We start from the raw sequence: 228,463 nt of genomic DNA, 5'->3' as shown, positions 1-228,463 counted from the left end.
AGCCGGCACGAGTCGTTCTCGTTCGCGTCGGCGCCCGTGTCGCACTGGGTGATCTCACTCTCGGGCTGCTCCGCGTAGCCGCCACCGCCGAGGCCGCCCAGGAGCGCGCCGAAGTCGCCGCCCGTGAAGAGGTTGAGAAGGAGGAGCGCGATGCCGCCGAGACCCGTGATGCCGCCCGCGGCGATCGCACCGCCGCGTCCACGGCGCGTTGCCCCGCTGCCGCTGACATCGGCGTTGCTGTTGAACGTCATGCGCTCACCGTACCGTCTGACGCGTCGCCGCCGTAGGCTCGGACCATGGACCACCCCCGCTCATCCGACGCGACGACCATCACCATCACGGGCGCGGGAGGCCAGATCGGCTACGCGCTGCTCTTCCGCATCGCCTCGGGCGCGATGCTCGGCGCGGATCGACCCGTGCGCCTGCGCCTGCTCGAGATCCCGGCCGGGGTGAAGGCCGCGGAGGGCGCGGCGCTCGAGCTCGAGGACTGCGCCTTCCCGCTGCTGCGCTCGGTCGACATCACCGACGACGCGGCGGTGGGCTTCGAGGGCGCGAACGTCGCGATGCTCGTCGGCGCGAAGCCGCGCTCGGCGGGGATGGAGCGCGCCGACCTGCTCGCCGCGAACGCGGGGATCTTCGGACCGCAGGGGGCGGCGCTGAACGCGGTCGCAGCCGACGACATCCGCGTCGTCGTGGTGGGGAACCCGGCGAACACCAACGCGCTGATCGCCGCGGCATCCGCCCCCGACATCCCCGGCGAGCGCTTCGGGGCGCTCACCCGTCTCGACCACGACCGTGCGGTCGCGCAGCTCGCGGCGGTCACCGGCGCCGCGGTCACCGACATCGACGGCGTCGCGATCTGGGGGAACCACTCGGCGACGCAGTTCCCCGACGTCGACCACGCGACCGTCGCCGGGCGCGCCGCCCGCGACGTGCTCGCCGAGCGCCTGGGCGGCGCCGCCGAGGCCACCGCGTGGCTCGACGACGAGTTCGTGCCGCGGGTCGCGAAGCGCGGCGCCGAGATCATCTCGGTGCGCGGGTCGTCATCGGCAGCGTCGGCGGCGAACGCCGCGGTCGCGCACATCCGCGACAGCGTGCAGGGCACGGGAACGCCCGCGAACCCCGCCGCCTGGACGTCGGCGGCCGTGCTCTCGCACGGCGAGTACGGCGTCGCGGAGGGCGTGTACTCGTCGTTCCCGGTCACGAGCGACGGCTCGGGGTACCGCATCGTCGAGGGACTCGACCTCGACGAGCGCGCCCGCGGCCGCCTCGACGCTTCGGTCGCCGAGCTCGTCGCCGAGCGCGACGCGGTGCGGAACCTCGGTGTGATCTGAGACACGGGAGAGGAACGGAAGGACACCGGTGGAGGCACTCGTCTGGCTGATCGCGGGCATCGCCGCGATCGCGGCATCGACGGTCCTGGCGCGCTGGCTGGGGGTCGCCGGCCCCCTGATCCTCGTGGCCATCGGCATCGTCGCCTCGCTCTTCCTGCCGAAGATCTCGGTTCCCGCGGAGCTGATCCTCGTCGGCATCCTGCCGCCCCTGCTGTACTCCGCGGCCGTGCGCCTGCCCGCCGTCGAGTTCCGCCGCGACGCCCTCCCGATCACGGGGCTCGCGGTGCTGCTCGTCGTCATCACGTCGCTCGCGCTCGGCACCCTCTTCTTCTTCGCGATCCCGGGGCTGGGCTTCCCGCTCGCCGTCGCGCTCGGGGCGATTCTCAGCCCGACGGATGCCGTGGCCACCGGCATCGCGAAACGTCTCGGCATCGCGCCGCGCGTCATCACGATGCTCGAGGGCGAGAGCCTGCTGAACGACGCGACCGCCCTCGTGCTGCTCCGCTCGACGGTGGCCGCCGCCGCGCTCGGCTTCTCGTTCTGGGGCACCGTCGGACAGTTCGTCTGGGGCGTGATCGTCGCGATCGCGATCGGCGCGGTGGTCGGCCTGCTCCTGCTGCGCCTGCGACGGTGGATCACCGATCCGGCGGCGAACACCGCGGTGAGCTTCATCGTCCCGTTCGTGGCGTATCTGCCGACGGAGCACCTGGGCGGATCGGGCCTCGTCGCAGCTGTCGCGGCGGGCATCGTGACCTCGCAGGGCGCAACCCGGTGGCTCACGCCCGAACAGCGCCTGTCCGATCAGGTGAACTGGCGGACGGTCGAGCTCCTCCTGGAGGGCGCCGTCTTCCTCATCATGGGGCTCGAACTGCGCGACATCGTCAGCACGAACGCGACCGATCACTTCGGCCTGGGCCGTCCCCTCGCCCTCGCGCTCGCGGCGATCGGCATCGTCCTCGCCGTGCGCACCCTGTACGTGAGCGGCCTCGTCGCCCTCCTCTCGCGGCGCGCCCGCAACCAGCAGCGCGAGCGGCTCGAGGCGATCAGTGAACGCATCGACGAGATCGAGGCGACCGGCACGCTGCGCGTGCGCGAGCACGAGGGCGGCGCCCGCGCCCAGCGCCGCGCGCGGCGCGCGACGATGGCCGACACCCCCCTCGATTCCGAGCGGCGCGAGCGGCGCATGGCGGGGTTCCGCCGACGGGTCGCGCGCGGCATGAACGACCTGGACTACTACCAGGCATCCCCCATCGGCTGGAAGCACGGCGCGATCATCGTGTGGGCCGGCATGCGCGGTGTCGTCACCCTCGCGGCCGCCCAGACGATCACCGTGGAAGACACCCCGCAGCGCGACCTGCTCGTGCTCATCGCCTTCCTCGTGGCACTCATCAGCCTGCTCGTCCAGGGGCTGACGCTTCCCGTCCTCATCCGGTGGCTGAAGATCCCGGCATCCGTCGACGACAGCGCCGCCGCCGCGGCCGAGCGGGCACGCCTGGAGGACGAGCTCCACGAGGCGGCGCGGGCACGGCTCGAGGCCGGCGACATCGCGAAGGCCGACGGCACTCCCTTCGATCCCGACCTGCTCCGCGCGATCGGCGAGCGGCTGACGGCGCCACCGCCCGAGAGTCGCGAGCTGACGATGGCCGACATGCGGACCCTCCGCATCCGGATGATCGAGGTGCAGCGGCAGAGGCTCGTCGAGCTGACGCGGACGGGGTCGTACTCGACCGAGGCGCTCCGCGAGGAGCTGGCGCAGCTGGACGCCGAGCAGATCAGCCTACAGCTGCGCAACGACGAGGAGTGAGAGGCCCCGATCGTCGAGATGCCCGCCGATCGTCCACAATGGACGTGAGCACGCGAGAGGGCGGAACGAGATGAGTGACCAGACGGATGCCGAGGGCCGCGCCCCGGCCGACTACGCCGAATCGGTTGCGTTGCCCGCCGTCACCGAGGCGGTTCCGGTCATCGTGTCGGGGACGGACTGGTGGGCCGCCCGCCCCGCGGGATCGCGCCTGGTCGGACTCGTCGTCGCGCGCGACGACCTGCCGTCTGTGATCGCGCAGCGCGACGCGCTTGCCGCGTTCGGCGTGCCGATCGAGGGGTTCCGCCACCCCGCACCCGAGACGGGTGAGAGCTGGTCCGAGCGCCTCACGCGCCTGTTCGGGCGCCTCGTGAGCGGAGACGTCGTGGTCGTCGCCGACAAGCACGCCCTCGGGCGCACGGTCGACGAAGAGACGCACGCGATCGCGGAGCTGCGCCGCCGCGGCGTCATCGTCAAGGTGCTCGGCACCCGCCCCTGACCCGCTCGAGTCTCGGGCCGGCCGCGCGGGCCGCAGGCCGGCCTCCGGTCAGGGCGTGCAGACCTTCGTCTCGGGCCCGATCCGCGCGTCGTCGCGCATGAGCGTCACCGCGATGCACGTCGTCCCGCTCGGGTCCACCGGAACCGTCACCGACTCGGTCATCACCCGCGCCGTGTCGGCCTGCTCGGCGAGCGTGTAGGTGTACCAGAGGTAGCCGTCCCCCTCGCGGGGGTCGGGGTTGGTCCAGGTGAAGACGACCTCGCCGCCCTGCACGGTGCCGGCCAGGTCGGAAACCGCCGGCACGATGTCGTCGAGGGGGTCTTGCGGGGCGACGGATGTCGTGGGCGCGGGCGTCTTCTCGGCATCCGGCCCGCCGAAGACACCGGAAACCGCCGTCGCGACGGCGGCGGCGACGGCGAGGATGGCGACGGTCGCGGCGATCCCGATCCACAGCCCGCGCCGTGAACGCCGCGGCGCAGGCTCTTCGCCCGGCCCGAGCGCGGGCGGGTACGGCGGGGCTGCGGCACCGGGCGCGGTCAGGGGCTGGGCGGCGGGGCCCGGCGTGTTCGGTGCGCTCGGCGCGATCGAGACGGGCGGACGGGCGACGGTGCGGTCGTCGGCCTCCGGAGTCGTGGCAGGCGATCCCACCGGAGAAGACGACGGCGGCGCGAACGTCGGCGGCACGACGACGGGGGGCACGTCGCGCGGGCGCGTGGGACCTGCCGCGGGAGCGGTCTGCGGGTCGATGCTGACGATGCCGCGCACGCGGGTCAGCTCGCCGTCGGCATCCTCGGGCTCTGCCCCCGCCGGCGCGTCGTCGAGGATGTCGATCGGGGTGACGGAGTGGGCCGCCTCGATCTGCACGCGCTGCAGGGCGCGCGCGAACGCGACCGCCGACTCGTACCGGTCGCCCGGGCGCTTGGCCATGGCGCGCTCGAGAGCGAGCTGCAGCGACGGCGGCACATCCGCCCGCCGCAGCGGCGGCACGGGCTGCGTCTCGATCCGCTCGATGAGGTCGGCGCCGCCGTTGCGCCCGCCCGGCTGCTCGAACGGCGAGTGGCCGGCGAGCAGGGTGTACACCGTCGCCCCGAGCGCGTAGACGTCGGTGCCGACGCCGGACGCGCCGTCGTCGCTGAACGCCTCGGGGGGCGACCACGGGATCGACATGCCGCCCGAGGCCTCGTCGACCCCGCCGCTGGTCGCGATGCCGAAGTCGGTGAGCGCGGGGCGGTTGTACTCCGTGACGAGGATGTTCGCCGGCTTGATGTCGCGGTGCAGGATGCCGGCGCGGTGCGCGGTCTCCACTGCCGCCGCGACCTGCACCCCGACGCGGAGCGCTTCGGCGACCGAGAACGCCTGCGCCCGGGAGCGGATCTGCAGGTTCGGCCGCGGGCAGTACTCCATGACGAGGTAGGGGCGCCCGTCGTCGGCGACACCCGCCTGATAGATCGTGACGATCGCGGGGTGCGTCGACAGCATCGCCATCGCGTTCGCCTCGGCGGCGAACCGGTCGGCGGCGCCGTCGCTCATGCGACCGTCGAGCATGACCTTGACGGCGACCCGCCGGCGTGGAAGCTGCTGCTCGTAGAGGTAGACGTCGGCGAAGCCGCCGGAGCCGAGCACCTCGACGAACGAGAATCCGGCCAGTGCCGGAGGCGGCGCGGGCGGGCGCTTCGAGCTCACGGAAGATCCTCGAAGGTGACCACGACGCCGTCGCCGAGGTCGAGGGCGTCGCCAGTGACGACGAGCGTCGGTTCGCCTGGATGCAGCCGCACGGGGTCGCCGCCGACCCGCAGCAGCACCGTGCCGTTGGTCGTGTCGAGGTCGGTCACGAGGACGTGCTCGCCTTCGGCGCGGATCTCAACATGGCTGCGCGAGATGTCCTGCCGCGGGCTCTCGACCGCGACGAGGAGGGGAAGCTCGGATGCCGACGTGCGGGTCGCCTTCGGGCGACGCCCGATCACGACGGTGCGTTCGAGCTCGATGACCGGGCCGGTGGAGAGCGTGATGCGCCCGCGCACGGGGCGGCGCGGGGGCACACCGTCGGTCGATTCGTACTGCTCGCGCTCGGCGGCGCGGAGCGCACGCGCCTCGGCCACCGAGACCGTCGCACCGTCGTGGTCGCCCTGGCTACTCAGGCTAGCCTGGGGAACCTTCTTCGCGCGCGGTCGCGCGATCGTGTCGGCCCACGCCGAATCGTCGTCGTCGGTCGCCGCCAGCGAGGCGGCACGCGCCGCGTCGGCGGGCGGTGTCGTCGGCACGGGCGGCACCGCGGCCTGCGCGGGTGACGCGGCGGGAATGCTCTCGGGGAGGGCCGGCGCGGGCGCTGTCGTGGGCTCCGCGACGGGAATCGATACGGGCTCCGGCTCCGGCTCAGGCTCCGGGTCCGGCGCGGAGGCCGCGACGGGCTCCGGCGCGGACCCGACGAGGTCGGCGCTGTCCGCGGCGACCGCGCCGGCGGTGAGCACCGCGACCGCCAGGTCGGCGAGGGCGACGCCCGACCGCAGCGGGACGGCGGCATCCTGCGCCGCGGCACCGGACCCTGCGGCATCCGAGGGCGAGAGGATGACGCGGCGGGCGTCGGTGACGAGTCGCTCCGTCCACGTCGCGGCGCCCTCGCCCGAGACCTCCTCGACCCCCGACGCGGACTCGACCGAGAGGGTGAGCGGCCCGCGCACGGCCACGCGGACGCCGCCCGGCTCCGCCACGGCGAGCGCGAACGGCGGGATCGCGGCGAGCGAGGTGCCGAACGCACTCGCGAGGGCGTCGAGCACGGCGGCGACGCCCTCTCCCAGGCGTCGCCACACGGCCTCCGCCGTGTGAGCGTCGACCGAGGAGGGAAAGACGGCGAAGGCCGCGCCGGCGGCGGCGATCCACGAGGCATCCTCACCGTACGCGGGGCGGTACTGGACGACCGCGCGCGCTCCGACAGGGGTGTCGGCGGCGGTAGGCGGCGTCTGCGGTGTGGTCATGAGGGGGCTCACAGGTGTCTCAAGCGGTGTTTCAGTGGTCTCGTCGAGGTCTCGACCGCGGGCGCGTGTCTTCGTCAGGCTCCGAGCGTCGAGAACCGGCCGGAGCCGTGTCGTAGAGGTCGGCGTCGCCCGCGACGGCGAGCGCATCGACGACGAGGGCGGTGACGTTGTCGCGCCCGCCGTGCAGGAGCGCCTCGTGGATCAGCCGCGCCGCGGCGGCCTGGGGGTCGGGCTCGTCCTGGAGGATGTCGCGCAGCTGCAGCGCGGTGAGCTCGCCGGAGAGACCGTCGGAGCACACGAGGATGCGGTCGCCCGGCTCGGCCGGCACCATCCAGTAGTCGGCGCGCCCGGCGCTGCCAGCGCCGATCGCCCGCGTGATCTCATTGCGGCGCGCGGCGCTTCCGGCCTCTTCGACCGACAGCACCCCGGCGTCGATGAGCTCCTGCACGACGGAGTGGTCAACGCTGATCTGCTCGAGCATCCCCCGCGCGAAACGGTAGGTGCGCGAATCGCCGACGTTGATCGCGAGCCAGTACCCCACACCCCCGACGTCGGCGATGACCACACCGGTCAGCGTGGTCCCCGCTGCGCGACTGTCGCTCGCGATCGCCTCGACCTGCTCACGGGCGCGACGCAGTGCCGCGCGCACCTGATCGATCGAGAGGCTCGGCGCACCGGCGAGGCGTGCGAACTCCGCGACGACGGCCGCGCTCGCACGGTCGCCGGCCTCATGACCGCCCATTCCGTCGGCCACGAGGAACAGCGGCGCGTCGGCGAGAAACGCGTCCTCGTTGATGCGGCGGCGGTGCCCCGTATGGGTCGCGGCGCCCACCCGCACGGTGATCGGCGCTTCGTTCACGGCGCAACCTCGATTCGGACGTGACGGTCGCCGAACTCGAGGACATCTCCCGGGTGCACGCGCACACGCTCGCCCGGAGGCACGGTCTGGCGCTGCGTGCCGCGCAGCACGACGACGCCGTTGGTCGAGTGGCGGTCGACGACCCACAGCGAGCGGTCGGCGTCGGGCGCCAGCTCGAAGTGCGTCTTCGATAGCGAGAGGGTCTCGTCGCGGACGGGTGTCACCAGCGCATCGCGTTCGGGCGCGGGATTGCGACCGAAGACGGTCCGGCCGTAGAGGCCCTGCTGGGAGCCGTCGTCCCACACCAGTCGTGCGAGCGCACGGTCGCCGCCCGAAGGCGTCTTCTCGCCGCCGACGATCACCGTGTCGTCGTTGCGGATGACGGTCTCATCGATCGGATCGTCGAACCCGCCGAAGCCACCGCCCATCCGACCGCCGAGTCCACCGCCGACGGCGGTCTGGGGGATCATCGGAGGCGCCGCCGCCGCGGTCGCGCGCTCGGGAGAAGTGACGCCCGGCACGAAGGAGATCAGCCCGCCCGGCGCCGCGCCGCGGGCGGGCACAGCGGGCGTGGGCACGGCGGGCGTGGGAAGGGCAGGCGCCCGACCGGCGGGCGCTGCGGCCGGAGCAGGGACATGCGGCAGCGCAGCCGAGGGCACCGGCGCCACAGCCGAGGGCACCGGCACCGCGGGCACGGGAAAGGCGGTGGCGGGGGATGCCGCGGCGAACGGCCCGGCGACGACGGGGCTCGCGACCGGCGGCGGCGCGGTCGCGGAGGCTCCGGCATCCTGCGCCTGCGTCGCACGTGTCGGCGCATCGGCCATCACCGCGCCCGCGACCTTGTCGTGCCAGCCGCGGCGCCAGGGCGAGGGGTCGAACAGCGGCGAGAAGTATCCGATGACGACCGCGCCTCCGAGCCCCCAGACGATCGCCCGGAGCAGAGCACGTCCGAAGCCGAGCGGGCGGTCGGTCGCGGCGCCGTCCTCCCACCGCAGGAGGCGCAGGCGCAACGCGCGCATGCCGAACGACCCCGCGCCGCCCTGCATCCACGTCTGGACGAGCAGCCAGGCCGCGAGGATGACGTCAGCGACGACGCCGGCCACGATCGGGGGGAAGCCGCCGCCCGTCGCGACGGAGATGCCGCCGAACACGACGACGGCGACGATGAGCACGGCGGTCGCGACGGCCCCGTCGATGACGACGGCGCCCACACGTCGACCGATGGTGGCCGGGCGGATCATGCGGCGCCGCCCTGGTCTGCGTCGCCGCCCCTGCCGCGGCGACCGGGCAGCACACGCGCGAACACGGCCGCGCCGGTCGGGAACGTGCCCTGCAGCGAGCGGACGCTCAGACGCGCGCGCAGTCGCTGCCACGTCGTCGCGCTGCCCTTCATTCCTCCGACGATATCGTCCACTTCGCGCCAGAACGCATCGACGTCCTCCGGGGACGGATCTCCCGGACCGTAGACCTCGAGATCGGCGCGCGTCGCGAGGGCCGTCACGCGGGGTTCGGTGAAGCGCTCCTCGACGACGAGCGCACTCTCCGAGCGGGTCGCGCCCCGCTCGACGGGCGCGCGCAGGTCGACCGCGGAGTCGACGAGCTCGTCCCATCCCCCCGAGATGCGGTCGGCGGTGCGCGCCGCCGACCTCCGGCGCGCGCGGCGGGCGCCCTTGACGGCGCCCATCACGAGGAAGGGTGCGGCCACGAGCAGCAGAACACCCAGGGTGATGCCGCCGTATAGCAGCACGACACCGATCCAGGCCGGGCCGGGCGGCTCGTCCTCCTTCTGCTCGCGGTCCTCCGCGATCGCCGGCGGAAGATCGGCCGGCTCCTGCGCGGGCGGCGGGGGCTGCAGCACCTGCGGCTTCGGGTTCGCGCGCGGCTTCGTCTGCTGGTCGTTGGGTTCGTTGTCCTCGTCGGGCGCGGGGTCGAACGGGACCCAGCCGTACCCCTGGAAGGCGATCTCGACCCAGGCGTGCAGGTTGTCGCCCGTCGCCTCGAAGGTCGCGCCGCCTTCGTCGTCTTTCCCCGGGTACCACCCCATGACGACGCGGGCGGGCATGCCGAGCTGCGTCGCCATCATCGCCATCGCTGCGGCGTACTGCTCGTCGTCGCCGATCATCTGTTCGCCGGCGAACAGTGCCGTGATGCGGCTCGCGCCGTGCCCCGAGAGCGACACCACGTCGTCGGCGAGACCGTGGCTGAAGAAGCCGTCGGTGTGCAGCCAGCTCTCCAGGGCGCGTGCCCGCTCGATCGGCGTCTCCGCGTCCTCGGCGGCACGCGAGGCGAGCTCGGTGACCTTCTCGGGGATGCCTGACTGCTTCGGCATCTTGATCGCCGCGAACGGCACGTCGGCGAGCGCGGTGTCGCTCGGTGCCGTCGGGATCACGGTCTCGATCGTGTACGCATCGCCGGACCGGAGGCCCGCGGGAACCACGGCCGTGCCGGTGGCGTCGTTGAAGTGGGCCGAGCGCGCGAGCTCCTGCGCACGGGCGCCCTCGAAGGTGAACTCGCGCGTCGCACCGACGTCGGGCAGCCACACGCCCTCCAGGGAGCGGATGTCGAACTCGACCGTCGCGGGCGTGCCCTTCGCCTCCGGCGACATGTTCGAGCGCACCGGCGTGAACGCGCTCGACGAACCCGCGCCGTCATCGGCGACGTTGTAGACGATGCCGTTGTAGGCATCCATCGCCGCGAGGCGGACGCGCGCGTCTTCGGGCAGGCCCGACACCGTGAAGAGCGTCTCGTCCGCGTCATCGCGGACGTAGCCACGGAAGCTCTGCAACGGGCTCGCGTACTGCGTGATGTCGAACGGCGGCACGACGAAGTCACGCAGGATGAAGCGTGCCGTGGGCGGCGTCGCGAAGGCCGCGGTGGCGACGCCGGCCCCCGCGGCGACCGCGAGCACGACGGCGCCGGAGACGAGGCGGCGCGTGCGCGAAGAGCGGAGGGCGGCGGCATCCGAACCGCCCGCGGATTCGACCCGGACGGCGGCTCGGTCTTCGTACCAGGCGTGGCGAAGCGCGAGCCAGACGATGGCGACGGCCGCGAACAGCAGACCCTCCACGAGCGGCGCGGCGGGCTGGGCGACGCCGAGGAGGATGCTCGCGACGAGGATCACCAGCGCGGGGACGAGAGCCCACGCGGCGCGGCGCGCGCGCATCGCGAGAGAGGCGGTCAGGACTCCGCCGACGAGGGTGAGGAGGAACGGCACGACGAGGTGACCGTCGGCCGGCGAGACGGGCGGCACGGTGGTGAGCAGCTGCTTCCACGAGGTGACGACCCCGACGACGAGCTCGCGGAGGGTGTCGAGTGTCGGGATGACGCCGAGGATCGTCGTGTGGGGCAGAGCGAGCGCGCCGCCGAAGACGAGGTAGGCGCCGACCGTCACCCCGGCGAGCGGGAGGATGCCCCAGCGCCGCCACGCGCCGACGAACGCGATCGCGAGCCCGAGCGCCAGACCGCCGAGCGCGGCGACGACGTACTGCGGGCTGTCGAAGGTGTTCGCGAAGCCGATGACCGTGACGAGCAGGAGGAGCGCCGCGGCGATGAGGTCGAGCGCGACGACGCGGCGCGCGGGGAGCGCGGACGCTCCGGTCGGCGTCGCGCCCTGACGGCCAGGGCTCAGAGGCGCAGCGCTCTGAGGGGCAGCGCTCTGGCGGGGCCGGCTCATGCGAGCACCTTCCGCACGGCGCGGGGCAGCTGGTCGAGGTCGCCCAGCGTGATGACGTCGGCGTCGCCGATGCGCTGCAGGGCGGGTGCGTCGACGCGGGTGTCGGCGACGACGGCGAGCGTGCGGACATCTGCCGGGAGGCGCGAGCACGCGAGACGCAGGTCAGAGGCATCCGTCTTCGACCCCGTGATGAGGACGATGACGGCCGCGTCGGGCGCGTGCGTCGCGATCGACCCGGCGAGCGCCACGACGCCGCCCTGGCGGGAGCGCGAATGGCCCAGCTGCGAGAGCTCGTCGAGGAACCGCCGCGGCGACAGCGAGCGGAGCGGGCCGCTCTGGGTGCGTGCATCGAGCACGCGCGAGTCGCGGAGGGCGCGCAGGCCCACGGAACCGGCGACCGAGATGGCGAGCTCGAACTCCTCGGGCGTGCGGTATTCGCCGGACGGCGTCGACAGGCCGACGACGAAGTGCGAGCGGCGGGTCTCTTCGTACTGGCGCACCATGAGGTCGCCGACGCGCGCGGTGGACTTCCAGTGGACGTGCCGCAGGTCATCGCCGGGCTGGTACTCGCGGAGCGCATGGAAGGACACGTCGTCGCGGGCGAGCTGCGTCGAGGGGAGCCCCTCGAGGTCGCGGACGTAGCCGAGCGAGAGCCCCTCGAGCGGGGTCGTGCGCGGGTGGACGTACAGGTCCACGGCCTGACGACGGTCGTGCGTGCGCTCGAACAGTCCGATCGGGTCGCCGCGGCGGACGCTCACCGGGCCGACTTCGAGCACCCCGCGTGCGGTCGTCGGGATCGCGAAGACCTCGTCGTGCGCGGCGCCGGGCTGCAGGCGCGGCACCTGGAAGACTCCGCGCCCCTGCCCGACCGGCAGCACGACCTCCGAGGGCAGCAGGGTGCGGGAGGTCGCGTTGGCGAGGGTCAGCCCGCCGACGGCCCGCTCGCCCACGACGACACGCGTACGGGTGAGATCGAGGTCGATGTCGTACGTCGTCCGTCCGAAGAGGAATCCGACGCTCAGAACGAGGATCACGGTGAGGATCACCGCCGCGACCATGAGCTCCGTCCACCCGAACGAGAGAGCGAGCCACCACAGGACGACCGCCGCGAGGAGAACGACCCGGCCGAGCGGGCGGATGACCGCGGCGACCTGTCCGGCGACACCGCCCGTGACCCGTGCCGCGCTCTCCGCGCGCTCGCGCCACCGCTCCGCGCGCGTCGCGGCGCGCGGCGAGATGAGGCCGGTGTCCTCGGCATCCGCCGCCTCTCCCTGGCGGCGCGAGGGAGCGAGCGTGTCGGGCGTGGTGGTCATCTCCGTCGGGCGCCGATCAGCTGGCGGCCCGCGCGAGCGGCGCCTCGACGGCGGCCAGCGCGCGCTGCACGACGGTCTCGGCGGTGGTGCCCGCGAACTCCGCCTCGGGATCGAGCACGAGGCGGTGCGCCCAGACCGGCACGGCGAGCGTCTTGATGTCGTCGGGGATGACGAAATGGCGCCCTTGCGCCGCGGCGTACACCTTCGCGACGCGGATCATCGAGATCGCACCGCGCACCGAGACGCCCAGGCGCGTGTCGTCCGACGCGCGCGTGGCCTCCACGATCTGCGCCGCATAGCGGGCGACGGCGGGGTCGACGTGGACGGACGCGGCGAGGTCGGCCATGTCGGCGACCGCGTGGGTCGTGATGACGGGTTCGAGGTTCGCCGACGGGTTGCGGTCGACGGCGCCGACGAGGATCCGCTCGGTGACGGCGAGCGTCGGGTAGCCGATCGAGATCTTCAGCATGAAGCGGTCGAGCTGCGCCTCGGGCAGTTTGTAGGTGCCCGACTGCTCGATGGGGTTCTGCGTCGCGATGACGAGGAACGGGCGCCCCACCTCGTGGGCTGTGCCGTCGACCGTGACACGCGACTCCTCCATGACCTCGAGAAGCGCCGACTGGGTCTTCGGCGAGGCGCGGTTGATCTCGTCGGCGAGGACGATCGAGGCGAACACCGGGCCGCGGTGGAACTCGAAGCGGTGGTTCTGCTGGTCGTAGATCGTGACGCCGGTGACGTCCGAGGGCAGCAGATCGGGCGTGAACTGGATGCGGGTCGAGGTGCCCTGCACGCTCGCCGCGAGCGCCTTGGCGAGGCTCGTCTTTCCCGTGCCCGGGGCGTCTTCGAGCAGCACATGGCCCTCGGCCAGCATCGCCGCCAGCACGAGCCCGACGACCTCGCGCTTGCCGAGGAGTGCGAGATCGACGTTGTCGACGAGGCGCGTGAAGGTCTCGCGGAACCACGCCGCCTGTTCCGGGGTCATGCTCATTCGTTCTCTCCTTGCCGTCGCGAGGTGTGCGGGGTCATCCCCATGGCCGCGTCTCGTATTTCTTGCCGTTGAGGACGACCCAGACGGGCTGCCCGGATCCGCCGAGGTAGCACTCAAGCCGCGTCGAGCCGTTCGCGGGGAAGTACACGGGGCCCTCCCAGCTGTTGAACTGACCACCGTCGACCATGCACTTGTAGGTGTACTCGCCCGCAGGGAAGTCCTGCGTCGTCACCTTGAAGTACGCACAGGAGGCGGAGGAGCAACCGGGCTGGCCTGCCGCGCTTCCACCCTTCGACACCCATGCCCGCGGTTCGGGCGGCGGCGGCTCGGCCTCGGTCTTCGCCGAATCGGAGGCCGTCGTCGTCTGCCCCGCGGCGGTCGTGCGCACCTCGAGGGTCGCGGTGAAGCTGTATCCGCGTGTTCCCGAGCGCGAGCCGCTCGCGCCCACCGTCTCCCAGCCTCCGCCGTCGATGCGGATCTGGGTGGTGATGTCGCGGCCGTTCCGGGCGGGCGAACCCCACGTGTAGGTGACACTGCGTCCGCTCGCGTTCACCTTCGCAGAGGGGTTGCCGATCGGCCCGTACGGCGAGACCTTGTTGGATGCCGCCGATGCGGCTCCCTCGTACGTCGACCCGTCGGCCGTCGAGACGGCGCGGACGCGGATCGAGTACGTGCCGTTGTTGCTCACGCCGCTTCCGATCCGCCCCGAGCCGTCGGTCCCGCCCGACGCCCAGTCGCCGCGCCAGCTGCCGCCCTCGACGGAGAACTGGTACTTCACCTCGCCGGCGTTCGCACCGTTGAGCGGCCCGGCCTTCCAGGCGACGTCGACCGTGTTGTTCCCCTCGGTCGCGGAGACTCCGGTCGGCGCCCCGGGCGGGGTGAACGCGCGGCGTGGTGCCGACGGCTCGCTCCACTGGCCCCAGCCCGCCTTGTTGGTGGCGCGCAGAGCGAACGTGTAGTCCGCCCCGGATGTCGGCAGGCTGATCGCCTGGCTCGTCTGCCCCGCCGCGGGCGTGACGGTGCGCACGACGGTCATCCCCTGGCGCACCTGCAGCTCGTACTGCGCGATCGCGTCGCCGTTGTCGGCCGGCGCCTTCCAGTCGACCTGGAGCTGCGCCTGCGAACCGACGGAGTCGATGCGCTTCGTGGTGGGGGCGGCGGGCTGCGCGGGGGGAGCTGCGGGCACCATCGAGGACGACCACGGGCTGAACTCGCTCGGCTCGGGGGCACGGTTGTGGGCGCGGACGCGCACTTGATACGACGTACCGTTCTGGAGGCCCTCCCAGCGCAGCGTGGTTCCGCTGACACCCGTCTTCTGCGCGATACCGGACGGCGGGGCGGGAGAGATCTCGAGCGTGTAGCTCTCGACCGGCGACCCCTCGGTGCGCGGAACGGTCCACGCGACCTCGAGCGCGCGATCGTCGAAGTCGAGGGTCGGCGGGGCGGGGGTCTCCGGACGGACGTCGGGGCGCGCCGTCTCCGACGGAGCGGAGGGCTCCGAGACACCGACCGCGTTCGTCGCGGTGACGGTGAAGTTGTACTCGACGTTGTTGGTCAGAGCGTCGAGCGTGCACGTGGTCGCGGCGCACGACTTCGTGTACCCGCGTGCGGCATCCGTCACCGTGTATGTCGTGATCGGCTTGCCGTTGTCGATCGGCGGCGTCCACGAGAGCACGACCGTGCGGCTCTGCACCGACGACACGGTGGGCTTGCCCGGGGCGTCGGGCCGGCCCTGCACGGTGATGCGCACGCGGCCCTCGACGACACGGTCGGCGTCTTCGGTCTTGTCGAGCACGCGGTAGCGGGCGACGACCGTGCCGACGAAGTCGCCGGGGGTCGTCACTTCGACCCGGTCGCCGACGACGCGGACCTCTCCGGCCCCCGACTCGCGCCCGGCGTCGAGGATCTTCAGGGGCGTGTCGGGGAACGGGTTGACGTCGTTGTCGAGCACCGGAACGCTGACGGTCTTGCCCTGGTCGGCCTCGGGGATGATGTCGTCGTTCGCGGTGGCGAGCGGGCGCGTGGAGGCGCTGACCGTCACCGTCACCTCGGCCTCGACCGGGTCGGACTCTCCATCGGTCGCGGTCACGATGATCGTCGCGACCGTGCCCTTGGGCGTCTTGGCCTCGGCGGAGACCTTCAGCTGCGTGCCGTCGACCGAGACCGACATGCCCTCGGGTGCGCGCCCGCGTGTGCCGAACTCGATCGTCGTCCCCGGGTCGGGATCGGTCGCGAGGCCCGCGAGATCGAGCGTCGCGGCGTCCTCGCCCGGGGCGACCGTCATCGACGCGCCGACGAGGGTCGGGGGCTGGTTGTCGGGCGGCAGCACGGTGATCGGGATCGTGAGGGTCGCCTTGCGGCCCGTGGCGTCGTCGGGACCCGTGCCATCGGTGACCTCGAAGGTCAGCGCATCGGCGCCGAAGTAGCGCTCCGCGGAGGTGTAGACGAGCGTCTTCTGGTCCTTGATGAGGCTCGCCCCGTCGGAGTGCGCAGCGAACACCTTCGCGGCCTCGGTGATGACGACGTCCTTCCCACCGGCGGCGCGCACGTACTGCGACAGCGGCAACTCGACCGTCTCCCCGCTCTTCACCTCGAGGGCCTTCGTCGAGATGAGCGTCGGCGGGAGCTCGGCGAGACTCGGCACGCGCAGGAACGCGGACGCGCTCTGGTCGTCGCGGTCGGTGATCGTGTAGGTGATGAGCTGCGGAGCGTCACCGACCGTGACGCGCACGGCGCCGTCTGCCGCGACCCGCGCGGTCCCGGCCCCCGTGCCGAGTGTCACCGTCAGCTCTCCGCGCGTCCCATCCGGGTCGTCGTCGTTGTCGAGCACCGCGGTGCGCGCCGTTCCGTCGTCCTCGACGTCCTCGGGTCGCACCCGATCGTCGCGCGCGACGGGCGCGAGCAGCGGCACCTCGTCGTCGACGGTGATCTGCACGCTCGTCGTGGCCTGCAGGCCGCGTGCGTCGCTGATCGTGTACTGCACCGACGTGTTCATCTCCTCGTCGGGTGCCGTGATCAGCAGGTACTCCCCCGCCGCCTCGGCGGCGAGTCCGGGCACGTCGGGCACGTCCACGGCATCCGGAGCGAAGCCGTACTCGTCGCCGTCGGGATCGGAGTCGTTGGCGAGCACGGGCAGGGCCACCTGCCGACCGGGGCGCATGACGACAGAGTCGCGCACGGCGTACGGCGCCTGGTTGACGGTCGCCGCGGGAGCGATGCCCACCTGGACCGTCGCGGTGCCCTCCCTCCCGAGGCGATCGCGGACGCGGTAGGCGAACGCATCGGTGCCGGTCGAGTCCTCGAAGGCCTGGTAGGTGAAGCCGTCGGCGTTCACCTTCGTGATCCGACCCTTCTTGGGGGCCTGGTCGACGCCGACGAGCTCGACCGAGTCGCCGTCCTCGTCGATCCCGTCGAGCGGCACCGGGATCTCGACGCTTGCACCGCTGAGCGTGCGCGAGGTGAGATCGCGCGGGCGCGGGGCGGCGTTGGCCTCGTCGTCACGCGGGAGGATCTGGATCGTGACGTACCCGGCATCCCGCTGTCCGGTCGAATCCTGCACCTCGTACGTGGCGTAGACGGTTCCCGGCTCGTCGCCCGCGCGGAACCGGACGACGTCCTCGGAGACGAATGCCTCGCCATCGGCGGGGTCGATGTACGGTTCGACGAGGTCGGACGAGAGCGTGAGCGTGTCGCCGTTCGGGTGGTAGTCGTTCTCCAGCACCGGGATCGTCACGACGTCTCCGACGCGGACGACCGCACGGTCGTCCTCGGCGACGGGCGGTCGCTGGCGGGCGGGGGCCGGCACGGGGATGACGACGATCTCGCCCGACGCCGACTGCGTCCCGTTCGAGATCGTGTACCCGACGCGCGACTGCGCACTGAGCTGGCCGAGGTCGGTGATGCGCACCGTCTCGTGTCCGAGGACGGATGCCGCGATGCCGCTGCCGGGATCGACCGTGACCGACTGGACGACGAGGATGCCGCCGCCGGGATCCGTGTCGTTGGAGAGCACGTTGACGAGGACGTCATCGCCGCTCGGCAGGAGCGCGACGTCACGCACCGCGACGGGGGGAAGGTCCTCGGCGGCCTCGGGAAGGACGTCCACGCGGACGATGCCGGGCACCGAGTTGGGGCCGGCCGACACGAGGTACGGGACGTAGTAGGTGTCCGCGACGTCGGCGGTGAAGGAGAAGGTCTTGTCGGTGTAGTCGGGGCTGATCGTGGTTCCCGGGACCTCGTCGACGCGGGTGAGGCGCAGCTGCTCGCTTCCCGAACTGGTGTCGTTCGTGAGCGGCGCGACCGTCACCGAGCGACCGACGCGGGTGACGACGTGGTCGGCATTCGTCAGCGGCACCGTCGTCCCGAGGGGCACGATGTCGTACCGGGCGACTCCCGCGCCGTCGTCGGTGCCGTCGGACACCGTGATCGGCACGTCCTTGCGACCCTGCACCCCGCCGATCGCGCGATAGGTGATCTGCCCGTCGGAGGTGTAATCCGCCTCGTCGCCGCCGTCGGGCGTGACGTTCAGCAGGAAGATGTCGTCGCCGTCCGGGTCGATCCAGTCGGGCAGCACGTTGTAGGACGCAGTGCCGCCCGTCTCGACGGTGATCGGCGTCTTCCGCTTCTGCACCGGCGGGGAGTTGACGTCGAAGTCGTGCACGGTGAGCGAGACGGATGCCGTGGCCTCGCCGCCCCGGCCGTCCTCCACGACGTAGTCGAACGTCGTGGAGCCCGAAGCGCCCTCCTCGGTCGTGATCTGGAGTGCCGCGCCGTTGTGGATCGGCTCGACCCGCCCGAAGGCGGGGTCCTTCGACACCGCCGCGACGAGGACGTCGCCGTCGGCATCCGTGTCGTTGTCGAGTATCGGAAGGACCGTCGTGCGGCCCGGGCGGATGCCGTACTCGTCGTCGACCGCGATCGGCGGCGTGTTCTGCTCGGTGCGCTCGGGGAGGGTCGTCTGCACCGTCTCTTCGGTGGTCTCCTCCTCCTCTTCGCCCTCGCCCTCGGGCGGTGTGATGTCCTGCCAGTTGTCGACGCGCTGGAGCGATTCCGAGGCGAGCCACGCGGCACCGCCGAAGACGTCGTTGAGCACGACGACGTCGCGATTGACCCGAAACTGCAGGACGGCCGTCGGGTCGATGCCCGGCACCTCCTGGACAAGGTCGTCGGCGGTGCCGGGGCAGTCGCGGACGAACCGACCCGTTCCCGACCACGCACCGTACGCGCAGCCCGCGACGAACACGGGCTCGGCGGGCGTGCCCTCGCCGCCCTCGGCCGAGATCGTGACGGGGTCGCCACCGCCGCGCGGCAGGCGGAGGAGCTCGGTGGGGGTCGCGACCGTCACGGTGTCGGTGTCGGGCGAGGGCTGCTGCAGCACGGCATCCGGACCGACCTCGGCCGTCGACCCGTCGCTGCCGAGAATCGTCCGGGTGTCCGCGTCGAGCACGTAGGCGGTGGCGCCCACGGCCGTGACCGAGAGATCGTGGTCCTTCGCGACGCCCTCCAGCTCGCGCGAGGAGGTCTCGGTCATCTCCGCATCGTCGCCGGGCGCGTAGCTGCGCAGCGTGCCGCTCTTCGCCGCGGCTGCCCAGACGACGCCGTCGGCGCCGACGGCGAGCGCGGCGTTCTTGCCGAGATCGGCGACGGGTTCGGTCCCCTCGGCGCCGAGGGAGGCGACCCCGCTGAAGGGCGCCGACCAGAGCGCGCCGGAGGGTTCGAGGACGGCGACCCTGTCGGCCCCGAGCGCGACGGCGGAACCGGGAGCGACGTCGGCCGTCTCGGAGAGGATCACGCGCGCGGGGTCGACGGCGGCGACGGATGCCGCAACCGGGTCGACGATCATGACCCGCGACCCGCTCTGCAGGATGTCGTAGTCGCTCGAGACGGCGCGGAGCCCCCCGTCGAGGACGCGCGAGGAGTGGTTGAAATGACCGACGAGCAGGCTCGACTGCTTCGAGACCCACACGCCGCCGTCGTGGAGATCGACTTCGGTCGTGGGCTTGCCGTCATAGGTGACGGCGAAGAAGCCGAGAGCAAGGGCGGCCGCCGTGACGACACCCGCCGAAGCGAGGGTCTTCGGGCGCGCGCGAAGCCACGCGAAGGAGGTCATCGTCGGCTCGGCTCCCCTCAGTGCTCGCGTCGCGCACCGCATCCACTCCATGCGGCTGTCCGTCTGAATCCACCCGTGCGATCCGGAACGCGCAACCCAGACAGGCTACCTGACGCCGCGGCGGCGATCTGCGCGTTGCGTGACCTCGTGACGCCGTTCTTCACCCGGCGCGGTGACAGCCGACGAGGTGATCGTCGACCATCCCCGCCGACTGCATGAGCGCATACATCGTGGTCGACCCGACGAAGCGGAACCCGCGCCGGCGCAGCTCCTTCGACAGGGCGTCGGATGCCGGAGTTGTCGCGGGCACGTCGGCGAAGGCGACCGGTCGCTGCGCCTCGGGGCGCGCGGGCGGGGCGAACGACCACATCAGAGCGTCGAGCTCACCGGCATCCATCGCGGTCACGAGCTGGGCGTTGCCGATCGTCGCGAGGATCTTCGCGCGGTTGCGGATGATGCCGGCATCCCCCATCAGCCGCTCGATGTCGTCGCCGCCGAACGCCGCGACCGCCTCGGGCTCGAACCCCGCGAACACCTCGCGGAAGCGAGGGCGCTTGCGAAGGATCGTGATCCAGCTGAGGCCTGCCTGGAATCCCTCGAGCGACATCTTCTCGAACAGAGCCCGGTCGCCGTGCAGGGGCCGGCCCCACTCTTCGTCGTGATAGCGGCGGTACTCCGGGTCGTCGCCGACCCATCCGCAGCGCGCGAGGCCGTCGGGTCCGGTGCGGAGGTCAGTCACCTGGTCAGGCTAGCCGCCTGCTCCGACACCGGCCGCTCGGCGACGATCGCCTCGACCGCCTGCGCGAGATCGGGGCACGCGAACTCGAAGCCCGCGTCGGTCAGGCGCTCGGGCGTGACCCACCGGCTCTTCAGGACGAGCTCGGGCTCGGTGCGCAGCGCCCACATGGCAGGCTCGAGCATCCACCGGAACGCCGGAAGGCCGATCGGGGCGCCGACCGCGCGGCGGAGGATGCCCATGAGCGTGCGGTTGTCGGAGGGCCGCGGACTCGCCACGTTGACCGGTCCGGCGATCTCGTCGTGCATGTCGAGGAAGCGAACCGCGCCGACGACGTCATCGAGGTGGATCCAGCTGAACCGCTGCCGGCCACGCGTGCGATGGCGCGGCGCGCGGCCATCGCCGGTCGGGTGGTCGCCGATGCCGCGATAGCGCCGGTGCTGTGGCCACCACCCGTCGTACTGCGGCCCGCCGAGGCCCAGGCGCGCGAGCCGCAGCAGCATGCCGGTCGCCGGGCCGTCACCGAGGACGATCGCCATGCGGAGCGCGACCCGCCGCGTGCCGGGCAGGTCGCCGGCGAAGAGCTCACGCTCCCAGCTGCGCGCGACGTCGACCGAGAAGCCGGTGCCGAGTTCGCCGGGCGTCGCGGCCCCGGTTCGGTCGGTCTGGGGGTGGTCGGACTGCGGGTGGTCGGTCTGGGGGTGGTCGGACTGCGGGTGGTCGGTCGCGTGCCGATAGATCGTGGCGGTCGACGCGTTCATCCAGACGCGCGGCGGGCGGGATGCCGCGGCGATCGCCTCCCGAAGGGCGCGCGTCGTCGCGACGCGCGAACGCAGGATCTCGTCGCGGTTGCGGTCGGTGTAGCGGCAGTTGACCGACTTCCCGGCGAGGTTGATCACGAGGTCTGCGCCGTCGACCAACCGGCCGATCGAAGCGGGGTCGTCCCACGTGGCGTCGGGGATGGGGGCGGCGGGGGTTCTGTGATGGGCTCGCCCGATCGTCCGGACGTCGGCGCCGTCGGCCCGGTACGCCGCGACGAGAGCGCTGCCGACGAATCCCGATGCGCCGGCGATGACGACGCGACGCGGAGTGGTACCTCGAATCGGCTCCATAGCAGCCCTCCTAGCAACCCTCCGGTATTTCTGAACATGTTCAGATTAGCGCGAGGGCGGGGTGCGGTGTTCGGTTCGCAGGAGATTCGGCATCCACGCCGGCGTGATCCCCGGAATCCCGGGGTCGCGAGCCAGCGCCCGCTCAAGAACTCCTGCGAACCGAACACGCGAACCCGGGAACGGCGAAGGGGCCGCGCAATCCGTGAACCCGAATCACGGTGCGCGGCCCCTGAGAAGGCGCCGGCGGCGCCCGCTCGAAGCCGTGAGGCAGGCGCGGCCTCGCGAGGCCTTCACCTGGGTAGTGTCCGGAATCGCCGATTCCGTACACCTGCCGGGGTGATCGTTACCGTTCCGTGATCTTCGGGGGCGCGGTGATCTCGATACACCGCGGCTGCGGCGCGGCACTCGATCAGCGAAGGCGCCGCGGCGCGGCGCGTTACTTCTTCTTGAGGGTCTTCTCCGAGACGGGCGCGTCGCCCGACGCGGCGAGCGCGGCGTAGTACGCACGGGCCTCGTCCTGCCGGGCCTGCTCGGCGCCGGAGGCGATGGGCGCGCGGACGTGCTCGGGCTCGAAGCCGTAGGCATCCACCAGATCCTGCGCGTGCGGACGCAGACGCAGGATGAGCCGGTCGATGTACTTCGAAACGGATGCCGCCCGCTGCGCGGAGAGGCGACCGTTGATGAGGTACCACGCCAGATGCTTCTCGATGAGGTGCATGCCGAACAGGTCGCGCAGCCACGTGAGCACCTGCTTGGTGCCCTCATCGGTGATGCGGTTCACGCCGTCGCTGAAGGCCTCCCACTGCAACAGTTCGCCGTGCGCGCGGGCGGCTTCGATGAGCTCAGCCTGGTTGGCGTTGAAGATCGCCGCAGCCTCCGCCTTCGACGCCTTCGCGGCGGGGCGCAGGCGCCCGGCGATGTCGGCGATCATCTGCTCGACGCGCCCCGCGAGCAGCTCGTGCTGCTGCTCGGCGCGCAGGCCCAGCTCGACCGAGCGAGCGGTGGAGCCGAAGTCGGCGACCGACTGGCCGAACTGCCGCAGCCCCGCCCCGTGGAAGATCTTGCCTGCCGTCTGCTTGGCGGCGAAGGAGGCGAGCTTCGCGGCATCCGCCCCCTTGAACTGCTTGGCGTAGTCGGCGAGCAGTCGCTTGCCGACGAGCTGCAGGAGGATCGTGTTGTCACCCTCGAAGGTGACGTAGACGTCGAGGTCCTGGTGGAGACCGACGAGACGGTTCTCGGCGATGAAGCCCGAGCCGCCGCACGCTTCGCGCGCCTCCTGGATCGTGCTGAGCGAGTTCCAGGTGGAGAGAGGCTTGAGGGCCGCCGCGAGAGTCTCGAGGTCTTCGCGCTCCTCGGGGGTGTCGGTGCGTCCCGAGAAGACGCCGTCGAACTTGCGCAGCAGCTCGTCGTTGGAGAAGAACTGCGCGTAATTCTCGGCCAGGCGCGGCAGGAGGCGCCGCTGGTGCTTGCCGTAGTCGAGGAGGACGACCTCGTCGCTGCCCGAACCGGAGTCGAACTGGCGGCGCTGGTTCGCGTAGGTGATCGCGATGTGGAGGGCGAGCGCGGTGCCGGTGGTCGCGGCACCGTCGAGCGAGACGCGGCCCTGCACGAGCGCGCCGAGCATCGTGAAGAAGCGGCGGCCGGGACTCGGGATGTCGGAGGTGTAGCTGCCGTCGGCGGCGACGTCGCCGTACCGGTTCAGCAGGTTGAAGCGCGGGATGCGCACGTGATCGAAGGCGAGGCGTCCGTTGTCGATGCCGTTGAGGCCGCCCTTGACGCCGTCGTCCTCACTCTGGACGCCGGGGAGCATGTTGCCCTCGTCGTCGCGGATCGGCACGAAGAAGCAGTGCACGCCGTAGTTGACGCCCCCGGTGATGAGCTGCGCGAACACCGTCGCCGCGCGACCGTGGAGCGCCGCGTTGCCGAGGTAGTCCTTCCACGCGCCGCGGAACGGGGTGTTGATGACGAACTCTTCCGTCTCGGGGTCGTACGTCGCGGTGGTGCCGATGGACGCCACGTCGGAGCCGTGGCCGATCTCGGTCATGGCGAAGGCGCCCGGCAGGCGGAGCTCGATGACGTCGCTCAGCCAGGCATCGTGGTGCTTCTCGGTGCCGAGCTGGTAGATGGCGGAGCCGAAGAGGCCCCACTGCACACCCGACTTGATCTGCAGGCTCGGGTCTGCGAGGACGAGCTCCATGAACCCGGCGAGGTTCGCGCCGTTGTTCTCGAGCCCGCCGTACTTCTTCGGGAACGCCCGACGCGACCCGTTGTTGTCGACGAGCAGGCGCAGCTGGCCGAGGACGCGCTCGCGGTGCTCGGCGACGGGCTGGCCGTCGATGCGCCAGAACGCGGGGTCCTTGATCATCTCGCGAGCCTCGCGGCGCGTCTCACCCCAGGTGCCGAGCAGCAGATCGGTGACCGCGGCGACGTCGATCCGGGGCTCGTGCGCCTCGGCGGCGGTGTGCGCCGCGGTGGGCGCGCCTCCCGACGGCGTCCGCTTGCTGGTGGCGGGCTTCTTGGGGTGGATGTTCTGGCGGACGGCGGCGTCGGTCATCGGCGGGCCTCTCTGTGAGTGGGCAGAGGAGATCAGGATCACGGTAGGAGGGCCACAACGCGACCGCAAGACGGTTGCGGGAGTGCGACAAACCGCGGCGGGCGATGATCGCGACGCGTTGTATGACACTCACACCCAGCATGCATGACACTCAGTCTCATCGACAGAGCAACAAGGGTGGATGCCGGCAGCCCCGTGCAGCGCCGGACGATGAGACCGCTCAGTTCGCCGCGACGACCGCGAGCACCGCCTCTCCGTAGGCCTCACGCTTCTTGGCACCGATGCCCGTGACGCCGTCGAGGTCGTCGAGCGTTCGCGGGCGCCGCTCGGCGAGCGCGCGCAGCGTCGCGTCACCGAAGACGATGTACGCGGGGACGCCCTGCTCCTTCGCCGCGCCGACGCGCCACGTACGGAGCGCTTCGAGCAGGTCGCGGTCGCCGTCGGCGACGGTGTCGGATGCCGCGGCCTTGCGCACCCGCGACCCCGAGCCGCCGCCCGATCGCCCGAGCACGTCGCGTCGAAGCGGGACCGCCGCCTCGCCGCGGAGCACTGCCGCGCCCTCGTCGCCGACGGCGAGCACGCCGTATTCGCCCTGGGCGACGATGATGCCGCGCGCGAGCAGCTGACGCACGACGCTCCGCCATTCCTGGTCGCTCAGGTCGGCGCCGAGGCCGTAGGTCGACAGGGTGTCGTGCCCCTGCTGCCGGATGCGCTCGGTCGAGGCGCCTCGCAGGATGTCGATGAGGTGCCCCGCGCCGAACGCCTGGTTGCGCTCGCGCTTCAGGCGGACGACCGTCGACAGGAGCTTCTGGGCGGGAACGAGTCCGTCCCACGTATCGGCGGGTTCGAGGCAGGTGTCGCAGTTGCCGCAGCGGCCGGATGCCTGCCCGAAGTACGCCAGCAGGTTCTGGCGGCGGCATTCGACGGTCTCGCACAGGGCGAGCATCGCGTCGAGGTGCTGCCCGAGGCGCTGCTTGTAGGCGCGCTCCCCCGGCGACTGGTCGATGAGGCGGCGCTGCTGCACGACGTCGCCGAGACCGTACGCCATCCACGCGACCGCGGGCTCACCGTCGCGGCCCGCACGGCCCGTCTCCTGGTAGTACCCCTCGACCGACTTGGGCAGGTCGATGTGCGCGACGAAGCGGACGTCGGGCTTGTCGATGCCCATGCCGAACGCGATCGTCGCGACCATGACGACGCCGTCTTCACGGAGGAACCGGCCCTGGTGGTGTGCGCGGAGTCCGGCATCCAGACCTGCGTGGTACGGCAGCGCGTCGACGCCCTGCGTGCGCAGGAACTCCGCGGTCTGCTCGACCGACTTCCGACTGAGGGCGTAGACGATGCCCGCCGACCCCTCGGGCTGCGAGCGGACGAACTGCAGCAGCTGACGGCGCGGGTCGACTTTCGGCACGATGCGGTACTGGATGTTCGGGCGGTCGAAGCTCGCGACGAAGTGCTGGGCTGCGTCCAGGTGCAGCCGCTCGGTGATCTCGCGGTGCGTCGCGCGGGTCGCGGTGGCGGTGAGCGCCATGCGCGGAACACCCGGGAACCGCTCGCCGAGGTCGCCGAGGGCGAGGTAGTCGGGGCGGAAGTCGTGCCCCCACTGGCTGACGCAATGGGCCTCGTCGATCGCGATGACGCTCAGCGTGCCGCGCTGGAGGAGCGCGGTCGTCGCGGCTCCGCTCAGGCGTTCGGGCGCGACGTAGAGGAGGTCGAGCTCGCCGGCGAGGTAGGCCTGCTCGACGCCCGCGCGCTCGGCGGGGCTCTGCGTGGAGTTGAGGTACGCGGCGCGCACGCCGTTGGCGATGAGGGCGTCGACCTGATCGTGCATGAGCGCGATGAGCGGGCTCACGACGAGACCGGTGCCGGGCCGGACGAGCGCGGGCACCTGGTAGGTGATCGACTTGCCGCCGCCGGTCGGCATGAGGACGACCGCGTCGCCCCCGCCGACGACCTGATCGACGATCGCCGCCTGGTCTCCGCGGAAGTCGTCGTACCCGAAGACCTCTTTCAGCACGGCCCGCGGGTCGGCTCCGGCATGGTCGCGGCGCTCGAGGGTGAGCACGGATGCCGGGACGGCCTGCGCGGCCGACACGGCCTGCGCCGCCGAGGCGTTCGTCGGGCGCGACGGTGTCGGATGCGCGCCCACGGGCCCCGAGTGCACAGAGCGGGCGAGGGCGCCCGCGTACCCGTCGAACTCGGGCGGTGGCGCCTCGCCGTCGTCGGGAGGCACGAGCGCGTCGACATCCCAGGGGACGTCACCGTACGGGTCGTCGTACTCCACGTCTCGCCCGTCTGCTCCGCTCACCACACCAGGCTAACCGGGGCCTCGGACACACGCGTCAGCACCAGCGCTCCGCGAGCCCCTGGATGACCGCGAGGTTCCGGTTGGTCGCGACCCCGAGCAGCTTCGCGGCATTCAGCGGGTCGACCCGGCCGTCCTGGTATCCCGGCAGGAGGAGGGCGTGCACGGCGCGGCCGCGCACCACCATGCGCCCCGCGTCGGTCGTCGTCGCCTCCACCCGGCGCGCGGTGTCGGCATCCAGCTCCTCCTTCATGAGGTAGATGTAGTGGCGCGCGAGCCCGGGGTTCTCGGCGCTCAGCGCGGCGGCGTCCTCGGCCAGCGCCCGGAACTCCGTCGTCGAGAAGACGATCGTCGGCACCTCGAACCCGCGGTCGCGCGCGAAGGCGTCTTCCAGCGTCGTCTCGATGCGGGCCCGCGAGCGCATGCGCGAGTCGAGGCGCACGTTGCTGGTGTTCAGGTGTGTCCGGACGTTCTCGAACCCGGCATCCGTCGCCGCGCGGACGATGTCGCCCTTCGGGAACACGCGCGTCGCGCCGAGGTTGACGGCACGGAGGAAAGCGAGATAGGTCGTCACCGGTGCAGTGTCGCACGAGACGCCGACACCGACCGCGGCTCGTCAGAGACGCAGCACCTCGGTCACCCGCACGATCGCCGCGCCGGCCTCGACCGAGGCGGCGAGGTCGACCTCCGCCCGCACGCGCCAGTCGTGGTCGCCCGCGGGGTCGTCGATCGTCTGCTCGACGCGCCAGAGGCCGGATGCCGCGGCATCCGCCTCATCGATCTCGACGAGCCGCGGCGAGCGCGCCGGCCCACCGGTGAGGATCTCGTCGTGCTCGTCGTAGTAGGCGTCGAGCGCCGCCGGCCAGTCGACGTCCGGGTCGAGGGCGACGAGGGCATCGTCGTCTTGCAGGGCCGCGAGCTGCACGCGGCGGAAGAGCTCGTTGCGCACGAGCACCGTGAACGCGCGCCGGTTCGTCAGGATCGACGGCGGCGCCGGCGGGACGACGGGCGCATCGTCCTCGGGGAGGCGCGCTGCGGCATCCACGAGGGATGACCACTCGTCGACGAGGCTTGAGTCCACCTGGCGCACGAGCTCGCCGAGCCACTCGATGATGTCCATCAGCTCGTCGGTGCGGGCCTCGGCAGGCACCGTCTGTCGGATCGCGCGATACGCGTCGGAGAGGTAGCGGAGCACGAGCCCTTCGCTGCGCTGCAACTGGTAGAAGGAGACGTACTCGGCGAACGACATCGCGCGCTCGAACATGTCGCGGACGACCGACTTCGGGCTCAGCGCGAAGTCGCGCACCCACGGCTGGCTCGACGCGAACACCTCGTACGACTGGTCGAGCAGCTCCGCCAGCGGCTTCGGATAGGTGACCTCCTCGAGCAGCGCCATGCGCTCGTCGTACTCGATGCCGTCGCGCTTCATCGCGGCGACCGCCTCGCCGCGCGCCTTGTACTCCTGCTGGGAGAGGATCGCCCGCGGGTCGTCGAGGGTCGCCTCGATGACGCTGACGACGTCGAGCGCGTAGTGGCCGGTGCCGGTTCCATTGCCGGCGCCGCGGTGTTCATAACTCCGGAAATCCGGCATCGAAACCGGCTCGAGCCCTGTTTCCGCTGCCCCCGGTGCCGAAACTCCGGAGTGATGAACGTCGTCGTCCGGAGAGAGCAGCTCGATCGCCGCGAGCGCGAACGGCGAGAGCGGCTGGTTGAGCGCGAAGTTCGGCTGCAGATCGACGGTCAGCCGAATCCGCGAGGGGTCGCGACGCGCCGCGTCCTCACCCTCGGCGTCGGCGTGTCGCGACCCCTCGCGCACGACCTCGACGATCCCGGCATCGACGAGGGTCCGGAAGATCGCGATCGCCCGGCGCGCGAGTGCGTAGCGCCGCCCGCGGGGCTCGTGGTTGTCGAAGACGAGGGAGCGGACGTTCTCGAAGACGTCGCCGCCGCGACCGATGACGTTGATGAGCATCGCGGCGGTGAGCTGCATCTGCGGCACGAGGGGTTCGGGCGGCGCCGCGATGAGGCGCTCGTACGAGCCCTCGCCCCAGTTCACGACGCCCGTCGGCGCCTTCTTGCGGACGATCTTCTTGCGCTTGGCGGGGTCGTCTCCGGCCTTCGCGAGTGCGACCGCGTTCTCGATCTCCCACTCCGGCGCCATCACGACGACGTTGCCGTACGGGTCGTAGCCCGCCCGCCCCGCGCGCCCGGCGACCTGGTGGAATTCGCGCGCGGAGAGCTGACGCATCTTCGTGCCGTCGTACTTGGAAAGGGCAGTGATGACGACCGTCCGGATCGGCACGTTGATCCCGACGCCGAGCGTGTCGGTGCCGCAGATGACGCGGAGGAGCCCGCGCTGCGCGAGCGTCTCGACGAGGCGCCGGTACCGCGGCAGCATGCCCGCGTGGTGGACGCCGATCCCCGACCGGACGAGGCGCGAGAGCGTCTGCCCGAACCCGGTCGTGAAGCGGAACCCGCCGATCGCCTCCGCGATCTCGTCGCGCTGCGCGCGGGTCGTGAGATTCATGGATGCCAGGGCCTGCGCCCGCTCGAGCGCCGCCGCCTGCGAGAAGTGGACGATGTAGACCGGCACCTCGCGCTCGTCGACGAGCATCGTGAGCACCTCGTGCACGGGGCGGCGCTCGTAGGAGAAGTGGAGCGGCACGGGGCGCTCGACGCCGGTGATCAGGGCGACGGATCGACCGGTGCGCTGCTCGAGGTCTTCCGCGATCGCGGTGACGTCGCCGAGCGTCGCCGACATGAGCAGGAACTGCGCCCGCGGCAGGAGCAGCAACGGAACCTGCCAGGCCCAGCCCCGCTCGGGGTCGCCGTAGTAGTGGAACTCGTCCATGACGACCTGGTCCACCGCGGCATCCGCCCCCTGCCGCAGCGCGATGTTGGCGAGAATCTCCGCCGTGCAGCACACGATCGGCGCATCGGGGTTCACCGACGAGTCGCCCGTGACCATGCCGACGTTCTCGGCCCCGAAGATCTCGACGAGAGCGAAGAACTTCTCGCTGACGAGTGCCTTGATCGGCGCCGTGTAGTACGAGCGCCCGCCGCGGGAGAGGCACGCCGCGTGGGCGGCGATCGCGACGAGGGACTTGCCGGTGCCGGTCGGTGTCGAGAGGATGACGTGCGCGCCGGAGACGAGCTCCATGACGGCTTCGTCCTGCGCGGGGTAGAGGGTGAGGCCCCGTCCGTCGGCCCACGTGACGAATCCGTCGTATGCGGCATCCGCCGTCGCGCCGGGCGGCACGAGCTCGAGAAGTCGGGTCGCGTCGCTCACCCCTCGAGTCTGCCGCACGTGAGGGCGAGGGCATCTCGGCGCGCTCGCGTGGCTCGCGAGTCACCGGCGCTTTTGCGAATCACCGCTCGATTCGCGTGCATCCAGCGGTGATTCGCGAATCGCGCGGTGACTCGCGACCAGAGACGGCGGGGCGGGTCAGGGCCGCGCGAGCTTCGCCGTGACCACGCGCGCGGCGGCCTCGTCGACGCGCGCCGCGAAGGCGGGGTCGTTCTGCGCCTTGGCGAGCACGGCGTCGTACATCGCGGCGTACACGGTCGGGTCGGCCGAGACCAGCACCAGGTCGACCCCCGCCGTGACGGCGAGCACGGCCCGATCTCCGGGCGCCCACGCCTGAGCGGCGGCCGCCGCCGAGAGGTCGTCGCTCATGATCACCCCGTCGAAGCCCACGTCCGATCGGACGAGCGAGACCACCCGCGGCGAGAACACGGCCGGCGCGGAGGCATCGATGTTGTCGTAGATCGCCGTCGACACCATGACCGCCGACGCCCCTGCCGCGGTCAGTGGACGGTAGACGCCGACGTCGGGTCCGTCGGCGGCGACCGTCGCGTCGTGCACGTTCGCCGTCGTGTCGGTGTTCGCCGTGACGTGTCCGAGCCCCGGGAAGTGCTTGAACACGGGCAGGATGCCGGAGGCCCGCATGCCGGCAGCGAACGCCCCGGCCCCTGCCTCGACGGTCGGCGCGTCGTAGCCGTACTGGCGCCCGAGCGCGCCGATCGGCGGGTTGGAGAAGCGGGCGTCGTGGCTCGTGACGATATCGGCGACCGGCGCGAGGTTCATGTCGACGCCGGCTGCGGCGAGCTCCGCACCCCACTGCGTCGCCTGCGCCTGCAGCTGGTCGGCGGGGAGGTCCGCCTGCCGGATCGCGTACGGCATGTCACTGAATCCCGGACCGCGGAGGACTTGGACCTCGCCGCCCTCCTGGTCGGTCGCAACCCACAGCCGCACCCCTCCGGTCGGGCCCGATCCGTCGGGAGCGTTACCCCGAGCGGTGGATGCCGGAGCGAGCGCGGTGAACTGCCCGACGAGCGCGGCGACGGCATCCGCGCCCGCCGTGGTCCGTCCGTGCAGGAAGATGCTCCCCGCATGGCGGTCGGTGATCGCGGTGATCGTCGCGGGTGAGGCCGACTGCACGTCGGTGCCGACCATGAAGAGTTGGCCGACTTTCTGCTCGAGGCTGAGCGCCGCGGTGGGGTCGACGTCCGCGATGGGCGAAGGCGTCGGAGCGGGGGCGACGCTCGAACGGCTGGGCTCGGCGGTCGGAGACGGCGCGACCGACGGGACGCACCCCGCCACGACCGTGACGAGCGCAAGGACGGTCACGGCAACCAGTCCACGGAGCGGGCCCATACCGTTCATCCTCGTGCGTCGGTCCGGTCGGGGAAAGACCTCCTCCTCACCGCCGAGCTGACACCTTCGGAACGTGACGCTCCGCCGGTCGGGTCAATGGCCGACGACTCCCTGCAGATCCTGCACGACCGGTCCCGCGCTACCCGAACGAGGGGCGGATCGTCTCCGCCATCGTGTCGATATTCGCCGGCGTCACCTTCCACCGGCGCGCGTCCTTGTCCTCGAACGTCACCTCGTACGCACCCTTGTCCCGATCGAACTGCACCAGAATCGAACGCGGCAACTCCTCGCCCGGACCATACTTCTCCGCAAGATACGCCTCCACAGCCGGCAGAACCGCCGATACCCGGGATGCCACGGCCGACGTCTCTCCGCCGGGAGAGTAAGAGTAGCCATGCGTGCTGTAGAACCCGGCGTCGCCGAAATCCAGGACCATCGCGAACGACTGCCAATCGTCCGCGGCGCCGTCCATGTTCTCGATCAAGGCACGGATCACGTCGACGATGGCATCACTCATCAGTCCCCCGTCGCACGAGCCGCTTCAGTGCTCGATCAGACCCTGCAGATCGACCGCAACCTGGATCGACGCGATCGTATCCCGCTTGTGGAGATTCTCCACCTTCTCCGCACCACCCAGCGACAGAAGGGGAACGTAGACGAACGACTCGTCGAATGCGAGCGGGCCGTGCGCCTCCACCGCCTTCGGGAACATGTCCCACTTGAATGCGTCAGATAGCCGCTCGACGCCGTCCAGCCGAATCAGTGTGAAGAAGGACCGCATCGACCCCAACCCACGCGCGGAGCCGTAACGATAGAAGATGCCGACAACACCATTCAGGCTCGGTTCCCAGCAGATCAGATCGCCCAACCCGGTCGTCATGATCGGGATCGAAACCCCATCACCCTGCGTCTTCCCGATGCAATCACCGACCTCGGCCTCGTACAGCTTCGGGTCGATGATTCGGAGAAACCCCTCCGCGAACGTCCCGTAGCCGTAGGTCTCCCACACCTCCACCAGCTCCGCCGGCACACGCCCCCGATACTCTTCGATGATCTCCGCCGGCACCGGCGCATGCGGAACAAAGTCCAGAATCTCCACCATAACCCTCAACCTACCGGAAGGCGACGTTGAGGTAGACCTTACTAAAGTCTGCGCCCGGGTTCGCGTTGATGAAGTCGATCACGGCGCGGTCGATATCCCCTACTCGCGATCGCCACTGAGACCCGAGCGAGGAGTTGATGCGTGTGTCACCCACCCCAGAGATGTCGGTTTGGTTACCGCCCGCGATACCGTCCAGTCGATGAGTGGCAGCCTGCGACTGCAGCCAAGTGCGGGCGGCTTGCCTGGCGTCAGAAGCGGACATGCCTCCCTCACGAAGCTCGGCGTACTTGTTGTCGAGCGCGATGTCACGCTGGACCGCCTGCTCACGCAGGGAGCCCGCCGTTCGACCATGTTCGAGGAACTCGATGCGGTTCTTCAACCACTCCGAAACGGGCGTGTTCTGCAGCGTGTCCATCTGCTCGTCATACTGCCGCTTGTATTCGTCAGAGTTGTGCTTCGGGTTCCGTTTGAACTGCTTGAGGTTGACGTCGACCGAGGGATCGTACTGATCGCGATCCCTCACCCGGCGGATGACGGTGTCGAAGTGTCCGTCGAGATTGTCGGCGAGCCGCGGGAGCTTGTCTTTCGCATGGATGCCGGCCTTCAATGCGGCCTCGCGGAGCTCCCTGATAATCGGCTTGAGCGCGCTCATCCGTCACCCCCGAAATCGAGCGCGGAGAACTCGGTGAAGAACGTCGAGGTCACCGTCTGAATGTCCGCACCGTGCAGCTTCATCTTCGAGCGGGCGTCTTCGAGCGCCTGGAGATCGGCGTAGAACTCGTCGGAGTCGCCGACGTTCGCCTCCACCAGCGGCGCATCGAGGATGGCGTCGACGATCGCGGGCAGTCGCTCCGCAAGCGGTTCGATCGCCAGTGGCGCGACCTGCCCGATGAGCTGCTCGACGACGATGTCGACCGCCGCATTGAGCAGCTTCTTCTTGATCAGGAGCATCGGGCCCGCCCCCAGCGCGGTGACGGGGTTCGTGAGCATCGCCACGAGCGTCACGAGCGTCGAGGTGACGTCGACGATGACCTTCACCTTGAGCGCCGTGATGGCTTCGGCCGCGACATCCATCGCGCCCGCGGCCGGGGGCATGAGGTCGACGAGCTGCTGCAGGTTCTGCGACCGGTTCGCGTTCCACGCGCCGAGCGTGGCCGGGCCGGCCTGCCCGCGCATGGCCGCGGCGACATCACCGTTCATCTGTCGGTCGATCGCCTGGATCACATCTCCGAGGTCCGACCCCAGGTTCCGCACCAGCGTGGCGCCCTTGCGGACCTCATCCTCGTCCACGTCGGGCCATTCGAAACCGAGCTTCTCCATCACCCAGACGAGTTCGTTGGGGAGCATCATGCCCATGCGCCTACCTCCTCCCGCACGAGCCTAAGTGCCGCGACGACGATCCGTCGAGGCTTGCGCACCGCCTCGCCGCCGCGATCAGCAGCATCGCGCGCCGGGGTTGCGGTCCTGATCGTCCATGCGGTCACGCCAGAACTGGCGCTCCGAGACCGGGGTCTCCCCGGGATGGTGCCGCCGCTGATGGGCGACGTACGTCGCGTACGCGGTGTCGCCCATCAGCGACGTCATGTACCAGTGGATGCCGCGCACCGCCCTCCCACCGGCGCGCCACACCTGCGCGAGCGCGGTGGCCGCGGCATCCCTCAACGTCATCTCCGTCATATCGCACTCACTGTCTGCGACGCGTCCTCATCAATGCCCGCGGCGGGCGGTGGCCGCCCGCTCCTCGGCGAGGATCGGCTCCCATTCCTTCTCGAGCTCGCGTTCGTCCTTCGTCGCGATGAACCCCGCGGGGGCGTAGCGGCGCGAGGCGACGGCCGGGTCTTCGGTGTTCTCACCGCCGCCGTGACGGATCGCCTGCACCGTCACGACGATCGCGACGAGGATCACGACGATCGCGAGGGTCACGAAGATGATCGACAGGGTGCCCTGCACCGCCGTATTGCGGATGACCGCGTCGACGACTTCCGGTGTGCCGAGGCTGCCGTCGCCGGCCGCCTTCGCGGCGCGGTACTTGGCGTTGTTGGCCCAGTATCCGATCTGCGGCACGGGCGAGAAGATCTTGTACATGGATGCCGTGATCGTCACGACGGCCGTGAACACCATCGGCAGCGCGATGATCCAGAGCCACTTCACGTACTTCGGGCCGCGCTTGGCGACGATCGCCATGACGACCGACAGGGCGATCGCGGCGAGCAGCTGATTCGCGATGCCGAACAGCGGGAAGAACGTGTTGATGCCGCCGAGCGGATCGGTGACGCCGAGGATCAGGATGTAGCCCCAGCCCGCGACCATGATGGCTGTGCAGATCCAGACACCGGGACGCCACGAGACGTCGCGGAACTTGGGGATCCAGGCGCCGATCGAGTCCTGCAGCATGAAGCGGGCGACGCGGGTTCCGGCATCCACCGCCGTGAGGATGAACAGGGCCTCGAACATGATCGCGAAGTGGTACCAGAACGCCATGAGCGCCTGGCCGCCGAGCGCCTGCTGCATGATGTGCGCGAGACCGAGGGCGAGCGTCGGAGCGCCGCCGGTACGCGAGACGATCGATTCCTCGCCGACCGCCTCGGCCGTGCTCGTCAGCATCTCCGGGGTCAGGTGGACACCCGTGAGGCCGAGAGAGTTGACGAAGGCCACGGCTCCTTCGACGGTGCCGCCCGTGAGTGCCGCGGGAGAGTTCATCGCGAAGTAGATGCCCTGGTCGATCGACAGGGCCGCGACGAGCGCCATGATCGCGACGAACGACTCCATGAGCATGCCGCCGTAGCCGATGAAGCGGGTCTGCTTCTCCTTCTCGACGAGCTTCGGGGTCGTCCCCGAGGAGATCAGCGCGTGGAACCCGGACAGGGCGCCGCAGGCGATCGTCACGAACAGGAACGGGAAGAGGGGCCCTGCGAACACCGGCCCGAGGCCCGTCTCGCCGAACACGGTCACCGCCGGCACCGTGATCTCGGGGCGCACCACGACGATCGCGAGGGCGAGCATGACGATGACGCCGATCTTCATGAAGGTCGACAGGTAGTCGCGCGGGGCGAGCAGCAGCCAGACCGGCAGGATCGCGGCGATAAACCCGTAGATGATGATGCCCCACGCGATCGTCGTCTTGTCGAGGTGGAAGAGCGCGTAGCCCCATTCGGTCGAGGCGACCCAGCCGCCGCCGATGATCGCCGCCATGAGCAGCACGAACCCGATGATCGACACCTCGGTCACCTTGCCGGGGCGCAGGTACCGGAGGTACACGCCCATGAACAGGGCGATGGGGATCGTCATCGAGACGGAGAACACGCCCCACGGGCTCTCGCCGAGGGCGTTGACGACGACGAGCGCGAGGATCGCGACGATGATCAGCATGATCAGCAGCGAGGCGATGATCGCCGCCGTGCCGCCGATCTTGCCGAGCTCCTGGCGGGCCATCTGCCCGATCGTGCGGCCACCGCGGCGCATCGAGAAGAAGAGGACCGTGTAGTCCTGCACCGCGCCGGCGAGGACGACGCCGACGATGATCCAGATGGTGCCGGGGAGATAGCCCATCTGCGCCGCCAGGACCGGACCGACGAGCGGACCGGCGCCGGCGATCGCGGCGAAGTGGTGGCCGTAGAGCACGCGGCGGTCGGTCGGCACGTAGTCCTTGCCGTCGGAGCGGACCTCAGCGGGGGTCGCCCGGCGGTCGTCGGGCCGGGTGATGTAGCGCTCGATGACCTTCGAGTAGAAGCGGTACCCGATCAGATAGGTGCAGACGGCGGCGAACACGAACCAGATCGCGTTCACCGTCTCGCCGCGGACGATCGCGAGCATCGTCCAGGCGACGCCGCCGAGCAGCGCGATCGCCACCCAGAGGACGATTCTCGGCCACGTCCAGCGGCTCTCCTCGGCCTCCTGCTCGGGGGTGAGGGAGGTCGGCGGAAGACTCGGATCGGGGACGATCTCGGGGTCGTCGTAGTCGGAGGCGGAGCGGGGCCGGGACGGCGATGTCGACATGGGGGGTCTCCTCACGGGCGCGTCGTTGCGACGCGTACACCGTAGCAAGCGTGCGCAGGCCGCGCGATGCGGCGACCGCACCGCTGGCGGAACACCGGGGCACCCGCCTACGTTGGAACCCGTACCGCTCGCCCCCGATGTATTCGCCCGACGCAGAGGAGCCGTCATGACCGATTCACCCCCCGTCATCCGCAACGACGAGGCCGGCCAGTACCAGCTCGTCCTCGACGACGGAATGGTCGCCGGGTTCACGGAGTTCGTCCACGACGGCCCGGGCCGCCTCATCTTTCCGCACACCGAGATCGACCCCGCCTTCGGGGGGCGCGGTTACGGGACGGCCCTCGTGTCGGCGGCGATGGCCGACGTCGCGGCGCGTGGCGAAACCGTCATCCCCGTGTGCCCGTTCGTCGTGAAGTACCTCAAGGAGCACGAGGTGCCCGGGCTGAAGATCGAGTGGAAGGACCGCTACGTCACCATCGCCGACGAGGCATCCACTGCGGGGAAGAACACCGCGGAGAAGAACCCCTCCGACGAGGGCGTCGGCAGCTGAACGCATGACCCGCCTGGATGCCGGTCCCGAGCTCACCGAGGCGCCGCCGCTGTGCGACGGACCCCGCGCGCTCCTCCTCGAGTCGCGCGAGGTGCCGCTCGGCGGCGTCCGGGCGATGGAGGCGCATCGGAGCCTCCGGGCGATGGAGGTGCATCGGAGCCTCCGGGCGATGGAGGTGCATCGGAGCCTCCCGCAGCGGGAGCTTCCGATGGTCGGCGCCTGGTGCTTCCTCGACCGGTTCGGGCCGCAGGAGGTGCGCATGCGCGTCGAACCGCACCCGCACATCGGCCTGCAGACCGTGACCTGGCCGCTCGTCGGTGAGGTGCGCCACCGCGACACCCTCGGCAGTGACGTCGTCGTGCGGCGCGGCGTGCTCAACCTCATGACGAGCGGCGCGGGCATCGCGCACTCGGAATACTCGGTCGGCGAGGGGCCCGTCCCGCTCGACATGCTGCAGCTCTGGGTCGCGTTGCCCGAGTCGCGACGACACGGACCGCAGGCCTTCGAGCGTCACGAAGACCTGCCCGTGATCGACCTCGACGACGGCGCGACGGCGACCGTCGTCGTCGGCTCGTTCGCGGGCACCGCCTCGCCCGCGACGATGTACACGCCGATCGCGGGCGTCGAGCTGCACCTTCCCGCCGGGGCGGCCGTCACGCTCCCGCTGGTCCCGGAATGGGAGTACGCGCTCGTCGGCGTCTCGGGAGAGCCGGTCGTGGATGCCGGTGAGGAAGGCGCCGCCGGGATCGCGTTGCCCGACCAGGGGCTGCTGTACCTCGGCATCCATCGCGACGGCATCGCGGTGCGCGCCGAGCGCGACACGACCCTGTTCCTGCTCGGCGGCGAGCCGTTCGAGGCGGACATCGTCATGTGGTGGAACTTCGTCGGTCGCCGCCACGAGGAGATCGTCGAGGCGCGGGATGCCTGGGAGTCGGGCTCCGACCGATACGGGCACGTCGTCGGGCACGGCGACGAGCGGATTCCCGCGCCGCCCCTACCCGGTGTGCGGCTGACCGAGCGGCGCCGGCGGGTCTGAAGGTCGGTCCGTTGCGGCGTTTCGACGCGCAGCGCTCGCTCAACGACCGGGGCGTGTCGCCGGCTCCCCTCGGCGCGCGCTCAGAGACCGGGCTGTGAGTCGAGCGCGACGTCGTCGAGGGTGAGGGCGTCGACGGGGTCGAGGGCCGCACGCGCACGACGACGGGCGTCGGACGCGGCCGCCGTGTAGACGGCGCTGTTCTCGGGGTCGGCGGCGGCGAGCGCGGCCAGACACTTCTGCAGCCGCAGCTGCACCTCGACGATGCCCGAGCCGTCGCGCGCGATCGGTCGGAAGGCGTCGGTGACGAGATCTCGCAGTTCGGGCGCCCGCACGTGGACGTGCGGAAAGTCGACCTCTCCCGACGGCTCCGTCGTCGCGGTGAGCGTGAAGACGCGTTGCAGGGCGGCGATCACATCGATCGCCGTTCCCGGGTCGTTCGTGGCGGGCGACAGCGCGCGACTGGCGATCTCGCTGAGGGCGATGACGCCGAGCCGGGGGTCCTGGTCGAAGTCGCGGTGATGCTCGATCAGGAAGGCGCGGCGCACGACGTCTCCGAGGGAGCCCGCGTCGCGGGCATCCGTCGTCTCTTCAGCGGGAACGACGTGGGCGAGCGGATGGAGCGCGTCGGCCACCGAGCCCGGCATGGCGGCGACGTAGACCTCGGCGCCCGCGCGCTGAGCGGCCCGATCGATCGCCGCAAGATCGATGTGGGCGATGTAGCCCGTCTCGTCGGCCCACACCGTCTCCGCGTCGCGCGGCGCCTCGCGGTAGGGACGCGCTCCCAGGGTGGGCGCGGCGGCGAAGGCCGAGATCGTCTCGGACGCGGCATCCTCCACCCGATCGATGACGTCCGTCATCCGGCCGAACCCGGCGAGGTGCCCGATCCACCGCAGGAGCGTCACGACGATGATCGCGACGACGATGAGCGTTCCGAAGAAGAGGATCGTGCGGCCCTCCTCGCCGTAGTACCCCGTCGAGAGGGCGATGATCCCGACCAGCGCGAACACGAAGGCGCCGAGGAACGTCGCGAGCGCGTTCTGCGATGTCGGATCGGCGATGAGGAGGCGAGTCGCGCGCGGGGTCGCCGACGTCGCGGCGGACGAGTAGGCCGTGACCATCGCCGTCACCGAAAAGGTCGTCGCCGTGAGCATCGCCGTAGCGATGATCTGGAGGATCGAGCCGACCGAGTCCTGCCCGAGATCGATCGCGAGATCGAACGGCACGAGCTGGCCGACGACGCCCGCCACCAGCGCGAACACCACCGCCGCGAGGGCGAACACGGCGGCGCGCACCCACACCTGCCGGGAGAAGCGCACGAGAGCCGACAGGAGCGCTCCGCGGGCGGGGTTCGACATCCGTCCACGATAGCTCGGAGCCGCGCCCCGCCTGCATACGCACGGCCCGTGCGCCCGGCTCGTGTCGCTGCGCGGACGGTACGCTGGAATCGTGGCCCGCACCCCGATCCTCTCGACGCGCGTGCTGCTCGTATGCGCCGCGATCGGCGTCGCGACCGGCATCGTCGGCGGTGTCGCCGGAGTGCTCACACCGGTCGTCCTCGCGGGCGCACCGTTCCTGTACGGCCTCGTGCTGGGGGCACACGTGCTGCCCGGGATCATCGCGCAGGAGGTGCTGCGCCTCCCCTTCGTGGCGCTTCTCGCGCACGTCATGGCCGCCCTGGTCTCAAGCGCCTTCAATCCGGCCTGGGCGGGGCGATTCCTCGGGACCGCCCTGCTGTTCGGCGCGATCCAGGAGGGCGTCGCGGCCCTGACCCGCTACCGCGCGTGGGGAGCCTGGCGCTTCTTCGTGTCGGCCGTCATCATCGGCGCGATCGTCGCGGTCGTCGTCTACGCGGTCGTCGATCTCGGCACGCTGCCGATCTGGGCGCAGGTGGCCTATCTCGCTCTCTCGGTGCTCGGCCCCGTCGTCTGGACGGCGGTCGGACTCGGCATCGGCACGTCGCTCCGGCGCGCGGGCGTCGCCAGCCGCAGCGTGCGCCGCTGAGCCCGGCCGCGCCGGCTGATGGCGCCATTGCCCGACACGGGGCGTTCGGTTCGCAGGACTTCCTCGACCGCCGACGCGGTGGGCCCCGGCATTTCGGGCCTGGTGCCCCGCCCACGACCGAATCTCCTGCGAACCGAACGGGGTGACGGCCGGACCCGACGTGTTACGCGAGGTTAGGGTCGGCTAAGTTAGGAGATGCTACCTTCGCGGCATCCCGCCGCCGAGACCTCGCCGCACCGCCGCCCGCCGCGTTCGCGGCCCGCGCCCTCGATCGTCTGGACCTCCCGTGACCTCAGCCGCCTCCACGCGCACCGCGGCCTCCGCCGACGGCGCGGCGGCGCCGCTGCTCTCGGTACGGAGCCTCGCGATCCGGCACGAGAGCGCCGCCGTCGCGACCCCCGCCGGCGCGAGCTTCGAGGTCGCACGCGGCGAGGTCGTGCTGCTCCTCGGTCCGAGCGGCGCCGGCAAGTCGACCCTCGCACTCGCGCTCAACGGGCTGATCCCCCAGGCGGTGCCGGCGAGCGTCGAGGGGGTCGTCCGCGTCGACGGACTCGACACCCAGACGACACCGGTCTCGCGCCTCAGCACGCATGTCGGCATGGTCTTCCAAGACCCCGACGCGCAGCTCGTCACCGGCACGCTGCTCGACGAGGTCGCCTTCGGCCCCGAGAACCTGCGGGTGCCGGTCGACATCGTCCTCGCGCGCGCCGAAGACGCACTCCGCCGTGTCGGCCTTTGGGAGCGCCGCGCCGAGAACCCCGACCGCCTGAGCGGCGGCGGACGTCAGCGCCTCGCGATCGCATGCGCCCTCGCGATGGGCTCACCCCTCCTCGTACTTGACGAGCCGACGGCGAACCTCGACCCGCAGGGCATCGAAGAGGTCTACGCCGCCCTCGGCGATCTGGTCGCCGCCGGCGACCGGTCGATCGTCCTGATCGAGCACAACCTCGACGCCGCCGTCGCGATCACCGACCGGGTCGTCGTCCTCGATCACGAGGGCCGCACCTACGCGGACGGCACGGTCGACGAGGTCCTCCGCGCTCGCGCCGACGAGCTGCACGCGATGGGGGTCTGGCTCCCCGTCGCGACCCTCGCGGCGCTGCGACTGCGCGCGGCCGGCTGGAGCATCGACCCGTTGCCGGTGGATGCCGACGAGCTCCGCGTCGCCGTAGCCACGGCATCCTCGCCCGCGCCTGCCCTCGAATCCCGCACGCCGTCTCCCGTCTCCGCCGCCTCCGGCAACGCGACGACCATCGCCGACGCGACCACGATGGACACCGCGCCGCTGATCCGTGCCCGGAATCTCCGCACGCAGCGCGGCAGGACCGAGATCCTGCACGGCGTCGACCTCGACGTGCGCCCCGGCGAGTTCGTCGCGATCGTCGGCGCGAACGGCGCCGGCAAGACGACGCTCCTCCAGTCGCTCGCCGGGGTGGTGCGCGTTCCGCGCGGTCAGGTCTCCGTCGACGGCGCCGACATCTCGCGGGTCGACCTCCGGAAGCTCTCGCGCCGCGTCGGCTTCGTCTTCCAGAACCCCGAGCACCAGTTCATCGCGCACACCGTCTTCGACGAGCTCGCGCACGGACTGCGACTGCAGAAGCTCCCCGACGACGAGGTCACCGCGCGCACGACCGAGGTGCTCCGCCGCTTCGGCCTCGAAGACAAAGCCGACGTCCATCCGTTCCTCCTCTCCGGCGGGCAGAAGCGGCGTCTCTCGGTCGGTACGGCGCTCGTCGCCGGTGCGCCCGTGCTGGCGCTCGACGAACCGACCTTCGGGCAGGACCGCGCGCGGGCCGACGAGCTGCTGACGCTGCTGCAGGACCTCAACCGCGAGGGCACGACGATCCTCGTCGTCACGCACGACATGCAACTGGTCACCGAGTACGCGCAGCGAACGATCGTCGTCGGCGACGGCCGGATCATGGCGGATGCCGCGACGCCCGACATCTTCGCCGATGCCGCCCTGCTCGAGCGCGCCGGCCTCCGCCGCCCGCCGCTCGCTCGCGCGTTCGCGGGCCTGACGAGGCATCCTTCGCTCGCCGGTGTCACGCGCCTCGCCGACCTGCCGCGGGCCGCCGAAGCGCCCGCCGCGACGGGGGACGGGGCATGAGCGCCGTCGCCATCGACCCGTACGCGACCGCGGCGCCCTCGGGCCGGTACCTCTACCGGCTCGGGCCGATCGCGAAGTTCGCCGCGCCCCTCCCCGCGATGATCCTGCTCGTCTTCGTCCGCGACCTCGCGACGCCGCTCGCCTTCCTCGCGCTCGCGTATCTGGTGCTCCTCACCGGCGCGCGCCTGACGGGGCGCCTCGCGCTGCTGCTCGGCGTCGCGATCCCCGCCGCGGCGATCGTGCTGGGCCTGGGCATGGCGGTGTGGACGGATGCCTCCCGCGTCGACACGTCGGTGACCGTCCTGCAGATCGGGGGCTGGCACCTCTACGGCGGGGCGCTGATGATCGGCATGGCGACGGGCGTGCGGCTCGCGGCGATCATCGCGCTCGCCTTCATCGCGGGGCTCACGACGGCCGGCCCCGACCTCGTCCGCGCCGCCGTGCAGCAGCTGCGGGTGCCGTACCGGATCGGCTACACGGCCCTCGCGGCATTCCGCTTCGTGCCGCGGTTCGGGTACGAGCTCGAGGTCATCCGGCAGGCGCACCGGGTGCGCGGAGCGCACGTCGGGCGCGGCCCCTTCAGCTCTCTCGCGCGCTGGTGGGGGTACATCGTGCCGCTGCTGGCGGGGGCGATCCGGCATGCCGAGCGGGTCGCGCTGGCGATGGATGCCCGGGCCTTCGGCGCCTACCCCGACCGCACCGAACGCCACCTCGTGCCGTGGCGGAGGCGCGACACCGTGTTCGTCGTCGTCTTCTGGCTCGTGAGTGCCGGCATCCTCACCTTCTTCTTCCCCTGGACACTCTGATGACGTGCCCGCCCGCCGATCCCCGGCCCGGGGAAACCTCCCGCCGAAAGGACACCGCATGGCCCGCGCCTCCGCGCTCGTGAAGCCCGCATCGCAAGAGCTCCTGCGCCTCGAGGTCCTGCGCACCGAACGCCTGGGCGCGCACTGGATCCGTGTCACCCTCGGCGGTGGCGACATCGCGCAGTTCGTGCCGATGGGGTACGACCAGTGGTTCCGCCTGTTCCTGCCGCGCCGAAACCACGACGGCGGCGACGGCGGTGACGATGGGCTCGAGCGGATCCCCGCGAAGGCGAACAAGATCTTCGGGTACGTGAAGTATCTGCGGATCCCCGACGGGGTGCGGCCCGTCATGCGCAACTACACCGTGCGGGCGTTCCGGGCCGCGGGCGCGTCGGGAGGGCCCGAGATCGACGTCGACTTCGTGCTGCACGGGTCGGGTGCGACCGCCGGCCCCGCGTCGCGCTGGGCGGAGGCGGCGACGACGGGCGAGTCGGTCGTCATCATCGACGAGGGCCTCGGGTTCAACCCGGCGCGCGGTGTCGACGACCTGCTGCTCGTGGCTGATGAGACGGGTGCGCCCGCGGTGGCAGGTGTCTGCGCTTCGCTGCCACGTTCCGCGACGGGCGTCGCGATCATCGAGGCGCCCTCGTCCGACGATGTACTGCCCTTCGAGGCGCCCGAGGGCGTCGAGGTGCGCTGGCTCGTGCGCCCCGAGGGCGTCAAGCCCGGCACCCTCGCCCTCGCCGAACTGCAGACCCTCCCGGCGCCGGCGCCCGCAACCCACGCGTTTATCGTCGGCGAGCAGGCGCTGCCGACATCGGCGCGCCGCCACCTCGTCTCGCAGGGGCTCGACAAGAGCCAGATCAGCTTCGTCGGGTACTGGCGCGTGGGCGCCTCCTCACCGACGCCGAAATCCGAACAGAACCGCGCGGAACACAACCACACGGAAGGAACCCTCTGATGGGCAAAGCCACCACCGCCTACCTGCTCACCTGCGCCGCGATCGGCGTCGCCACGGGACTGCTCATCATCCCGATGACCGCGCTGTCGACGCTCACCTACGCGACGTTCCCCCCGCTCGGCGCCCTGACGGCCGGCGCGTGGGTCATCGGATTCGTCATCGCCATGCGTCTCATCGAGAAGCCCGGCGCGGCTGTGCTGACGGGCCTCATCTCGGGACTCGTCGCGGCGCCGTTCTCGGCGAGCGGGCCCGCGATCGTCGTCACGAACGTCATGTTCGCCGCGTTCATCGAGTTGCCGTTCCTCGTGACGCTCTACCGCAAGTGGGGCCGCGGGCTGTACTACGTCGGTGCGCTGAGCGCTTTCGTGCTCTACGCGCTGTGGACCGTGACCTCTGCGAACATGACCGCGTTCCCCTGGTGGGTCGTCGTCCTCTACGTCGTCGGTCTGCTCGCGTCGGCGGCGGTCGCCACGTGGCTCGGGCTGGTGATCGCCGACCGGCTCCGCGCTGCCGGGGTCGCGCGCCTCGCGCGCCGGCGGGCGGCGGCCGCGGATCCGGCGCCGGTCGCCCCCGTCGCCGAGGGCTGATGCCCGGGGGAAGGAGTCTCGGCATCCCACTGCCCCTGTCACCAACGGCAAGGCTTCGACGCCGACACGCCGTCGCGCGCACGTCGAGTGCGGCGTGTCGCGCACGGGGCCTTGCCGTTGCGTCCGCCCCGATCCCGCTCGGAGGTCGGCGTCAGGATGCCGGACACGCGAACGGCCGGGAGGGCGAAGCCTCCCGGCCGTTTCGGTGTCGACGTCGCCGACGGGTCAGATGAGCGTCAGCGCTTGCCGGCGATCTGACGCGAGACGATGTCGCGCATGATCTCGTTGGTGCCGCCGTAGATCCGGTGCACACGGGCATCCAGGAAAGCACGGGCGATCGGGTACTCGGTGATGTAGCCGTAGCCACCGTGCAGCTGCACGCCGATGTCGAGGATCTCCCACTCGCGCTCGGTCGCCCAGAACTTGTACATCGCGGCATCCTCGGCCGAGAGCTTCTTGTCCTTGTACGCGAGCAGCGCGCGGTCGGTGTAGGCCCACAGCGCCTCGACGTCGGCGGCGATCGACGCGAGCTGGAAGCGCGTGTTCTGGAAATCGATGATCCGCTCGCCGAAGGCCTCGCGGTCCTTCGTGTAGGCGACGGTCCACTCGAGGGCAGCCTGCGAGGCGGCCGCGGCGGCGACGCCGATCGACATGCGCTCGAGGGGGAGATTCATCATGAGCTGGATGAAGCCGCGGCCCTCTTCGCCCGAGATGAGGTTCTCTTCGGGGACGAACACGTCGGTGAACGAGAGCTCGGCGGTGTCGTGGCCCTGGAAGCCCATCTTGTGGAGCTTCTTGCCGTGGTCGAAGCCCTCCATGCCGTTCTCGACGATGAGGATCGAGAACGCGTCGGGACGGTTGCCCTCGCCCGTCTTGACGAACGTCACGACGATGTCGGCGGTCTTGCCCGAGGAGATGAAGGTCTTCGCGCCGTTGACGATGTAGCCGCCGTCGACCTTCTTCGCGGTGGTCTTGATGCCGCGCAGGTCCGAGCCGGCGCCCGGCTCGGTCATCGCGAGCGCGCCGAGGACCTCGCCGGTCGCCATGCGCGGCAGCCACTTCTCCTTCTGCGCCTGCGTGCCCATGTGGACGATGTACGGGATCGCGAGGTCGTCCTGGATGCCGAAGGCGCCCGCGAGCGAGCCCGCGCCGGCGCGGATGACCTCTTCGTTGACGATCGCGCGGAAGCGGTAGTCCTGCAGCATGCCCGCGCCCCCGAACTCCTCGGGGACGCTCAGGCCGATGATGCCCGACTCGCCCGCGGCGAGCATGGTCGCGCGGTCGACCTCGCCGTCGGCATCCCACTTCTCGCGGGCCTCGTTGGTCACATACCGCTTGACGAACTCCTTGACGACGTCGCGGAACGCCTCGTGGTCTTCGTCGTAGATGTCGCGCTCCATGGTGCGCCTTCCTCTCGTCGTCGAGTTCTCGAAGATTGCGGGAGTGCATCCACCGGATCGTGAGATTCCATCCCAGAGGTAATGGTACTGGGTTTCACGACGGCGTGTGATGGACGTCTTGCGACGCTATCGCATATCTGTTCTAATGTCGATATGCGGTGGCGGGGACAGAGTATCGGAGAGAAGGATGCCTCCGCGCTGCCCGGACTCGAAACGCTCGAGGGCCTGGTGCGCTCGGTGACGACACCGGAGTTCCAGGGAGTGACGTTCCACGAGGTCCACGCGAAGTCGGCACTCAACCACGTGCCGGCGATGTCGGCGATGCCGTTCGACTGGACCGTCAATCCCTATCGTGGATGCACTCATGCATGTTCGTATTGCTTTGCTCGCAATACGCACACCTATCTCGACCTCGACGCGGGGCGCGACTTCGACAGCCAGGTCGTCGTCAAGGTGAACGTCGCCGACGTCCTGCGACGCGAGCTCGCAAAGCCCACGTGGGCCCGCGAGCCGGTCGCGCTCGGCACCAACACCGACCCCTACCAGCGCGCGGAGGGCCGCTACCGGCTGATGCCGGAGATCATCGGCGCCCTTGCCGAAAGCCGGACGCCGCTGTCGATCCTGACGAAGGGGACGCTCCTGCGACGAGATCTCCCGCTGCTGGCGGATGCCGCGACACGTGTGCCGATCTCCCTCGCGATGTCGATCGCCGTCTTCGATGACGCGCTGCAGGCCGCGATCGAACCGGGGACGCCCAGCGCGGCCGCGCGGCTCGCGACAGTGCGCGCGGCGACGGATGCCGGATTCCGGGTGTCGGTCTTCCTCATGCCCCTCCTCCCCCACATCACCGACTCGGCGCCGGCCATCGACGACGCGTTGGCGCGGATCCGCGCCGCGGGGGCGACGCGCGTCGTGTTCGGCGCGCTGCACCTGCGCCCTGGTGCCAAGGAGTGGTTCTGGCAGTGGCTCGAGCGCGATCACCCCGAACTGGTGCCGGCGTACCGGGGGCTGTACCCCGGGGCATCCGCCTACGCGCCGGAGGGATACCGGAAGATGCTCGCCGCGCGCGTGCGTCCGCTGCTGCGACGGCACGGACTCGGCGGCGGCGCGGAAGAGGAGGTGGAGAATCGGCCCCCGCGGGCAGGCCCCGTACGGACGACGGCGCGCGGGGCGCGAGCAGCGCCCACGCCCCGCGGCGAGGCGCTCGCTGCGACGCGGCTGTTTTGAGCGGGGCGGTTGCGCTCAGAAGGTGTTGGTCGCCTGCGTCGCCGAGACGAGGTAGTCGCGGGCATGCTCCTCAGTCATGCTGCCAGTCACGATGTACCAGTTCGACTTCGCGTCGAAGGCGTACCCGGTCGTGCCGCCCATGCCCTCCTCGACGTTCGTGTAGAAGTTGTACGCACCGACGGCGGTCATCTCGTACTCCGAGGCGTCGAGGGCGGCGATGAGCGCGTCACGTGCACCCTGGTCGGAGAAGTCGGCGAGCGTGAACGTCATCCCACTATCGGAGTTCGGCACGCCCCACCCGCAATCGAGGATCTCCACGGCGCTCGCGGCGGCCTCCTTGGCGGCAGGTCCGATGACCTTCTCCGCGAGGGGCTTCGGGTCGTACTGCACCTGTTGCCAGGCGGGGCTGCCCTCGAGATCCTGGATCGTCGACAGGGGGATCTTCTGCTCGCAGGCGGCCGCGGTCTCGGCGTCGGGCTGCGGGGGGCCGTCGAGCGTCTGCGTCGGCGTGGGCGTCGGTGTGGCGGTCGGTGAAGACGACGGGGTCGACATCGGAGACGACGGCGAGGCGGTCGGCGCGGGATCGGGGCTGCATGCGACGCAGGCGACGATAAGGGCACCGGCTGCGGCCGCGATGACGGGCGTTCTCAGGGTGAGCTGTCGCATGCGCATCGAGGCTAGGGGCGCCAAGACCCCACGCCCACCCCCTGGCGGAACGGTGAGACAGCCGCCTACGATGACGCCTGATCCGACCGAGCATGACCCCCACACCGACCGAGAAGGGGCCGATCATGGGCGACGACGAGAAGCGCACCTATCCGACGGGCGTCCCGTGCTGGGTGCAGCTCGACACGCCCGACACGGCCGGCGCGGCGGCGTTCTACGCGGGCCTGTTCGGCTGGACGTACGCGAGCGCGATCCCGACGGAGCCCGCCGCGTATCTGTTCGCGCGGCTCGACGGCGCGGATGCCCCGGGCCCACGCGCCGACGTCGCGGCGCTCGCCCTCTCCGCCCGGTCCGAGCCGGGCGCCGAGGCGCCGCACGGGTGGGTCTCGTTCATCGCGACCGACGACATCGAGCAGACGTGCGCCGACATCGAGGCGGCGGGCGGCACGCTCATCGAGCTGCCGGATGCCGGGAGCCCCTTCGGCCGGGGCGCGCGTTGCGCCGACCCCCTCGGCGCCGTGTTCGGACTCTGGGAGGCCCGCGCCCATCCCGGCGCGCAGGTCGTCAACGCACCCGGCGCGTGGAACTTCAGCGACCTCGTCACCCCGGACATCCCCGCCTCGATGGGGTTCTACTCCACCGTCTGGGGCTGGGAGTACGACCCCGGCCTCGCCGCGGGAAGGATCCGACTGCCCGGCTACGGCGCGCACCTGGCGTCGACGGTGGATCCCGGCATCCACGAGCGGCAGAGCTTCGCGCCCGAGGGCTTCGCCGACGCGGTCGCGGAGATCTTCGAGAGCACGGACGACGAACCCGCCCCCGGGTGGTGGGTGCGGTTCGCCGTCGCGGACCGCGACGAGTCCGCGCTCGTCGCCGAGCGCCTCGGCGGCGAGATCGTCTCGCGCACCGACACCGAATGGACGCTCGAGGCGGTACTCCGCGACCCGCAGGGGAACGCCTTCATCGTGAGTCAGCTCGCCCCGCGGTCCTGAGTCGGCTCACTCCGCGGCCCGTGAACGCCGTCGCCCCGCGCTCCGGCCGCAGAGGTCGACGAACGCGGGGCGAGCGGCGGATGCCGGAGGTCAGGCGGTCGGGTCGACCTGCACACCGGCGAGTTCGAGCAGCAGCTCGTCGCCCGGGCGGGCGTCCTCGAACGGCGCGTCGATCTCGGCGCGGTCGAGCATCTCGGTCATGCGCCGGCGGCGCTGACGAGTGATGAGGGTCACGACGGTGCCGCTGCGGCCCGCACGCCCTGTGCGACCGGAGCGGTGCAGGTACGTCTTGTACTCGTCGGGAGCGTCGGCCTGGACGACCAGGTCGATGTCGTCGACGTGGATGCCGCGGGCGGCGACATCCGTCGCGACGAGCACGTTCACACGCCCCGACGTCAGCTTCTCGAGGTTGCGCGTGCGCTTGGCCTGGTTGAGGTCGCCGTGGAGGGCCACCGCGCGGATGCCGGCGTCGTCGAACTGCTCGGCGAGCATCTCGGCGTACGCACGCGTGCGGGCGAAGACGAGGGTCCGCCCCTCGCGGTCGACGAGCTCCGTGAGGATCTCGGCCTTGTCACGGTGGTCGATGACGAGCACGCGGTGGTCGATCGTCCCCGAATCCTGATCTTCACCGGCGACCTCGTAGACGGCCGGGTCGACGAGGAACTCGTCGACGAGCGCCGCGACCTCGCGGTCGAGGGTGGCCGAGAAGAGCAGCTTCTGGGCATCCTGCGGCACGAGGCGGAGGAGACGCTGCATCGGTTCGAGGAAGCCGAGCTCCGACATGTGGTCGGCCTCGTCGAGCACGACGATGCGGATCTCCGACAGGTCGAGCTTGCCCTGCTCCTGGAGGTCTTCGATGCGGCCGGGCGTGCCGATGACGATGTCGACGCCCTTCTTGAGCGCACCGACCTGACGCGCCTGCGGCACTCCGCCGTAGACCTGCGTCGTGAAGAGGCCGACGCTCCGCGCGATCGGCTGGATCGTGCGGTCGATCTGCAGCGCGAGCTCGCGCGTCGGCGCGAGGATCAGAGCCTTGGGGCTGCGCCCGAACTCGCGGCGCTTGCCGGCCTGACCCCGGAGGATCGACTCGACGAGCGGAGCGCCGAAGGCGATCGTCTTGCCCGAGCCAGTGCGGCCGCGCCCGAGCACATCGGCGCCGGCGAGGATCGGTCCGATCGTCGCAGCCTGGATCGGGAAGGGGGATGCCGCGCCGAGCTCACCGAGCGTCCGCACGATGTTGTCACCGAGGCCGAGCGACGAGAACGTCGCATCCGCGACCTCGACGGCCTCGACGGCCTGCGCCTGCAGCTTCTCGTGGACGGTGTCGGCGTGCTCCTCGTAGGCGCGGCGCTTCTCCTCGGCCTTCGCGTCGGCGTGCCAGTCGGACCGGTTGCCGCCGTAGGTCGGACGGTCGCCGCGGGCGGGACGGTCGTCACGGCGGGGGCGGCCGTCGAAGGAGCGAGCGGGGCGGTCGTCGAACTTCCGGGCGGGACGGTCGTCGAACTTCCGCGCCGGGCGGTCGTCGTAGTTCCGGGCGGGACGGTCGTCGCGGCGGGGGCGGCCGTCGTAGGAGCGAGCCGGGCGCTGTTCATAACTCCGGAAATCCCGGCCCTGAGCGCCCCGAGCACCCCCGTCACGGCCGCCGCGCGCCGAATCTCCGGAGTTGCGAACCGGACGATCGTCGTAGGAGCGCACCGGACGGTCGTCGTACTTCCGCGCGGGGCGGTCATCGTACGAACGGGCCGGACGGTCGTCGCGGCGGGGACGGTCGTCGCGGCTCGTGCGGTCGCCGTGGGCCTGGGTGCGGATGCCCCGGGCCTCATCGCGGCCCGCGCGCTCCTGGGCGCTCCAGCGCTGCTTCTTCGCGGGGGTCTGCTCGTCGGTCGCGTCGGGACGGTATCCGCGGTGGCTGGGGCTCCTCGAGCCGGGCTTTCCGGCGGACGACTGTCCCGGGCGACGCTTCGCATCCTGGTACGACGTCTTCTTCGCGCCGTAGCGCGGCTCGAAGCTCTGGGCGCGGCCGCCGGCCGGCTTCTTGTTCTTGGGCATGGTGGTGTCCTTCTGGGTTTCTCGTGCGAGAACAGCGCCCACCCGTCGCCCTCCGATGAGGTGGGGCGCGTGCGGACAACCCGGACGATCGTCGGCCGGGGGCCATTCACAGTGATGGTTCATGCGCGCCGAACGGCGCTCACCATCGGCCCCGTGGACTACACACAGCACTCACTGCCCGAGCCGCGCTCGCGCGCGGTGTCCAGAGCCGACCTGCCCAGTCTACTGGGGATGCCTGGGCACTCACCCTGAGCCGGGTCCCGAGAGGGCGATTCGCGCAACCGCGACACGCAGTTTTGGGCATCCTGCAACATGCACGCAACAATGAACGCGCACAATGGTCAGATGACAACCACCGACCTGCATCCGATCACGGTCGCGATCGAACGCCGGATCGACCCGTCGCGCACCGTCGAGGCAACCAGCTGGATGCAGGCCGGCACCGATCTCGCCGCGCACTTCCCTGGCTTCCTCGGGTCGGGGTGGGTGCGCACGGGCGAAGACAGCGACCACTGGTACATGCTGTATCGCTTCCGCGATCTCGAGACGCTCGAAGCCTGGGAGACCTCCGGCCAGCGCACCTGGTGGCTCGACTCGGGCCGTGCGTTCGCGCGCGAGGTGCGGGTCGAGCGCCGGACGGGCATCGAGGGGTGGTTCGACGCGCCGTTCGCGACGAGCGTCGAGTCGCCCGCGGCGTCCGCGCACGCTTCCGACATCCCCGCGACCGGCCCCGTCCAGGAACCCCTCCTGCCCGCTCCCCCGCCGTGGAAGCAGGCCGTCGCCATCTGGCTGGGCTTTTTCCCGGTGAACCTCGTCGGCACGTGGCTGCTGCTGTTCGTTCCGACGTTCGCCGCGTGGCCTCTGCCCCTCCGCGTCGCCGTCAGCACCCTGATCTTCACCCCGATCATGGTGTTCTGGGTGCTCCCCTGGATCACCACCATGCTCCGCCCCTGGCTCCTGCGCCCCCGGCGACGCTGAGCCCCGCACGCGCCCACGCGTCACAGAATCGGAGATGGTGAACAGATTCGGATGCCTTGGGCATCCGCGTCCGAATCCGTGACGCATCTCCGAATCTGCGACGGGTGCGGGAATCTGCGACGGGCGCGGGCGCGCGGGCGAGGCGCGGGTCAGTCCGCGGGGCGGGCCCGGCGGCGGGCCCGGCGGGGGTGCAGCTGGGCGGTGGATGCCGAGGTCACAGCACCCTCCGAGGTCGCGTCGCCGTCCGAGGTCGCGCCGTGGTCGCCCGCGTCGTCGGCATCCGAGCCCGCCGCCGCACCATCACCCTCGCGGGCCGCCCGCCGCGCGGCGCGGCGCTCGCTCGCGCCCTCCACGAGGTTGTAGAGCGTCGGCAGCACGAGGAGCGTCAGGAACGTCGACGAGATGAGGCCGCCGATCACGACGATCGCGAGGGGCTGCGAGATGAACCCGCCGTGGCCCGTGATTCCGAGGGCCATCGGGGTGAGGGCGAAGATCGTCGCGAGCGCCGTCATGAGGATCGGGCGCAGACGCCTCGCGCTACCGGCCATCGTCGCGTCGTGGGTCGACAGACCCTTCTCGCGATACTGGTTGACGAGGTCGACGAGGACGATCGCGTTCGTCACGACGATGCCGATCAGCATCAGCACACCGATGAGCGACGCGACGCCGAGCGGCACCCCGGTCGCGATCTGCAGCAGGATCGCGCCCGTCGCGGCGAACGGCACCGAGACGAGCAGCAGCAGCGGCTGGCGGAGCGACTTGAAGGTCGCGACCATGACGATGTAGACGATGAGGATCGCCGCGAGCATCGCGAGGCCGAGCTGGCTGAAGGCATCCTGCTGCTGCGTCAGCACGCCGCCGATCTCGGCGTCGGCTCCGGTCGGCAGCTCGACGTCGTCGAGCGCGGTGCGGACCGTCGCCGAGGCGGCGTTCAGGTCGTCGGTCGTCGGGGTGACGGTGACGGTCGACGTGCGCTGACCGCGCTGCGTCGTGATCGAGGTCGGGCCCTGGCTCTCCTCGACCGTGGCGATCTCCGACAACGGCAGCGGGCCGGTCGCCGTCGGGATCTCGAGCGCCTTCAGCGCGTCGATCGTGTCGGGCACCGACTCGGCCTGCAGGTACACGGTGACGGCACGCCCGTCGAGTTCGACCGTGCCGACCTGGCGCGGCTGCATCGTGTTCGACACGAGCGCGCCGACGGCGACCTCCGAGAGACCGAGCGCCGAGGCCTTGTCACGATCGACGGTGACGGCGACGTAGGGCAGGGATGCCGAGAGGTTCGACGTCACCTGGCCGATGCCGTCCTTGCCGTCGAGCGAGGCGGCCACGGCATCGGTCGCGGTCTGCAGGGCGTCCGCGTCGGGGGCGGTGACGTCGACCTCGATGTCGCTCGATCCGAACCCGCCCTGGCCCGCGGCGACCGTGATGGTGCCGACGTCGTCGAGCGCTTCGACGGCATCCTGCACGTCCTGGCGCACCTGCTCCTGGTCGGCAGACGCATCGGTCGTGATCGAGTAGGTGACGCCCGACGACCCGCCGGAGAACGCGTCGCGCACCGCGGACCCGCTCGACCCGATCGAGGTCTGCACCGTCGTGATGCCGTCGACCCCGAGGATCGCCTCTTCGACGCGCTGCGCCGCGGCATCCTCTGCGTCGAGGCTCGCCGCGGGGGCGAGTTCCTGCGTGACGGTGAACGTGTTCTGGCCGCTGTCGCCGAGGAAGTTCGTCTTCATGAACGGCGCGGCCGCGAGCGTGCCGGCGAGGACCAGCACGGCGATGAGGAGCGTCGTCCACGAGTGCGTGAGCGTCCAGCCGAGCACCGGCAGATAGCCGCGCTGCAGACGCGTGGGCGGGGCGGCCGGATCCTCCGGGTCGATGGGGTTGCCGTCGGCATCCTTCGGGGCCTTGCCGGGCTTGAGGAACCAGTACGCGAGCACCGGCACGATCGTCAGCGACACGAACAGCGAGGCGAGCATCGCGATCGTGACGGTGAGGGCGAAGGGTCGGAAGAGCTCGCCGGTCACGTCGCCGACGAACGCGATCGGCAGGAACACGGCGACGGTCGTGATGGTGGATGCCGTGATCGCCGCGGCGACCTCGCGCACCGCGAGGCGGATCGAGGCCCCCTTGTCGGCGCCTTCGACGTAGTGCCGGTTGATGTTCTCGATCACGACGATGGAGTCGTCGACGACGCGCCCGATCGCGATGGTGAGAGCGCCGAGGGTCAGGATGTTCAGCGAGTAGCCGAACGTCTGGATGCCGACGAAGGTGATGAGCACGCTCGTCGGGATCGAGATCGCCGCGACGAGCGTCGAGCGCACCGACAGCAGGAACAGGAAGATCACGATCACCGCGAAGACGAGTCCGAGCAGACCCTCCTGGGCGAGCGCCTCGATCGACTGCTCGATGAACGGCGCCTGGTCGAAGACGACGGTGAACTCGGCGTTCGTCCCGATGGCATCCTGCAGATCGGGCAGGAGCGCCGTGACCGCGCGCGAGACGTCGACGGTGTTCGCGGCGGGGAGCTTCGTGATCGAGATCGTGAGGGCCGGCTCGCCGTTCACCCGCGAGATCGAGGTGACCGGGTCCTGCGCGAGCGCGACGGTCGACACGTCCGCGATCGTGACGGGGCCGCCGGCGACCTGCTCGGGCGTCGAAGGCACGAGCGGAAGCTGCGAGATCTCGTCGACGGTCGTGAGCTTCGCGCCCGACTGCACGGTGAGCGTCTGATCGCCCTCGGTGACCGACCCCCCGGGGAACAGGGTGCCGTTCTGGTCCAGCGCGTCGGTGATGGCGCTCTGCGTGAACCCGGCGGCGGCGAGCTTCGCGGGGTCGGGGGTGATGGTGACGCGCTGCCCGCGCCCGCCGACGATCGTGGCAGAGCCCACGCCGTCGACGTCTTCGAGATCGGGGATGACGCTCGTCTCGAGCTGCGACTGGATCGTCTCCTCGTCGTCGTAGCCGGTGACGGCGAGCGCGATGACGGGAAGGTCGTCGATCGAGAACGACACGACGTTCGGCTCCACGCCGTCGGGGAGCGTCGACTTGATGCGGTTCACCGCCTGCAGGATCTTCTGCTCGGCGGTCGCGAGGTCAGTGCCGTAGGTGAAGGATGCCTGGATGATCGACGCGTTGGTCGTGGAGGTCGCGGTCGTCGACTCGAGCCCCGGGATGCCCTGGATCGCGGTCTCGATCGGGGTCGACACGTCGTTGTTGACGACGTCGGGCGAGGCGCCCGGGTAGGTCGTGAGCACCGACAGCTGCGGGAACTCGATCGAGGGGATGAGCTCCTGCTTGAGGTTCGTGAGCGCCAGCCCGCCGAAGATCGCCGCGACGATCGTGATGAGCGCGATGAGCGCGCGGTTCTTCAGGCTCAGGACGGCGAGATTCGACACGGGAGACCTTTGCTGTGAGCGCGGTGCGATGGTGCGGTGCGGCGGACGGCCTTCGATACAGGAATGTATCGAAGGCTATTCTCGCATGCGCGAGAAGCGGTGCCGCGCGCTCAGCGCGGGAAGAGTCCGCCGATCAGCAGGCCGAGCGCCGCGGCGATCAGGCACGCCCCGAGCGTGCCGAGGAGATTGGTCCACGCCCAGTCGCGCCGCCCGCGCCGCGCGAGGAGCACGGACTCCACCGATACGGCGCTGAACGTCGTGAAGCCGCCGAGCAGGCCGGTGCCGAGGACCGCGAGCCACACCCCCGTGAACTGCGGAATGCCGGTGAAAAGGCCCAGCAGGAACGACCCGATGACGTTCACGATGAGGATGCCGAGGGGGAAGGCATCCTTCCGGCCGCGCGTGACGAGGCCGTCGACGATGTAGCGGGCTCCCGCGCCGAGGCCTCCGCCGAGAACGAGCGCGCCGATCTCGAGGGGCGTCACTCGGCATCCTCCGGGGCGGGCGTGTCGGCGGGCGGGACCTCGCCGCTCCCCCGCCGGAGTCCCCACTGTAGACCGAGCGCCGCGGCGAGCGCCCCGCCGAAGACGGAGAGTGCCATGAGGAGGAGCCCCGCGAGCGGGTTGGCGCTGCCGAGGGTGACCGCGTGCACGGCGAACGCGCTGTAGGTCGTGAAGCCCCCGAGCACCCCGGTGCCGAAGAACGCGCGCAGGTGCGCATGCCTCTCCCCCAGGCGACCGACGACGACGCCGAGCAGGAGCGACCCGACGATGTTGATCGCCATCGTCACGGCGGGCACCACGAGCGGGTGGGCGCCCTGGGTATACGCGCCCTGGGTATACGCGCCCTGGGTATACGCGCCCTGAGGGATCGGGAGGATGAGCGCCGCCCGCGCCGCGACCCCCAGCGCGCCGCCCGCGACGACGAGCGCGAGGATCGTCGGCGAGAACCAGGCGGCGCGGGTCATGACCGCACCCTAGCGGCGCGGCGGGCGATCGCCGCGGCACCCGCCGGGCGGGTTTCCCACGTGCGGGGCGGGCGCGCGGCGCCGGGCGCGTGAGGTGCCGGCATCCGTCGGTATGGGCACGGGATGCCGACAGAATCCGGCACCTCGATCGCGCCGCGCCCCGCGCGCGTCACCCGAGGATGAGGGTGCGGATCGCCGACTCGGGCGACACCGTCGTATCGAGCACGATGCCCCTCTTGTAGCGGGCGAAGACCCGCGGGTCGATGTACGAGCTCCGCGCCACCGACGGCGTGTTGCCGAGCGCCGCGGCGGCCGCCTTCACGGCGAGCACCTCGGCGCGCTTGCGGTCGGTCTTCGTCGTCACGGGGCCGATGCGGGCGAGCGCGTCGGCGGCGAGGATCGTGCCGCGGAGGGTGCGGAAGTCCTTCGCGGTGAAGACGCCGCCGGTCATCGCTCGGACGTACGCGTTGACGTCCTTCGGTGTCAGCGAGACCCGCCGGCGCCCCCGGACGTAGGCGAGCAGCGGCGCCGCGGGGCGGCCCGCGACGAGAAGCTCGATCACCATCGCGAGCTCGGCGTCGTCGATGTCGAGTTCCTGCCTCTTGCCGCTCTTGCCGAGGAAGCGCAGGCTCGTCACCGAGGCCGCCACGGCGGCATCCCGCCGGCGCAGCGTCGTGAGGCCGCGACTACCGTGCTTCGCGAGGTACTTCGCACTCCCGACACGGGGTGCCGCCTGGTCGAGCAGCCGGAACGCGGTGGCGAGCACCCGCTCGCGGTCGAGGTCGGTGCGCCGCAGCGACACCGTCACGCGACCGCGCGCACGCGGCAGCGCCTCGGCGAGCTGCAGGGCGCGCGCGTACTTGCCCTTGTCCCGTCCCGCCGACCAGTCGGGGTGGTACATGTACTGCAGGCGCCCGCCCTCGTCGATGCCCGTCGCCTGGATGTGCCCGTTCGGGGCGGCGCTGATCCAGACGTCGGTCCACGCGGGCGGGATGACGAGGGCGACCGCCCGTTCGCGGTCGGCCGCGGGCAGGGCGGCACCCTCGGCGTCGGTGTAGCGGAAGGTGTCACCCGAGCGGGTGCGGCGGAAGCCGGGGTCGGTGCCGGGATGGACCTTCTTGAGGCGCGGCATCAGTCCTCGCGCAGCATCTCGATGAGCTGCGCCTTGCGCTTTCCCGAATAGCCGGTGATGCCGAGTTCCTTCGCCCGGGCGCGGAGTTCGGCCACCGTCCAGTCCTGGTACGACCCCGATGCCCCGCCCCGTCTGCCGACGGCGCTGCGTCCGTCGCGCGCGGCGGCGTTCGAGATGCGGGCGGCCTTCTGCTTCGAGGCGCCCTCCTTGCGGAGCTCTTCGTAGAGCTCCGGGTCCTTGAGGCTCGACGGGGTCTGATTCTGGGGCATACACCGGCCCTATCGCAGATCATCGTCACGGTGCAAGGGGGTCAGCCGATTCTCAGGCAGCAGGTAGGTTCGGGATGTCACAACGCCCGTGACGACATGGGACAAGCTCCCATGAGTCCCCCGCGGAAGGAGCACCCCCATGAACCTCGCACTCCTGATCATCATCATCGTCGCGATCGTCATCGCGATCGTCAGCGGCCTGAACGCCTCGCTGCAGTGGTTGCTGTGGGTCGCGATCATCGTCGGCGTCATCGCGCTGATCGCGTTCCTCTTGCGCGTCGTCCGCGGCAACAAGTAACGCCGCGCGACCGTACGACAGAGGCGGCACCCCCTGGCTTCGGGGGTGCCGCCTCTTCTCGTGTACGGGCGTTTCGAATCGCCGCTGCGCGACTCGCTCAGAGCTGCGCGTCGGCGTACGCGGCGAGCGCGTCGCGGACGAACGCCGCCCCCGCCTCGCCGCCGTAATTCGCCGCGAATCGCGGGTCGGCGACATACATCTCGCCCAGACCCCGCACGTAGCCCGCGACGTCGCCGCCCGAAGTCGCGGCGGGCGTGCCCGGTACGCTCCGGAGCCACGCGACGTGCCGACCGGCGAGCGCCTGCGCCTCATCGCCCGCGGCGGGGATGCCGCGCGTTGCGGCATCCTGCCATGCGGCGTTCAACGCCGCTGTCTGGGCGGCGAAATCGCCCTTCAGCGCCTCGTCGAGGCCCGTCCACCACCGGTCGGACTCGGCGTAGGCCGCCTCGCCCCACCGCTCGATGACCTCGTCCTTGTGCTGGGTGTGATCGAACCCGTCGAACATGTCCTTCGCCATGGGTTCCTCTCCTTTCTTCAGTGTGGTGATGGTCGACTCGACCGACGCGATCTGGCGCGTCAGTCGGTCCTGCTCGCTGCGCAGCCACGCGAGGTGCTGCGTCAGCGCGTCTTCGGTGGCCGTCGGCCGCGCGAGGATCTCGCCGATCTGCGGGATCGACAGCCCGAGCTCTCGCAGCAGCAGAATGCGCTGCAGGCGCACGAGCGCGGCACTGTCGTAGCGGCGGTAGCCGTTCGCGCCGATGCGCGTGGGGGCGAGCAGCCCCACGTCGTCGTAGTGACGCAGAGTGCGGCTCGTCGTACCCGCGATCTTCGCGACCTCTTGGATCGACCATTCGTTCATGTCATCCACGGTAAAGGTTGACGCCGCGTCAAGGTCAAGCCGCGATCTGCGCAGCGCGAGGGAGGATCTTGACAAACTCGCGATATATCGTGTTATGGTCGCTCCATCGCGATATATCTCGATTCGCGAACCTGACACAAGGAGAGAATCATGACCCGCGAGAAGTGGCTCATCAAGCCGGGCGAGACCCGGGTGATCGACCTCGACGACATCCGCAAGCTCAAGGCCGGACTCATCGGCGGCCAGATCGACATCGTCGGGCACGACGAGCCGGGCGTCCGCATCGAAGTGCACAGCGTGACCATCCAGGACCTGCGCATCGAGGCATCCGACGACACCGTCGAGATCGATCACCCCCAGCTGCGGTGGGACAACTTCCTGCAGGTGTTCCGGAACTTCGGCTCGGGCGGGCCCAAGGCTGAGATTTCGGTCGCGGTCCCCCGCGGCATCGCGCTGACCCTCGGCGTCGTGTCGGCGAGCGCTCTCGTCTCGGGCCTCGTCTCGGGCGCGCGCCTCAACACGGTCTCGGGCGACATCATCGTCGACGGGATGCAGGGCGACGTGACGGCGAATGCCGTTTCAGGTGACGTGCAGATCCGAGGACTCGACGGCACCCTGAGCGCCAACTCGGTCTCCGGTGCGGTCGCTGCGATCGGCGCCGTGCGGAAGGCATCCGTCGACACCGTCTCGGGCGACATCATGGTCGACTCGGCGGGCCGCGTCGACGCCATCGGTCTCAACACCGTCTCGGGAGAGAGCACGGTGCGCCTCGACGAAGACCTCCCGGCCAACTACGTCCTGCGCTCGGTCAGCGGACGCCTGCTCGTCGACGGCGTGACGCGGTCTGGTTCGGGTCCCTCGAACTGGGTCGCCTCGGTGGGTGAGCTGAGCGGCAGTTTCGTCGACCTGCGCGCGAACTCGGTGTCGGGAGCGATCACGGTGCTCCGCCGCAGCGCCGCCGTGCCGTCGGGTGCGTCCGACGAGGCGGTGGATGCCGCGGCATCCGCACCGGCCGTCGATCCGGCGCCGGCGGAGAGCGTGTCGGCCGAGCCCGGGCCAGGAGTCGAGTCCGCCCAGCCCTGGCAGACACAGCCCGAGCAGAGCGAGACCGACCCGACCGACCCCGCACGGGAGGCGTGAGCATGGCTCCCGTCTTCTCCCACGGCGACCTGCGGCTCTACCTGCTGAGCCTGCTCGACGAGTCGCCGCGACACGGCTACGACCTCATGCAGGCGCTCTCCGATCGCACCGGCGGCACCTACACGCCGAGCGCCGGAACCGTCTATCCACGGCTCGCGAAGCTCGAGGAGGAAGGCCTCGTCACAAAGACCATCGACGGCCGCAAGACCGTCTACGCGATCACCGAGGCGGGGCGCACCGAGGTCGCAGCGCGCTCCGGCGACCTCGAGGGGATCGAGGCGGGCCTCGCCGACAGCATCCGCCTCATCGCCGACGAGGTGCGCGGCAGCGTGCAGGAAGCCATGAAGAGTCTGCGCGCCGACCTCGCCGCCGCAGCGGCGGCGGACCGCGATACCTCCCGGCAGCGCGCCGCGAGCGCGACGATGCAGGAAGATGCCGCGCGCGCCGACTCCCGCGAACAGCTGCGCCGGGCCGAGGGCCTCGTCGGCGAGTTCCGCGCCAACGTCCGCGCCGACCTGCGCAGCCATCTGGCGCACGGCGGGGTCATCGTGGCATCCGTGGTCGACGACCTCAGCCGTCACCTCGACACCGCACTCGCCGAGCTGACCCGCTCGCTCCGCGGCTGAACCGCCGGTCGTCTGCCTGACCGCCCGTTCGCTTGCCTGGACAGGCGGTCAGGCGGTCAGGCGGGCGGGTCGGGCCAGAGGGCCTCGTCGTCGGCGGCGGGGTCCTCCAGCGGTACCACCAGGATGGGGCGCGACTGGCGGTGCGCCAGACGCGCGGCGACCGACCCGGTGAAAAACTCGCGGATCGACTCGCCGAGGCCGCGCCGCCGCGTCCCCACGACGATCAGGCGGGCCTGCGACTGCTCGGCGAGGTGCTTGAGCGCGAGCGCGGGGTCGCCCACGAGTTGCCGCACCGACCAGTCGACGTCGGCCGCATCGAGCACGGCGGATGCCTGGGCCCGCACCTTCTGCAGCTGCGCCTCGCCGGTCGCCGCGTCTATGTCGAGGGGAGCCGACTGGATGAACCCGTCGGGGTCTTCATAGGTGATGAATCGGGTGACGTCGACGTGCGCGACGATGAGCGGCGCGCCGAACAGCTTCGCGTACCGCACGCCCTCTTTGAGGACGCGCGAAGGCTGATCGGGGATCGCTCCCACGATGACTGCGCCCGCGGGCACCTCGTCGGATGCTTCGTCTGACATCTTTCGCTCCGCCCGCTCGCGCCATTCGTCCCGAGAACCGCGAGGGTCCGGGGGCCCCGTGTTATTCTGAATGCTACTCTTCCCGGCTGAAGAGCCGGATCGCGGATGCCTGGCGTATCACAGCGCTCGGCGGCGCGAATGCACCGGGTGAGGGCGAGCAGCAGCCGCACCGCCCGTGACGTCAGAAATGAGGGGGTCCCGCATGGGGCGTGGCCGTCAGAAGGCGAAGCACACCAAGATCGCTCGCGAACTCAAGTACGACACGTACAACGTGAACTACTCCGCTCTCGAGAAGGAACTGGGACACCACGAGGACGACCCGTACGTCGACAAGTGGGCAGACCAGTACGACGACGAAGACGAGGACGAGGACGCCGCGCGCGTCTGATCATCGCCGCGCGCCTCTGATCATCGGCGCGCGCTCACGTCCACGCGCGCTCGCTGCGCTTCTCCCACTCCTCCTCGATCGTGCGCGTGCGCGTCACGACGTATCCGGCAGGGATCGTCACGAGGAACAGCGCCCCGAGGACGAGGAGCGGGGCGACCCACCCTCCCGTCGTCTCGTGCAGGATCGCGAACGCGAGCGGGAAGATCGCCGCGATCGCGTACCCGACGCTCTGCGTGAAGCTCGACAGCGCCACGGCGCCCTCGTGCGTCCGCGAGCGACGCTGGATGAGCACGAGCACGCCCGGGAAGAGCCCCTGCGGCACGCCGAGCAGCACGACCCAGAGGATCGTCGCGGTCGTCGGCGCGAACACCATACCGAGCGCACCCGCGAGGCCGGTGACGAGCGCACCGACGTACATGAAGCCGACGCGCCCGGTGCGGCTGATGATCATCGGCACGAGCAGCGACCACGGCATCCCGAGCGCTCCGAAGAGGGCGAGCAGGGCGCCCGCGGCGGCATGCGAGACGCCGGCGTGCTCGACGAGCACCGTCGGCAGCCACGCGAAGCACGCGTAAACGGATGCCGACGAGACGGCGAACGACGCCGCGAGCGCCCACGCGAGCGGCACGCCGACGAGGCGGCCGAGCACCCGCGGGGTCGGCTCGTCGATGTCGATGTCGTCGTCGGTCTCCGCGAGCGCAGCCCCGGCACGGCGGTCGGTGCGCGCGGCCCCCGCCAGCATCGTGACCCACGGGACGATCGCGGCGAACGCGAACGCGGCCCACAGGCCGAGAGAGATGCGCCACCCCGCGGCCTCCGCGATGGGCACGGCCACCAGCGGCGGGACGAACGCGGCCACCGCGAGAAGCGCCGAGTACAGCGCCGTCATCGACCCGGTGCGGTCCGGGAAGTACCGCTTGATCAGCGGCGGCAGCACGACGTTCCCGACGCCGACCGCCGCGAAGAGCACCGTCGTGACGAGCAGCAGGCCCACGGCGTCGCCGACGAGCGCACGCCCCAGCATGGCCAGGCCGGCGACGACCATGGATGCCGCCGCCAGGCGCTCGAGACCGAACCGGCGCTCCAGCGCCGGCGTCACGATGCCGAACACCGCGAAGCACACCGGGGGCGCCGCCCCGATGAGACCGACGACCCAGCTCGGCACCGCGAAATCGGCGTTGACCTCGACGAGGATCGGCGAGAGCGACGCGACGGCCGACCGCAGCGAGAACGCGACGAGCACGATCCCGAGGAAAGCGAGGAGGCGTCCCTGCCAGAGGGGCCGCGGCGCCGACGATGAACCGCTGGAGGTCACGACTCCTGCGTGCCCTCGACCCAGGAGAGATACTCCTCGGTGACCGTGCCGGTGATGTAGCGGCCGTCGAAGCAGCTCATGTCGAGGTCTTCGACATCGGGCGCGCCCTCGAGGATCGCGGCCTTCAGGTCGTCGATCTCCTGGTAGACCATGTAGTCCGCGCCGAGCTCCTCGGCGATCTCGGGGATCGTCCGCCCGTGCGCGACGAGCTCGTGCCGCGAGGGCATGTTGATGCCGTAGACGTGCGGGTAGCGCACCGGCGGGGCGGCGGAGGCGAACGTGACGCTGAGCGCCCCGGCATCCCGCGCCATCTGGATGATCTCCTTCGACGTCGTGCCGCGCACGATCGAGTCGTCGATGAGAAGCACGTTCTTGCCCTTGAACTCGCTCGACATGGCGTTGAGCTTCTGGCGGACGCTCTTCTTGCGCACCGCCTGCCCCGGCATGATGAACGTCCGGCCGACGTAACGGTTCTTGTAGAAGCCCTCGCGGTACTCGATGCCGAGCTTGCGCGCGACCTGCATCGCGGCGGGGCGCGACGAGTCGGGGATCGGCATGACCACGTCGATCTTGTTCTTGGGGGTGTACTTCGCGATCGTGTCGGCGAGGCGGTCGCCCATGCGCAGGCGCGCCTCGTACACCGAGATGCCGTTCATGACCGAGTCGGGCCGCGCGAGATACACGTACTCGAACGAGCACGGCACGAGCTTCGGGTCGGCGGCGCACTGCTGCGTGTGGAGCTTGCCGTCGAGGTCGATGAAGACGGCCTCGCCCGGCTCGACGTCGCGGACGACCTCGAAGCCGCCGTTCTCGAGCACGAGCGACTCCGACGCGACGACCCACTCGTAGTGGCCGTCCTCGTGCAGGCGCGTGCCGAGGATGAGGGGGCGGATGCCGAAGGTGTCGCGGAACGCGAGAAGTCCGTAGCCGGCGATCAGCGCGATCGCCGCATACGACCCCTCGACCCGGTCGTGCACGCGCGAGACGGCCTGGAAGATCTGCGCGAGGTCGAGCTCGAGACCCGAGATGGATGCCTGCAGCTCGTTCGCCAGGACGTTGACGAGCAGCTCGGTGTCGGAGCTCGTGTTGAGGTGACGACGGTCGGTGCGGAAGAGCTCCTGCGTCAGCTCACGCGTGTTGGTGAGGTTGCCGTTGTGGACGAGGACGATGCCGTACGGCGCGTTCACGTAGAACGGCTGCGCCTCCTCCTCGCTCGACGCGGTGCCCTTCGTCGCGTAGCGCACATGTCCGAGGCCGATGTTGCCGAGCAGGGCGCGCATGTCGCGGGTGCGAAACGCCTCGCGCACCTGACCCTTCGCCTTGAAGAGGTGGAAGACGCCGTTCGGCTCGGCCGTCGCGATGCCCGTGGAGTCCTGCCCGCGATGCTGCAGGAGGAGGAGGGAGTCGTAGATCTCCTGGTTGACGTTCGCCTGCGAGGCGACGCCCACGATTCCGCACATTCTTGTGGATGAGTCCGTTTCTGCGCCCTGTGCCGCTGATGCCTATGTCGCCGAGGAGTACGTGCTCACGAGGCGCACGGCGCCGCCGTCGACGCCCTTGGCGCCCTGCTCGAAGTGGTCTCCGTCATCGTCCGGGCGCGGGCCTTCGTTGACGACGCCGACCGGCCAGGCCGCGATGCCCTCTTCGGCGAGCGCGCTGATCGCGGCATCCGCCTTCTCGGGGGCGACGACGGCGAGGAATCCGATGCCGAGGTTCCAGGTGCCCTCGGTCGCGGTCAGCTCGAGGCCGCCGAGGTCGGCGAGGACGCGGAAGACCGGGGGCGGCGACCAGGTGGAACGGTCGACCTCCACCCACGAGCCGACCGGAAGGACCCGCGCGAGGTTCGCCGCGATGCCGCCGCCGGTCACGTGGCTGAGCGCGTGGACGGCGCCCCCGTTCGTGTCGCGCAGCTGGCTGAGCAGGCGCAGGAGCGGCAGGGTGTAGAGACGCGTGGGCTCGAGGAGCTCCTCGCCCCACGTGCGGCCGAATTCGGGAGCGTACGCGCCGTAGCTGACGCCGACGCGCGCGACGATGTGACGGATGAGCGAGTAGCCGTTGGAGTGGGGGCCGCTGGATGCCAGGGCCAGTACGACGTCGCCGGGGCGGACGCGCTCGGCGCCGAGGACGTGGTCGGCCTCGACGACGCCGGTGGCAGCCCCTGCGACGTCGTAGTCGTTCACGCCGAGAAGCCCGGGGTGCTCGGCCGTCTCTCCGCCGACGAGGGCGGTGCCGGTGAGCTCGCAGCCCGTCGCGATGCCGCGGACGATGTCGGCGATCCGCTCGGGCACGACCTTGCCGCACGCGATGTAGTCGGTCATGAAGAGCGGCTTCGCACCGACCACGACGATGTCGTCGACGACCATGCCGACGAGGTCCTGGCCGATCGTGTCGTGCTTGTCGATCGCCTGCGCGATCGCGACCTTGGTGCCGACGCCGTCGGTCGAGGTGGCGAGGAGGGGCTTCGTGTACGCACGGAGTGCGGAGGCGTCGAAGAGGCCGGCGAAGCCGCCGACACCGCCGAGCACCTCGGGTCCGTGGGTGCGCCGGACGGCCGACTTCATCAATTCGACGGCGAGATCTCCCGCCGCAGTGTCGACGCCGGCTTCGGTGTAGGGGTTCTGTGGGGCCTGTGCCACGCGACCAGCCTACCGGGCCTCCGCAGCGCCCGGGGTTGCCTAGGATGTCGGCATGGCGGCGGGTGGACCGGAGTGGGTCGTGCGCGAGGATGCGAGCATCCCCGTGCTCGTCGCGCTGTATCTGCGCCAGGCGCTGGGCATCCGCTTCCCCGAAGAGCTGCCGCACCTGCGCGGCGCGGCGCCGACGGCATCCGATCCGGGTGAGGGCGAGAGCCGAGGCGCCGATGCCGACGCCGACGCCGACGCGCTCGCCGACGCGCTCGAGCGCCAGTGGCGCACCTATTGGGATATGACCGTCGAGCCCCTCGCGCACCGATCGACCGTGCCCCTCGACCTCATCGACGGCTTCGACACCTACGTCGCCCTGCCCGTCGAAGGCTTCGACGAGCTGGCCGCGGCCGTCGCTCCGCACGGCCCGGCCGCCGTCGCCTTCGCGAAGGGCGCGGCCGAGCGATATCAGGAGCGGGCGAAGTCCGAGGCACGTTCGGGCGGATCGACCTACCGCGCCTACGCCAGTGCGATCGCGCAGCACGAGCGCGCCGCCGGGCGCCGGGCGCACTCGTTCGAGCTGAACGTCCAGGTGCTCCCGTTCGAGCAGCGCGGCGTCTGGTGGATCGGCGCGCTCACCGTCGCGGTCACCGACGGCCTGCGCGGCGACATCGTCGCCTTCGACGCGGCGATCGCTCCCGTCATCGCCGAGCTCGCCTGAGCGGGCCGGCGGCAGCGCGCGGGCGGGCGCTCAGCCTGCGGCGGGATCGTGCTCGTCCTCGTGCTCGACGTGCTCGTGCTCGACGCGCACCTCGCGCGTGCGGCGCGAGAAGGAGCGGTCGAGCAACAGCGCGACGATGCCGCCGACGGCGAGGCCGACCGCGATGCCCACGAGGGCGAGGAAGCCGAACACCTGCCCCGTCGTATAGGTGATCTCGGTCGTCGCGCTCTTGTCGACCCCGTCACCGACCGCGAAGGTCAGAATCGCCGCGACGAGGATGCCGAGCAGCGCGCCCACGACGAGGAACACCGCGTACCGCGGGCTCCGGCGCACGCGCGCGGTCTCGATGTGGTGGGCGGTCGTCTCGGTCACCCGTCCATTGTCTCACCCGCCGATACGGCGCCCCACCCGCCAGGGGTCGCCCCCTACGGATGAGGAGGTGACCCCGGCCGCCGCGCGGTCACCCCGCTCGTCGCTGCCACGGCAGCACGCGCATCATGCTCATCGTCGATACGATCGCGACGCTGAGCGCCGCGCCCGCAGCCAGCAACGGCGGCACGAGGGGCGGGAGACCGCTCGTCGCGTCCGGCACCAGGCCGTCGCGCTGCGGTTCCGTCGTGATGGGCGCCGTCGCGGGGCCCAGGAACGCGGCGAGCTCCGCCTCCGGCGAAGGAGCCGCCGGCATCCGGATCGGATTCGAGGGGGCGGCCGTCGCGGGCGCCGCCTCGCCGCTCGAGGGCGGAGGCACGGTGACGGGCGCTGCGGCGTCGAAGCTGATGTACACGGGCGCGGCAACCTTCTTCGCGTCGGCGGCACCCCCGCTCGAATACCAGTAGGAGTGCTGGCCGGTCTGCTGCTGGAAGTCAACGAACGACTGCGGGAAGGCACCCCACGACGGGCCCGAGGTCACCTGAGGCGTTCCGGCGCGCGTGTCGATCCTCACCCCGAGATAGGCCGGAGTGACAGCGAAGCCCGCGGCTGCGCCCGACTCGGCGCCGCGGATCTCCGCGAGGACGATCTCGCGCGACGGGAGCTTCTCCCACTTCGAGTGATCGTCCATGTCGGCCCCGTGGCCGCTCGCGGTACCCGTGAGCCGCCCGTCGCCGCGCGCGTCGAGCGTCAGTACGGGGTCGCTGACGCTCCAGTAGGTCATGCCGCTGTAGTAGACGATGGTGAAGGAGCCGCTCCAGCGCAGCTGCAGGGCGCCGTCCCTGACTGTGCCGACCCCGCGGTCGATCACGACCTGGTTTCCCGAGGTGCTCGCCGTGGCGGTCGTCACGCGCCGGCCCTGTGCGTCGAGGCACCGGTTGGCGGTGCTCGCGACCGTCCATTCGCCGCTCGCCGTCGGCTTCTCGATGCGCACGGCGCCGTCTTGAGTGCGATAGAGCGGGATGCCGGCATCGGTCTGCCCTTCGGTCCACGAGTTGGGGCCTCCCGAATCGCCCGCGATCCCCGCACTCAGGAAGTTGCAGGTGCCGGGGGCGAAGGCTCCGCCTCCCGATTCGGCGTTGAGCGCCCAGCGCAGCTGCGCGTTGACGAGATCCCGGTCTCCCGTTCCCGGCGCCGCGGTGCCCTCGCCCTCGGGGACGGTCACGATGACGTCGTCCGGACCCTCGTCCGCGAGAGCGGGCAGCGGGGCCGTCGCGAGGCCCAGCGCGAAGACCGCGGCAGCGAGGCCGCGCGCGCATCGCTTTCGCCGGCGGATGCCGCGAGCCCGCATCATCGACCGGCTCCGACCTGCTCGGCATCCATCGTCGGGAGGACGGCCGTGCGATCGTCGAGCGCAGGCACGGATGCCGCGGAGACCACCGCGCCGGGTGCGGGGGCCTCCGTCGGCGCGGCGCCGACGGCACGACGCTGTTTGCGCCTGGCGCGTGCTCTGCCGATCGCGGTGACGATGCTCGCGATCACGAGCGCCAGAGCGAGCACGATGCACAGCAGCATGAGGATGAGAACCCACTGCGGAACCTCCTCGGCGGGCGCGGCAGGCGTCGCCGCCGTTCCGCCGGTGACGACGACCTCGGCCTCGGCGACAGCTCCCGACCCGGCCCCGCGGAGCGTGACCAGGTGCGTCCCGCTGCGGATGTCGCGGGGAACGGGCAGGGCCCCGGCCACCTCGCCCTGCGCTCCCGCCGTCAAGGGTCCCACCGCGGTCAGTCCGCCGTCGAGCGAGGCGACGACCTGCTCACCGGGCGCGAATCCCTGCCTCGTGAACACGACCGAGGTTCCCGCGGCGATGTCCGTCGTCTCGACGCCGAGCCGCACGGCTCCGGCCGCGCCGGCCGGAGCCGTAGCGGTCTCGCCGCCGTCGGCGTCGGCTGCCGGCGCCGACGCGAAGCTCAACGGGGTGAACGTCTCGTTGTTCGCGTTCTTGACGCCGTGCGCGCCGATCGTGATGATCCCGCACGTGACCTGCAGGCAGTCGACAGCGGTCACGCCGCCGTCGAGATCCTGGCTCTCGAACCGCGCCCCCGGGATGACCATGTCGATCGACCAGGAACCGTCGGCCCCCAGCACGCCGTTCGCGGAGCTCTCGGTCTGGCTGCCGGCGAACGAGATGAATCGCTGGTACCCCGCGTTGTCCGCCGATTCCGCGTCCGGCACGTAGCGATAGTCCGCACCGACGACGCCGCCCTGGCTGGGTCGCCAGCCGCCGCCGGCCGCGTCGTCGACCCACCCGAAGAGGACGTAGATTCCCCCGAATCCGTTCTGGATCGCCTGGAACCCAGAGCCCGACACCCTGACCTGGGTCGCGTACTCCGCCGACACCGTCGCCGAGCCGTCCGGCCCGGTGACGGTGACGCCGGCGGCGGCCCACGCCGGTGACGACACCGTCACGGCGCCGGCGACCAGGGCGATGCCCGCAAGAGCGGCGAATGTCGTGCGGGAGAGATGGTTCATGCGATGCGATCCTCGGTCTCGTCGGATTCGGGGGTGGCGGCCAGCACGAGCACTGTGCCTCGCGGGCCGTCGATGACGTCGATCGGATGCCGATACACGCGCGTCAGCAGAGCGGGCTCGAGCACGTCTCGAGGCGGGCCGGCGGCGATGATGCGGCCGCCGTCGAGCAGCGCGATCCGGTCGGCGTAGGCGGCGGCGAGCCCCAGGTCGTGCAACACGACGACGGCCGCGCCGCCCGCGGCCACCCGCGCACGGGTGCGAGCCAGCACGCGATGCTGATGCCGGATGTCGAGGCTCGCGGTCGGTTCGTCGAGGAGGGCGATCGCGCATTCCTGCGCATACGCCGATCGCGTTGACGGCGATCCCCGTGAGCACGAGGGTGACGACCTCGGTTCGCCCGTCCGCCCTCGCGGATGCGTAGACGACCACCGTCGCGACGAGCCCGCCGACGAAGGCGAGCGTCGGAAGGGTGAGCGGCCCGAGGAACGTCAGTCCGAAGACGATCGCAGAGCACGCCCCGACCGCGGCCCCCGACGAGATGCCGATGACGCCGGGCTCGGCGAGCGGATTGCGGAAGACGCCCTGCATGACGACGCCCGCGGTCGCGAGGGTCGCCCCCACGAGAATCGCCATGAAGATCCGCGGCATCCGGATGAGCCACAGCGTCGCCTCGCCGTTGACGTGCTCCATCGCGGCTCCCGGCGGGAGCGTCAGTGCGGGCATCCCCATCGCGCGGACGGCGTCGTTCCAGGCGCGGGCGAACGCGCCGACCACCTGGTCGGGCGGAATCGTCAGCTGCCCCGTGCCCGCCGAGACGACCGCGAGCGCGACGAGGGTGATCGTCAGTCCGACGAACACGCCCGAAACGAGTCCCCTCCGGGAGTGCCGGCGCACCGGCGCCGTCGTCGCGGGTTCGGCGACGACGGCGGGCGTCACGACGCTCACTGCGCCTCTTCCGGCGCATACACCGCCACGGCGAGCGCATCCAGCACGCTCGCGGCCGCCGGTCCGAAGCTCAGGACGGTCGTGTCGGACATGTCGACGATGCGCCGGTGGCGACCGGCATCCGTCTGCGCGACGGCGGGCAGGTGCTCGACGAGTCCGTCGACCCCTCCGACGGACTCGAGTCCCTTCGTCATCATGATGAACAGGTCGGGGTTCGCGTCGACGAGCGCCTCGTCGGTCACGGGGCGCATGCCCTGCCAGCCGATCTCGCCGGCGACGTCGACGCCGCCCAGCGCCTCGATGAGACTGTCGGCGCCGGACTCCTCGCCGAACAGGTAGTACACGCCGGACTGCCCGCGCGCGTAGAGGAACATCATGCGCAGCTTCTTGTCCGGGTCGGTCGGTGCGATTTCGGCGATCTGAGCGATCTTGTCGTCGACTGCGGCCGTTGTCCGGGCGGCGAGCGCCGCGCCGCGCTCCGGCACGCCGAGCGCCGCGGCGACCTGCTCGGTGAGCGAGCCGATCGAGTCGAGCGAGCGATGCGCATCGACGACGACGACCGGGATGCCGGCGTCGCGCATCTGCAGGATGGTGTCCCACGGGCCGAGACTCGTGTCGGTGAGGATCACCGTCGGCGCGGCCGCCAGGATCGCCTCGGCGTTCAGGTCGTGACCGTTCTCGGTCACGACCGGCAGATCGGCGATCTCGGGGAACGCGCTCGAGGTGTCCCGCGCGACGACCTGGTCGCCGAGCCCGAGCTCGAACACGATGCGCGACAGCGAGCCGTAGATGTCGAGCGTCAGAATGCGCGACGTGTCGATGACCGTGACTGGTGTGCCCTGGGCGTCGACGACGGATGCCGGAAGGGTCTGGGAACCGTCCGTGATCGGGTCGATCGCCGCGGACGCCGCGACGGCTGTCGACGGGCCGTGCCAGGACAGCGGATCGGCGAGCGGAGTGACGTCGGCGAGGGCCGGCGTCACTGCGCCCTCGGCCGCGCCGTCGCCCGCCGTGGGGCTGCAGGCGCTCAGTACGCACACGACGGCGAGCGTCGCGGCAAGCAGGCCGAGGGTCTTCGGCATCCGTCGGGGCATCGGTATCCTGTCCGTACTTAGGTTAGCCTTACCGAATTGTTGCGTTGGAATCTCGCTGCGTGGTTAGGTAAGGCTTGCCTATCCTTACACATTCGATCCAATGTACGCGCCCGGTTCCCGCAGCCGTCGCACATCTTCGGGAAGGCACGTCACGAAGGCAATGAACGTGGACTCTTCCACCATGCGTCGACGAGGGTGGGGCCGCCCGGCCGCAGCCACCGCGACAGCAGCAGCACTTGTCCTCGGGGGTGTCCTGGCCGCCGCGCCGGCCACAGCCGCCGGGACGACGATCGACGATGCGGTCTTCCGCTGGGGGATCAGCGCGGAGGCGAACGCCGCCGCATACGCGCCGGGCACGTACAACCTGCTCAGCGCGGGAATCGTCAGTGCGACCTCGTCGAGCGACCTCATCACCGCGACGAACTGGAAGCAGAGCGAAGGCGATGTCAGCGTCCTCAAGCTGCAGAGCGACGGCAGCTACGCCGACGCGACGTTCGCGGGTCTGCGCACCAATGCGGCCGGGACGGTCATCTCGACCTCGAACGGCCTCAACTCGGGCCACGTCGTCGAAATCGCGAACGGAACCGGAACGGTCGACCCCGCCGCCGGCACCGCCGAGATCCAGTGGACGGGCACGTTCACCTCGGCGTTCTACTCCGGGATGACGCGTGCGTGGATCACCGATCCGCATCTCAGCGTCGCCGCGAACGGCACGGGCACGGTCACCGCCACGCTCGGCGGCTACCGCACCTCGATGGACGACACCAGCCTCTTCGAATCCATCACCCCCGCAGAGAACGTGGTCATCGCGACGCTCACCGGCGTCGACGTCACCGCGACCGGCTTCACCGTGACGCCCGACTACCTGGGCAAGACCGTCAACACCGGTAGCGGCACCCCCCAGGTGACGACGGGCCCGAACTTCGGCGCCTTCCCGCAGTCGTTCGTCGACTTCCAGGTGCAGACCGGCCAGTCGAGCTACTGGTACTCGTCGGGCGGCGCGGCCGACGCACGCAAGCCCGCCACCCCGCTCGCCGTCTCCTACACGGCCGCAGCCGTGCCCGCGACGCCCACCGTCACGGTGTCGAAGACCACGGGGCTCACGAAGGGCGAGACGGTCACGGTGACGGGCTCGGGCTTCGTCGCCTCCGCACCCGCCACGAACGGCACCCGACCGCCGCTCGCCGGCACCTTCGGCGGCGCGTACGTCGTCTTCGGCAAGTTCCCGCAGAACTGGAAGCCCTCCGCCGGTGTCGCGAGCTCTGCACGCACCGTCATCTCGCAGAAGTGGGCCGTCCCCGCGGCGAGCGTGGCGACGATCGGCGGTGCCGGCTCCGGTGCGATCGAGCTCGCTCCCGACGGCACGTTCTCGACGGAGATCACGCTGTCGCCGACCGACGCGCAGGCTCTCGCGGCCGGCAACTTCGGCATCTACACCTACCCGGGCAGCGGCGCCGCGTACGCGCCGTTCGAGACGTACACGCCGCTGACGTTCGCGGACGAGTCGACCGTCGTCGTCGAGGTTCCGACGTGGGTCGACAACCCGTCCGGCTCGTTCGGCTGGGCGTTCGCCGGTACGTCGCCGGCCGACCTCGGCACGGCGACGCAGGAAGGCGACAACTTCGTCGCCTCCGGCTCGCTGACGAACATCGTCGTCACCGACACGCGTGCCGGCGGAACCTCGCCGTACACGTGGAGCATCTCGGGCCAGGCCGGCACGTTCAGCTCGACCGGCGGCGCGTCGTTCTCGGGCGGTCTGCTCGGCTGGACCCCCAAGATCGTCGCCGGCGGCGCCTCGGTGTCCGCGGGGGCCGAGGTCGCCTCGACCCGACTGGGCGGCGCGGGCCTGGGCTCGTCGCGCGTACTGGCATCGTCGACGGCAGCCGCGACCGCGACGGTCGGAGCCGATCTCGATCTCGTCATCCCCGGCACCACCGCCGCGGGCGACTACACGAGCAAGCTCACCATCACCGCACTCCAGTGAGTGCGTCGGGGCCCCGGCACGACGCCGGGGCCCCGGCATCCGACCCCCGAAAGCCAGCCGTGACCGATTCCGCTCCCCACCCGCCGCGTCGCCGGCGCGTCCTTCTCGCTTCCGCCGTCCTCGTGGCCCTCGGTCTCACGGGGGCGTTCGCCGTCGGGACTGCCCCCGCACGCGCCGACGACTCCGCCGGCGGCGTCGCGTGGTCGGTGCGCACGGCCGACAACGCGAACGGCAACGCTCGCGCGAACTTCATTTACGACGTCGATCCCGGCGCCGTGATCGAGGACGCCATGGTCGTCGTCAACACCGGCACCGAGGCCCTCCCCCTCGCGGTCTACGCGGCGGACGCATTCACGGCATCCAGCGGCGAGATCGACGTCGTCGTCGACGGCACGCCCTCCGTCGACGCGGGGACCTGGGTCGACGTCACGTCTGCGACCCTCGAACTCGCCCCGGGCCAGCAGACCGAAGTGGCCTTCACGATCACGGTGCCCGCCGACGCCCGGCCCGGCGATCACGCCGCGGGCATCGTCACGTCGCTCCAGACGACGGATGCCTCGCAGTCACTGTCGGTCGATCGACGGCTCGGCACGCGGATCAATCTCCGCGTCGCGGGCGAACTCGCGCCGGCCGCGGCCGTCTCGAACGTCGAGGCGTCCTACACGCCGTCATGGAATCCGTTCGCGCCCGGCGTTCTGACGATCTCCTACGCGCTTGAGAACTCCGGGAACACCCGCATCACGGGGCTGGAGACCATCGCGGTCGCCGGGCCGGGGGGCCTGTTAGGGACCACCTTCGCCCCGACGCAGCTCGCCGAGGTGATCCCCGGCTCGACGATCGAGGTCGCGACCGAGGTGCCGACCCTCTCGCTCGGCTGGCTGAGCGGATCTGCCACGGTGACTCCGGAGGGAGTCGGTCTCGGCGCCGGATCGGTGGCCCCCGTCGCGATGGAGTTCTCGATCGCCGCGGTGCCGTGGAGTCTGTATGCGCTGCTCCTGCTCGTCGTCGGCGCTGCCGTCTTGGTGGTGGCGCTCATCCGCCGTCGCGAGCGGCGCCGGACGGCCTCCTCTGCGTAACAATCGGTGCGGAAAGCAGGCTCAACCGTTCGACCGGGCCCGATCGGCAGCGCGAGGTGCCGATCGGGCCTGCTTTCGACGCGCCGGCGCCGCCCCACGCGCACCGGTCCCGCCGGTGCAGGTCACGGCCGCAGCGGAAGGAGCGCCGAGATGTCGGCGCGGGTGCCCGAGGCGGCGATCCGGCCGGCGGCCGCGGCATCCGCCCACGCCTCACCGCCGGTGGCGAGCGCGATCCAGGTCGCCGCGTCGGTCTCGACGACGTTCGGCGGGGTGCCGCGCGTGTGCCGGGGGCCCTCGACGACCTGGACGGCGCCGAAGGGCGGCACCCGCACCTCGACCGTGTTGCCCGGCGCCTTCTCGACCAGCAGCTGCAGGAGATAGCGGACCGCCGTGGCCGTGTCGGTGCGGCTTGCGGGGGCGGCATCCGGGCTCGCGGCGGCCCCGGCGACGGCAGCGAGCGCCGCCCGCCCGTCTCCCGTGGTGATCTTCCGCGCCATGGGTCCACGCTAGCCGTACACAACTCAGGCAGAACCGCCCCCGGCCGGCGGCTCCGGGGCCCACGGCACCGTTCTGCCTGAGTTGTGTCACCGCGCCGGGGCCGCAGAGCGCCCGCGGCCGGCGTGCCGTATTCAGTCTCGGCGTGCGCGCGACCGGTCGCGGTCCGCAGAATCCCGCGGCGCGCCGTCACCGCCCGAACCGTACAGACTGAAGACGGAACACGAACCCCGCCCGACCCCGTCGGTAGGCTGGGCGCGTGCGCATTCTCGTCCTCGGTTCCGGTGCCCGCGAGCACGCCATCATCCTGTCGCTGAAGGGCGAGGGCGGGCACGAGCTGTTCGCCGCGCCCGGCAACGCGGGCATCGCGGGCGACGCCACCATCGTCCCCGGCCTCGACGCAAACGACCCGGCCGCCGTGACCGGTTATGCCAACGAGGCGCAGATCGATCTCGTGATCATCGGACCCGAGGCGCCGCTCGTCGCAGGGGTCGCCGATGCGCTGCGCGGACGGGGCATCCCCGTGTTCGGGCCGGGAAAGGCGGCAGCGCAGCTCGAGGGCTCGAAGTCGTTCGCGAAGCGGATCATGGATGCCGCGGGCGTCCCGACCGGGCGCGCCACGCGCGCCACCACCCGCGCCGAGGTCGAGGCCGCGCTCGACGCCTACGGCGCCCCTTATGTCGTCAAGGCCGACGGCCTCGCCGCCGGCAAGGGCGTCATCGTCACCGACGACCGCGACGCCGCCCTCGCGCACGCCGACACCTACCTCGCGACGGGCGCCGTGCTCGTCGAAGAGTTCCTCTCCGGCCCCGAGGTCTCGCTCTTCTTCGTCAGCGACGGCGACGCCGTCCGCGCCCTCACCCCCGCGCAGGACTACAAGCGCGCACTCGACGGCGACGAGGGCCCGAACACCGGCGGCATGGGCGCCTACTCGCCCCTCCCCTGGCTCGCGGAGCGCTTCGGCAGCGAAGAGGCCTTCGTCGACGAGGTCACCCGCACCGTCGCCGAGCCCGTGATCCGCGAATTGGATGCCGAGGGCACCCCGTTCATCGGACTCCTCTACGCCGGGCTCATCGTCACGGGCGAGGGCGACGACACGCAGATCAAGGTCATCGAGTTCAACGCGCGCTTCGGCGACCCCGAGACGCAGGTCGTCCTCGCGCGCCTCACGAGCCCCCTGTCGCGCCTGCTGATGTCGGCGGCGAGCGGCATCCTCGAGGACGAGCCGGCGCCGACGTTCGCCGACTTCTCCGCGATCACGGTCGTCCTCGCGAGCGAGGGCTACCCCGAGTCGCCCCGCACGGGCCGCGAGCTCCACGGTCTCGAGGCCGCGGCCGAGACTCCCGGCATCCACATCGCCCATGCGGCCACCGAGGAGCGCGAGGGCATCCTCGTCGCGACCGGCGGACGCGTGATCAACGTCGTCGCGACGGGTGCGTCGTTCGCGCAGGCGCGCGAGCACGCCTACGCGGCGCTCGATGAGATCTCGCTCGACGGCGCGCACTTCCGCACCGACATCGCCGCGCGCGTCGCCGACGCCTGATCCCCGCGCCCGGCCCCACGGTCGCGGCGCCTCCCCCGCCCGCGAGACCGCGCAAATGTCACGATCCGGCGTCCGGAAGCGTACATTTGCGCGGTCTCGCGGTCAGTGGGGGCGCTACAGCCGGGCGTACTCGTCGATGTCGGCGAGGAAGTCCGACACCGCGTCGGGCGACACGGTGGCCTTCGTCGCGCCGAGCGCCGCGAGGTACTCCCCCGTCGTGAGCATCGCGTGGGTCCCGTCGTCGCCGGCTCGGAGCGCGCGGGCGAGCGCCTCCTGCGACGCGCGCCGTGCGGCGTACTCGATGTCGGCCGGGGTGAGGCCCGCGCTCGCGTTCACGAGCGCCGAGATGTCGATGCCCGCCGTCGACTCGCTCGGAATGTAGCGGCTCCAGATCGCGAAGCGCGCCTCGTCGTCGGGCAGCCCGATCGGGATGACGTAATCGAAGCGCCCGTGCCGGAGGAACGCGGCATCCAGCGCTCGTACGAAATTCGTCGCGCAGATGAGGATGCGCCCCTCGCGCTCACGGAACTCCGCGACGAGCTTCAGCAGCTCGTTCGTCACCCCCTGCGTCGGCGACGGCGGCACTCCTCCGCGGCGCGACGCGATCTCCTCGACCTCGTCGATGAAGACGACGGCGTGATCGAGCGCGTCGATCCGCTCGAAGGTCGCCCGGAGCGCGCCGGCGAGTCCCGCGGACGTGTCGGCGAGGCGCGAGGGGAAGACCTCGACGAACGGCCAGTCGAGGCGGGATGCCACGGCTTTCGCGAACGTCGTCTTTCCGGTGCCGGGAGGGCCGAACAGCATGACCGCGCGCGGCGGCACGACGCCGAACCGGTCGGCCATGTCGGGACGCGAGAGGGGCGTGACGAGGCGCGCTTCGAGGAGGTCCTTCTCGTGGCGCATGCCGCTGACGTTCTCCCAGAGGTGGCGGGGCAGCACGCGGCCGCCGACCTCCTTGAGCTGGTCGAGTTCGCGGCGCTGCACCGGCATCCGCCTCTCGAGGTATCGCAGCGGGTCGCGCACCTCGAACCCGTTCGCCGTCAACGCGGCGAGCGGCTCCTGCTCCTCGGCGAGGAGGATCGACAGCTTCCCGAGACCGAGAGGCGCCATCCGGCGTTCGAGGGCGTCGAGGAGGCTGCCCGACACGTGCTCCGCGCCCGGCACCCCGGCCATGCCGAAGAAGACGATCCACCCCTGCGCGTGCGCCGCGCGCCCGACCGCGACTCCGACGAGACGGTCGTCGCGCGTGGCGACGACGGCGTGGTCGGCCTGGCACGAGGCGATGACCTCGGCGAGCGAGTAGACGGGGTTCTCGTCGTCGCCGTTGAGCTCCTCCCAGAGGCGCACGACGGCTTCGAGATCGTCGTCATGGAAGTCGCGCACCTGCGTTCGGCTCACACGGTCATTGTGCCCCAGCCGCGTCTCCGCCCGCGAGACCGCGCTCCCCCCGCCCGCGAGAGCGCGCTCCCCCGCCCGCGAGACCGCACACATGTCACGATCCGGGGCGCGGAAGCGTACATATGCGCGGTCTCGCGGGGACGGAAGGGCGAGAAGAGGCGCTCAGCGCCTCGCAGGGAGGTGCGCGGGGCGTTCCATGAATAGGACCGCGACCACGCCGACGAGCAGCACCGCCGCCGGCAGCAGCATCGACTGGGCCATCGCCGACGAGAAGCCCGACACGACGGCATCCGGCAGGGCGCCGCCGCCGAACTCGCCGACCCCGGCATCGGCGAGCCCGGGCAGGTTCGCCTCGAGCCGCGCCTGCATGAACCCGGCGATGGATGCCGAGCCGAGCACCGAGCCGATCGTCCGGGTCGTGTTGTAGATGCCGGCTCCGGCGCCCGCCTGGCGCGGCGCGAGGTTGCGCGTCGCGGTCGTCGCGAGCGGCCCCCACATGCCGGCCTGCGCGATGCCCATGAGCGCCGAGGGGAGAAGGAACTCCCACGTCGCGGAGCTCGGGTTCATGAGCGCCGCGTACCAGAACAGCGAGACCGCGGCGAGGAAGAGTCCGGGGACGAGCAGCGTCCGGGCATCCACCCTGTCGAGCACGCGCCCCGCGATCGGCGCGAGGACGCCGGAGAGCACCGCCATCGGGATCAGCAGCAGCGCCGACTGCGTCGGGGTGAGCCCGCGCGCGAGCTGGTAGTAGAACATCATCGGCAGCGACATCGCGGTAACGGCGAATCCGACGGTGGCGATGCCGATGTTCGCGACCGAGAAGTTGCGGTCGCGGAACAGCTCGAGAGGAACGAGCGGCTCGCTCTTGGTGCGCGCCTGCTCCCACAGGAACAGCGCGAGCAGCACCACACCGCCGGCGATCATCCCCCACACCCACGGCGCCCAGTCGAAGCGCTCGCCCTCCTGCAGCCCGAAGACGATGAGGAAGAGGGATGCCGCGGAGAGGAACACGCCGACCAGGTCGAACCGGTGCGGGTGGGTCGGAAGGGCGGGAACGAGGATCCAGGCGAGGACGAAGCCGACGATCCCGACCGGGATGTTGACGAAGAAGATCCACTCCCACCCGAGGCCGTCGACGATGAGACCGCCGGCGAGCGGGCCGACGAGCGTCGCGACGCCCGCCGTCGCGCCCCACAGCCCCATCGCGGCACCGCGGTTCGCGGGCGGGAAGGTGCGCGTGATGACCGCCATCGTCTGCGGCGTCATGAGGGCCGCGCCGAGGCCCTGCACCGCACGGAAGACGATGAGCATCTCGAGCGTCGACGACAGTCCGCACCCGAGGGACGCGATCGTGAAGATCGCGAGGCCGACGAGGTAGACCTTCTTCGGACCGAAGCGGTCGCCGAGACGGCCGGTGATCAGCAGCGGCACGGCGTAGGCGAGGAGGTAGGCGGAGGTGACCCACACGACGTTGTCGAGGTTCGCGGTGTCGGGGTCGAGCGCGGCCTTGATCGCCGGGTTCGCGACCGACACGATCGTCGTGTCGACGAGGATCATGAAGAACCCGATGACGAGCGCCCAGAGGGCGGGCCACGGGCTGTGCGCGGGGGTGGATGCCGCAGCGTCGGATGCCGGAGCGCTGGATACCGGAGCGTCGGATGCCGGAGCGTCGGATGCCGGGGCGCTGGATGCCGCGGCATCCGTGCGGTGTGCGGTGGGATCGGTCATTGCCGTGCGGCCTCTCTCTGAGCCAGGTAACGGTCGGTCTGTGCGTGAGCGCCCCAGACGAAGTCGGGGTGGGCGAGGCGTTCGAGGAACCCCGCGAGCCAGTCGTGCTCGGCGGCCAGGAGCGCGCCCTGCCGCTCGACCTCGATGAGGTACTGCTCGAAGGTGCCGCCGTCGAGGGCCTGCGCGCGCCCGCGCACGTGCACGTCACGCGCCTCGGCGAGCGCGGCGAGACGCGTCCGCAGGAGGGCGATCGTCTCCGCGCGCGAGAGGTTGTGCGCCTCGGACAGGGCGACGCGGAACTCGGTCGGCCGATCGAGCACGGGAAGCTCCCGTCGCACCCATTCGGTCACAGCGTCGCGGCCGGCATCCGTCAGCGCGTAGGTCGTGCGCTCGGGGCGGTTGCCGTCGCGGTCGATGCCGACCTCGGCGAGGAGCTCCTGCCGTTCGAGCCGGGCGACGGTGTGGTACATCGTGCCGTTCGTGATCGGGACGATGCGATCGTCGTGGCGCTGGCGCAGCAGGCGGATCATCTCGTACGGGTGCATGTCGTCTTCGCGCAGCAGCGCGAGCACCATGACCCCGAGCGGGGTGAGGCGCGCGACGGTGTCCCTCAGACGTCCTCCCGTGTGGTCCGTGTCGACTAGTCCATGTGGACTATACACCCCATGCGTGTCTCAGCGCGTCCTGTCTCAGAGGGTCCTGTCTCAGAGGGTCCTGTCTCAGCGCGTCCGTGTCTCAGCGCGCCCTGTCTCAACGCGTCGCCGACCCGCCGGTGGGCGCGGTCGCCGTGTCGACGCGCACCACGAGAGATGCCGTGAACCCGCCCGTCGCATCCCCCGTCACGGTCGCGACCTGCAGTGCGCCACCGTCGTCACCGAAGACGTTGTCGGTCGCGAGGCTCACGTTCGCGAGGTTCCGCGCCGACCCGTCGTAGGCGGCGAGCGCGTAGACCGGCCCCAGCATGCTCTCCGGGAAGGCCAGCTGCGAGGTCGCGATCGCGTTGCCGGAGTCGGTGATCTGCGAGACCGACGGGTAGACCTCGAAGTGGATGTGCGGCCAGCGGCCCGAGTAGCACCCGGGGACGATGGAGGTGAAGGTGACCTGGCCGTCGGCATCCGTCACCTGCACGCCGCGGAGATACGTCTCGTTCTCGATGCCCGACGAGTACATCGAGTAGCGGCCCTGCGCGTCGCAGTGCCAGGCGTAGACGGCGACGCCCGCGAAGGGTGCGTCACCGTTCGCCATGTCGGTGAGGCGCAGGGTGAACCGCAGCGGCGCGCCGTCGGCGGTCGCGCCTCCCCCGATCGAGGTGCGGAGGTCCTGGCGCACGATGCCCGACTGCTCGAGCACGTCGGGGCCGTTCGACCCGTCGCCGGGGTAGGGTCCGGCGGTCTCGTCGGGGATCTCGCCGGCGGGGAGCGCGACCGTCGCGGCAGGCGTGGGGGTGGGCGTCGCGGTCGGGGTGGGGGTCGGGGTCGCGGTGCGGGTCGCCGCCGGGGTGGCCGCGGCATCCGCCACTGCCGAGCACGCCGCGAGCGCCACCGCTCCGAGGCCGAGGCCGGCGATGCCGAGGATCCCGCGACGCGACACGAGGGTCATCAGGTCGAAGCCGGCGCCCTGGTCGACGACCTCGTCGTCGGGCCGGTCGAGGGGTCGGCCCTCGTAGCGGGGACCGTCGGGGGTGTGTTCGGGTTCGGGAGTCATGCGACCAGCATCGGCCCGGCGCCCAGGCGTCGCCGCTGGGGCACCTATGCGTCGCCGATGGATGAGAATCGCCGTCCGGTTCGCAGGAGATCTCGTATCGTCGGCGGGCGGTGGCCCCGGTTCGTGCGGGGCGTGCGCCGCCCGGAAGACGAAAGTCCTGCGAACCGAACGCGCGGCGCGGAGCACCGGGATGCGGCACCGGCCGCGCCCGGCGGCACGGCGACCTGGCCGCCCCGGCGCCACGGCGACCCGCGATAATGGTGCGGTGACGGATGCCCTCGATCTGCCCGGCTGGACCCACGTGTACTCCGGGAAGGTGCGCGACCTGTATCGGCCCGCAGACACCCCGGATGCCCCCGACCGGATGCTCGTCGTCGCGAGCGACCGGGTGAGCGCGTTCGACCACGTCTTGAGCCCCGGCATCCCGGACAAGGGTGTGCTGCTGACGACCCTCAGCCTCTGGTGGTTCGACCAGCTCGCCGGCGCCGACGGCGGACCGCGCATCCCGAATCACCTCGCCCCCTCGCATGTCCTCACCCTCGGCCCGGACGGCGAGGCGAACACCGCCGACGACCTCGTCGACCTCATCCCGCCCGCCGTCGCCGGCCGCGCGATGGTGGTCCGGAGCCTCGACATGCTGCCGATCGAGTGCGTCGTCCGCGGCTACCTCACCGGGTCGGGCTGGAAGGAGTACCGCGCCGAGGGCACGGTCTGCGGCATCTCCCTCCCCTCCGGCCTCGAGGACGGCGACCGCCTGCCCGAGCCGATCTTCACCCCCGCCTACAAGGCGCCGATGGGCGAGCACGACGAGAACATCTCGTTCGCCCGGGCCGAGGAGCTCGTGGGCGCAGAGCGTGCCGCAGAGCTCCGCGACCGGTCGCTCGAGACCTATCGTCGCGCCGCTGCGACCGCCGAGGCGAAGGGGCTCATCCTGGCCGACACGAAGTTCGAGTTCGGACTCGACGCGGACGGCACCCTCACCCTCGCCGACGAGGTCCTCACGAGCGACTCGTCCCGGTACTGGGATGCCACCGCCTGGGCGTCGGGGACGACCCCCGCCGAACGCATGGCGAGCTTCGACAAGCAGATCGTCCGCGACTGGCTCGCCGCGCACTGGGATCCTTCGCGCGACGGCGAGGGCACCCCACCCGAGCTCCCCGCCGAGATCGTCGAGCGCACCGCGGCGAAGTACCGCGAACTGCTCGAGAAGCTGACCTCCGACACCGGCGCGCGCTGACGTGGGGCGGCACCGCTCCCGCTGGATCGTCAGCGGCACCGTCGGCCTCGTCTGGCTCGCGACGGCGCTCCTCGCGGCCGCCGTCTCGCTGACCCCGCTCTCCCGCGTGCAGCAGGCCGTGCTTCCGGTCGGCGCGACGCCGTACGTCTGGTCGTGGCCGGCGCCCTGGCCGGCTCTCCTCCCCCTCGCCGGCGCGGTCGCCGTCGCCCTCGTGCACGCGACGCTGCTGCATCTCGCACCGCGCTCGGCGCCCGTGCCGACGACGTGGCTCGCGACCGGCGCGGCCGGCGCGATTGTCGGCATGACCGTCGACATCGCGCTCGTCTTCGGCCCCCTCCTGACCTCGGGGTGGGCGCTGTGGTCGGTCGACCTCGGTTCGCGGGCCGCGTCGGGCGCGTACTGGGGCCTGCTGTACGGCTGGATCCCCGCCCTCATCGCCGGACGGCTCGCGCGGCGCGCACAGACAGGCGACGCCGACGCGCAGCCGGACGCGCCGCGCACCGGGCGGCGTGGCCTGGCGATCACGGCGACCGTCGCCGTCGTGGCCCTCGTCGCGCTCGCCGCGGTCCGGGTCGGGGGCGACGAGGCATCCCAGGCTCAGCTGCGCGCCGAAGCCGAACAGCAGGAGCCGCCGCCCGCCGACGGCTCGCTGCGCCCCGACCCGGATGCCGCGGGCGAACCCGTCCCCGAGGTCGCGCCCGGGCCCGGCATCACCGACATCGACGGCTGCACTCCCGCGCGCGCGACGATCCTCCTCGGGAGCGTCGACGGCGCGACGGGCCACCGGGGGCTCAGCCTCGAGCTCATGAACTTCTCCGACCGCCCGTGCGTGATCGAGGGCTATCCCGACATCGCGTTCGGCGACCAGAACGGGCACCTCCTCGCCGTCGCGGTGGCGCAGGGCGGCTCGTTTATGGGGAGCGACGCCGGGCCGACGCGCGTCGAGATCCCCGCGGGCGGGTCGGCGGTCGCGACGATCGGGTGGGATGCGGCATCCACGCAGGGCGCGCTCGTGACGCGCACCCTGTGGGCGGCGGTCCTCGCCGGAGAGACGCGCGGGTCGTGGCCGATCGACCTCGATGTCGTCGAGGGGTCGGACGTCGCGGTGACGGCGTGGGCGCTGCGGGATCCCGGCGCCGCGACCGAGGGATAGTTCCGTACCGGGGCATCGCGGCACACAGCACCCTCCCAGGTAGTCTGAGCGCTGGCATCCCCCCCAGTTCGAACGAGGAGCACCCCCATGCCCATCTGGACCCTCCACGGCGACGGGCGCACCGTCGAACCCGGCGCCGTCGTCACCCCGTCCGAGCGCCTGAGCTGGCCGGCGACCATCGCGATCGGCGCGCAGCACGTGGTCGCGATGTTCGGTGCGACCTTCCTCGTACCGCTGCTCACCGGCTTCCCCGTCTCGACGACGCTGCTGTTCTCGGGACTCGGGACGCTGCTGTTCCTCATCCTCACGAAGAACAAGCTGCCGAGCTACCTCGGGTCGTCGTTCGCGTTCATCGCCCCGATCGTCGCGCTCGGACCCGGCGGCGGCAAGCCGCTCGACTCGCCGGAGCAGATCTCGCAGGCCCTCCTCGGCGTCTTCTTCGTCGGCATCCTGCTCGCCGGCGTGGGACTGCTCGTACAGGCGACCGGCACGGGCTGGATCGAGAAGCTCATGCCTCCGGTCGTCTCGGGCGCGATCGTCGCCCTCATCGGCCTGAACCTCGCCCCAGCCGCGTGGAACAACTTCAAGACCGACGGCCTGCTCGGCACGATCACCCTCGTCGCGTGCATCCTGTTCGCGGTGCTGTTCCGCGGGTTCCTCGGCCGCGTGTCGATCTTCCTCGGCGTCGTCGTCGGGTACGTCGCCGCGGCGATCCTGGGGCGCATCGACTGGAGCGGCGTGGAGAGCGCGGCATGGATCGGCCTGCCCGAGTTCCACTTCCCCGCGTTCGGCGACCCGCAGGCGTGGGGCGCGCTGCCGATGTTCCTCCCCGTCATTCTCGTGCTCATCGCCGAGAACGTCGGCCACGTCCGCGGCGTCGCGACGATGGCTCAGGACCCGTCCCTCAACAAGAGCACCGGCCGGGCGCTTCTCGCCGACGGCGTCGCGACGACGATCGCGGGCCTCGGCGGCGGCTCGGGAACGACGACCTACGGTGAGAACATCGGGGTCATGGCGGCGACCCGCGTCTACTCGACGGCGGCGTACTGGGTCGCGGGCACGGTCGCGATCCTGCTGGCCTTCTCGCCGAAGGTCGGCGCCGTCATCTTCGCGATGCCCGCCGGCGTCCTCGGCGGCGTGACGACCGCGCTCTACGGCCTCATCGGCGTGATCGGCATCAAGATCTGGGTCGACAACCAGGTCGACTTCTCGCGTCCCGTCAACCAGTACACGGTCGCGGTCGCGTTCATCATCGCGATCGCCGGCTTCGAGTTCACGCTCGGCAGCCTCAGCTTCGGCGCGATCGTCCTCGGCGCGGTCGCGGCGCTCCTCATCTATCACGTGGGCAACGCGATCGCCCGCTGGCGCAAGACCGGCGCCGACGACGGCGGCCCCATCGTCCCGATCGGCCAGCTCGGCGGCGACCCCGAGTGACCCGGCGCTGAGGGGATGCCTGGACTCGCGCCATCCAGGCATCCCCTCACCTGCCTGCACCCCTCTGGCAGCACCCCCCTGGTAGCACCCCCCATGGCAGCACCCGCCCCGCGGAGGTTTCGTCGGCGCAGATCGCTCTCTCCGGGCCGGATGCCGACGATTCGCGCCGACGAAAGCGCGCGTGACGACGATTCGCGCCGATACGACCACGAGAGACGGCGCGCGAGGCGCGTCAGGCCGAGTCGCGCACCACGAGGGTCGTGTCGAGCATCGTGACATGCGGCGGCGTGCCGCCCGCGAGGAGCGACAGCAGCACGTCGGCCATCTTCTCGCCCTGTGCGTGCGAGGGTTGGCGCACCGTCGTCAGCTGCGGCTGCACCGCGACGGCGACCGGCGAGTCGTCGAACCCGACGATCGCGACATCCTCGGGCACGCGGATGCCGGCTCTGCCCAGCACCGCGAGCGCGCCCCGCGCCATGAGGTCGCTCGCGACGAACAGGGCGTCGAACTCGACGCGCCCGTCGGCGTCGGTACCGGCGCCGGCGAGGATCCGCTGCATCGCGGCCCCTCCGCCGTCGGCGGTGAAGTTGCCGTCCTCGACGGCGACGGGTTCGAGCCCGGCATCCTTCAGCGCCGCGCGGAAGCCGTCGAGCCGGTCGATCCCGGCCGGCATGCTCAGGGGACCGGCGATCGTCGCTATGCGCCGGTGGCCCTTCTCGAGCAGGTAGCGAGTCGCCGCCGCCGCGCCGGCGGCGTTGTCGACATCGACGTAGTAGTCGCGCTCGCGCTCGCGGACGGGCCGGCCGCCGTACACGACCGGCACCGATGCGGCGATGCTGTCGATGAACGTGTCGCTCGTGTGGTGCGAGACGACGACGGCCCCGTCGACCGCGCCGCTGCGGACATAGGCGACGGTCTTGTCGCCCGGGTCGTCGCTCGCGATGATGAGGTTCAGCACGTAGTCCGACCGGCTGAGCCGGGAATGGATGCCGGAGACCACCGCCGCGAAGAACGGGTCGCCGAAGAAGCGCGTCGTGTCCTCGGGGACGACGAGGGCGATCGCCATCGTGGCGCGCGACGCGAGCGAGCGCGCGGCGCGATTCGGCACATAGTGGAGCTCGGCGATCGCGCGGCGCACGGCGTCGGCCGCGGCGGGGCTGACCGCGGTCGACCCGTTGACGACGCGCGACACCGTCGAGCGAGACACGCCCGCCGCGGCGGCGACCTCCTCGATCGTCGCGGCCGCACGCGGCGTGTCGATGGTCACGGGGAGGGAACCTCACTCTGGACGGCGGTGGCAGAGGATGCCGCGGCGAGCGCGTCTGCGGGGTGACCCTGCGGGACGTCGATCGCGCGTGCGGCGATGATCCGACGATACTCCAGCGCACTGTCCTTCAGCGTCCGCACCTGGGTGTCGTAGTCGACGTGGACGATGCCGAAGCGCTTCTCGTACCCCCACGCCCACTCGTAGTTGTCGAGCAGCGACCACGCGAAGTAGCCGCGCACGTCGACGCCCGCGTCGACGGCATCGAGCACGGCGCCCAGGTGCGCGCGCAGGAACGCGACCCGGTCGGCGTCGTGCACGCGAGCCTCGGAACCGGCCCCGACGAGGACGTCGTCGTAGGCGGCGCCGTTCTCGGTGACGTACAACGTCGTGCCGACCGGCGCGGTGTACTCGTCGGAGACGCGGCGGAGGAGGGTCGTGAGCGCGGCCGGGTCTACCTCCCAGTGCATGCTCGTGCGCGGCAGGCCCCGGTCGTGCCAGAAGATCCCCTCGTGCGACGGGAACGGCGACTCGGTGCGGCGCGGCGTCGGCGCATCGCCCGGGGCGGGCGCGTGCGGGTCGGGCGCGCCGCCGACGAACTCGCCGTGGTAGTAGTTGACGCCCAGCGCGTCGATCGGGGTCGCGATCGTCTCGAGATCGCCGGGAAGGGTCGCGGCGTCGAGCGCGGCGATGGCCTCGGGGTCGACGGCGCGGATGTCCTCGACGGCGTCGGCGGGGTACGCCGCCCGGAAGATCGGATCGAGGAACCAGCGGTTGAACTGCCCGTCGATGCGACGGGCAGCGTCGAGGTCGGCGGGCACGGCGGCATCCACCGGCTCGGCGACGGTGAGGTTGAGCGTGATGCCGAGGCGCAGCGCCGCGTCGCGGGCGCGCAGCTCACGGACCGTCTGCCCGTGCCCGAGCAGCAGGTGGTGGGCGGCGAGCACGCCGTCGGTGACGCTGTAGCGGCCCGGCGCGTGGATGCCGGCGGTGTAGCTGAGGAACGAGGAGCACCACGGCTCGTTGAGCGTCGTCCAGTTCGCGACGCGGTCGCCGAGCGCGTCGTGCACGTCCAGCGCGTACTCGGTGAACCGCTCGGCCGTCGAACGGACGGTCCAGCCGCCCTGCTCTTCGATCGCCTGGGGCAGGTCCCAGTGGTAGAGGGTCAGCCACGGCAGGATGTCGTTCTCGCGCAGGTCGTCGACGAGTCGCTTGTAGAAGTCGAGGCCCTTCTGGTTCACCGCGCCGCCGTCCGGTCGCACACGCGCCCACGACACCGAGAAGCGGTAGGTGTCGAGGCCGAGCTCCTTCATGAGCGCGACGTCCTGCGGGTAGCGGTGATAGTGGTCGCACGCGACGTCTCCGTTGTCGCCGCCGATGACGGCGCCCGGCACGCGCGCAAAGGCATCCCAGATGGATGCCGTGCGGCCGTCCTCGAACGCGGCCCCCTCGATCTGGTAGGCGGCCGTCGCCGCGCCGAAGAGGAATTCCGGCGCGAAGGCGCGCGAGTGCTCAGCCATGATGATCCTTCCCTGTCGCGGCGGGTCTCAGCCCTTGACCGCACCTTGCATGATGCCACTGACCAGCTGCTTGCCCGCGAAGACGAACAGGATCAGGAGCGGGATCGTCGCCAGCAGCACGCCGGCCAGGACGATCGAATAGTCGACGAAGTAGTTCGACTGCAGCAGCGACAGTGCGACGGGAAGGGTCGGATTCTGCCGGTCGAGCACGATGAAAGGCCAGAAGAAGTTGTTCCAGGCCGATACGAACGTGAAGAGGGCGAGCATCGCGGCCGCGGGCCGCGCGGCGGGCAGGCCCACCGTCAGGAACGTGCGGAACGAGCTCGCACCGTCGACGCGCGCGGCCTCGATGAGCTCGTCGGGCACCGCCTGACGCAGGTACTGCGTCATCCAGAACACGCCGAACGCACTCACGAGCGCGGGCACGATGATCGCGCCGAGCTGCCCCGTCCAGCCGAGGTCGCCGAAGAGGATGTACAGCGGCACGACGCCGAGCTGCGTGGGGACGGCCATCGTCGCGATGACGAAGACCAGCAGCACGCTCGACCCGCGGAAGCGCAGCTTCGCGAACGCCCACCCGGCGAGGGTGGAGAAGAAGACGACGGATGCCGCGATCAGCGCGGAGCTCACGATCGAGTTCCACAGGGCCACCCAGAAGTTCACCGCCGGGTCGTTCATGACCTTCGCGGCGTTCGCGAAGAAGTTGCCTCCGGGGATCCACGACATGTTCGGGTCGCGGATCGTGTACGAGTCGCCCGAGCCGATCAGGAACGACCAGTAGAAGGGGAAGACGCTCGCCAGGAGCACGATGCCCAGGCACGCGTACACGAACCACCCCGGCCGGGCGCCCTTGACGTGGCGCGCGCGGGGACGGCGATTCTCGGCGGGGATGTCGGTCTCGTCGATGACGATGGGCCGCTCGTTCAGGACGCTCATCGAACGGCCTCCCTGGTGTTGTCTCGGGTGCGCGCGCCGGTGTGCGCGCTCGCGCCGCCGGCGGCGACGGATGCCTTGGCCTCGCGCCGGGCGGCACGCAGCTCCGACCTGCTGAGCGGGCCGCGGGCGCCCTCGTCGCGGACGAGGCTGCGGGTGATGAAGAGGTTCAGGATGCCGATCGCAAGGATGATGAGGAACAGGATCCAGGCGAGCGCGGCCGCGCGCCCGAAGTTCCACTGCCCCCACCCGACGTCGTAGAGCCAGAGCGAGATCGTCAGCCACTGGCTGTTCGCGCCTCCCGTGCCGTACTGGTCGTACATGCGCGGCTCGTCGAAGATCTGCAGGCCGCCGATGGTCGAGGTGATGATGACGAAGATCAGGGTGGGGCGAAGGCTCGGCACGGTGATCGCGAAGAACTGACGCACCTTGCCAGCGCCGTCGACGGTCGCGGCTTCGTAATAGTCGCGCGGGATGGCCTGCATCGCGGCGAGCAGGATGAGGGTGTTGTAACCCGTCCAGCGGAAGTTGACCATCGTGGCGATCGCGATGTGGCTCGCGAAGGCGTTGGAGTGCCACTTGACCGGCTCGATGCCGATGCTGCCCAGCCACGTGTTGACGAGGCCGTACTGGTCACCGAACAGGTTCGAGAAGATGAGCGCGACGGCGACGGGCGCCATCACGTACGGCACGAGCACGCCCATGCGCCAGAAGGTCTTCGCGCGGATGTTCTGGTCGAGGAGGGCCGCGATGAAGATCGCGGCGATCAGCTGCGGCACCGACGAGAGCAGGAAGATGCTGAACGTGTTGCGCAAAGCCGTCCAGAACTTCGGGTCGTTCACGACGCTGGCGTACTGCTCGAAGCCGATGAACTCGCCCGAGTTTCGCACGAGGTCCCAGTCCATGAAGGAGATGACCGCGGTGTAACCGATCGGGAAGAGCCCGACGACGACGAACAGGATGAAGAACGGCGAGATGTAGAGGTAGGGCGAGACCTTCAGGTCCCACGCGCTGAGCTTGCTGCTGAAGCCGACGCGCTTCGGGGTGCGCGCGGGGGTGGTGGATGCCGTCACGGTCGGCTCCTTTCCGGACGAGCCCGGTGGTCGGGCGGGGCGGCGCCCCGCCCGACCACCGGTGCGATGACTACTTGATGGCGGCGACTTCCGTCTTCCACTGGTCCCACGACGCCTGCTTGTCCTGCGTTCCGTCTTCGACGCGGGTCAGAGCCTTCTGCATCGCGTCGTTGATCTGGAAGTAGAACTCGCCCTTGAACGGCGACACCGTGACGGCGTTGGCGCGGTCGGTGAGGATCTGGCCCACCGGTGCGTTGTTGAAGAACTCGTTGGTCGAGTCGAGCAGCGTGTCCGACTTCATGGCGTCGAGCTGGCTGGGGAAGGTGCCCGCGTTCTCGAACGCCTTGAGCTGCGTCTCGGGGCTCGTGAGCCAGTCGGCGAGCTCTTGCGCCGCCGCGACGTTCTTGCCGTTCGCGGGGACGGTCAGGTACGAGCCGCCCCAGTTGCCGCCGCCGCCGGGGAACACGTTGGCGATGTCCCAGCCGGTGACGTCCTTGGCGTTGCCCTCGATGACGCCGAGCATCCAGCCCGGGCAGAGCATCGTGGCGAACGCGCCGTTGGACAGCCCCGCCATCCAGTCGTCGGACCACTGACCGAGGTGGGCCGACTGCGTCGCGCTCGCATCGAGCACCTGGTTGTAGATGTCCTCGACCTCGGGGGCGATGTCGATCTCGCCGCTGGAGGGGTCTTCGTAGGCCGCCTCGACCTGGTTGATCATGCCCTGGTAGGTGCCCCCGGCGGAGTCGAAGAACGCCTTGCCGGTCGCCTTGGTGTACTGCTCGCCCACCGCGAAGTAGTTCGCCCAGTCGCCTTCGAGCAGCTTCGTGACCTCGTCGCGGTCGGTGGGCAGGCCCGCTGCGGCGAACAGGTCGGAGCGGTAGCAGACGCCCTCGGGGCCGATGTCGGTGCCGTAGCCGATGAGGTTTCCGTCGGCATCCGTCGCGCCCTTCTCCTTCCAGTCGAGCCAGCGGCCCTTGAGGTCGTCGGGCACGGGGGCGAGGAGATCGGAGTACTTCATGACCTCGGGCATCCAGTCGATCTCGATCGCCTCGATGTCGGCGAGGCCGGTCTTGCCGAGCTTCTGGAAGTAGTTCGCGCGCGCGTCGTTCGAGGTGGCCGCCTTGTTGTGAACGATCTTCACGTTCGGGTGCTCCTTCGAGTACTCGGCGAGCAGCGCGTCGGTGTAGCCGAAGTCGTTGAAGGTTGCGACGGTGAGGGTGACCTCGCCGTTCGGGTCGGAGGTGTCCCCGCCCCCGCCGCTGCCGGCACAGCCGGCGAGAACGAGAGCCGAGGTGGTGGCGACGCCGGCGACGAGGCCGATGCGACGCAGTGCGCGTGTGTTCACGTGTCACTCCTTTGTGGTGTGGGTGCGGGCGCTCCGCGGGATGCGGGGGCGTTCGTCCGGTGATCGTCGTGCGCGTCTCTCGCGTACCGCTTCCCGCCCGTGGGAGCGCTCTCATCGGACGACTCACACTGTATGGGATCGCTCCCACAGGTGCAAGAGAGCGCTCCCACGCGGACGGTCACGCTTCGGTAACGGCGGATGCCCGGCGCGCGTCGACACGCCCGTAGACTGGACGCGCCCCTTCCCCGCGACATCCGGAGCCGTCAATGCCCACCATCGTCGTCGACGTCATGCCCAAGGCCGAACTGCTCGACCCGCAGGGAAAGGCCGTCGCCGGTGCGCTGACGCGACTCGGCTACGAAGGCTTCGACGGTGTGCGCATCGGCAAGCGGTTCGAGCTCACCGTGGACACCGCCGACGAGGCCACGCTCGCAGCCGTCAAGACGATCGCCGACGAGATCCTCTCGAACTCCGTCATCGAGGACGTCGTGGGCATCGAGGTCCTGCCCGAGGCCGCGCAGTGACCGTCCGGATCGGCGTCATCACCTTTCCCGGATCGCTCGACGACGGCGACGCGTGCCGCGCGATCGCGCTGGCGGGAGCGGAGCCGGTCTCCCTCTGGCACGCCTCCCACGACCTCGACGGCGTCGACGCGCTCGTCCTGCCGGGAGGCTTCAGCTACGGCGATTACCTGCGCGCCGGCGCGATCGCGGCGCACGCCCCGATCATGTCCGAGGTGAAGGATGCCGCTGCGGCGGGCATGCCGATCCTCGGCATCTGCAACGGCTTCCAGATGCTCGTCGAGGCGCACCTGCTGCCGGGCGGCCTCATCCGCAACGCCCACCAGCAGTTCATCCGTCGCGACCAGCGCCTGCGCGTCGAGAACGCGTCGACGGCATGGACGAGCCAGTTCGAGGTCGGCCAGGGGATCACGATCCCCCTGAAGAACGCCGACGGCGGGTACATCTGCTCCGCCGAGACCCTGGCGCGCATCGAGGGCGAGGGCCTCGTGGCCTTCCGCTATGTCGGCGTCAACCCGAACGGATCGCTCGACGACATCGCCGGCATCACGAACGCCCGCGGCAACGTCGTCGGCCTCATGCCGCACCCCGAGCACGCGGTCGAGCCCGGCTTCGGCCCCAACACCCCCGAGGCGATGCGCTCGGGCATCGACGGCCTCTCGTTCTTCACCTCAGCCGTCGCGTCACTGGCCGCCGCCGCGGCCTGACCTGCGCGCCGCGCTCGGACACGGGTAGCGTCGAGGGGTGAGCATCCTCGTCACCGTCCCCACCGAAGAACTCGCCGCCGCGATCGGCCCCGTCCCCGGTGACGTGGACCTGCGCGTCTGGCCGATGGACGGACCGCCGCCCGGTGCGGCAGAAGGCGGCGCCGACATCGCGATCGCGGTGCCGCCGTACATGTCGCTCGGTCCGGCGCTGAGCGTGCTGCGCGGGCTCCCCGACGTCCGCATCGGGCTGCTGCAGGGGCAGGCGATCGGGTACGAGGGCATCGCCGACCGGCTCCCCGCGGGTTCCGTGTTCGCGAACGCCGCGACGGTCCACGAGACCTCGACCGCGGAACTCGCGCTCGCCCTGACGCTCGCCGCGCAGCGCGGCATCCCCGGATTCGTCCGCGACCAGGACCGCCACGCGTGGACGACCGCGTTCCACCCGAGCCTCGCCGACCGGCGCGTGCTGCTGCTCGGCTACGGCGGCGTCGGTAAGGCGATCGCCGCGCGGCTGCTGCCCTTCGAGGTCGACCTCGTGCCGGTTGCCTCGCACGCCCGCGACGAGGACGGCGTGCACGTCCACGGCATCGATGAGCTGACCGAGCTCCTCCCGACCGCCGAGATCGCGGTGCTCGCGCTCCCCGGCGGCGACGGTACGCGGCACGTGATGGATGCCGCAGCACTCGCGCTCCTTCCCGACGGAGCGCTCGTCGTGAACGTCGGTCGCGGCACGCTCGTCGACACCGACGCGCTCGTTGCCGAGGTCGCCTCCGGTCGGCTGCGCGCCGCGCTCGATGTCGTCGACCCCGAGCCGCTGCCCGCCGACCACCCGCTCTGGGACCTCGAGGGCGCTCTCATCGCCCCGCACGTCGGCGGCGCATCGACCGCGATGCTGCCCCGGATGGCGGCGCTCGTCCGCCGCCAGATCGACCACGTCCGCGCCGGCGAAGAGCCCGAGAACATCGTCATCCGCACCTGAGGGGCGCGTTCGCGGCGGGATAGGCGAGGGCGTCAGGCGGGCGGGGGGTCAGGCGGGCGGGGCGTCGACGTCGGCGCCGTCCCAGAGGTCGCCGCATTCGGTGCGCTCGGCGCCGTGGGCGGCGAGGTACGGGCCGGCACCTTGGTCTCCCGCCAGCTCCGCCGAGAGCGCGCTCCAATGCGACCGCCCGATGACGACCGGATGCCCCGGCACCCCGTCGTAGACGGCGCGGCGGAGGGTCTCGACGTCTGCGCCCGCGGCGAGGCGGGCGACCGCCGCCGCCGGGAGACCGGGGGTGTCGACGGGGACGAGCACCGCCGCCGAGGCACCGGTCAACGCCCCCGGCACGGCCGATGACTCCAGCGCGCCGAGAGCCGCGCGGACGCTCGCCGAGAGGCCCTCCGCCCAGTCCGCGACCTCGACGATCTCAACGCGCCCGTCCCCGGCGGGAACGAGACGCCCTGCCGCCGCGCGCTCCGCCCCGAGCGCCACGACGACCCGCGCGCATCCGCCCGCCCGGAGGGTCTCGACGGCGCGGACGATCCAGGGGATGCCGTCTGACCCGACGACGAGGGCCTTCGGCATCCCGTAGCGCGTGCCCGCACCGGCGGCGAGGACGATCCCGACCGTGCCGCTCACGAACCCGCCGCGTGCAGGGGTCCGGATGCCTCGGTCAGCGGAACCGCGCTGCGCCCGTGCCGCACCGCGACGATCTCGGCGAGGATCGACAGCGCCGTCTCCTCGGCCGAGCGTCCACCGAGGTCGAGGCCGATGGGCGAGCGCAGCCGCGCGAGCTGCGCGGGGGTGACGCCCGCGGCGCGCAGGCGGTCGAGCCGGTCGTCGTGCGTGCGGCGGCTGCCCATCGCGCCGACGTAGCCCGCGGAGCTCGCGAGCGCGACGCGGAGCGCCGGCACGTCGATCTTCTCGTCGTGGCTGAGGACGCACACGGCGGTGCGGTCGTCGAGTGTCGCGCACGCGAGCCACCGGTCGGGCCAGTCGCGGACGACCTCGGCATCCGGGAACCGCTGCGCGTCGGCGAAGGCGTCACGCGGGTCGACGACGGTGACGGCGTACCCGCACGCGGCGCCGATGCGTGAGAGCGCGACGCCGTACTGCACCGCGCCGACGATGACGAGGCGCGGCGGGCCGCCGAACGGCACGACAAGGTACTGGGTGAGGTACTGCGTGGCGGGGTCGGCCTCGGTGAGGCATCCGTCGCCGTCGTAGCTGAGCAAGCGCGCCCGGTCGCCGCCCGCGAGCGCAGCCGCGTCCGGCGGGATGCCGGGGTCGCCCGCGCCGCCGACCGACACCCCGCCGACAGACACCCCGCCGAGCTCGTCGCCCCGCACGGCAAGAGTGAGGACGAGGGGGGCCTGCGGGTCGCGCAGGCGCGCGAGATCGGCGGCTTCGGGCGTGCCGGGGCGCACGGGACGGACCAGCACGTCGATGCTGCCGCCGCACATGAGCCCGACCCCGAGCAGGTCGTCCTCGGCGATGCCGTAGCTCGCGACACCCGCGCGGCCGGTGGCGAGCGCGTCGAGGCACGCCTCGATGACCGCGCCCTCGACGCAGCCGCCCGAGACGTTGCCGCGTACCGTGAGCCCGCCGGCCTCCACCTCCGCGACGATCATGCTCGCCCCGAGTTCGCGCGGGGCCGAGCCGCGGACGGCCACAACGGTCGCCACGGCGATCGCCCGACCCGAGCCGAGCCAGGCGACCGCGTCGTCGAGGATGTCACGCATCGGCGGTCTCGCTCTCAACGAGAACGGGTTGCGCCGCGCGCGCCGCCGCGAGGCGCCACACCCGGTCGCGCGACATCGGCAGCTCGTAAGGCCGCGTGCCGAGCGCGCGGCGGATCGCGTTCGCGAGCGCGGGTGCGACGGGGTTGTACGGCGACTCGCTCATCGACTTCGCACCGAAGGGGCCGAGGTCGTCGCTCGTGTCGGCGAACAGCACCTCGGTGCGGGGGATGTCCGCCAGCTGCGGCACGCGGTACACCCGGAAGACGGGCGTCTGCAGCGCGCCCGACGGCGAGACCATGATCTCTTCGTACAGCGCCGATCCGATGCCCTGCGCGACGCCGCCCTCGACCTGACCGCGGCACTGCTCGGGATTCATCACGGTTCCGGCATCCGCCGCCTGCACCGACTGCAGAATGCGCACCTCGCCCGTCTCGGGCCGCACCGCGACGCGGAACGCGTGCACGTTGAAGGCGAGCGAACGGTGATCTCCGAGCTCGCTCCCGTCGGTTCGGAGACCCTCGCCGTGCCGCCGATCCGCGGGCGCCGCGGCGATCAGCTCGGTGAATCCGACGAGGCGACCGGCCTCCACGCCATTCGGCGTGAGCATGCATTCCTCAACGGGAATACCGGTGAGCGCGGACGCCGTCTCGCGCAGCACGCGGGCGAGCGCGAGCGCCGCGGCGTGCAGCGCCTTGCCGGCGACCGTGATGCCGGCCGACGCGAAGGCGCCGGTGTCGTGGCGTGCGGCATCCGTGTCGGAATGATGCAGATCGACCCGGTCGGGTGTCGTCGCGAGGTCGGTCGCGACGATCTGCGTGTGCACCGTCGTCGTGCCGTTGCCGAACTCCGCAGTGCCGATGCCGACCCGGTAGCGGCCGTCGGGGGTGACGTCGAGGGTCACGTGCGAGATGTGCCCGAAGGGGGCCATCGTCGCGATCATCGCAGCGGCCATCCCCTCGCCGACGAGCCAGCCCGCGGGGGCCTCGACCCCGTTGCCCCGCTCGAGCGCACCGCGGGCGAGGTCGAGGCACTGGTCGAGGCCGTAGCTGCCCCACACGAGGTCGGCGTCAGGCTCGCTCGAGTGGTGGAGGAGCGCGTCGCCCTCGGCGACCGCGTTCCGCCGCCGCAGCTCGAACGGGTCGATGTCGAGTTCGATCGCGAGCTCGTCGAGCGCGCTCTCGACCGCGAAGATGACCTGTCCGAGGCCGTAGCCGCGGAACGCCCCGGAGGGCACGTTGTTGGTGTAGACGGCCTCGGCATCCAGCCGCTTCGCGGGGCAACGGTAGAGGCTCAGCGACTCGGCGACGCTGTGGAAGAGGACGCCGCGCGAGTGGTTGCCGTAGGCGCCCGTGTCGGAGAGGAGGTCGACGTCCATCGCGGTGAGGATGCCGTCCTCATCCGCCCCGAGTGTCACCGACACGCGCATCGGGTGCCGCACCGCCGTGCGCTCGAACTCCTCGCGGCGGGTCAGTTCGTACGCGACGGGGCGACCGGTGCGGAGCACGGCGAGGGCGACGAGATCTTCGCAGAAGAGCTCCTGCTTGCCGCCGAATCCGCCGCCGACGCGCGCCGTGTGCACGCGGACGCGATCGCGGTCGAGCCCGAGGATGTAGGCCAGCTCGTCGCGGACGAGGAACGGCACCTGGGTGCTCGTGCGGATGACGAGGCGACCGTTTTCGTCGAGGCGTCCGATCGCGCCGCGCGTTTCGAGCTGCGCGTGGATGACGCGCCCGTTGCTCCACGTGCCGCTGACCGTCGTGTGAGCCGCCGCGAGCCCGGCATCGACGTCGCCGTAGCCGTCGTGGAGGGAGATGATGACGTTCCGGGCCGCGTCGTCGACGCGGTCGGCGGGCGTCCGCTCGGGGTGGATCAGCGGCGCGCCGGGAGAGCGGGCGAGCTCGGGATCGAAGACGGCGGGGAGCACGTCGTACTCGACACGGATGAGGCGGAGCGCCGCCTCGGCGATCGCGGCGGTGTCGGCGACGACCGCCGCGACCCGCTGCCCGGCGAAGCGCACGGTGTCGTCGAGGATCAGCGTGTCGTCGGGGTCGTCCTCACGATGCTCGTGGCGCCCGGTCGAGAAGCGCGGGGTGTCGACGCTGCGGTGATCGAGGACGAGGTGGACCCCGGGCAGCGCCTCGGCGGCCGACGTGTCGATCGCCGCGATGCGCGCGTGCGCGTGCGGCGACCCGAGGACGCGCAGGACGAGCGCGCCCGCGAACGGGCCGGCGAGCTCGTCGGGCGTGAGGTCGAAGGTGTAGGGCTCGAGGCCCGCGACGACGCGCGCGGCGGCGGGCGGGTGGACGGAGCGGCCGATGGCGTCGCCGGGCGCGATGGTCTCCGGCGAGCGCGGCGCGTCGCGGATCTCGCCCGGGCGGATGCCGGTGGACCCGAGGTTCTGCGCGCCGCGTGTGCGCACCGCGTCACTTCCGGCGCTCACGCCGCGCGCGACGCCGTCGCGGATCGCCTCCTCCACCGCCCGGTACCCCGTGCAGCGGCAGAGGTTGCCCTTCATCCTGCGGGGAAGGTCGTCGAGATCGCTTTCGCCGAGGGTCGAGGCGGTGACGATCATGCCGGGCGTGCAGTAGCCGCACTGGAACCCGAAGTGCTCGACGAACGACTCCTGCATCGGCGACAGGTCGCCGGGCGTGCCGAGCCCCGCGGCGGTCGTGACCGAGCGCCCCTCGATCCGCTGCGCCGGGAAGATGCACGAGTGCACGGGTTCGCCGTCGACGATGACCGAACACGCGCCGCAGTCGCCGGCGTCGCACCCGCGCTTGACCTCGGTGTGGCCGTGGTCGCGCAGGAGCGTCCGGAGGCACTGGCCGGGTGCGGGCGCGGCATCCACCTCTTCGCCGTTGATCTCGAACCTCATGCGGCGGGCTCGTTCTCTGCGGGATCGTTCTCTGCGGGCTGGTTCTCTGTCGGCTCGTCGCGTGTCAGCTCGTCACGGATCTCCTCCGCGAGCACGCCCGCCACCTGGCGACGCCAGTCGGCGGTGCCGAGCGGGTCGGTGTAGTACCCCGCGAGCCGGTCGATGTCGGCGCGGAGCGCGGCGGCATCCGGCATGTACGGGTAGCGGAGGATCGAGGGGCGCTGCGTCGCGGCGGTGATCGAGAAGACGACCGCGCCGTCCTCGTCGACGCGGCCGATCACGACGGCTCCCGAGCGGCCGAGCTCGGCGAGCGCGATCTTGCGCAGCGCCGTGCGCGCGCGGAGGGCACGGGCGGGCAGCTCGACGGCGCGGAGCACCTCGCCGGGGCCGAGCGAGGTCGTGCCGTTGCCGGTCACGAGGTCGGCGACGGCGATGCGGTAGGCATCCCCCGACGGCGTCCAGATCTCGGCGACGCCGTCGAGCGCCGTGCACAGCGACACCATCGCGCCCGCCGCGAACGCGCGACAGATGTTGCCCCCGACGGTCGCGACGTTCCAGACCTTGAAGGATGCCAGCAGCGCGTGCGCGCTCTGCGTGAACAGCGGCGCGGCCCGCCACGGGTGACGGTGTCCGCGGTAGCGGGTGAGCTCGGCGATCGTGCAGGTCGCGGCGATGCGGATGCCGCCATCCGGCGCCTCGAGCTCCTCGATCGGCCGCCAGCCCATCGTCGTGAGGTCGACGAGGCCCGTCGTCTCCGGCTGCGGCTCGGAGTAGAGCCAGGTGCCGCCGCCGAGGATCCGCTCGCCCGGCGCGAGGGCGAGGTCGGCGCGGGTGCGCGCCGCGCGGTAGGCGGTCACGGTGGTGAGGTCCACGGCATCCCCTCTCGCGCTCTCTCGTGCGGTGCCGGCGGATCCGGGCGCCGCGGCGTGCGCTCAGCCAACACCACGCATGTGTCGGCGATGTAAAAGGGACGTGCGGATCGGCCGCGTGGGTCGGCGGCGGGCGCCCGGTGTGTCGTATCCCGGTGCGTCGTATCCCGGTGCGTCGTATCCCGTCTCTGCGCTCGTCGACCGACGCTCACCCGCGTGATTCCGGCGCTACTCCAGCGCGCCGACCCACTCGTCGGTGCCGTCGGCGAAGAGCTGGTGCTTCCAGATCGGGACGGTGGCTTTGACGTCGTCGACCAGGTCGCGGCACGCGTCGAACGCGGCGGCGCGGTGGGCGCTGCCCGCGGCGCACGCGAGCGCCAGGTCGCCGATGACGAGGTCACCGACGCGGTGGACGACGGCGAGCGCGACACCCGGATGCCGGGAGGCGATGCGGGCCGCGGATGCCGCGAGCATCCGCTCCGCGTCGGGGTGGGCCTCGTACGATAGCCTCGTCACCGCACGACCCCCGTCGTGGTCGCGGACGACGCCCGCGAACGACACGACGGCGCCGTGCGCGGCATCCGCCACGACATCTTCGACCTCGGCGAGGGCGACCGGATCAGCCGCGATGCGCGCGAGGCGGACGGTCATGCGGGCCCTCCCGAGGGCGGAGCGGGTGCCGGGTGGTCGCCGCCGCGCAGCTGGTCGAGCGCATGATCGAGGACCTCGCCGAGGACGTCGAGGCCGTCGCGCACCCCCGACGGCGATCCGGGGAGGTTGACGATCAGGGTGGGCCCGGCGGCTCCCGCGACGCCGCGGGAGAGGAGCGCGAGCGGGGTGTGCGCGGCGCCGCGACGGCGCAGCTCTTCGGCGATGCCCGGCACTTCGCGCTCGATCACGGCACGGGTCTGCTCGGGGGTCGCATCGGTCGGAGACAGGCCCGTGCCGCCGCTCGTGACGACGAGGTCCGCCCCGGCGGCCACCGCGGTGCGGAGCGCGTCGCCCACCGGGTCGCCGTCGGGGACGACGACGACCTTCGGCTCCGGCCACCCTCGCGCGACGAGCCACTCGGCCACGAGCGGCCCGACCCGGTCGGGGTAGACGCCGGCGGCCGCACGGGTCGACGCGATCACGACGACCGCGCGGCGCGCGGCGCTCGCTCGGGTCGCGCCGGTCGCATCGCTCGCGCCGGTCGCATCGGTCGCGCCACTCATGCGCCCCCGCCGATGTCGCTCTTGCCGCCGCGCTTCTCGACGACGCGGATGCCTTCGATGACCGCCGTCGCGTCGACCGCCTTGATCATGTCGAACACCGTGAGCGCGGCGACGCTCGCGGCCGTCAGCGCTTCCATCTCGACGCCGGTCGGCGCGGTCGTCTTGACGAACGTCTCGATGCCGATGCGTCCCTCCTCGGGCGTCAGCGCGAACGACACCTCGACCGCCGACAGCGGCAGCGGATGGCACAGCGGGATGAGCTGCGGGGTCTGCTTCGCCGCGAGGATGCCGGCGATGCGCGCCGTCGCGAGCGCCTCGCCCTTCGGCAGGTCGCCCGTCGCAACGAGCGCCACCGTCTCGGGGGTCGTCACGACGACCGCCGAGGCGCGCGCCGTGCGGACGGTCGCCTGCTTCGCCGACACGTCGACCATGTGCACGGCGCCGTCCTCGCGCACGTGCGTCAGCGCCGGCTCGGACCCGCGGTCGTTCTCACTCATCCAGCACCCACACCTCCACGTCGTCGCCCGCCTCCAGATGCGCGACCCCGACGGGGACGTGCACGAGGGCATCCGCCGCCGCATAGTGCGCGATCAGGTGCGAGCCGGGACCGCCGACCGTCGCGACGGTGCCGTCGCCCCGCAGACTACCCCGCCGGATCTGATGCTGGTGGGCGGGCGACTCGATCGCCTCGGCGAGCGGTAGGCGCTCGACGCGGCGCGACGGGGTGAGGCCCGCGCGCCCCCGTAGCCAGGGCCGTAGGAACAGCTCGAAGGAGATCAGCGCGCTCACGGGGTTGCCCGGGAAGCACAGCACCGGCACGTCGCGCCCGTCGAGTGCGACCACCCCGAGGCCCTGGGGGCCGCCCGGCTGCAGATCGAGGTGACCGAACCGGACGCGCTCACCCGCGAACGCGAGCTTCACGACCTCGTACGCGCCGCGGCTGACCCCTCCGACGGTGACGATGACGTCGGGCCAGCGCCCGGCCCGCGCGAGGAGCGCGCGGAACTCGTCGGGGTCGTCGCTCGGGCACACGATCCACCGGGCGCGGGCGCCGGCGTCGGTGACGGCGCGCACCAGCATGCCGCCGACGGCGTCGGGGATGCGCGCGTCGTCGCCCGACCCGAGCGTGGGCTCGTGTGCCGTCGCCAGCTCGCGCCCCGTCGTCACGACGAGCACGCGCACGCGCGCCCCGACGCAGACCTCGCCGACGGATGCCGCGGCGAACGCGCCGAGATGCGCCGGGCGCACGGGGGTGCCGGCCGCGGCCAGCAGGTCGCCCTGCGCGATGTCCGCGCCGCGCACGCGGACGAACGTCCCCGGCGCGACGGGCTGGGCGAAGGTCACGTGCTCGGCGTCGAAGGTCCCCGGCGCGGTGCGCTCGACCGGGACGATCGCGTCGGCACCCGCGGGGATCGGCGCGCCGGTCATGATCGGCGCCGCCGTGCCCGGCGCGAGGGCACCGGCCGATGCCCCCGCCGCGATGGGTGCGGCCACGGGAAGGGTGACGGGGTGTGCGGCATCCGCGCCCGCGAGATCAGCCGCACGCACGGCGTACCCGTCCATCTGGGAGTTGTCGAACCGCGGCACGTCGCCCGCCGCGACGACGTCGCGCGTCAGGCGGCGTGCGCGCGTGCGTGAGGGATGCCGGGCCACGTCCGCCGCCGAGACCCCGACCGCGCGCTCGCGCACCGGGACCGCCGCGAGCACCTGCCGCACCGCGGCGACGTGGTCGGCGATCGAGGTCATGCGACCATCCTGCCGCACGGCATCCCGCGTTCTTCGGAGATCGCGCGTTCTCCGGACGCCCGCCGCCCAAAACGTCCGAAGTACACCGGATCTCCGAAGATCGCCCGTCGATCCCGTGCGGGCGAACACCCCGCGCACCGCACATGCGGAAGTATCATGCGATCCATGCCGCATTATCGGATCAGCGAGGCCGCGAGCCTTCTCGGAGTGAGCGATGACACCGTGCGCCGGTGGGTGGATGCCGGGTCGCTTGGCGCCGAACCCGACGACGCCGGCCGGCTCGTCGTCGACGGCGTGGAGCTCGCCGACCTGGCACGCGAACGCGCCCGCGAGACCCGCGACCCGTCGGGCATCGGCAGCTCGGCGCGCAACCGCTTCGTCGGGATCGTGACGCGCGTCGTCGCCGACACCGTCATGGCGCAGGTCGAACTGCAGTGCGGCCCGCACCGCTGCGTCTCGCTCATGAGCGCCGAAGCGGTGCGCGAGCTCGGCCTCGTCCCGGGAGTCCTCGCGGTCGCCGTCATCAAGGCGACGCACGTCATCGTTGAGACCCCGCACCCCTCCCCCTACCCCGACAGCGAGCGCGAGGTGACCGCGTGAGGCGGGCGGCCGCACTCGCGGCATCCCTCGTCGTCGCGGGCCTGCTGCTCACGGGGTGCGGACCGTCCTCGGAGACCCCGTCGCCGTCAGCCTCGACGGCATCCGGCGACGCGCTTGCGGGCGACATCACCGTCTTCGCAGCGGCGTCGCTGACGGGCACGTTCACCGAGATCGCGGATGCCTTCGAAGACGCGCACCCGGGCGTGCACGTGACCCTGAACTTCGCCGGGTCGTCGGCGCTCGTGACGCAGCTGACCGAGGGCGCGCCCGCCGACGTGTTCGCCTCCGCCGACGAGGCGAACATGACCAAGGCGCAGGATGCCGGGCTCATCGACGGCGACCCGGAGATCTTCGCGTCCAACACCCTCGAGATCGCGGTGCCGCCGGGAAATCCCGCCGGCATCGGCTCGTTCGACGACCTGGCCCGGCCGGGCCTGCGCCTCGTCGTCTGCGCGCCGCAGGTGCCGTGCGGCGCCGCGACGCGCGAGGTGGCGGAGCTCGCGGGCGTGACGCTCACGCCGGTCAGCGAAGAGAACGCCGTCACCGACGTGCTCGGCAAGGTGGCCGCGGGCGAGGCCGATGCCGGCGTCGTGTACCGCACCGATGTGATCGCGGCGGGCGACAGCGTCGAGGGTGTCGAGTTCCCCGAGTCGGACTTCGTCATCAACCGCTACCCCATCGCCGTCCTCGCGGGCAGTTCCGCGCCCGACGTCGCCGCGGCGTTCGCCACGTTCGTGCGGGGGCCGTCGGGGCGCGAGATCCTCGACGCGTCCGGCTTCGGCGACGACCGATAGGGGCACCGATGACGCTCACCGCGCCGCGGCGCACACCCCTGCCCTGGTGGGTCGTGGTCGTCGCGGTCGTGGCGGTGGTCTTCGTCGTCGTGCCGATCGTCGCGCTCACGCTCCGGGTGGACTGGTCGCGGTTCGGTCAGCTCGTCACGAGCGAGTCGGCGCTCACCGCCCTCGGTCTGAGCCTGCGGACCGCGACGATCAGCACGATGCTGTGCATCGTCCTCGGGGTGCCGCTCGCGCTCGTGCTCGCGCGCCTGCGCGGACGCACGGCGACCGTCGTCCGCACCGTCGTCCTGCTGCCGCTCGTGCTGCCGCCCGTGATCGGCGGCATCGCCCTCCTCGCCGCGTTCGGCCGCCGCGGACTGCTCGGCGCGCACCTCGAAGCGCTCGGGGTGCAGATCGCGTTCACGACGACGGCCGTGGTGATGGCGCAGACCTTCGTCTCGCTCCCGTTCCTCGTCGTCGCGGTCGAGGGCGCGCTCCGCGGCGGCCGCCCCGACTACGAGTCGGTCGCGGCGACCCTCGGCGCCGCCCCCGGGACGGTGCTCCGCCGCGTCACGCTTCCGCTCGCCGTACCGGCGCTCGTCTCCGGGACGATCCTCGCCTTCGCCCGGTCGCTCGGCGAGTTCGGCGCGACGCTCGCCTTCGCGGGGAGCCTCGAAGGCACCACCCGGACGCTGCCGCTGGAGATCTACCTGCAGCGCGAGACCGATCCGGATGCCGCGGTCGCGCTCGCCTTCGTCCTCGTCGCCGTCGCGGTCGCGACGATGGCGGTCACCGGCGCCGCGCGCGTCGCGGGAGGCGAACGGTGAGCGGCATGAACGCGGTGAGGGCGGTGAGCGGGCGATGAGCATCCACGCGCACGTCGTCGTCGACGCGCGGGGCGTCGACGTGCGCCTCGACGTACCCGACGGGCAGACGGTCGCTCTCCTCGGCCCGAACGGCAGCGGCAAGTCCACGGTGCTCGGGGCGATCGCCGGCATCCTCTCCCCCGATCGGGGTCGCATTGTCGTGAGCGGGCGCACGCTGTTCGACGTCGGGGCCCGCGCCGAAGGCGCCGTCGGCCGCACCCGTACCGACGTCCCCGCGCACCGCCGCGGCGTCGCCCTCCTCGCGCAGGACCCGCTGCTGTTCCCCCATCTGACCGCGCGGGAGAACGTCGCCTTCGCGCCGCGCAGCCGCGGCGACGGGCGCGCGGCGGCGCGCACCATCGCCGACGCGCGTCTCGGGGACGTCGGCGCGGCGGCTCTCGCCGACACGCTCCCGCACCGGCTGTCCGGCGGGCAGGCGCGTCGCGTCGCCGTCGCTCGCGCCCTCGCCGCCGACCCGGTCGCGCTCCTCCTCGACGAACCCCTCGTCGCGCTCGACGTCGCGGGACGCGACGAGGTGCGCCGCGTCCTCGCATCCGCCCTCGCCGCCGTTCCCGGCATCGTCGTGACGCACGACCCGCTCGACGCGCTGCTGCTCGCCGACCGCGCCGTCGTCCTCGACGCGGGCCGCATCGTCGAGGACGCCGCGACGGCGGACCTTCTCGCGCACCCCCGCACGGCGTTCTCGGCGCGGCTGGCGGGGGTCGCGCTCGTCGCCGGCGTCGTGCAGGCCCCCGGTCTCGTCGACGCGACCGGGCTCCGCATCCCGGGCGATCCCGGCCCGCTCGCGGAGGGGACGCCGGCGTTCGCGGCGGTGCCTCCGGATGCCGTGACGGTCCGCGCCGACACCCTGCCCGCCCGAATCGACGATGCGGAAGGCGCCCCCCGCGTCACGCACCTCGACGTGGTCGCGGGGCGGCTGCGCGTGACGGCCGGGGGCCTCGTCGGAACAGCCGCCGACGGCGCAGACGCCCGCGCCTTCGCTCCCGGAAGCCCCGTGCTCCTCGACGTCGACCCGCGCCTCGTCCGCCTCTACGCCCGCGAGCCCGACGTATCCTGAGGCGATGACGGTGCTGCTCGGACTCCCCCGGCGGCGTATCTCGACGTCCGGCGCCGCCGCGGATCTCGCCGCCGATCTCGCCGGGCGCCCGGCGCACCCGGGACTCGTCGACCGGTTCGGCCGCGTCGCGACCGACCTCCGCGTCTCGCTCACCGACCGCTGCAACCTCCGCTGCACGTACTGCATGCCCGCAGACGGCATCGATCCCATGCCGTCGGGCGACGTCCTGACGGATGCCGAAGTCGTGCGCCTCGTCGGCATCGCCGTCACGCGGCTCGGGGTCAGCGCCGTCCGCTTCACGGGCGGGGAGCCGCTGCTGCGCGCCGGGCTCGCCGACATCGTCGCGGGCGCGGCGGCGCTCCACGACCCGAGCGGCGCGCGCGCCGACCTCGCACTCACGACCAACGCGATCGGCCTCGCCGAGCGCGCCGCCACGCTCGCCGCGGCGGGCCTTCACCGCGTCAACGTGTCGCTCGACAGCCTCGACCCCGAGGTGTACGCCGCAGTGACGCGGCGGCCGCTGCTCCGGCGCGCGCTCGACGGCATCCATGCCGCCCGCGATGCGGGGCTCGCCGTGAAGGTGAACGCGGTCCTCGTTCCCGGGGTCAACGAGCACGAGGCCGCCGACCTCGTCTCCTGGGCGCTGGATGCCGGCGTCGAGCTGCGCTTCATCGAGCAGATGCCGCTCGGCGGTGACCGGGCCTGGACCCGCGGCCACGTCGTCACAGCCGCCCGCACGCGTGCGCTCGTCGCGGAGCGCTTCGACCTCGAGCCGCACCCCGCGCCGCGCGAGGGAGCGCCCGCCGAGCGGATCGACGTCCGCGAGCGCGACGGTCACCGCTCGGGGACCATCGGGATCATCGCGTCGGTGACCGAGCCGTTCTGCGGCGACTGCCGCCGCACCCGCCTGACTGCCGACGGCGCGATCCGCGACTGCCTGTTCGCGCACGACGAGACACCTCTGCGCGACCTCCTGCGCGCCGGGGCGACCGACGACGAGCTCGCCGACCGCTGGCGCGCCGCGATGTGGCGCAAGCGCGCCGGACACGGCATCGACGACCCCGGCTTCGCCCAGCCCGCCCGCCCGATGAGCGCCATCGGCGGCTGACGAGAGAGCACAGGATGCCTGCCACCACCACCGTCCCCGTGACCGTGCGCTACTTCGCCGCCGCGAAGGCCGCCCTCGGCGCGGCCGAAGAGCGCGTCGACGCCGCCGACGTCGTCGACCTCGCGGCGCTGATCGCGCGCGCCCCGGCATCCGCCCGCCCCGTCCTCGAGCGCTGCTCGTTCCTCGTCGACGGCGTCACGACGACCGATCTCACGACGCCACTCCGCCCCGGCATCCTCGTCGACGTCCTCCCGCCCTTCGCCGGCGGATAGTGGGGTGTGGGGTCGCGGTCGCGCGGCAACATGCGGCACGCGCGCTCGCGGGCCGCACGAGCGGGGGCGGGAGCGGGAGCGGGAGCGATGCGGACAGTGGGCGCCACTTTCCTGTCCGGGCGCCACAGTTTTCTGGCGCCCGGACAGCAATCTAGCGCCCGACGCGAACCCCCTGCAGAAACATGGCGCCCGACGCGCACCCCCGGCAGGAACGTGGCGCCCGACGCGAACCCCCGGCAGAAACATGGCGCTCGACGCGAACCCCCTGCAGGAACGTGGCGCCCGAACCGCAACCCGCCGCCCGAGAAGCCCGGCCCACCCGAACAGCGAACGGATGCCGGCACTCGCGTCACGCGGGGCGCAACGCCACCTCGCGCCAGGTCGTGTCGAGCGCATCGAAGACGAGCACCCGCCCGAGGAGCACGTCGCCCGCGCCGACGATGAGTTTGAGCGTCTCGCCCGCCATGACGCCGCCGATCGCGGCGCACAGGGGTCCCGTGACACCGTCGACGACGCACCGCCGATTCGTGTCGGCGAGCGGGTCGGGGTGCAGGTCGCGAAGCGTGACGCCACCGCCGGGCGCGTCGGCCCAGAACACCGACACCATGCCGTCCGTGCCCACGGCCGTTCCCCACACATAGGGGATGCCGGCGGCCATCGCCGCGTCGTGCAGCACCAGCCGGGCGGCCGCGTCGTCGGTCGTATCCATCACGAGATGGATGCCTTCGAGATGGATGCCACCGAGAGAGCCCCCGATCCGCTCCGTCACGGCGACCGCATCGCCGAACGGGTTCAGGCGTCGCGCCTCGGCGGCCGCCGACTCGGCCTTCGGGGTGCCGGGAGCGGCGCCGGCGTGGATGAGCTGCCGTGGCAGGTTGCTCTCTTCGACGGTGTCGTCGTCGACGATCACGAGCGTCCCGACCCCCGCCGCGGCGAGGTAGGAGATCACGGGAGACCCGAGGCCCCCGGCCCCCGCCACGAGCACACGCGCGTTCTTCAGCCGACGCTGCCCGACGACGCCGATGTGGGGCAGCGCGATCTGACGCGCGAAGCGTGCCGATTCGGCGGGGGTGAGGGCGTCGGCGGGTTCGACGAGCGGGGTACGAGGCATCCGTCCATTGTGCGCCGCCCCGATGCCGCCCCAGCCCGCCGCCCGAACACCACCCCGGCCCGCCGCCCACGAACCGCCCCAGCCCGCCGCCCACGAACCACCCAGCCCCGCGCCGCCGTAACGCCTCGGAAACAGTGCGCCCCGTCCGCGAAACGTCGGAGTCCTAGTGTCGATCCGATCTGGGGTGCCACAGCATGCCGTCGACCCGAACGACGGCATGGCGCCCCGGTCACCCGCACCGGCCGGTGTCACCGACCCCTGCGACCACCCACAGCACCACGTCGTTCACCAGGAGGCATCCATGTCATCGTCCCCGTCCCGCCGCGTGCGCCGCCTCGGCGCCACGCTCGCCGCCGTCGCGGTCACCGCCCTCGCGCTCACGGCCTGCGCCGGTTCGAGCTCGCCCTCCTCCTCGGGTGGGAGCGGCGACGCCTCCGCCGACTACGGCGACATCAGCGTGCAGTACTCCTGGATCAAGAACGAGGAGTTCGCGGGCGAGTACTACGCCTACGAAGAGGGCTACTACACGGATGCGGGCTTCGGCACCGTCACCGGCATCGCCGGCCCCGACACGGGTGTCGCGAAGCTGCTCTCGGGCACCGTCCAGGTCGCCCTCACCGACGCGGCCTCCGTGGGAGCGGCCGTCGCCGAGCAGGATGCCCCGCTCAAGATCATCGCGACGACGTTCCAGAAGAACCCGTTCACGATCCTCTCCCTCAAGGACGGCGGCAACATCGCGACCCCCGACGACCTCAAGGGCAAGAAGATCGGCGTGCAGGACTCGAACGCCTCGGTGTTCGCCGCGCTGCTGAACGCCAACGGCATCGACGCGAGCGAGGTCACGATCGTTCCGGTCGACTTCGACCCGACCCCGCTCATCAACGGCGAGGTCGACGGCTTCATGGCCTACCTCACCAACGAGGCCATCACGGTCGAGATGGAGGGCTACGAAACCACCAACCTCGCCTACGCCGAGAACGGCCTCCCCTACGTCGCCGAGTCGTTCGCCGTCACCGACCAGTACCTCGCCGAGAACAAGGACCTCCTGAAGGCGTTCCTCACGGCCGAGATCAAGGGCTGGACGAAGACCTTCACCGAGTCGATCGACGACACCGTCGCCCTCGTCACCACCTACTACAACGAGTCGGCGGCCGCCGGCGACCTCACCTTCGGCGACCTCGACCCCGACAAGACCGCGGCCGGCATCGAGGCGCAGGCGAAGCTCATCTCCACCGAGGAGACCGAGGAGAACGGCCTGTTCACGATCTCCGACGACCTGAAGACGCAGACGCTCGCCTCGCTCAAGGCGTCGGGCTGGGAGCTCGAGGCCGACGACCTCTTCGACACGACGATCATCGACGAGATCTACGCCGAGAACCCCGACCTCAAGAAGTACCTGCCCTGATCGGGAACCCCTCGATCCGGAAACCACCACTCGGGAACCCATGTCGAATCTGACGAACGTGGATGCCGGTGCCCGCACCGGCACCGGCATCCACATCACCGGCCTCTCCAAGACCTTCGCCCTGCGCGGAGGCGGCTCGCTCACGGCGCTGCAGGACACCGACCTGCACACCGAGAAGGGCTCCTTCCTGGCCTTGCTCGGCCCCTCGGGCTGCGGCAAGTCGACGATCCTCCGCATCCTCGCCTCGCTCGAGAAGCCGACGAGCGGCGTCGCCCTCGTCGACGGCGAGACCCCCGACCAGCTCCGGGCGAAGAGCGAGCTGGGCATCGCCTTCCAGGACCACGCGCTCCTCCCCTGGCGGAGCGTCCGCAAGAACATCGAGCTGCCGTTCGAGGTCGCCGGCAAGAAGGTCGACTCGGCCTACGTCGACGAGCTCATCGGCCTCGTGGGCCTCACCGACTTCGCGAACGCGAAGCCCGCGCAGCTGTCCGGCGGCATGCGCCAGCGCGCCTCGATCGCCCGCGCCCTGGTCCTCCGCCCCTCCGTCCTCCTCCTCGACGAACCGTTCGGCGCCCTCGACGACATGACGCGCCAGAACCTCAACCTCGAGCTCCTGCGCATCTGGACCGAGAAGCCCGCGACGACGCTTCTCGTCACCCACGGCATCAGCGAGGCGATCTTCCTCGCCGACCGCGTCGCCGTGATGTCGCCGCGCCCCGGCCGCGTCAAGGAGATCATCGAGATCGACCTGCCGCGCCCGCGCACGCCCGAGATCATGCGCACCCCCGAGTTCCACGCCTACGTCGACCAGGCATCCGAGCTGCTGTTCGGGTCGGACGGACGCGCCGAAGCGGAGGCGTGATGACCCGTACCCGCATGCCCGGCTGGGTCGCCGCGATCCTCGGCGGCGTCGCCCTCATCCTCGTCTGGTGGATCTTCGCCCTGACGGTGTTCACCCCCGCCGAGGGCACCACCTTCACGCCCGTGCCGACGCCCGCGGCGGTGTTCGACTGGCTGTTCGTGAAGGGCAACATCGCGGGAACGTGGAGCGTGTTCGGCCCCACCCTCGCGGCGGCCGGCCTCGGGTACCTGTGGGGGAACGGCATCGCCCTCCTGCTCGCGACGATCGTGCTGCTGTTCCCGAAGACCGAGACGGTCATCACACAAGTCGCGGTCGTCACCTACTGCCTGCCGATCGTCGCGATCGGCGGCATCTCGATCGTCGTCCTGGGCGGCGCCAAGAATCCGGGCGACCCGTCGGCGACCGCGATCTTCCTCGCCGCGCTGGTCTGCGTCTTCACGACCGTCGTCGGCGCTCTCCTCGGGTTCCGCGCGGCGGACAAGGCCGCCCTCGACGTCGTGCACGTCTACGGCGGCGGCCGATGGATGCAACTGCGGAAGGTGCGCATCATCGCCGCCCTCCCCTCGATCCTCAACGCGCTGCAGATCGCGGTGCCCACGGCCTTCCTCGGCGCCGTGCTCGGCGAGTACCTCGGAGCGATCACGGCGGGCGTCGGTCCGACCCTCATCCGCCTGCAGGGCCAGCTGGACTCCGCCGGCGTCTGGTCGGTGTTCCTCCTGTGCGCGGTGTTCGCGCTCGCCGCCTACGGCCTCATGGGCCTGCTCATCCGACTCGTCACCCCCTGGGTGGCCGGCGAGACCGGAAAGGCCGCCTGATGTCCCGCACACGCACCGCCACCCTCGACAACGCGTCGGCCGGCGCCTCGGCCACCGCGAAGCTCGCCGTGAGCGCCGACCCCGCCGCGCTCGCCCAGTTGCGCGCCGACCGGCGACGGGCGATCGCCCGCTCCCTCGGCAGGTCGCTGCTGAACGCGCTCCTCACCTTCGTCGTGCTGATCGTGCTGTGGCAGGCGGTCGTGAGCCTCACCGGCATCTCGCCGTACGTCGCCAAGGGCCCGCTCGACGTCTGGAGCTTCCTCGTGACCGACGAGGATGCCGCGAAGCACCGCGACCAGCTGTTCCCGCTTCTCGGCCAGACCCTCAGCGACTCCCTCATCGGCTTCGTCGTCGGCATGATCGTCGCGATCGTCCTCGCGATCGCGTTCAGCCTGTCCAAGGGGGTGGAGGCGGGCGTCATGCCGCTGGTGCTGCTGCTACGCACCATCCCGCTCGTCTCGATCGCGCCCGTCATCATCCTCATCACGGGGCGCGGCACGCCGGCATCCGTCGCCGTGATCGGAACGATCGTCGTCCTCTTCCCCGCCCTCGCGAACGTGCTGTTCGGGCTCAGCCGCGCGAGCAGGCAGAGCCTCGACGTGGTGCATGTCTACGGCGGCAGCCGGTTCACGGCGCTCCGGAAGGTGAACCTCCCCGGCGCGCTCCCCTCGATCTTCGCGGCCATGCGCGTCTCGGTGCCCGCGGCGGTCACCGGTGCGCTGCTCGCCGAGTGGCTCTCGACGGGAACGGGCATCGGCGGGTCGATCCTGAAGTTCAACGCCCAGGCGCAGTTCGCGCAGCTGTGGGCGTCGATCGCGCTCATCACGATCATCACGCTGCTGCTCTACAACCTCGTGCAGATCCTCGAGAACATCGTCCTCGCCCGTATGGGCATGGCGACCTCCACCGCCTGACGGGCTGCGGGTCGGGTCGGGTCGGGTCGCGGCGGACGGGTTCAGTGCGGGTGGCCGCGCAGCGGCACGACCGCCTCGGGCAGCTCGTGGACCTTCGCCGACGCCTCGGCGGCGAGCGGGTTGGTCGAAGAGCCCCCGGCATCCACCAGCTTGCCGCCGACATAGACCGCGACGAGGTTCCGCGGGCTCATCGCGAGGACGTACGAGCGCACCGGATGCCAGAGAGGCCCGGCGTCGGGCCGGCGCGGGTCGACGAGGACGAAGTCGGCGAACTTGCCGACCTCGAGCGACCCGACGCGGTCGGCGACGCCCATGATCTCCGCCGACCCGAGGGTGTGCAGGCGCAGCATCTGCTCGGGCATCATCGACAGCGGGTCCTTCGTGCGCGCGCGCTGCGCGTAGATGCCGATCCGCATGTTCTGCCACGGGTCCGACAGGTCGGTGCAGGCCTGGTCGTCGAGGCCGACGCCGACCTTCATCCCCATCGCGAGCATCTCGGGAACGAGCGCCGTCCCCGATGCCAGACGCCCGTTGGATGCCGGCTGCCACGACATCGAAGCCCCGCCGGCGACCGACTGCGCGATGATCTCGGGCGTCGTCTGGATGAAGTGGCCGAACGTGAGCCCGAGTTCGAGCGCCCCGGCGTCCCGGTACAGCGCGAACTTCGACTGCTGGTGCGGCACCGCCTCGGGCGATTCGAGGAAGTGCGCCTGGTTCGTCACACCGTACCGGCGCATCGCCTCGACTTCGAACTCCGCTGCCTCCGGATGCGGCGACCACTGCACCTGCCCCATGATCGACGAGCCGAGTGCGAAGTCGGGGTCGAACGTGCGCGTATAGGCGACCTCGGCGGCGAACCGGTCGAACACCTCGTCCGGGGTGCCGGCGGTGACGTCCATGCCGCTCGCATCGACGAAGCGGATGCCGGAGTCGCGCGTGCCGTCGGCTTGACGGTAGTGGTACTCGAGGCCCCGGAGCACCGCGTCGCCGACGCGCTTGCCGTCGACCATCGACTCCCACGCCTGCAGCGGGTCGGTGAAGTTGTAGGCGGTCGTCACACCGTTCGAGAGGAAGTCGAGCGAGCCGTGGAGGGTCGACCAGTACATCTGCTCGGGCGTCATGACACGGGTCGTGCCGAGCATCGAGTCGCACCAGCCGTAGAGGGTGTCGGCGACGCCGAGACCGCGCAGTCCGCTCGTGAACAGGTGCGAGTGGCTCGAGACGAAACCGGGTGCGACGAAGCGGCCCGCGGCATCCAGCGTCTCGTCCGCCGTCGTGCCCGCGGGAGGTTGCCCGGCGCCGATGCCCGCGATGCGTCCGTCGTCGCCGACGAGCATCCAGCCCTCCTCGAGGTAGCCGGGGTCGTCGGTGCCGGCGGGCACCGTGATGAGGCGTGCGTGTGTGACGAGGAGGGACATGCTCCGACGCTATCCGGGGCATGTTTCGGCGCCGTCACGGGACGGAAACACCCGGGTACGACCCGGAAACACGCGGCGCTTAGCGTCGGAACAGGAGGTTCACATGGCGTACTCGCTCACCGTCTTCTGCGGCTCGTCCCCCGGGTTCGACCCGATCTACATCGACGCCGCCGCCCATCTCGGGTCGCGGATCGCGGCGCGGGGCATGTCGCTCGTCTACGGCGGCGGTCACGTCGGGCTTATGGGCACGGTGGCCGATGCCGCGGTGCGCGGCGGGGCGCAGGTGACGGGGGTCATCCCCCGTGCGCTGCAGGCGCGCGAAGCGGTCAACGAGAACGTGACCGAGCTGATCCTCGTCGACTCGATGCACGAGCGGAAGACGATCATGGCCGACCGCGGCGACGGGTTCCTCGCGCTTCCGGGCGGGCCGGGCACCCTCGAAGAGCTCACCGAGCAGTGGACGTGGGCGCAGCTGGCGATCCACGCGAAGCCGGTCGCGATCCTCAACGTCGACGGCTACTTCGACCCGTTCCTCGCGTTCGCCGCGAACATGCGCGACCGGGGCTTCACGCACCCGCGCTTCATCGACATGCTCATCGTCGGGTCCGACGTCGACGAGGTCCTCGATCGGCTCGAGGCGTATACGCCGCCGCCGCGCTCAGACTCGTCGCCGGGCGCCGAGATGACGGGCGCGATCGGCATCCCGCTGCGCCCGTGACCGCGCCGATCTGACCGTTCCCGCCGACGCTCCCGGGCTGGCCTTCCCGGCTGGGCCTTCCGGCCTGGCGCGCCGGCGCGGCGCGCGGCCGGCGCGCGTTCACAACTCCGGAGAATCGGCTTCGCACCGGTCCCCGAGGGCCTTCCCGGCCCCGTTCCACTGCGAATCTCCGGAGTTGTGAACGCGGGGCGCGCCTCAGGCGCTCAGCCCACGCCGCGGCAGCGCCCCGCCCCGCCCGACCCGCCCGGGTCAGGCGACCGGCTGCTGCAGGTCGACGATCCAGCGCCCGCCGTCCTGCGGGGTCTCGTGGTACACCTCGCGGCAGGTGCCGACCGGCCGCAGGCCACGGCGTTCGACCTCCGAGACGAGGCTCTGCCAGGCGGCCTGAATGCCGGCGAGATCGTCGGCCTCCAGCCGCAGCGTGAGCGCCTGCGGCACGGCATCCAGCACCGCCGCATCGAGCCCGTCGGGCACGGCGGACGGCGCGACCTGCTCGGCCGCGGCGGCGATCATCTGGTCGCCGTCGACCGTGTAGTGCGCTACACCCGGGGAGGGGAGGGCGACGCCCGCCTCCATAAGGGCGCCGACGACGCGGTCGAACATCGGGCCGATCTCCTGCTCGATCTCGGCCATATCGCCGACGCGCGCCGACAGCTGGGCGAGCTCGAGCCGGGGAAGCTTGGTGGCCGTGAACTCGGTGGAGGTCTCGGTGGTGGTCATGGGATCATTCCTTTCGATCGTCCGAAGGCGCGCCTCGACGTGCCGCATGCGGCGCACGTCGGCGTCGATCTGCTCGCGAAGCTCGGCGCGCCGCCCCCGCAGGAGCCCGGCGATCCGCGGCGACGAGGCATCCTCGTCGAGCATCTCGCCGACCTCTTCGAGGCGGAAGCCGAGATCCTTGAGCGCCACGAGCCGATTCGCGCGATCGAGCTGCGCCGTCGAGTAGTAGCGGTACCCGCTGTACTCGTCGACGCGCTCGGGCACGAGCAGGCCGAGCCCGTCGTAGTGCCGCAGCATGCGCTGCGAGACTCCGACGAGGCGGGCGAACTCTCCGATACTCAACATGGTGATCCCACTCGACAGCTTGACACCGTGTCAGGGTCAAGAGCGAGTGCGGAATCGCTCAGGCGCGGGGCTCGTGCCCGAGGAGCAGCACGGATTCGGCGAGGGCGCGGATGCCGTGCGCCACGTCGCCGGCCGCGACCGCCTCGTCGGGGTGGTGGCTGATGCCGTCAGGGTTCCGGAGGAAGAGCATGCCGACGTCGGCGATCGCCCCGAGCGCCATGCCGTCGTGGCCGGCGCGGCTGAAGATCACCGGCGGCGCCTCGCGCGGATTCGGTGCGAACCCGGCGATGCCCGCCGCGACGACGTCCTGCAGGAGCGGCGCGCAGAAGACGGCGGGTGCGCTGTGGACCTCGCGTGCGGTCCAGCGAAGGCCTCGGCGCCCCATGATCGCGTCGAGCTCGCGCGTCACGGCATCCCACACCCGGTCGCGCTCGCCGTCGAACTCACCGCGCAGGTCGAGGGAGAACTGCACCTCGCCCGGGATGACGTTGACGGCGCCCGGGAACGCCTCGAACTGCCCGACGGTGCCGATGATGTGGTGCTCAGCGGAGCAGATCCGCTCGACGGCGAGCGCCGCCTCGCTCGCCCCGAGCAGGGCATCGCGGCGCATGTCGTAGGGGGTGCCGCCGGCATGCCGCGCCTCGCCCTCGACGACGAGCTGGAATCGGCGCGCCGAGGCGATCGACGACACGACGGCGAGCGGCTGGCCGGAGCGGTCGAGCTCGGGACCCTGCTCGATGTGCGCCTCGAGATAGGCGACGACCTCGTCGGGGCGCTTCGCGGCCTCGCCGATGCGCCCGGGATCGAGTCCGAACTCGAGGAACGCGCGGTGGAGCGTCACCCCGTCAGCGTCGGTGAGCTGCCACCACGCGTCGTCCCACGACCCGGCGACGGCCGACGAGCCGAGCAGCGCCTTTCCGAAGCGGGTGCCCTCCTCGTCGGAGAACGCGACGACCTCGATCGCGAACGGCAGCGGCACCGCCCACGCCTGGCCGTCGGGTGCCGCGCCGTCGCCGACCGGCACGCGCAGCAGGCGCACGACCTCGAGGGCCATGAGGACCCCGACGATGCCGTCGTAGCGGCCCGCGTCGAGGACGGTGTCGAGGTGCGAGCCGAGGACGAGGGCGGGGCGGCGGTCGCTGTGCGACGGCAGTCGATCGGCGGCGGGGGCGGATGCCGGCTCGATGCGGCCGAACTGGTTGCCCGCGGCATCCTGCCACGTGCGCATGCCGAGTTCGCGCATCCACTCCGCGGCGAGCCGGTTGACGCGCGCGTGCTCGGGCGAGAGGTAGACGCGCTCGATCTCACCGGGCGTCGCGGTCACGCGGGCGAGTTCGTCGCAGCGCGCCATGACGCGCCGCGCGGCGGCGGCGATCTGGTCGCGCGTGGCGCCCAGCAGACTCACACGGCCCCCGAGTCGGATGCCGCGTACACCCCGGCCGCGGCCTCGACGCCGCCCGAGACCGGCACCGACGCCCCGAACCGGCGGAGCACCGCCTCGAGCGCGGCGAGGGTTGTGAGCACGGCGTCCTTCCGGGCGTTGTAGCCCATCGTGCCGATCCGCCAGACGCGGCCGTGCAGCGGGCCGAACGACGTGCCGATCTCGACGCCGAAGTCCTCCAGCAGCGCGCCGCGCGCCGCATCGCCCGGCACGCCCTCGGGGATCTCGACCGCGACGACATTCGACATCTTGTGGGCGACGTCGCCGAACACCTCCAGCCCGAGGCCGCGGACCCCCTCGAGCATCGCCCGCCCGGCCAGGTCGTGCCGCGCGATGACCGCGTCACGACCCTCGAGCAGCAGCACGCGCGCGCACTCGCGCGCGGCGTAGAGCATCGAGGTCGCCTCGGTGTGGTGGTTGAGGCGGCGCGGGCCCCAGTAGTCGAGGATCATGCCGACGTCGAAGTAGTTCGAGCGGACGAAATCCGGCGACGAGGCATCGCCCGGCTCGCGGATGCCGGCTTCGATCTTCTTGCGCGCCGAGATGACCTCCACGGCCCGTTCGGACAGCGTGATCGGCGCGGAGCCGCTCGGTCCGCCGAGGCATTTCTGGAGCCCGGCGGTCGCGGCATCCAGCCCCCACCCGTCCGCCTCGAACGCGTTGCCGCCGAGAGAGGCGGTCGCGTCGGAGTAGAAGAGCACGCCGTGGCGCGCGCAGATCTCTCCGATGTCCTCGAGCGGCTGCAGCATGGTCGTCGAGGTGTCGCCCTGCACGAGCGCGAGGAGCGTCGGCCGGACGCGCACGATCGCCTCTTCGATGACGGATGCCGGGAACACCTGCCCCCAGTCGGTCTCGATCGTGTGGACCTCGGCCATCGCCCGCTCGGCGATCTCGGCGAGGAGGTGTCCGAAACGCCCGAAGATCGGCACCAGCACCCGGTCGCCGGGTCGGACGAGCGAGACGATCGCGGCCTCGATGCCCGCGCGAGAGGTGCCGTCGATGAGGAGGGTCGCGTCGTTGCGGGTGTTCCAGACGCCGCGGTAGAGCTCCTGCGTCTCGGCCATCGCGTGCGTCATGAACGGGTCGTATTGGCCGACGAGCGGGGCCGACATCGCCCGCAGCACGCTCGGGTACGCGCCGATGGGACCGGGGCCCATCAGGAGGCGCGCGGGCGGGTCGATCGGGCCGGGGATCGGGGTGACGGTCATGCGGCATCCGTTTCGGTCGTGAGGGAGGCGGGCGGCGCCAGCGCCGCGACGAGGTCGCGCAGGCGCAGCGCCGCACGGACGAGGGCGATGTCGGTGCCGGCACGCGAGACGAGGCCGACGCCGACGGGAGCGTGCTCGGGTGTGCCGCCCGACGCGGTGTCGGCGGTGCGCACGAGAAGGAGCGGCGCCGAGAGCGCGGGGAGCCCCGCGACCGCGGCGGGCGTCGTCATGCGGAGGGTCGCCTGACGCACCGCGTCGACGTCTTCGCCCCGAGCCGTCCGGAGTGGCGCGGGGCCGGGGACGACGGGGAGGATCAGGAGGCGGTCGCGGACGAGGTCGTGCATCCGGTCGCGGAGCGGTGCGAGGGCGGCGCGGGCCGCGCGCTCCTGGTCGGCCGTGATCTCGGCGCCGGCGCGGAAGCGCGCGGCGACGGCGGGTCCGGTCGCACCCGGGTGCGCGCGCAGCCACGCGCCGTTGTTCCGCCAGGCCTCCGCACCCTGGACGATGCGGAACGGCTCGTAGTACCCGTCGAGGTCGCCGATCGAGACGGTCTCGACCGGGGCCCCGGATGCCTCGAGCCGCGCGACGAGGGCGTCGAACGCGTCGCGCGTCGCGGGCTGCGCGGCATCCCGCACCTCTTCCGGTACGAGGAACGACCAGGGCAGGTCGCCGCCCGAGGCGCCCAGGACCGACTCCGTGGATTGCGACCCGTCGTAGCTGAGGCACCACTCGGCGACGTCGTGCAGCACCTCGCCGTCGCGGGTGATCCAGCCCACGGTGTCGAAGCTCTGCGCGAGCGGGAGGAGGCCCTGCCGGGGCACGAGGTCGTGCGTCGTGCGCAGGCCCCAGAGCCCCTGGTACGACGCCGGCACCCGGACCGACCCGGCGGTGTCGGTGGCGAGACCCACGTCGGCCTGACCGGTCGCGACCGCGGATGCCGGTCCGCTCGACGACCCGCCGGGGAGCGCGCCGGCGCGCGCGCCGTTGGGCGGCGTGCCGTAGTGGGCGTTGTCGCCGGCGATCGAGTAGGCGAACTCGTCTGTGCGGGCGATGCCGCGCAGCGACGCACCGCCGCGGAGGAGGTCGGTGACGGCGGGCGCCGTCGTCGTCTCGGCGCGTGCGGAGTCGAGGAAGGCCGGGTTGCCGGCGCCGATGCGGTAGCCCTTGATGGCGAAGAGGTCTTTGACGGCGACGGTGAGTCCGCGCAGCGGCCCCTCCCAGGCGCCCTGGAAGAGCGGGTCGCCGACCGTGCGCCACACCGATCGGTCGAGCGCCTGCGCACGCGGGGTGACGTGGGCGGCGGTGATGAGCCAGGTGCCGCCCCGCCGCTCCCACACCTGGGTCTGCAGGCCGGTGCCGCCGTCGCGGTAGCGCGAGACCGAGACGAGCAGCGCGACACCGTCCGCGAGCGGGCGGTACTCGACGCGTTCGATCTCGCGCGGCGGCACGCCGCCCCGCACCCCGCGGAACCGGCTGATCGCGTCATGGCCGACGAGGAGGCCCGCGCCGTCGCCCCGGAGCGTTCCGGGGCCGGGCGCGAACGCGGCATCCAACGCCTCGAGATCGTTCGCGACGATCGCGCGTTCGTATGCCTCGAACGCCTCCCGCAGGTCGGGCGGGAGCTCGCGCGGGATCTCGGCGGACGTCATGAGCGGCCCGTGACTCCGGCGAAGTCGGCCTCGCGGATGCGCGCGTGGACGCCGCAGACGATGTCGACGACCTGCGAGATGTCGAAGTTCGTCGCCGCGGAGAGATAGGCGTAGGCGAGGTGCTCTTCCATGCCGTAGCGGGCATGAAGGAGATCGAGGGAGGCGCGGACGGCCTTTCGCATCGCCTCGTCGAGGTCGGGGTCGAGGCCCGTCGGCACGAGGTACTCGTCGGTGCGGACGAGGGGGCCGGCGAGGTCGCCGAACTCCGCGAGAGCCTCGCTCCGCGGCACGACCTCGAACCGGAGCGTCGCCCGCAGGGATGCCTCGAGGGCCGTCAGGGCGACCTCGCCGTCGCCCTGGGCGAAGTGCGGGTCGCCGACGTAGGCGAGGGCACCGGCCACCTGCACCGGCAGGTACAGCACCGTCCCTTCGACGAGGAGGTTGATGTCGATGTTGCCGCCGTGCGGCCCCGGCGGCACGGAGTGGGGGCGTTCGCCGCCCGCGACGGCGACGCCCATCGTCCCGAGGAACGGCGCGAGGGGGAAGCGCACGACGCGCTCGCCCCCGTCGGTGAGCGGCAGGGCCCCGGCGCCCTCGTCGACGGGGGTGAAGACGCTGACGTTCTGCGGGCCACGCGGGAGCACGCCGGGGAGGGCGCCCTTGCCGTGCCGGTTGCTGATGACGCCGTACGGCACGCGCGGCGCGAGCTTCTCGACCGTGATCTTCAGCAGGTCGCCGGGCTCGGCCGACTCGACGAACACCGGCCCGGTGATGACGTGCGGACCGTCGAGGGTCGCGTCGCGCGGGACGGTGCGGGCGACCTCGACCGCGTCGGTGAGAACGTCCTCGGCGGCGACGCCATGGCCGGTGAAGAAGGCGAGCGGGTCCTGGCCCTGATCGGGGAGGATGCCTTCGTGGCTGATCGTGTCGAAGGTCACGGTCTGGCCCGGCGCGATGCGGAGCACCGCGGCATCCGTCTCGCACGGCAGCCGGCCCCACAGCACCGTCTCCGGCGTCGCCGGGAGGTAGTGGTCGCCGGGGATCTCTCCGAGGCCCGGTTGTAGGATGCCCGGTTGCAGGATGCCCGGTTGCAGGGTGTCGCTCATGCCGTACCTCTCTGAAGGAGCCGCCCGGCCGGTGGGCGGCGGAACCACGGCGCGTCGCCCGCGCCGCCTTCGCTCGCGTCGAAGACACTCTGCCCGCGCAGCCACGTGCGTCGCACCTTGCCGGTGAGGAGCTTGCCGTCGTACGCCGAGATCCGGTTGCGGTGCTGCAGCGCGCGCGCGTCGATCGGGAGCGCGTCGTCGAGGCCGAAGACCGCGAGGTGGGCGGGTGCCCCGACCTCGATGCGGCCCCTATGGGCGAGAGCGGCCTGCTCGAGCCCGGCCTGCTCGAGCCCCGAGACCCGCGCCGGCCCTGTCGTGAAGAGGGGCACGAGCGCCTCGAACGGGATGCCGCGGGCGCGCGCCTCGGTCCAGACGGCGGAGAGTCCGACCTGAAGGCCCGCGATGCCGCCCCACGCAAGGCCGAAATCGCCCGCGCCGGCGCGCTTCATGTCGATGGTGGAGGGTGAGTGGTCGCTGACGATCGCGTCAATCGTCCCGTCGACGACGCCCTGCCAGAGGCGGTCCTGGTTCGCGGCCTCGCGGATGGGCGGGCAGCACTTGAACTCGCTCGCGCCGTCGGGGATCTCCTCGGCGCGGATCGTCAGGTAATGCGGGCAGGTCTCGACCGTGAGGTCGACGCCGTCGGCCTTCGCCGCGGCGATGCGGGGCAGGGATGCCGCGTCGCTCAGGTGCAGGATGTGCGCCCGTCCACCGGTGCGGCGGGCGGCGGCGATGACGGCGTCGATCGCCGACTCCTCGCTTTCGGGCGGGCGCGAGGCGAGGAAGGCGGCGTAGTCGCGGCCGAGTGAGCCGTCGGGGCGTGCCTCGCCGTGTCGGTGGGCGCGTTCGTCGCCGCGCAGGAGCGCGGGGTCTTCGGCGTGGACGATGAGGCGCGAGCCGAGAGCGGCGACCTCGTCCATCGCGGCGTTCAGCTGGTCGCGGTCGAGGTGACCGAACTCGTCGACGCCGCTGGGCGCGAGGAAGCACTTGAACCCGAAGACGCCGGCCTCGTGCACCGGGCCGAGCGCACCGAGGTTCTCGGGCACCGCGCCGCCCCAGAACCCGACGTCGACGTGCGCCTTGCGCCCGGCGGCGGCGCGCTTGATCTCCAGCGCCTCGACGGTCGTGGTGGGCGGGATGGAGTTCAGGGGCATGTCGACGAGCGTCGTGATGCCGCCCGCCGCGGCGGCGAGGGTCGCCGACCGGAACCCCTCCCATTCGGTGCGTCCCGGCTCGTTGACGTGGACGTGCGAGTCGACGAGGCCGGGGAGGAGCACGGCATCCTCCGGCACCTGCACGGCGCCGCGCGGCGCGCCGACGGGAGCGTCGATCGCGGCGACCAGGCCGTCCGCGATCGTCAGCTGCGCGGGCTGGAAGCGCCCATCGACCCACGCGCGCTCGGCGCGGATGGTCCAGCGGTTCGTGGGCACATGTCTCCTTGGTCGTGGTGCCGTCGCCGCCGGTCGCCGGGGATCTTCGGACCTCCGGTTCTCGCGGCGCGCGGCACCGCTGTAAAGCTATAGCTTGACGATTTCGGCGGTGTAACGCCGACGTGAATGCGCCGCCCCCGCCCGCTACTCTGACCGCATGCGCGTGAGTGAATTCGACGAGGCGGATGCCGACGTCGCCACCGACCTCGTGGCCGTGTGGGCCGCGATCCCGCACTGGGTCGAGGCCGTCGTCGCGGGCCGTCCCTACGGCTCGGTCGACGCGGTGGCCGCGCGTGCCGATGCGCTCGCGCGCGACTGGTCGCACGCCGACCTCGACGCGGCGCTCGCCCACCATCCGCGTATCGGCGAGAAGCCGCGCGGGTCGGGCGACGAGGCCGCCGCCTCGCGCGGCGAACAGGCGGCGGTGGCCCGGGCATCCGACGATGTCACCGCGGCCATCGCGGCGGCGAACGCGGACTACGAGGAGCGGTTCGGGCGGGTCTTCCTCATCCGCGCCGCCGGGCGCTCGCCCGAGGAGATCCTCGCCGAGGCGCGACGCCGACTCGGGAACGATGCCGACACCGAGGCCGACGAGGCCCTCGATCAACTGCGCCAGATCGCCCTGCTGCGTCTGCGCTCGAGCCTGGAGGACGCCCCCGCGATGACACCCAGCACGACGACATCCACGTCCGGCACGACCCCTCATGTCACGACCCACATCCTCGACGCGACGGCCGGCATCCCCGCGGCGGGCGTCGCGATCGTGCTGGCGGATGCCGAGGGAACCGAGGTCGCGCGGGGCACGACCGACGCCGACGGGCGCCTGGGCCTCGGCCCCGCGGCGCTCGCGCCCGGCGAGTACGCCCTCACCTTCGCGACCGGGGCGTACTTCGCGGGCCGAGAGGTCGCGACGTTCTACCCCTCGGTCACGATCCGATTCACGGTCGCCGACGCACCGCACTACCACGTGCCCCTGCTGCTCAGCCCGTTCGGCTACTCCACCTACCGCGGAAGCTGAGCCGGCCCGGCGCACCCCACCCCGGTAAGCCCCGACTTAACACTCCGGCACCCGTCGGGAAACACGGCGGTGACATCGCGCTCCTAGCGTGTGGGCATGAAGATCATCGTCATCGGCGCGGGGATCGGCGGCACGAGCGCCGGCATCGCCCTGAAGCGCCTCGGACACGAGGTCGTGATCTACGACCAGATGCGCGAGAACAAGCCGGTCGGTGCGGCACTGTCGCTGTGGTCGAACGGTGTCAAGGTGCTCAACTGGCTCGGACTCGGCGCCGAGGTCGCCGCTCTCGGCGGAGATATGGCCGACATGGTCTACGCCGACGGGATCACGGGTGAGACCCTCTGCGACTTCTCGCTCGCCCCCGTCACGGCGCAGACGGGCCAGAAGCCGTACCCCGTCGCGCGCGCCGACCTGCAGGCCCTCCTCATGGAGGTTTTCGGCAGGGACGACATCCACCTCGGCACGAAGATGGTCGCGCTCTCCGACGACGGCGCGCACGTCACCGCGACTTTCGCCGACGGCTCCACCGACACCGCCGACATGCTCATCGGCGCCGACGGCGCACGCTCGATCACGCGCGCGTTCGTCCAGCCCGACGGCGCCCCCGAGATCGTCCGCGAGTACTCGGGCTACACGAACTTCAACGGGCTCATCCCGGTCGACACCGCCATCGGGCGGCCGGATGCCTGGACCACCTACGTCGCGGGCGGCAAGCGCGCCGCCGTCATGCCCGTCGCCGGCGACCGCTTCTACTTCTGGTTCGACGTGCCGCAACCGGCAGGGCTCCCCTACGACCGCGCCGAGGGCAAGGCCCCGCTGGAGGCGGCGTTCGCCGGCTGGGCGCCCGGCGTCGAGGCGCTCATCGGAGCGATCGACCCCGCGGCATCCCTCAACCGCGTCGAGATCTGGGACATCACCCCCTTCCACACGTGGGCGAAGGGGCGGGTCGCGATCCTCGGCGACGCAGCCCACAACACCGCGCCCGACATCGGGCAGGGCGCGTGCTCGGCCCTCGAAGACGCGTTCGCGCTCGGCATCGCCGTCGCCACGAACACCGTGAGCGTCGAAGACACCCTGCGTCGCTACGAGAAGATCCGCACCGAGCGGGCGGGCGAGCTGGTGCTCCGCGCGCGCAAGCGCGGTGAGGAGACCCACGCGTACGATCAGGCCGCGACGGATGCCTGGTACGCGAGCCTGCGCGGAGCGGACGGCGCGGGGATCATCCGCGGCATCGTCGGCAACATCGAGGGAAGCCCCGTGAACCTCGGCGCCGGCATCCTCTGAGCGTCACCGCATCCTCTGAGCGTCACCGTATCTTCTGAGCGCCACCGTCGCCGCCTCCCGACAGACGCCCACCGGAGCGCTCAGTCCTCGCTGAGCTCGCGCACGGTCAGCCAGATCGCGACCGCCGGGGCATCCGTCGCGTTCACCACGCGGTGCGGCCGCGTGGCCCAGAACGCGAGCGATCCGCCGGGACCGAGCTCGATCGTGCCGTCGGTGAACTCGAACTGCAGGGTGCCCGACACGACACGCCCGGTCTCGTAGCCGGCGTGCACGAGCATCGCGCCGTCGATGCTCGACGAGGCGCCGGGCGGATACGTCGACTCGAACAGATCGATGCCGTCGAGCGCGACCGGGGTGAGCCGGCGGTACGTCACACCCTGACCCAGCACGGTCGATTCGTCCCCCTCGAGCGAGGAGACGTGCACGCCCGGCAGCGGCTCGCTCGCGGCGGCGGAGAGCGTGCGCGGCTGGAAGAACTCGGCGTCGCCGAAGATCGCCGCGACGGGTGCGCCGATCTCCCCGACGAGCTCGATGAGGCGGTTCACGGACGGCTGCATCACGCCGGTCTCGATCTGCGACAGCGCGCTCGACGAGATGCCGACCGCCTCGGCGACCGACGCGAGCGACCGCCCCGACGCGAGGCGCGCCCGACGCAGCCGGCCGCCGATCGTCGTCGCTTCCTTCTCGTTCACGCGCCCTCCCCGAACCGAGTCTAGGCGGGCCGACCCGCGCGGAACGCCCCGCACACGCCCGCGCCCGGCCGCGGTATCGTCGGGTCACCTGCCGGCTTCGACGAAAGGCCCGCCACGAGCACCCCGCCCCCCGCCGTCGCCCCGGCGGCGCGCTTCGCCGCGATCGACCAGCTCATGCGCTCGCGCCTCGGCGTGCACCTCGCGGGGCTGCTCGCGGCGGCGGGCTTCCCGCTCACCGTCGACGACCTCACGCGCCTGACGGGGCGCAGCGCCGCGGCCGTCGAGAGCGCGTTGCAGGATGCCGGCGACGCGGGCGAACTGGGCATCGTCCGGGCGGGCATCCTGCGGACGAGCGACGGCGTCGCGATCACCGCACCGGATGCCGTCGCGCACGTCGTCCGGAACCTCCACCGCGGCCCTCTCGCGCCCGGGTCGGAGACCGACCCTCGGACGCAGCGCGCGGCGCTCGCCCCGTTCCGCGCGGCGCTCCGTGCCGGCGCCCTGTCGGCGCTCGAGGAGTGGGGCTGGGAGCAGACGCCGCCGTACCTGCGCGGCGCCGGCCTGCCCCGCTCGATGCACGACCGCCGCGACGAACGCGACCTCCTCGTGCGCCTCCTCACCGATGCGCGCCGCCAGGAGGCGGTCGCGGCGGCAGATCCCGACGCGCCCTCGGCGCAGATCGACGAAGCCGCGCACGCGATCGCCGACACCGCGACGACGACCGCCGACCTCGGCGACCTCGGCGCGCTGCTCGTCGCGGCGCACCAGGTCCGGCCGGTCGACGGCGCGCCGCCGCACGGCGTCGCCCCCGTCTTCGCGTTCAGCGGCGACCTCGAACGCGCCCGGGCGATCGCCGACGAGGTGCGCGTCGAGCCCGACATCGAGGCCGCGTACGTCGGCGAGGCGGCGGCGCGCGCCGGTTATCACGAGGGCGCCGAGATCGCCGGGTCGGCCGCCGCGGCGGTGCGGGCGGCCGCGGCCCCCGTCGGCGCTCTGCTGCGCGTCGCTCAGGCGGTCGCCGGAACGGCGCTGCACACGGACGACCCGGATGCCGCAGCCGCGCTCGCCGGCGAGGCGCGCGCCCTCGTGGCATCCGCGCTGGAGGTCGACGAGCCGGTCGCCGAAGTCGCGCATCTGAGCCGATCGATCTTCCGGGCCGCGCGCGACCACGAACGGGCGAACGGGGCGACGACCCTCGCAACGGCCGCCGCGGCCCTCGCCCGCGCCGGCGACGACGCAGCCGCCGCGGCCACCGCGGACGCGGCCGACGACCTCGTGGACGGGATCGTGGTGGCTTCGCTGCGCGCGCGGACGCTCGCCCGCCTGTCGGCGCGTCTGCGCGGCCGCAGCGCCGCCCTCACCGACCGCGCCGATCGTCTCGGCGAACGCGCCGTCGAAGCGGCCCGCGAGGACCTCGCGACGCGGGCCGAGGTCGCGCGACTCCTCGTCGACACCGGCCCCGCCACCGGCCCCGACCCCGACCCGCCCGCCGTAGGCGATACGCGACGCGCCGAACCGCTCGCCCGCGCCGTGCTCGCGGAGGTCGCCTCCTCCGACACCCTCGTGCCGCGCGGCGTGCTGCACGACGCGGCCGCCGCGCTCGACCGGATCGCACCCGACGGCCCCGCCGTCGCAGCGGCCCGGGCGACGGTCGAACGGGTCGCCGACGCCCGCCACGGCACCGCGATGGAGCGCACCTCCCGCGCGCTCCACGAGGCGGTCGTCCTGGCCGAGGCGGCGGCGATCCTCGATCGCGCGGGCCTCGCGGACGAAGCGACCGCCGCGGCCGGGCGCGCGAGGGAGATCGCCGATCGCATCCCCGCTTCCGCCCGCGCCCGCACTCTCGCCCGGATCGCCGCGGAACTGCTCCCCGCCCGAACGCCCGCGGTCTTCGACCTCGGCATCCGGGCCGCCGACGACGAGCGGAGCGGATCATCGCGCTATCGCGATGCCGGGGCCGCCGAACTCGTCGCCGCCGCTGCGGCGGGCGCCGAGGCGGGCCTGGGCGGCAGCGAGCCCGCGGACGCCGACCGCGCCGCCCGGCTCGACGAGGTCTTCACGCAGGCGACCCGCAGCCTCCGTCACCACGGCGAGGCCGCCGCGCTCATGCGCCTCGCCGACCTCGACGCCCGTGCGGGCCGGCAGGAACGGGCCGAACGTCTCGCCCGCGACGCGCTCGTCGCGGCGCGCGCGCCCGACCCCGTGCGCCGCGGGCGGGCGCGTGCCGCCCTCGCCGCCGCACGGGACGGCGTGGTGTCCGCGCCCGGCGCAGAATCTCCGGCATCCCCGCCGCACGACTCGGACACGGCGCAGAGCTGGGCGGACACGGCGCAGCGGTGGCTCAGCGACGGCTACCCCCTGAGCGACCTCGCCGCGCTGAAGAGCGCCGATCCCCGGGTGTGGTCCCGGGTCTCGGCGCTCATGTCGAGCGAACTGGCACGCTGAGGGCGCGACGGGTCAGTGCTGCCCGTCGGTCGTGGTCTCACCGCTCGGGTCGGTCTCAGGCGCCGTCCCGGGTGCCGGCACCCCGTCCGTGTCGAGCACCGCCGTCGGGATGAGTCCCGTGCCCTGCGCGTCGGGGTGGACGAGTGCCGCCGCCGCCGGACCGCGGACCGCGTCGTGCGCGCTCATCTTCGGTTCGAGGGCTTCGGCCGCCTGGATGTCCTTGCCGTTGAGCAGCAGGTTGAGGAGGATCGCGACGATCGCGCCCGCCGAGATGCCCGAATCGAAGATCAGCTGGAACCATTCGGGGAACCGGCCGTAGATGTCGGGGGTCACGGTCGGCAGCAGTGCGACACCGATCGAGATCGCGACGATGAGGACGTTCTTGTTGTTGAACTTGACCTTCGACAGGGTGCGGATGCCGGAGGCCGCGACCATCCCGAACAGCGCGATCCCGGCGCCGCCGAGCACCGCCCGGGGCACGCCCTCGACGATCGCGGACACCTTGGGGATGAGGCCGAGGACGATGAGGATCGCACCCGCCATCGTCGCGACGTAACGCGACCGCACTCCGGTCAGCGACACGAGCCCGACATTCTGGGCGAACGCCGTGTAGGGGAACGTGTTGAACATCCCGCCGAGCACCGTGCCGAGACCGTCGGCGCGCAGGCCGTCGGCGAGCTGTCTGCGCGTGACGGGCCGGTCGACGATCTCGCCGACGGCGATCATGTCGCCCGTCGTCTCGGTCATGATGACGACGCCGACGATGCACATCGCGATGATCGAGGCGATCTCGAACTGCGGCAGTCCGAAGTGGAACGGGGTGACGATCGCGAACCATCCGGCATCCCCCACGTGCGACCAATCCGTCATGCCGGGCACGAGGAGTGCCACGAGCGTGCCGACGACGAGGCCGAGGAGGACCGAGACGCGAGCGAACGCGGGCGGCGCGAAGCGCTCGACGAGCACGATGAACAGGAGCGTTCCGGCGGCGAAGGCGACGTTCACGACGGGAGCGCCGGGTTCTGCCTCACTCGAGCCCGTCATGATCCAGCCGGCGGCGACACGCATGAGCGAGAGCCCGATGATGAGGATGACGGTGCCGGTCACGATCGGCGGGAAGAACCGCAGCAGCTGCGCGAAGAACGGCGCGACGAGGATCATGAACAGGCCGCACGCGATGACGGATCCGAAGATCGTCTGGATGCCGTGTTGCTGCCCGATCGCGATCATCGGCCCGACCGCGGCGAAGGTGACGCCCTGCATGAGCGGCAGGCGGACCCCGAACCTCCAGAAGCCGACCGATTGGATGATCGTCGCGATGCCCGCGATGAACAGGTCGGCGCTGATCAGGAACGCGAGGTCGGCGGGGTCGTAGCCGAGGGCTCCGCCGACGATGAGGGGCACGGCGACGGCGCCGGCGTACAGCGCGAGGACGTGCTGGAGTCCCAGCGGGAAGAGTCTCGCGAGGGGCGGGATCGCATCGACCCCGTTGTCCTCGGCGCGTTCGCGACGCGCGGCGGCTTTCGCGGCCTTCTGCTCGGCCTTCTGTTCGGTGGTGGTCATGGCGGCTCCCGTCAGTGGGGGCGCGGGCGGCTCGCACCCCGTCGTGACGATGACGTTAAGCCAGGACTGAAGACCGGTTCCACCGAAATCCGGTTCCGTTCGCGAGATTTCACAGGCCGAAACGGCCCGGAAACACGGGGCGCGGGGGTTGCGGGCGGGGGTTGCGCGGGGCGCGGGGGCGCGCGTTGTTCGGAGATCGGGCGTTCTGCGGACATTCGACGCCGAATCTGTCCGAAGAACGCGGGATCTCCGAAGAACCGCGGCGCGGTGAGGGGTGGTGGGGGCGAGGGGTGGCGGGGTGAGGGGGCGCGGGTGGGTCAGAGGCGCTGAGCGATGGATGCCGCGACACTCAGCCACGCGTCGCGGGTCTCGGGAGAGAGCGCCTCGAAGTCGATCGGTCCCCCGTCGACGAGAGCGGCGTCGAACGGCACGTGCACGACGTCGGCCGTGACCTGCGCGAAGTGGCGCTCGAGACGCTCGGCGAGCTTGCGATCGGGCTTCGCCGACGGCGCCGCGAGAATCGTGACGGCCTCGTCGATCTTCTGGTCGAAGCCCTTCTCGCGCAGCCCGTCGAGCAGCCACGCCGCGCTCGCGGCGGTGTCCTCGCGCACCGTCGAGACGATGACGAGCTGGTCGGCGGCGGCGACGGCGGCGACCCAGTTCGAGGCGCGCATGTTGTTGCCGGTGTCGACGATCAGCAGGCGGTAGTACCGCGAGAGCACGCCGTGCAGGCGGTCGAAGGCGGCGGCGTCGATGGTGGAGGATGCCGCGGCATCCTCATCGGACGCGAGCACATCGAAGCGCGCGTCCACCTGCGTGCGGACGTACGTGTCGAGCGCGGCGAGGCTCGCCTGGGTGGGCTCGGTGAACTGATCGAGGTGCTCGAGCAGATCGACGGCGGTGCGGTGGTGCGGGGCGTTCTGGGCGCGCCAGCCGAGCGTGCCGCGGGTCTCGTTGTTGTCCCACGCGAGGGTCGCGCCGCCCCGCTGCGTGCCGAAGGTCGCGGCGAGCAGCAACGTCGAGGTCGTCTTGTGAGCGCCGCCCTTGGGGTTCAGGATCACGATGGTCCGCGGGCCGTCGAGGCGGCGCTGCACCGCGCGCTCGCGGTCGAGGCGCGACTGCTCGGCCTTGCCGGGACGCGGCGAGATCGCCCCGCCGGTCGCGCGGCGGACGGCGCCCTGCCAGCCTTCGGTCGCGCGCGGCTTGGCGCGGTCGGTGCGCGAGTTCAGCAGGTCTTCGACGGTCGGCCTCGCCCGCTGGGCGGGGTCGCGCAGCGCGCTCTCGCGCCGGGTCGCGTCGCTGCGGAGCATCGGCGCGGGCTCGGGCTGCGGGCTGGGCGCGGGCTGCGGGCTGGGCTCGGGCTGCGGGCTCGGCGCGGGGATCGGCGCGGGCGCCGCGACCGGTGCCGTTTCCGGGGCAGGCGCGGACGCCGGGGCAGGCGCAGGCTCCGAAGCAGGCGCAGGCTCCGAAGCAGGCACGGTCGCCGACTCCACGACAGACGCGGGCGCCGCGGCATCCGTCGAGCGCACGTCTGCTTCGCCGGCGTCGCGCACCGCACGCGGGGCCGACGCGGGTTCCCCGTCCTCGGTCTCTGCGAGCGCGGTCGCCTCGATGAAGGTCCCGTCGGGGTGGACGATCAGCGGCCAGCGCACGTCGCCCTGCACGACCATCGCGGTCACCGGCTCGCCCGCCGACGCGGCGAGCTGACGGATCGCCTCGATCACGCGGTGGCGCAGGGTCTGCTCGGTCGAGGCGAACACCTCGTCGACCTCGCCCCGCACGTGGATCTCGGCGGCCGTGGTCGACGTGAAGTGGACGGTCGGTTCGAAGGTCGCGGTTCCCATGGGGAGCCTTTCTGTCAGGTCGAGCGAGTCGGGTCGGGCGAGGAGCGTCGGGCGGAGCGGGTCGAGCGGAGAGGCGCGGCGCGCCCCGTCACATCCGGAACACGGCGTGCACGGGTCCGCAGACCTCTTGCCCGCCGAGCTCGACGAGGTCGATGATGACGGCGGTGCCGGCGAGCGCGAGGTCGAGCTGGGCGATGAGCTGGTGGCCCGCGCGGAGCGTGCCGCCGGTGGCGAGGATGTCGTCGACGAGCAGCACGCGGGTTCCCGGCGCCAGGTCGTCGCTCATCTGGATCGTGGCGGTGCCGTACTCGAGGTCGTAGTCGACGGATGCCGCGGGACGCGGCAGCTTGCCGGCTTTGCGGATCGGCACCATGCCGACCCCCGCCGCGATCGCCACCGCTCCCGCGAGGATGAAGCCGCGCGCCTCGATGCCCGCGACGACGTCGAACTGCCCTGCGAACGGCGCGATGACCGCATCGACGACCGCACGGAACGCCGGTCCGTCGGCGAGCAGCGGAGTGATGTCGCGGAAGAGCACGCCCGGTTCGGGGAAATCAGGGGTCGTCACGATGAGGGATTCGGCGCGCGCGAGGTCGTCGGAGGTCACCTGCCCAGGGTACGCGCTCCGCCCGGATTCCCTGTGCGTAAGCGCTTACACTAGACTGTCGGGATGAGTTCGCAGCTGACCTCCCCACCCGCTTCCCCCGCGCACCTCCCCGCCATAGGCGAGAACCGCCCCGGCGCCGAGTGGTGGCGCACCGCCGTCATCTACCAGATCTACCCGCGCTCGTTCGCCGACGCGTCCGGCGACGGCATCGGCGACCTCGCCGGCGTCACCGCCCACCTCGACGACCTCCGCGCCCTCGGCGTCGACGCCGTGTGGCTCAGCCCCTTCTACCGGTCGCCGCAGAAGGATGCCGGGTACGACGTCGCCGACTACCGCGACATCGACCCTCTCTTCGGCACGCTCGCCGACTTCGACGAGATGCTCGCCGCCGCGCACGACCGCGGCATCCGCGTCATCGTCGACCTCGTCCCGAACCACTCCTCCGACCAGCACGTCTGGTTCCAGGAGGCGCTGGCCGCCGAGCCCGGCAACGCCGCGCGCGCCCGCTACCTCTTCCGCGACGGGGCGGGCGAGAATGGCGAACTGCCGCCGAACAACTGGGAGTCCGTCTTCGGCGGCCCCGCGTGGACCCGCACGACCGACCCCGACGGCACCCCCGGACAGTGGTACCTGCACCTGTTCGACACGACGCAGCCCGACTTCGACTGGGCCAACCCCGAGATCCAGGAGGAGTTCCGCGGCATCCTGCGCTTCTGGCTCGACCGCGGCGTCGACGGGTTCCGTGTCGACGTAGCGCACGGCCTGGTGAAGACCGACGGCCTCCCCGACCACGTGCCGGCCGTCGACCCCGACACGGCCCACGGGGACAGCATGGGCGGCGACGATGACGACGTGCCGTACTGGGGTCAGGACGGCGTGCACGAGATCTACCGCGACTGGCACCGGGTGCTCGCGGAGTACGACGGCGACCGCCCGCTGTGCGCCGAGGCGTGGCTGCCGACGGTCGACCGGACCGCCGAATGGGTGCGCTCCGACGAGATGCACCAGGCGTTCAACTTCCCTTACCTGATGACCGAGTGGGACGCCCCGGCGATCCGCGAGGTGATCTCCGAGTCGCTGCGCGCCTTCCCCGCCGTGGGTGCGCCCGCGACGTGGGTGCTCTCGAACCACGACGTCGTACGGCACGCGTCGCGGCTCGCGCTGACGGCCGAGAACCCGCAGGGTCACGGCATCGGACCAGACTCCCCCGGACAGCCGATCCCCGAGGTGGGCCTGCGCCGCGCCCGCGCCGCGACGACCGTCATGCTCGCCCTGCCCGGATCGGCGTACCTGTATCAGGGCGAAGAGCTCGGGCTTCCCGAGGTCATCGCCCTGCCGGGGGAGGTCCGTCAGGACCCGACGTGGTTCCGCACCGACGGCGAGCGCTACGGCCGTGACGGATGCCGCGTGCCGATCCCGTGGACGGCGGATGCCCCGGCCTACGGCTTCAACGAGACCGGCGCATCGTGGCTGCCGCAGCCGGCGGAGTGGGCGACCCTCGCCCGCGACGTGCAGGAGCAGGACCCCGAATCGACGCTGTGGCTCTACCGCACCCTGCTCGCGACGCGCGCCGCCGAGGGCCTCGGCGCGGCGGCGCCCACCGGTCTCGAGTGGCTCGACGGCTACGGCGACGACGTGCTCGCGTTCCGCACGGGCGGCATCACCGTCATCGCGAATGCGTCGGATGCCGCCGTCCCGCTCCCCGCGGGGACTGTGCTCGTCGCGAGCGAGCCGTTCGAGGGCAGCGAGCTGCCCGTCGACACGGCCGTCTGGATGCACGCCGGCTGACATGCCGAGCCTCGACGACGTCGCCCGCGCCGCCGGGGTCTCCACGGCGACCGTGTCACGCGCCCTCAGCGGGCGCGGGCGGACGTCGGAGGAGACCCGCGAGCGGGTGCGGGCGGCGGCCGAGGAGCTCGGCTATGTGGCATCCGCCACCGCGTCGAGCCTCGCCTCGGGCCGCGCCGAGAACATCGGCGTCGTCGTGCCGCTCATGGACCGATGGTTCTTCGCGACCGTGCTCGACGGCATCGCCTCGGTGCTCGCCCCGCACGGCTACGACATCACGCTCTACAACCTGACCGATGACCAGGCGCAGCGCCGGCGCCTGTTCGACACGGCCCTGCGTCGCGGGCGGGTGGACGCCCTCATCGTGCTGTCGGTGGAGCTGTCGGATGCCGAGGTCGCGCGCCTCTCGTCTCTCGGCCTGCCGGTCGTGGGGCTCGGCGTCCCCCGCGCCGAGCTGCCGGGCCTGCGCGTCGACGACACCGCCGTGGGGCGGCTCGCGACGGAGCATCTGCTGGCGCTCGGCCATCGCGACATCGCGCACATCGGCCTCTCGCGCAGGGATGGGCGCGAGGCCCTCGACATCCCCACGCGCCGCCGCCAAGGCTTCGACGACGCCGTCGCGGCGGCACGAAAAGCAGGGTCAACCGTCACGGCCCGCTTCGTCGAGGCTGATTTCACGGTCTCCGGCGCGCGCCGGGCCGCATCGGCCCTGCTTTCGGAACCTCAACCGCCGACGGCGGTGTTCGCCGCCTCGGACGAAATGGCCTACGGGGTGCTCGCCGCCGCGCGCGACCGTGGGCTGTCGGTGCCCGGCGACCTCTCGGTGATCGGCGTCGACGGTCACGACCTCGCGGCGCTGTTCGACCTGACGACGATCGACCAGTTCCCGCACGCTCAGGGCGAGCGGGTGGGCGCCGCCGTCCTCGCCGCGCTCGGGGTCGGGGGGGTCGATGCCGGGCGACCCCCCGAGGCTCCCCTTACCGAGGCATCCCTGCCCTTCCACCTGGTCCCCCGGGCCACCACCGCCCCACCCTCCTGACCGACCCGCCCCGCCGGCTCGCGGGCAGAGGGCGCGGGCAGAGGGCGAGGCCAAAGGGCGAGGGCAGAGGGCGGGAAAGTAGGCTCGGAGCATGAGCATCGATCTCGAGGCCCTGTACATCGACCTGCACCGGCACCCGGAGCTCTCCTTCCAGGAGACCCGGACGGCCGGCGTCATCACCCGCGAACTGGCCGCGCTCGGCCTCGACTACGTCGAGGGCATCGGCAAGACCGGCGTCGCGACGACGGTCACCGGCGCGAAGGAGGGCGACGGCCCCGTCGTCTGGCTCCGCGCCGACATGGACGGGCTCCCCGTCGAGGAACAGACCAGGCTCCCCTACGCCTCCACCGCTCGCGGCACCGACCCGGCGGGCACCGACGTCCCCGTCATGCACGCGTGCGGGCACGACATGCACGTCACCGCGATGCTCGGCGCCCTCGAGCGCCTCGTCGCCACCCGCGACGAGTGGTCGGGCACCGTCGTCGCCGTCTTCCAGCCCGCCGAGGAGTACGGCGCGGGCGCGCAGGCGATGATCGCCGACGGCGTGCTCGACCGGTTTCCGAAGCCCGACATCGTCCTCGGCCAGCACCTCACGCCCCTCCCGGCCGGCCAGGTCGGCGTCCGCCCCGGCACGCAGATGGCGGCATCCGACGGGCTCACCGTCCTCCTCCACGGCCGCGGCGGCCACGGCTCGCGCCCACACGCGACGATCGACCCCGTCGTCATGGCGGCGGCGACGGTCATGCGCCTGCAGACGGTCGTCTCCCGCGAGGTCGACCCGCGCGAGATGGCGGTCGTCACGGTCGGCTCGATCCACGCGGGCCTGAAGAACAACATCATCCCGGCCGAGGCGAAGCTCGAGCTCAGCCTCCGCTACCCCGACGACGAGGCCCGCGTCGACGTCCTCGCCCGCGTCGAGCGGGTCGTCCGCGCCGAGGCGGCGGCCTCGGGCGCCGAGCAGGAGCCGACGATCACCGTCGACCACTCGCTCCCCCCGACGATCAACGACCCGGCCGCGACCGCGCGCCTGGTCGCGGCCTGGTCGCGCGCGTTCGGCGAGGAGTCGGTCGTCGACCCGGGCATGTTCACCGGCAGCGAGGACGTCTCGTGGTTCGCGCGCGAGGCCGGCGTCCCGCTCGTGTACTGGTTCTGGGGCGGCGTCGACCCGCAGGAGTATGCGGATGCCGAAGCGCACGGCACGATCAACGAGGACATCCCGACCAACCACTCGCCGTTCTTCGCGCCCGTCCTCCACCCGACGATCGAACGCGGCGTCGAGGCGCTCGTCGCGGCGGCGCGGGAGTTCCTCGCATGAGCTGGGCCGACCTGGGCGTCCCCGAGCCGAGCGGCAACGAGACACCGGCACCGAAGCCGGCGAAGCAGCCCACGCCCCCCAAAGAGCCGAAGCCCCCGAGGACCCCGAAGCAGCCGGGCAGCGGCGGCGGCTCCCGCACCCCCCTGATCCTCGGGATCATCGCCGGCATCCTGCTCATCGCGGTCATCGTGACCCTCGCCATCGCCCTCACCCGCCCGAGCGGCGACGCGCAGCCCGCCCCCGCGCCGCCGACGAGCGAGCCGGGCACCGCGAGCCCCGCGCCCACGCCGACGGCCACAGCGACCGACGAGGTCGGCCCACCCACGGCAATGACGTTCTCGGGCACCGGCTTCGTCCTCACCGACGAGGACGGCGACGAGGTCTTCACGTACGCGTGGCGAGACGACGCGCAGGATGCCGTCGACGCGCTCACCGAGGCCTTCGGTGCGGCGCCCACGCAGCGCGTCGAGCCGGGCGACGGCACGCACTATCCCGACTACACGGTGTATCAGTGGGACGGATTCCTGCTCTTCGACATGATCGAGTCGACCGGCGGCGCGACGCGAGACACGTACCCCCAGCCCTCGTACGTGCTGTTCTCGCGCAACGAGGTCGGCGGCATCGCGATGGAGGCCGAGCACGGACTCGAGATCGGGATGCCGATCGCCGCCGTGCGCGCCGCGGGCCCCGACCAGGAGATCCCGCGCGGCAACGTCGGCGCGATCCGCTTCGTCTTCGACCAGGAACGCTCGGCCGGCGACGATCCGCTGCAGTACAGCACGTTCGCCGACACCGACGGCTCGGTCGTGACGGCGGTGCTGTACTACCGCTACTCGAGCCTCTGACGCGCGTTCCCGGCGCCGGCGCGGGGTGCACGCTCGCGCGCGTCGATGACCTCCTGCCCCGACAGGATGCCGGGGAGCCCCCGCCCCCGCGAGGTCGTGAACACCAGGATCAGCGAGACGACGGCGAACACGAACGACAGCCACTGCCACCCCTCCGGCACGAGCCCGAGCAGCAGGTATCCGCCGATGCCGCCGACGAATCGGAGGACGCGTGCGAACGGGCGCGGGAGCGGCCCGCCCGTGTAGCGGAGTTCGACGGTGACGTCGCCCGGCGTCCGGCCCGTCGCGAGGGTCGCTATCGCCCACACGACGAGCGGCACGACCGCGGTGGCGACGGATGCCGCATCGCCCGCGACGACGGCGGCCCGGTCACGGACGACGTACTGCAGCCACACCTGCACCGCGACGCCTGCCGCAAATCCCACGAGCGCGCTCGCGAGCAGGTCGCACACCATCGCCAGCAGACGCCGGCCGCGGGTCACGGGGCGGGGCACTCCGGCATCCGCCGCTTGCGCCGCTCCCCGGTACTCGCGGGGCACGAGGAACCCGAGGAGCGACCCGAGGAGCGCGCCGACCGTGTTCGTGAGCAGGTCGTCGACGTCGAAGACACGGTAGGCGCACGGGTAGAGCCCCCAGACGCCGGTCAGCTGTGTCGTCTCGATGGCGAGCGAGACGCCGAAGCCGACGAGGAGAGCCACGACGATCCCGCGCCCGCCGAGCACGCGCAGGAAGAAGCCGAGGGGCACGAACAGCAGCACGTTGAGCGCGAGCTGGAGCACCGCGAAGTCGGTGACGCTCCGCGCCGAACGGAGGTCGTCGAGGAATGCCGTGAGGTCGAGGTTCACGCCCGCGCAGACGTAGTCCGTGCTGTCGGGGAGCGGCAGCAGCGTGTACGTCCAGATCGCGAGGAAGTAGACCAGCGCCGCCGCCCAGAGGAGGAATCGGCCGATCGTGAGACCCCCGCGGCGCCGGTAGCTGAGGGCGACGAACGGGACGAACAGGGCCACGCCGACGAGCGCGCCGAGGCCGATCGCGACCGCTCCCGAATACACCTCGTTGCCCATGCCTCGATCCTTGCAGGCGCCTGGATTGCGCGCAGGTCACGGGAGGCGTAATGTCGCCCGCCGTGACTGACGACGAACGCGTCGGGGCAGACGAGGCTCCGATCGCGAAACGCATCCTCATCGGGGAGCCTCTGACGAGCGAAGAGCTCGAGGGGCAGCTGCTGCCGAAGAAGATGGCGCTGCCGATCTTCGCCTCCGACGCCCTGTCGTCGGTGGCCTACGCGCCGCAGGAGCTCCTGATGATCCTGCTCATCGGCGGCACCGCGTTCCTCGCCTTCAGCCCGTGGGTCGCCGCGGCGGTCGTCGCCCTGCTCATCGTCGTGGTCCTCAGCTACCGCCAGCTCATCAAGGCGTACCCCTCCGGCGGCGGCGACTACGAGGTCGCGCGCACGAACCTGGGCGAGAAGGCCGGCGTCATCGTCGCGGCGGCGCTCCTCGTCGACTACATCCTCACGGTCGCGGTGTCGGTGGCATCCGGCGTCGACAACATCATCTCCGCGCTGCCGGGACTCGCCGCGTGGCGGGTCGAACTCGCGGTCGGCTTCGTCATCCTCATCATCCTCGTGAACCTCCGCGGCGTCCGCGAGGCATCCACCGCCTTCGCGATCCCCACCTATCTCTTCATCGGGTCGGTGCTGCTCATGATCGTCGTCGGGCTCATCCGCTGGAGCCTCGGCGACCCCCCGACGGCATCGAGCGCCCAGTACGCCGTACAGGCCCAGGACATCTCGCAGGCGGCGGTGTTCCTGCTCATCCTCCGCGCCTTCTCGAGCGGCTGCTCCGCCCTCACGGGCGTCGAAGCGGTCTCGAACGGCGTCCCCGCCTTCCGCCGCCCGAAGGTCAAGAACGCTCAGACGACGCTCGTGCTCATGGGATCGATCGCGATCCTGATGTTCGCGGGGCTCACGCTCCTCGCACTCGTGGCCGGAGTGCACTATTCCGAGAACCCGTGCCACCTCGTCGGCTTCGACTGCAAGAACGCGATCCAGCCGAGCCTCATGGCCCAGGTCGCCGCGGCGACCTTCGGCGAGGGGAGCATCGCGTTCTTCGTGATCCAGGCGGCGACGGCGTGCGTCCTTCTCCTCGCTGCCAACACGGCGTTCAACGGCTTCCCGCTGCTGGGGTCGGTGCTCGCGCGCGACGGCTACGCCCCGAAGGCGCTCAACACGCGCGGCGACCGTCTCGTCTACTCCAACGGCATGATCATCCTGGGCCTCGCGGCGATCGCCGTCCTGATCGTCTTCCAGGCGCGACTGACGACCCTGATCCAGCTGTACATCATCGGCGTGTTCGTGTCGTTCTCGCTCGGGCAGCTCGGCATGGTCAAGCACTGGCGACGCGAGCTGCGCCTTCTCCCGAAACGGGCGGTCGGCGAGCGCCGCGCGGCCATGACGGGTCTCTTCATCAACTCGCTCGGCGCGACGTTCACCATCGTCGTGCTCGTCATCGTGACGGTGACGAAGTTCACGCACGGCGCATGGCTCGTCTTTCTCGCGATCCCGGTGCTGTCCTTCCTCATGGTCGGCGTCCACCGCTACTACCGCGACGTCGAGCACGAGATCACGATGGACGACGACGTGCACTTCGGGGCGACCGGCGACGTCGCGATCGTCCTCGTCGGCAAGCTCCAGAAGCCCGTCGCGAAGGCCATCGACTACGCCCTGGCCGCAAAGCACGACAAGACCCTCGCCGTGCACATCGCCGTGAGCGCCGACGATGCCCGCACCGTCCAGGAGGAGTGGGAATACCACCGGATGCCGATTCCGCTCCTCGTCATCGAGTCGCCCTACCGGCAGTACGCGACCCCGCTCGCGCAGTTCATCACCGAGTACCGCCAGAAGCACGGCTCGTCGGTCGTCACCGTCTACCTGCCGCAGTACATCGTGGGGCACTGGTGGGAGACGTTCCTGCACAACCGGCGCGCCCGCCGCATCGCGCAGCAGCTGATGCTCGTCCACGGCGTGCAGATCACGCTCGTCCCGTGGCTGCTCGACTCGTCGGAGGTCATCTACGGCCGCCGCTCGCGCCCGATGCCCGGCGACGACCGCGCCGGCCGCATCTCGTCGTACGGCCTGGTCTCGCACACCGACGACGAGGCCTGAGCCTCCGGCATCCCGTCTCGGGTCGGGCGCCACATCGCTGTTCGGGCGCCACATTCCTGAGCGCCCCGGATCTCGGGCGCCTGTCTGCTGTTCAGGCGCCACATTCCTGAGCACCCCGGATCTCGGGCGCCACATCGCTGTTCGGGCGCCAGAGAACTGTGGCGCCCGAACAGAAAAGTGGCGCCCGAACGCAGCCTCACCGAACACAGCCTCACCGAACGCAGCCTCACCGAGCAAAGCGCCCTGCGCACCCGGTGGAGCACATCAGCCGCGCCCGAGCAGCACGCCTTCGCGGCGACGCGCCAGGTCGTCCAGGCGCGCGTCGACCGCCGCGGATCGCGCGGCGAGATCGCTTTCGAGACGGGTCAGACGCACATCCAGATCGGATGCCTCGGCCTGCGCGGCCGTGATGCGGTCGCGCACCATCCAGTCGCTGAGGATGTTGTCGAACAGGACGTCGAACACGGCGAGCTCCTGCGAGATCTCGACGCCGCGCACCGCGCCGCCGCCGATGTCGGCGAGCTCGACGCGCAGCCGCTCGAGGGCGCGGTTGACGCCGGCGAACGCGGCGGTCGCCTCATCGAGGCGCTGATGCTTCATCAGATCGGCGACGAACCCTCCGCCGAAGAACGTGTCGTAGGTCGACCACCCGCCCGCGCTGTCGAGGGCGCGCACCGCGACCGCGAGCGCCTGCCGTGCGGCGACGGATGCCGCGACGGCCTCCGCGATCTCGCGCTTCTCGTCGCTCGCCGCCCCGGTGCTCGCGGCGATCTCGGTCAGCTCCCCCGCGTCCCCTGCGGCGCGCAGCTCGGCCTCGTGCGCAGCGAGCGCCGCCGCAAAGGCCTCCTCGACATCTCCGAGGGCCGCGCGTTCCGCGCCGATGCGCAGGGCCTCGGCATCCGCCGAACGCTTGCGCTCCTGCGCGCCCGCGACGGCGCGCGCCGCGGCATCGCGCTCGGCGCGTTCGGTCGCGGCGCGCTCGTCGGCGTCTCCGCGGAGCGTCGCCCACAGCCGCGTCGGCGACATCCCCTCGATGCGGCGGACGTCGGCCTCTTCGACGGCGAGGCGTGCCTCGAGGTCGGCGAGTTCGGCGGCACGCGTCGCCGCGAACTCCTGCGCCGCCGCGAGGCTCGCCCCGAGCGAGCGGTACCGCTCGCGATCGGCGGCCGTCCGGATCAGGGCATCGAGCGAAGGGGAGGGATCGGTCATCGCCCCAGCGTCGCACACCCGCGCCCCCGGACACCCGACCCGCCACCCCCGGATCCCACCCCATCGGCGGGGCGTAGCCTAGAAGGCGTGACTTCCCCGACCCCGACCGCCGCGCCGGCGCACGGCACCCCGAGTTCGGACGACGCGACGCGCGAGAGCGAACCCCTGGATGCCGCGGCCCTGCGTGCCGACTTCCCGATCCTCGATCAGGAGGTGAACGGGCATCCCCTCGTCTACCTCGATTCGGCGGCGACCAGTCAGCGGCCGCTGCCGGTCCTCGACGCCGAGCGGGAGTTCCTGCTGCGCCATAACGCCGCCGTCCACCGCGGCGCACACACCCTCGCCGCCGAGGCGACCGACCTGTTCGAAGACGCGCGGGCGACCGTCGCGGGCTTCGTCGGGGCGCAGCCCGACCAGCTCGTCTGGACGAGCGGCGCGACGATGGGCCTGAACCTCGTGGCGTACTCGATCGGCAACGCCTCGATCGGACGCGGCGCCCCGGCATCCGCCCAGCTTGCCCTGCGTCCCGGCGACGAGATCGTGACGACGGCGATTGAGCACCACGCGAACCTCATCCCTTGGCAGGAGCTCGCCGCCCGCACGGGCGCGGTCCTCCGGCACATCCCTGCGCACGACGACGGCACCCTCGACCTGGCGGCGGCCGCCGAGATCATCGGCGCGCGCACCCGCATCGTCGCGTTCACGCACGTCTCGAACGTGCTCGGTATCGTGAACCCGGTCGCCGAGCTCGTCGCGCTCGCCCGGTCGGTCGGCGCGCTGACGGTGATGGATGCCTGCCAGTCCGCGCCGCACCTGCCCCTCGACCTCCCCTCTCTCGGCGTCGACCTCGCGGTCTTCAGCGGCCACAAGATGCTCGGCCCCTACGGCGTGGGCGGACTCTACGGCCGTAGCGAGGTGCTCGAGGCGATGCCGCCGTTCCTCACCGGTGGCTCGATGATCACGACCGTGACGCTCGACGGCGCCGAGTACCTGCCGCCGCCGCAGCGATTCGAGGCCGGCACGCAGCCCATCGGGCCGGCGATCGGACTCGCCGCGGCCGTGCGCTACCTCGACGGCGTCGGCCTCGAGAAAGTGCACGCCCACGAGCGCATGCTCGCCGACCGCATGCGCGCGGGACTCGTCGAGATCCCCGGCATCCGCCTGCTGGGCGATGCGCCCGGAGAGCGCGTGGGCCTCTGGTCGTTCGACGTCGCGGGGGTGCACGCGCACGACGCCGGCCAGTTCCTCGATTCCCGCGGCATCGCCGTGCGCGTCGGCCACCACTGCGCCGCGCCGCTGCACGCGCGCTACGGCGTGACCGCCAGCGTCCGCGCCTCCGCGGCCCTGTACAACACGGTCGACGACGTCGACGCGTTCCTCGATGCCGCCAGCGGCATCCGTCCCTATTTCGGAGTCTGAAAGTCTGACGCATGAGCGACCTCGACGCCCTCTACCGCGAGCTGATCCTCGACCACTCGAAGCACCCGCAGCACTTCGGCCTCGCCGCCGACGACGCCCAGCCCGGATCGAGCGGCACCTCGTACCAGAAGAACCCCGTGTGCGGCGACGAGATCACCCTCCGCGCCCGCGTCGACGGCGAGACCGTCGCCGACGTGACCTGGGAGGGACGCGGGTGCTCGATCTCGCAGGCGTCGGCATCCATGCTCGCCGACCTCGTCGCCGAGGAGGGCCTCAGCCGTACCGAGATCGTGACGCTCGTCGAAGGCTTCCGCGAGGCGCTGCGCTCACGCGGGCAGCTCGAGCTCGACGAGGAGGTGTACGGAGACGCCGCGGCCCTCTCCGGCGTCTCGAAGTTCTCGGCGCGGGTCAAGTGCGCCATGCTCGCGTGGGTGGCCCTCGAAGACGCGATCGCCAAGGCGTGAGCGCGATATGAGTCATCCCGAGGCCGCGTCCCACCTGCCGCACGTCGTCATCATCGGGGGCGGATTCGCCGGCGTGAGCGCCGCCCGCGCCCTCCGGAAAGCTCCCGTGCGGGTGACGCTCGTCGATCGGCGCATCTACAACACGTTCCAGCCGCTGCTGTACCAGGTCGCGACCGGCGGGCTGAACCCGGGCGACGTGACGCACTTCCTGCGGAGCCTGCGCATCCGCCAGCCGAACCTCGACGTCGTGCACGAGCACCTCATGGAGATCGACACGGAGGCGCGGACCGTGCGCCTGCTCGACGGGCAGGAGATGCCCTACGACTACCTCCTGCTCGCGAACGGCGTGACCACCGCCTACCACGGCACGCCGGGGGCGAAGGAGAACTCCTTCGCGGTGTACTCGCGGTCGCAGGCGATCGCGATCCGCGACACCCTGTTCACACGTCTCGAGCGCGCCGCGGTCAAGCCCGACCGCGACAAGGGCCTGTCGGTCGTGGTGATCGGCGGCGGCCCCACCGGCGTCGAGATGGCGGGTGCGCTCGCGGAGCTGCGCGATCAGGGCCTCGAACCCGCCTATCCCGAGCTCGAGGGCGACGCGTTCCGCATCACGCTCGTGCAGCGCAGCGAGATCCTGAAGCCGTTCCTGCCCAAGCTGCGCACCTACGCGCAGAAGCAGCTGCGGCGGCGCGACGTGACGGTCCGCCTGGGCGCCGGCGTCGAAGAGGTGTGCCCCGACTCGGTGCGGCTCTCGGACGGCGAAGTGCTCCCGTCGGACCTCACGATCTGGGCGACCGGTGTCGCGCCGCACGAAGAGGTGCGCGAGTGGAGCCTGCCGCTCGACGCCGGCGACCGCATTCTCGTCGGCGACGATCTCCAGGTGCAGGGCCTCCCGCGTGTGTTCGCCGCCGGCGACGTCGCGAAGACGCCGCAGGACCTGCCGCAGCTCGCCCAACCCGCGATCCAGGGCGGCGCGCACGTCGCGCGGCAGATCCAGCGGCTCCTCGCCGGAGAGCCCACCGAGCCGTTCGAGTACTACGACAAGGGCCAACTCGCGATCATCGGGCGCCGGTCGGCGGTCGGCGAGGTGCCCGGGATCGCGAACCTCCCCGTGCTCCACCGCCTCGGCATCCTGCAGCGCGTGCCGCTGCTGCGCCACATCGTTCCGCTCACCGGCCGCCCCGCCTGGTTCGTGTGGCTGTTCGTGCACATCTCGAGCCTGCTCGGCCCCCGCAACAAGCTGCAGGTCATGGTCGGTCTCGTCGCCCGCTACGGGCCGCGGCTGCACCGCGCGCCCGTGCCGATCGTGGGCGACGTCCCCGCCATCCGCCCCTCGAAGGCGCAGCGCCGCAGGCTCTCGCCCGCCGAGCGCCAGGCGGTCGACGCGGCCGCCGCCGAAGACGCCGGCTGACCCGGGACGCTTCCGGCACGCCGGAGTCGAGCCCCGTCACGATCACCGGCTGACCCGGCCCCGTCACGAAAGCAGGGCCGATCGGCCGATGGCCGGCGCCCGACGCCCGCCCGGGTCGGTTCGCCCTGCTTTCGGAACGGGTCGGCTCCATCGCCCGTGCGGGAGTCCGAGCTCCGCATGGAACGCGTGAGGGCCGCCGCGCCCGGCGTATGGAAACCGTGAGGATGCCCGGCGACTCCCGGGCGCGGGAGTTGTATCGGATCCCGTGATCGACATCGTCTACCTCCTCGCGACGCTCGCCCTGTTCGGGCTCGTCGCGCTCATCGCCCGGGGGGTGGAGAAGCTCAAATGATCTTCTTCTCCTTCCTCGCCGCCGCCCTCGGCGTCGCCGCCATCGTGTACCTCGTGGTCGCGCTCGTGAAGGCCGAGCACTTCTGATGACGGGCACCGACAGCGCCTCGATCTGGTCAGGCATCCTGCAGATCGCCACAGTGATCCTCGCCCTCGTGCTCATCTACCGCCCCCTCGGAGACGGAATGGCACGCGTCTTCACGAGCCCCCGCGACTCCCGTGCCGAGCGCGGCGTCTACCGCGTCATCGGGGTGGATGGCTCGGCCGAACAGACCTGGCAGGCCTACACCCGTGGGGTGCTGCTGTTCTCGCTCGCCGGCGTGGTGTTCGTCTACCTCCTCCAGCGCCTGCAGGCCTTCCTGCCGTACTCGCTGGGCCTTCCCGCGGTGCCGGAGGGACTCGCGTTCAACACCGCCGTCTCGTTCGTGACGAACACGAACTGGCAGAGCTACTCGCCCGAGGTGACCCTCGGCTACACGGTGCAACTCGCAGGCCTTGCGGTGCAGAACTTCGTCTCGGCCGCCGTCGGCATCGCCGTCGCGGTCGCGCTTGTGCGCGGTTTCGCGCGTCGCGGTTCGGCGACGATCGGCAACTTCTGGGTCGACCTCGTGCGCGGCGTCGGTCGCGTGCTGCTCCCCCTCGCCATCGTGATGTCGATCGTCCTGATCATCGGCGGCGTCGTCCAGAACTTCACCGGCTTCACCGACGTCACGACGATCACCGGCGGCACCCAGACCATCCCGGGCGGCCCTGTCGCATCGCAAGAGGTCATCAAGGAGCTCGGCACGAACGGCGGCGGCTTCTTCAACGCGAACTCGTCGCATCCGTTCGAGAACCCCACGCCGTGGACGAACGTGATCGAGATCCTGCTGATCCTCGCGATCCCGTTCTCGCTGCCGCGCACGTTCGGCCGCATGGTCGGCGACAACCGCCAGGGCTACGCCATCGCGGCCGTCATGGGCAGCCTGCTGCTCGCTTCTCTGACCATCGTGACGTGGCTGGAGCTGCGTGCCGCGGGCACCGCCCCCCAAGCTGGCCGGCGGAGCGATGGAGGGCAAGGAGGCGCGCTTCGGCATCTGGAGCTCGACCTTGTTCGCCAGCGCGACCACGGGCACCTCGACGGGCGCCGTCAACTCGATGCACGACTCGTACACCGCACTGGGCGGGATGATGCCGCTGGTGAACATGATGCTCGGCGAGGTCGCCCCCGGCGGCGTCGGCACGGGCCTGTACGGCATGCTGATCCTCGCCGTGATCGCCGTGTTCGTCGGGGGGCTCCTCATCGGCCGCACCCCGGAGTACCTCGGCAAGAGGATCGGGCCGCGCGAGATCACCCTCGCGAGCCTCTACATCCTCGTGACCCCGGCCCTCGTGCTCGGGGGCACCGCCCTGAGCTTCGCGATCCCGGCGATCCGCGACGATGTCACCACGACGTCGATCTGGAACCCCGGCGTGCACGGCATGACCGAGGTGCTCTACGCCTTCACCTCGGCGGCGAACAACAACGGCTCGGCGTTCGCCGGCCTCACCGCCAACACGCCCTGGTTCAACACCGCCCTCGGCGTCGCGATGCTGCTCGGACGCTTCGTGCCGATCGTGTTCGCCCTCGCCCTCGCCGGATCGCTCGCGGCGCAGGAGAAGGTTCCGACCACCGTCGGCACCCTCCCCACCCATCGGCCCCAGTTCGTCGGACTCCTCTCCGTCGTCGCGGTCGTCGTCACTGCACTCACCTATTTCCCCGTTCTCACGCTGGGTCCCCTGGCGGAAGGTCTCGTCTGACATGTCCCTCACCACCTCATCGCGCAACATCTCCGGGCCGGATGCCGAGGCATCCCGCGCCTCGACCGAGACGCCGCGCACCCCCTCGCGCGCGTCGTCGCGCGCGTTCGGCCCCGCCCAGCTCGCGAAGGCGCTGCCCGGCGCGCTGCGCAAGCTCAACCCCGCCGCGCTGTGGCGGGATCCCGTCATGTTCCTCGTGTGGGTGGGGGCGGCGCTGACGACGCTCATCGCCGTCGCCGAGCCGTTCCTCGGCGGCCCCGAGCAGTCCGGCGGCACGACGGTGCCGTGGGGCTTCACATGGCGGATCGCGATCTGGCTGTGGATCACCGTCGTCTTCGCGAACCTCGCCGAATCGGTCGCCGAAGGTCGTGGCAAGGCGCAGGCGCAGTCGCTGCGCAAGACCCGCACCACCACGAAGGCGCACGTCGTCAGCGCGTACGATCCCGCGACCGACGCGGCCGCAGAGCACGCGCCGACCGCCGAGAAGGCATCGAGCGAGCTGACCCTCGGCGACGTGGTCGTCGTAACGGCGGGCGAGCTGATCCCCGGCGACAGCGACATCGTCCACGGCATCGCCACCGTCGATGAGTCCGCGATCACGGGCGAATCGGCGCCGGTGGTACGCGAATCGGGCGGCGACCGGTCGGCGGTCACCGGCGGCACGCGCGTGCTGAGCGACCGCATCGTCGTGCGGATCATCTCGAAGCCGGGGCAGACCTTCGTCGACCGCATGATCGCGCTCGTCGAAGGAGCCTCGCGCCAGAAGACGCCGAACGAGATCGCCCTCGGCATCCTGCTCGCAAGCCTGTCGATCGTGTTCGTCGTCGTCGTGCTGACGCTCAATCCGATCGCCTCGTATGCGGCCTCGCCGGTGTCGGTGCCCGTTCTCGTGGCGCTGCTGGTCTGCCTCATCCCGACGACGATCGGCGCCCTGCTGTCGGCGATCGGCATCGCCGGCATGGACCGTCTGGTGCAGCACAACGTGCTCGCCATGTCGGGGCGCGCCGTCGAGGCCGCGGGCGACGTGTCGACCCTGCTGCTGGACAAGACCGGCACCATCACCTACGGCAACCGCCAGGCCTCCGAGTTCGTCGCCCTCGCCGGGGTCGATGCCGCCGACCTCGCCCGCGCGGCGGCACTGTCGTCGCTGGCCGACCCGACACCCGAGGGCGTGTCGATCGTCGATCTCGCGACCCGGCAGGGCGTGCACGTCGAGGCGCCCGCGGGGTCGACGGCGGTGCCCTTCACCGCCCAGACCCGCATGTGCGGCGTCGACCTCGCCGACGGCACCCAGGTGCGCAAGGGAGCGGCATCCGCCGTGCTCTCCTGGCTGGATGCCGAAGGCGTCACGCTGGGGGCATCGGTACGCGCCCAGGTGATCGCGGAGGCCGAGGCGATCGCGCAGGCGGGCGGCACTCCGCTCGTCGTCGCGACATCGGCGACGCTCTTCGGCGTCGTGCACCTGAAGGACATCGTCAAGACGGGTCTGCGCGAGCGGTTCGACGAGCTGCGCGCGATGGGCATCCGCACCGTCATGGTCACGGGCGACAACCCGCTCACCGCCGCCGCGATCGCGAAGGAAGCGGGGGTCGACGACTTCCTCGCCGAGGCGACGCCCGAAGACAAGCTGGCCCTCATCCAGCGCGAGCAGCGCGGCGGCAATCTCGTCGCGATGACCGGCGACGGCACCAACGATGCCCCCGCGCTCGCGCAGGCCGATGTCGGTGTCGCGATGAACACCGGCACCTCGGCAGCGAAGGAAGCCGGCAACATGGTCGACCTCGACTCCGACCCGACCAAACTGATCGACATCGTGCGCATCGGCAAGCAGCTGCTGATCACCCGCGGCGCGCTCACGACGTTCTCGCTCGCCAACGACATCGCGAAGTACTTCGCGATCATCCCGGCGATGTTCATGGGAGTGTTCCCCGGCCTCGCGGCGCTCAACATCATGGGGCTGCACTCTCCGGCATCCGCCGTGACGAGCGCGATCATCTTCAACGCCGTCGTCATCGTGTTCCTCATCCCGCTGGCTCTGCGCGGCGTGAAGTATCGCGCGCAGAGCGCGTCGAAAACGCTCAGCCGCAACCTGCTGATCTACGGCGTCGGCGGCGTCATCGCCCCCTTCATCGGCATCAAGCTGATCGATCTGGTCGTCAGTCTCATCCCCGGGTTCTGAACCCGACCCGCCGACTTCTCCATCAAAGGAAGCACTTCATGGCCACCATCCGCGCCACCCTGCGCACCACCGGCGTCGCGTCCCGCGCGATGCTCGTCGCGACCCTCGTCCTCGGCGTCGCCTACACCCTGCTCATCACCCTGATCGGCCAGCTCGTGCTGCCCTCTCAGCTTTGGCCTCGTTGCCGACGCCGTACTTCACAGGGATCTGCGCCATCTGGTAGGCCTCGCTGGCGTCGAAGATGTCGCTCACAGGGAACCACTTCTTCGTGTCGTCCTCAGCGGCTTGCGTGATCTGCTCCTTAGTGAGGAACGCAAGGTGGTACTTCAGGCCGGCCTCGTTTTCGGGCGCCTCGCCGAGCAGGTTCAGATAAAGCCGTCGCTCGGGGTATGACCATGCCTTGTTCGCCCATGCGCGCGGATTGCGGTAGGCGTAGGTGCCCCGTAGTCCGATGTTCAGCGAGGTGAGCCGCTGCTGGCCGTCGAGAACAGCGATCACCTCGCGGTCGGTCGGGATGTCGACCACCGGGTTGTGCTTCTTGTCGTAGCCGCTGTAGTCCTTCAAGAACCCGTAGAACTTGAATGCGCCTACGGTTTCCGGCGCGACTTTCCAGGACAGGAAGCTGCCGACCGGGTATCCGCGCAGAACGGAGTCGAAGATCTTGATGACCTGCGACGGCTTCCAGACGTACTCACGCTGGATCGCGGGGAGGATCAACTCGCTCTTCTGGATCAGCTTGAGCGCGGTAGCGATTGTCATCGGTTCTTTGTGGCCCACGCGGAAACACTATCGATGAGGGCGGACGGTCCCGCGACCAAACTGGCGAGGGCGGCAACCCGATCGATTGGGCTTCTGTCGCTGGCACGTCCTTCACGACGAGGAATTGATGTCGGCGGTGGCGTCTATGGTGGCCGTGATGACCGACACTCCCGCACCACCGATCAGCATCTCGCTCGACGGATTCTCCGAGGACTACGACGACCCGGAGCTGGCCGGCGCGTTGTCGTTCATGATCGAGCAGCAGGGACTGCTGCAGACGCTGGTGACGGGGATCGTCGAGTTGCTCCCGGACACGTCGCTGTGGCGGTTGACGCTCACGGGCGACATGGTCGCGACCGTGAACCGGGTCACCGAACGCGCGGACGACAACCCCTACACCACTGACCGCGGCGCCGGTCATGCCGGGGCTATCACTCTCCCGCACGATGACGGCAAGTTCGACATCGTGGTCTCCGCGAACGTCCTGTTCGCCACCCGGGAGGACGTCGAGTCTGTCGAGGCGCTCATCGCCCACGTGATCGCCGCGGCCGAGCACTTGAGCCGGCACGAGGCCGGGCATGCCGCGCTGCGGCTGCGCGGCGAGGACGCGGACGCCTACCAGGACGTCGAGGGCCTGAGTAAGAGCGACGCGGCCTGCCGCAAGCCGCTCGCCGCGCACGTCGACGACAACCGCATCGAGCAATACACCGCCGTCCACGCGCCGTCGCCGCTGCACCACGTCGACCACCTCACCGACGCGATCGCGCACCTGCGCGCCGAGCTCAACGAAGCCCAGCGCACCTGGCGCGCCGATATCGGTGACGCCGCCTACAGGACCCTGAACGCCGCGAACGGGCTGATCCGCGTCTTCGCCTACCTCGCCCCCGAACTCGGCCTCGACGAGAACGGCAAGCCCCGCCGCCCCAACCCCGTGCCCGCGGGCTGAACCGACTACGTCGAAGACAGTTGGGACGCCTGGAGCCTGACCTCCCACCGGCTCCAGCCGGTGGACGAGCCCATGACCACCGACGAGCTCGGCGCCGTGCTGGCCGATCTCTGTCGACTGATGAACGCCTGGCTGCGGTCGATCGGCATCGAATGGGGCCTCACCGACGACGACCAGGAGTACATCTTCTGGGAGAAGGACAGCTACTAGGCCATCATCACCCGCCTCGAATTGTGCAACGAGCCGTTGCACCAACTCACAATCGGACCTCGGCTGATGTCGGGGGATGCCGCACCGCTGACATCGTCAGCGGCCGTCCGACACGAAGCCGTCACGACTCCTCGCCGAGTGTGATCCCAGTGCGGCTCGAGATCAGGTGAGGAAGCTCCGACACAATCCGCCGCCAGCCACGTACTGATAACGAAGTCCGCGATTCGAGAAGCGCGCTCAGATCATGGGAGTCGAGCGCGCGCCGCGCCCTGAAGGGAGCGTTCGCTGAGCGTCAGACAGCTGCTCCGCAGCATTCGTCTGGATATCAATCTGGGCCTGCAGCCGCCGCACGATGTCGGACGCGATGTCGAGCGGGATTCGCTCTTGCTCCACACGTCGGTACCTCGCGGACGACGGGTCGTTGAGCAGTTCGTACAACGCCCGCTCGTCGTGTTCGAGGTTGGCGGGCGCGGGACGGCGATCGGCGGCGATCGGATTCCCGCGTTTGTCGCTATTCGTCCCGTATAACTCCCACCTCTCATACGAGGGAATGTCCATGAACAGCGACCGCGCAGGTATGTCGGCGTCGCGGAACTGGGCGAGGATCCGGAGTCCGTCGGCGTCCATGTCGCCCCAGTAGATGACCAAAGGCGCCTGGCGAAGCCAGTCGGTATCTGCGAACGCCCCAGCGCCCGACCCCGCGCCTTCAACCGCGATCGCTCCACGCACCTGTGGGAAATGGATCGCGGTGTCTTTGTTCTCGCAGATGATGACGATCTGCGGCGGGTACGCCGGCTTGAATGCGTCTCCGACCGTTGCGGAGTCGTGCCGTCGGTTGCCTGCTTCTAGGTGTGCCGGGTCGAGGTATGTGAAGTGGATGCGGGAAGGGTGAGGCGGGTGCAGCCCGAGGTCGCTGAGGCCAGCGAGGCGCGCGACGGTCTGCGTGCGGGACTCGAGCCACTTGGTGTGGAGCCCCTCGAGCGGAACCTCTCTGGGGCTGAGGTCCGATCTGGGGTGCTGCTCGAACCATGAGGCCGCTTGGGCGAGGAGCCCGACGTCCACGCGCGTCCAATCCGCCGTCGCGAGAATCGTGCGAGCCAGGACGTCTCGGCGATGAGGGAACTGGGCGTCGATGATCCTGCCGTACTCACGCCCACGGGCCAGCCGCGCCGTCCAGCCGGGCCCGGCGATGGCGGCCGCCACATCGATGCTGGGAATGACGATGTGAGACGGCATCGGATAGGCGGTGCCGTCAGCACGGATGTTCCGCTCTGCGACTTCCGCACCCCATGCGGTTGCCTGCGTTCGCCAAGAATCCACGAGTTCGATGAGGTCGCCGAATCCGGTTTCGAGCATGTCGGCGTCCGGGCGGCCAAGCGGGTACGCTCGCGGCCACCACTTCTGCTCTCCCGTGCTCTCCGAGGCGACCTCGTCGGCCCACCGCTCAGTCACGTGCAGTCGGACGCGTCGTTCGACCTCTGCGACCGTCTTCACGCGACGCTCTCTTGTCGTTGGTGGTAGGCGTGGTCGACGAATGAATGTCCCGTTTGGCGGTTCTTCGAGACGAGGACGGTCTGGGCGACGTGGCGTTCGAGCCCGGTGTACTTGTCGAACGGCGCCCCGATGATGAGCTGGAACCCGAGTCCCTTCCATGCCTCGACGGCCCGGCCCGCGTACTCGGAGTCCGCCTTGATGAAACCTTCGTCGAGGAACACCGGGGCGAACCGTGGGAGATGGCCGAGTTCGTCGCCGAGCTGGAACCGAAGCGCGGCTCCGACAATGAACGCGACGAGCTCCTGCATCTCTCCGCCACTCTTACCTGCGAGCGATGAGTACTCGGCGACGGGATCCGCGTCGCGCGCATCGGCGTACTGCTTCGCAGTGATCTCCACATGTCGTCGCACGTCGAGAATCTCCTCGCGGACGACTTGAGCTCGAAGCTCAGCGGTGAGCGCCGGGTCGTCGCGCTTGCGGATCTTGGCAACGAACACTCTCATCTGCGTGAACCGCTGTACGAGCTGCTCCTCAGGCGCGCCCTGCGTAGCGAGCTTCTTCAACCCGTCCAGCTCGCGACGGAACGTTGTGACCGTCTGCGGCGCGAGGCGTCGCAGGTCGATCTTTAAGCGTCCATCCGTGGGCCCGAAGGGCAGGCGCTCGAGGATCGCATTGACGGCGTCGAGGCGGGCCTGGATGTCGTCGACGGCGGAGCTCATCGCGCTGCCCAGCAGTCGAAGACTCCTTCCGCTCCACTGCAGCGCAGTCTTGCGCCATTGCTCACGCTGTTCGTGGATCCCGACGCGCTGGATCTCGTCGAGGATCGCGACATACTCGCGGTAGGAGTCAATCGTCTGACCGCGCGTCGGGTCGTTCCATCGCTCTTGGAACTGTTCGAAGGCGCGCTCGATCTGCTTGCGGCTCGACGCTTCCTTCTCGGCTGCGCGTGAGACCCCATCGGCGAGGGCTCGTTCGAGCCGTCGCAGGTCTGTCTTCCAGGTCCCACTCGTCGGCGCCTCGCTCGCAAGTGCGCGCTCCCATGCTTGGTCGAGGGTCGTCGATAGAGCCTCGTCGAGCACCACTGATCCGTTCTCCTCGAGGGGCCACAGGGCGTCGTTGACGGTGTCAATCATGTCCGCCAAGGCGCTTCGTTTGTCTGCGACTTCTGAGAGCTTGCCCTCGAGCGAGTGCTGTAGGCGTCGGGCGCTGTCGGCTACCGCGGACAGGGTTTCGACCTGCTTCTTCAGCACGGCGAGGACGCCGTCGTCGGCGAGCAGCTTCTCCTGCAGCGCACGCAGTTCGGCGATGTGACGGATCGGCGTGTCCACATCAACGTCGACCCACGAGAAGTCGAGGGTGCGGAGGTAGGCGGCGTGCTGCTTGTCGACTGCCTGGATTTCCGCGGCGACCCGCGCCCTAGCCCGCTCGGACTCTGCTAGCTGCGCACGAAGGTCCTTCTGCTGCGCCTCGAGCGACGCCTTCAGGCCGGCGTTGTCGAATCCGATGATCGGGCGCGCTGTGTTCCCTCCGTGCGCCCCTCGCCGTCGTTGTCGTGTCTGACCCGAGGGCGTCACGCGGAGACCTTCACCAGCGAGTCCATCCGTGCTCGAGACGCACAGGGCGTTCCTGGCCGGTGAGCTGAGATGCTCGATGACCCATGCCTGGTACGGAGAGTCCTGGTAGTCCAACTTGCCGGCAATCCGCTGCGGGTCCATAGGCGCGGTGTGCGCGACGACACTGCGTTCAACGCCTTCGAAGTTCAGCCGTACTGACGACCGGATCGGGTCGATGGCCCGGGAAAAGCGTTCAAGGTGCTCGCCGGGCACAAGCAGGATCCGCGCGCTCGCGTACAGGACCGTCTCGATCGCGCCCCGCCACCGGTCCTCTCCATCAGCAACGTCGATGAGTTCGGCGACGAAGGGGAGGTCGGCCACGTCGAGTCCGGCTGCGTCAGCGGCCTCGCGGCGCCGAGCGTCCATCGATGCGTCCACGCGACCAGAGCGGCCTTCGAGCGAGCGGAGCTCCGCCCGGACGCTCTTGAGCTCCTCGCCGAGCGGGTGCTCGTCGCGGATCATCTGCTCGCGCTTGCTCTCGAGTTCCGCCTTCAGCCCCGCGGCGCGCTCAGGGAATGCGCGGGCTTCGGAGTGGATCGTGAGAAGGTCGCCCTCCCTGTCGACGACGCGATCGAGATCGGCCAGAGCGTCATCGAGTCGCGCGCGCATCCCGCGGCGACCTTCGGCCGCCTGTTCGTACCGAGTGATCTCATCCGTGAGCTGCCTGTCGCGGTCCCCGCCGCCGGCGTCGTAGTCGGCTTTCGCGACGTCGAGCAACCGCTCCGCCTCGTCGGTGGCCGTTGTCGCGGTACGGAGCTGCTCCTGGAGCGCGGCGGCCCGCTCGCGGAGCAGGCCGTCTTCGCGCTCGAGGATGGCGGAGTGGGTGCGAAGACGCCAGAGACCCGCCGGGGTGTTGTCGTCGTCGATCGCTCCGAGTGCGCGCGCCTGCGCGATGTCGCGCTGCGCGGCGACCATCTCCTCATAGAGGTCGGGCACCGGCGCCAGGAGATCTGCCTGGTGCTGGGAGGTCTCCATCTTCCGATACATCTCGTCGAGTTCATCGAATGTCGCGATGGCTTCGTCGGCGACACGGAACGTCTCCGGGATCTCGATGACGAGCCGTTTGTAGAGGTCGTCGACGGTCGGCGACATCGTTCCGGCCTGGATGCGGGCGAGCAGAGCGAGCGCGTTCGCCCCGTCGCCGCCCTGCCCGATCCCGAGCCTCGAGAACAGCGCGTGCGAGAACTCTCCGTACGAGCCATATATGCGCAACTCCGACCACTTCTGCTTCATCGCCTTTGCCGGGTACGACTCGGAACCCACGCGGGCGAACTCGCCAAGCTGACGGATCTCGAACGACCCGGGAATCGTCATCATCCGCTTGACGACGTCGCCGTCTCGGGCCACGCCCACCGGGACGAAGTACGCGCGCATGGCCGTGAACCGGTCTCCCGTCTCGGCGATGAAGGTCGCCGCGATCGCTCCCCAGGTGGGTTTGCCCTGGCCGCGCAGCACCTTGTCGACGGTGACACCATCCTCGACAGTGTCATCGGTCTTCCCACGCAGGTAGGTCAGTACACTCCGCTGCTCTGCCCCCCTCGCACGCCCCACGGTCGCTGCGTTCGAAGCACCGTTGAAAGGGACGTCGGAGGGCATCATGAGCGCAAGGTAGGCGTCAAGGACCGTGGACTTCCCCACACCGGATGCGCCGGTGACGATGGTCGTCTCGGGGTGGAACGCGAACGTTGCCGTGCGCTGGTGGAAACCGCCCCAGTTGACGAGCTGAATCTGCTCGATCCGCCACTGCGAGCTCGGCAGGAGCGGGATGCCTGCGGAGACTTCACTCATCGTCGTTTGCCTCCGTGAAGTAGGTGACCAGTTCGCGCAGCCTCGTGAGGGGCAGCAGTCGAGGCAGTGCCGGCGAGATCGTGTACACGCCGTCCTCTGCCGTCTTGTCGAGAAGTCCGGCGGCGGCGACCGCATCGATCGCGCGATTGACTCGGCCGGCATCCATGTACTGATCGGTCGCTGTCTTCGGACGGTTGCCGCCGATGAATGCGTGAATGTCGCTCCTTGAGACGACTGCGCGGCTCGCCCCGCTTGAAGTCTGGTCCCGGTGGGTGAGGCACAAGTGGACGAGCACGGCGGTCTGGTCCCGATTCCAGGTCATCGCCCGCAACAACGCGGGGAAACCACGTGTGCTGTCGGCGTTACGTACCTGCACCTTGAACGCGACCTCGTACTTGGCGTCATACTCGAGGTCGAGATACATGTCGTTGAGTCTCGACTTCACCTGCGCGTGGGCGGCGGTGAGCGTCTGCCACTCCTTCTTGTGCGTGTCGCTGGTGATGAAGCGCTCGTTGAGGACGGCGACGAGCGCAGACCGGACCTCGGCGACGAGCGTCCCGGTGTCACCATCGAACTCCACCGATGACAAGTCGTCGTCGACTTCCTGCTCAGGCTCGTCATAGAGGTCCTCTGGCGTGCGGTCGGTCAAATCATCGACCGACAGCTCGGCAACCGCGTCGTCGAGCTCCTGGAACTCACTGGTCATCGTCGAGCCTCCGCGTCCGGGTGATCTGCGGCAGCAGCAGGACCTGTTCGGTACCGTCGGGCCGGCGAGTCACGTATGCCTCGTGCGTGCCCGTGCGCACGAGGTCTTCACGGTCCGCGATCAGGTGCAGGATACCCAGCGCGTCCACGGGCCGCCGCTCGTCAGCCGCGAGCCGGGGGAAGAGGTCTGCACCGATGGTCCACTCGCCGTCCGATGCTGCAGCTTCGTCGAGCGCACCGCGAAGCGCGTCCAGGTGCGGTCCTCCGTAGCGGCGAAGCTCATCGAGTGACATGGACTCCGGGCGATCCTCTTCGGCGCCGTCCTCGAGCGGGTCGAGAGGAACATCCGAGGCGGGGTCATACAGCTTCTCCTTCAGGTGCAGGATGTCCAACCCGTCGGGCAGCATCTGAACTGGAACTGTTTCTCGTGGCCCCGCTGTCTGCATCCACGCACTCAGGCCGGCTTCCAGTTGCATCAGCACCCTGTCCAGTTCACGATCCTCGGAGATGTTCCGCGATCGGATGAAGGTGTTCAGAGTCTCGATGGTGTCGACGATCTTCGCCATCGTGTCTCGCGCTCCGTCGCGCACGACGCGGACGATCCCGATCATCGTCTGCTTCTCCGCGGTAGTGAGAACCGGAGAGATGTCGGGATGCTCGACCAGCGCGGTGATGTCTGAGCGAAGCTGATCGGTGAGCGCATCGTCATCCAGCAGGTTGAACGCCCCCTCGAACGCGCGCCCTTCCGGTGTCGCGGTCGTCAGGTCGTCTGCGCGGACCAGGAAGTCAGCGACAATCTCCCCGGGCGGTCGCTCGTCTGCCCGGAAGTCCTCCCGCAACCGGTCCTGCAATGCCTCGACGACCTCACCCACACGGGCGAACTCAATGGGGAGACCCGAAACGAGATCCTGCAGCTCGACAAGCCCCTCGAGGATGAAGTCGGCGGTGACCGGGGCGATCGGCTCCCCCGCCTCGAGCCGCTCCAACTCCGCTTGCTGCTGCGCGATCTGCGCGCGCAGTCGGGCGATGCGGGCGCCACGGTCGGGGTTGGATGCGGCGTTCAACCGGTTCGCGGTCTCCACGATGTTCTTGATGCGGTGTTCGGACAGATTCACCCGGTCTCGCGTCAGGGATTGCACCAGGCCGAGCGCTTGCATCGCGTAGGACGTGAGCGTGTAGCTCTGTCCGTCGACGTCACGGGTCAGCCACCGCCGGCGCACCCACCCCATGCACACCTCTCTGCCATCTCCATCCGGGACGTGGGAGATCCCTCGCTCGCGAAGCTCTCTGAGGAGTGCGTCCACCATCTGGTGCAAGCGGGCAGTCGGCTGAGTCTTCGAGTCCCGCGGGAACCCCGAGCGAAGAATCGCGACGTTCACTGGTGCGAGATTCCCCCGCAGCAGAGACAGCGTTGGCTCCTCGAAAGCCGCGATCACGCGACTGTGTTCCGCGACGATGCTGCTCACTTACACCTCCCCCAGGCCAAGCATGACGAGTCTGTCCGCAATGATGCCCGAGGCCGCCGACATTGACGAAGTAGGGCATCTGAAGCTGCGTCGCCACGACACGTCCTACGAAACGCGCATCCATTGAGATGGCCGACCGCCGGGCTCGCCGGTAGCGTCAACCCCGTGCCAACCGCCTGGGAATCCCTCCACTTCGTACGAGGCTCCGCCGAGGCCGACGAACCGATGGGATCCAAGGAGAAGTGGTGGGTCGATCTCCCAATGTTCGGGTAGCGGCAGTGGTTGCTCAAACTTGCGCGTCTCGACGAGCACGACGGGACTGTTAGCGGGGAGGACTGGGCCGAGTGGACCGTCCACCAGTTGGCGGAGAAGCTTGGTGTCCCGAGCGCGACCGTGCGTCCGGCAACGCTGGAGGGACGACGGGCGATCGTTTCAAGATCGGTACTGCGAGACCGCCTTGAGTATCTCGATCATGGCAACAGCGTGCTGTCAGCGCGATTCCCCGACTACGACCAGTCAGTCCAAGGGGAGAACCAGGGGTACACACCGATGGCAGTCCGGGATGCCCTCGGCGAGGTTGGGCCGCCAGCCGATGTTGACTGGCCGAGCGGCTTCACCGCGTTTGACGCCTGGGCCGGCTATGTCCTGATGGATGCCTGGGTTGCGGGGCGCGATCGGCACCACGAGAACTGGGCAGTCATCCTCCGCGGAGACGAGCGCCGACTGGCGCCCTCGTTCGACCACGGAAACGCGCTCGGCTTCCAGGAGCGAGACGAGAGACGTTTACGGATGTTGAACGACGAAGGCCACTCATGCGCTGGGTGGAGCGCGGAACCAGCCACCACTTCGCCGGAAAGCCCAAGCTGACGGATCTCGCGTTGCACGCACTGGGGCTTGCATCGGCAACGGCTCGCGTGTTCTGGATCGATCAACTCGATGCGATCTCGGAAGATGCAGTTCATTCCGTCGTCTCACAGATCCCGCGCGCGATAATGTCTGAGGTCACTTGTACATTCGTTCTCCGGCTGTTGGCGACGAATCGGAGGAGGTTGCTCGATGGCTACTCACGCACTTGATCGCGACCAGCTCGATCTCACGGCGAGCCGAAGGACTCTCATCCTCGTCTGGCAGAACCCGACGTCCAGGCTCTTCATCAAGGTCGGCCAGCTCAACGCTTTGCCCGGCGGGCGGTTCGCCTTCCACTATCTCGCGGGCGCGTGGAACGACCCTGACTTCGTCCCACTGCTTGAATACCCCGATCGCGATGCCGCTTACGTCTCGGATGAAGTCCCAGCGTTCTTCGCGAATCGCATCCTTTCCGTCGATCGCCCAAATTACGACCGCTACCTCAGCTGGCTCGGAATCGAGGATCTCAGCCCGGAGGATGTGCCATTCGAGGTGTTGGCTCGCACGGGCGGCGGGCGAGCAACAGACACCTTCCACGTAGTCGAGCTTCCTCTCACCCAAGCCGACCGGCTAGCAAGCCGATTCTTCGTATCTGGTGTCCGCTATTTCGTTGAAGCCGACGCCGCGATCGCGTTGCTAGGGGAAGGTGCGAACCTTCGCCTCGAGCTCGAGGAGGGCAACGAGGTGAACCCGAAGGCCGTTCTTGTCAGCACCGTCGATGGCCAGAAGTTCGGATACGTGCCCGACTGGCTCTGCGGGGATGTGCACAGCCGCATCAAGGATGGATGGTCCATCACCGCAGTGGCTGAACGCGTGAATCCAGATGCTCCGGCCCACGTCCGCGTGCTCTGCCGCCTCGAAGCACAGCGAGACTAACCGCGCCGGGGCCACATGAGTCAGCAGCTCCCTCGGCCGCCGCTCTGTCACGCCATGCAGGCATCCCCGGGAAAGTGTCACGACAAAGTCGACCCCGGCCGCCCGAAACCGCGCGTTCTACGTGACATCTAGTGTCATCTCGCCGCGTTCCCGACACCAGCCCTGCTCGCCCTAGATCCCCGAACGAGCTCGGCGCGTGAGGCGAAGAACGGTGCTGCTGTTCCGGGTGGGGCTGCGCCCACGGACTCCGCGCCGAACACACCGTGGTTCGCGCGGACCTCGGCGCGTGAACGCGCCGCCGCCCACCACGACGGCGTCAACCCCCTCCCCGGCGCGGAGCAGCGGGAGTACTGTCACGCTGGAGGGTCGATTCCGGCCCACAATCAACGGCGGCAGACCCGGGAGGTCCCATGAGCATCAACGACGACGACATCACGACGACGGGCGCCGCAGGCGGGGAGGGCCCCGCCGACGGCGGAGCGAACCCCGGCGGCCACGACGGCGGAGCCGACGGCTCGGCCTCGGCCGGCGAAGGTCCCGCGGACGGCGGCGCCAACCCGGGCGGCCACGACGGCGGCGCGGACGGCTCGGCCTCGGCCGGCGAAGGCACGGCCGACGGCGGCGCCAACCCGGGCGGCCACGACGGCGGCGCGGACGGCTCTGCGTGAGTTCGGGTGACGGGGGCGGGTCGAGAAGTCGGCCCGCCCCCGCGCTCGCGCGGCTGACCGGACTCGACCCCGACGCCTTCGCGTCGGAGTACTGGGGCACGCAGCCGCTCCTGACGCGCGCGCAGGGGAGTTTCGACGACCTCTTCAGCGCCGCCGCAGTGGACGACCTCGTCGCCGACCGCGCGCTCCGTACCCCCTTCGTGCGCATGGCCCACGAGGGTTCCGTCCTCTCGCCCCCTTCGTTCACCGGCTCGGGCGGGTTCGGCGCCGAGATCGGCGACCAGCTCGACTCCGCGAAAGTCCTCCGCGAATTCGCCGGCGGGGCGAGCCTGGTTCTCCAGGGCCTGCACCGCACGTGGGCGCCGATCGCCGACTTCACCCGCCAGCTGGTGGCCGACCTCGGGCATCCCGCGCAGGTGAACGCCTACATCACCCCGGCATCCTCCCGCGGATTCGATCCGCACTACGACACGCACGACGTGTTCGTGATCCAGATCTCCGGAGCGAAGCACTGGACGATCCACGAACCGGTGCACGAGCACCCGCTCGCCGACCAGCCCTGGAGCGACCACCGCGACGCGGTCGCCGCCCGCGCCCGCGAGACGCCCGCGATCGACGCGACCTTCGAGCCGGGCGACGTCCTCTACCTCCCTCGCGGCTGGATCCACTCCGCCGTCGCGCAGGGCGGCACCTCCGTGCACCTGACGATCGGCGTGCGCGCGGCGACGCGTTTCGACGTTCTCCAGCGCCTCGTCGCTCAGGCGGGTGAGGATCCCGAGCTCCGCCGCCCCCTCGCGCTCGGCGTCGACTACCTCTCTCCCTCGTTCGCCGACGACATCGCCGCCACGGTCTCGGCCGCGCGGGCGTTGCTCGATCGTGCGGATGCCTCCGCCCTCGGCGCCGGGATGGAGCGCGCGTTCGAGCGCGCGACCCGGCCCGCGCCGGTCCGCCCGCTTGCGACCGTCGACCTCCTCGCCGATCTCGCGCCGTCCACGATCGTCGGCTGGCGCACGGGGCTGCCGGCGCACGTGCAAGATGACGACGCCGGCGTCCACATCGTCCTTCCCGATCGGACGATCACCCTGCCCGCCGAGGCGAGCGCAGCCATCCACGCCCTGACCTCCGCCGATCACGCCGCCGGATCTCTCCCCGCCCTCGACCCCGACTCGTCGCTCGTCGTCTCGCGGCGCCTCGTGCGCGAGGCGGTCCTCGTCGTCCGATGAGCGCGACCGCGCTTCCTTCCACGGGGCTCGAGGCGGGGCGGTGGGAGCCGTGCAGCGACCGCTCGGCGGATCGCGCCGACCCGCTCGCGGGCACCGCGGGCTTCGGCGAGCGCTGGCTGCTCGTCGAGATCGACGGATCCTGGGGCCGGCATGCGTTCCTCGAATCTCGCCTCGACCCGACCGTCGGGCGAGCGCTCGTGCGCCGTGCGGAGGCGGCCGGGATCCGTCCCGTGGCGATCCGGCGGCCCGGCCGGCGCGCCGACGAGCGTCGGGCGACGACCGGTTGGCGCTGGGCGGTCGCCGATGTCCGCCCCGGCCGCGAGGGGGTGCGCTGGGGGTTCGCGGCGGAGGCCGAAGACCTGCTGACTGTGCCGCTGGATCCTGTGCCGCGGGATGCCGCTGAGGCGGATGCCGTCGACCGTGAGCGTTCCGAGGCATCCTCGGCCCCGATCTACCTCGTCTGTGCGCACGCTCGCCACGATCAGTGCTGCGCCGTGAAGGGACGCCCGGTCGTGACCTCTCTCGCGGCGGCGTACCCGGAAGAGACATGGGAGTGCTCCCACCTCGGCGGCGACCGGTTCGCCGCGACGATGCTTCTCCTGCCGCAGGGCCTCTCGTACGGGCGGGTGACCGCCGGTGCCGTGTTCGACATCGTCGGTGCGGCGTCGCGCGGTCTCGTGCTGCCCGCGCTCTACCGGGGACGGACCGCCTTGACGATGCCGGTACAGGCGGCGCAGGCCTTCGCGCGGGCGGCATTCGGAGACGACGGCATCGACGCGTGGCCTCCGCTCGGCGAAAACCGCCAGGAGGCGCCCGCCGGCACCCTCGTGCACGTGCGACTCGGCGCGTCAGGTGGGCAGCCGCAGGTCACCGTGACGATGCGCGAGACCCTGTCGGATCCGCTGCTGTCGACCTGCACGGCGACGATCGCCGCACCCGTGCGTCAGTTCGCCCTCGTCGCGATCGAGCCTCGACGGCGCTGAACGTGCGGGATGCCCGCGACCATCGCGCCCCGTCAGACGACCGTCACGCTCCGGGCGTCAGCGGAACCGCCGCGCTCTCCGATGTGTGCGATGCCGGGTCATCCGCCCCTCCGGCGGGGGAACCGGCGGCGGACGCCGCCGCCTCGACACGGGCGCAGCGCCGTGCCCACACGATCGTCGCGAGCAGCATCACGCCGCCCCGAGGACGGAACGCGCGGGTTCCGTGGGGCGGACATCGCCCACCGAGACGGCTCCGACGCACGGGACGGCGAGGACATCACCCGCGGTGACGTCGCCGGGAAGGAGCAGAGTGACGGCATCCACCGCGCGTCCCGCAGCCTCGGACACCGCGAAGCGCCGATCGGCGCCGACGCAGATGCGACCGACGACGCGCGCGTGGCTCCACTCCGGCGCACACGCCGTGAACGCTCCGTCGAGGACGAGAGTCGGCAGGGCCGCGGCGCCGTCGCTGCGCTCGACGCGGACGATGCGCACCGCAATGACCGAGGTGGTCGCGGTGAGTGAGGCCACGCCGCCCGACAGGGGGATCACCGCCGGCGCCGTCATCACCGCGGGCGTGTCGCACAGCGCGACGAAGCGCACGAGCGAGACACCGCCGATCACGAGGTCGTCGCGAGCGGCGACGGTATGGACCGGCCAGACGTCGCGGGCGAGGGGGTCGGGAATGCTGCGCCGCAGGGTCGGGAGGAGTGAGGTGAGGGTCATGCCCTCCGGTCTACGCGGCGGCCGCCGGCGCCGCAGTCACCCTCACGCGTCACATACGTGTTCGGGCGCGATCCTGACGCCGCGAGCGCGTCGGCGGCGTCATCGCGGCGCGGTCGATAGGCTCAGTCTCCCTGGACCGTCACGAAGGATCCTCATGCGCGTGTGGAAACGAACGCTCGCCGTCTGCGTGAGCGCGCTGATTCTGGCGACGACGCTGGCCGGGTGCTTCCTCATCCCCCTCGCCGACAACCGCTCTCCGTTCGACAGTGCATCCAACGCCAGCAACGCTGAGATCAACGATGCTTTGAGTGAGATCAGCCCGGCGCTGGAGTCCGTCGATACCCACCAAGGCGCCTGGCGCATCACGGCGTACCGCGGAGCGGACAACTGCGAGGGAGCCTGCAACCTGAGGGTCGAGGTCGAGATCGCCCCCGCAGACGTGTCGTCGATGGAGCCGATCGATCCGACCGACGAGAGCACACACATGCCGCCGCGTTATGCCGTCCCCGAGGACGTGCTGCGCCAGACGCTGATCACGGCGGTGCCCATCGGCGAGGAGAAGAAGGTGGACGTGCGCGTCGTGGCCGGCTACCGCGAGGACGGTGAGGGTCTGGCGGACTTGAGGTCCGCGGTCGAGGCGCTCTTCGGGCCGGAGACGACGAGGGGCGACGGCTTCTGGGCGTCGGCGTCCGAGTACGACAGCGACGTCAGCGCGTTCACCCGAAACTGGACGGGCGTCCTGGCGAACATGGGACTCGAGTAGGCATCGCACCGCTGTCAACCCCCCTGCGCACCGCGCCGAGCACGCGCAGACTCGTCTCACGAACGGTGACAGGCACGACGGAGGTCCCCATGTCCGACCAGACCACTCCCGACCAGACCACTCCCGACCAGGCCACTCCCGACCAGGCCACTCCCGAGGACGCCGCGCCCGAAGAGCCGAGAGAAGAGCCGGGAGCACAGACGGATGCCGCGGCGGAAGCGCCCGAGCCGAGCACCGAGAAGCCGCATGATGAGGAGCCGAAGGCGCCCGCCAAGAGGTCCGATCCCGAACCGAACCACGAAGCGGTGGGCATCGGCGTGATCGACTACCCCGACGACGACTGGGACCCGGTGACCGGCCAGAGAGTCTGAACCCCGCTCATCGGAGCGAACCGCGCGCGCTGCTCGACGACGATCCAGACGAGCGCGCGCGGTGCGCTCACACGCGGGAGCGGGTGCTCACGCTGAGGCGCACGCGACGCACATCGTCGAGAACGGGCGCGCTTCGAGCCGCCCTTCGGGAATCTGGGAGCCGCACACGACGCACACGCCGTAGGTGCCTGCCGCGACGCGCTCCAGCGCGGCCTTCACCTCGCTGCGCTCGGCCGCGGTCGACCGGCGCAGCGCTTCGATACGCTGCCACTCGCCCGACAGCGTCGACCCCTCGGGGTCGTGCTCGTCGTCGGCGGTCTGATCGGCGCGGTCGGCGCGTACCGCGGCGTCGTCGGCGGCGAGCCGGGCGAGCAGCGCATCGAGCTCGGCCGCCCGCGCCCGCAGCTCCGCCACGACATCGGCCCTCTCACTCATGCACGCAGCTCCGCGCTCATCAGCCCCGGTAACCGATCAGCCATGTGACCCCGTAACGGTCGCGCACCTGCCCGTCGTGATCGCCCCACGGCTTGAGCGTCAACGGATCGAGAACTCCGCCGTCGGCCGCCAAGATCGCGAACCACCGCTCCAGCACGTCCGGCTCGGCGGTGCCGAGCAACGCGAACTGGATGCCTCGCAGCACGGTCGTCTCTTCGCCGGGCGCCGTGTCCGCCGCGAACAGTTCCACGGGGCCCTGCAGCATGCCGTGCGCGACGGCTTCGGCGGGCCCGTCGGCGCGCCCGAAGTCGGCGTACGTGTTCAGAACGATCTCGCCGCCGAACACGTCGCGGTAGAACTCGAGCGCGGCACGCGCCGCGCCGTCGAAGTGCAGGTAGGGAGTGATGCCGGTCATGCGCCGACTCTACGACCCGGTCCGGACACACGCGATGCCCCTTGCACTGCGCGCTCAGACGACTCGGAACAGGAGGAGCCCGGCGAGGAAGCGCTCGCACCGAACCGGGAGTGAACGCCGACTGAGCCGCGGACGAGCCCGCCGACGCCACCAGCGCGCGCGGCTAGACTCGAGGCATCCCCCGCCGGCTTCCCGAGTCTTGGAGTCCCGCCGCGTGAGCACCCCCGTCACCTCGCCTGTTGCCGACACCGTCGAAAACGCCGCCGCCACGCCCGAGAAGGAGCAGCCGTACGCCGCGCTGGGCCTGAAGCCCGACGAGTACGCGCAGATCCGCGAGATCCTGGGCCGTCGCCCGACGAGCGGCGAGCTGGCGATGTACTCCGTCATGTGGTCGGAGCACTGCTCCTACAAGTCGTCGAAGATCTACCTGCGCCGCTTCGGGCAGAAGGTCTCCGACGAGATGAAAGAGCGCCTCATGGTCGGCATGGGCCAGAACGCCGGCGTCGTCGATGTCGGCGAGGGCTGGGCCGTCACCTTCAAGGTCGAGTCGCACAACCACCCGAGCTACATCGAGCCCTTCCAGGGCGCCGCGACCGGCGTGGGCGGCATCGTCCGCGACATCATCTCGATGGGCGCGCGCCCCGTCGCCGTCATGGACCAGCTCCGCTTCGGCGCGATCGACCACCCCGACACCCCCCGCGTCGTCCACGGCGTGACGAGCGGCATCAGCTTCTACGCGAACTGCCTCGGCCTGCCGAACATCGGCGGCGAGACCGTCTTCGACGCCGTCTACCAGGGCAACCCCCTCGTCAACGCGCTCGCGGTCGGCGTCCTCCGTCACGAGGACATCAAGCTCGCCAACGCCACCGGCGCCGGCAACAAGGTCGTGCTCTTCGGCGCCCGCACGGGCGGCGACGGCATCGGCGGCGCGTCGATCCTCGCCTCCGACACGTTCGCCGACGGAGGGCCGACAAAGCGCCCCGCCGTGCAGGTCGGCGACCCGTTCGCCGAGAAGGTCCTCATCGAGTGCTGCCTCGAGCTCTACGCCGGCGAGCTCGTCGAGGCGATCCAAGACCTCGGCGCCGCCGGCATCTCTTGCGCGACGAGCGAGCTGGCCGCCAACGGCGGTTCGGGCATGCGCGTCGACCTCGAGAACGTGCTGCTGCGCGACCCCACGCTCACGCCCGAAGAGATCCTCATGAGCGAATCGCAGGAGCGCATGATGGCGATCGTCTCCCCCGCGAAGCTGGATGCCTTCCTCGCGGTGACGACCAAGTGGGATGTCGAGACGTCCGTCCTCGGCGAAGTGACCGGCGACGGTCGCCTGCAGATCTTCTGGCACGGCGAGCAGATCGTCGACGTCGACCCCTCGACCGTTGCGGTCGACGGCCCGGTGTACGAGCGCCCGGTCGCCTACCCGACCTGGATCGACGCGCTGCGGGATGACTCGGCATCCGCCCTCCCCCGCACCGACGACCCCGACACGCTGCGGGCGCAGTTCCTGCAGCTGCTGGGTAGCCCGAACCTCGCCGACACGAGCTGGATCACGAACCAGTACGACTACTACGTGATGGGGAACACGGCGCTCAGCTTCCCGGATGACGCCGGCATGATCCGCGTCGACGAGCAGTCGGGTCTCGGCTTCGCGATCGCGACCGACTGCAACGGCCGCTACTGCCAGCTCGACCCGTATGCCGGGGCGCAGCTGGCCCTCGCCGAGGCGTACCGGAACGTCGCCGTCACCGGCGCCGTCCCGACCGCCGTCACCGACTGCCTGAACTTCGGCAGCCCGGAGAACCCCGAGGTCATGTGGCAGTTCGGGCAGGCCGTCGACGGCCTCGCCGACGCGTGCTTCGAGCTCGGCGTGCCGGTCACGGGTGGCAACGTCAGCTTCTACAACCAGACCGGCGACGTGCCGATCTTCCCGACCCCGGTGGTGGGAGTCCTCGGCATCATCGACGACGTCGCCCGGCGCATCCCTTCGGGCTGGCAGGATGCCGGCGAGAACATCTACCTTCTCGGCGTGACCGCGACCGAGCTCAGCGGTTCGCAGTGGGCGGGGACGGTGCACGGCCACCTCGGCGGACGCCCGCCGGCGGTCGACCTTGCGGCGGAGAAGCGTCTCGCGGAGCTGATCCAGGCGGCATCCCAGCAGGAACTCGTCTCGTCCGCGCACGACCTCTCCTCCGGCGGCCTCGCGCAGGCTCTCGCCGAGGCCGTCATGCGCTTCGGGGTCGGGGCGCGCGTGTGGCTGCGCGAGATCATGGAGCGCGACGGTGTGGATGCCGCGACCGCCCTTTTCTCCGAGTCGACCGGACGTGTCATCGTGTCGGTGCCGCGCGAAGAGGACGTGAAGTTCCGCGGGCTGTGCGAAGGACGCGGCTACCCGGTGCTGCGCATCGGCGTGACGGACCCCGCCGCCGACGGCGACGAGCCGGCCCTCGAGATCCAGGACGTCTTCACGCTCACGGTGCCCGAGCTCCGAGGCATCTCGCAGGGGACTCTCCCGGCAGTGTTCGGTCCGACCGTCGCCGAACCCGTAGGCTGAGCGGCATGACCAAGCCTTCCGACGAAGAATTCAATGCGCTCGTCGCGAAGCGCGCACGCCGCACGCGCATCATCGCGTGGGTCGTCATCATCGCGCTGATCCTCGGCGGCGGCGGTGCCGTCGTCCTCGCCCTGATCTTCGGCTGACGCGCGGTCCCCCACCCCACCCCACCCCGCACCGCACCGCACCGCACCGCACCGCACCGCACGCGAATCACCGCCGCTTTCACGAATCACCGCTCGATTCGCGCGATTTCGGCGGTGACTCGCGAATCGGGTGGTGATTCGCGAGCATCAGGCGAGCCGGAGTCCTCTGTGTAACCCGCGTGCGGGCGAGACTCCCCGACCGTTGTCAGGCACGATGGATAGCATGGCGACGTGGATCCGGTCTGGGCGATGGTCGCCGAGTTCTGGTGGATCGGGCCGACCGTGATCGGCGCGGGCACCCTCGGCTGGTTCGGCCTGCGCGGGCAACGCACCGCGAAGGCGCGTCGGCTCGCCTACGACGCCTCACGCGAGGCGCTGCGCACCGCTCGGCAAGACGCGACGACCGCGCGCCTCGGCGTCCGGGCGGCCCGCGCCGAACTGACCCGCGCGCAGGCCGCGCGCACCGCCGGTTACGGCACGAGCGAAGAGGTGGCCGCCGCCCGTCGGGCTCTGGACACCGCGCAGCGCAAGACCAAGGCGGCCTCCGCCACCCTCCGCGCCCGCCGCGCGAACCTCTCCGCCGATCGCGCGGCGCTCGGCGCTCGGTCGGACGACCCCGCGCACCTGCCCCTGGCGCGGGTCATGGCAGCCGACGACGCCCTGACGGCGCGGTGGATGGAGTATGAGACGGATGCCGCGAAGGTCCTCGCCTTCCCCGCGATGAGCGACGCCCGCGTCCCCGCGACGGCCGCGTTCCACGCCGACCACCACCGGGCCCGGGCGCTCCGGCCCGCCGCGGCGACCAGCCGCATCACACCGGCCCAGTTCGGCGCCTACCGCGATGCCGTGGCCCGGATGTACCGCTCCTTCGAGGCCGCGGAGTCCGAGGCGTGGCGCCGCGCCCGCGCCGCCGGCTCGGCGCCGGCCGGCCCCGGCCCCGACAGCGCACGTCCCGCGATGACCGCGCCCGCCGAATGGATGACCTCGGCGCAGGAGATCGCGCAGAACCTGACTCAGTCGATGCTGGCGCGCGGCGCAGAGGCCCTCTCGCGCATGTCGACGCCGCGCTCCCGCGACGCCGACGACGACCCGCACGATCCGCGGAACGGCCGCGCGTAGGCTTTCTCCGTGGACGAGTTCTGGGCCTTCGCCCGCGACTACTGGTGGATGGCTTTCCCGATCATGGCCGTCGCGGGCGGCTTCGCGCGGCGCTGGGAGTTCGGTGCGCGCGCCCGCCACAAGCGCCGTCTCGAGATCCTGCAGGCGAAGGCCGCACTGAAGGCGGCGAATCCGCCCCGGCAGGTGGCGACGGCATCCGACCCGCGCCCTCTGACGAAGCCGACCCCGAGCCAACCGCAGCTCGAGAAGCTCTTCGCCGAGCACGACGCCGTCACGGCGCGATGGCTCGACTACGAGCTCGACGTCGCGAAGCTCATCGCCTTCCCGACGATCAGCGACGGCCGCCAGCCCCTCACGGCTGCCTTCCTCCGTGCGAAGAAGACCGCCGACCGGCTGCGGCCGGCGTCGGTCAAGGCTCATCCGAGCGACCAGGAGCTTGCCGCCTACGCGGCTGCGGTCACCGACTACGAGGTCGCCTTCGATGTCGCCGAACGGGAGGCGCGCCGGCTGCGCGACTCGGATTTCACGGAGAGTGAGCGCAAGCGCCTCGCGACGGCGCAGCAGTTGCTGACGGTCGCCGTCGACCAGGCGGCGACGCCCGCCGAACGCCAGGTCGCGTACAAGCGCGTGCGCGAAGAGCTGGACGGGCTGATCGTCGTGTCCGACGATGCGATCACGGTGCTCGAGGAGAAGGTGGCCCTCGCGCTCGGACCCGCACCCACACCCGCACCCGCACCCACACCCGCACCCACGCCCGCACCCACGCCCGATGCGCCGGGAACAGACGACGGACGGGGCCCGGCCGCTGCCGAACCCCGTCCGTGACGTCCGTGGGGACGTGCGCGAGAATGCGTCAGGCCGTCAGGCCGTCGACCCAGTCCTGGTTCTCTTCGATCCACTTCTGCACGACGGGGCCGTAGTCGTCGCCGTCGTAGGCGTTGAACATCGCGTCCTCGAGCGAGTACAGCATGTCGCTGGGCATCTTGAAGTTCGAGATCCACTCGTGCACCTCGGGGAAGTCGTCCGCGAACGAGGTCGCGGCGACCGAGTGGATGCTCTCGGCGTCGCCGAGGAGCCCCTTCGGGTCTTCCAGGTCGCGGACCGGGAAGGCGTTGTACGCCCAGTGCGGCCGCCACAGGGTGACGACGATGTCCTCGCCGGCATCCGTCGCCTTCTTCAGCTCCGCGAGCATCGCGGGCGTCGACGACTCGACGAGGTCCATGTCCTCCAGGCCGTAGCCGGGGACGACCTCTTCGGACGTCACCTCCATGAGGCCCGCACCGGGCTCGATGCCGACGATGCGTCCGCCGAAGTCGTCGGATGCCGCGGCCAGCTCGTCGAGCGAGGTGATCGATGAATCCTCGTTCACCGCGATGGTGAGCTTCGCCTCGTCGTTCCACGCACCGAGGTCGTCGACGTCGTCGCCGTACTGCTCCATGTAGGTCGCGTGCGTGATCGGCAGCCACGTGTCGAGCACGAGGTCGAAGTCACCGCGCGCGAGGCCCTGGTAGACGGGGGCGACGTCGGCGTAGGTGAGGTCGACGTCGTAGCCCTTCTCTTCGAGGATCGCCTCCCACAGGTGCGACGCGGCGATGCCCTCGTCCCAGCCGTTGAAGACGGCGATCTCGACCGGACGGTCGGCCGGGCCGTCGCCCGACCCTGCATCTCCCGATCCGCCGGCGCAGCCGGCGAGGGTCAGCGCCGCGGCACCGGCCAGGGCGATCGTGCTCAGAACGTTCCTTCTCTTGGTCCCATGCTTTCTCTGGGTCATCGTGACGTCCTCTCCATCCGTGTGCTGTGCACGGATCGGTCGTTGTGTGTCAGACGCGGAGTCTCCGCGCCCCCGGCGGGTGATGGGCCCGCCTGGTCTGTGGGGTGTGAAAGGTCAGACGGCGGCCGGCGCGCGGCTGACGGAGTCGGCGGCATCCTGCGCATCGCGCGCTCGCTTGCTTCTCGTGACGCGACGGGCACGATCGCCCTGGCCGAGCGCGGAGGTGACGCGGTCGAGGATCATCGCGATCACGACGATCGAGATGCCCGCCTCGAAGGCGAGCCCGACGTTGATGCGTCCGAGCGCTCGCACGATCTCGCCGCCGAGGCCCCCGGCGCCGACCATGCCGGCGATGACCGCCATCGACAGGCTCAGCATGATGACCTGGTTGATGCCGGCCATGATCGAGGGCAGCGCGAGCGGAATCTGGATCTGCCGCAGCACGCGCCCGGGCGTCGCTCCGAACGCCTGACCGGCCTCGACGATCTCCGGGTCGACGCCGCGGATGCCGAGCTCCGTGAGGCGCACGCCGGGGGCGATCGCGAACAGGATCGTGGCGATCATGCCGGGCACCGCGCCCACGCCGAAGAAGAAGATCGCGGGGATCAGGTAGACGAACGCAGGCATCGTCTGCAGGAGGTCGAGGAGGGGACGCACGATGCGCGAGACGCGGTCGCTGCGCGCCGCCCAAATGCCGATGGGGATCGCGATGACGATCGCGATGACGGCGGCGACGAGGACGAGCGCGAGCGTGTCCATCGCGTTCTCCCACTGGTCGACGCCGACGATCAGCAGCAGTCCGAGCACCGTGCCGAGGGCGAGCTTCCATCCGCGCACGACGAACGCGACCGCCGCGAACACCAGGATGATCACCCAGAACGGGGGCGCGGTGAGCAGCCAGTCGAGCCCGTCGTAGACGCCTCGCAGCGCTCCGGCGATGAGGTCGAAGAGCCAGCCGAACGCGTCGCCGAGGAAGTCGACGACCGCTTCGGCCCACTCGCCGAGGGGAATGCGGAATCCGTTCACGAGCGTGCTCCTTCCGTCGCGGCCTCGGCGGGCGGCGTGGGCGACCCGGCCGCCGCATCGACGAGCGGTGTGAACTCGGCCACCATGTCGATCGGGGTCTGGATGACGGGCATCTCCCGCGTGACGGCGGGGACGTTCCCGAGCGCCGCGAGCAGGGTGATCCGGGGGATCACGCCCAGCAGGCGCCGGTGCTCATCGATGACGGCGAGGGGGACGTGCGCCTCGACGGCGGTCTCGACGATGTCGGTGAGCAGGTCGTCGGGGCCGACGGTCGGCACCGCGGTATCGACGATCTGGCGCAGGTCGGTCTGCCCGGCCTTGACGGCGCGGATGACGGCACGGTCGGTGACCACGCCCACCAGGCGGCGGTTCTCCGTCGCGAACACCGCCCCGGCCTGCTGGGAACGGAGGGTTCGCAGCGCCCCGCGCACGCCCGCGGTGAGCGGCGTCGTGAGGTGCGGGGGCTCCATCACCGAGGCGGCGGTGAGCACACGGGCACGGTCGACGTCCTGCACGAACTGCGCGACGTAGTCGTTGGCGGGATCGGTGAGGATCTCCTCCGGCGTGCCGTTCTGGACGATGCGGCCGTCGCGCATGACCGCGATGCGGTCGCCGAGGAACATCGCCTCGTTGAGGTCGTGCGTGATGAACACGATCGTGCGGCCGAGTTCGCGCTGGAGTTCGACCAGCTGCTCCTGCATCTCGCGGCGGATGAGCGGGTCGAGGGCCGAGAAGGCCTCGTCCATGAGCAGGATGCCGGTGCCTGCCGTCAGCGCGCGGGCGATGCCCACGCGCTGGCGCATGCCGCCGGAGAGCTCGTCGGGCATCGCATCGGCCCGGTCGCCGAGGCCGACGCGCTCGAGCACCTCCATGGCGCGCGCACGACGCTCGGTCTTGCCGACGCCCTGGATCTCCAGGCCGTAGGCGGTGTTGTCGAGAACGCTGAGGTGCGGCAGCAGCGCGAAGTGCTGGAACACCATCGACACCTCTTCGCGCCGGATGGCGCGCAGCTCGGTGGCAGAGGCGGTGGTGACGTTCCGTCCGTCGATGACGACCTCACCGGCGGTCGGGGGGAGCAGGCCGTTGAGCATGCGGATGATCGTCGACTTGCCCGAACCCGACAGGCCCATGATGACGAAGATCTCGCCGGGCTGAACCGTGAAGCTCGCGTCGATGACGGCGGCGGTCCCCGCGTCGGCGACCTGGGTGCGGGTTTCGCCGGCGCGCAGTCGGCTCACCGCCTCTTTCGGAGCGCGGCCGAAGACTTTGAAGAGATTCCTCGCCTCGAGCGCGGGAGGCGTGGTTTCAGGAACGGATGCAGTGGTCACAGGACACCTCGGGCAGCCCGGTGCACAGGCTGCAACGGTCACGTCCGGGTGACGGTCGTCGGCTCGAGGATGTTCGGCACCGAGGGGTTCGGCGCCGGCATGTTCGGCATCAGGAGCGTCGGCGCAGAAGTCGGTTCCGCGCCCGGACCGCCGACCGTACGCTCGCCCGGCGCCGGAGAGTTTCGGGTTCTCGGTGGCACGGGGTCGACCGCGGACTGGTCGAGTGGGGCCCGTCAGGGCCGTCATCCAACGTTTCATGCGCCCGCATGAAGACGCAAATTCGACATCTGCACCCGTGCTTGCTACACGCGTGTGCGCGACTCTTGACGGCAGGCTGGTTCTATGGTTACTTAGTCAAGTAACTAACCCACTAACCAGGACGGAGCCGGTGTGATCGAAGAGGGAAAGGCACTCTTCCTGCAGATCGCGGAGAGCGTCGAGGACTCCATCCTCGACGGCAGTCTCGCCGAGGACACCCGCGCCCCCTCTACCAACGAACTCGCCGCCTTCTACCGCATCAACCCGGCCACCGCCGCCAAGGGAGTGAACATGCTCGTCGAGAAAGGTGTGCTGGTCAAGCGCCGCGGCATCGGCATGTTCGTCGCCCCCGGCGCCCGCGCCCAGCTCCTCACCGAACGGCGCGGAGCCTTCGCCGACCGCTTCATCGAGCCGCTCCTCGCCGAGGCGCGCACCCTCGGCCTCACCCCCGACGACCTCGCCCAGCTGGTGCGCGAGCGGGCCACGGCATCCGTCATCACCCATCCCGACATCACGGAAGGACACCCCTCATGACCGTCATCGAGGTGCAGCACCTCACCAAGCGTTACAAAGACACCCTCGCGCTCGACGACGTCAGTGTCACGTTCGACGAGAACGTGATCTACGGCCTGCTCGGCCGCAACGGGGCCGGCAAGACGACGCTCATGTCGATCCTCACAGCGCAGAACTTCGCAACCTCGGGAGAGGCCCGCGTCTTCGGCGAGGAACCGTACGAGAACGCCCGCGTCCTCTCGCGCATCTGCTTCGTCCGCGAGAGCCAGCGCTACCCCGAAGACGCCCTCCCCGCCCACGCGTTCCGCATGGCGAGCCTCTTCTTCCCGCACTGGGATCAGGCGTTCGCCGACGAGCTCATCACCGCTTTCGAACTCCCCCTCAAGACCCGCATCAAGAAGCTCTCGCGCGGGCAGCTCTCGGCGGTCGGCGTCATCATCGGCCTCGCCTCGCGCGCCGAGATCACGTTCTTCGACGAGCCGTACCTCGGCCTGGATGCCGTCGCCCGCCAGATCTTCTACGACCGGCTCCTCGAGGACTACGCGGAGCACCCGCGCACCGTCATCCTCTCCAGCCACCTGATCGACGAGGTCTCGAACCTCATCGAGCGGGTCGTGGTCATCGACGGTGGGCGCATCGTGCTCGACGACGAGACGGATGCCGTGCGCTCGCGCGCCGCGACGATCGTCGGCGACGCGGCGGCGGTCGAGGCGTTCGTCGACGGACGCGAGGTGATCCACCGCGAGAGCCTCGGTCACGTCACGAGCGTCACGGTGCTCGGCGAGCTCACCGCCGACGACCGCGCGCGCCTGCAGGCATCCGGGCTGGACCTTGCACCGGTCTCGCTGCAGCAGCTGATCGTCCGCCTCACTCAGCACGCCGCGACCGCCGCGGCATCCACACCCTCGCCCTCATCCACGGAAGGAGCACGACGATGAGTCGCACGCTGAACGTCGTCCGCATGCAGCTCGCCAACCGCGAGACGTACCTGTGGGTGCCGCTGCTGATCCTCGGGAGCGCCTTCGTGATCTCCGTGATCATCTGGGCCATCCTCGCCGCCGGCGGTGTCACGACCAACATGTACGGCGGCGGCGCGCAGGCGCCCCTCTGGTACTTCGTCGCCGTCGGGGTGCAGGCGCTCACCCTCACGTTCCCGTTCTCGCAGGCGCTCAGCGTCACGCGCCGCGAGTTCTTCTTCGGCACCATGCTCACAGCGGCGCTGGCCTCGGCGCTGCTCGCGCTGGTCTTCGTCGTCGGAGGTCTCATCGAAGACGCGACGGGCGGTTGGGGCATCGGCGGCTACTTCTTCCGCCTCGACTGGCTATGGGCGTCGGGACCGTTCGTCGCGGGGCTGTTCTTCTTCACCCTGACGATGCTCGTGTTCACGCTCGGGTTCTGGACCGCCACCGTCTACAAGCGGTGGGGCGCGTTCCGCCTGACCCTCATCCTCGTCGGCATCGCGCTCGTGCTTCTCGGCGTGATCTGGACGATCACGGTGACGAAGTCCTGGCCGCAGGTGTGGACGTTCATCGTCGAGTCCGGCGTGTGGGGTCTCACCGCGGTGCTCGCCGTGATCACCCTCGCGCAGGCGCTGGGTGCGGCGGCCGTGCTCCGGAAGACGACCGTCTGACGCCCCGTTTCGACTCGCTGCGCTCGCTCAACGCCCGGAAAGGGGTTCCGCAGCACCTCGCCCGGTCGTTGAGCGAGCGGCGCAGCCGCGAGTCGAAACGCGCCGACCCTCCCGACCTACGCGCCCTCGGCCGCCGCCGTGTGGTGGCGGATAACCTCGGCGACGACGAAGTTGAACCACTTCTCGGCGAACTCGGGATCGAGGTCGGCGTCGACAGCGAGGGTGCGCAGGCGCGCGATCTGCTGCTCCTCCCGAGCGGGGTCGGATGCCGGCATCCCGTGCTCGGCCTTCAGCAGCCCGACCTGCTGTGTCGCCTTGAATCGTTCGGCGAGCATGTGGATGAGCGCGGCGTCGATGTTGTCGATGCTGCCGCGCAGGCGGCGGAGGGTCGCGGTGGGGTCGGCGCCGTCGGTCATGTCCCCGAGAGTATCGCGCGAGCGGTGACGCACCACTCGCCGTGCGGCCCCTAGAGTGTGACGCATGAGCGAATCCCGACCCGAGAACGGCTCGTCCGACGTGCGCGCGGCCTCCTCGGCATCCGCCGAGCCCACCCCCGATTCGACGAGTGTCGCCCTCGAGACGCCGACACCCTCGCGCACCTTCTGGGCGAACCTCAATCACCCCTTCGTGGTCGGGTTCTTCCTGACGCTCGGCGGTCTCGTCGCCTTTGCGCTCGGCATGGCGATCTCGAGCCTCGTCACGATCTGGATCTACGTCGCCTTCGCGATGTTCGCCGCCCTCGGCCTCAACCCTCTCGTGGAGCGCCTGCAGAGCCGCGGGATGAAGCGGGCCTGGGCCATCACGGTCGTGTACTTCGTGTTCGCCGTCATCCTGATCGGCATCGTCTGGTTGATCGTGCCGACCGTCATCTCGCAGATCGCCCAGTTCTTCCGCGATCTGCCGAACATGATCGGAGACTTCCAGCGCTCCGACCTGTACGCGTGGCTCGTCACGCAGTTCGGAGACCAGGCGCCCGAGCTCGTCGCCGAGCTGCAGAAGTTCCTCTCCGACCCGGGCAACATCGCCGCGATCGGCGGAGGGGTGCTCTCCATCGGAGTGACGATCGGATCGACGATCTCGGGCGTCATCATCATCATCGTCCTGAGCCTGTACTTCCTCGCCTCGCTGCCGGAGATCAAGCAGGCGTTCTACCGCCTCTGGCCCGCGCGGCTGCGCAAGACCACCGCCGAACTCACCGAGCAGATCACGTCGTCGGTCGGCGGATACCTCGGCGGCATGGTCGTCCTCGCGTTCTTCAACTCGCTGGTCGCGTTCTTCCTCTACCTGTTCCTGAATCTGCCGTTCCCGGCGCTGATGGCGGTCGTCGCCTTCGCGATCACCCTCATCCCGCTCGTCGGCTCGGTGCTCTTCTGGGCGATCGGAACGGTCGTCGCGCTCATCGCCTCGCCGCTCGGCGGACTGATCTTCGCGATCGTCTACCTGGTGTACATGCAGATCGAGGCATACGTGTTGACGCCGAAGGTGATGAACAAGGCGATCTCGGTGCCGGGCGCGCTCGTCGTCATCGGCGCGCTCGTCGGCGGCACACTGATGGGCCTGCTCGGAGCGCTCGTCGCGATCCCGGTGACCGCGTCGATCCTCCTGATCATCAAGAAGGTCTACATCCCCAAACAGGATGCCCAGGTCTAGCGCGCCTTGACGGCTCCCCGACCGGCGCCCGCGCGCGCGGACCGGCGCCCGCGCGCGCGTGCACGGGCAGTCGGGATTCAGGTGATCGTGAGCCAGGCGCGCGCGGCGCTCCGCATCGCGGCGACGCCCATGGTCAGCGTCGGCTCGATGACAGGCGCGTACTTCGGGGAATGATTCGAAGGCAGCTTCAGGGCCACCGCGACCGCGTCCTCGAGGGTCTTCGCGTCCGCGAAGAGAGCGGGGTCGGCCCCGCCGAGCACCCAGTAGACGCACGGCACGCCGGCGGCCGTCGCGAACGCGCCGACATCCTCGCTGCCCGTGACGACGCCCTGGTCGATGATCATCGCGCCAGGTATGTCGGCAGTCAGGGCACCGCGCAGTCGCTCGATGCCGTCGGGATCGTTGACGAGCAGAGGAAAGCTGTACTGCGACACGATCTCGGGCTCGCGCGGAGCGCCGGCCGCGGCGGCCTCGCCCTTCGCGATGCGCTCGATCGCGGCGCTGAGGGTGTCGTGGACCGCGGGGTCGAACGAGCGCGTGCTCACCTGCAGCTCGGCTGTCTCGGGAATGACATTCGGAGCCTGTCCGGCGTTGAACGCCCCGACCGTGACGACGCCGACCTGCTGCGGCGCGATCTCGCGCGAGACGATCTGCTGCAGCCGCGTGACGATGTTCGCGCCGAGGACGATCGGGTCGACCGTCGTCTCGGGCCGGGAGCCATGCCCTCCCTTGCCGTGCACGATGATCGTCATACCCTCGGATGCCGCGTAGGACACCCCTGCGTGGAGCCCGAAGCTCCCCGCCGGCATCGGCGCGACATGCTGTCCGAGAACGACCAAGGGCGTGCCGAACCGGTCGAAGAGGCCGTCGTCGATCATCGCCTTCGCCCCCGATCCGGGCTCTTCGGCGGGCTGGAAGACGGCCATGATCCTGCCCGCCCAGTCTTGATCGTCGACGAGTGCGGCCGCCGCTCCGAGCAGGGCCGTGATGTGGACATCATGGCCGCACGCGTGCATGACCCCGGTGACGCGTCCGTCGACCTCGGCCGTCGCGACGCTCGCGTAGTCGAGCCCGGTCTGCTCCGTGACCGGCAGCCCGTCCATGTCGGCGCGCAGGAGCACGGTGGGCCCGTCGCCGCGCTGCAGGATGCCGACGACACCGGTCCCCCCGACGCCCTCGGTCACTTCGTACCCGAACCCGCGGAGCTTCTCCGCCACGATGCCCGCCGTCCGGTGCTCCTGAAGTCCCAGTTCGGGATGCGCATGCAGGTCGACGTAGATCTCCGCGAGCTCGTCCTGGCTGAGGGAGACGCCGGTCGTCGTGGTCATGGTTTCCTCCTGAGGGCTTACGAGAGAGCGACGAGGAACGTCCCGCCGGGCGCGACGGCGACGTGACAGACCGCCTCGCCGACCGCGACCGGCTCACCGAGCGGGGTGAGCATCGCGTCGCCGCGCCGCGCGAACGCCTGCACGGTGCCCGCGGCCTCCTGCGCCGCGTAGACGACATCGAGCGACGGATGCCGCGTCACCCACGAGGGCGACGAGGTGACCGCCGCCGTCCCGGCGAAGGTGAGGTCGCCGCTCGCGAGGGCATCACCCGGCGCGCCGGCGTGCAGGATGCCGATGCCCTCCGCCGACCCGTCCGCATCCGCCGTGTAGCCGCCGACCCAGAAGCGCATCGCGGCGCTCAGTCGACGAGGTCATGGCGGACGATGACCGCGTCGCGCGCGGCGCCGACCCCGATGACGGAGATGCGGGTGCCGCTCATGGCCTCGAGCGCCAGGACGTAATCCTGCGCCTCGAGCGGCAGGTCTTCGAACGTGCGCGCGCCGGAGATGTCCTCGCTCCACCCGGGGAAGTACTCGAGGATCGGCTTCGCGTGGTGGAAGTCGCTCTGGTTCACCGGCACCTCGTCGAAGCGCTGGCCGTCGACGTCGTACGCAACGCACACGGGGATCTGGTCGAGCCCGGTGAGGATGTCGAGCTTGGTGAGCACGAGGTCGGTGATGCCGTTCACGCGCGTCGCGTAGCGGGTGACGGGGGCGTCGTACCAGCCCACGCGGCGCGGGCGACCGGTGGTCGTGCCGAACTCGAACCCGCGCTTGCGCAGCCACTCGCCCTGCTCGTCGAAGAGCTCGGTCGGGAAGGGGCCCGACCCGACGCGGGTCGTGTACGCCTTCACGATGCCGACGATCCGGTCGAGGCGGTTCGGGCCGACGCCCGACCCGGTCGACGCACCGCCCGCCGTCGCCGACGACGACGTCACGAACGGGTACGTGCCGTGGTCGACGTCGAGCATGGTCGCCTGACCACCCTCGAAGACGACGACGTCCCCGGCATCCAGTGCGTCGTTCAGCAGCAGCCCCGTATCGCACACCATCGCGCGCAGCCGATCGACGTACGAGAGCAGGTCGTCGACGACCTCGTCGACGGTGATCGCGCGACGGTTGAAGACCTTGACCAGCAGGTGGTTCTTCTGGTCGAGCGCGCCCTCGACCTTCTGGCGCAGGATGTTCTCGTCGAAGAGGTCCTGCACTCGGATGCCGACACGGTTGATCTTGTCGGCGTACGTCGGGCCGATGCCGCGCCCGGTCGTACCAATCATGCGCTTGCCGAGGAAGCGCTCGGTCACCTTGTCGAGCGTGCGGTGGTACTGCGTGATGACGTGCGCGTTGGCGCTGATGCGCAGACGTGACGTGTCGACCCCGCGCGCGTTCAGGGCTTCGAGTTCTGCGAAGAGCACCTCGAGGTCGACGACGACACCGTTGCCGATGACCGCGTTGACGCCCGGGGACAGGATGCCCGAGGGCAGCAGGTGCAGCGCATACTTCTCGTCGCCGATGACGACGGTGTGCCCGGCGTTGTTGCCGCCGTTGAACTTCACGACCCAGTCGGTGCGCTCACCGAGAAGATCGGTGGCCTTGCCCTTGCCCTCGTCTCCCCACTGGACTCCGACGATGACGATTCCCGGCATGGCTGCTCCCCCGTGTCTGGACGGTTACACCTCAGTCTATCGGGGCGCCCGACGTCGCCCGGGCGCCCGAGATGTCGGCATCCGTCGTCATCACGCGCGGATGCCGACAGATCACGGCACCTCGTTGTACGCCGGACCACCGCGGGCGGCGACTGTCCACAGGGGAGGGAATGCGGGAGTTGTCCACCGATCGAGGCTCTGGCGCCCCGAAGGCGCGGGCCGGCGGTCACACTCGCTGACATGTCGCGCCCGTTCGTCCGCCTGCCACCCGGCCTCGGGTCGGGGTTCAGCGTCGCCGCCGCGCGCGGCGCCGGCGTCTCCGAGCGGCGACTGCGCGGCGGCGACCTCGAGAGCCCGTTCTGGGGTGTGCGCTGCGCGCCCTTCGTGCCGCCGCCGCAGAACGGATTGGCCGACGTCGACGCACTCGAACTGCGTCACCGAATGGATGCCTACGCGCAGCGGATGCCCGAGCACCGGTTCTTCTGGGGGCTCGCGGCGCTGGTCGCGTGGCGCGGCATCCTGCCCGTTCCCGCGCCGCTGCTCGCCGTCGGCGTGCTCGCGCCGGACCGTGCCCCGCGCGCCGCGGGTGTCGAGGGTCGACGGTTCGCGCCGCATCTCGTGACTGTGCGCGAGCACGGCGGCCTGCGAGTGACCTCGCCCGCCTCGACCTGGATGACCCTGGCCCCCGTGCTCCCGCACCGCGATCTCGTCGCGGTCGGCTCGCTCCTGGTGACCCCGCCGCGTGGCGCAGGTGGCGCGGTCGTCGGGCCGCCGCTGTGCACGGTTTCGAACCTGCGCTCGGCGATCGACGCGGGTCCGCGCCCCGGCATCCGCGCCGCGCGGCGGGCGGTCGCACTCGTCCGCGTGGGGGCGCGCAGCAGGCCCGAAGTGCACCTCTGGCTCGCGCTGACAGAGGCAGGCCTGCCCGGCCTCCCCGAGGCGCAGTTCGACGCGCCGATCCGAGACGCGACGGGCGCGCTCATCGGGTACGGCGACCTCGCCTTCCCCGAGTTCAGGACGTACATCGAGTATCAGGGCGACTACCACCGGCTGTCGCGGGATGCCTGGGCCCGCGACATCACGAAGCGCCAGCGCGCCCGCGAAGCGGGCTGGCACGAGATCGAGATCGTCCGCCGTGAGCTGTACCCTGACCCCGCGCCCGCCGTCGCGCGCACCGCTCGCGCCCTGCGCGATCGCGGCTGGCGCTGAGCCCCGCGGCGAGGCGCCGACCGCGCAACAAGGTGCCGGCATCCGTCGTCATTACGCGCGGATGCCGGCAAAAGACGGCACCTGGATGCCGCGCCAGGGGCACAGGGCACGGGGGCGCAACACGGGGCGCAACACGCCGACGAGCTGGACTCGGTCACACCTCCCGGCGACGGCGGCGCGTGAGTCCGACGAGCACGAGCCCGCCGAGCACGAGCGCGAGCGCCAGGGCGAGCGTGACCCATCCGAAGACGGCGCCGGTCGGCGGCAGCGGGGCGATGAACGTGTTCGTGAACACGATCGCCGTGCCGCCCGTGGCCACCGTCACGGTGGTGCTCGTGCCGGCGCTGCGCGCGCCGTCCACGCTCACCACGGTCTGGTTCGCGCCCCCGGCATCCGTCTCGACGACGTCGCAGACGCTGCCGACCGGCAGGTTCTCTATGCTCGCGGACAGCCGGTCCGGACCGCCGATCCGGTAGGTCGCGTCGTGGAGGACGATCCCCGGGTCGGGGTGCGACGCGTCGACGAGGACACAGCGCACGTCGACCGGGAAGGTCCGCGTCACACTGCTCGAGGCCGTCCCGTCCACCACCTTGGCGATCGTCAGAGCGCCGACGTCGAACGTGTTGGTGATCGCGACGGAGGTCTGCGGCGCATCGCCGTCGAGATGAGTCACGAGTGATGCCCTCTCCCCAAGATGGTGGGTGATGCCGTAGCACACCGGCTTTTACGCTCTGAGGAACGCGAACCGATTCGACAACACTTCGCCTCGATAGACTTGTGACCCATGTCGAAGGTCCTCCAGTCCCTGCCCGTCGGCGAGCGCGTCGGCATCGCCTTCTCCGGGGGTCTCGACACCTCCGTCGCGGTCGCGTGGATGCGCGACAAGGGCGCGATCCCGTTCACCTACACCGGCGACCTCGGCCAGTACGACGAGGACGACATCGCCTCGATCCCGGGCCGCGCGCTGCAGTACGGCGCCGAGGACTCGCGACTGATCGACTGCAAGCCCCTGCTCGTCGAAGAGGGCCTCGTCGCCCTCTCCTGCGGAGCGTTCCACATCCGCTCGGCCGGCCGCACGTACTTCAACACGACCCCGATCGGCCGCGCGGTGACGGGGACGCTCCTCGTCCGCGCCATGAAGGAGGACGGCGTCGACATCTGGGGCGACGGGTCGACCTACAAGGGCAACGACATCGAGCGCTTCTACCGGTATGGGCTGCTCGCGAACCCGGCGCTGCGCATCTACAAGCCGTGGCTCGACGCCGACTTCGTCACCGAGCTCGGCGGGCGCAAAGAGATGAGCGAGTGGCTCACGGCGCACGACTTCCCGTACCGCGACTCGGTCGAGAAGGCCTACTCGACCGACGCCAACATCTGGGGCGCGACCCACGAGGCGAAGACGCTCGAGCACCTCGACGTCTCGCTCGAGATCGTCGACCCGATCATGGGCGTGCGCTTCTGGGATCCCGCGGTCGAGATCGCGACCGAGGACGTCACCGTCACGTTCGAGGCGGGCCGCCCCGTCGCGCTCAACGGCGTGGAGTACGCGGATGCCGTGGAACTCGTGAAGGAGGCCAATGCCATCGGCGGCCGTCACGGCCTGGGCATGAGCGACCAGATCGAGAACCGCATCATCGAGGCGAAGTCGCGCGGCATCTACGAGGCGCCGGGCATGGCGTTGCTGTTCATCGCGTACGAGCGGCTGGTCAACGGCATCCTGAACGAAGACACCCTCGCGACCTACCACGAGCAGGGTCGGCGCCTCGGACGTCTCATGTACGAGGGCCGCTGGCTCGAGCCTCAGTCGTTCATGCTGCGCGAGTCGATCCAGCGCTGGGTGGGCTCGGCGATCTCGGGCGCGGTGACGCTGCGCCTGCGCCGCGGCGAGGACTACACGATCCTCGACACGACCTCGCCGAACCTCTCCTACGCGCCCGAGAAGCTCTCGATGGAGCGCGTCGGCGATGCCGCGTTCGGCCCCGTCGACCGCATCGGTCAGCTCACGATGCGGAACCTCGACATCGCCGACTCGCGCGCCCGCCTCGAGCAGTACGCGGGCCTCGGCCTCATCGGCGGCGCGACCGCCGAGCTCGTCGGCGAGCTCGCGTCGGGCGAGGCGGCGGAGATCATCACCGAACGCGCGGAGCCGTACGACAAGAGTCTCGAGGAGCTCGGCGACGCGCTCGACCAGGCATCCGAGTCGGCCTCGTTCGACTTCGGCGCCGACTGACGCGCCCCGTTCCCGGGCGTCAGTGTGCGGGTGCACCCCACCCCACACCCGCGAAGTGGCGCCCGGGAAGGATGCCGAAGCCTGCGCGCACGCATAAAGTGCACACCACTGTGCACGTTATGCGGTAGCATCTTCCCGTGCGCAAGAGCCTGCGCGTCTTCCGACGCGATGTCCTGAGAATCGCCCGCACACCCAAGACCTGGGTGATCGTGCTGGGCGTGCTCATCACGCCTGCGCTCTACGCCTGGTTCAACATCAACGCGTTCTGGGACCCGTACGCGAACACCAAGAACATCCAGGTCGCCGTCGTCAACCTCGACGAGGGCGCGACGTCCGACCTCACCGGCCCCCTCGACGTCGGCGCGGAGGTCGTCGATCAACTCGAGGACGACCACCAGTTGGGCTGGCAGTTCATGAGCGAGGACGAGGCTCAGCGCGCCGTCCGCAGCGGCGACGTGTACGCCGTCATCGTCATCCCGAAGGACTTCAGCGCCGACCTCCTGAGCATCACGACCGGCGAGTTCACCCAGCCCGCGCTCACCTACTACGTCAACGAGAAGGCGAACGCGATCGCCCCGAAGATCACCGACGTGGGAGCCTCCGGCATCGACAAGCAGATCACGAGCGCGTTCATCGAACAGGTCGCCGAGGCCGCCACGGAGGCGTTGAAGGATGCCGGCACCGAGATCGACGACAACCTCACGAACGCCAAGAACGACAGCATGAACGCGTTCGATCAGGCTGCGCAGACGGTCGCCTCCGCGCGCGAGGACCTGGCGGGCCTGAAGACCGACCTCGCCAGTTCGCGCGACGGCCTTGTGACGGCGAAGGCGACGCTCGCCGACGTCGACACCGCGCTCGGCGACGTCCAGACGGCGATCGGACAGGCCCAGACGATCGTCGCGCAGGCGCAGCAGGACATCCTGACCTTCACCGACGCCGCGACCTCGGCCTATGTGCAGGGCGCGACGCTGCTCGCCGACGCCTCCGCCGAGGCCAACATCGCGGTCACCAAGACGACGCAGGCGCTCGGCCAGGCCGGTACCCGCATCGACAGCGCGATCGACGACGTCACGGCGATCGTCGCGGCCAACGGCGAGGTCATCGACCAGCTGCAGGCGCTCATCGACGCGGGCGGTCTCGACCCCGACGTCGAGGCGCAGCTGACCCAGGTGATCCAGACCCTGCAGACCCAGAACGCCGCCGACCAGCAGCTCCTCGCCGACCTGAAGGCGCTGAACTCGAGCGCGGGCGACACGCTCACCGCCATCCAGGGCGCGTCGGATGCCCTGACCACCGCAACGCAGGGCGCACAGAACTCGGCGACGAACCTCCGCACGGTGCTCACGCAGTCGATCCCGGAGCTCAACCGGGCGATGTCGGCGCTCTCCACGAGCGCGGGCGCGTTCTCGGCGGCGCTCGCGGCGCAGCAGACCCAGCTCACGCAGGCGCAGAACCTGCTCGACGCCCTCGACACCCAGCTCGTCTCGACGGGCGCGGCGCTCGACGCGCTCGACGCGAACCTCGCCGGCATCGAGACGGGGCTCGCCGACGCGCGCACCGACGTGCTCGCGCTGAGCTCCGCCGCCGCCGTCAGCGACCTCGGCACCCTCACGGGCCTCGATCCCGCGCAGATCGCGACCTTCGTCGCGTCGCCGGTCGAGGTCGATGAGCACGTGGTGTTCCCGGTGGAGAACTACGGTTCGGCGATGGCGGCCCTCTTCACGAACCTGTCGCTGTGGATCGGCGCGTTCGTCCTCATGGTGATCTTCAAGGTGGAGGTCGACACCGAGGGCGTCGAGCCGATCTCGGTGCGCGAGGCGTACGTCGGCCGATTCCTGCTGCTCGCGACCCTCGCCGTCCTTCAGGCGGTCATCGTGTGCGTCGGCAACCTCGTCATCGGCATCCAGACGGCGAGCGCCGCGGCGTTCGTGGGCACCGGCATCCTCACCGCGCTCGCCTACGTCAGCATCATCTACGCGCTGTGCGTCTCGTTCGGGCACGTCGGGCGAGGCCTGTGCATCCTCCTCGTGATCATGCAGATCCCGGGAGCTTCGGGCCTCTACCCCATCGAGCTCATGCCGGACTTCTTCCGCAACATCTACCCGTTCCTGCCCTTCACCTACGGCATCGACGCGATGCGCGAGACGATCGCCGGCTCCTACGACGGGCACTGGTGGCAATTCATGGGCAAGCTCGGCATCTTCGTCGTCCTCGCCTGGGTCCTCGGCCTCGTGCTGCGCCGGCGCCTCGCGAACCTCAACCTCGTCTTCAACCGCGAGGTCGCAGCCACCGACCTCCTGATCGGCGAGGACATCCAGATCACGGGCAAGGGCTACCGCCTGACCGACATCATCCACACGCTCGCCCACCGCGAGGAGTACCGCGACGACCTCGCTCGGCGGGCGCGCCCCTTCACCGAGCACTACACGACGCTCCTGCGCGTCACCGTCCTCGTCGGCGTCGCGGGCGCGCTCGTCATCGGGCTGATCGCGTGGCTGGCGAACGGGCAGAGCGCAACGCTGCTGTTCGTCTGGGTGCTCTGGATCCTCGCGATCATGGGCTTCCTCGTGATCGTCGAGTACATCACGCAGAGCTTCCAGCTCGCCGAGGAAGTCGCGGGCCTCGACGACGCGCACTTGCGCCAGGCGATGCTCGAACACGGTCCCCGTCGTCGCACGACGGCCGGCGCGCAGCAACTCGTCGCCGACGACGTGACGACGGACGACCCGGCCACCGGCGGTACGGGTGCCGACACGGCGGCGGGCGCGTCCTCCGTCGAGGCTGCCGACGACCCCGCGGCGGCGACGCGTGCCGCCGACACGGACGACGACACGGACGACAATCCTCTCGCGCGGCTGTTCGCCGACGACGACACGGCCGAACCGGAGACGGCAACGGACCCGAAGCCGGAAGCCGAACCCCGGCCGGAGGAGCCCGCCCAACCGACCGATCCCGACGGACCGACCGATCCCGCCCAACCGACCGATCCCGCCCAACCGACCGAGCCCGCCCAACCGACCGATCCCGCCCAACCGACCGAGCCCGCCCAACCGACCGATCCCGACGAACCGACTCAGCCCGGCGACCCGACTCAGCCCGACGGACCGACTCAGCCCGACGGACCGACCACGCCGCTCGAGGGAGGTGACCGCGCATGAAGACCGTCCTGCGTCTCACCGCCCGCGACGTGCGCCACGCCTTCAGCAATGTCATGGCCTCGATCGTCATGTTCGGGCTCATCGTCATCCCCTCGCTCTTCACCTGGTTCAACGTGCTCGCCAGCTGGGACCCGTTCTCCAACACGAAGAACCTGACCGTCGCCGTCGCCAGCACCGACGAGGGCTACCAGAGCGATCTCGTGCCGATCAAGATCAACGTCGGCGAGCAGGTGCTCTCCGAGCTCCGTGCCAACGACCAGCTCAACTGGGTCATCACGACGAAGGACGACGCGATCGACGGCACCCGGTCGGGCGAGTACTACGCCGCGATCGTGCTGCCCGAGACGTTCAGCCGCGACATGCTGACCTTCTACGCCGACGGCGCGGAGCGCACGCGCCTCGCGTACTACACCAACGAGAAGAAGAACGCCCTCGCGCCGAAGATCACCGGTCAGGGGGCCGAGGGGGTCTCGGCGCAGATCAGCGAGGTCTTCACCGCGACGCTCGGCGATGTCGCGCTCTCCCTCGTCTCTTCGCTCAGCGATTACCTCACCGACGCCGACACGCAGACGGCGCTCAGCCGTCTCGAGGCCCGCATCGGAGGCATCTCCACGCAGCTGCGGTCGGGTGCGCAGACCGCCGACATGTTCACGACCCTGATCGAGGGGACGATCCCGCTGGTCAACAGCGCGTCGGCGCTCATCACGGCCTCCGGCGCCGCGTTCACCGACGCAGCGGACGCCGTGGGCTCCGGCTCGGCCGCCGTCGGCGACCTCAAGGACACACTGACGAACGCGACGGGCGCCGTCTCCGACGCGCTGTCGGCCACGGCCGACAGCTACGCCGCCGTCGGCACGAGCGTCGACGACCTCTTCACCACGATCGACGGGCTCAGCGGCGACCAGGCGCAGGTTCTGACGACCCTCGCGACCCGCGTGCAGACGCAGATCGACGCGGCGACGAACCTGCGCGACACGCTCGAGAACGATGTGCGCCCGACTCTCCCCACCGACATCCAACCCGCCCTCGACCGGGTGATCGCGCAGATCGACGCCTCGATCGCGCGGCAGGGCGATGTCCGCGACGCCCTCACCGACGCGGCGACCGGCATCACCGACGGCAACACCTCGGCGCAGGCCTCGCACCAGAAGATCACCGACCTCATCGCACAGGCGACGAAGGCGATTGAGGATGCCGAGAACTCCTACACCGGCACGCTGAAGCCGCAACTCGACCAGCTCGCCGCGACCCTCACCACGATCGACGGCGACGTCGCGGCGATCCGCGGCGATCTCGCTCAGGCATCCTCCGGTCTGTCGGGCGCTTCCGGCTCGATCCTCACCGCGCTGAACGGCGCGAAGGCGGCGACCGAGAAGCTCTCGACCGCCCTCGGCGAATCGGCCGACAAGTTCGACGCCCTGCAGCAGGCGCTCATCGACGCGACCGAATCGGGAGACTTCAGCGGCATCAGCGCCGTCATCGGCTCCGATCCGAGCGAACTCGCCCGCTCGCTCGCAGAGCCCGTGCGCGTCGACCGCGTCGCCGTGTTCCCCGTCGTGAGCTTCGGCGCCGGTATGACGCCGCTGTACACGATTCTCGCGCTCTGGGTCGGGGCGCTCCTGATGACGGTCGCGATCCGCGTCGATGTGAACCGCGAAACCCTCCCCGGGCACCCCGACCTCACGCCGACCCAGAAGTACCTGGGGCGCTACGGCATCTTCGCCCTCACGGGCCTCGCGCAGAGCACGCTCGTGACGCTCGGGCTCATCCTCTTCGTGCGGATCCAGCCCGCGCACCCGTTCCTGCTGATCCTCGCCGGGTGGGTGACCTCGCTCGTGTTTACGCTGATCATCTACACCGCCGTCGTCGCCTTCGGCAACGCCGGAAAGGCGCTCGCGGTGCTGCTGCTCGTCATCCAGATCTCGGGCTCCGGCGGCGCCTACCCGCTGCAGCTGCTGCCCGCGTGGTTCCAGAACGTCAGCCCGTTCCTGCCGGCGACCCACGCAATCGCCGCGATGCGCGCCGCCATCGCCGGCATCTACGGCGCGGACTTCTGGATCTCGCTCGGCTGGCTCCTCGCGTTCGTCCTCCCCGCGCTTCTTCTCGGGCTCGTGCTGCGGCGGCCGCTCATCTCGTTCAACCGCGGCCTCGTCGAGGCGCTCGAGTCCACGAAGCTGATGTGATCGCGTGAGCTCGCCCGCCCCGTCCCGCCGCGACCAGCGCCCGGTCGCGCGCCGCCGCGACGCCACCGCCAACCGCGCGGCGCTCGTCGAGGCTGCGCAGGCGGTGCTCGCGGTCGATCCGCACGCGTCGCTGGATGCCATCGCGCAGGCCGCCGGGCTCTCGCGGCGCGGACTCTACGGCCACTTCGCCGACCGCGAGAGTCTCCTGCGCGAAGTGATCGCCGTCGGCGCGGGGCGCTTCAACGCGATCGCGGAGGAGACCGTCGATCCGGACCCCCGCGTGGCGCTCGCCCGCATGGCGGTGCAGTTGTGGCGCGAGGCATCCGCCGTGCGCGCGTCGGCGAACATCGCCCTCGACGATGTGCACGTGCACGAGACGGTGCGCGCCCTCGCGCCGCTGCGCCGCCGCGTGCGCGAGCTCACGAGCGAGGGTGTCGCCTCGGGGGCGTTCCGCGGCGACGTGCCGCCCGAGTTGCTCGCCTTCCTCATCGAGGAGACCGCCCGCTCGACGCTGCGCGAACTGCGGCTCAGCACGCACGACGCGTCGGCCGCCGTCGTGCGGGTCGTGCTGTCGATCGCGGGACTCTCGTGGCGCGAGCAGGCCGAGCTCCTCGACCTGCACCCCGAGATCCTCGCTCAGGACGTGTAGTACGCGGCGGCCGCGGCGATTTCGTCTTCGGTCGGGCGACGCGGCTCGTAGTCGCGGGCGCGCACGAGACGGCGCCGACACGGGGGCTAGGATGCGAAGGACGGCCCGCTGACGGGGGGTGCGGGCCGACATCGACGCGGATGCCACCGAAGCGCCTGCGTCGTCCACCCGAACGCCGCCTCCGGAAAGCGCTTCGACGACGATGTCAGATCTCCCCTCCCTCACCGGCGCGAACCGGACGGTCGCCTCATCCACTGACGACACGCCGACGCCGCGGCGCCGCCGCGCACGGCGCATCGGGCTGATCCTCTACAGCGTGTTCGTCGGGCTCGTCGTCGTGGCCCTCATCGCCGCCGGCGCGGTGGTGTGGACGATCCAGCGGTCGTTCCCGCAGCTGAGCGGGACGATCACGGTGCCCGCACCCTCGGATGCCGGGGCCTCGGATGCCGGTCTCACCGACGACGTCGAGGTGCTGCGCGATGCGCTCGGCATCCCCACGATCATCGCCGACTCGTCGCATGACCTCTTGTTCGCGCAGGGCTACGTGCACGCCCAGGACCGCTTCTGGGAGATGGACTTCCGCCGTCACGTCACGAGCGGGCGCCTCTCGGAGTTGTTCGGCGCCTCACAGCTGCCAACCGATCAGTTCCTGCGGACCCTCGGCTGGCGCACGGTCGCGGAAGCCGAGGTCGCGGCCCTCGACGAGACCACCCGCGGGTACTACGAGGCCTACGCCGAGGGCGTCAACGCCTACCTCGCCGAGCACGACGGCGCCGACGTGTCGCTCGAGTACGCCGTGCTGGGCCTGCAGAACGCCGACTACGAGATCGAGCCCTGGACGCCCGCCGATTCGGTCGCGTGGCTGAAGGCGATGGCGTGGGATCTCCGCGGCAACATCGAGGAGGAGATCGAGCGGGCCCTCCTCGCGCAGAGCTTCACCGCCGAGCAGATCGCCGACCTCTACCCCGCCTACCCGTCCGACCGGAACCCCGTGATCGTCCCGACGATCACGACAGGGCTCGACGCGGTGCCCGCGTCGTCGTCGGACGAGTCCGCGCCCACGGCATCCGCCGCCTCCTCCACCCACACCGATCGGTCGGCGGTGGTCGAGTGGTCGGAGGTGGGATCGGTCGTCGAGGCGGCCTCGCTCCTCGTGGGAGAGGCGGGCGAGGGCATCGGGTCGAACTCGTGGGTCGTCTCGGGCGCGCACACCGAGAGCGGCCTGCCGCTGCTCAGCAACGACCCGCACCTGGGCGCGTCGCTCCCGAGTGTGTGGCACCAGGTGGGCCTCCGGTGCCGCGCGGTCGCCACGGAGTGCCCGTTCGACGTCGCCGGGTTCTCGTTCTCGGGCGTGCCGGGCGTCGTCATCGGGCACAACGCCGAGATTGCGTGGGGGTTCACGAACCTCACCGCCGACGTCACCGACCTCTACCTCGAAAAGGTCCAGGGCGACCAGTACTGGCGCGACGGGCAGCTCGTCCCGCTCGAGATCCGCACCGAGACGTTCCGCGTCGCGGGGGGCGACGACGTCACCCTCGAGGTGCGCTCGACCGTGCACGGGCCGATCATCTCCGGCGTCTCGGACGATCTCGGAAAGGTCGCGGGCGATCCCTACACGGGGTCGACGGATGCCGTGACGCCACCGACCGATGTCCCCGAGGGCGACTGGGCGGTGTCGCTCCGGTGGACGGCGCTCGACGCCGGAACCACCGCCGCGGCGATCTTCGCCCTGAACCGTGCGCAGGACTTCGACGGGCTGCGTCTCGCGGCATCCCTCTTCGACGTCCCCTCGCAGAACCTCGTCTACGCCGACCGCGAGGGGAACATCGGCTACCAGGCTCCGGGCAAGCTGCCGATCCGCGGCGCGGGCGACGGGACCATGCCCCAGCCCGGGTGGGACTCGGCGTACGACTGGACGGGCTTCATCCCGTTCGCAGAGCTCCCCGTCGCCTACAACCCTGACGAGGGGTACATCGTCACGGCGAACAACCCCGTCGTCGGTGCCGACTACCCGTACTTCCTCGGGTCGGACTTCGACTACGGGTGGCGGGCGGCGCGCATCACCGACCTGCTGCAGCGCGCGATCGCCCAGGGTCCTCTCACGGCCGACACGATGAGCGCCATCCAAGCCGACCAGGACTTCTGGATGGGAACCCGCCTCATCGCCGCGTACGCCGACGTCTCCCTCGACGACGCCGACGCGCAGGGCGCCCTCGACCTCCTGCAGCAGTGGGATGCCCAGAACGCGCCCGACTCGGCGGCCGCCGCGTACGCGAACGTGCTGTGGGACGAGCTGGCCCAGAACCTGTTCTCCCGACGCGAGCCCGCCGTCGGTCTCTCCGACCACGGGCGACTGTTCCTCGTCGTCGACACGCTCCTGGACGACCCCGGCTCGGCGTGGTGGACGAACGACCAGATCGACGTCGCGGGTCAGCGCGAGATGCTCGAGCGCTCTGCGAAGGACGCGTACACACGCCTCGTCGAGCTGCAGGGCGATGACCCGGATGCCTGGAACTGGGGCGACCTGCACGCGATCACCCTGACGAGCGGCACCTTCGGGCAGAGCGGCATCGCGCCGATCGAGGCGCTCTTCAACCGGGGTCCGTATCCGGTCGGAGGCGGCTCGGCGGTCGTCGACGCGACCGGATGGCGACTCGGGTCGGGGAGCTTCGCGACCTCGACGGTGCCGTCGATGCGCATGACGGTCGACCTCGCCGACCTCGACGCGTCGCGCTGGAACCACCTCACCGGAACGAGTGGGCACGCCTTCCACCCGAACTACATCGACCAGGTCGCTGCGTGGCAGGAGCAGCGCCAGACCCCGTGGCCGTTCTCGCTCGACGCGGTGCGCGCCGCCGCGACCGACACGCTGACCCTGACCCCCGCAGGCTGACCCGCCGCGGTCCCTCCCCGCTCGTTCTTCGGAGATCGTGCGTTCTTCGGATGTTTTCGCGCCGATCCATCCGAAGAGGCGCGAATCTCCGAAGAACGCGTGCTCTCCTGGAGGCATCCCGTGGTTGAAGCCCCCCTCGCTGAGCGAGCGCAGCGAATGACCGGGGGCTGTCAACCCCGGAACGCGATCGCACCGCTCACGTAGGCTCGCCCCATGGCGACCGCGAGCGTTCGACTGTTCGACTGCACCCCCGAGGACGTGTTCGCCGTCCTCGGCGACGGATGGCTCTACCCTGCGTGGGTGGTCGGCGCATCCCGCATGCGCGCCGTCGATCCGGAGTGGCCGGCCGAGGGGTCGCACATCCATCACTCTCTCGGCGCGTGGCCGATCCTCTTCGACGACGACACGCAGATCGTCGAGTGGTCGCCGACGCAGCGCGTGCGCCTGCGCGCCAAGGCGGGTCCGCTCGGCCGAGCGGTCGTCGTGATCGACGTGAAGCCCCGAGGCGACGGCTGCGTCGTGCGAATGGGCGAAGAGCCGGTGTCGGGCGCGATGCGCTTCGTTCCCCGCTTCCTCTGGGCGCCGCTCCTGCACTTCCGGAACGAGGAGACCCTGCGGCGCCTCGCGTATCTCAGCGAGGGTCGGCGGCGCGAGCGAGAAGCCGGCGAGCACACGGCGCGCACCGCCGTCCCGCGACCCGAGCAGGGTTTTTCCGAACCGGATGCCGTGGCCGACGTGACGATCGCCCGGGATGCGCACCCCGAGCGCGGGACGGGCGCATGACCGACGTCGAGATCGTCGGATCGGGTCCCAACGCTCTCGCGGCGGCCGTGACCCTCGCCCGTGCTGGCCTGTCGGTGCGCGTCTACGAGCGGATGTCCACGCTCGGCGGCGGCGCGCGCACCGCCGCGGACGTCGCCCCCGGCTTCCGACACGACACGTGCTCCGCCGTCCACCCGCTCGCGGTCGCGTCGCCCTTCTTCCGGGCGTTCGGGCTCTCCCGCCGCGTCGACTTCGTCACCCCCGACATCTCGTTCGCGCATCCGCTGCCCGGCGGTCGCTCGGGCCTCGCGTACCGCGACCTCGACCGCACGGTCGACTCTCTCGGCCGCGACGGCGCCGCGTACCGGCGCCTGATCGGTCCCCTCTCCGAGCGCGCGCGCGAGGTCGCCCGCTTCACCGGCTCCCCGCTCCTGCGCGTCCCCCCACACCCCGTCGTGCTGGCGCGCTTCGGCATCCGCGCGCTCCTGCAGGGCTCGCCCCTGTGGAACGCGGGCTTCGCCGAGGAGACGGCGCCGGCGATGATCACCGGGGTCGCCGCACACGCGATCATGCACCAGCCGAGCCTCGTGGGCGCGGCTGCCGGGCTCGCCCTCCAGGCCCACGCCCACGCCGCGGGCTGGCCGATCCCGCTCGGCGGAAGCCAGGCGATCTCCGACGCCCTCGCCGAAGACCTCCGCGCTCACGGCGGCGAGATCGTCACCGACCACGAGGTGCGGAGCACCTCGGAGCTCACCGCGCGTGCCGTCGTCCTCGATGTCACCCCGCGCGCCCTGATCCGCCTGGCGGGCGGACGGATGCCGGCGGGCTATCGCGCCCGGCTGGAGCGCTTCCGCTACGGGAGCGGCGCCGCGAAGGTGCAGTTCGCCCTCTCCGGACCGGTGCCGTGGGCCGACGAGCGTCTGGCCGGCGCGGGCACGATCCACCTCGGCGGCACGCGCGCGCAGATCGCGGCGAGCGAGAACGCGGTCCTCGCCGGGCGGCATCCGGCATCCCCCTACGTGCTCGTGTCGCAGCCGTCGGCCTTCGACGCCTCGCGAGCGCCCGCCGGCGGACACTCCCTCTGGACGTACACGCACGTCCCGACCGGCTCGACCCTCGACCGCACCGAGGCGGTGATCGAGACCGTCGAGCGTCACGCACCCGGTTTCCGCGATCTCATCGTCGCCTCACGCAGCTGGAGCGCCGAAGACCTCGCCGACGAGAACCCCAATTACGTCGGCGGCGACATCGGCGCGGGCGCGGCGACGTTCCGCCAGCTGCTGGCACGCCCCGTCGCGAGTCCCGAGCCGTGGGTCACGCCGATGCCCGGAATCTACCTCACGGGGGCCTCGACCTCTCCCGGTCCCGGCGTCCACGGGCAGTCGGGGTGGTTCGCGGCGCGCAGCGTGCTGCGCCGCGAGTTCGGCGTCGGAAGGATGCCGTCGCTGGCACCCTGATCTCCGCCGAGAGTCGACCGCTCAGCCGCCCGCGGCGGGGGGTGTGCGCCGCGACTCGGCGGGGGGTGTGCGCCGCGACTCGGCGAGCTCGTCGATGTAGAGCGACGTCTCATCAAGCGTCCCGTTGCGGTAGGCCTGTCGGCCCACCATGTGCGCCGACAGCGGTGCGGTCGCGAGCTGGATCACGACGATCGGAAGGAGCAGGGCCACCACCTGCCACGAGCGCAGCGAGAGGGCGACGGCGATGCAGATGAGGATGAGACCGAGCACCTGGGGTTTGGTCGCCGCGTGCAGCCGGGTCGGCACGTCGTGAAAGCGCAGCAGGCCGATCGCGGCGGTGAGGCACAGAAGGGCGCCGATCAGCACCAGGATGAGCGCGACGGCGTCGAGGATCTCGTTCATCGGTCGGTGTTGTCCCTTCGTGCGACGAAGCGGGCGATGGCGATCGAGCCGAACACGCCGACGGCGGCGATGATCAACAGCACCGGGAGGCTTCGGATGTGGTGATTGATGACCATGTCGGCGCCCAGCACGCACATGACGAGCGTCAAGAGCACGTCCGAGGCGACGGCGCGGTCGAGGATCGAGGGCCCGACGATGATCCGCCACAGCGTCAGCAGGCCCGCGATCGCGAAGACGATGTAGATGACGACGATGAGCGCGTTCACACCCCTGCACCCCCTTCACGGGGTGACTGGGCCCCGGTCCGTCCGATCGCCTCGAGCTGTGCGCGCGATCCGACGGCGCGGACGATGCGCGACTCCCACCCCTGCACGGCGCGGCGCTGATTCTCGACGTCTCGGTCGGATGTCACGCCGATGACGTGCAGGTACAGGATGCGCCGGTCGCGGTCGACGTCGACGATGAGCGAGCCCGGGATGAGGGATGCCGTCACGCCGACGTGCGCCATGATCAGGTCGTCGTCGGTGCGCAGCGGCACGGCGATGATCGCCGCACCCGGGTAGCGCGTCGGGTTGACCGTCTGCCAGGCCACGAGCAGGGAGCCGCGGACCAGTGCGAGGAGGAAGGTCGCGATGAACACGAACCCGTACCAGAGGTTGACCCTGCCGGAGAGTTCGACCGGGGGCAGACGGAAGACCCGCGTGACGAAGATCGCGACGATGAGGCCCGTGAGCGCGGCGAGCACGGTGAACTGCCCCCACAGGAGCATCCACAGGGCGATGAGCCACAGGAAGAACGGCAGTTGGCGCCAGACGGAGGTGAGGACGGCCTTGGCAGTGGGGCTCATCGGTCGGCCTCCTGCTGCAGCTGGACGAGCGACACCGGGTGCATGAGCGCTTCGCCGATGTTCGCGCACAGGGCGTACAGCGGGCCGGCGAAGACCGTCAGGGAGAGCGTGACGGCGACCATGCCGGCGGTCGTCGCCGTCATGATCCGCGGGATGACGCGGCGCTCGTTCTGCTCGTCGGCGGCCGGCGCATCGCCGAGGTACTCGATGCGTCCGACCACGGCCTGCTCGTCGGCGTGGTCGTCGTCTTCACGCCAGAAGGCCAGGTTCCACGCGCGCATGAGGGTGTACAGGGTGAGCAGCGACGTGATGATGCCGCCGACGATCAGCACATACATGATCGGGGTACCCACCTCGGCGGCTGCATCGAAGAGGGCGTACTTGCCGATGAAGCCGGAGAACGGCGGCAGTCCGCCGAGGTTCACGGCGGGGATGAAGTAGAGCACCGCGATCACCGGGGCCGCCCGCATGAGTCCCTTGACCTTGAGGATCGATGTCGACCCGGCCCGACGCTCCACAAGCCCGACCGCGAGGAACAGCGTGGTCTGCACGATGATGTGGTGGACCATGTAGTAGATCGTCGCGCCGAGGGCGAGCGGCGTCGCGATCGCGAGGCCGAAGACCAGATAGCCGACGTGGCTGACGAGCGTGAACGACAGGATGCGTTTGAGCTCGGCCTGGGCGACGGCGCCGAGGACGCCGATGATCATGGTCGCGAGCGCCACGATCAACAGCAGCGTGTTCACGTCGTTGTCGCGGAAGATCTGTGTCTCGGTGCGGATCATCGCGTAGACGCCGACCTTCGTCAGCAGGCCTGCGAACACCGCGGTGACGGGCGCCGGCGCCGTGGGGTACGAGTCGGGCAGCCAGAACGACAGCGGGAAGACGGCCGCCTTGATGCTGAAGGCCAGGAGCAGCATGAGATGGAGCACCAGCTGCGTCGACTGCGGCAGCTCCGTCATCCGCTCCGAGATCTGCGCGATGTTGACCGTGCCCAGTGCGCCGTAGATCGCGGCGATCGCGACGAGGAACAGGATCGACGAGACGAGCGAGACGACGATGTACACCACGCCCGCTCGGATGCGCGATTCGGTCGACCCGAGGGTGATGAGGACGTACGAGGCGACGAGGAGGATCTCGAACCCGACGTACAGGTTGAAGAGGTCACCGGCGATGAACGCGTTGAAGATGCCCGCCGCGAGGATGAGGTACGTCGGGTGGTAGATCGACACCGGCGTATCGTCGTCGCCGTCGGCCGCGCCCTGACCGACCGAGTACAGGAGGACCGCGAGCAGCACGATGCTCGAGACGACGACGAGGAGCGCCGCGAGCCGGTCGACGTAGAGCACGATGCCGTAGGGCACCGGCCATCCGCCCACGGATACGGCGATCGCATCGCCCGTCGAGTCGACCGCGTAGAGCAGCACGGCGGCGATCGCGAGGACGAGCGTCAGCGTGACGATCGAGATGATCACCTGCGCCCGCCGCTGTCGACCGAAGACCAGCGCGACGCCCGCGCCGAGCAGGGGCAGCGCGACGAGGAGGGGAACGAGAGCGCTCATCAGCTCTCCCCTCCCCGCTCGTCATGCGATCCGCTGTCGCTGTCGCCCGTGTGCCGGGTGCGAGGGCGGTCGGTGGGGGCGTCGTCTCGGATGCCGTCGAAGTCGCGGTGGTGCAGCACGGTGATGGGGGCGGTGTCCGTTCCGAGGAAGTCGGTCGTGGCGTCGTCGTCTTCGTCTTCGATCGCCGTCTCGTCGTCGATCGCCTCCTCGTCGGCGATCGCGCGGTCGCGCACGGCGATGTCGGCCTCGTCGTCGGTGACGGTGTCGGCCTGGCCGAGTTGCCACGAACGGTAGATGAGGGCGAGCAGGAACGCCGAGACCGCGAAGGTGATGACGATCGCCGTGAGCGTGAGGGCCTGCGGCAGCGGGTCGCTCATCTCCGAGGGATCGCCGTCGCCGTAGAAGGCGGCGATCCCGGGCTGCCCCATCACGACGAGCAGGAAGAGGTTCGCGGCGTTTCCGAGCAGGAGGAAGCCGATCAGCACGCGCGTGAGGCTTCGCTCGAGCATCGCGTAGACGCCGGCGGCGAAGAGGGCGCCCATGATGATGATGAGGACCACGGAGACGCTCACGGGGCGCTCACCCCCCGCGGAGAGACAGCGGGCGACGCACCGGATGCCTGTGCCTCACGCAGCTCCTGCGCCTGTCGGTCGACCTCGCCGCCGAGCGAGCGCAGCACGTCGAGCACGAGCCCGACGACCACGAGGTAGACGCCCACGTCGAAGATCGTCGACGTCACGAACTCGACGTGTCCGAGCACGGGGATGTCGGCTTCCCAGAAGTAGCTCGTGAGGGGCGCCGCGCCGAACAGCAGGGGGATCACCGCGCACCCGATCGCGAGCGTCATGCCCGCGCCCAGCAGGCGCCCGGCGTCCGTGGGCGCGGCGGCGCCGAGCTCGTAGCGACCGCCCGCGACATAGCGCATGACGAGCGCCATACCGGCGACGAGGCCTCCGGCGAAGCCGCCGCCGGGGAGGTTGTGGCCCGCGAAGAGCAGGTAGATCGACACGACGATGATCGAGTGGAAGAGGATGCGCACCACCACTTCGAGCATGATCGACCGATTCTCGGGTCGCACCCGCGCCCCGCCCACGAGCCAGGCCTGCCGGGTCGAGTCCGGTGCGCTCGCCCGCGGCCGCGGGCCGGCGGCCGTCTCGACGAGTGGCCGACGCGTGCGGGTGAGGCCGGTCGGCAAGGGCGAGATCGCCCGCGAGAGCAGGTCGGAGCGATGGGTGACGAAGACGAGGGAGGCCACGCCGGTCGCCGCGAGGATCAGCACCGAGAGCTCACCCATCGTGTCCCAGCCGCGCAGGTCGACGAGGGCGACGTTGACGACGTTCTTGCCGTGGCCGATGTCGTACGCGAGCTCGGGGAAGGCCGTGGATATCGGCTCGTGGATGCGCGCCCCGGTCGCGACCATCGCGACCATCGCCATCGTCGCGCCGACCGCGATCGCGAGGACCGCGCGGGCGACGGGCCACACCGACGCGTTGTGCTCGCCCAGGCGGGCGGGGATGCGGCGGAGGACGAGCGCGAAGGCCACGAGGGTGACCGTCTCGATGAGCACCTGCGTGAGGGCGAGGTCGGGGGCCCCGCTCGTCGCGAACAGGATCACCATGCCGAGCCCCGTCACCGAGACGAGGACGACGCCGGTGTAACGCTTGCGGGCACGCACCGCGATGAGGCCGGCGATGATCATGATGGGGGCGACCACCAGCTGCCACGGCGTCTGCCAGGCATCCAACTCCATGCGCCACTGCGGGCTGGCCAGCAGCGCCGTCCCCTCCGCGGCGACGAAGACGACGAAGATCGTGCCGACGTACACCGGGAGCGACCCGCGCTGCGTGAAGGTCGTCGTCCACACTGCGAGGCGGGCGAGGCCGCGCAGGCTCAGGTTGTAAACGTCGGCAGCGGTGAAGGTGAGCAGGCGTCGCGGGGTCTTCCCGGTACGCCGCGCGTACGCGAAGAGCACGACACCGAGTGCGATGCTGCCGAGCGAGAGGAAGAGCGCCGGCTCCCATCCGTGCCAGAGCGCGAGATGGTACGGGTACTCTCCCGGCGCGGCCTGGTCGGCGTAGCCGCTGAGTGCTCGGTCGAGCCAGGGCGCGGCGAAACCGAGCAGCAGCGAGAGCGTCGCGAGGATGACGGGCGAGGCGAGGAAGCCCAGCGGCGGGTCGGGCCACGCGGTCTTCGGACGGGGCGTGCCGTCGGCATCCTTCTTCGTCGCGAACGCGCCCCACAGGAAGCGCAGGCCGTACGCGGTCGTCAGCACCGAGCCCACCACGATGCCGACGAGGGCGATCGTCCCCCAGGGCTCGCCGTTCGACTCGAGCAGCGCCGAGAGCGCCGCCTCTTTGCCGAGGAATCCCAGCATGGGGACGAATCCGACCATGGATGCCACGGCGAGCGTCGCCGCCGTCGCGAGCGTGGGCGCCTGCCGCCCGACGCCGGAGAGCTCGTTGATATCTCGCGTCGAGAGCTGGCGGTCGATGACGCCGACGACGAGGAACAGCGACGACTTGAAGAGGGCGTGGGCGAGCAGCAGCGTGATGCCCGCGAGAGCCGCGTCGCGCGTGCCGTAGCCGAGGATCGCGGTGAGGAGGCCGAGCTGGCTCACCGTGCCGAACGCGAGGATGCGCTTGAGGTCGGTCTCGCGCAGGGCCTGGATGCCGCCGAGGAGCATCGTGAAGACGCCGAGCGTGATGACGATGGGGCGCCACGGGGCGGCGAGCGCGAAGAACGGCGCCACGCGGGCGATGAGGTAGATGCCGGCCTTCACCATCGCGGCGGCGTGGAGGTACGCGCTGACGGGAGTCGGCGCGGCCATGGCGCCGGGGAGCCAGAAGTGGAACGGGAAGATCGCCGACTTGCTGAGCGCGCCGACGAGCAGGAGCACGATCGCGACGTCGATGATCGGGTTCGCGGCGAGGGCCGACCCCGGTGCCGCGTAGTCGGCGAGGATCTGCGAGAGGCTGTTCGTCCCCGCCTGCACGACGAAGATGACCGCACCCACGAACATCACGAGCCCGCCGAGGGTTGTCACGAGGAGCGCCTGCAGAGCCGCGCGCCGGCTGGCGCCGCGCCAGTGATAGAAGCCGATCAGGAGGTACGACAGGATGCTCGTGATCTCCCAGAACATCACGAGCATGATGAGGTCGTCGGTGAGGACCAGCCCGTACATCGCGCCCGCGAAGGCCAGGAGCGTGGCGCTGAACAGGCCCACGCCGTCCTTCTTGCCGTCGAAGTACCAGCGGCAGTAGAGCATGACGAAGGCGCCGACGCCCGTGACGATGAGCGCCATGAGCCACCCGAGGGTGTCCATCCGCATCGAGATGTCGAGGCGCAGCTGCGGGATCCACGTCACCGACTCGGTCGGGGTGTCGCCCGCGAGCACCTGCGGGGTGAGGATCGCGGCGTGCACGAATCCGGCGGCGGGGGCGAGGGCCGCGATGTAGAACGCGCGAGGTCCGAGTCTGCCCACGAGCCACGGCAACGTCAGCGGCAGGGCCGCGAACGCAGCCAGGAGCACGAGCAAACGGGCCTCCTGACGGTCGCGGGGGTCGGACTCACAGTCTACCCGTGCCGTGCGCGCCCGGCGTCCGCGCCGCCGCGTCAGACCTGGGCGGGTCCTGTCGTATTCCCGACGCGGAACGTACAGGTGAACAGCACGGATGCCGGCTGGTCGCCCTCGAGCATGGCGGCGACCGCGGCGCCGGCGGCGCGCCCCTTGTCGGTCGGCGCCTGCACGAGCGTCGTGAGCTCGTAAGGGGCGAGACCGTCGACCGGCACGCCGTCGAAGCCCGTGACGCTGACGTCCTCGGGGACGCGGAGATCCGCCTCTTCGGCGGCGCGGATGACGCCCGCCGCGAGCAGGTCGCTCTGCGCGATGACGGCGGTGGGGCGCCTGCCCGGGTCGGCGAAGAGTACGCGTCCGGCGGCGAGTCCTTGATCGATCGAGCTGCCCGCGGTGACGAGCGCCGGGGCATCCGGGTACGTATCGCGCGCGCCGTCGAGGCGCTCGCGGGTGACGTCGATGGTGATGTCGGACCGGTCCCGCAGCCACCCGCCGCGCAGGTCGCTGCTCGCGCGGAGGGTGACGATCGCGACCCGCTCGTGGCCGAGCGAGCGCAGGTGCTCGGCCGCGGTGCGCTGCGCCTCACGGTTGTCGAGGAGGATCTGCGGCACGTCGGGCCCGGCATCCCCCTCGATCACGACGATGGGAAGGCCGCGCTGGCGCGCGGTCTCGAGCGAGTCGCGCAGCGGCGCGTCGCAGCCGATCAGCACGGCGGCGTCGAGAGGGGCGCTGGTGATGGTGGGGGCGTTCTCGATGTCGCTGTGGCTGCGCAGGAGCAGCAGTCCCGCGCCGAGAGGGGCCACGGCCTCGGCGAGCCCGTCCATCATGAGGCGCTGCACGGGGTCGAGGAACATGTAGTTGAGGCTCGACCCGACGACGACGCCCACGATGCCGCTGCGTCCGAGACGCAGCGAGGCGGCACGGGGGTCGGGTCCGGTGTAGCCGAGGGTCGTCGCCGCCTCCATGACGCGCTGGCGCGTCGCGTCGGAGACGGGGGTCTTGCCGCTGAACACGACGGATGCCGTCGAGGGCGAGACGCCCGCCTCGCGGGCGACGTCGGAGATGGTCGCCCGGCGTGTGGTCACCCCTGCATCGTAACGCGGCCCGTTCCCGCGCGTCGAATCGATTCGGTAGACTGCCGAGGTGACTTCTCCTGATGCCCCCGTCGCGCGTGACGCCGCGACGCCCGGCAGTTTCGCGGCCGGCGCGGCCGACCGCCTTCGGCTCGTACAGTGGCGCACCGCGGTCTTCGCCTTGTTCCTGCTGTGCGGGGTGACGTTCGCATCCTGGGCATCGCGCCTTCCCGCGGTGAAGTCGAACCTCGGCATCGACGACTTCGAAGTCGGGGTTCTGCTGTTCGCGATGGGCACGGGGTCGCTCGCCGGCGTCATGCTCGCGAACGTGATCGTCGCGCGCTGGGGCGCGAAGCGGGGTCTGTCGGTCACGGTCGTCGGCGTCGCGATCGGGCTGCTGCTCGCCGCGCTCGGCGTGGACGCCCTGAGCTCCTACGCCCTCGCGGCGACGGGCCTCGCGCTCATGGGTCTGTGCTTCGGCGCGACCGACGTCATGATCAACGTCGAGGCGGCGGCGGTCGAGCAGGCGTTCGGGCGCACCCTCATGCCGCTGTTCCACGCGTTCTTCAGTCTCGGCACGGTCGCCGGCGCGGGGATCGGCGTCGCGATGGCGGCCTGGAAGGTCGGCGTCTCGTGGCATCTCGGTGTCGTCGCGCTCGTCTGGATCGTCGTGACGACGGGCGCGCTGCGCTTCGTTCCGTCGCACGCGCCCGGTACCGATTCGGCGGAGGATGCCGGGGTTCCCGTCTCGACCCGGCGTGAGCGGATCATGGCGTCGCTCGCGGTGTGGCGCGACCCGCGGACGTGGGCGATCGGCGCGATCATCCTCGGCATGGCGTTCGCCGAGGGCAGCGCGAACGACTGGCTGACGATCGCCGTCGTCGACGGCCACGGCGAGACCGAGGCGACCGGCGCGATCTTCCTGACGGTGTTCTCGGTGTCGATGACGGTGTTCCGTGCGATCGGCGGCCCGATCGTCGACCGCATCGGACGCGTGTGGGCGCTGCGGGTCCTCGCGGTGACGGCGGGCGTGGGCCTGGCGATCTTCATCCTGGCGCCCAACCTGCCGCTCGCGTTCGTCGGTGTCGCTCTGTGGGGAGCGGGTGCGTCGCTCGGGTTCCCGCTGGGGATGTCGGCGGCGGCCGACGATCCGACGAAGGCCGCGGCATCCGTGTCGGCGGCGGCGACGATCGGCTACGTGGCATTCCTGTGCGGCCCGCCGGTGCTCGGCTGGATCAGCCACCAGATCGGCATCCTGCCCACCCTGTGGATCATCGTCGGCCTCATCGTGATGAGCGGGTTGGCCTCGGGGGCGGCGCGCCCGATCGCCGGCTCGAAGGTCGGCCGCGGCGGTCACTGAGCCGCTCCGCCCTGCGTTCGCCCCGCGTACACTCGACGGGTGCGTCTTGTCATCGCCCGCTGCTCCGTGGATTACACCGGCCGTCTCAACGCGCATCTGCCGCTCGCGACGCGCCTGCTCGTGCACAAGGGAGACGGATCGCTGCTCGTGCACTCCGACGGCGGATCGTACAAGCCACTCAACTGGATGAGCCCGCCCTGTACCCTCACCGTCGAGATGCCCGATGACGAGTCGGCGTCGGCAGGTGTGCGCGAGCACTGGCGGGTGACGCACGCGAAGACCGGGGATGCCTTGCTCGTCCGCATCTACGAGGTGCTGCACGATTCATCGCATGAGCTCGGCGTCGACCCCGGGCTGCAGAAGGACGGCGTCGAGGCCGATCTGCAGCGCCTCCTCGCCGAGCAGGTCGGGGTGATCGGTGACGGGCTGACGCTCGTGCGCCGCGAGTTCCCGACGGCGATCGGCCCGGTCGACCTGCTGCTGCGGAACCCCGAGGGCGGCACGATCGCCGTCGAGGTGAAGCGCCGGGGCGACATCGACGGCGTCGAGCAGTTGACGCGCTACCTCGCGCTGCTGAACCGCGACCCGCACCTCGCGCCCGTGAGCGGGGTCTTCGCGGCCCAGGAGATCAAGCCGCAGGCGAAGGTGCTCGCCGGTGACCGCGGCATCCGCTGCGTCACGCTCGACTACGAGGACATGAAGGGCACCGAGTCGGGCGCCCCGCGCCTCTTCTGAGTTCCGCTCGCGAGACGGGCGTCTCGACTCGCTGCGCTCGCGGGGCGACCGGGCAGTGCCCGGAGAGCGAGTGCGTGTCACGCCGACTCGCCGCGCTCGCTCAACGAGTGGGTGCTGCTGCGCGGGGTGCGCGCCAAGGGGTGCGTGGGGGTGGGTCGAACATCCACCGCAGCGGGGACTTCGAGCGCAGTTCGATCGGGGTGTCGGTGTCGCCGGGCGGTGGGAGGAGCAGGAAACGCTCCTTCCCGTCGCGGACGATGCGCATCCCGCTGACGTGCAGATGGACGTGATGGTACGCGCACAGCAGCACGCCGCGGTCGATGTCGGTGCGGCCGGCGTCCTTCACCCACTCGTCGATGTGGTGGGCTTCGGTCATCGCGGGCGGCCGGTCGCAGCCCGGCCACACGCATCCGCCGTCGCGCGCTGCAAGGGCAACACGCTGGGCGGGACTGAACAGTCGCTGCTCCCGGCCCAGATCGAGGGGGTTGCCGCACGCGTCGACAGTGAGGGGCACGATGCCGGTGTTGCACACCATCCGCTCGACCATCGCTCCCGGCAACGTCGTCGCTCCATCCTCGGTGTGCCCGGTCTGCGCCGTGTCATCGGCGCCACCCCGCCCGCCGCGCAGGAGCCGGCCGAACAGCGACCCATCGGCATCCGCCTCGCCCACAGCACCGGCGATGGTGACGACTCTGACCCCGGCCTGCCGCGCCCCGAACACGTCGGTCTCGTTCGCGGTCGCCCCGACCTGCACGAGATCGGTGAGCAGGTCGTACGCGAGTTGGTCGTTCGTTCGCGGGTCCTCACGGAGCTCGTCCGCGGCGGCGCGTTCCTCATCGGTCATGAACCGGGGTCCTCCGCGGCGTGGGCGCAGCGCGGCGGCGATCACGGACTCCCAGAACGCGGCGGTCGCATCGTCGAACACGAGGTATCCGCGGCGGGTGCCGTCGGCGTCGGTCCGCATCCGGAACGACCGCGCCTCATAGCGTTCCGTCCACCGCGCCTCAGCTCCCGCGGGGTCCAGCGCGTCCCGCACCGCCCGCGCCGACGCGGCGAGATCCTCGACCGTGCAGCTCGGCGCTTCGTCGATCAGCTGCGACGCGGCGACCCGCCACACCTCGCGGACCTCGTCGTCCGCACGCCCCACGACCTGGGGCGGCTCACCGAGGCCCCGCCGGATCACATCCACCTGCGCCCGCGTCACCACCCCCGCCAGCAACGCGTCCCCGAGCGGCTGATGCCACGGCACCACACGCACCGGCGACGAATCCTCGCCCGAACCCCCGTCACCGCCACCCGCACCGTCGCCACCCGCACCGTCATCACCGGCACCGGCGAACCCCGCCACGACCGCCTCCCCCACCTTCACCGCCCGCACCGCGTCACCCCGCGAGACTCCGGTGATCTCCTGGATCATCTGCACCGGCCCCCGGAAACCCCCACCCTGCGCGAGGCCGCCATGCCCCGCCGCTCGCGCCGACCTTTGGGCGATCACCCCGGCCAGCACGACCTCCAGCTTCTGCACCTCCCGCGACAGCGCCGCGACGGCCGAGAACGCGTCACGCACCGACGCATCACTCAGGCATCCCGCCCCCGCGGCCAACCCCACCACGTCGCAGTCCAGCTCAGCGAACATCGCAAGACGGGCCACACCGTCGCGAAGATCACCGAGAAACGTCATACCCCCATCATCTCGGAATCGAACATAAATAGCAATGCCGCGACGCGAATAGGTTCGAATATTTCATCGATGCGGTCGGCGTCCGGCTAAGTTGGAACCATGACCGCGCGCTCCCCGTTCACCTGTGTTCTCTGGGATGTGGACGGCACGGTGGTCGACGCGTCCGACGGCATCCTGCGACGTCTCGCGATCGCGCTCGAACACTTCGGCAAGCCGGCGGCGACGCGCGAGGAGCTCGTCCACTGGATCGGTCCGCCGATGTTCGAGTCGTTCCAGACCAACATCGGCATGACGCCCGAGGAATCCGCCGAGGCGGTCGCCTACTATCGCACGATCGGCAAGGCCGACGGCTACACGACGGGTGCGAAGCTCTACCCGGGTATCGGGGAGCTGATCGGTGCCCTCGCCGCGGCCGGAGTCGCACAGGCGACGGCGAGCTCGAAGCCCGAGATCCAGGTCGCCGCCCTCGTCGAGCACTTCGACCTGGCGCCGTCGTTGCAGGCCGTCGTCGGTGCCACGGCAGACGAGAAGACGCTCGCTTCGAAGACCGACATCGTCGCCGAGGCGCTGCGGCGCCTCGAGGTGGCCGGCGCCGACACGAGTCGCCCGGTGCTCATCGGCGACCGTCACCACGACATCGACGGAGGCGCGGCGAACGACGTGCCGGTGATCTTCGTGCGGTGGGGCTTCAGCTGGCCGCACGAGTCAGAGGGCGCTGCCGCTGTCGTCGATACGATAGACGAGCTGCGCACCCTGCTTCTCGTCGACGAGCCGGCGCCCTGAGTGCCGGGCCCGTCGACGAGCACGATACGAGAACGGCCCGCACGAAGCGGGCCGTCATCGGATCAGAGGGGTCGGATGTTCTCCGCCTGCAGGCCCTTGGGGCCCTGGGCGATCTCGAACTCGACGCGCTGGTTCTCCTCGAGCGAGCGGTAGCCGCTCGAGTCGATCGCGGAGTAGTGAGCGAAGACGTCTGCGCCGCCCTCATCGGGAGCGATGAACCCGAAGCCCTTCTCCGAGTTGAACCACTTGACGGTGCCCTGCGTTGCCATGAACTGCCTTACTGACGTGCGAAGTCGACGCGAACGCGCCGATCCTGTCCCACGCTAGTGGCGCGCACCGACACGCGCCGCACTGTGACGGCGATGGTGACATAAACGTTGCAAGAAAAATCCGAGAACGGGCGGCAAAACCATTCGACGCCCGGGCGTCTCGCGCTCTGCGCGTGCGCCCGGGCGTCGACGGATCCCCCCGGATAGGCCACGCTCAGCGTGACAGCGCCAACTGTACTGATATATCGCCCACCGCGGGAGGGCACAAGCGTGAGAATTGGCCGAGAGATTCCCAATCGTGACTTCTCGCGCGAGGACCGGAGACGAGAACCGCAGACGTGGTGCGACGCGATTTCACGGCCGGAGAGTCGCGATCTCATAGGAGGCCCTCGTAAACTTGCGCGCGATGACCGCCATCCTCCCCCCGATCGATCTCACCGGCGGCACGATTCTCAGCGATGAGGTCTATGCCCGCATCGGCGAAGCCATCCTCGACGGCACGTTGCCCGCCGGAAGCCGTCTGCGCGACATCGACCTCGCCGCGCAGCTCGGCGTCTCGCGCACGCCGGTGCGCGAGGCCCTGCAGCGTCTCGAGCGTTTCGGTCTCGTCGAGGTCGCGGTCGGCCGCTACACCCGCGTGACCGAGCCGACCGAGACCCTCCGCAACGAGACGGGGGAGTTCACCGCCTACTTCATGGGAAACGCGCTGCGCCTCGCGCTGCAACGGTGTACCGATGACGACCTCACCGGCCTCGCCCGAGAATTGGATGCCGTCATCGCCAGCGCCGATCGAGAGGACACCCTTTCGCTGTTCGAGACCTCGAGCATCTTCTTCGAACACGTCACGAAACTGACCGGGAACTCGATGTTCATCGGGATCATCCGCGAGGCATCCCTCACCGTCCAGCGGAACCTGCGCGGCTGGAAGCCGTTCCTCGCGTGCCCGATCTCGCGCGCGGAGGGCTACCGGCGCCTTCGCGACCACGTCACCGCACGCGACGCCGACGCCGCGGAGCGCGAACTTCGCTCCCTACACGGCATCGGCTGAGCGCCCCAGCCCTCGGCAACTACCGAGGATGAGTACGACCGCACGGCTGACCCTTCGGAGCGACCGCGGCTCGAACGGGACGGCGGGTGCGGCGGCGACGGACATGGCCCGACGGTCTACGGCGCGTTCGGCTTCGAGGCGGCGTATCGGAGCGAGGTGCAGAGCGACGCGACACCCGGGTAGCGCGTGCCGTAGTAAGTCTGTGGGGTGAGCGCAGCCGCGCCCGACCGCGGAAACCCGCGATCCTCACCGCCGACGGGCGTCACGGAGACTGAATACGGGACACCCCGCCCGCACCGGCACCATCACCGCCGGCACCCACCGCACACGCAAGCGCCCCCGATCCGGATGAAAACCCAGATCAGGGGCCCAAAAAGTACTGCGTGCGCGAGGGGGGACTTGAACCCCCACGCCCTTGCGGGCACTGGCACCTGAAGCCAGCGCGTCTACCTATTCCGCCACTCGCGCGTTCCACGGCATCCGAAGATCCGTGGAGTCAACTTCCCGAGGATATCATGTGGCGGATCCCCCGCAGAATCCCGACGACTGCCCCCGCGGCCCGTCCCGCGCACCCGCGCGGCGCCGTTCTCCCGGGGTCTTCCAGGGTGTGCAACTAGCATGTACGCACCGGCCACCTACCTAAGCAGGGCCCAACCAGGCCAGAGGAGCCCCGTGGGACTACTTGACAGCTTCGAGAAGGGACTCGAGCGCGCCGTCAACAGCGCGTTCGCGAAGTCCTTCCGCAGCGGCATCCAGCCGGTGGAGATCGCGGCGGCCCTCCGCACCGAGATCGACGCGAAGGCGGCGGTCGTCAGCCGCGACCGGATCCTGGCGCCGAACTCGTTCGAAGTGCGCATGGCGCCCGCCGACCTCGAACGCATGCACTCGCTCGGCTCGACCCTCGACGACGAGCTGCTCGCGCTCGTGCAGAAGCACGCGTCCGCCCAGGGCTTCAGCTTCGCGGGACCGGTGTCGATCTCGCTCTCCGGCGACGAGCAGCTCCCGACCGGCACACTGCGCGTCGCCTCGCAGACCGCCGCCGGCACGGTGTCGTGGCGGGGAGTGGTGGATGTCGAAGGAAAACGGCATCCCCTCGCGAAGAGCCGCACCGTGATCGGCCGCGGCACCGACGCGGACATCACGATCGCGGATGCCGGGACGAGCCGGCGCCACGTCGAGATCCTCTGGGACGGCGAGCGCGCCATGGTCCGCGACCTCGGCTCGACCAACGGCACGAAGCTCGACGGCCACCCGATCGCCGAAGCCCCGCTGCCGCCCGACTCGGTGATCACGATCGGGCGCACCGACATCACCTTCCGCGTGGTCGCGCAGGCGACGCCGCCCCGCCCCACGACCTCCGCCGCCGACGCGACGCGCGCGTTCGGCATCGGCGGGGGAGGGGGCCTCGCGTGACGAGCGAACTGACCCTGCTGCTGCTGCAGGTGGGCTTCCTTCTGCTGCTGTGGTTCTTCGTCTTCGCGGTGGTCTACTCGCTGCGCGCCGACGTGTTCGGCGTGAAGGTGCGAAAGCTCCCCGCCCCCGCGGCGGCTCCCGCTCCAGCCGCACCGGCACCCGCCGCGGCAGCCACCGCGCCGGTCACGAAGAAGCCGGCGAAGGATGCCGCCGCCACCGCGCCGGGCGCCAAAGGCCCCCGCAAGGCCACCCGCGAGTCGGTGTCGCGCATCATCATCACGAGCGGCCCGAAGGCCGGCCTGGAACTTCCCCTCACCGGCGAGCCGCTGACGATCGGCCGCTCGAGCGAATCGGGCCTCGTGATCCGCGACGACTACACCTCGAGCCACCACGCCCGCCTCCTCCTCTGGGGCGACCAGTGGATGCTGCAGGACCTCGACTCCACGAACGGCACCTGGCACGACGGAGCGCGCGTCGCGAGCCCCGTCCCGGTGCTCGTCGGCGCCCCCATCAAGGTCGGCGCCACGACGTTCGAGCTGCGGAAGTAAGCCGGCGCCATGGTCTTCGAGGGGTCGAGTGCCGCCATCTCCCACACCGGGAAGGTGCGCTCCAACAACCAGGATTCGGGCTACAGCGGCACGAACCTGTTCGTCGTCGCCGACGGCATGGGCGGGCACGCGGGCGGCGACGTGGCCTCGTCGATCGCGGTGCATCGACTGCGCGAACTCGACGAGCCCTTCGACAACCCGACCGACGCCGAGCGCGCCCTGCAGGAGGCGATCACCTCCACCGCGACGCTCCTGATCGACACGGTGGCCGAGCGCCCCGAACTCGCCGGCATGGGGACGACCGTGAGCGCCCTCGACTTCGTCGATGACTACGCGGTGATCGCGCACATCGGCGATTCGCGCATCTACCTCTACCGCGACGACGCTCTGACCCAGATCACGACCGATCACACGTTCGTCCAGCGCCTCGTCGACTCGGGCCGCATCACCCCGGAAGAGGCGCGCTACCACCCGCGCCGCTCGGTGCTCATGCGCGTGCTCGGCGACATGGACCCCGACCCCCAGGTCGACACGTTCATCATGCCGACGCAGGCGGGCGACCGGTGGCTGCTGTGCTCCGACGGCCTCTCGGGCGTGGTCGACGACGCGCACACCGAGAAGGCGCTCGCGCAGCATCTCCCACCGGGTCGCACCGCCGACATCCTCCTCAAGCAGGCTCTCGACGGCGGCGCGCCCGACAACGTGACGATCGTGATCGTCGACGTGGGCGGCAGTCATCCCGTCTTCAGCGGCACCCCGACGATCGTCGGCTCGGCCTCGAACCCGCAAGGCGTCGAGGTGCCCGCGGCGCGCCCCGGGCGCACCAGCTGGCTGCACCCGAACCGTCAGGCGGCGAACGAGCCGACGCACTTCGAGCCCGCCCCGGAGTTCCTCGAGGAACTCATCGAAGAGGATCGTCGCCGCTCGCGCCGCCGCCGCATCTGGTGGATCGTCGGGCTCGTGGTCATCCTCGGCGCGATCGCGGCGTCGCTGTTCGGCGCGTACAGCTGGACCCAGTCGCGCTACTTCGTCGGCGCCGACGAAGACACGGTCGTGATCTTCCGCGGCATCCAACAGGACCTCGGTCCTATCTCGCTCTCCTCGCCGTACGAGGAGACCGGCATCCTGCTCAGCGACCTCCCCTTCTATCAGCGGCTCGCGGTGCAGCAGACGATCTCGGCGCGTTCGCTCGCCGACGCCGAATCGATCGTCGAGACGATCCGCCAGACCGCGGAGTCGACACCGTGACGGCCACCGAGGCGGGCGCGGTCCAGACCGACACCGCGGTTCTGAAGGCCCTGCGGAAGATCCGGATGCCGCAGTCGCAGCGCAATCGCGAGCTCGCCCTGCTCCTCTTCGCGTTCGTCATCAACGCCGCCGCGGTCGCGCTCGTGCAGCTCGGTGCGCTCGGGGCGATCGACTGGACGTTCCTCTATTACTGCGGGGCGCTCACCGCGCTCGTTCTCGGTCTGCACGTGGTGCTGCGCTACGTCGCCCCGCAGGCCGACCCGTTCGTCGTGCCGATCGCGACGGTGCTCTCGGGCCTCGGCCTCGCGATGATCTACCGGATCGACATCGAGAAGAACAACACCGGGTGGGAAGCCCTGTCGACCCGCCAGCTCGTGTGGCTCGCGATCGCCGTCTCCGCCGCCGTCGCGATCGTCGTGCTGCTGCGGAACTACCGCGTGCTGCTGCGCTACACCTACCTGTTCGGGCTTGCCGGCATCGTTCTGCTCCTCCTCCCGTTCGTCCCCGGCCTCGGCACGAACGCGGGCGCCGACGTCTGGATCTCGATCGGCGGCATCTTCTCCTTCCAGCCCGGCGAGCTCGCCAAGATCTGCCTCGCGATCTTCTTCGCCGGGTACCTCGTGCGCACCCGTGAGGCGCTGACCTCCGTCGGCACGCGCTTCCTCGGCATCACCTGGCCGCGCCCGCGCGAACTGGGCCCGCTCCTGCTGCTGTGGGCGGGGGCGATGGCGATCATCGTGCTGCAGCGCGACCTCGGCACGGGAATGCTCATCTTCGGCATGTTCGTCGCGATGCTCTACGTCGCGACCGGCAAGACGAGCTGGGTCGTGATCGGCCTCACCCTCGTCGCGATCGGGGTCGCGCTCGCCACGACCGTCCTGCCCTACGTGCAGGCGCGCTTCACGAACTGGCTCCACCCCTTCGACCCCGACACGATCAACGACTCGAGCTTCCAGCTCGCGTCGGGCATCTTCGGCCTCGCCCACGGCGGACTCATCGGCACGGGCCTCGGCCGCGGCCGCCCGGGGCTCACGCCGCTCTCGCAGAGCGACTACATCTTCCCGAGCCTCGGCGAGGAGCTCGGCCTCATCGGCGTCTTCGCGATCCTGTGCCTCTACATGGTGTTCGTGAGCCGCGGCATCCGCATCGGCATGGCCGGGCAGGACGACTTCGGCAAGCTCCTCGCGACGGGCCTGTCATTCACGATCGGCCTGCAGGTCTTCCTCATGGTCGGAGGGGTCACGGGCCTCATCCCGCTGACCGGGCTGACGACGCCCTTCCTCGCGGCGGGCGGATCGTCGCTCATCGCGAACTGGATCATCGTGGCGCTCCTCCTGCGCATCTCCGACGCCGTCCGTTCCCGGCCCCGGGTCGTGATCGGATGAGGGTGGTGATCGGATGACGAAGGAACTCAAACGCCTCAGCCTCATTCTCGTGCTGATGTTCTTCGCCCTGTTCGGGGCGACGAGCTGGATCCAGGTGATCCAGGCACAGACCCTCGCCGAGCATCCCGACAACCGGCGCACGCTGTACGACTCGTTCGAGGTGCAGCGCGGGTCGATCATCGCCGGCGACCAGGTCATCGCCTCCTCGGTGCCCACCGACGACCTCTACAGCTGGCAGCGCCAGTACACGGATGCCCCGATGTGGGCGCCGGTGACAGGATTCATCAACCCGGTGCTCCGCAACGCCACGGGGCTCGAGCGCGCGATGAACAGCGAGCTGTCGGGAACCGCGAACTCCCAGTTCCTCTCCCGGATCGACCAGATCATCACGGGCCAGCCGCCGCGCGGGTCGAACGTGCTCACCACGCTCGACCCCGAGTTGCAGCGCATCGCCTACGACGCCCTGGGTTCGTACACCGGCGCCGTCGTCGCGCTCGACCCGAAGACCGGCCGGGTGCTCGCGATGGTCACGAGCCCGAGCTACGACACGAACCTCCTCGCGCAGCACGACACCGCGGCGGTCAACAACACGTACGCCGAGCTCGAAGACGCCGCCGTCAACCCGCTCTGGAACCGCACGATCGAGGGAAGCCTCAACCCGCCGGCATCCACGTTCAAGCTCGTGCTCGTCTCCGCCGCGCTCTCCTCGGGCAAGTTCACCCCCGAGTCGACCTTCGACAATCCCTCGAGCTGGGTTCTGCCGGGAACCAGCACCGCGATCCACAACTTCGACGGCGGCACGTGCGGCCCCGGCGAGAAGGCGTCGATCGCCACGGCGCTGCGGCTCAGCTGCAACATCCCGATGGCCCAGCTCGCCGTCGCGCTCGGGCAGGACGCCATCCGCGCCGAGGCTGAGAAGTACGGGTTCAACTCGAGCTTCGAGATCCCCCTCCTCACCACCGCGTCGGTGTATCCCACGAAGTCGCTCAGCGAAGACGAGGTCGCCTCGACCGGTTTCGGGCAGGGCGACGTCATCGCGACGCCGCTGCAGATGGCGATGGTCGCAGCGGGCATCGCGAACGACGGCGTGGTGATGAACCCGCGCATGGTCGACCGCGTCGTCGCTCCCGACCTGACGGTGCAGCAGACCTTCGAGAGCACCGAATTCGGCCGCGCCCTGTCGGCGCAGGATGCCGAGACGATGACCTCCCTCATGATCGCGAATGTCCGTGACGGCGTCGCGAGCGGTGCAAGAATAGAGGGCGTCGACGTCGCCGGGAAGACCGGTACCGCGGAGCACGGGCCCTCGGACCCGTACACGCTGTGGTTCACGGGTTTCGCTCCGGCGGAAGACCCCGAGGTCGTCGTGGCGGTCATGATCGAAGACGGCGGAGGGCTCGGCCAGCAAGGGACGAGCAACGGGATCGCGGCCCCCATCGCGAAACGAGTCATGGAAGCGGTGCTGAGCAGATGAGACCGACGCAGGGTGTGAGCTTCGGTGGGCGCTACGAACTGGACTCCCGGATCGCGATCGGCGGCATGGGCGAGGTCTGGGAGGCCACCGATCACGTGATCGGCCGCACGGTCGCCATCAAGATCCTCAAGGACGAGTACATGGGCGACCCCGGGTTCCTCGAGCGCTTCCGCGCCGAGGCCCGTCACGCCGCGCTCGTGAACCACGAGGGCATCGCGAGCGTCTTCGACTACGGCGAGGAGAACGGCTCCGCCTTTCTCGTGATGGAGCTCGTACCCGGCGAGGCGCTCTCGACCATCCTCGAGCGCGAGGGAACCCTCTCCACCGACAAGACGCTCGACATCGTCGCCCAGACCGCGTCGGCACTGCAGGCGGCGCACTCGGCCGGCCTCGTGCACCGCGACATCAAGCCCGGAAACCTCCTCATCACCCCCGACGGGCGCGTCAAGATCACCGACTTCGGCATCGCGCGCATCGCCGACCAGGTGCCGCTGACGGCGACCGGCCAGGTGATGGGCACGGTCCAGTACCTCTCGCCCGAGCAGGCGTCGGGCCACCCGGCATCCCCCGCGACCGACATCTATTCGCTCGGCATCGTCGCGTACGAATGCCTCGCCGGCAAGCGTCCCTTCACGGGCGAGTCGCAGGTCGCGATCGCGATGGCGCAGATCAACGACGCCCCGCCGCCGCTGCCCGAGACGATCGCCGAGCCCGTGCGGAACTTCGTGATGAGCATGATCGCGAAGAAGCCCGAAGACCGGCCCGCCACGGCGTCCGCCGTCGCGCGCGCCGCCACGGCGCTGCGCCGCGGTGACATCGCCGGCGCGGTCGCGATCGTGCCCGCGATCGCGGGGGAGCGCTCCGCCGACGAGGTGACGCAGCTGCTTACTCCCGCCGGAGACGATGGCGCGACCCGCATCATGACGACCACCACCGTCGCCGGCCCCGCCGGTGAGGTCGAAGAGGTGCTGGACGGCGCCGAGAAGAAGAAGCGCAGCGCCTGGACCTGGCCGCTCGTCGCCCTCATCGTCCTCCTGCTGCTGGTGCTCGGCGGCACGCTGTTCGCGCTCTTCTCGAACCAGAACCCCCAGCCCGCACCGACCACGCCGACGTCGGCCGCGCCGTCGCCCACCGAGACCCCGACGCCCGAGCCGACCGAGGAGGACGTCAACCTCGGCGCCATCGACCTGAGCGGCCTGACGTGCTCCGAGGCGGGCGACAAGCTGAGCGCTGCCGGCATCACGGCGACGCCGACGTGCACCGACGGCAACGCCGCCCCGTCCGAAGACGAGGTCGGTCTGGTCTACCAGTGGAACCCGCGCTCGGGCAACGTGAGCCCCGACGCCGTCATCGCCCTCACGACGTACGCCGAGCAGGCGCAGATGAGCGCACCGGGCGCTCCGACGCTCAGCGCGTCGACCGTCGAGGCGGGCAAGGAGCTCGGCGTCACCTGGCAGGGCTACAGCTGCCCGGCCGGCTTCACGCCCACCAACTACGTGTTCACCGTCAACGGCGGCACGTTCCAGGCGGGCAACGGCAACCAGGCATCCTTCCTCATCGGACAGCAGCCGGCCGTCGTCATCGCCGGAGCATCGGGCAGCGTCGTCGTCAACTACGTCGTCGAGTGCGAGAACGGCAACGGAACGGTCCGCCGCTCGCCCGCCTCGTCCGACGTCGTCGCGACGATCACCGCACCCGCCCCCTCACCGTCTCCGACCACGGAGCCCTGACCGGGGGGTCCGTTAGGCTGGCTCGCGTGCCGATCGGCGAGTGACCGGCGCTTCAGGGAGAGATGTGTCTGCAGAACGACGCGTGCTGTCGGGCCGCTACGAGGTCGGCGAGCTGATTGGTCGCGGCGGCATGGCGACCGTGTACCGCGGGCGCGACCTGACCCTCGGGCGCGAGGTGGCGATCAAGCTCCTGAAGCGCGAACTCGCCGCCGACGCGAGCTTCCGCACCCGGTTCCGGCTCGAAGCGCAGGCGGCGTCTCGTATGTCGCACCCGGCGATCGTGCGGGTCTTCGACGCCGGTGAAGACACCGAGACCGATGCCGACGGCACCACCCACCCGGTTCCGTACATCATCATGGAGCTCGTCTCGGGCCGCCTGCTGAAAGACATCGTCGCCGAAGGTCCCGCGCCGATCGACGACGCGATCCGCTACACCGACGGCATCCTCGAGGCTCTCGAGTACTCCCACCGCGCGGGGGTCGTTCACCGCGACATCAAACCGGGCAACGTCATGGTCACGGCAGCCGGGCAGGTCAAGGTGATGGACTTCGGCATCGCCCGCGCGGTGTCGGACTCGTCCTCGACGGTTGCCGAGACGACCGCGATCATCGGCACCGCGGCGTACTTCTCGCCCGAACAGGCCAAGGGCGAACCGGTCGACGCGCGCGCCGACGTCTACTCGACGGGCGTCGTCCTCTACGAACTGCTCACGGGCCGCACGCCGTTCCGCGGCGACTCGCCCGTCGCCGTCGCCTACCAGCACGTCAGCGAGACGCCGATCCCCCCGTCCGAGATCGTCGACAGCGTGCCCCGCTCGTTGGATGCCGTGACCCTCCGAGCCCTCGCGAAGGACCCGTACCAGCGCTATCAGGACGCCGCGGCGTTCCGTCGCGCGCTGGGCGACACCCGCGAAGGCAAAGCGCCGACCAAGAAGCAGGTCGGCGCGCTGACGAACGAGCTGTACGGCGCGAACCCTCGTCAGGCCGACGAGACGGCGCGCTCCCTCCGCCAGCTCTCCACCGACACCACGATGCGCCGGACCCAGGCGGGACCCCCGGTCGCATGGATCTGGGCGGGCGTCGCCGTACTGGCTGTCGTCCTCGTCTCCGTGCTGTTCTGGGTGCTCACCAACCGCCCCGGGACGAACGTCCCCGGCAATGCACGCATCGTCGAGAACGTGGTCGATGTCGCATGGGAGCGCGCGAGCGAGGTGCTGATCGCGCAGGACCTCGAACCGGAGCGGATCGACGAGAGCAGCGAAACGATCGCGGCGGGGAACGTCATCCGCACCGATCCCGGCGCGGGGACGAGCGTGGCACCCGGCCAGACGGTGAAGGTCTACGTCTCGACGGGTCAGGAGATGGCGACCGTGCCGCTCCTCGTCGGCCTCAGCACCGACGCGGCGAGCGCCGCGCTCGACGACGTCGGCCTGAAGCTCGGCGCGGTCCGCACGCAGAACGATCCGGATCTCGCCGAGGGAACCGTGATCTCCGCCGATCAGTCCGAGGGCGCGAAGGTCGCACTCGGATCGTCCGTCGGCCTCGTCGTCGCCAGCGGCAAGGTCACGCTCGTCGACGTCGTCGGTTACACGGCGGATGCCGCACAGCGTGCCCTCACCGCCGATTCGCTCAAGCTCACGCCGGAAGTCATCGAAGACCCGAACTGTCCGGCGAGCCCCGGCGACCCCGTCGTCGCGACGCAGTCACTCGCCCCGGGCGATGTGCCGATCCACTCCACCGTGCAGCTCACGGTGTGCACGGGACCGTAGCGCACGCTCAGTCCGGCGCCCGAGCGGCCCCAGGCCGCCCCCGAGCGGCCCGCGCGATCAGACGACGGTGCGGTGCGGGGTCAGTCGCGCCCCGAGGCGTGCGGCGCCTCGGCATCCGACCTCTTCGAGCCACGTCCCGAGCAGCCGGTAACCGTGCTCGGTGAGCACCGCCTCGGGGTGGAACTGCACGCCGCGCAGCGGCAGCGTGCGGTGGGCGAGAGCCATGATCGTGCCCGTCGCCGTCCGCGCCGTCGCGACGAGTTCCGGCGGGACGCTCTCCGGGTCGACCGCCAGTGAGTGGTAGCGCGCCGCGCGGACGGGGGAGGGGATGCCGTCGAACAGCCCGTCGCCGCCGTGATGGACCTCGCTCGTGATCCCGTGCATGAGTTCGGATGCCTCCGACACGCGCCCACCGAACGCGACGGCGAGCGCCTGGTGCCCGAGGCACACGCCGAGGAGCGGCACACCGGCGCGCGCCGCGGCGCGGACGATCTCGATCGATGCTCCGGCGGCTTCGGGGGTGCCCGGGCCGGGCGAGACGAGGATGCCGTCGAATCCGGCGATCGCGGCATCGGCGGCGCCGGGGTCGCCCTGCGGAACGGCATCCGCTTCGATCATCGTCGTGCGGGCGCCGAGCTCTCCGAGGTAGCCGACGAGGGTGTGGACGAAGCTGTCGTGGTTGTCGACGACGAGGACCTCAGCCACCGACAGTGGACTCCTGCGGGTTGATGAACTGCGACGCCCAGGGGAACACGTACCAGAAGAGGCCGTAGACGATCGCGGCGACCAGGATCAGAAGGATCACGACCCGGACCCAGGCGGGCCCGGGCAGGATGCGCCAGAGGGCGGCGTACATCAGGCGGCTCCTACGGTGGGGGGTGCGAGCGAGGCCGGCGGCCCGTCGACGGTGGGGGTGAAGCTCTCGAACACGGCGTAGGCGATGATGCGCTCGAGCATGTTCAGCTTCGGGGCGCAGCTGGTGAGGGTGAGGTAGCGGCCGTTCGCCTCCACCCCGACCTGCTGGGGCACGGGGAGGAGCACCTCGACCTGAGTGTCCTGCACGTACTCGAGGGTGCGGAACCGGTAGGTGTACCACCCGTCCTGCGTCTGGATCACGATCGCGTCGCCGATGACGAGCTTGTCGATCGGGTCGAAGGGGGCGCCCGAGGTCCAGCGGTGTGCGGCGTAGACGGTGTTGCCGACCTGCCCGGGCATCGCGGTGTCGGCGTAGTGGCCGATCTCGCCCTGATCGAGGATGTCCTTGCGGCTCGTGCCGCCTGCGACCGTGAACTGCCACTCGGGGCCGAAGCGGGGGATGAACATCACGCCGAACTGCTCGCCGTGCGCGGGTTGACCCTTCACGGGAACGACCGTCTCGACGGGCGCGGCCGTCTCGGTCGGTTCCGGGGTCGGAGTGGCGTCGTCGGTGGGCGCAGGGGACGCGGTCGCCCAGCTCTGCGAGAGCGCGCTGGCCTCCTTGTGCTTCTCGGCGCCGATGATCCAGTCGCCGATCCACATCTGCCAGGCGACGTAGAGCAACGCCACGACACCGACAGTGATGAGGATCTCACCGAGCACGCCGACGACCGACGCGCGACGGCGTGGCCGATGACGCACCCTCAGCTCCGTGTCCCCCATGCTCGGATTCTCCCACAGCGCGGCTGTGCCCTGGCCGACAGGCGGAACGGCCTGTAGGTAGACTTCAGGGCATGGCACGTTCCAGCAACGATGACGAGCAGCTCACCGAGCGCAGCGAGGGCGAATCCGCCCCCAACCCGGTGTGGTTCAAGCCCATCATGCTGGGACTCATGATCATCGGCCTCGTCTGGGTGATCGTGTTCTACCTGAGCGGCTCGGTCTACCCCATTCCGGGCATCGGCGGCTGGAACCTCGTGATCGGGTTCGGCATCGCGTTCGTCGGGTTCCTCATGACGACGCGCTGGCGCTGACCCCCGGTCCCTGTCCACATCTGTATCCCCGGGTGTGAACTACACGGGTGTAATTCATCCCCATCTGTGGATGCACCTGTGGATAACTACCGGTACAGGAACAGCGGAATGGCCAGCAGGGCGAGGAGACCCGCGGCCACCGCCACGAGTAGCCAGATCTGCTTCTTCCGCTGACGCACCGCCCGCGTGCGCGCGAAGATGAAGCCGATGAGGGCGCCGACCAGCCCGCCACCGATGTGCGCCTGCCAGGCGATGTTCGATCCGGGCAGGAACGTGATCACGAGGTTCAGTCCGAGCAGAACCGCGATCGCCGTCACGTTCGCGCCGAGGTGCCGGCCGATCACGAACATCGCGCCGAGAAGACCCCACACGGCACCCGACGCACCCACGACCCAGGTGGTCGGCGCGAGCAGCACCGTCAGCACCGAACCGCCGAGGGTGCTCAGCAGGTAGAGGGTCAGGAAGCGACCCCTGCCGAGCAGGGGTTCAAGGCTTCGGCCCAGCGCCCACAGCGCCAGCATGTTGAGCACGATGTGCCAGACGCTGGCATGAGTGAGGACGACCGTGAACAGCCGCCACGGCTGCGCGTAGACGAACTGTCCGTTCAGCGCCAGGTAGAAGCGGACGACGTCCCCGAACCCCGGGATGAGCCCGATCAGGTAGAAGACGCTCGACAGCCCGATGAGCGTGTACGTCACCACCGGCGTCGAACTCGCCACCGCGCGGCGGCGGCGCGGCATCCGCGTCACCGTCGCGCGGTGCTGCTCCTTCTGGGCCTGCTGCGACGCCGCGAGGCATTCGGGGCAGATCACCCCGACCGGCAGCGGCGTCTGGCACTCGGTGCAGATCGTGCGCAGGCACCGCTGGCAGAGCACGAAGCTCTGCCGGTCGGGATGCCGATAGCAGTAGTTGTCGGGGTTCGTCCGCAGACCCGCGTCCGTCACGCGGGTCTCAAGCTTCGACGACGTCGATCGACGAGATGACCACGGGCTCGACCGGACGGTCGCCGGCACCCGTGCGCACCGCGGCGATCTCGTCGACGACGGCGCGCGAGGCGTCGTCGGCAACCTCGCCGAAGATGGTGTGCTTGCCCTGCAGCCACGGGGTGGGGTCGGTCGTGATGAAGAACTGCGAGCCGTTCGTGCCCTCGGCCTTGCCGGTGATCGCGTTGAGGCGCTGGCCGGCGTTCGCCATGGCGAGGATGTAGGGGTCGTTGAAGTTCAGCTCGGGGTGGATCTCGTCGTTGAAGGTGTAGCCGGGGCCGCCGACGCCCTGACCGAGGGGGTCGCCGCCCTGGATCATGAAGTTCGGGATGATGCGGTGGAAGATGACGTCGGTGTACAGGGGGCCCTCGCCGGGCTTGCCGGTGGCGGGATCGGTCCACTCCTGCGAACCGTCGGCGAGGCCGGTGAAGTTCTGCACCGTGCGGGGTGCGTGGTCGCCGAACAGGTTGACGACGATGTCGCCGTGGTTCGTGTGGATGGTCGCAACGGCGGTGTGAGTCGTCATGCTGATCATTCTCCCACCTGTCAAGGCCTTCCGGCTTTCTCCCTGTCTGGCAAGATGGGGGGAAACGACCCCGGATGAGGGAGACCCCGTGAGCATCACCCGCAAGCGCAAGAAGGAACTCCGCAAGCTTCAGGACCAGGCGACCACACTGTGGGAGTCGCAGCAGGTGCTGCTCGGTCAGGCCGGTGACATCGCCCGCGAGGCCGGTCGTCAGCTCGGCAACTACAACCGCGAGCAGGTCGTCCCCGGCGTGCAGCACACGTACGAGAAGTACGCCGCGCCCTACGTCGACCAGGGCGTGAAGACGTCGAAGAAGCTGTACAACGAGAAGATCGTGCCGGCTGCCGGTGCGGTGATCGGCTCCGCGATGAGCGTGTGGGATGCCGCGAACGAGAAGCGCGGAGACCTCGCCGCCGGTCGCGGATTCACGTCGCTCGACGTGGGCAAGTACCAGAAGAAGGCCGAGAAGTACGGCAAGAAGGCCGCCAAGCAGCTTCAGGTGAGCACGGCCGCGCCGAAGAAGAAGCGTGGCGCGGGCAGCGTCATCGCGATCATCCTCGGCATCGCCGCGGGTGCGGGTGTGCTGTACGCCGCGTGGCAGACGCTGCGAGCCGACGACGAGCTGTGGGTCGCCGACGACCCGCTGCGCGCACCGGATGCCTGATCCGCTCGACCGCGTTCGCTCCGCCGCCGCCGCTCGCGGTCTCGACATCGAGATCCGCGAGCGTCCGGCGGCGTCGAGTTTGGCGGAAGCGGCATCCCTCCTGGGACTCCAACCGGAGGATATCGTCAAGACGCTCGTCGTGAAGCGTTCCGATGATTCGTACCTGTTCGCGCTGATCCCGGGGGATTTGGCGATCTCGTGGCCGAAGCTGCGGGCCCTCGTCGGGGTCAACAAACTGCGCCTGCCGGAGCCCGAACTCGCTCTCGCCGCCACCGGCTATGAGCGGGGGACGATCGTGCCGATCGGCTCGAGCACCGACTGGCCGGTGTACGCCGACGAGTCGATCGTCGGGCGTCGCATCGCGATGGGGGCCGGCGCGCACGGCTACAGCCTGTTCGTCGACGCCGATGACCTCATCGCCGCCTATGGCGCAACGGTCGCCGACATCTCCCAGCCGGCGTCCGCGCGGTGATCACAGCCCGGTGATCACAGCCCGGTGATCACAGCCCGGCCATCTCCAGCCCAATGTCGACGAGGTTGACGTGCTGCAGCGCCGGGATCTCGGCGATCGCGAACCAGTCGGCTTCGTCGGTAGACCCGCCCGTCTCGTTGCGCAGACGCCCGCCGACGATGTGCGCGCGGTAGACGATCCGGAGGGCATGGAGCGGCTCGGTCGCGTCGTCACGGATGCGCTGACGCGCGGGGATCACACGCGAATGGATGCCGAGGAGCTCGTCGATCTCGATGCGGAACCCGGTCTCCTCCCGGACCTCGCGCTTGACGGCATCCTGCGGATCTTCGCCGGGCTCAATCCCGCCGCCCGGCAGAGTCCACGCAGCACGACGACCCTCGTGCCAGTGAGCGAGGAGCAGCCCTCGCTCGTCATCGAACACGACCGCGTAGGCCGCAACACGCAGGTCCATGCTGCGAGCCTATCGAGTCGACGCTCGTGCGCGGGGGAGGAGAAGAGACTGTGGAGGTAGCGCGACAGTGCTCTAACCTTGCCCCGGCCTTGCAGTTGGCGGTCTCGTCGCATCGTGCGATCCGTCGGCGGCGCAGGCCAGCGCCGGAATCGCCGACCTCGGCGCGAGCGTTGCCGCGCCCGGTTCCGCGGCTGACGGTGGCCATGCTGGGAGAGGCAGAGCGCCGGTACAAGGACGGCGAGATCCTGCGGGCGATCGCGGGTGATCTGGGAGTAAGCCGTCAGCGACTCGCTGTGCGATTGCGTGAGCGAGGAGTGCGGCTACGCGGTGAGAAGCCGTCATCTGAGCAGGTGCGCGAGATGTGCCTGCGCTACGAGCAGGGCGAGTCGCTGGCCACGGTCGGCGAGCGGATGGGCTTCAACGCCAGTTCCGTGCGTGTCGCGCTGATCGCTGCGGGTGTGAAGCTTCGGGACACTAATGGGCGAGTGCGGTGAGCCTCGGGGCCCATGTCTGGGTGTTACTCGATCGCCCCGAGGATTGCTGTGACTCGGGGCGGCAGCAGAGGCTTCGTTCCTGTGGTGTTCACAAGTGTTGCGAGGTTGCGCCAGGCGTGGGCTCGGATCTGAGCGGTGGTGACTCCGCGCTGCTTGGCGAGAGCTGCTTCGACGTCGCTGACATTGCCAGGTTGGTGCGGGCGGGCTCCGCTGCGGTTCCCATCGGGGTGGTCTGTTTCTAGGAGGAGACGATCCATGGGGATGAGGTCGATGGCGTCGCTTCGGCGCAGGGTGGCGGTGTTGATCGAGAAGTAGGCTCCGAGTTCAATCGCGCGCCTTGTGGTGGCTCGGTCGCCGAGCCACCAGTGCAGGATCGCGCCGGTGATCGGGGTGTGTTCGAGATGCTCCACGACTTCGCTGGTTGCCCGGTAGCTATGGATCGACGTGAGGCGGGGCTTCGCCTGAAGTTGCGTGAGCAGCGCGGCCAACACGTCGTGCTGTTTGGCGAGGCGGGATGGGACTCTTGCGTCGAGTCCGATTTCGCCGACGTAGGGGGTGCGGGCGATGAGACGCTCGAACTCCTCAGGGTCGTAGCCATCGAGTGCGGTCTTCACTCCTGGGTGAACGCCGACGCCCCAGATCGCGAGCAGGTCGTGGTGCTGGCGATCGAGGGCGAGACGCGACTCGGCGAGGCTTCGACTTGCCGCGAAGATCACGGCTCGGAGGTTCAGAAGGTCCCGAGGGGTGACCGTCGGGTCGATGTGGGCGTGGAGGTCAACGGCCGGCAAGTTGGTCATGTCAGCGTCTCCAGCTCGCGCGCGCCGCGGACGCACAGGTCACGGGCGTCGGTTGCGGAGTACCCGTCGGGCAGGCGCATCGCTGCGATGTCGCTGACCCGGATTCCGCGGGCCACGAATCCGCGGATGCTGGGAAGGATCGACGCCTTTTCGAGTTGGGATCTCGCGGCCTCGCTGGGAGGGGCATCGATCACATAGGTGCTTCGGTCGGTGAGTTCCGCGGCCGCGAACGATGCCCGGCGCACCAGGCACCCGAAGCACGTTCCGCAATGGTCGGTCGCTGTCACGCCGAGCCATCGTCGGTTGGTGAACGCGCACGAGTTGGTGGCGCTGAGAAGGTCCGAGGCGGGGTCATCGCCGACCTGGTCCGCCAGCCACCGGAACATCTCGCCCTTCGTCTGTGCCGCGAATGGATTGGACAGGGTTCCCCATGCGCCGGCGGCGGAGACGAGTCGGGACAGTTCGGTGAGGAACCACGGGTGGGTGGTGCGGGTGGAGAGGCTGCCGAGCTGGTCAGCGCCCAGGGGTGGGTTCAGTGAAGCGAACCCGTTCTCGGGGATCCAGAGTTCCACCTCGTTGACCGAGGCGAGGGCGAGGCCGAGCGCGAGGAACAGGAACGACCGGGTTCGCGTGGTGTTCTCATTCTTGAACCGGTGGCCTCCGGGTTGTGTCTGGCGTCGGGTGAAGCGGACCTGCGCGTGCTGCTGCGTGCTGCCATTGGGGCAGAGGTCTCGGATGCGTTCGGCGACGTCCTGCTGGATGGGTGAGATCGATGTCGCCCCGACGTGAGATACGAGCAGGTGCGGTTCGGGCTGGGTGCGTGCGAGGAATGCACCGGTGGCGGAGTCGGCGCCGCCGCTCATTAGCACCACCCGCTGCACGTCGGGATACCCGTTGGGCGCGATGTCCTCACGAGGGATGCGAGCTGCACGGAAGGTGAGCGTCCATCGGTCACCCGACAAGAAGTCGAGGAGCTGCTGCAGCTGGTTCGTGATGGCGTTCCAGGGTGCCGTGTCGTGGACGGGGACGCTCAGAGCAATGTGGCGTTGGGTCCAGTTGACGCGGCCGGCCCGGCGCGGGACGGAACGGTCTGCGGCGTAGACCATCGCGGCGAGGCGGAACAGTTCGATGTTCTCGCGTCGCACCGGGCCGAGCTTGCCCAGCCGGGGTCCCAGGGAGGTGTTGAAGGTGCCGGCCCCAGCGGTGGGCCAGTAGAACGTGCGCTCGGCGGACTCGGGAGTGAGCGCCGATGGGACTTGGAAACGAAGATCGAACTGCGCCATCTCAATCCGCCTCGTGGATGGTTCTAAGATATTCGAGTCCGTCTTCGATCGCGCGCGTGAACTCCTCGGCGCTGGGCCCGCTGGGCGAGAGATCCGCGTGTGCGGCGAGCTCTTCCGCGGCCTGACGGATCCCGTCCTCGAACGCCGCGCGTTCGGCTCCTGACATGTCCTTGGTGTTCAGACTAGATGCGGTCTCCACGAGGTATGCCTCGGCCAGGATTAGGGCGACCGCTTCCTCGGCGATCTGCCCGAGTGACACGTCCGTCCCCGTGCTGTCGCTCTCGACGAGCCATTCGGCGAGCCTGCCGACGACCTCCATCTGCTCCGCAGTCTCGATCGTTCCCGCGGGGAGGTCCTCACAGACTTTCTGTGCGATCTGGTGGGCGACGTCGAAGATGTTCGGGTTCGCCCGCAGTGCGTCGTAGTCCAGGCCGAGATCGCGGAGAGTCTGAGCATCGCCGCTGCGGTACGCGTATGCCGCTGCGGCTCCACGGCCGGCGGAACGCGCGGAGGCTGCCGTCGATCGAGTGAGGCTCTCGCCGCCCCGGCGGCCGCCCCCACCCCTTCCCCCTCCGCCGCGGGAGGAACGGAAGAGCGCGGCCGTGGGCAGCACCCTGCCGGCTGGCGAGCTCGGGGACGGCTTCAGCGGGGACAGAAGCGAGGGCTGGCTGCCTGAGGGCGGCGGAGCCTGGCCATCAGCCCCGGGGAGACTGGCCAGCCAGTCGTCGAGTCCGTCGCGCAGGTCACCACCGGCGGCACTGCCGGAGTAGGAGCCTTTAGTTCCCATCAGCGCTTACCGCCCTTCGGTGGCGGCGTGGTGAGCGCCTTCTTGATGTTGCCGTCTGGGAGCTGCGCGGCCAACGCGTTGATGACGTCCTTCATCCCGGGGATCTCGACCCCGGCGAGGATGACGGCGGTACCGGGCTGCAGATCGGAGGCCGGGAGCCGGCGAAACGCGTCAAGCGCGGCCGGTTGCACGGCGACATGTGCGGTGGCGAGTCTGACGATCCCGGCGACCGCGCCGCGCTGCTCCTGGACACGGTCTCGTGCACGCAGCCCCAGGTGCCGCAGCAGCTGATCGACATCGTCGGTCGTGAGCGCTCGCAGGCTCTCGTCAGTGAGTTGCCGCCTGTCCACCGTGCGGGTCGAGGCCAGCTGCGCGGCCAGATCGCGGAGATGTTGGGGAAGCTCTGCACTGACCAGGAGGTCGCCGCGGAAGGATGCCGCCAGGTGCAGGTAGGGGCTCAGGTCGAGGTCATGAAGATCCGGTGGGAGCTTCGCCCATCGGATCATGTCCTCGGCGAAGTGCGGGGCGACCGCGGCTGCTGACGCTGCTTGGGTCGGCGCTTCCTCCGCTTCGGGTGGTCGGGCGTCTTCGGCTGTGTCGGGCGGTTCCGCTCCGGCCGCGTCCGCAGCCGTCTCGGGTTCATCCGGTGCGCGGTCGGCCAGGTCAGCTGGCGGAGCGGGGACTGGAGGTTCTTTCGGCCGGTTCGCTTGCGCTTCCAGCGACTCCAGTCGATCTCGAAGCTCACCGGTTCGCAACCATGACAGCACGGACTGGAACTGATCCGGCAGGAGAACTTCAAGAACCATGAGCTTGGCGACGACGTCGAAGTCGAGCTCGATGCCCCGCCGCGCAGCGATGGATCGACGGATGTTCAGGTCGTTGAGGAATCGCTTGATGCGCCGCGGGTTGCCCCGGAGTTTCTCGTAGAGGATCGTGGTGAGCCGTCGCGCGAAAGACAGCTCTCGCTGGACGTCGAGACCGTCAGGCGCCTGGAGGTCGTCGAGAGCACCGGCCATGCGTAGCCGGTGGCATTCGGTGATGACCTTTTCCAGTTGCTCATCGGTGAGACGCTGGTCAACGCGATTCTGCAGCTGCAGCAAGAGCACATACGACTCCGTGTCGAAGGCACCCAGAGCCGGCAGTGGGACGGTGGTCTGGACGATCTTGTGCAGGTAGAGCTTGGACGGGGGCTCTGCCGGGAGAGCGTCTTCGTCCTCGGGGCGCTCCGTAGGCATGCTCGAATCTGGCAGGCGCGTGCGGATCGCGTCGGCAACCCGGTCCTCGTCTGCCGCGATGACGAACGCCATGCCCTCAACGCTCAGGAAGAGACGGATCGCTTCCAGGGTCTCCACGACGGTATCCACCAGGCACCGGTCGAGGTCGTCGACCAGCACCGCTACCCGGCGCACGTGAGCCATCTCCTCGGCCCCCAACAGCTCAGCGAACTCAGCCTTGAAACCGGCCAGGCCCCGCGGCTGGTCCCCGGCGTCACTCCCCTCGGACGCCGGTTCGCGGATGAGATCCAGCACGTCGCTGACACCGGGGATCTGCAAGGTGAGCGAAGACTTGGCGGCGAGCTTGACCGCCTTGGCCCAGTCGACCCGATCAGAGAGCCTCTTCAGGAGCTTCTTGATCTTCTCGCCCTTGGACTCCTCGACGTCCTTGAGGCGTTCGGTGAGTTCGGCCGCGATGGCGTCGAGGACCTCACCGATCAGGCTCTCCTTCGCGCCCACGGCAGGGTCGTAACGCCAGGGGTCGGTGCGGACGGTGATGATCTTGGCTTTCTCAGGATCGCTACGGGAGTCAAGATCAGCCTTGATGAGTTCAAGGACGGTGGTCTTGCCGCTACCCCACGGGCCGGACAGTCCGATCGCCAACGGATCGAGCGCGTCATCGAGGACAGCGTCAGAGACCGTTTCCGCGATGGCCCGCGCCGCGAGGAAGTCCACTTTCGACGGCTCATCGGACCAGAGGCGACCCCGAAGATCCTCGATCGTGGACATCACGCCTCCTCACGTTCAGCCGCGAAGGCGGTTCTGTGAGACCTGCCGCGAGCTCGCCCGCCGCCGGGGCGGTGCGCGAAGCGCACACAAGCATCCGACGACCCAAGTTTTCCGTTCAGGATCTCACGTTTGCCCTCCCATTCGGGGCCGACACGCAGGGAGCCCTCGGCAGGCGGCTGTAGCAGGTCAGTCCGTGGAGTCGTTGCCACCGGAGGGGAACGGCCGCCGGGCCTGGGCGTCGAGGTGTGCCTGCTTGACGGCGATCAGGTTCTCCTCGACGGAGCTCGTCGTGCGGTCGTTGGTGACGTGGATGTCGACTCCGGCGTCGTGGAGCTGCTGGACGACGGCGACGTGATCGGCGTACTTGGAGCCGAGCCGAGCAAGATCGGTGACGATGAGCCCGGTCACGTCCTCCCGCTCGACGGCATCGAGCACGCCTTGCAGACCGTAGCGACTGCGCCCGACGTCGGTGAAGACCTCGGTGACGGTCAGGTCGTGCTCGTCGGCGTAGCGGCGGCAGTCGGCTTCTTGCTGATCCAGCCAGGTCGGGTTCTCTGCCGCGCTATACCGGTAGATGACGGCCTTCATGGCGCACCTCCGGTCATGACCAGAACCTCATCCGGCGTACTGCGCGACTCGGTTTCTCGGCGGGCGGTGCGGCGCTGGACGTGCTCTCGGTAGCGGAGGGGGGCGATGAGGCTCACCGGGCCGAGCCAGAGCATCTTGAGCGCGTTCCATGCGCACAGCAGGACGACCAGGTGGAGCCAGCCGGGGCCGCCCTGCTCGATGTGGTAGGTCAGGAGCTTGACGGCGGCGATGTAGGGGGCAGCGAGCAGCATCGCGGGAACGCCCCATTTGAGCCCGCGGCGGGTGTAGACGGCATCGCGGATGCGGTTCGTCGGGAAGAGCCGGCGGGCCGGTTCCAGATTCTGAGCGGTGTTCTCGCTCTGGCGCCAGCGGCGCCGGACGAGGTCACTGAGGAACATCGGTGGGCCTCCATTCAACACGGTTCGAATGATCGAGAAGCGGCGTGTTGATGGTGGCCCCGGAAGGGGCGATCCCGAAGGACCCTGCAGATCGAATGCCTGCGCTTCACCTCCTAGTTTACGCCGGGATCGGGCGAGAGGGGAAGGTCTCGTCGTGGTGCCGAGCGCACCTGCACTGGTAGCGCCTGGTGAGTGGAAGGACCCGGTCATGGTTGCTCTGGCTGACTACGCCTCCGATGAGCGGACGGCCCGCGTGATGCTCTCGATAATGGCCGAGCCGGCCGACCGCACCGTCGGCCGGTTGCTGCGCCGCGAAGGCGCCGTCGAGACTCTCCGGCTCCTCGACACAGGCGGATCGATGCTCGGCGTCCGGGCTGAGGAAGCAGCGATTCTGCACCACACCGCGCAACAGCTCGCCGCACGGGGCAGCCTCGGCGATGATCTGGCGGGGGTGCTGGACGGGTCGTACACACCGCTGATCCCTGGGGATGCCCATTGGCCGGTCTCGGTGGACGCGCTGGGAGATCGTGCCCCGTACGTGCTGTGGACGAAGGGAGCGACCTCGTTCCTCGCGGCCCGGCAGGAGACGCGGGTGACGATCACCGGTTCACGGGCCTCGACCAGTTACGGCGATCACGTCGCCGGCGAGCTCGCCCACGACGCGTCGCACGCGGAGCAGATCGTGGTCTCCGGCGGCGCCTACGGCATCGACGGTGCCGCCCACCGCGCTGCGCTGAGTAGCGGCGGGCAGACGATCGCGGTGATGGCCGGCGGTCCGAACCGGCTCTACCCGGCGGGGCATCGCGACATGCTCGAACAGGTTGGCGATGTGGGGTTGCTGATGAGTGAGATGCCGCCCGGGGGGGGGGCGGCCCGGCACCAGT

General features: G+C 70.7%; 201 protein-coding genes, 1 tRNA gene and 4 pseudogenes (1 of these 206 cut by a window edge). 94 read left to right on the top strand and 112 right to left on the bottom strand.

Features of this window, described 5'->3' with window-relative positions; all coding sequences use genetic code 11:
* Nucleotides 1-251, bottom strand: partial view of a KPN_02809 family neutral zinc metallopeptidase gene (ypfJ, locus tag ACRVYW_RS08825; protein WP_431803728.1) — the start only. The gene continues 622 nt to the left of window position 1, outside the view; 251 of the gene's 873 nt are visible here — the first part of the coding sequence; it begins with the start codon at nt 249-251; the stop codon falls past the left edge of the window.
* 45 nt (nt 252-296) lie between these two features.
* Between ypfJ and ACRVYW_RS08820 the strand changes: the two genes are divergently transcribed.
* From ACRVYW_RS08820 to ACRVYW_RS08810, 3 genes are all read left to right on the top strand, one after another.
* Nucleotides 297-1,334: a malate dehydrogenase gene (locus ACRVYW_RS08820; protein ID WP_431803726.1), complete on the top strand. Its 1,038-nt coding sequence runs from the start codon at nt 297-299 to the stop codon at nt 1,332-1,334.
* A gap of 28 nt (nt 1,335-1,362) precedes the next feature.
* Nucleotides 1,363-3,138, top strand: a complete 1,776-nt coding sequence (locus ACRVYW_RS08815) for a cation:proton antiporter (protein WP_431803724.1) — start codon at nt 1,363-1,365, stop codon at nt 3,136-3,138.
* 70 nt (nt 3,139-3,208) lie between these two features.
* Nucleotides 3,209-3,634, top strand: coding sequence for a dehydrogenase (locus ACRVYW_RS08810; protein ID WP_431803722.1), 426 nt, complete (start codon nt 3,209-3,211; stop codon nt 3,632-3,634).
* A gap of 48 nt (nt 3,635-3,682) precedes the next feature.
* Here the strand turns inward: ACRVYW_RS08810 and ACRVYW_RS08805 are convergent, their stop codons facing one another.
* The 21 genes from ACRVYW_RS08805 to ACRVYW_RS08705 form a co-directional block, all read right to left on the bottom strand.
* Nucleotides 3,683-5,317 carry a serine/threonine-protein kinase gene (locus ACRVYW_RS08805; protein ID WP_431803720.1) on the bottom strand — a complete coding sequence of 545 codons (1,635 nt, stop codon included), beginning with the start codon at nt 5,315-5,317 and terminating at the stop codon, nt 3,683-3,685.
* Nucleotides 5,314-6,606 (bottom strand): FHA domain-containing protein, encoded by a 1,293-nt coding sequence (locus ACRVYW_RS08800; RefSeq protein WP_431803719.1) that lies wholly within the window; start codon nt 6,604-6,606, stop codon nt 5,314-5,316. The genes ACRVYW_RS08805 and ACRVYW_RS08800 overlap by 4 nt, the downstream gene beginning before the upstream one ends.
* Nucleotides 6,607-6,637: 31 nt before the next feature.
* On the bottom strand, nt 6,638-7,465 hold the full coding sequence (locus tag ACRVYW_RS08795) for a PP2C family protein-serine/threonine phosphatase (protein WP_431803717.1): 828 nt from the start codon (nt 7,463-7,465) through the stop codon (nt 6,638-6,640).
* On the bottom strand, nt 7,462-8,706 hold the full coding sequence (locus tag ACRVYW_RS08790) for an RDD family protein (RefSeq protein WP_431803715.1): 1,245 nt from the start codon (nt 8,704-8,706) through the stop codon (nt 7,462-7,464). Before ACRVYW_RS08790 ends, ACRVYW_RS08795 begins: the two co-directional genes overlap by 4 nt.
* On the bottom strand, nt 8,703-11,138 hold the full coding sequence (locus ACRVYW_RS08785; protein ID WP_431803713.1) for a transglutaminase-like domain-containing protein: 2,436 nt from the start codon (nt 11,136-11,138) through the stop codon (nt 8,703-8,705). Before ACRVYW_RS08785 ends, ACRVYW_RS08790 begins: the two co-directional genes overlap by 4 nt.
* Complete coding sequence (locus ACRVYW_RS08780; RefSeq protein ID WP_431803711.1) at nt 11,135-12,451, bottom strand: DUF58 domain-containing protein; 1,317 nt, start codon at nt 12,449-12,451, stop codon at nt 11,135-11,137. The genes ACRVYW_RS08785 and ACRVYW_RS08780 overlap by 4 nt, the downstream gene beginning before the upstream one ends.
* Nucleotides 12,452-12,467: 16 nt before the next feature.
* Nucleotides 12,468-13,439: an AAA family ATPase gene (locus ACRVYW_RS08775; protein ID WP_431803709.1), complete on the bottom strand. Its 972-nt coding sequence runs from the start codon at nt 13,437-13,439 to the stop codon at nt 12,468-12,470.
* Between the two features lie 34 nt (nt 13,440-13,473).
* Entirely contained in the window at nt 13,474-19,548 is a 6,075-nt protein-coding gene (locus ACRVYW_RS08770; protein WP_431803708.1) for an Ig-like domain-containing protein, read from the bottom strand.
* 160 nt (nt 19,549-19,708) lie between these two features.
* Complete coding sequence (locus ACRVYW_RS08765) at nt 19,709-20,287, bottom strand: DNA-3-methyladenine glycosylase I (RefSeq protein WP_431803706.1); 579 nt, start codon at nt 20,285-20,287, stop codon at nt 19,709-19,711.
* Complete coding sequence (locus tag ACRVYW_RS08760) at nt 20,284-21,396, bottom strand: epimerase (RefSeq protein ID WP_431803704.1); 1,113 nt, start codon at nt 21,394-21,396, stop codon at nt 20,284-20,286. The genes ACRVYW_RS08765 and ACRVYW_RS08760 overlap by 4 nt, the downstream gene beginning before the upstream one ends.
* Before the next feature lie 436 nt (nt 21,397-21,832).
* A complete protein-coding gene (locus ACRVYW_RS08755) occupies nt 21,833-23,950 on the bottom strand; it encodes an acyl-CoA dehydrogenase (RefSeq protein WP_431803702.1) in 2,118 nt (705 codons plus the stop codon).
* A 220-nt stretch (nt 23,951-24,170) separates the two neighbouring features.
* A complete protein-coding gene (recQ, locus tag ACRVYW_RS08750; RefSeq protein WP_431803700.1) occupies nt 24,171-26,258 on the bottom strand; it encodes a DNA helicase RecQ in 2,088 nt (695 codons plus the stop codon).
* 34 nt (nt 26,259-26,292) lie between these two features.
* Nucleotides 26,293-26,829 carry a DUF1697 domain-containing protein gene (locus ACRVYW_RS08745; RefSeq protein WP_431803698.1) on the bottom strand — a complete coding sequence of 179 codons (537 nt, stop codon included), beginning with the start codon at nt 26,827-26,829 and terminating at the stop codon, nt 26,293-26,295.
* 42 nt (nt 26,830-26,871) lie between these two features.
* Nucleotides 26,872-29,544: a DEAD/DEAH box helicase gene (locus ACRVYW_RS08740; RefSeq protein WP_431803696.1), complete on the bottom strand. Its 2,673-nt coding sequence runs from the start codon at nt 29,542-29,544 to the stop codon at nt 26,872-26,874.
* Between the two features lie 156 nt (nt 29,545-29,700).
* Nucleotides 29,701-30,912, bottom strand: a complete 1,212-nt coding sequence (locus ACRVYW_RS08735; RefSeq protein WP_431803694.1) for a glycoside hydrolase family 3 N-terminal domain-containing protein — start codon at nt 30,910-30,912, stop codon at nt 29,701-29,703.
* Nucleotides 30,913-31,051: 139 nt separating this feature from the next.
* Nucleotides 31,052-31,429, bottom strand: a complete 378-nt coding sequence (locus ACRVYW_RS08730) for a hypothetical protein (protein ID WP_431803692.1) — start codon at nt 31,427-31,429, stop codon at nt 31,052-31,054.
* Between the two features lie 24 nt (nt 31,430-31,453).
* Nucleotides 31,454-32,014, bottom strand: coding sequence for a T6SS immunity protein Tdi1 domain-containing protein (locus ACRVYW_RS08725; RefSeq protein WP_431803690.1), 561 nt, complete (start codon nt 32,012-32,014; stop codon nt 31,454-31,456).
* 10 nt (nt 32,015-32,024) lie between these two features.
* Nucleotides 32,025-32,666, bottom strand: coding sequence for a polymorphic toxin type 15 domain-containing protein (locus ACRVYW_RS08720; RefSeq protein ID WP_431803688.1), 642 nt, complete (start codon nt 32,664-32,666; stop codon nt 32,025-32,027).
* Nucleotides 32,663-33,364, bottom strand: coding sequence for a hypothetical protein (locus tag ACRVYW_RS08715; RefSeq protein WP_431803686.1), 702 nt, complete (start codon nt 33,362-33,364; stop codon nt 32,663-32,665). The genes ACRVYW_RS08720 and ACRVYW_RS08715 overlap by 4 nt, the downstream gene beginning before the upstream one ends.
* 84 nt (nt 33,365-33,448) lie before the next feature.
* Nucleotides 33,449-33,691, bottom strand: coding sequence for a YbdD/YjiX family protein (locus ACRVYW_RS08710; RefSeq protein ID WP_431803684.1), 243 nt, complete (start codon nt 33,689-33,691; stop codon nt 33,449-33,451).
* A gap of 30 nt (nt 33,692-33,721) precedes the next feature.
* Nucleotides 33,722-36,010, bottom strand: a complete 2,289-nt coding sequence (locus tag ACRVYW_RS08705; RefSeq protein ID WP_431803682.1) for a carbon starvation CstA family protein — start codon at nt 36,008-36,010, stop codon at nt 33,722-33,724.
* 166 nt (nt 36,011-36,176) lie between these two features.
* Between ACRVYW_RS08705 and ACRVYW_RS08700 the strand changes: the two genes are divergently transcribed.
* Nucleotides 36,177-36,560 carry a GNAT family N-acetyltransferase gene (locus ACRVYW_RS08700; RefSeq protein WP_431803680.1) on the top strand — a complete coding sequence of 128 codons (384 nt, stop codon included), beginning with the start codon at nt 36,177-36,179 and terminating at the stop codon, nt 36,558-36,560.
* 4 nt (nt 36,561-36,564) lie between these two features.
* On the top strand, nt 36,565-37,596 hold the full coding sequence (locus ACRVYW_RS08695) for a pirin family protein (protein ID WP_431803678.1): 1,032 nt from the start codon (nt 36,565-36,567) through the stop codon (nt 37,594-37,596).
* An 80-nt stretch (nt 37,597-37,676) separates the two neighbouring features.
* On the opposite strand, the gene ACRVYW_RS08690 is transcribed toward ACRVYW_RS08695, so the two are convergent.
* Nucleotides 37,677-38,951, bottom strand: a complete 1,275-nt coding sequence (locus ACRVYW_RS08690; protein ID WP_431803676.1) for a DUF2254 domain-containing protein — start codon at nt 38,949-38,951, stop codon at nt 37,677-37,679.
* Nucleotides 38,952-39,042: 91 nt separating this feature from the next.
* On the opposite strand from ACRVYW_RS08690, the gene ACRVYW_RS08685 reads away from it, so the two are divergent.
* From ACRVYW_RS08685 to ACRVYW_RS08665, 5 genes are all read left to right on the top strand, one after another.
* Nucleotides 39,043-39,597 (top strand): ECF transporter S component, encoded by a 555-nt coding sequence (locus tag ACRVYW_RS08685; protein ID WP_431803674.1) that lies wholly within the window; start codon nt 39,043-39,045, stop codon nt 39,595-39,597.
* Nucleotides 39,598-39,883: 286 nt separating this feature from the next.
* Nucleotides 39,884-41,707: an ABC transporter ATP-binding protein gene (locus ACRVYW_RS08680; protein ID WP_431803672.1), complete on the top strand. Its 1,824-nt coding sequence runs from the start codon at nt 39,884-39,886 to the stop codon at nt 41,705-41,707.
* Entirely contained in the window at nt 41,704-42,513 is an 810-nt protein-coding gene (locus ACRVYW_RS08675; RefSeq protein ID WP_431803670.1) for an energy-coupling factor transporter transmembrane component T family protein, read from the top strand. Before ACRVYW_RS08680 ends, ACRVYW_RS08675 begins: the two co-directional genes overlap by 4 nt.
* 58 nt (nt 42,514-42,571) lie before the next feature.
* Nucleotides 42,572-43,474, top strand: coding sequence for a siderophore-interacting protein (locus tag ACRVYW_RS08670; RefSeq protein ID WP_431803669.1), 903 nt, complete (start codon nt 42,572-42,574; stop codon nt 43,472-43,474).
* Nucleotides 43,474-44,061: an ECF transporter S component gene (locus tag ACRVYW_RS08665; RefSeq protein ID WP_431803667.1), complete on the top strand. Its 588-nt coding sequence runs from the start codon at nt 43,474-43,476 to the stop codon at nt 44,059-44,061. The genes ACRVYW_RS08670 and ACRVYW_RS08665 overlap by 1 nt, the downstream gene beginning before the upstream one ends.
* A gap of 236 nt (nt 44,062-44,297) precedes the next feature.
* Here the strand turns inward: ACRVYW_RS08665 and ACRVYW_RS08660 are convergent, their stop codons facing one another.
* Nucleotides 44,298-45,461, bottom strand: coding sequence for an acyl-CoA dehydrogenase family protein (locus ACRVYW_RS08660; RefSeq protein WP_431803665.1), 1,164 nt, complete (start codon nt 45,459-45,461; stop codon nt 44,298-44,300).
* 153 nt (nt 45,462-45,614) lie between these two features.
* Between ACRVYW_RS08660 and ACRVYW_RS08655 the strand changes: the two genes are divergently transcribed.
* Nucleotides 45,615-46,688, top strand: coding sequence for an Rv2578c family radical SAM protein (locus ACRVYW_RS08655; protein WP_431803663.1), 1,074 nt, complete (start codon nt 45,615-45,617; stop codon nt 46,686-46,688).
* A gap of 15 nt (nt 46,689-46,703) precedes the next feature.
* On the opposite strand, the gene ACRVYW_RS08650 is transcribed toward ACRVYW_RS08655, so the two are convergent.
* On the bottom strand, nt 46,704-47,354 hold the full coding sequence (locus ACRVYW_RS08650; protein ID WP_431803660.1) for a hypothetical protein: 651 nt from the start codon (nt 47,352-47,354) through the stop codon (nt 46,704-46,706).
* A gap of 92 nt (nt 47,355-47,446) precedes the next feature.
* Here ACRVYW_RS08650 and ACRVYW_RS08645 point away from each other — a divergent pair, with 92 nt between their 5' ends.
* Entirely contained in the window at nt 47,447-48,346 is a 900-nt protein-coding gene (locus ACRVYW_RS08645) for a VOC family protein (protein ID WP_431803658.1), read from the top strand.
* A 90-nt stretch (nt 48,347-48,436) separates the two neighbouring features.
* On the opposite strand, the gene ACRVYW_RS08640 is transcribed toward ACRVYW_RS08645, so the two are convergent.
* Entirely contained in the window at nt 48,437-50,395 is a 1,959-nt protein-coding gene (locus tag ACRVYW_RS08640) for a DEAD/DEAH box helicase (RefSeq protein ID WP_431803656.1), read from the bottom strand.
* Nucleotides 50,396-50,740: 345 nt separating this feature from the next.
* Here ACRVYW_RS08640 and ACRVYW_RS08635 point away from each other — a divergent pair, with 345 nt between their 5' ends.
* Nucleotides 50,741-51,373 (top strand): antibiotic biosynthesis monooxygenase, encoded by a 633-nt coding sequence (locus tag ACRVYW_RS08635; RefSeq protein WP_431803654.1) that lies wholly within the window; start codon nt 50,741-50,743, stop codon nt 51,371-51,373.
* A gap of 149 nt (nt 51,374-51,522) precedes the next feature.
* On the opposite strand, the gene ACRVYW_RS08630 is transcribed toward ACRVYW_RS08635, so the two are convergent.
* From ACRVYW_RS08630 to ACRVYW_RS08610, 5 genes are all read right to left on the bottom strand, one after another.
* The gene (locus tag ACRVYW_RS08630) at nt 51,523-54,768 is read right to left on the bottom strand and encodes an efflux RND transporter permease subunit (RefSeq protein ID WP_431803652.1); all 3,246 of its coding nucleotides are present in this window, start codon (nt 54,766-54,768) and stop codon (nt 51,523-51,525) included.
* A gap of 110 nt (nt 54,769-54,878) precedes the next feature.
* Nucleotides 54,879-55,253 carry a fluoride efflux transporter CrcB gene (gene crcB, locus ACRVYW_RS08625; protein WP_431803650.1) on the bottom strand — a complete coding sequence of 125 codons (375 nt, stop codon included), beginning with the start codon at nt 55,251-55,253 and terminating at the stop codon, nt 54,879-54,881.
* Nucleotides 55,250-55,735, bottom strand: coding sequence for a fluoride efflux transporter FluC (locus ACRVYW_RS08620; RefSeq protein ID WP_431803648.1), 486 nt, complete (start codon nt 55,733-55,735; stop codon nt 55,250-55,252). Before ACRVYW_RS08620 ends, crcB begins: the two co-directional genes overlap by 4 nt.
* Nucleotides 55,736-55,904: 169 nt before the next feature.
* Nucleotides 55,905-56,867, bottom strand: coding sequence for a DNA topoisomerase IB (locus ACRVYW_RS08615; protein WP_431803646.1), 963 nt, complete (start codon nt 56,865-56,867; stop codon nt 55,905-55,907).
* The gene (locus tag ACRVYW_RS08610; protein ID WP_431803642.1) at nt 56,867-57,136 is read right to left on the bottom strand and encodes a DUF7218 family protein; all 270 of its coding nucleotides are present in this window, start codon (nt 57,134-57,136) and stop codon (nt 56,867-56,869) included. The genes ACRVYW_RS08615 and ACRVYW_RS08610 overlap by 1 nt, the downstream gene beginning before the upstream one ends.
* A gap of 139 nt (nt 57,137-57,275) precedes the next feature.
* On the opposite strand from ACRVYW_RS08610, the gene ACRVYW_RS08605 reads away from it, so the two are divergent.
* A complete protein-coding gene (locus ACRVYW_RS08605) occupies nt 57,276-57,434 on the top strand; it encodes a hypothetical protein (protein WP_431803640.1) in 159 nt (52 codons plus the stop codon).
* Between the two features lie 97 nt (nt 57,435-57,531).
* Here the strand turns inward: ACRVYW_RS08605 and ACRVYW_RS08600 are convergent, their stop codons facing one another.
* Complete coding sequence (locus tag ACRVYW_RS08600) at nt 57,532-58,293, bottom strand: MerR family transcriptional regulator (protein WP_431803638.1); 762 nt, start codon at nt 58,291-58,293, stop codon at nt 57,532-57,534.
* Nucleotides 58,294-58,443: 150 nt separating this feature from the next.
* Between ACRVYW_RS08600 and ACRVYW_RS08595 the strand changes: the two are divergent.
* Together ACRVYW_RS08595 and ACRVYW_RS08590 are read left to right on the top strand one after the other, a co-directional pair.
* Nucleotides 58,444-59,280, top strand: a pseudogene (locus ACRVYW_RS08595) (DUF4097 family beta strand repeat-containing protein); the annotation flags it as partial.
* A gap of 155 nt (nt 59,281-59,435) precedes the next feature.
* Entirely contained in the window at nt 59,436-60,059 is a 624-nt protein-coding gene (locus tag ACRVYW_RS08590) for a PadR family transcriptional regulator (RefSeq protein WP_431803636.1), read from the top strand.
* Nucleotides 60,060-60,115: 56 nt separating this feature from the next.
* Here the strand turns inward: ACRVYW_RS08590 and ACRVYW_RS08585 are convergent, their stop codons facing one another.
* Nucleotides 60,116-60,640 carry a universal stress protein gene (locus tag ACRVYW_RS08585; protein WP_431803634.1) on the bottom strand — a complete coding sequence of 175 codons (525 nt, stop codon included), beginning with the start codon at nt 60,638-60,640 and terminating at the stop codon, nt 60,116-60,118.
* Nucleotides 60,641-60,842: 202 nt separating this feature from the next.
* Here ACRVYW_RS08585 and ACRVYW_RS08580 point away from each other — a divergent pair, with 202 nt between their 5' ends.
* Complete coding sequence (locus tag ACRVYW_RS08580) at nt 60,843-61,028, top strand: DUF3073 domain-containing protein (RefSeq protein WP_431803632.1); 186 nt, start codon at nt 60,843-60,845, stop codon at nt 61,026-61,028.
* Between the two features lie 34 nt (nt 61,029-61,062).
* On the opposite strand, the gene ACRVYW_RS08575 is transcribed toward ACRVYW_RS08580, so the two are convergent.
* Genes ACRVYW_RS08575 through purM form a run of 3 tightly spaced genes read right to left on the bottom strand, consistent with a single transcriptional unit; the run spans nt 61,063 to nt 64,979 of the window.
* The gene (locus tag ACRVYW_RS08575; protein ID WP_431803630.1) at nt 61,063-62,343 is read right to left on the bottom strand and encodes a CynX/NimT family MFS transporter; all 1,281 of its coding nucleotides are present in this window, start codon (nt 62,341-62,343) and stop codon (nt 61,063-61,065) included.
* Complete coding sequence (purF, locus tag ACRVYW_RS08570) at nt 62,340-63,803, bottom strand: amidophosphoribosyltransferase (protein ID WP_431803628.1); 1,464 nt, start codon at nt 63,801-63,803, stop codon at nt 62,340-62,342. The genes ACRVYW_RS08575 and purF overlap by 4 nt, the downstream gene beginning before the upstream one ends.
* Before the next feature lie 42 nt (nt 63,804-63,845).
* Entirely contained in the window at nt 63,846-64,979 is a 1,134-nt protein-coding gene (gene purM, locus ACRVYW_RS08565; protein ID WP_431803626.1) for a phosphoribosylformylglycinamidine cyclo-ligase, read from the bottom strand.
* A 52-nt stretch (nt 64,980-65,031) separates the two neighbouring features.
* Between purM and ACRVYW_RS08560 the strand changes: the two genes are divergently transcribed.
* Nucleotides 65,032-65,688: a zinc-binding alcohol dehydrogenase gene (locus tag ACRVYW_RS08560; RefSeq protein ID WP_431803624.1), complete on the top strand. Its 657-nt coding sequence runs from the start codon at nt 65,032-65,034 to the stop codon at nt 65,686-65,688.
* Between the two features lie 30 nt (nt 65,689-65,718).
* Here ACRVYW_RS08560 and ACRVYW_RS08555 read toward each other — a convergent pair whose 3' ends face one another.
* The 6 genes and pseudogenes from ACRVYW_RS08555 to ACRVYW_RS08530 all read right to left on the bottom strand — a co-directional run bounded on the left by ACRVYW_RS08555 (nt 65,719) and on the right by ACRVYW_RS08530 (nt 70,628).
* A complete protein-coding gene (locus tag ACRVYW_RS08555; protein ID WP_431803622.1) occupies nt 65,719-66,060 on the bottom strand; it encodes a potassium transporter Trk in 342 nt (113 codons plus the stop codon).
* Between the two features lie 88 nt (nt 66,061-66,148).
* The gene (locus ACRVYW_RS08550) at nt 66,149-67,411 is read right to left on the bottom strand and encodes a hypothetical protein (protein WP_431803620.1); all 1,263 of its coding nucleotides are present in this window, start codon (nt 67,409-67,411) and stop codon (nt 66,149-66,151) included.
* Nucleotides 67,408-68,589: a hypothetical protein gene (locus ACRVYW_RS08545; protein WP_431803862.1), complete on the bottom strand. Its 1,182-nt coding sequence runs from the start codon at nt 68,587-68,589 to the stop codon at nt 67,408-67,410. The genes ACRVYW_RS08550 and ACRVYW_RS08545 overlap by 4 nt, the downstream gene beginning before the upstream one ends.
* A complete protein-coding gene (locus ACRVYW_RS08540; protein WP_431803860.1) occupies nt 68,586-68,858 on the bottom strand; it encodes a hypothetical protein in 273 nt (90 codons plus the stop codon). Before ACRVYW_RS08540 ends, ACRVYW_RS08545 begins: the two co-directional genes overlap by 4 nt.
* Nucleotides 68,859-68,994: 136 nt before the next feature.
* A pseudogene (locus ACRVYW_RS08535) lies at nt 68,995-69,363 on the bottom strand (iron chelate uptake ABC transporter family permease subunit); the annotation flags it as partial.
* A gap of 167 nt (nt 69,364-69,530) precedes the next feature.
* Nucleotides 69,531-70,628 (bottom strand): heme/hemin ABC transporter substrate-binding protein, encoded by a 1,098-nt coding sequence (locus ACRVYW_RS08530; RefSeq protein WP_431803618.1) that lies wholly within the window; start codon nt 70,626-70,628, stop codon nt 69,531-69,533.
* Between the two features lie 166 nt (nt 70,629-70,794).
* Between ACRVYW_RS08530 and ACRVYW_RS08525 the strand changes: the two genes are divergently transcribed.
* Both ACRVYW_RS08525 and ACRVYW_RS08520 read left to right on the top strand, forming a co-directional pair.
* The gene (locus ACRVYW_RS08525) at nt 70,795-72,612 is read left to right on the top strand and encodes a hypothetical protein (protein WP_431803616.1); all 1,818 of its coding nucleotides are present in this window, start codon (nt 70,795-70,797) and stop codon (nt 72,610-72,612) included.
* Between the two features lie 59 nt (nt 72,613-72,671).
* On the top strand, nt 72,672-73,688 hold the full coding sequence (locus tag ACRVYW_RS08520) for a WxL protein peptidoglycan domain-containing protein (protein WP_431803614.1): 1,017 nt from the start codon (nt 72,672-72,674) through the stop codon (nt 73,686-73,688).
* A gap of 122 nt (nt 73,689-73,810) precedes the next feature.
* On the opposite strand, the gene ACRVYW_RS08515 is transcribed toward ACRVYW_RS08520, so the two are convergent.
* On the bottom strand, nt 73,811-74,185 hold the full coding sequence (locus ACRVYW_RS08515; protein WP_431803612.1) for a sterol carrier family protein: 375 nt from the start codon (nt 74,183-74,185) through the stop codon (nt 73,811-73,813).
* A gap of 257 nt (nt 74,186-74,442) precedes the next feature.
* Between ACRVYW_RS08515 and purD the strand changes: the two genes are divergently transcribed.
* Complete coding sequence (gene purD / locus ACRVYW_RS08510) at nt 74,443-75,726, top strand: phosphoribosylamine--glycine ligase (protein WP_431803610.1); 1,284 nt, start codon at nt 74,443-74,445, stop codon at nt 75,724-75,726.
* Nucleotides 75,727-75,840: 114 nt separating this feature from the next.
* Here purD and ACRVYW_RS08505 read toward each other — a convergent pair whose 3' ends face one another.
* The 4 genes from ACRVYW_RS08505 to ACRVYW_RS08490 form a co-directional block, all read right to left on the bottom strand.
* Entirely contained in the window at nt 75,841-77,124 is a 1,284-nt protein-coding gene (locus ACRVYW_RS08505) for an ATP-binding protein (RefSeq protein ID WP_431803608.1), read from the bottom strand.
* A 162-nt stretch (nt 77,125-77,286) separates the two neighbouring features.
* Nucleotides 77,287-78,852, bottom strand: coding sequence for a DHA2 family efflux MFS transporter permease subunit (locus ACRVYW_RS08500; RefSeq protein ID WP_431803606.1), 1,566 nt, complete (start codon nt 78,850-78,852; stop codon nt 77,287-77,289).
* Entirely contained in the window at nt 78,849-79,427 is a 579-nt protein-coding gene (locus ACRVYW_RS08495; protein ID WP_431803604.1) for a PadR family transcriptional regulator, read from the bottom strand. The genes ACRVYW_RS08500 and ACRVYW_RS08495 overlap by 4 nt, the downstream gene beginning before the upstream one ends.
* A 175-nt stretch (nt 79,428-79,602) precedes the next feature.
* A complete protein-coding gene (locus ACRVYW_RS08490; RefSeq protein WP_431803602.1) occupies nt 79,603-80,556 on the bottom strand; it encodes an intradiol ring-cleavage dioxygenase in 954 nt (317 codons plus the stop codon).
* 265 nt (nt 80,557-80,821) lie between these two features.
* Between ACRVYW_RS08490 and ACRVYW_RS08485 the strand changes: the two genes are divergently transcribed.
* From ACRVYW_RS08485 to ACRVYW_RS08475, 3 genes are all read left to right on the top strand, one after another.
* Nucleotides 80,822-81,793 carry a phosphoribosylaminoimidazolesuccinocarboxamide synthase gene (locus ACRVYW_RS08485; RefSeq protein WP_431803600.1) on the top strand — a complete coding sequence of 324 codons (972 nt, stop codon included), beginning with the start codon at nt 80,822-80,824 and terminating at the stop codon, nt 81,791-81,793.
* A 1-nt stretch (nt 81,794) separates the two neighbouring features.
* Complete coding sequence (locus tag ACRVYW_RS08480) at nt 81,795-82,946, top strand: DUF4232 domain-containing protein (protein WP_431803598.1); 1,152 nt, start codon at nt 81,795-81,797, stop codon at nt 82,944-82,946.
* Between the two features lie 87 nt (nt 82,947-83,033).
* On the top strand, nt 83,034-84,380 hold the full coding sequence (locus tag ACRVYW_RS08475; RefSeq protein ID WP_431803596.1) for a uracil-xanthine permease family protein: 1,347 nt from the start codon (nt 83,034-83,036) through the stop codon (nt 84,378-84,380).
* A 232-nt stretch (nt 84,381-84,612) separates the two neighbouring features.
* On the opposite strand, the gene ACRVYW_RS08470 is transcribed toward ACRVYW_RS08475, so the two are convergent.
* From ACRVYW_RS08470 to ACRVYW_RS08450, 5 genes are all read right to left on the bottom strand, one after another.
* Nucleotides 84,613-85,647, bottom strand: a complete 1,035-nt coding sequence (locus ACRVYW_RS08470; RefSeq protein WP_431803594.1) for a LacI family DNA-binding transcriptional regulator — start codon at nt 85,645-85,647, stop codon at nt 84,613-84,615.
* Nucleotides 85,644-87,164 carry a GH1 family beta-glucosidase gene (locus ACRVYW_RS08465; protein ID WP_431803592.1) on the bottom strand — a complete coding sequence of 507 codons (1,521 nt, stop codon included), beginning with the start codon at nt 87,162-87,164 and terminating at the stop codon, nt 85,644-85,646. The genes ACRVYW_RS08470 and ACRVYW_RS08465 overlap by 4 nt, the downstream gene beginning before the upstream one ends.
* Nucleotides 87,165-87,191: 27 nt before the next feature.
* Nucleotides 87,192-88,100 (bottom strand): carbohydrate ABC transporter permease, encoded by a 909-nt coding sequence (locus tag ACRVYW_RS08460; protein WP_431803590.1) that lies wholly within the window; start codon nt 88,098-88,100, stop codon nt 87,192-87,194.
* The gene (locus ACRVYW_RS08455; protein ID WP_431803588.1) at nt 88,097-89,170 is read right to left on the bottom strand and encodes a carbohydrate ABC transporter permease; all 1,074 of its coding nucleotides are present in this window, start codon (nt 89,168-89,170) and stop codon (nt 88,097-88,099) included. Before ACRVYW_RS08455 ends, ACRVYW_RS08460 begins: the two co-directional genes overlap by 4 nt.
* 70 nt (nt 89,171-89,240) lie before the next feature.
* Entirely contained in the window at nt 89,241-90,515 is a 1,275-nt protein-coding gene (locus tag ACRVYW_RS08450) for an extracellular solute-binding protein (protein ID WP_431803586.1), read from the bottom strand.
* A gap of 266 nt (nt 90,516-90,781) precedes the next feature.
* On the opposite strand from ACRVYW_RS08450, the gene purS reads away from it, so the two are divergent.
* The 3 genes from purS to ACRVYW_RS08435 are packed head-to-tail and all read left to right on the top strand — an operon-like array spanning nt 90,782 to nt 92,722.
* Nucleotides 90,782-91,039 carry a phosphoribosylformylglycinamidine synthase subunit PurS gene (gene purS, locus ACRVYW_RS08445; protein WP_431803584.1) on the top strand — a complete coding sequence of 86 codons (258 nt, stop codon included), beginning with the start codon at nt 90,782-90,784 and terminating at the stop codon, nt 91,037-91,039.
* Complete coding sequence (purQ, locus tag ACRVYW_RS08440; RefSeq protein WP_431803582.1) at nt 91,036-91,743, top strand: phosphoribosylformylglycinamidine synthase subunit PurQ; 708 nt, start codon at nt 91,036-91,038, stop codon at nt 91,741-91,743. The genes purS and purQ overlap by 4 nt, the downstream gene beginning before the upstream one ends.
* A gap of 37 nt (nt 91,744-91,780) precedes the next feature.
* Nucleotides 91,781-92,722: a 2-hydroxyacid dehydrogenase gene (locus ACRVYW_RS08435; RefSeq protein ID WP_431803580.1), complete on the top strand. Its 942-nt coding sequence runs from the start codon at nt 91,781-91,783 to the stop codon at nt 92,720-92,722.
* Between the two features lie 48 nt (nt 92,723-92,770).
* On the opposite strand, the gene ACRVYW_RS08430 is transcribed toward ACRVYW_RS08435, so the two are convergent.
* From ACRVYW_RS08430 to ACRVYW_RS08395, 8 genes are all read right to left on the bottom strand, one after another.
* Nucleotides 92,771-93,361 carry a nucleotidyltransferase family protein gene (locus ACRVYW_RS08430; protein ID WP_431803578.1) on the bottom strand — a complete coding sequence of 197 codons (591 nt, stop codon included), beginning with the start codon at nt 93,359-93,361 and terminating at the stop codon, nt 92,771-92,773.
* The gene (locus ACRVYW_RS08425) at nt 93,358-94,464 is read right to left on the bottom strand and encodes an XdhC family protein (RefSeq protein ID WP_431803576.1); all 1,107 of its coding nucleotides are present in this window, start codon (nt 94,462-94,464) and stop codon (nt 93,358-93,360) included. Before ACRVYW_RS08425 ends, ACRVYW_RS08430 begins: the two co-directional genes overlap by 4 nt.
* The gene (locus tag ACRVYW_RS08420) at nt 94,457-97,339 is read right to left on the bottom strand and encodes a molybdopterin-dependent oxidoreductase (RefSeq protein ID WP_431803574.1); all 2,883 of its coding nucleotides are present in this window, start codon (nt 97,337-97,339) and stop codon (nt 94,457-94,459) included. The genes ACRVYW_RS08425 and ACRVYW_RS08420 overlap by 8 nt, the downstream gene beginning before the upstream one ends.
* Nucleotides 97,336-98,211, bottom strand: a complete 876-nt coding sequence (locus ACRVYW_RS08415; protein ID WP_431803572.1) for an FAD binding domain-containing protein — start codon at nt 98,209-98,211, stop codon at nt 97,336-97,338. The genes ACRVYW_RS08420 and ACRVYW_RS08415 overlap by 4 nt, the downstream gene beginning before the upstream one ends.
* A 225-nt stretch (nt 98,212-98,436) precedes the next feature.
* Nucleotides 98,437-98,859: a molybdenum cofactor biosynthesis protein MoaE gene (locus ACRVYW_RS08410; protein ID WP_431803570.1), complete on the bottom strand. Its 423-nt coding sequence runs from the start codon at nt 98,857-98,859 to the stop codon at nt 98,437-98,439.
* Nucleotides 98,856-99,422, bottom strand: coding sequence for a MogA/MoaB family molybdenum cofactor biosynthesis protein (locus ACRVYW_RS08405; RefSeq protein WP_431803568.1), 567 nt, complete (start codon nt 99,420-99,422; stop codon nt 98,856-98,858). The genes ACRVYW_RS08410 and ACRVYW_RS08405 overlap by 4 nt, the downstream gene beginning before the upstream one ends.
* On the bottom strand, nt 99,419-99,919 hold the full coding sequence (gene moaC, locus ACRVYW_RS08400) for a cyclic pyranopterin monophosphate synthase MoaC (protein WP_431803566.1): 501 nt from the start codon (nt 99,917-99,919) through the stop codon (nt 99,419-99,421). Before moaC ends, ACRVYW_RS08405 begins: the two co-directional genes overlap by 4 nt.
* Nucleotides 99,912-101,168 carry a molybdopterin molybdotransferase MoeA gene (locus ACRVYW_RS08395; protein WP_431803564.1) on the bottom strand — a complete coding sequence of 419 codons (1,257 nt, stop codon included), beginning with the start codon at nt 101,166-101,168 and terminating at the stop codon, nt 99,912-99,914. The genes moaC and ACRVYW_RS08395 overlap by 8 nt, the downstream gene beginning before the upstream one ends.
* 165 nt (nt 101,169-101,333) lie before the next feature.
* On the opposite strand from ACRVYW_RS08395, the gene ACRVYW_RS08390 reads away from it, so the two are divergent.
* Genes ACRVYW_RS08390 through ACRVYW_RS08365 form a run of 6 tightly spaced genes read left to right on the top strand, consistent with a single transcriptional unit; the run spans nt 101,334 to nt 105,871 of the window.
* The gene (locus tag ACRVYW_RS08390) at nt 101,334-101,768 is read left to right on the top strand and encodes a TOBE domain-containing protein (protein WP_431803562.1); all 435 of its coding nucleotides are present in this window, start codon (nt 101,334-101,336) and stop codon (nt 101,766-101,768) included.
* On the top strand, nt 101,765-102,562 hold the full coding sequence (gene modA / locus ACRVYW_RS08385) for a molybdate ABC transporter substrate-binding protein (RefSeq protein ID WP_431803560.1): 798 nt from the start codon (nt 101,765-101,767) through the stop codon (nt 102,560-102,562). The genes ACRVYW_RS08390 and modA overlap by 4 nt, the downstream gene beginning before the upstream one ends.
* 8 nt (nt 102,563-102,570) lie before the next feature.
* The gene (locus ACRVYW_RS08380) at nt 102,571-103,374 is read left to right on the top strand and encodes an ABC transporter permease (RefSeq protein WP_431803558.1); all 804 of its coding nucleotides are present in this window, start codon (nt 102,571-102,573) and stop codon (nt 103,372-103,374) included.
* 34 nt (nt 103,375-103,408) lie between these two features.
* Nucleotides 103,409-104,491, top strand: a complete 1,083-nt coding sequence (locus ACRVYW_RS08375; protein ID WP_431803556.1) for a sulfate/molybdate ABC transporter ATP-binding protein — start codon at nt 103,409-103,411, stop codon at nt 104,489-104,491.
* Nucleotides 104,492-104,495: 4 nt separating this feature from the next.
* On the top strand, nt 104,496-105,599 hold the full coding sequence (gene moaA / locus ACRVYW_RS08370) for a GTP 3',8-cyclase MoaA (RefSeq protein WP_431803554.1): 1,104 nt from the start codon (nt 104,496-104,498) through the stop codon (nt 105,597-105,599).
* 14 nt (nt 105,600-105,613) lie between these two features.
* Nucleotides 105,614-105,871: a MoaD/ThiS family protein gene (locus tag ACRVYW_RS08365; protein WP_431803552.1), complete on the top strand. Its 258-nt coding sequence runs from the start codon at nt 105,614-105,616 to the stop codon at nt 105,869-105,871.
* 349 nt (nt 105,872-106,220) lie between these two features.
* Here the strand turns inward: ACRVYW_RS08365 and ACRVYW_RS08360 are convergent, their stop codons facing one another.
* On the bottom strand, nt 106,221-106,982 hold the full coding sequence (locus ACRVYW_RS08360) for a HesA/MoeB/ThiF family protein (RefSeq protein ID WP_431803550.1): 762 nt from the start codon (nt 106,980-106,982) through the stop codon (nt 106,221-106,223).
* A gap of 301 nt (nt 106,983-107,283) precedes the next feature.
* Between ACRVYW_RS08360 and ACRVYW_RS08355 the strand changes: the two genes are divergently transcribed.
* The 4 genes from ACRVYW_RS08355 to ACRVYW_RS08340 are packed head-to-tail and all read left to right on the top strand — an operon-like array spanning nt 107,284 to nt 110,978.
* On the top strand, nt 107,284-108,387 hold the full coding sequence (locus ACRVYW_RS08355) for an ABC transporter substrate-binding protein (RefSeq protein WP_431803548.1): 1,104 nt from the start codon (nt 107,284-107,286) through the stop codon (nt 108,385-108,387).
* A 40-nt stretch (nt 108,388-108,427) separates the two neighbouring features.
* Nucleotides 108,428-109,249, top strand: coding sequence for an ABC transporter ATP-binding protein (locus ACRVYW_RS08350; RefSeq protein WP_431803546.1), 822 nt, complete (start codon nt 108,428-108,430; stop codon nt 109,247-109,249).
* Complete coding sequence (locus ACRVYW_RS08345) at nt 109,249-110,064, top strand: ABC transporter permease (protein WP_431803544.1); 816 nt, start codon at nt 109,249-109,251, stop codon at nt 110,062-110,064. Before ACRVYW_RS08350 ends, ACRVYW_RS08345 begins: the two co-directional genes overlap by 1 nt.
* Nucleotides 110,064-110,978, top strand: a complete 915-nt coding sequence (locus ACRVYW_RS08340) for an ABC transporter permease (protein WP_431803542.1) — start codon at nt 110,064-110,066, stop codon at nt 110,976-110,978. The genes ACRVYW_RS08345 and ACRVYW_RS08340 overlap by 1 nt, the downstream gene beginning before the upstream one ends.
* 41 nt (nt 110,979-111,019) lie before the next feature.
* On the opposite strand, the gene ACRVYW_RS08335 is transcribed toward ACRVYW_RS08340, so the two are convergent.
* Entirely contained in the window at nt 111,020-112,396 is a 1,377-nt protein-coding gene (locus ACRVYW_RS08335; protein ID WP_431803540.1) for an amidohydrolase family protein, read from the bottom strand.
* 103 nt (nt 112,397-112,499) lie between these two features.
* Between ACRVYW_RS08335 and ACRVYW_RS08330 the strand changes: the two genes are divergently transcribed.
* Nucleotides 112,500-113,114 carry a TIGR00730 family Rossman fold protein gene (locus ACRVYW_RS08330; RefSeq protein ID WP_431803538.1) on the top strand — a complete coding sequence of 205 codons (615 nt, stop codon included), beginning with the start codon at nt 112,500-112,502 and terminating at the stop codon, nt 113,112-113,114.
* A gap of 249 nt (nt 113,115-113,363) precedes the next feature.
* On the opposite strand, the gene ACRVYW_RS08325 is transcribed toward ACRVYW_RS08330, so the two are convergent.
* The 6 genes from ACRVYW_RS08325 to allB are packed head-to-tail and all read right to left on the bottom strand — an operon-like array spanning nt 113,364 to nt 121,013.
* Nucleotides 113,364-114,179: a MerR family transcriptional regulator gene (locus tag ACRVYW_RS08325; protein WP_431803536.1), complete on the bottom strand. Its 816-nt coding sequence runs from the start codon at nt 114,177-114,179 to the stop codon at nt 113,364-113,366.
* A gap of 58 nt (nt 114,180-114,237) precedes the next feature.
* Nucleotides 114,238-115,530: a Zn-dependent hydrolase gene (locus tag ACRVYW_RS08320; protein ID WP_431803858.1), complete on the bottom strand. Its 1,293-nt coding sequence runs from the start codon at nt 115,528-115,530 to the stop codon at nt 114,238-114,240.
* 50 nt (nt 115,531-115,580) lie between these two features.
* Complete coding sequence (locus ACRVYW_RS08315) at nt 115,581-116,828, bottom strand: pyridoxal-phosphate-dependent aminotransferase family protein (RefSeq protein WP_431803534.1); 1,248 nt, start codon at nt 116,826-116,828, stop codon at nt 115,581-115,583.
* A complete protein-coding gene (locus ACRVYW_RS08310) occupies nt 116,825-118,477 on the bottom strand; it encodes an AtzH-like domain-containing protein (RefSeq protein ID WP_431803532.1) in 1,653 nt (550 codons plus the stop codon). Before ACRVYW_RS08310 ends, ACRVYW_RS08315 begins: the two co-directional genes overlap by 4 nt.
* Complete coding sequence (locus tag ACRVYW_RS08305) at nt 118,474-119,583, bottom strand: acetamidase/formamidase family protein (RefSeq protein ID WP_431803530.1); 1,110 nt, start codon at nt 119,581-119,583, stop codon at nt 118,474-118,476. Before ACRVYW_RS08305 ends, ACRVYW_RS08310 begins: the two co-directional genes overlap by 4 nt.
* Nucleotides 119,580-121,013: an allantoinase AllB gene (gene allB / locus ACRVYW_RS08300; RefSeq protein WP_431803528.1), complete on the bottom strand. Its 1,434-nt coding sequence runs from the start codon at nt 121,011-121,013 to the stop codon at nt 119,580-119,582. Before allB ends, ACRVYW_RS08305 begins: the two co-directional genes overlap by 4 nt.
* Before the next feature lie 157 nt (nt 121,014-121,170).
* Between allB and uraD the strand changes: the two are divergent.
* The 3 genes and pseudogenes from uraD to hpxO all read left to right on the top strand — a co-directional run.
* Nucleotides 121,171-121,656 (top strand): annotated as a pseudogene (gene uraD / locus ACRVYW_RS08295) (2-oxo-4-hydroxy-4-carboxy-5-ureidoimidazoline decarboxylase); the annotation flags it as partial.
* 18 nt (nt 121,657-121,674) lie between these two features.
* Nucleotides 121,675-122,031, top strand: coding sequence for a hydroxyisourate hydrolase (uraH, locus tag ACRVYW_RS08290; RefSeq protein WP_431803856.1), 357 nt, complete (start codon nt 121,675-121,677; stop codon nt 122,029-122,031).
* Between the two features lie 96 nt (nt 122,032-122,127).
* Entirely contained in the window at nt 122,128-123,315 is a 1,188-nt protein-coding gene (gene hpxO / locus ACRVYW_RS08285; protein WP_431803526.1) for an FAD-dependent urate hydroxylase HpxO, read from the top strand.
* 80 nt (nt 123,316-123,395) lie between these two features.
* Here the strand turns inward: hpxO and ACRVYW_RS08280 are convergent, their stop codons facing one another.
* The gene (locus ACRVYW_RS08280; protein WP_431803524.1) at nt 123,396-124,007 is read right to left on the bottom strand and encodes a helix-turn-helix domain-containing protein; all 612 of its coding nucleotides are present in this window, start codon (nt 124,005-124,007) and stop codon (nt 123,396-123,398) included.
* Nucleotides 124,008-124,181: 174 nt separating this feature from the next.
* Between ACRVYW_RS08280 and ACRVYW_RS08275 the strand changes: the two genes are divergently transcribed.
* Nucleotides 124,182-126,452 carry a hypothetical protein gene (locus ACRVYW_RS08275; protein WP_431803522.1) on the top strand — a complete coding sequence of 757 codons (2,271 nt, stop codon included), beginning with the start codon at nt 124,182-124,184 and terminating at the stop codon, nt 126,450-126,452.
* A gap of 12 nt (nt 126,453-126,464) precedes the next feature.
* On the opposite strand, the gene ACRVYW_RS08270 is transcribed toward ACRVYW_RS08275, so the two are convergent.
* From ACRVYW_RS08270 to ACRVYW_RS08260, 3 genes are all read right to left on the bottom strand, one after another.
* Nucleotides 126,465-128,015: a nucleobase:cation symporter-2 family protein gene (locus ACRVYW_RS08270; protein WP_431803520.1), complete on the bottom strand. Its 1,551-nt coding sequence runs from the start codon at nt 128,013-128,015 to the stop codon at nt 126,465-126,467.
* A 317-nt stretch (nt 128,016-128,332) separates the two neighbouring features.
* The gene (locus ACRVYW_RS08265) at nt 128,333-129,859 is read right to left on the bottom strand and encodes a MinD/ParA family ATP-binding protein (protein ID WP_431803518.1); all 1,527 of its coding nucleotides are present in this window, start codon (nt 129,857-129,859) and stop codon (nt 128,333-128,335) included.
* Between the two features lie 88 nt (nt 129,860-129,947).
* Complete coding sequence (locus ACRVYW_RS08260; protein ID WP_431803517.1) at nt 129,948-130,466, bottom strand: adenine phosphoribosyltransferase; 519 nt, start codon at nt 130,464-130,466, stop codon at nt 129,948-129,950.
* Nucleotides 130,467-130,529: 63 nt separating this feature from the next.
* Between ACRVYW_RS08260 and ACRVYW_RS08255 the strand changes: the two genes are divergently transcribed.
* From ACRVYW_RS08255 to ACRVYW_RS08240, 4 genes are all read left to right on the top strand, one after another.
* On the top strand, nt 130,530-132,254 hold the full coding sequence (locus tag ACRVYW_RS08255; RefSeq protein ID WP_431803515.1) for a glycoside hydrolase family 13 protein: 1,725 nt from the start codon (nt 130,530-130,532) through the stop codon (nt 132,252-132,254).
* 1 nt (nt 132,255) lies between these two features.
* Nucleotides 132,256-133,293, top strand: coding sequence for a LacI family DNA-binding transcriptional regulator (locus ACRVYW_RS08250; protein WP_431803513.1), 1,038 nt, complete (start codon nt 132,256-132,258; stop codon nt 133,291-133,293).
* A gap of 91 nt (nt 133,294-133,384) precedes the next feature.
* A complete protein-coding gene (locus ACRVYW_RS08245; protein WP_431803511.1) occupies nt 133,385-134,608 on the top strand; it encodes an amidohydrolase in 1,224 nt (407 codons plus the stop codon).
* Complete coding sequence (locus ACRVYW_RS08240) at nt 134,605-135,453, top strand: hypothetical protein (RefSeq protein WP_431803509.1); 849 nt, start codon at nt 134,605-134,607, stop codon at nt 135,451-135,453. The genes ACRVYW_RS08245 and ACRVYW_RS08240 overlap by 4 nt, the downstream gene beginning before the upstream one ends.
* Here ACRVYW_RS08240 and ACRVYW_RS08235 read toward each other — a convergent pair.
* A complete protein-coding gene (locus tag ACRVYW_RS08235) occupies nt 135,438-136,517 on the bottom strand; it encodes a VanZ family protein (protein ID WP_431803507.1) in 1,080 nt (359 codons plus the stop codon). The two genes, ACRVYW_RS08240 and ACRVYW_RS08235, sit on opposite strands and share 16 nt — an antisense overlap.
* A gap of 50 nt (nt 136,518-136,567) precedes the next feature.
* Between ACRVYW_RS08235 and ACRVYW_RS08230 the strand changes: the two genes are divergently transcribed.
* On the top strand, nt 136,568-138,619 hold the full coding sequence (locus ACRVYW_RS08230) for an APC family permease (RefSeq protein ID WP_431803505.1): 2,052 nt from the start codon (nt 136,568-136,570) through the stop codon (nt 138,617-138,619).
* Nucleotides 138,620-138,883: 264 nt separating this feature from the next.
* Here ACRVYW_RS08230 and ACRVYW_RS08225 read toward each other — a convergent pair whose 3' ends face one another.
* Nucleotides 138,884-139,828, bottom strand: coding sequence for a hypothetical protein (locus ACRVYW_RS08225; RefSeq protein WP_431803503.1), 945 nt, complete (start codon nt 139,826-139,828; stop codon nt 138,884-138,886).
* Nucleotides 139,829-139,993: 165 nt separating this feature from the next.
* Between ACRVYW_RS08225 and ACRVYW_RS08220 the strand changes: the two genes are divergently transcribed.
* From ACRVYW_RS08220 to kdpB, 6 genes and pseudogenes are all read left to right on the top strand, one after another.
* Nucleotides 139,994-141,247, top strand: a complete 1,254-nt coding sequence (locus tag ACRVYW_RS08220) for a SufS family cysteine desulfurase (protein WP_431803854.1) — start codon at nt 139,994-139,996, stop codon at nt 141,245-141,247.
* A gap of 11 nt (nt 141,248-141,258) precedes the next feature.
* Nucleotides 141,259-141,711: a Fe-S cluster assembly sulfur transfer protein SufU gene (gene sufU / locus ACRVYW_RS08215; protein WP_431803501.1), complete on the top strand. Its 453-nt coding sequence runs from the start codon at nt 141,259-141,261 to the stop codon at nt 141,709-141,711.
* A 7-nt stretch (nt 141,712-141,718) separates the two neighbouring features.
* A complete protein-coding gene (locus tag ACRVYW_RS08210; RefSeq protein ID WP_431803499.1) occupies nt 141,719-143,122 on the top strand; it encodes an NAD(P)/FAD-dependent oxidoreductase in 1,404 nt (467 codons plus the stop codon).
* Nucleotides 143,123-143,470: 348 nt separating this feature from the next.
* Nucleotides 143,471-143,560 carry a potassium-transporting ATPase subunit F gene (locus ACRVYW_RS08205; RefSeq protein ID WP_431803497.1) on the top strand — a complete coding sequence of 30 codons (90 nt, stop codon included), beginning with the start codon at nt 143,471-143,473 and terminating at the stop codon, nt 143,558-143,560.
* Nucleotides 143,560-145,252 (top strand): annotated as a pseudogene (gene kdpA, locus ACRVYW_RS08200) (potassium-transporting ATPase subunit KdpA). Before ACRVYW_RS08205 ends, kdpA begins: the two are co-directional and overlap by 1 nt.
* A gap of 1 nt (nt 145,253) precedes the next feature.
* Nucleotides 145,254-147,431, top strand: a complete 2,178-nt coding sequence (gene kdpB / locus ACRVYW_RS08195; protein WP_431803495.1) for a potassium-transporting ATPase subunit KdpB — start codon at nt 145,254-145,256, stop codon at nt 147,429-147,431.
* Between the two features lie 135 nt (nt 147,432-147,566).
* Here the strand turns inward: kdpB and ACRVYW_RS08190 are convergent, their stop codons facing one another.
* Nucleotides 147,567-148,208: a DUF262 domain-containing protein gene (locus tag ACRVYW_RS08190; protein WP_431803493.1), complete on the bottom strand. Its 642-nt coding sequence runs from the start codon at nt 148,206-148,208 to the stop codon at nt 147,567-147,569.
* A gap of 139 nt (nt 148,209-148,347) precedes the next feature.
* On the opposite strand from ACRVYW_RS08190, the gene ACRVYW_RS08185 reads away from it, so the two are divergent.
* Both ACRVYW_RS08185 and ACRVYW_RS08180 read left to right on the top strand, forming a co-directional pair.
* Nucleotides 148,348-149,136 carry a hypothetical protein gene (locus ACRVYW_RS08185; RefSeq protein ID WP_431803491.1) on the top strand — a complete coding sequence of 263 codons (789 nt, stop codon included), beginning with the start codon at nt 148,348-148,350 and terminating at the stop codon, nt 149,134-149,136.
* A 72-nt stretch (nt 149,137-149,208) separates the two neighbouring features.
* Nucleotides 149,209-149,346, top strand: a complete 138-nt coding sequence (locus ACRVYW_RS08180) for a hypothetical protein (protein WP_431803488.1) — start codon at nt 149,209-149,211, stop codon at nt 149,344-149,346.
* A gap of 237 nt (nt 149,347-149,583) precedes the next feature.
* Here ACRVYW_RS08180 and ACRVYW_RS08175 read toward each other — a convergent pair whose 3' ends face one another.
* Genes ACRVYW_RS08175 through ACRVYW_RS08160 form a run of 4 tightly spaced genes read right to left on the bottom strand, consistent with a single transcriptional unit; the run spans nt 149,584 to nt 156,412 of the window.
* Complete coding sequence (locus ACRVYW_RS08175) at nt 149,584-150,840, bottom strand: Wadjet anti-phage system protein JetD domain-containing protein (RefSeq protein WP_431803486.1); 1,257 nt, start codon at nt 150,838-150,840, stop codon at nt 149,584-149,586.
* Entirely contained in the window at nt 150,837-154,241 is a 3,405-nt protein-coding gene (locus ACRVYW_RS08170) for an ATP-binding protein (RefSeq protein WP_431803484.1), read from the bottom strand. The genes ACRVYW_RS08175 and ACRVYW_RS08170 overlap by 4 nt, the downstream gene beginning before the upstream one ends.
* The gene (locus ACRVYW_RS08165; RefSeq protein ID WP_431803482.1) at nt 154,234-154,947 is read right to left on the bottom strand and encodes a DUF4194 domain-containing protein; all 714 of its coding nucleotides are present in this window, start codon (nt 154,945-154,947) and stop codon (nt 154,234-154,236) included. Before ACRVYW_RS08165 ends, ACRVYW_RS08170 begins: the two co-directional genes overlap by 8 nt.
* The gene (locus ACRVYW_RS08160; RefSeq protein WP_431803480.1) at nt 154,937-156,412 is read right to left on the bottom strand and encodes a DUF3375 family protein; all 1,476 of its coding nucleotides are present in this window, start codon (nt 156,410-156,412) and stop codon (nt 154,937-154,939) included. The genes ACRVYW_RS08165 and ACRVYW_RS08160 overlap by 11 nt, the downstream gene beginning before the upstream one ends.
* A 282-nt stretch (nt 156,413-156,694) precedes the next feature.
* Between ACRVYW_RS08160 and ACRVYW_RS08155 the strand changes: the two genes are divergently transcribed.
* The 5 genes from ACRVYW_RS08155 to ACRVYW_RS08135 all read left to right on the top strand — a co-directional run bounded on the left by ACRVYW_RS08155 (nt 156,695) and on the right by ACRVYW_RS08135 (nt 161,068).
* Nucleotides 156,695-157,279 carry a hypothetical protein gene (locus ACRVYW_RS08155; protein ID WP_431803479.1) on the top strand — a complete coding sequence of 195 codons (585 nt, stop codon included), beginning with the start codon at nt 156,695-156,697 and terminating at the stop codon, nt 157,277-157,279.
* 189 nt (nt 157,280-157,468) lie between these two features.
* Nucleotides 157,469-158,194, top strand: coding sequence for an HIRAN domain-containing protein (locus ACRVYW_RS08150; protein WP_431803477.1), 726 nt, complete (start codon nt 157,469-157,471; stop codon nt 158,192-158,194).
* A 410-nt stretch (nt 158,195-158,604) separates the two neighbouring features.
* Nucleotides 158,605-158,862, top strand: a complete 258-nt coding sequence (locus tag ACRVYW_RS08145) for a BatC protein (RefSeq protein WP_431803475.1) — start codon at nt 158,605-158,607, stop codon at nt 158,860-158,862.
* Nucleotides 158,859-160,085, top strand: coding sequence for a cupin domain-containing protein (locus ACRVYW_RS08140; RefSeq protein ID WP_431803473.1), 1,227 nt, complete (start codon nt 158,859-158,861; stop codon nt 160,083-160,085). The genes ACRVYW_RS08145 and ACRVYW_RS08140 overlap by 4 nt, the downstream gene beginning before the upstream one ends.
* Nucleotides 160,082-161,068, top strand: a complete 987-nt coding sequence (locus tag ACRVYW_RS08135) for a sucrase ferredoxin (RefSeq protein ID WP_431803471.1) — start codon at nt 160,082-160,084, stop codon at nt 161,066-161,068. Before ACRVYW_RS08140 ends, ACRVYW_RS08135 begins: the two co-directional genes overlap by 4 nt.
* Before the next feature lie 189 nt (nt 161,069-161,257).
* On the opposite strand, the gene ACRVYW_RS08130 is transcribed toward ACRVYW_RS08135, so the two are convergent.
* Nucleotides 161,258-161,794, bottom strand: coding sequence for a hypothetical protein (locus ACRVYW_RS08130; protein ID WP_431803469.1), 537 nt, complete (start codon nt 161,792-161,794; stop codon nt 161,258-161,260).
* Nucleotides 161,795-161,948: 154 nt separating this feature from the next.
* On the opposite strand from ACRVYW_RS08130, the gene ACRVYW_RS08125 reads away from it, so the two are divergent.
* Both ACRVYW_RS08125 and ACRVYW_RS08120 read left to right on the top strand, forming a co-directional pair.
* Complete coding sequence (locus tag ACRVYW_RS08125) at nt 161,949-162,557, top strand: hypothetical protein (protein ID WP_431803467.1); 609 nt, start codon at nt 161,949-161,951, stop codon at nt 162,555-162,557.
* Nucleotides 162,558-162,646: 89 nt separating this feature from the next.
* Nucleotides 162,647-162,928, top strand: coding sequence for a hypothetical protein (locus tag ACRVYW_RS08120; protein WP_431803465.1), 282 nt, complete (start codon nt 162,647-162,649; stop codon nt 162,926-162,928).
* 87 nt (nt 162,929-163,015) lie between these two features.
* Here ACRVYW_RS08120 and ACRVYW_RS08115 read toward each other — a convergent pair whose 3' ends face one another.
* Nucleotides 163,016-163,363: a TraR/DksA family transcriptional regulator gene (locus ACRVYW_RS08115; protein ID WP_431803463.1), complete on the bottom strand. Its 348-nt coding sequence runs from the start codon at nt 163,361-163,363 to the stop codon at nt 163,016-163,018.
* A gap of 19 nt (nt 163,364-163,382) precedes the next feature.
* The gene (locus tag ACRVYW_RS08110) at nt 163,383-163,778 is read right to left on the bottom strand and encodes a VOC family protein (RefSeq protein ID WP_431803461.1); all 396 of its coding nucleotides are present in this window, start codon (nt 163,776-163,778) and stop codon (nt 163,383-163,385) included.
* A 214-nt stretch (nt 163,779-163,992) separates the two neighbouring features.
* Here ACRVYW_RS08110 and purL point away from each other — a divergent pair, with 214 nt between their 5' ends.
* From purL to ACRVYW_RS08090, 4 genes are all read left to right on the top strand, one after another.
* Complete coding sequence (gene purL, locus ACRVYW_RS08105; RefSeq protein ID WP_431803459.1) at nt 163,993-166,326, top strand: phosphoribosylformylglycinamidine synthase subunit PurL; 2,334 nt, start codon at nt 163,993-163,995, stop codon at nt 166,324-166,326.
* 5 nt (nt 166,327-166,331) lie between these two features.
* Nucleotides 166,332-166,472 (top strand): hypothetical protein, encoded by a 141-nt coding sequence (locus ACRVYW_RS08100; RefSeq protein WP_431803457.1) that lies wholly within the window; start codon nt 166,332-166,334, stop codon nt 166,470-166,472.
* 231 nt (nt 166,473-166,703) lie between these two features.
* Entirely contained in the window at nt 166,704-167,591 is an 888-nt protein-coding gene (locus ACRVYW_RS08095) for a hypothetical protein (protein ID WP_431803455.1), read from the top strand.
* A gap of 9 nt (nt 167,592-167,600) precedes the next feature.
* Complete coding sequence (locus ACRVYW_RS08090; RefSeq protein ID WP_431803453.1) at nt 167,601-168,416, top strand: hypothetical protein; 816 nt, start codon at nt 167,601-167,603, stop codon at nt 168,414-168,416.
* 28 nt (nt 168,417-168,444) lie between these two features.
* Here ACRVYW_RS08090 and ACRVYW_RS08085 read toward each other — a convergent pair whose 3' ends face one another.
* The 3 genes from ACRVYW_RS08085 to ACRVYW_RS08075 form a co-directional block, all read right to left on the bottom strand.
* Nucleotides 168,445-169,362 (bottom strand): glycine betaine ABC transporter substrate-binding protein, encoded by a 918-nt coding sequence (locus tag ACRVYW_RS08085; RefSeq protein ID WP_431803451.1) that lies wholly within the window; start codon nt 169,360-169,362, stop codon nt 168,445-168,447.
* Nucleotides 169,363-169,476: 114 nt separating this feature from the next.
* Nucleotides 169,477-170,388: an ABC transporter permease gene (locus tag ACRVYW_RS08080; RefSeq protein ID WP_431803449.1), complete on the bottom strand. Its 912-nt coding sequence runs from the start codon at nt 170,386-170,388 to the stop codon at nt 169,477-169,479.
* Nucleotides 170,385-171,716, bottom strand: coding sequence for a quaternary amine ABC transporter ATP-binding protein (locus ACRVYW_RS08075; RefSeq protein ID WP_431803447.1), 1,332 nt, complete (start codon nt 171,714-171,716; stop codon nt 170,385-170,387). The genes ACRVYW_RS08080 and ACRVYW_RS08075 overlap by 4 nt, the downstream gene beginning before the upstream one ends.
* A gap of 390 nt (nt 171,717-172,106) precedes the next feature.
* Between ACRVYW_RS08075 and ACRVYW_RS08070 the strand changes: the two genes are divergently transcribed.
* Genes ACRVYW_RS08070 through ACRVYW_RS08060 form a run of 3 tightly spaced genes read left to right on the top strand, consistent with a single transcriptional unit; the run spans nt 172,107 to nt 174,117 of the window.
* Nucleotides 172,107-172,508 carry a GntR family transcriptional regulator gene (locus ACRVYW_RS08070; RefSeq protein ID WP_431803445.1) on the top strand — a complete coding sequence of 134 codons (402 nt, stop codon included), beginning with the start codon at nt 172,107-172,109 and terminating at the stop codon, nt 172,506-172,508.
* Nucleotides 172,505-173,425, top strand: coding sequence for an ABC transporter ATP-binding protein (locus ACRVYW_RS08065; protein ID WP_431803443.1), 921 nt, complete (start codon nt 172,505-172,507; stop codon nt 173,423-173,425). The genes ACRVYW_RS08070 and ACRVYW_RS08065 overlap by 4 nt, the downstream gene beginning before the upstream one ends.
* Complete coding sequence (locus tag ACRVYW_RS08060; RefSeq protein ID WP_431803441.1) at nt 173,422-174,117, top strand: hypothetical protein; 696 nt, start codon at nt 173,422-173,424, stop codon at nt 174,115-174,117. The genes ACRVYW_RS08065 and ACRVYW_RS08060 overlap by 4 nt, the downstream gene beginning before the upstream one ends.
* A 116-nt stretch (nt 174,118-174,233) precedes the next feature.
* On the opposite strand, the gene ACRVYW_RS08055 is transcribed toward ACRVYW_RS08060, so the two are convergent.
* Nucleotides 174,234-174,533, bottom strand: a complete 300-nt coding sequence (locus ACRVYW_RS08055) for a chorismate mutase (protein WP_431803439.1) — start codon at nt 174,531-174,533, stop codon at nt 174,234-174,236.
* 64 nt (nt 174,534-174,597) lie between these two features.
* Here ACRVYW_RS08055 and ACRVYW_RS08050 point away from each other — a divergent pair, with 64 nt between their 5' ends.
* Nucleotides 174,598-175,767, top strand: a complete 1,170-nt coding sequence (locus ACRVYW_RS08050) for an AI-2E family transporter (protein WP_431803437.1) — start codon at nt 174,598-174,600, stop codon at nt 175,765-175,767.
* Between the two features lie 77 nt (nt 175,768-175,844).
* Here ACRVYW_RS08050 and ACRVYW_RS08045 read toward each other — a convergent pair whose 3' ends face one another.
* Genes ACRVYW_RS08045 through ACRVYW_RS08035 form a run of 3 tightly spaced genes read right to left on the bottom strand, consistent with a single transcriptional unit; the run spans nt 175,845 to nt 178,740 of the window.
* Nucleotides 175,845-177,095: an amidohydrolase gene (locus ACRVYW_RS08045; RefSeq protein WP_431803435.1), complete on the bottom strand. Its 1,251-nt coding sequence runs from the start codon at nt 177,093-177,095 to the stop codon at nt 175,845-175,847.
* Between the two features lie 17 nt (nt 177,096-177,112).
* On the bottom strand, nt 177,113-177,445 hold the full coding sequence (locus ACRVYW_RS08040) for a beta-propeller fold lactonase family protein (RefSeq protein ID WP_431803433.1): 333 nt from the start codon (nt 177,443-177,445) through the stop codon (nt 177,113-177,115).
* An 8-nt stretch (nt 177,446-177,453) separates the two neighbouring features.
* Complete coding sequence (locus ACRVYW_RS08035; protein WP_431803431.1) at nt 177,454-178,740, bottom strand: adenylosuccinate synthase; 1,287 nt, start codon at nt 178,738-178,740, stop codon at nt 177,454-177,456.
* Nucleotides 178,741-178,980: 240 nt separating this feature from the next.
* Here ACRVYW_RS08035 and ACRVYW_RS08030 point away from each other — a divergent pair, with 240 nt between their 5' ends.
* Nucleotides 178,981-179,949: a hypothetical protein gene (locus tag ACRVYW_RS08030; RefSeq protein WP_431803429.1), complete on the top strand. Its 969-nt coding sequence runs from the start codon at nt 178,981-178,983 to the stop codon at nt 179,947-179,949.
* A gap of 154 nt (nt 179,950-180,103) precedes the next feature.
* Here the strand turns inward: ACRVYW_RS08030 and ACRVYW_RS08025 are convergent, their stop codons facing one another.
* Nucleotides 180,104-180,622, bottom strand: coding sequence for a DUF5979 domain-containing protein (locus ACRVYW_RS08025; RefSeq protein ID WP_431803427.1), 519 nt, complete (start codon nt 180,620-180,622; stop codon nt 180,104-180,106).
* Between the two features lie 111 nt (nt 180,623-180,733).
* Here ACRVYW_RS08025 and argG point away from each other — a divergent pair, with 111 nt between their 5' ends.
* The 7 genes from argG (at nt 180,734) to ACRVYW_RS07990 (ending at nt 193,284) form a co-directional block, all read left to right on the top strand.
* Nucleotides 180,734-182,179 (top strand): argininosuccinate synthase, encoded by a 1,446-nt coding sequence (argG, locus tag ACRVYW_RS08020; protein WP_431803425.1) that lies wholly within the window; start codon nt 180,734-180,736, stop codon nt 182,177-182,179.
* A gap of 137 nt (nt 182,180-182,316) precedes the next feature.
* Nucleotides 182,317-185,340 carry a YhgE/Pip family protein gene (locus ACRVYW_RS08015; RefSeq protein WP_431803423.1) on the top strand — a complete coding sequence of 1,008 codons (3,024 nt, stop codon included), beginning with the start codon at nt 182,317-182,319 and terminating at the stop codon, nt 185,338-185,340.
* The gene (locus ACRVYW_RS08010; RefSeq protein WP_431803421.1) at nt 185,337-187,523 is read left to right on the top strand and encodes a YhgE/Pip family protein; all 2,187 of its coding nucleotides are present in this window, start codon (nt 185,337-185,339) and stop codon (nt 187,521-187,523) included. The genes ACRVYW_RS08015 and ACRVYW_RS08010 overlap by 4 nt, the downstream gene beginning before the upstream one ends.
* A 4-nt stretch (nt 187,524-187,527) precedes the next feature.
* Nucleotides 187,528-188,172, top strand: a complete 645-nt coding sequence (locus tag ACRVYW_RS08005; RefSeq protein ID WP_431803419.1) for a TetR/AcrR family transcriptional regulator — start codon at nt 187,528-187,530, stop codon at nt 188,170-188,172.
* A gap of 202 nt (nt 188,173-188,374) precedes the next feature.
* The gene (locus ACRVYW_RS08000; protein ID WP_431803417.1) at nt 188,375-191,065 is read left to right on the top strand and encodes a penicillin acylase family protein; all 2,691 of its coding nucleotides are present in this window, start codon (nt 188,375-188,377) and stop codon (nt 191,063-191,065) included.
* 213 nt (nt 191,066-191,278) lie between these two features.
* Nucleotides 191,279-191,848, top strand: coding sequence for an SRPBCC family protein (locus tag ACRVYW_RS07995; protein WP_431803415.1), 570 nt, complete (start codon nt 191,279-191,281; stop codon nt 191,846-191,848).
* Entirely contained in the window at nt 191,845-193,284 is a 1,440-nt protein-coding gene (locus ACRVYW_RS07990; protein ID WP_431803413.1) for a phytoene desaturase family protein, read from the top strand. Before ACRVYW_RS07995 ends, ACRVYW_RS07990 begins: the two co-directional genes overlap by 4 nt.
* A 21-nt stretch (nt 193,285-193,305) precedes the next feature.
* On the opposite strand, the gene mnhG is transcribed toward ACRVYW_RS07990, so the two are convergent.
* The 7 genes from mnhG to ACRVYW_RS07955 form a co-directional block, all read right to left on the bottom strand.
* Nucleotides 193,306-193,686, bottom strand: a complete 381-nt coding sequence (mnhG, locus tag ACRVYW_RS07985; protein WP_431803411.1) for a monovalent cation/H(+) antiporter subunit G — start codon at nt 193,684-193,686, stop codon at nt 193,306-193,308.
* The gene (locus ACRVYW_RS07980; protein ID WP_431803409.1) at nt 193,683-193,952 is read right to left on the bottom strand and encodes a monovalent cation/H+ antiporter complex subunit F; all 270 of its coding nucleotides are present in this window, start codon (nt 193,950-193,952) and stop codon (nt 193,683-193,685) included. Before ACRVYW_RS07980 ends, mnhG begins: the two co-directional genes overlap by 4 nt.
* Entirely contained in the window at nt 193,949-194,533 is a 585-nt protein-coding gene (locus ACRVYW_RS07975; protein ID WP_431803407.1) for a Na+/H+ antiporter subunit E, read from the bottom strand. The genes ACRVYW_RS07980 and ACRVYW_RS07975 overlap by 4 nt, the downstream gene beginning before the upstream one ends.
* Nucleotides 194,530-196,095 (bottom strand): Na+/H+ antiporter subunit D, encoded by a 1,566-nt coding sequence (locus ACRVYW_RS07970; RefSeq protein WP_431803405.1) that lies wholly within the window; start codon nt 196,093-196,095, stop codon nt 194,530-194,532. The genes ACRVYW_RS07975 and ACRVYW_RS07970 overlap by 4 nt, the downstream gene beginning before the upstream one ends.
* Nucleotides 196,095-196,667, bottom strand: a complete 573-nt coding sequence (locus tag ACRVYW_RS07965) for a Na(+)/H(+) antiporter subunit C (RefSeq protein ID WP_431803403.1) — start codon at nt 196,665-196,667, stop codon at nt 196,095-196,097. Before ACRVYW_RS07965 ends, ACRVYW_RS07970 begins: the two co-directional genes overlap by 1 nt.
* The gene (locus ACRVYW_RS07960) at nt 196,664-199,630 is read right to left on the bottom strand and encodes a Na+/H+ antiporter subunit A (RefSeq protein WP_431803401.1); all 2,967 of its coding nucleotides are present in this window, start codon (nt 199,628-199,630) and stop codon (nt 196,664-196,666) included. Before ACRVYW_RS07960 ends, ACRVYW_RS07965 begins: the two co-directional genes overlap by 4 nt.
* Nucleotides 199,631-199,707: 77 nt before the next feature.
* Nucleotides 199,708-200,754 carry a LacI family DNA-binding transcriptional regulator gene (locus ACRVYW_RS07955; RefSeq protein WP_431803399.1) on the bottom strand — a complete coding sequence of 349 codons (1,047 nt, stop codon included), beginning with the start codon at nt 200,752-200,754 and terminating at the stop codon, nt 199,708-199,710.
* Nucleotides 200,755-200,923: 169 nt separating this feature from the next.
* On the opposite strand from ACRVYW_RS07955, the gene ACRVYW_RS07950 reads away from it, so the two are divergent.
* Entirely contained in the window at nt 200,924-202,102 is a 1,179-nt protein-coding gene (locus ACRVYW_RS07950; protein WP_431803852.1) for an MFS transporter, read from the top strand.
* 39 nt (nt 202,103-202,141) lie between these two features.
* Complete coding sequence (nucS, locus tag ACRVYW_RS07945) at nt 202,142-202,837, top strand: endonuclease NucS (protein WP_431803397.1); 696 nt, start codon at nt 202,142-202,144, stop codon at nt 202,835-202,837.
* 100 nt (nt 202,838-202,937) lie between these two features.
* Here nucS and ACRVYW_RS07940 read toward each other — a convergent pair whose 3' ends face one another.
* A complete protein-coding gene (locus tag ACRVYW_RS07940; RefSeq protein ID WP_431803395.1) occupies nt 202,938-204,518 on the bottom strand; it encodes a DUF222 domain-containing protein in 1,581 nt (526 codons plus the stop codon).
* A gap of 99 nt (nt 204,519-204,617) precedes the next feature.
* Between ACRVYW_RS07940 and ACRVYW_RS07935 the strand changes: the two genes are divergently transcribed.
* On the top strand, nt 204,618-205,301 hold the full coding sequence (locus tag ACRVYW_RS07935; RefSeq protein WP_431803393.1) for an HAD hydrolase-like protein: 684 nt from the start codon (nt 204,618-204,620) through the stop codon (nt 205,299-205,301).
* Between the two features lie 62 nt (nt 205,302-205,363).
* On the opposite strand, the gene ACRVYW_RS07930 is transcribed toward ACRVYW_RS07935, so the two are convergent.
* Nucleotides 205,364-205,570: a cold-shock protein gene (locus ACRVYW_RS07930; RefSeq protein ID WP_076691931.1), complete on the bottom strand. Its 207-nt coding sequence runs from the start codon at nt 205,568-205,570 to the stop codon at nt 205,364-205,366.
* 406 nt (nt 205,571-205,976) lie between these two features.
* Here ACRVYW_RS07930 and ACRVYW_RS07925 point away from each other — a divergent pair, with 406 nt between their 5' ends.
* The gene (locus tag ACRVYW_RS07925) at nt 205,977-206,618 is read left to right on the top strand and encodes a GntR family transcriptional regulator (RefSeq protein ID WP_431803391.1); all 642 of its coding nucleotides are present in this window, start codon (nt 205,977-205,979) and stop codon (nt 206,616-206,618) included.
* Between the two features lie 384 nt (nt 206,619-207,002).
* On the opposite strand, the gene ACRVYW_RS07920 is transcribed toward ACRVYW_RS07925, so the two are convergent.
* Nucleotides 207,003-207,086 (bottom strand) — tRNA-Leu (locus ACRVYW_RS07920).
* Nucleotides 207,087-207,290: 204 nt separating this feature from the next.
* On the opposite strand from ACRVYW_RS07920, the gene ACRVYW_RS07915 reads away from it, so the two are divergent.
* From ACRVYW_RS07915 to pknB, 7 genes are all read left to right on the top strand, one after another.
* Complete coding sequence (locus ACRVYW_RS07915; protein ID WP_431803389.1) at nt 207,291-208,031, top strand: FhaA domain-containing protein; 741 nt, start codon at nt 207,291-207,293, stop codon at nt 208,029-208,031.
* A complete protein-coding gene (locus tag ACRVYW_RS07910) occupies nt 208,028-208,579 on the top strand; it encodes an FHA domain-containing protein FhaB/FipA (RefSeq protein ID WP_431803387.1) in 552 nt (183 codons plus the stop codon). The genes ACRVYW_RS07915 and ACRVYW_RS07910 overlap by 4 nt, the downstream gene beginning before the upstream one ends.
* 9 nt (nt 208,580-208,588) lie before the next feature.
* A complete protein-coding gene (locus tag ACRVYW_RS07905; RefSeq protein WP_431803385.1) occupies nt 208,589-209,827 on the top strand; it encodes a PP2C family protein-serine/threonine phosphatase in 1,239 nt (412 codons plus the stop codon).
* 65 nt (nt 209,828-209,892) lie between these two features.
* Nucleotides 209,893-211,212, top strand: coding sequence for an FtsW/RodA/SpoVE family cell cycle protein (locus ACRVYW_RS07900; RefSeq protein WP_431803850.1), 1,320 nt, complete (start codon nt 209,893-209,895; stop codon nt 211,210-211,212).
* 13 nt (nt 211,213-211,225) lie between these two features.
* On the top strand, nt 211,226-212,686 hold the full coding sequence (locus ACRVYW_RS07895) for a peptidoglycan D,D-transpeptidase FtsI family protein (protein WP_431803383.1): 1,461 nt from the start codon (nt 211,226-211,228) through the stop codon (nt 212,684-212,686).
* Nucleotides 212,683-214,416: a serine/threonine-protein kinase gene (locus ACRVYW_RS07890; protein WP_431803381.1), complete on the top strand. Its 1,734-nt coding sequence runs from the start codon at nt 212,683-212,685 to the stop codon at nt 214,414-214,416. The genes ACRVYW_RS07895 and ACRVYW_RS07890 overlap by 4 nt, the downstream gene beginning before the upstream one ends.
* Nucleotides 214,417-214,480: 64 nt before the next feature.
* Nucleotides 214,481-216,184 (top strand): Stk1 family PASTA domain-containing Ser/Thr kinase, encoded by a 1,704-nt coding sequence (pknB, locus tag ACRVYW_RS07885; protein ID WP_431803379.1) that lies wholly within the window; start codon nt 214,481-214,483, stop codon nt 216,182-216,184.
* Nucleotides 216,185-216,241: 57 nt separating this feature from the next.
* On the opposite strand, the gene ACRVYW_RS07880 is transcribed toward pknB, so the two are convergent.
* The 3 genes from ACRVYW_RS07880 to ACRVYW_RS07870 are packed head-to-tail and all read right to left on the bottom strand — an operon-like array spanning nt 216,242 to nt 217,822.
* Nucleotides 216,242-216,889 (bottom strand): anthranilate synthase component II, encoded by a 648-nt coding sequence (locus ACRVYW_RS07880; protein WP_431803377.1) that lies wholly within the window; start codon nt 216,887-216,889, stop codon nt 216,242-216,244.
* Nucleotides 216,882-217,040, bottom strand: coding sequence for a hypothetical protein (locus ACRVYW_RS07875; RefSeq protein WP_431803375.1), 159 nt, complete (start codon nt 217,038-217,040; stop codon nt 216,882-216,884). Before ACRVYW_RS07875 ends, ACRVYW_RS07880 begins: the two co-directional genes overlap by 8 nt.
* A complete protein-coding gene (locus ACRVYW_RS07870) occupies nt 217,040-217,822 on the bottom strand; it encodes a class E sortase (RefSeq protein ID WP_431803373.1) in 783 nt (260 codons plus the stop codon). Before ACRVYW_RS07870 ends, ACRVYW_RS07875 begins: the two co-directional genes overlap by 1 nt.
* A gap of 71 nt (nt 217,823-217,893) precedes the next feature.
* On the opposite strand from ACRVYW_RS07870, the gene ACRVYW_RS07865 reads away from it, so the two are divergent.
* On the top strand, nt 217,894-218,133 hold the full coding sequence (locus tag ACRVYW_RS07865) for a cell division protein CrgA (RefSeq protein ID WP_431803371.1): 240 nt from the start codon (nt 217,894-217,896) through the stop codon (nt 218,131-218,133).
* Between the two features lie 86 nt (nt 218,134-218,219).
* Here ACRVYW_RS07865 and ACRVYW_RS07860 read toward each other — a convergent pair whose 3' ends face one another.
* Together ACRVYW_RS07860 and ACRVYW_RS07855 are read right to left on the bottom strand one after the other, a co-directional pair.
* Nucleotides 218,220-219,077 (bottom strand): rhomboid family intramembrane serine protease, encoded by an 858-nt coding sequence (locus ACRVYW_RS07860; RefSeq protein WP_431803369.1) that lies wholly within the window; start codon nt 219,075-219,077, stop codon nt 218,220-218,222.
* Nucleotides 219,078-219,084: 7 nt separating this feature from the next.
* The gene (locus ACRVYW_RS07855; RefSeq protein ID WP_431803367.1) at nt 219,085-219,642 is read right to left on the bottom strand and encodes a peptidylprolyl isomerase; all 558 of its coding nucleotides are present in this window, start codon (nt 219,640-219,642) and stop codon (nt 219,085-219,087) included.
* Nucleotides 219,643-219,730: 88 nt separating this feature from the next.
* On the opposite strand from ACRVYW_RS07855, the gene ACRVYW_RS07850 reads away from it, so the two are divergent.
* Nucleotides 219,731-220,306, top strand: a complete 576-nt coding sequence (locus ACRVYW_RS07850) for a DNA helicase (RefSeq protein WP_431803365.1) — start codon at nt 219,731-219,733, stop codon at nt 220,304-220,306.
* A complete protein-coding gene (locus ACRVYW_RS07845) occupies nt 220,299-220,778 on the top strand; it encodes an aminoacyl-tRNA deacylase (RefSeq protein ID WP_431803363.1) in 480 nt (159 codons plus the stop codon). The genes ACRVYW_RS07850 and ACRVYW_RS07845 overlap by 8 nt, the downstream gene beginning before the upstream one ends.
* Before the next feature lie 28 nt (nt 220,779-220,806).
* Here the strand turns inward: ACRVYW_RS07845 and ACRVYW_RS07840 are convergent, their stop codons facing one another.
* Nucleotides 220,807-221,229, bottom strand: coding sequence for an NUDIX hydrolase (locus ACRVYW_RS07840; protein ID WP_431803361.1), 423 nt, complete (start codon nt 221,227-221,229; stop codon nt 220,807-220,809).
* A 197-nt stretch (nt 221,230-221,426) separates the two neighbouring features.
* On the opposite strand from ACRVYW_RS07840, the gene ACRVYW_RS07835 reads away from it, so the two are divergent.
* Nucleotides 221,427-221,723 carry a hypothetical protein gene (locus ACRVYW_RS07835; protein WP_331362944.1) on the top strand — a complete coding sequence of 99 codons (297 nt, stop codon included), beginning with the start codon at nt 221,427-221,429 and terminating at the stop codon, nt 221,721-221,723.
* A gap of 23 nt (nt 221,724-221,746) precedes the next feature.
* Here the strand turns inward: ACRVYW_RS07835 and ACRVYW_RS07830 are convergent, their stop codons facing one another.
* From ACRVYW_RS07830 to ACRVYW_RS07805, 6 genes are all read right to left on the bottom strand, one after another.
* Nucleotides 221,747-222,520 (bottom strand): TatD family hydrolase, encoded by a 774-nt coding sequence (locus ACRVYW_RS07830; RefSeq protein WP_368629556.1) that lies wholly within the window; start codon nt 222,518-222,520, stop codon nt 221,747-221,749.
* Nucleotides 222,517-223,803 carry a hypothetical protein gene (locus tag ACRVYW_RS07825; RefSeq protein WP_431803358.1) on the bottom strand — a complete coding sequence of 429 codons (1,287 nt, stop codon included), beginning with the start codon at nt 223,801-223,803 and terminating at the stop codon, nt 222,517-222,519. The genes ACRVYW_RS07830 and ACRVYW_RS07825 overlap by 4 nt, the downstream gene beginning before the upstream one ends.
* 1 nt (nt 223,804) lies before the next feature.
* Nucleotides 223,805-224,416, bottom strand: a complete 612-nt coding sequence (locus ACRVYW_RS07820; protein ID WP_431803356.1) for a hypothetical protein — start codon at nt 224,414-224,416, stop codon at nt 223,805-223,807.
* Between the two features lie 173 nt (nt 224,417-224,589).
* Nucleotides 224,590-226,593, bottom strand: a complete 2,004-nt coding sequence (locus tag ACRVYW_RS07815) for a KAP family P-loop NTPase fold protein (protein WP_331336879.1) — start codon at nt 226,591-226,593, stop codon at nt 224,590-224,592.
* 186 nt (nt 226,594-226,779) lie between these two features.
* Complete coding sequence (locus tag ACRVYW_RS07810; RefSeq protein ID WP_331336880.1) at nt 226,780-227,181, bottom strand: recombinase family protein; 402 nt, start codon at nt 227,179-227,181, stop codon at nt 226,780-226,782.
* The gene (locus ACRVYW_RS07805) at nt 227,178-227,579 is read right to left on the bottom strand and encodes a hypothetical protein (protein ID WP_431803353.1); all 402 of its coding nucleotides are present in this window, start codon (nt 227,577-227,579) and stop codon (nt 227,178-227,180) included. The genes ACRVYW_RS07810 and ACRVYW_RS07805 overlap by 4 nt, the downstream gene beginning before the upstream one ends.
* A 154-nt stretch (nt 227,580-227,733) precedes the next feature.
* Between ACRVYW_RS07805 and ACRVYW_RS07800 the strand changes: the two genes are divergently transcribed.
* On the top strand, nt 227,734-228,463 hold a 730-nt coding region (locus ACRVYW_RS07800; protein ID WP_431803351.1), incomplete at its 3' end, for a DNA-processing protein DprA.

Origin of the sequence: Microbacterium sp. bgisy203 (genome assembly GCF_965345155.1) — a bacterium.
Classification (GTDB): Bacteria; Actinomycetota; Actinomycetes; order Actinomycetales; family Microbacteriaceae; genus Microbacterium.
The sequence above is the reverse complement of the archived record's forward strand: the minus strand, read 5'-3'. Positions and strand labels throughout refer to the sequence as shown.

Excerpts from the sequence above, each read along its gene's own strand:
- ACRVYW_RS08820 (WP_431803726.1), top strand. The coding sequence starts at position 297 with ATGGACCACCCCCGCTCATCCGACGCGACGACCATCACCATCACGGGC.
- ACRVYW_RS08810 (WP_431803722.1), top strand. The coding sequence starts at position 3,209 with ATGAGTGACCAGACGGATGCCGAGGGCCGCGCCCCGGCCGACTACGCC.
- ACRVYW_RS08800 (WP_431803719.1), bottom strand. The coding sequence starts at position 6,606 with ATGACCACACCGCAGACGCCGCCTACCGCCGCCGACACCCCTGTCGGA.
- ACRVYW_RS08790 (WP_431803715.1), bottom strand. The coding sequence starts at position 8,706 with ATGATCCGCCCGGCCACCATCGGTCGACGTGTGGGCGCCGTCGTCATC.
- ACRVYW_RS08785 (WP_431803713.1), bottom strand. The coding sequence starts at position 11,138 with ATGAGCCGGCCCCGCCAGAGCGCTGCCCCTCAGAGCGCTGCGCCTCTG.
- ACRVYW_RS08780 (WP_431803711.1), bottom strand. The coding sequence starts at position 12,451 with ATGACCACCACGCCCGACACGCTCGCTCCCTCGCGCCGCCAGGGAGAG.
- ACRVYW_RS08775 (WP_431803709.1), bottom strand. The coding sequence starts at position 13,439 with ATGAGCATGACCCCGGAACAGGCGGCGTGGTTCCGCGAGACCTTCACG.
- ACRVYW_RS08770 (WP_431803708.1), bottom strand. The coding sequence starts at position 19,548 with ATGACCTCCTTCGCGTGGCTTCGCGCGCGCCCGAAGACCCTCGCTTCG.
- ACRVYW_RS08760 (WP_431803704.1), bottom strand. The coding sequence starts at position 21,396 with ATGGAGCCGATTCGAGGTACCACTCCGCGTCGCGTCGTCATCGCCGGC.
- ACRVYW_RS08755 (WP_431803702.1), bottom strand. The coding sequence starts at position 23,950 with ATGACCGACGCCGCCGTCCGCCAGAACATCCACCCCAAGAAGCCCGCC.
- ACRVYW_RS08735 (WP_431803694.1), bottom strand. The coding sequence starts at position 30,912 with ATGGGCCCGCTCCGTGGACTGGTTGCCGTGACCGTCCTTGCGCTCGTC.
- ACRVYW_RS08730 (WP_431803692.1), bottom strand. The coding sequence starts at position 31,429 with ATGAGTGATGCCATCGTCGACGTGATCCGTGCCTTGATCGAGAACATG.
- ACRVYW_RS08725 (WP_431803690.1), bottom strand. The coding sequence starts at position 32,014 with ATGGTGGAGATTCTGGACTTTGTTCCGCATGCGCCGGTGCCGGCGGAG.
- ACRVYW_RS08720 (WP_431803688.1), bottom strand. The coding sequence starts at position 32,666 with ATGAGCGCGCTCAAGCCGATTATCAGGGAGCTCCGCGAGGCCGCATTG.
- ACRVYW_RS08715 (WP_431803686.1), bottom strand. The coding sequence starts at position 33,364 with ATGATGCTCCCCAACGAACTCGTCTGGGTGATGGAGAAGCTCGGTTTC.
- ACRVYW_RS08710 (WP_431803684.1), bottom strand. The coding sequence starts at position 33,691 with ATGACGGAGATGACGTTGAGGGATGCCGCGGCCACCGCGCTCGCGCAG.
- ACRVYW_RS08705 (WP_431803682.1), bottom strand. The coding sequence starts at position 36,010 with ATGTCGACATCGCCGTCCCGGCCCCGCTCCGCCTCCGACTACGACGAC.
- ACRVYW_RS08700 (WP_431803680.1), top strand. The coding sequence starts at position 36,177 with ATGACCGATTCACCCCCCGTCATCCGCAACGACGAGGCCGGCCAGTAC.
- ACRVYW_RS08695 (WP_431803678.1), top strand. The coding sequence starts at position 36,565 with ATGACCCGCCTGGATGCCGGTCCCGAGCTCACCGAGGCGCCGCCGCTG.
- ACRVYW_RS08690 (WP_431803676.1), bottom strand. The coding sequence starts at position 38,951 with ATGTCGAACCCCGCCCGCGGAGCGCTCCTGTCGGCTCTCGTGCGCTTC.
- ACRVYW_RS08675 (WP_431803670.1), top strand. The coding sequence starts at position 41,704 with ATGAGCGCCGTCGCCATCGACCCGTACGCGACCGCGGCGCCCTCGGGC.
- ACRVYW_RS08670 (WP_431803669.1), top strand. The coding sequence starts at position 42,572 with ATGGCCCGCGCCTCCGCGCTCGTGAAGCCCGCATCGCAAGAGCTCCTG.
- ACRVYW_RS08665 (WP_431803667.1), top strand. The coding sequence starts at position 43,474 with ATGGGCAAAGCCACCACCGCCTACCTGCTCACCTGCGCCGCGATCGGC.
- ACRVYW_RS08660 (WP_431803665.1), bottom strand. The coding sequence starts at position 45,461 with ATGGAGCGCGACATCTACGACGAAGACCACGAGGCGTTCCGCGACGTC.
- ACRVYW_RS08655 (WP_431803663.1), top strand. The coding sequence starts at position 45,615 with ATGCGGTGGCGGGGACAGAGTATCGGAGAGAAGGATGCCTCCGCGCTG.
- ACRVYW_RS08650 (WP_431803660.1), bottom strand. The coding sequence starts at position 47,354 with ATGCGACAGCTCACCCTGAGAACGCCCGTCATCGCGGCCGCAGCCGGT.
- ACRVYW_RS08645 (WP_431803658.1), top strand. The coding sequence starts at position 47,447 with ATGACCCCCACACCGACCGAGAAGGGGCCGATCATGGGCGACGACGAG.
- ACRVYW_RS08640 (WP_431803656.1), bottom strand. The coding sequence starts at position 50,395 with ATGCCCAAGAACAAGAAGCCGGCCGGCGGCCGCGCCCAGAGCTTCGAG.
- ACRVYW_RS08635 (WP_431803654.1), top strand. The coding sequence starts at position 50,741 with ATGACAACCACCGACCTGCATCCGATCACGGTCGCGATCGAACGCCGG.
- ACRVYW_RS08620 (WP_431803648.1), bottom strand. The coding sequence starts at position 55,735 with ATGACCCGCGCCGCCTGGTTCTCGCCGACGATCCTCGCGCTCGTCGTC.
- ACRVYW_RS08615 (WP_431803646.1), bottom strand. The coding sequence starts at position 56,867 with ATGCCGCGCCTCAAGAAGGTCCATCCCGGCACCGACCCCGGCTTCCGC.
- ACRVYW_RS08610 (WP_431803642.1), bottom strand. The coding sequence starts at position 57,136 with ATGCCCCAGAATCAGACCCCGTCGAGCCTCAAGGACCCGGAGCTCTAC.
- ACRVYW_RS08605 (WP_431803640.1), top strand. The coding sequence starts at position 57,276 with ATGAACCTCGCACTCCTGATCATCATCATCGTCGCGATCGTCATCGCG.
- ACRVYW_RS08600 (WP_431803638.1), bottom strand. The coding sequence starts at position 58,293 with ATGAACGAATGGTCGATCCAAGAGGTCGCGAAGATCGCGGGTACGACG.
- ACRVYW_RS08590 (WP_431803636.1), top strand. The coding sequence starts at position 59,436 with ATGGCTCCCGTCTTCTCCCACGGCGACCTGCGGCTCTACCTGCTGAGC.
- ACRVYW_RS08585 (WP_431803634.1), bottom strand. The coding sequence starts at position 60,640 with ATGTCAGACGAAGCATCCGACGAGGTGCCCGCGGGCGCAGTCATCGTG.
- ACRVYW_RS08580 (WP_431803632.1), top strand. The coding sequence starts at position 60,843 with ATGGGGCGTGGCCGTCAGAAGGCGAAGCACACCAAGATCGCTCGCGAA.
- purF (WP_431803628.1), bottom strand. The coding sequence starts at position 63,803 with ATGTGCGGAATCGTGGGCGTCGCCTCGCAGGCGAACGTCAACCAGGAG.
- ACRVYW_RS08560 (WP_431803624.1), top strand. The coding sequence starts at position 65,032 with ATGGCGGCGGGTGGACCGGAGTGGGTCGTGCGCGAGGATGCGAGCATC.
- ACRVYW_RS08550 (WP_431803620.1), bottom strand. The coding sequence starts at position 67,411 with ATGATGCGGGCTCGCGGCATCCGCCGGCGAAAGCGATGCGCGCGCGGC.
- ACRVYW_RS08545 (WP_431803862.1), bottom strand. The coding sequence starts at position 68,589 with ATGAACCATCTCTCCCGCACGACATTCGCCGCTCTTGCGGGCATCGCC.
- ACRVYW_RS08530 (WP_431803618.1), bottom strand. The coding sequence starts at position 70,628 with ATGCCCCGACGGATGCCGAAGACCCTCGGCCTGCTTGCCGCGACGCTC.
- ACRVYW_RS08515 (WP_431803612.1), bottom strand. The coding sequence starts at position 74,185 with ATGGCGCGGAAGATCACCACGGGAGACGGGCGGGCGGCGCTCGCTGCC.
- ACRVYW_RS08500 (WP_431803606.1), bottom strand. The coding sequence starts at position 78,852 with ATGACCGATCCCACCGCACACCGCACGGATGCCGCGGCATCCAGCGCC.
- ACRVYW_RS08495 (WP_431803604.1), bottom strand. The coding sequence starts at position 79,427 with ATGGTGCTCGCGCTGCTGCGCGAAGACGACATGCACCCGTACGAGATG.
- ACRVYW_RS08490 (WP_431803602.1), bottom strand. The coding sequence starts at position 80,556 with ATGACTCCCGAACCCGAACACACCCCCGACGGTCCCCGCTACGAGGGC.
- ACRVYW_RS08475 (WP_431803596.1), top strand. The coding sequence starts at position 83,034 with ATGCCCATCTGGACCCTCCACGGCGACGGGCGCACCGTCGAACCCGGC.
- ACRVYW_RS08465 (WP_431803592.1), bottom strand. The coding sequence starts at position 87,164 with ATGGCTGAGCACTCGCGCGCCTTCGCGCCGGAATTCCTCTTCGGCGCG.
- ACRVYW_RS08460 (WP_431803590.1), bottom strand. The coding sequence starts at position 88,100 with ATGAGCGTCCTGAACGAGCGGCCCATCGTCATCGACGAGACCGACATC.
- purS (WP_431803584.1), top strand. The coding sequence starts at position 90,782 with ATGCCCACCATCGTCGTCGACGTCATGCCCAAGGCCGAACTGCTCGAC.
- ACRVYW_RS08425 (WP_431803576.1), bottom strand. The coding sequence starts at position 94,464 with ATGCGTGACATCCTCGACGACGCGGTCGCCTGGCTCGGCTCGGGTCGG.
- ACRVYW_RS08420 (WP_431803574.1), bottom strand. The coding sequence starts at position 97,339 with ATGAGGTTCGAGATCAACGGCGAAGAGGTGGATGCCGCGCCCGCACCC.
- ACRVYW_RS08410 (WP_431803570.1), bottom strand. The coding sequence starts at position 98,859 with ATGACCGTCCGCCTCGCGCGCATCGCGGCTGATCCGGTCGCCCTCGCC.
- ACRVYW_RS08405 (WP_431803568.1), bottom strand. The coding sequence starts at position 99,422 with ATGAGTGGCGCGACCGATGCGACCGGCGCGAGCGATGCGACCGGCGCG.
- moaC (WP_431803566.1), bottom strand. The coding sequence starts at position 99,919 with ATGAGTGAGAACGACCGCGGGTCCGAGCCGGCGCTGACGCACGTGCGC.
- ACRVYW_RS08395 (WP_431803564.1), bottom strand. The coding sequence starts at position 101,168 with ATGACCTCGATCGCCGACCACGTCGCCGCGGTGCGGCAGGTGCTCGCG.
- ACRVYW_RS08390 (WP_431803562.1), top strand. The coding sequence starts at position 101,334 with ATGCCGCATTATCGGATCAGCGAGGCCGCGAGCCTTCTCGGAGTGAGC.
- ACRVYW_RS08380 (WP_431803558.1), top strand. The coding sequence starts at position 102,571 with ATGACGCTCACCGCGCCGCGGCGCACACCCCTGCCCTGGTGGGTCGTG.
- ACRVYW_RS08375 (WP_431803556.1), top strand. The coding sequence starts at position 103,409 with ATGAGCATCCACGCGCACGTCGTCGTCGACGCGCGGGGCGTCGACGTG.
- moaA (WP_431803554.1), top strand. The coding sequence starts at position 104,496 with ATGACGGTGCTGCTCGGACTCCCCCGGCGGCGTATCTCGACGTCCGGC.
- ACRVYW_RS08365 (WP_431803552.1), top strand. The coding sequence starts at position 105,614 with ATGCCTGCCACCACCACCGTCCCCGTGACCGTGCGCTACTTCGCCGCC.
- ACRVYW_RS08360 (WP_431803550.1), bottom strand. The coding sequence starts at position 106,982 with ATGCCTCGTACCCCGCTCGTCGAACCCGCCGACGCCCTCACCCCCGCC.
- ACRVYW_RS08355 (WP_431803548.1), top strand. The coding sequence starts at position 107,284 with ATGTCATCGTCCCCGTCCCGCCGCGTGCGCCGCCTCGGCGCCACGCTC.
- ACRVYW_RS08350 (WP_431803546.1), top strand. The coding sequence starts at position 108,428 with ATGTCGAATCTGACGAACGTGGATGCCGGTGCCCGCACCGGCACCGGC.
- ACRVYW_RS08345 (WP_431803544.1), top strand. The coding sequence starts at position 109,249 with ATGACCCGTACCCGCATGCCCGGCTGGGTCGCCGCGATCCTCGGCGGC.
- ACRVYW_RS08340 (WP_431803542.1), top strand. The coding sequence starts at position 110,064 with ATGTCCCGCACACGCACCGCCACCCTCGACAACGCGTCGGCCGGCGCC.
- ACRVYW_RS08335 (WP_431803540.1), bottom strand. The coding sequence starts at position 112,396 with ATGTCCCTCCTCGTCACACACGCACGCCTCATCACGGTGCCCGCCGGC.
- ACRVYW_RS08330 (WP_431803538.1), top strand. The coding sequence starts at position 112,500 with ATGGCGTACTCGCTCACCGTCTTCTGCGGCTCGTCCCCCGGGTTCGAC.
- ACRVYW_RS08325 (WP_431803536.1), bottom strand. The coding sequence starts at position 114,179 with ATGTTGAGTATCGGAGAGTTCGCCCGCCTCGTCGGAGTCTCGCAGCGC.
- ACRVYW_RS08320 (WP_431803858.1), bottom strand. The coding sequence starts at position 115,530 with ATGGCGCGCTGCGACGAACTCGCCCGCGTGACCGCGACGCCCGGTGAG.
- ACRVYW_RS08315 (WP_431803534.1), bottom strand. The coding sequence starts at position 116,828 with ATGACCGTCACCCCGATCCCCGGCCCGATCGACCCGCCCGCGCGCCTC.
- ACRVYW_RS08310 (WP_431803532.1), bottom strand. The coding sequence starts at position 118,477 with ATGACGTCCGCCGAGATCCCGCGCGAGCTCCCGCCCGACCTGCGGGAG.
- ACRVYW_RS08305 (WP_431803530.1), bottom strand. The coding sequence starts at position 119,583 with ATGAGCGACACCCTGCAACCGGGCATCCTGCAACCGGGCATCCTACAA.
- uraH (WP_431803856.1), top strand. The coding sequence starts at position 121,675 with ATGACACCCAGCACGACGACATCCACGTCCGGCACGACCCCTCATGTC.
- hpxO (WP_431803526.1), top strand. The coding sequence starts at position 122,128 with ATGAAGATCATCGTCATCGGCGCGGGGATCGGCGGCACGAGCGCCGGC.
- ACRVYW_RS08275 (WP_431803522.1), top strand. The coding sequence starts at position 124,182 with ATGCGCTCGCGCCTCGGCGTGCACCTCGCGGGGCTGCTCGCGGCGGCG.
- ACRVYW_RS08270 (WP_431803520.1), bottom strand. The coding sequence starts at position 128,015 with ATGACCACCACCGAACAGAAGGCCGAGCAGAAGGCCGCGAAAGCCGCC.
- ACRVYW_RS08265 (WP_431803518.1), bottom strand. The coding sequence starts at position 129,859 with ATGGGAACCGCGACCTTCGAACCGACCGTCCACTTCACGTCGACCACG.
- ACRVYW_RS08255 (WP_431803515.1), top strand. The coding sequence starts at position 130,530 with ATGAGTTCGCAGCTGACCTCCCCACCCGCTTCCCCCGCGCACCTCCCC.
- ACRVYW_RS08250 (WP_431803513.1), top strand. The coding sequence starts at position 132,256 with ATGCCGAGCCTCGACGACGTCGCCCGCGCCGCCGGGGTCTCCACGGCG.
- ACRVYW_RS08245 (WP_431803511.1), top strand. The coding sequence starts at position 133,385 with ATGAGCATCGATCTCGAGGCCCTGTACATCGACCTGCACCGGCACCCG.
- ACRVYW_RS08240 (WP_431803509.1), top strand. The coding sequence starts at position 134,605 with ATGAGCTGGGCCGACCTGGGCGTCCCCGAGCCGAGCGGCAACGAGACA.
- ACRVYW_RS08235 (WP_431803507.1), bottom strand. The coding sequence starts at position 136,517 with ATGGGCAACGAGGTGTATTCGGGAGCGGTCGCGATCGGCCTCGGCGCG.
- ACRVYW_RS08230 (WP_431803505.1), top strand. The coding sequence starts at position 136,568 with ATGTCGCCCGCCGTGACTGACGACGAACGCGTCGGGGCAGACGAGGCT.
- ACRVYW_RS08225 (WP_431803503.1), bottom strand. The coding sequence starts at position 139,828 with ATGACCGATCCCTCCCCTTCGCTCGATGCCCTGATCCGGACGGCCGCC.
- sufU (WP_431803501.1), top strand. The coding sequence starts at position 141,259 with ATGAGCGACCTCGACGCCCTCTACCGCGAGCTGATCCTCGACCACTCG.
- ACRVYW_RS08210 (WP_431803499.1), top strand. The coding sequence starts at position 141,719 with ATGAGTCATCCCGAGGCCGCGTCCCACCTGCCGCACGTCGTCATCATC.
- ACRVYW_RS08205 (WP_431803497.1), top strand. The coding sequence starts at position 143,471 with ATGATCTTCTTCTCCTTCCTCGCCGCCGCCCTCGGCGTCGCCGCCATC.
- kdpB (WP_431803495.1), top strand. The coding sequence starts at position 145,254 with ATGTCCCTCACCACCTCATCGCGCAACATCTCCGGGCCGGATGCCGAG.
- ACRVYW_RS08185 (WP_431803491.1), top strand. The coding sequence starts at position 148,348 with ATGACCGACACTCCCGCACCACCGATCAGCATCTCGCTCGACGGATTC.
- ACRVYW_RS08180 (WP_431803488.1), top strand. The coding sequence starts at position 149,209 with ATGACCACCGACGAGCTCGGCGCCGTGCTGGCCGATCTCTGTCGACTG.
- ACRVYW_RS08170 (WP_431803484.1), bottom strand. The coding sequence starts at position 154,241 with ATGAGTGAAGTCTCCGCAGGCATCCCGCTCCTGCCGAGCTCGCAGTGG.
- ACRVYW_RS08165 (WP_431803482.1), bottom strand. The coding sequence starts at position 154,947 with ATGACCAGTGAGTTCCAGGAGCTCGACGACGCGGTTGCCGAGCTGTCG.
- ACRVYW_RS08150 (WP_431803477.1), top strand. The coding sequence starts at position 157,469 with ATGGCTACTCACGCACTTGATCGCGACCAGCTCGATCTCACGGCGAGC.
- ACRVYW_RS08145 (WP_431803475.1), top strand. The coding sequence starts at position 158,605 with ATGAGCATCAACGACGACGACATCACGACGACGGGCGCCGCAGGCGGG.
- ACRVYW_RS08135 (WP_431803471.1), top strand. The coding sequence starts at position 160,082 with ATGAGCGCGACCGCGCTTCCTTCCACGGGGCTCGAGGCGGGGCGGTGG.
- ACRVYW_RS08130 (WP_431803469.1), bottom strand. The coding sequence starts at position 161,794 with ATGACCCTCACCTCACTCCTCCCGACCCTGCGGCGCAGCATTCCCGAC.
- ACRVYW_RS08125 (WP_431803467.1), top strand. The coding sequence starts at position 161,949 with ATGCGCGTGTGGAAACGAACGCTCGCCGTCTGCGTGAGCGCGCTGATT.
- ACRVYW_RS08120 (WP_431803465.1), top strand. The coding sequence starts at position 162,647 with ATGTCCGACCAGACCACTCCCGACCAGACCACTCCCGACCAGGCCACT.
- ACRVYW_RS08115 (WP_431803463.1), bottom strand. The coding sequence starts at position 163,363 with ATGAGTGAGAGGGCCGATGTCGTGGCGGAGCTGCGGGCGCGGGCGGCC.
- ACRVYW_RS08110 (WP_431803461.1), bottom strand. The coding sequence starts at position 163,778 with ATGACCGGCATCACTCCCTACCTGCACTTCGACGGCGCGGCGCGTGCC.
- ACRVYW_RS08100 (WP_431803457.1), top strand. The coding sequence starts at position 166,332 with ATGACCAAGCCTTCCGACGAAGAATTCAATGCGCTCGTCGCGAAGCGC.
- ACRVYW_RS08085 (WP_431803451.1), bottom strand. The coding sequence starts at position 169,362 with ATGACCCAGAGAAAGCATGGGACCAAGAGAAGGAACGTTCTGAGCACG.
- ACRVYW_RS08065 (WP_431803443.1), top strand. The coding sequence starts at position 172,505 with ATGACCGTCATCGAGGTGCAGCACCTCACCAAGCGTTACAAAGACACC.
- ACRVYW_RS08060 (WP_431803441.1), top strand. The coding sequence starts at position 173,422 with ATGAGTCGCACGCTGAACGTCGTCCGCATGCAGCTCGCCAACCGCGAG.
- ACRVYW_RS08055 (WP_431803439.1), bottom strand. The coding sequence starts at position 174,533 with ATGACCGACGGCGCCGACCCCACCGCGACCCTCCGCCGCCTGCGCGGC.
- ACRVYW_RS08050 (WP_431803437.1), top strand. The coding sequence starts at position 174,598 with ATGAGCGAATCCCGACCCGAGAACGGCTCGTCCGACGTGCGCGCGGCC.
- ACRVYW_RS08045 (WP_431803435.1), bottom strand. The coding sequence starts at position 177,095 with ATGACCACGACGACCGGCGTCTCCCTCAGCCAGGACGAGCTCGCGGAG.
- ACRVYW_RS08040 (WP_431803433.1), bottom strand. The coding sequence starts at position 177,445 with ATGCGCTTCTGGGTCGGCGGCTACACGGCGGATGCGGACGGGTCGGCG.
- ACRVYW_RS08035 (WP_431803431.1), bottom strand. The coding sequence starts at position 178,740 with ATGCCGGGAATCGTCATCGTCGGAGTCCAGTGGGGAGACGAGGGCAAG.
- ACRVYW_RS08030 (WP_431803429.1), top strand. The coding sequence starts at position 178,981 with ATGTCGCGCCCGTTCGTCCGCCTGCCACCCGGCCTCGGGTCGGGGTTC.
- argG (WP_431803425.1), top strand. The coding sequence starts at position 180,734 with ATGTCGAAGGTCCTCCAGTCCCTGCCCGTCGGCGAGCGCGTCGGCATC.
- ACRVYW_RS08010 (WP_431803421.1), top strand. The coding sequence starts at position 185,337 with ATGAAGACCGTCCTGCGTCTCACCGCCCGCGACGTGCGCCACGCCTTC.
- ACRVYW_RS08000 (WP_431803417.1), top strand. The coding sequence starts at position 188,375 with ATGTCAGATCTCCCCTCCCTCACCGGCGCGAACCGGACGGTCGCCTCA.
- ACRVYW_RS07995 (WP_431803415.1), top strand. The coding sequence starts at position 191,279 with ATGGCGACCGCGAGCGTTCGACTGTTCGACTGCACCCCCGAGGACGTG.
- ACRVYW_RS07990 (WP_431803413.1), top strand. The coding sequence starts at position 191,845 with ATGACCGACGTCGAGATCGTCGGATCGGGTCCCAACGCTCTCGCGGCG.
- mnhG (WP_431803411.1), bottom strand. The coding sequence starts at position 193,686 with ATGAACGAGATCCTCGACGCCGTCGCGCTCATCCTGGTGCTGATCGGC.
- ACRVYW_RS07975 (WP_431803407.1), bottom strand. The coding sequence starts at position 194,533 with ATGAGCCCCACTGCCAAGGCCGTCCTCACCTCCGTCTGGCGCCAACTG.
- ACRVYW_RS07970 (WP_431803405.1), bottom strand. The coding sequence starts at position 196,095 with ATGAGCGCTCTCGTTCCCCTCCTCGTCGCGCTGCCCCTGCTCGGCGCG.
- ACRVYW_RS07940 (WP_431803395.1), bottom strand. The coding sequence starts at position 204,518 with ATGACGTTTCTCGGTGATCTTCGCGACGGTGTGGCCCGTCTTGCGATG.
- ACRVYW_RS07935 (WP_431803393.1), top strand. The coding sequence starts at position 204,618 with ATGACCGCGCGCTCCCCGTTCACCTGTGTTCTCTGGGATGTGGACGGC.
- ACRVYW_RS07930 (WP_076691931.1), bottom strand. The coding sequence starts at position 205,570 with ATGGCAACGCAGGGCACCGTCAAGTGGTTCAACTCGGAGAAGGGCTTC.
- ACRVYW_RS07925 (WP_431803391.1), top strand. The coding sequence starts at position 205,977 with ATGACCGCCATCCTCCCCCCGATCGATCTCACCGGCGGCACGATTCTC.
- ACRVYW_RS07905 (WP_431803385.1), top strand. The coding sequence starts at position 208,589 with ATGGTCTTCGAGGGGTCGAGTGCCGCCATCTCCCACACCGGGAAGGTG.
- ACRVYW_RS07900 (WP_431803850.1), top strand. The coding sequence starts at position 209,893 with ATGCCGCAGTCGCAGCGCAATCGCGAGCTCGCCCTGCTCCTCTTCGCG.
- ACRVYW_RS07895 (WP_431803383.1), top strand. The coding sequence starts at position 211,226 with ATGACGAAGGAACTCAAACGCCTCAGCCTCATTCTCGTGCTGATGTTC.
- ACRVYW_RS07890 (WP_431803381.1), top strand. The coding sequence starts at position 212,683 with ATGAGACCGACGCAGGGTGTGAGCTTCGGTGGGCGCTACGAACTGGAC.
- ACRVYW_RS07875 (WP_431803375.1), bottom strand. The coding sequence starts at position 217,040 with ATGTACGCCGCCCTCTGGCGCATCCTGCCCGGGCCCGCCTGGGTCCGG.
- ACRVYW_RS07870 (WP_431803373.1), bottom strand. The coding sequence starts at position 217,822 with ATGGGGGACACGGAGCTGAGGGTGCGTCATCGGCCACGCCGTCGCGCG.
- ACRVYW_RS07865 (WP_431803371.1), top strand. The coding sequence starts at position 217,894 with ATGGCACGTTCCAGCAACGATGACGAGCAGCTCACCGAGCGCAGCGAG.
- ACRVYW_RS07855 (WP_431803367.1), bottom strand. The coding sequence starts at position 219,642 with ATGACGACTCACACCGCCGTTGCGACCATCCACACGAACCACGGCGAC.
- ACRVYW_RS07845 (WP_431803363.1), top strand. The coding sequence starts at position 220,299 with ATGCCTGATCCGCTCGACCGCGTTCGCTCCGCCGCCGCCGCTCGCGGT.
- ACRVYW_RS07840 (WP_431803361.1), bottom strand. The coding sequence starts at position 221,229 with ATGGACCTGCGTGTTGCGGCCTACGCGGTCGTGTTCGATGACGAGCGA.
- ACRVYW_RS07830 (WP_368629556.1), bottom strand. The coding sequence starts at position 222,520 with ATGACCAACTTGCCGGCCGTTGACCTCCACGCCCACATCGACCCGACG.
- ACRVYW_RS07825 (WP_431803358.1), bottom strand. The coding sequence starts at position 223,803 with ATGGCGCAGTTCGATCTTCGTTTCCAAGTCCCATCGGCGCTCACTCCC.
- ACRVYW_RS07815 (WP_331336879.1), bottom strand. The coding sequence starts at position 226,593 with ATGTCCACGATCGAGGATCTTCGGGGTCGCCTCTGGTCCGATGAGCCG.
- ACRVYW_RS07810 (WP_331336880.1), bottom strand. The coding sequence starts at position 227,181 with ATGAAGGCCGTCATCTACCGGTATAGCGCGGCAGAGAACCCGACCTGG.
- ACRVYW_RS07805 (WP_431803353.1), bottom strand. The coding sequence starts at position 227,579 with ATGTTCCTCAGTGACCTCGTCCGGCGCCGCTGGCGCCAGAGCGAGAAC.